Origin of the sequence: Bradyrhizobium niftali (assembly GCF_004571025.1) — a bacterium.
Taxonomy (GTDB): domain Bacteria; phylum Pseudomonadota; class Alphaproteobacteria; order Rhizobiales; family Xanthobacteraceae; genus Bradyrhizobium; species Bradyrhizobium niftali.
Map to the genome: position 1 here is coordinate 55,808 of NZ_SPQT01000004.1, position 222,836 is coordinate 278,643.

The 222,836-nt window shown below is 65.0% G+C and carries 222 protein-coding genes, 6 tRNA genes and 2 pseudogenes (1 of these 230 cut by a window edge); 116 read left to right on the top strand and 114 right to left on the bottom strand.

The annotated features are described in order from the left end of the window. Positions 1-132 precede the first annotated feature (132 nt). Together E4K65_RS10945 and E4K65_RS10950 are read left to right on the top strand one after the other, a co-directional pair. On the top strand, positions 133-684 hold the full coding sequence (locus tag E4K65_RS10945) for a cytochrome b (RefSeq protein ID WP_135174172.1): 552 nt from the start codon (positions 133-135) through the stop codon (positions 682-684). 311 nt (positions 685-995) lie between these two features. Then, entirely contained in the window at positions 996-1,637 is a 642-nt protein-coding gene (locus E4K65_RS10950; protein ID WP_135174173.1) for a glutathione S-transferase family protein, read from the top strand. A 13-nt stretch (positions 1,638-1,650) separates the two neighbouring features. Here E4K65_RS10950 and E4K65_RS10955 read toward each other — a convergent pair whose 3' ends face one another. Then, positions 1,651-2,457 (bottom strand): Crp/Fnr family transcriptional regulator, encoded by an 807-nt coding sequence (locus tag E4K65_RS10955; protein WP_027548663.1) that lies wholly within the window; start codon positions 2,455-2,457, stop codon positions 1,651-1,653. A 262-nt stretch (positions 2,458-2,719) separates the two neighbouring features. Then, positions 2,720-3,817 carry a SecDF P1 head subdomain-containing protein gene (locus E4K65_RS10960; RefSeq protein ID WP_135174174.1) on the bottom strand — a complete coding sequence of 366 codons (1,098 nt, stop codon included), beginning with the start codon at positions 3,815-3,817 and terminating at the stop codon, positions 2,720-2,722. 247 nt (positions 3,818-4,064) lie between these two features. Here E4K65_RS10960 and E4K65_RS10965 point away from each other — a divergent pair, with 247 nt between their 5' ends. Both E4K65_RS10965 and E4K65_RS10970 read left to right on the top strand, forming a co-directional pair. Then, a complete protein-coding gene (locus E4K65_RS10965; RefSeq protein WP_135174175.1) occupies positions 4,065-5,972 on the top strand; it encodes an acyl-CoA synthetase in 1,908 nt (635 codons plus the stop codon). A 127-nt stretch (positions 5,973-6,099) separates the two neighbouring features. Continuing rightward, on the top strand, positions 6,100-7,992 hold the full coding sequence (locus E4K65_RS10970) for a caspase family protein (protein ID WP_135174176.1): 1,893 nt from the start codon (positions 6,100-6,102) through the stop codon (positions 7,990-7,992). A gap of 110 nt (positions 7,993-8,102) precedes the next feature. Here the strand turns inward: E4K65_RS10970 and E4K65_RS48605 are convergent. Both E4K65_RS48605 and E4K65_RS10980 read right to left on the bottom strand, forming a co-directional pair. Further along, positions 8,103-8,267, bottom strand: a pseudogene (locus E4K65_RS48605) (amidohydrolase); the annotation flags it as partial. A 51-nt stretch (positions 8,268-8,318) separates the two neighbouring features. Continuing rightward, a complete protein-coding gene (locus E4K65_RS10980; RefSeq protein ID WP_167770718.1) occupies positions 8,319-9,680 on the bottom strand; it encodes an ABC transporter substrate-binding protein in 1,362 nt (453 codons plus the stop codon). 202 nt (positions 9,681-9,882) lie between these two features. Between E4K65_RS10980 and E4K65_RS10985 the strand changes: the two genes are divergently transcribed. Then, entirely contained in the window at positions 9,883-11,736 is a 1,854-nt protein-coding gene (locus E4K65_RS10985) for an ATP-binding protein (protein ID WP_167770719.1), read from the top strand. 141 nt (positions 11,737-11,877) lie between these two features. Here E4K65_RS10985 and E4K65_RS10990 read toward each other — a convergent pair whose 3' ends face one another. Next, entirely contained in the window at positions 11,878-13,050 is a 1,173-nt protein-coding gene (locus E4K65_RS10990) for a M20 aminoacylase family protein (protein ID WP_135174179.1), read from the bottom strand. A 112-nt stretch (positions 13,051-13,162) separates the two neighbouring features. Next, positions 13,163-14,470: an adenylosuccinate lyase gene (purB, locus tag E4K65_RS10995; RefSeq protein ID WP_027548669.1), complete on the bottom strand. Its 1,308-nt coding sequence runs from the start codon at positions 14,468-14,470 to the stop codon at positions 13,163-13,165. 543 nt (positions 14,471-15,013) lie between these two features. Between purB and E4K65_RS11000 the strand changes: the two genes are divergently transcribed. Next, positions 15,014-15,601, top strand: a complete 588-nt coding sequence (locus E4K65_RS11000) for a TetR/AcrR family transcriptional regulator (protein ID WP_167770720.1) — start codon at positions 15,014-15,016, stop codon at positions 15,599-15,601. 15 nt (positions 15,602-15,616) lie between these two features. Here the strand turns inward: E4K65_RS11000 and E4K65_RS11005 are convergent, their stop codons facing one another. The 4 genes from E4K65_RS11005 to E4K65_RS11020 all read right to left on the bottom strand — a co-directional run bounded on the left by E4K65_RS11005 (position 15,617) and on the right by E4K65_RS11020 (position 19,331). Further along, on the bottom strand, positions 15,617-15,922 hold the full coding sequence (locus E4K65_RS11005; protein WP_027548671.1) for a hypothetical protein: 306 nt from the start codon (positions 15,920-15,922) through the stop codon (positions 15,617-15,619). A 94-nt stretch (positions 15,923-16,016) separates the two neighbouring features. Then, entirely contained in the window at positions 16,017-17,054 is a 1,038-nt protein-coding gene (locus E4K65_RS11010) for an MBL fold metallo-hydrolase (protein WP_135174181.1), read from the bottom strand. Positions 17,055-17,299: 245 nt separating this feature from the next. Continuing rightward, positions 17,300-17,953: a response regulator gene (locus E4K65_RS11015; protein WP_135174182.1), complete on the bottom strand. Its 654-nt coding sequence runs from the start codon at positions 17,951-17,953 to the stop codon at positions 17,300-17,302. A 7-nt stretch (positions 17,954-17,960) separates the two neighbouring features. Beyond that, positions 17,961-19,331: a sensor histidine kinase gene (locus tag E4K65_RS11020; RefSeq protein ID WP_135174183.1), complete on the bottom strand. Its 1,371-nt coding sequence runs from the start codon at positions 19,329-19,331 to the stop codon at positions 17,961-17,963. 178 nt (positions 19,332-19,509) lie between these two features. Between E4K65_RS11020 and E4K65_RS11025 the strand changes: the two genes are divergently transcribed. The 5 genes from E4K65_RS11025 (at position 19,510) to E4K65_RS11045 (ending at position 23,849) form a co-directional block, all read left to right on the top strand. Next, complete coding sequence (locus E4K65_RS11025) at positions 19,510-20,280, top strand: MotA/TolQ/ExbB proton channel family protein (RefSeq protein ID WP_135174184.1); 771 nt, start codon at positions 19,510-19,512, stop codon at positions 20,278-20,280. Further along, the gene (locus E4K65_RS11030) at positions 20,277-20,948 is read left to right on the top strand and encodes a DUF2135 domain-containing protein (RefSeq protein ID WP_027548675.1); all 672 of its coding nucleotides are present in this window, start codon (positions 20,277-20,279) and stop codon (positions 20,946-20,948) included. Before E4K65_RS11025 ends, E4K65_RS11030 begins: the two co-directional genes overlap by 4 nt. Then, positions 20,941-21,546, top strand: a complete 606-nt coding sequence (locus tag E4K65_RS11035; protein ID WP_135174185.1) for a hypothetical protein — start codon at positions 20,941-20,943, stop codon at positions 21,544-21,546. Before E4K65_RS11030 ends, E4K65_RS11035 begins: the two co-directional genes overlap by 8 nt. A gap of 117 nt (positions 21,547-21,663) precedes the next feature. Beyond that, entirely contained in the window at positions 21,664-22,404 is a 741-nt protein-coding gene (locus E4K65_RS11040) for a metallophosphoesterase family protein (protein WP_135174186.1), read from the top strand. Between the two features lie 5 nt (positions 22,405-22,409). Then, positions 22,410-23,849, top strand: a complete 1,440-nt coding sequence (locus E4K65_RS11045) for a serine/threonine protein kinase (RefSeq protein ID WP_135174187.1) — start codon at positions 22,410-22,412, stop codon at positions 23,847-23,849. Between the two features lie 27 nt (positions 23,850-23,876). On the opposite strand, the gene E4K65_RS47110 is transcribed toward E4K65_RS11045, so the two are convergent. Further along, positions 23,877-24,068 carry a hypothetical protein gene (locus E4K65_RS47110; protein ID WP_167770721.1) on the bottom strand — a complete coding sequence of 64 codons (192 nt, stop codon included), beginning with the start codon at positions 24,066-24,068 and terminating at the stop codon, positions 23,877-23,879. A 51-nt stretch (positions 24,069-24,119) separates the two neighbouring features. Here E4K65_RS47110 and E4K65_RS48180 point away from each other — a divergent pair, with 51 nt between their 5' ends. Next, positions 24,120-24,299 (top strand): hypothetical protein, encoded by a 180-nt coding sequence (locus tag E4K65_RS48180; protein ID WP_209312053.1) that lies wholly within the window; start codon positions 24,120-24,122, stop codon positions 24,297-24,299. 207 nt (positions 24,300-24,506) lie between these two features. On the opposite strand, the gene E4K65_RS11055 is transcribed toward E4K65_RS48180, so the two are convergent. Then, positions 24,507-25,106, bottom strand: a complete 600-nt coding sequence (locus tag E4K65_RS11055; protein WP_135174189.1) for a hypothetical protein — start codon at positions 25,104-25,106, stop codon at positions 24,507-24,509. Between the two features lie 49 nt (positions 25,107-25,155). Continuing rightward, positions 25,156-25,857 carry a ribulose-phosphate 3-epimerase gene (gene rpe, locus E4K65_RS11060; protein WP_135174190.1) on the bottom strand — a complete coding sequence of 234 codons (702 nt, stop codon included), beginning with the start codon at positions 25,855-25,857 and terminating at the stop codon, positions 25,156-25,158. A 254-nt stretch (positions 25,858-26,111) separates the two neighbouring features. Between rpe and E4K65_RS11065 the strand changes: the two genes are divergently transcribed. Further along, complete coding sequence (locus tag E4K65_RS11065) at positions 26,112-26,906, top strand: EF-hand domain-containing protein (RefSeq protein WP_135174191.1); 795 nt, start codon at positions 26,112-26,114, stop codon at positions 26,904-26,906. Between the two features lie 351 nt (positions 26,907-27,257). Here E4K65_RS11065 and E4K65_RS11070 read toward each other — a convergent pair whose 3' ends face one another. Together E4K65_RS11070 and E4K65_RS11075 are read right to left on the bottom strand one after the other, a co-directional pair. Next, positions 27,258-28,253: a P1 family peptidase gene (locus E4K65_RS11070; RefSeq protein WP_135174192.1), complete on the bottom strand. Its 996-nt coding sequence runs from the start codon at positions 28,251-28,253 to the stop codon at positions 27,258-27,260. A gap of 59 nt (positions 28,254-28,312) precedes the next feature. Next, positions 28,313-31,138 carry a PAS domain S-box protein gene (locus tag E4K65_RS11075; RefSeq protein WP_135174193.1) on the bottom strand — a complete coding sequence of 942 codons (2,826 nt, stop codon included), beginning with the start codon at positions 31,136-31,138 and terminating at the stop codon, positions 28,313-28,315. A 227-nt stretch (positions 31,139-31,365) separates the two neighbouring features. Here E4K65_RS11075 and E4K65_RS11080 point away from each other — a divergent pair, with 227 nt between their 5' ends. After that, positions 31,366-31,752 carry a response regulator gene (locus tag E4K65_RS11080; protein WP_135174194.1) on the top strand — a complete coding sequence of 129 codons (387 nt, stop codon included), beginning with the start codon at positions 31,366-31,368 and terminating at the stop codon, positions 31,750-31,752. 89 nt (positions 31,753-31,841) lie between these two features. Here E4K65_RS11080 and E4K65_RS11085 read toward each other — a convergent pair whose 3' ends face one another. From E4K65_RS11085 to E4K65_RS11105, 5 genes are all read right to left on the bottom strand, one after another. After that, positions 31,842-32,960, bottom strand: coding sequence for a branched-chain amino acid ABC transporter substrate-binding protein (locus tag E4K65_RS11085; protein ID WP_027548686.1), 1,119 nt, complete (start codon positions 32,958-32,960; stop codon positions 31,842-31,844). 150 nt (positions 32,961-33,110) lie between these two features. Further along, positions 33,111-33,854 (bottom strand): ABC transporter ATP-binding protein, encoded by a 744-nt coding sequence (locus E4K65_RS11090; protein WP_135174195.1) that lies wholly within the window; start codon positions 33,852-33,854, stop codon positions 33,111-33,113. Continuing rightward, positions 33,851-34,684, bottom strand: a complete 834-nt coding sequence (locus tag E4K65_RS11095; protein WP_027548688.1) for an ABC transporter ATP-binding protein — start codon at positions 34,682-34,684, stop codon at positions 33,851-33,853. Before E4K65_RS11095 ends, E4K65_RS11090 begins: the two co-directional genes overlap by 4 nt. Then, a complete protein-coding gene (gene livM / locus E4K65_RS11100; protein ID WP_404559137.1) occupies positions 34,681-35,958 on the bottom strand; it encodes a high-affinity branched-chain amino acid ABC transporter permease LivM in 1,278 nt (425 codons plus the stop codon). Before livM ends, E4K65_RS11095 begins: the two co-directional genes overlap by 4 nt. Before the next feature lie 59 nt (positions 35,959-36,017). Next, entirely contained in the window at positions 36,018-36,935 is a 918-nt protein-coding gene (locus E4K65_RS11105; RefSeq protein WP_027548690.1) for an ABC transporter permease subunit, read from the bottom strand. A 292-nt stretch (positions 36,936-37,227) separates the two neighbouring features. On the opposite strand from E4K65_RS11105, the gene E4K65_RS47120 reads away from it, so the two are divergent. Both E4K65_RS47120 and E4K65_RS11115 read left to right on the top strand, forming a co-directional pair. Continuing rightward, positions 37,228-37,425, top strand: coding sequence for a hypothetical protein (locus tag E4K65_RS47120; protein ID WP_167770723.1), 198 nt, complete (start codon positions 37,228-37,230; stop codon positions 37,423-37,425). A gap of 221 nt (positions 37,426-37,646) precedes the next feature. After that, the gene (locus E4K65_RS11115) at positions 37,647-38,171 is read left to right on the top strand and encodes a hypothetical protein (protein WP_135174197.1); all 525 of its coding nucleotides are present in this window, start codon (positions 37,647-37,649) and stop codon (positions 38,169-38,171) included. Here the strand turns inward: E4K65_RS11115 and E4K65_RS11120 are convergent. The 3 genes from E4K65_RS11120 to E4K65_RS11130 form a co-directional block, all read right to left on the bottom strand. Continuing rightward, the gene (locus E4K65_RS11120; RefSeq protein ID WP_027548693.1) at positions 38,133-38,525 is read right to left on the bottom strand and encodes a carboxymuconolactone decarboxylase family protein; all 393 of its coding nucleotides are present in this window, start codon (positions 38,523-38,525) and stop codon (positions 38,133-38,135) included. The two genes, E4K65_RS11115 and E4K65_RS11120, sit on opposite strands and share 39 nt — an antisense overlap. 103 nt (positions 38,526-38,628) lie before the next feature. Beyond that, positions 38,629-39,411, bottom strand: a complete 783-nt coding sequence (gene pcaD, locus E4K65_RS11125; RefSeq protein WP_135174198.1) for a 3-oxoadipate enol-lactonase — start codon at positions 39,409-39,411, stop codon at positions 38,629-38,631. Between the two features lie 72 nt (positions 39,412-39,483). Beyond that, positions 39,484-40,839 carry a 3-carboxy-cis,cis-muconate cycloisomerase gene (locus E4K65_RS11130; RefSeq protein ID WP_135174199.1) on the bottom strand — a complete coding sequence of 452 codons (1,356 nt, stop codon included), beginning with the start codon at positions 40,837-40,839 and terminating at the stop codon, positions 39,484-39,486. 172 nt (positions 40,840-41,011) lie between these two features. Between E4K65_RS11130 and E4K65_RS11135 the strand changes: the two genes are divergently transcribed. The 11 genes from E4K65_RS11135 (at position 41,012) to adhP (ending at position 50,175) form a co-directional block, all read left to right on the top strand. Further along, positions 41,012-41,458 (top strand): SRPBCC family protein, encoded by a 447-nt coding sequence (locus tag E4K65_RS11135; protein ID WP_011088412.1) that lies wholly within the window; start codon positions 41,012-41,014, stop codon positions 41,456-41,458. Positions 41,459-41,593: 135 nt separating this feature from the next. Beyond that, entirely contained in the window at positions 41,594-42,079 is a 486-nt protein-coding gene (locus E4K65_RS11140; RefSeq protein ID WP_027548697.1) for a (2Fe-2S)-binding protein, read from the top strand. 36 nt (positions 42,080-42,115) lie between these two features. Beyond that, positions 42,116-42,922, top strand: coding sequence for an FAD binding domain-containing protein (locus tag E4K65_RS11145; RefSeq protein WP_135174200.1), 807 nt, complete (start codon positions 42,116-42,118; stop codon positions 42,920-42,922). Positions 42,923-42,985: 63 nt separating this feature from the next. Next, a complete protein-coding gene (locus tag E4K65_RS11150) occupies positions 42,986-43,894 on the top strand; it encodes an AAA family ATPase (RefSeq protein ID WP_135174201.1) in 909 nt (302 codons plus the stop codon). Between the two features lie 144 nt (positions 43,895-44,038). Continuing rightward, complete coding sequence (locus tag E4K65_RS11155; protein ID WP_135174202.1) at positions 44,039-45,241, top strand: vWA domain-containing protein; 1,203 nt, start codon at positions 44,039-44,041, stop codon at positions 45,239-45,241. Positions 45,242-45,252: 11 nt separating this feature from the next. After that, complete coding sequence (locus tag E4K65_RS11160) at positions 45,253-45,576, top strand: XdhC family protein (protein ID WP_135174203.1); 324 nt, start codon at positions 45,253-45,255, stop codon at positions 45,574-45,576. Positions 45,577-45,578: 2 nt separating this feature from the next. Beyond that, complete coding sequence (locus E4K65_RS11165; RefSeq protein ID WP_135174204.1) at positions 45,579-46,280, top strand: XdhC family protein; 702 nt, start codon at positions 45,579-45,581, stop codon at positions 46,278-46,280. Then, positions 46,277-47,881 (top strand): NTP transferase domain-containing protein, encoded by a 1,605-nt coding sequence (locus tag E4K65_RS11170; RefSeq protein ID WP_135174205.1) that lies wholly within the window; start codon positions 46,277-46,279, stop codon positions 47,879-47,881. Before E4K65_RS11165 ends, E4K65_RS11170 begins: the two co-directional genes overlap by 4 nt. Before the next feature lie 200 nt (positions 47,882-48,081). Then, positions 48,082-48,471, top strand: coding sequence for a DUF4189 domain-containing protein (locus E4K65_RS11175; protein WP_135174206.1), 390 nt, complete (start codon positions 48,082-48,084; stop codon positions 48,469-48,471). A 122-nt stretch (positions 48,472-48,593) separates the two neighbouring features. Then, complete coding sequence (locus E4K65_RS11180; RefSeq protein ID WP_167770724.1) at positions 48,594-49,004, top strand: DUF2000 family protein; 411 nt, start codon at positions 48,594-48,596, stop codon at positions 49,002-49,004. 145 nt (positions 49,005-49,149) lie between these two features. Then, positions 49,150-50,175: an alcohol dehydrogenase AdhP gene (gene adhP, locus E4K65_RS11185; protein WP_135174208.1), complete on the top strand. Its 1,026-nt coding sequence runs from the start codon at positions 49,150-49,152 to the stop codon at positions 50,173-50,175. A 4-nt stretch (positions 50,176-50,179) separates the two neighbouring features. Here the strand turns inward: adhP and E4K65_RS11190 are convergent, their stop codons facing one another. Genes E4K65_RS11190 through E4K65_RS11200 form a run of 3 tightly spaced genes read right to left on the bottom strand, consistent with a single transcriptional unit; the run spans position 50,180 to position 51,402 of the window. After that, complete coding sequence (locus E4K65_RS11190) at positions 50,180-50,593, bottom strand: GFA family protein (RefSeq protein WP_135174209.1); 414 nt, start codon at positions 50,591-50,593, stop codon at positions 50,180-50,182. Between the two features lie 12 nt (positions 50,594-50,605). Next, complete coding sequence (locus E4K65_RS11195; protein ID WP_135174210.1) at positions 50,606-51,070, bottom strand: SRPBCC family protein; 465 nt, start codon at positions 51,068-51,070, stop codon at positions 50,606-50,608. Beyond that, positions 51,067-51,402 carry an ArsR/SmtB family transcription factor gene (locus tag E4K65_RS11200; protein ID WP_027548708.1) on the bottom strand — a complete coding sequence of 112 codons (336 nt, stop codon included), beginning with the start codon at positions 51,400-51,402 and terminating at the stop codon, positions 51,067-51,069. The genes E4K65_RS11195 and E4K65_RS11200 overlap by 4 nt, the downstream gene beginning before the upstream one ends. A 108-nt stretch (positions 51,403-51,510) precedes the next feature. Here E4K65_RS11200 and E4K65_RS11205 point away from each other — a divergent pair, with 108 nt between their 5' ends. The 7 genes from E4K65_RS11205 to E4K65_RS11235 all read left to right on the top strand — a co-directional run bounded on the left by E4K65_RS11205 (position 51,511) and on the right by E4K65_RS11235 (position 58,088). Then, positions 51,511-52,191: a TetR/AcrR family transcriptional regulator gene (locus E4K65_RS11205; RefSeq protein ID WP_135174211.1), complete on the top strand. Its 681-nt coding sequence runs from the start codon at positions 51,511-51,513 to the stop codon at positions 52,189-52,191. Continuing rightward, positions 52,188-53,105, top strand: a complete 918-nt coding sequence (locus E4K65_RS11210; protein WP_235885579.1) for an HlyD family secretion protein — start codon at positions 52,188-52,190, stop codon at positions 53,103-53,105. The genes E4K65_RS11205 and E4K65_RS11210 overlap by 4 nt, the downstream gene beginning before the upstream one ends. Continuing rightward, a complete protein-coding gene (locus E4K65_RS11215) occupies positions 53,102-54,034 on the top strand; it encodes an ABC transporter ATP-binding protein (RefSeq protein ID WP_135174212.1) in 933 nt (310 codons plus the stop codon). Before E4K65_RS11210 ends, E4K65_RS11215 begins: the two co-directional genes overlap by 4 nt. Beyond that, positions 54,031-55,194 carry an ABC transporter permease gene (locus E4K65_RS11220; RefSeq protein WP_135174213.1) on the top strand — a complete coding sequence of 388 codons (1,164 nt, stop codon included), beginning with the start codon at positions 54,031-54,033 and terminating at the stop codon, positions 55,192-55,194. Before E4K65_RS11215 ends, E4K65_RS11220 begins: the two co-directional genes overlap by 4 nt. Positions 55,195-55,299: 105 nt before the next feature. Next, positions 55,300-56,607, top strand: coding sequence for an adenylate/guanylate cyclase domain-containing protein (locus E4K65_RS11225; protein WP_135174214.1), 1,308 nt, complete (start codon positions 55,300-55,302; stop codon positions 56,605-56,607). Between the two features lie 145 nt (positions 56,608-56,752). Further along, complete coding sequence (locus tag E4K65_RS11230) at positions 56,753-56,956, top strand: hypothetical protein (RefSeq protein WP_135174215.1); 204 nt, start codon at positions 56,753-56,755, stop codon at positions 56,954-56,956. Between the two features lie 217 nt (positions 56,957-57,173). After that, the gene (locus tag E4K65_RS11235) at positions 57,174-58,088 is read left to right on the top strand and encodes a PhzF family phenazine biosynthesis protein (RefSeq protein WP_167770725.1); all 915 of its coding nucleotides are present in this window, start codon (positions 57,174-57,176) and stop codon (positions 58,086-58,088) included. Between the two features lie 121 nt (positions 58,089-58,209). Here E4K65_RS11235 and E4K65_RS11240 read toward each other — a convergent pair whose 3' ends face one another. Both E4K65_RS11240 and E4K65_RS11245 read right to left on the bottom strand, forming a co-directional pair. Beyond that, entirely contained in the window at positions 58,210-58,671 is a 462-nt protein-coding gene (locus E4K65_RS11240; protein WP_135174217.1) for a DUF488 domain-containing protein, read from the bottom strand. A gap of 9 nt (positions 58,672-58,680) precedes the next feature. Continuing rightward, positions 58,681-59,517, bottom strand: a complete 837-nt coding sequence (locus tag E4K65_RS11245) for a DUF72 domain-containing protein (protein ID WP_135174218.1) — start codon at positions 59,515-59,517, stop codon at positions 58,681-58,683. 106 nt (positions 59,518-59,623) lie between these two features. Between E4K65_RS11245 and E4K65_RS11250 the strand changes: the two genes are divergently transcribed. The 4 genes from E4K65_RS11250 to E4K65_RS11265 all read left to right on the top strand — a co-directional run bounded on the left by E4K65_RS11250 (position 59,624) and on the right by E4K65_RS11265 (position 63,176). Continuing rightward, positions 59,624-60,001 (top strand): hypothetical protein, encoded by a 378-nt coding sequence (locus E4K65_RS11250; protein WP_135174219.1) that lies wholly within the window; start codon positions 59,624-59,626, stop codon positions 59,999-60,001. 89 nt (positions 60,002-60,090) lie between these two features. Next, positions 60,091-60,288, top strand: coding sequence for a hypothetical protein (locus E4K65_RS11255; RefSeq protein WP_135174220.1), 198 nt, complete (start codon positions 60,091-60,093; stop codon positions 60,286-60,288). A 245-nt stretch (positions 60,289-60,533) separates the two neighbouring features. After that, entirely contained in the window at positions 60,534-61,667 is a 1,134-nt protein-coding gene (locus E4K65_RS11260; protein ID WP_135174221.1) for a glycosyltransferase family 2 protein, read from the top strand. Positions 61,668-61,673: 6 nt separating this feature from the next. Next, positions 61,674-63,176, top strand: a complete 1,503-nt coding sequence (locus tag E4K65_RS11265) for a glycosyltransferase family 39 protein (protein ID WP_135174222.1) — start codon at positions 61,674-61,676, stop codon at positions 63,174-63,176. Between the two features lie 99 nt (positions 63,177-63,275). Here the strand turns inward: E4K65_RS11265 and E4K65_RS11270 are convergent, their stop codons facing one another. After that, a complete protein-coding gene (locus E4K65_RS11270; protein WP_135174223.1) occupies positions 63,276-65,162 on the bottom strand; it encodes a CHASE2 domain-containing protein in 1,887 nt (628 codons plus the stop codon). A gap of 56 nt (positions 65,163-65,218) precedes the next feature. Then, a complete protein-coding gene (locus E4K65_RS11275; RefSeq protein WP_167770727.1) occupies positions 65,219-65,740 on the bottom strand; it encodes a FecR domain-containing protein in 522 nt (173 codons plus the stop codon). A gap of 690 nt (positions 65,741-66,430) precedes the next feature. Here E4K65_RS11275 and E4K65_RS11280 point away from each other — a divergent pair. Further along, positions 66,431-67,519, top strand: a complete 1,089-nt coding sequence (locus tag E4K65_RS11280) for a DUF2778 domain-containing protein (protein WP_167770728.1) — start codon at positions 66,431-66,433, stop codon at positions 67,517-67,519. A gap of 27 nt (positions 67,520-67,546) precedes the next feature. Here the strand turns inward: E4K65_RS11280 and E4K65_RS11285 are convergent, their stop codons facing one another. From E4K65_RS11285 to E4K65_RS11295, 3 genes are all read right to left on the bottom strand, one after another. Further along, positions 67,547-68,890: a caspase family protein gene (locus E4K65_RS11285; RefSeq protein ID WP_135174226.1), complete on the bottom strand. Its 1,344-nt coding sequence runs from the start codon at positions 68,888-68,890 to the stop codon at positions 67,547-67,549. Positions 68,891-69,000: 110 nt separating this feature from the next. Beyond that, positions 69,001-69,639 (bottom strand): glutathione binding-like protein, encoded by a 639-nt coding sequence (locus E4K65_RS11290; protein ID WP_135174227.1) that lies wholly within the window; start codon positions 69,637-69,639, stop codon positions 69,001-69,003. Positions 69,640-69,651: 12 nt separating this feature from the next. Continuing rightward, positions 69,652-70,245: a cysteine hydrolase family protein gene (locus E4K65_RS11295; protein WP_027548730.1), complete on the bottom strand. Its 594-nt coding sequence runs from the start codon at positions 70,243-70,245 to the stop codon at positions 69,652-69,654. Positions 70,246-70,373: 128 nt separating this feature from the next. Here E4K65_RS11295 and E4K65_RS11300 point away from each other — a divergent pair, with 128 nt between their 5' ends. The 5 genes from E4K65_RS11300 (at position 70,374) to lepB (ending at position 73,938) form a co-directional block, all read left to right on the top strand. Then, on the top strand, positions 70,374-71,207 hold the full coding sequence (locus E4K65_RS11300; RefSeq protein WP_135174229.1) for a LysR family transcriptional regulator: 834 nt from the start codon (positions 70,374-70,376) through the stop codon (positions 71,205-71,207). Between the two features lie 192 nt (positions 71,208-71,399). Continuing rightward, positions 71,400-71,467 (top strand) — tRNA-Ala (locus E4K65_RS11305). Between the two features lie 4 nt (positions 71,468-71,471). Next, positions 71,472-71,537, top strand: a tRNA-Asn gene (locus E4K65_RS11310). 339 nt (positions 71,538-71,876) lie between these two features. After that, positions 71,877-73,028: a slipin family protein gene (locus E4K65_RS11315; RefSeq protein WP_135174230.1), complete on the top strand. Its 1,152-nt coding sequence runs from the start codon at positions 71,877-71,879 to the stop codon at positions 73,026-73,028. A gap of 163 nt (positions 73,029-73,191) precedes the next feature. Beyond that, entirely contained in the window at positions 73,192-73,938 is a 747-nt protein-coding gene (gene lepB / locus E4K65_RS11320; protein ID WP_135174231.1) for a signal peptidase I, read from the top strand. Positions 73,939-74,122: 184 nt separating this feature from the next. Here the strand turns inward: lepB and groL are convergent, their stop codons facing one another. Together groL and E4K65_RS11330 are read right to left on the bottom strand one after the other, a co-directional pair. Then, positions 74,123-75,763, bottom strand: coding sequence for a chaperonin GroEL (gene groL, locus E4K65_RS11325; RefSeq protein ID WP_135174232.1), 1,641 nt, complete (start codon positions 75,761-75,763; stop codon positions 74,123-74,125). A gap of 44 nt (positions 75,764-75,807) precedes the next feature. Then, the gene (locus E4K65_RS11330; RefSeq protein WP_135174233.1) at positions 75,808-76,122 is read right to left on the bottom strand and encodes a co-chaperone GroES; all 315 of its coding nucleotides are present in this window, start codon (positions 76,120-76,122) and stop codon (positions 75,808-75,810) included. 378 nt (positions 76,123-76,500) lie between these two features. Here E4K65_RS11330 and E4K65_RS11335 point away from each other — a divergent pair, with 378 nt between their 5' ends. Further along, positions 76,501-76,788 carry an usg protein gene (locus tag E4K65_RS11335; RefSeq protein ID WP_011088370.1) on the top strand — a complete coding sequence of 96 codons (288 nt, stop codon included), beginning with the start codon at positions 76,501-76,503 and terminating at the stop codon, positions 76,786-76,788. A gap of 8 nt (positions 76,789-76,796) precedes the next feature. On the opposite strand, the gene E4K65_RS11340 is transcribed toward E4K65_RS11335, so the two are convergent. After that, the gene (locus E4K65_RS11340) at positions 76,797-78,923 is read right to left on the bottom strand and encodes an O-linked N-acetylglucosamine transferase, SPINDLY family protein (protein WP_135174234.1); all 2,127 of its coding nucleotides are present in this window, start codon (positions 78,921-78,923) and stop codon (positions 76,797-76,799) included. 216 nt (positions 78,924-79,139) lie between these two features. Here E4K65_RS11340 and E4K65_RS11345 point away from each other — a divergent pair, with 216 nt between their 5' ends. Further along, on the top strand, positions 79,140-79,667 hold the full coding sequence (locus tag E4K65_RS11345; protein ID WP_135174235.1) for a cupin domain-containing protein: 528 nt from the start codon (positions 79,140-79,142) through the stop codon (positions 79,665-79,667). Positions 79,668-79,868: 201 nt separating this feature from the next. Here E4K65_RS11345 and E4K65_RS11350 read toward each other — a convergent pair whose 3' ends face one another. Then, positions 79,869-81,119 carry a NupC/NupG family nucleoside CNT transporter gene (locus tag E4K65_RS11350; protein ID WP_135174236.1) on the bottom strand — a complete coding sequence of 417 codons (1,251 nt, stop codon included), beginning with the start codon at positions 81,117-81,119 and terminating at the stop codon, positions 79,869-79,871. A 176-nt stretch (positions 81,120-81,295) separates the two neighbouring features. Between E4K65_RS11350 and E4K65_RS11355 the strand changes: the two genes are divergently transcribed. Beyond that, a complete protein-coding gene (locus E4K65_RS11355) occupies positions 81,296-82,519 on the top strand; it encodes an MFS transporter (protein ID WP_167770729.1) in 1,224 nt (407 codons plus the stop codon). A gap of 204 nt (positions 82,520-82,723) precedes the next feature. Here E4K65_RS11355 and E4K65_RS11360 read toward each other — a convergent pair whose 3' ends face one another. From E4K65_RS11360 to E4K65_RS11390, 6 genes are all read right to left on the bottom strand, one after another. Beyond that, positions 82,724-83,482 carry an SDR family oxidoreductase gene (locus E4K65_RS11360; RefSeq protein WP_027547017.1) on the bottom strand — a complete coding sequence of 253 codons (759 nt, stop codon included), beginning with the start codon at positions 83,480-83,482 and terminating at the stop codon, positions 82,724-82,726. 27 nt (positions 83,483-83,509) lie between these two features. Beyond that, on the bottom strand, positions 83,510-84,268 hold the full coding sequence (locus E4K65_RS11365; RefSeq protein ID WP_011088363.1) for a proteasome-type protease: 759 nt from the start codon (positions 84,266-84,268) through the stop codon (positions 83,510-83,512). A 107-nt stretch (positions 84,269-84,375) separates the two neighbouring features. After that, positions 84,376-84,783 carry a carboxymuconolactone decarboxylase family protein gene (locus E4K65_RS11370; RefSeq protein WP_092191578.1) on the bottom strand — a complete coding sequence of 136 codons (408 nt, stop codon included), beginning with the start codon at positions 84,781-84,783 and terminating at the stop codon, positions 84,376-84,378. 89 nt (positions 84,784-84,872) lie between these two features. Beyond that, a complete protein-coding gene (locus tag E4K65_RS11375; protein ID WP_135174238.1) occupies positions 84,873-85,721 on the bottom strand; it encodes a transglutaminase family protein in 849 nt (282 codons plus the stop codon). 110 nt (positions 85,722-85,831) lie between these two features. After that, the gene (locus E4K65_RS11385; protein WP_135174240.1) at positions 85,832-86,776 is read right to left on the bottom strand and encodes an alpha-E domain-containing protein; all 945 of its coding nucleotides are present in this window, start codon (positions 86,774-86,776) and stop codon (positions 85,832-85,834) included. A gap of 4 nt (positions 86,777-86,780) precedes the next feature. Continuing rightward, positions 86,781-88,199, bottom strand: a complete 1,419-nt coding sequence (locus tag E4K65_RS11390; RefSeq protein WP_027547021.1) for a circularly permuted type 2 ATP-grasp protein — start codon at positions 88,197-88,199, stop codon at positions 86,781-86,783. A 277-nt stretch (positions 88,200-88,476) separates the two neighbouring features. On the opposite strand from E4K65_RS11390, the gene E4K65_RS11395 reads away from it, so the two are divergent. From E4K65_RS11395 to E4K65_RS11405, 3 genes are all read left to right on the top strand, one after another. Continuing rightward, positions 88,477-89,214 (top strand): competence/damage-inducible protein A, encoded by a 738-nt coding sequence (locus E4K65_RS11395; RefSeq protein ID WP_135174241.1) that lies wholly within the window; start codon positions 88,477-88,479, stop codon positions 89,212-89,214. Between the two features lie 38 nt (positions 89,215-89,252). Further along, positions 89,253-89,780, top strand: coding sequence for a xanthine phosphoribosyltransferase (gene gpt / locus E4K65_RS11400; protein WP_027547023.1), 528 nt, complete (start codon positions 89,253-89,255; stop codon positions 89,778-89,780). Positions 89,781-89,887: 107 nt separating this feature from the next. Continuing rightward, the gene (locus E4K65_RS11405; RefSeq protein WP_135174242.1) at positions 89,888-90,505 is read left to right on the top strand and encodes a hypothetical protein; all 618 of its coding nucleotides are present in this window, start codon (positions 89,888-89,890) and stop codon (positions 90,503-90,505) included. On the opposite strand, the gene E4K65_RS11410 is transcribed toward E4K65_RS11405, so the two are convergent. Beyond that, entirely contained in the window at positions 90,502-90,714 is a 213-nt protein-coding gene (locus E4K65_RS11410; RefSeq protein ID WP_135174243.1) for a hypothetical protein, read from the bottom strand. The genes E4K65_RS11405 and E4K65_RS11410 overlap by 4 nt on opposite strands. A 20-nt stretch (positions 90,715-90,734) precedes the next feature. Continuing rightward, positions 90,735-91,757 carry a methionine synthase gene (locus tag E4K65_RS11415; protein WP_135174244.1) on the bottom strand — a complete coding sequence of 341 codons (1,023 nt, stop codon included), beginning with the start codon at positions 91,755-91,757 and terminating at the stop codon, positions 90,735-90,737. Positions 91,758-91,891: 134 nt separating this feature from the next. Here E4K65_RS11415 and E4K65_RS11420 point away from each other — a divergent pair, with 134 nt between their 5' ends. The 3 genes from E4K65_RS11420 (at position 91,892) to E4K65_RS11430 (ending at position 94,311) form a co-directional block, all read left to right on the top strand. Further along, a complete protein-coding gene (locus tag E4K65_RS11420) occupies positions 91,892-92,593 on the top strand; it encodes a glutathione S-transferase N-terminal domain-containing protein (protein ID WP_135174245.1) in 702 nt (233 codons plus the stop codon). Positions 92,594-92,725: 132 nt separating this feature from the next. Continuing rightward, on the top strand, positions 92,726-93,334 hold the full coding sequence (locus tag E4K65_RS11425) for a 2-hydroxychromene-2-carboxylate isomerase (protein ID WP_135174376.1): 609 nt from the start codon (positions 92,726-92,728) through the stop codon (positions 93,332-93,334). Further along, a complete protein-coding gene (locus E4K65_RS11430; RefSeq protein ID WP_135174246.1) occupies positions 93,334-94,311 on the top strand; it encodes an NADPH:quinone oxidoreductase family protein in 978 nt (325 codons plus the stop codon). Before E4K65_RS11425 ends, E4K65_RS11430 begins: the two co-directional genes overlap by 1 nt. A 136-nt stretch (positions 94,312-94,447) precedes the next feature. Here E4K65_RS11430 and E4K65_RS11435 read toward each other — a convergent pair whose 3' ends face one another. The 8 genes from E4K65_RS11435 to E4K65_RS11470 form a co-directional block, all read right to left on the bottom strand. Beyond that, positions 94,448-95,338: a crotonase/enoyl-CoA hydratase family protein gene (locus E4K65_RS11435; RefSeq protein ID WP_135174247.1), complete on the bottom strand. Its 891-nt coding sequence runs from the start codon at positions 95,336-95,338 to the stop codon at positions 94,448-94,450. A gap of 128 nt (positions 95,339-95,466) precedes the next feature. After that, on the bottom strand, positions 95,467-96,888 hold the full coding sequence (locus tag E4K65_RS11440; RefSeq protein ID WP_135174248.1) for an amidase: 1,422 nt from the start codon (positions 96,886-96,888) through the stop codon (positions 95,467-95,469). Continuing rightward, entirely contained in the window at positions 96,881-98,053 is a 1,173-nt protein-coding gene (locus tag E4K65_RS11445) for a M20 aminoacylase family protein (protein WP_135174249.1), read from the bottom strand. The genes E4K65_RS11440 and E4K65_RS11445 overlap by 8 nt, the downstream gene beginning before the upstream one ends. A 13-nt stretch (positions 98,054-98,066) precedes the next feature. Further along, a complete protein-coding gene (locus E4K65_RS11450) occupies positions 98,067-99,572 on the bottom strand; it encodes a M81 family metallopeptidase (protein ID WP_135174250.1) in 1,506 nt (501 codons plus the stop codon). A gap of 237 nt (positions 99,573-99,809) precedes the next feature. Then, positions 99,810-101,459: an ABC transporter ATP-binding protein gene (locus E4K65_RS11455; protein ID WP_027547034.1), complete on the bottom strand. Its 1,650-nt coding sequence runs from the start codon at positions 101,457-101,459 to the stop codon at positions 99,810-99,812. 129 nt (positions 101,460-101,588) lie between these two features. Continuing rightward, on the bottom strand, positions 101,589-102,476 hold the full coding sequence (locus tag E4K65_RS11460) for an ABC transporter permease (RefSeq protein ID WP_135174251.1): 888 nt from the start codon (positions 102,474-102,476) through the stop codon (positions 101,589-101,591). Positions 102,477-102,494: 18 nt separating this feature from the next. Continuing rightward, positions 102,495-103,436, bottom strand: a complete 942-nt coding sequence (locus E4K65_RS11465; protein WP_027547036.1) for an ABC transporter permease — start codon at positions 103,434-103,436, stop codon at positions 102,495-102,497. Positions 103,437-103,696: 260 nt separating this feature from the next. Further along, the gene (locus E4K65_RS11470; protein ID WP_135174252.1) at positions 103,697-104,827 is read right to left on the bottom strand and encodes a M20/M25/M40 family metallo-hydrolase; all 1,131 of its coding nucleotides are present in this window, start codon (positions 104,825-104,827) and stop codon (positions 103,697-103,699) included. Between the two features lie 270 nt (positions 104,828-105,097). Here E4K65_RS11470 and E4K65_RS11475 point away from each other — a divergent pair, with 270 nt between their 5' ends. Both E4K65_RS11475 and E4K65_RS11480 read left to right on the top strand, forming a co-directional pair. Then, positions 105,098-106,705 (top strand): ABC transporter substrate-binding protein, encoded by a 1,608-nt coding sequence (locus E4K65_RS11475; protein WP_135174253.1) that lies wholly within the window; start codon positions 105,098-105,100, stop codon positions 106,703-106,705. A 230-nt stretch (positions 106,706-106,935) separates the two neighbouring features. Further along, a pseudogene (locus tag E4K65_RS11480) lies at positions 106,936-108,527 on the top strand (glycosyltransferase family 39 protein). A 201-nt stretch (positions 108,528-108,728) separates the two neighbouring features. On the opposite strand, the gene E4K65_RS11485 reads toward E4K65_RS11480, so the two are convergent. After that, positions 108,729-109,979: a multidrug effflux MFS transporter gene (locus E4K65_RS11485; protein WP_027547040.1), complete on the bottom strand. Its 1,251-nt coding sequence runs from the start codon at positions 109,977-109,979 to the stop codon at positions 108,729-108,731. 205 nt (positions 109,980-110,184) lie between these two features. Here E4K65_RS11485 and E4K65_RS11490 point away from each other — a divergent pair, with 205 nt between their 5' ends. Next, on the top strand, positions 110,185-111,141 hold the full coding sequence (locus E4K65_RS11490; RefSeq protein ID WP_167770730.1) for a hypothetical protein: 957 nt from the start codon (positions 110,185-110,187) through the stop codon (positions 111,139-111,141). A gap of 95 nt (positions 111,142-111,236) precedes the next feature. Here the strand turns inward: E4K65_RS11490 and E4K65_RS11495 are convergent. Further along, a tRNA-Leu gene (locus tag E4K65_RS11495) sits at positions 111,237-111,325 on the bottom strand. Between the two features lie 173 nt (positions 111,326-111,498). Between E4K65_RS11495 and E4K65_RS11500 the strand changes: the two genes are divergently transcribed. Then, positions 111,499-111,942, top strand: a complete 444-nt coding sequence (locus E4K65_RS11500) for a twin-arginine translocation pathway signal (RefSeq protein WP_135174255.1) — start codon at positions 111,499-111,501, stop codon at positions 111,940-111,942. Between the two features lie 9 nt (positions 111,943-111,951). Here E4K65_RS11500 and E4K65_RS11505 read toward each other — a convergent pair whose 3' ends face one another. After that, positions 111,952-113,154 (bottom strand): FAD-dependent monooxygenase, encoded by a 1,203-nt coding sequence (locus E4K65_RS11505; RefSeq protein WP_135174256.1) that lies wholly within the window; start codon positions 113,152-113,154, stop codon positions 111,952-111,954. 19 nt (positions 113,155-113,173) lie between these two features. Beyond that, complete coding sequence (locus tag E4K65_RS11510; protein ID WP_008140025.1) at positions 113,174-113,419, bottom strand: zinc-finger domain-containing protein; 246 nt, start codon at positions 113,417-113,419, stop codon at positions 113,174-113,176. Positions 113,420-113,754: 335 nt separating this feature from the next. Here E4K65_RS11510 and E4K65_RS11515 point away from each other — a divergent pair, with 335 nt between their 5' ends. Continuing rightward, positions 113,755-114,891 (top strand): hypothetical protein, encoded by a 1,137-nt coding sequence (locus E4K65_RS11515; protein WP_135174257.1) that lies wholly within the window; start codon positions 113,755-113,757, stop codon positions 114,889-114,891. A 35-nt stretch (positions 114,892-114,926) separates the two neighbouring features. Further along, on the top strand, positions 114,927-115,682 hold the full coding sequence (locus tag E4K65_RS11520) for an alpha/beta fold hydrolase (RefSeq protein WP_038967757.1): 756 nt from the start codon (positions 114,927-114,929) through the stop codon (positions 115,680-115,682). Here the strand turns inward: E4K65_RS11520 and E4K65_RS11525 are convergent. Beyond that, a complete protein-coding gene (locus E4K65_RS11525) occupies positions 115,668-117,032 on the bottom strand; it encodes a hypothetical protein (protein ID WP_167770731.1) in 1,365 nt (454 codons plus the stop codon). The two genes, E4K65_RS11520 and E4K65_RS11525, sit on opposite strands and share 15 nt — an antisense overlap. A 275-nt stretch (positions 117,033-117,307) precedes the next feature. On the opposite strand from E4K65_RS11525, the gene cysE reads away from it, so the two are divergent. Then, on the top strand, positions 117,308-118,132 hold the full coding sequence (gene cysE / locus E4K65_RS11530) for a serine O-acetyltransferase (protein ID WP_167770732.1): 825 nt from the start codon (positions 117,308-117,310) through the stop codon (positions 118,130-118,132). Positions 118,133-118,259: 127 nt separating this feature from the next. Continuing rightward, entirely contained in the window at positions 118,260-118,478 is a 219-nt protein-coding gene (locus tag E4K65_RS11535) for a DUF3126 family protein (protein WP_007602550.1), read from the top strand. Positions 118,479-118,798: 320 nt separating this feature from the next. Here E4K65_RS11535 and E4K65_RS11540 read toward each other — a convergent pair whose 3' ends face one another. Next, the gene (locus E4K65_RS11540) at positions 118,799-120,604 is read right to left on the bottom strand and encodes a caspase family protein (protein ID WP_135174260.1); all 1,806 of its coding nucleotides are present in this window, start codon (positions 120,602-120,604) and stop codon (positions 118,799-118,801) included. Positions 120,605-120,925: 321 nt separating this feature from the next. After that, a complete protein-coding gene (locus tag E4K65_RS11545; protein WP_135174261.1) occupies positions 120,926-121,633 on the bottom strand; it encodes a hypothetical protein in 708 nt (235 codons plus the stop codon). Positions 121,634-121,855: 222 nt separating this feature from the next. Between E4K65_RS11545 and E4K65_RS11550 the strand changes: the two genes are divergently transcribed. Continuing rightward, the gene (locus E4K65_RS11550) at positions 121,856-122,185 is read left to right on the top strand and encodes a DUF6949 family protein (protein WP_092191516.1); all 330 of its coding nucleotides are present in this window, start codon (positions 121,856-121,858) and stop codon (positions 122,183-122,185) included. Between the two features lie 92 nt (positions 122,186-122,277). Continuing rightward, positions 122,278-122,808, top strand: coding sequence for a gamma carbonic anhydrase family protein (locus tag E4K65_RS11555; protein ID WP_027547051.1), 531 nt, complete (start codon positions 122,278-122,280; stop codon positions 122,806-122,808). A 73-nt stretch (positions 122,809-122,881) separates the two neighbouring features. Here the strand turns inward: E4K65_RS11555 and E4K65_RS11560 are convergent, their stop codons facing one another. Then, entirely contained in the window at positions 122,882-123,112 is a 231-nt protein-coding gene (locus E4K65_RS11560) for a hypothetical protein (RefSeq protein WP_049823738.1), read from the bottom strand. A 95-nt stretch (positions 123,113-123,207) separates the two neighbouring features. Between E4K65_RS11560 and E4K65_RS11565 the strand changes: the two genes are divergently transcribed. Together E4K65_RS11565 and E4K65_RS11575 are read left to right on the top strand one after the other, a co-directional pair. Continuing rightward, positions 123,208-123,534, top strand: a complete 327-nt coding sequence (locus tag E4K65_RS11565) for a hypothetical protein (protein ID WP_135174262.1) — start codon at positions 123,208-123,210, stop codon at positions 123,532-123,534. 104 nt (positions 123,535-123,638) lie between these two features. After that, a complete protein-coding gene (locus tag E4K65_RS11575) occupies positions 123,639-123,995 on the top strand; it encodes a hypothetical protein (RefSeq protein WP_135174264.1) in 357 nt (118 codons plus the stop codon). A 188-nt stretch (positions 123,996-124,183) separates the two neighbouring features. Here E4K65_RS11575 and E4K65_RS11580 read toward each other — a convergent pair whose 3' ends face one another. From E4K65_RS11580 to E4K65_RS11605, 6 genes are all read right to left on the bottom strand, one after another. Beyond that, positions 124,184-124,678, bottom strand: a complete 495-nt coding sequence (locus E4K65_RS11580; protein WP_135174265.1) for a hypothetical protein — start codon at positions 124,676-124,678, stop codon at positions 124,184-124,186. 177 nt (positions 124,679-124,855) lie between these two features. Beyond that, positions 124,856-125,587, bottom strand: coding sequence for an aspartate/glutamate racemase family protein (locus E4K65_RS11585; RefSeq protein WP_135174378.1), 732 nt, complete (start codon positions 125,585-125,587; stop codon positions 124,856-124,858). 20 nt (positions 125,588-125,607) lie between these two features. Continuing rightward, positions 125,608-126,486: an ABC transporter permease gene (locus tag E4K65_RS11590; RefSeq protein ID WP_135174266.1), complete on the bottom strand. Its 879-nt coding sequence runs from the start codon at positions 126,484-126,486 to the stop codon at positions 125,608-125,610. 2 nt (positions 126,487-126,488) lie between these two features. Next, entirely contained in the window at positions 126,489-127,448 is a 960-nt protein-coding gene (locus E4K65_RS11595; RefSeq protein WP_025575682.1) for an ABC transporter permease, read from the bottom strand. A gap of 4 nt (positions 127,449-127,452) precedes the next feature. Then, complete coding sequence (locus tag E4K65_RS11600; protein WP_025575684.1) at positions 127,453-128,742, bottom strand: ABC transporter substrate-binding protein; 1,290 nt, start codon at positions 128,740-128,742, stop codon at positions 127,453-127,455. 45 nt (positions 128,743-128,787) lie between these two features. Beyond that, entirely contained in the window at positions 128,788-129,774 is a 987-nt protein-coding gene (locus tag E4K65_RS11605; protein ID WP_025575686.1) for an ABC transporter ATP-binding protein, read from the bottom strand. 270 nt (positions 129,775-130,044) lie between these two features. Between E4K65_RS11605 and E4K65_RS11610 the strand changes: the two genes are divergently transcribed. Beyond that, positions 130,045-130,752: a GntR family transcriptional regulator gene (locus tag E4K65_RS11610; protein WP_135174267.1), complete on the top strand. Its 708-nt coding sequence runs from the start codon at positions 130,045-130,047 to the stop codon at positions 130,750-130,752. Positions 130,753-130,769: 17 nt separating this feature from the next. On the opposite strand, the gene E4K65_RS11615 is transcribed toward E4K65_RS11610, so the two are convergent. Next, positions 130,770-130,979 (bottom strand): hypothetical protein, encoded by a 210-nt coding sequence (locus E4K65_RS11615; RefSeq protein WP_025575690.1) that lies wholly within the window; start codon positions 130,977-130,979, stop codon positions 130,770-130,772. A gap of 460 nt (positions 130,980-131,439) precedes the next feature. Between E4K65_RS11615 and E4K65_RS11620 the strand changes: the two genes are divergently transcribed. After that, positions 131,440-132,777, top strand: a complete 1,338-nt coding sequence (locus E4K65_RS11620; protein WP_135174269.1) for a metal-dependent hydrolase family protein — start codon at positions 131,440-131,442, stop codon at positions 132,775-132,777. A gap of 449 nt (positions 132,778-133,226) precedes the next feature. Continuing rightward, positions 133,227-134,993: a CYTH and CHAD domain-containing protein gene (locus tag E4K65_RS11625; protein ID WP_135174270.1), complete on the top strand. Its 1,767-nt coding sequence runs from the start codon at positions 133,227-133,229 to the stop codon at positions 134,991-134,993. A gap of 121 nt (positions 134,994-135,114) precedes the next feature. Here the strand turns inward: E4K65_RS11625 and E4K65_RS11630 are convergent, their stop codons facing one another. The 4 genes from E4K65_RS11630 to E4K65_RS11645 all read right to left on the bottom strand — a co-directional run bounded on the left by E4K65_RS11630 (position 135,115) and on the right by E4K65_RS11645 (position 138,673). After that, a complete protein-coding gene (locus tag E4K65_RS11630) occupies positions 135,115-135,738 on the bottom strand; it encodes a transglutaminase-like cysteine peptidase (protein ID WP_025575882.1) in 624 nt (207 codons plus the stop codon). 330 nt (positions 135,739-136,068) lie between these two features. Beyond that, a complete protein-coding gene (locus E4K65_RS11635) occupies positions 136,069-136,680 on the bottom strand; it encodes a PilZ domain-containing protein (RefSeq protein ID WP_025575880.1) in 612 nt (203 codons plus the stop codon). 177 nt (positions 136,681-136,857) lie between these two features. After that, complete coding sequence (locus E4K65_RS11640) at positions 136,858-138,099, bottom strand: MFS transporter (RefSeq protein ID WP_283813821.1); 1,242 nt, start codon at positions 138,097-138,099, stop codon at positions 136,858-136,860. A 94-nt stretch (positions 138,100-138,193) separates the two neighbouring features. Next, positions 138,194-138,673, bottom strand: coding sequence for a GNAT family N-acetyltransferase (locus E4K65_RS11645; RefSeq protein WP_135174271.1), 480 nt, complete (start codon positions 138,671-138,673; stop codon positions 138,194-138,196). A 179-nt stretch (positions 138,674-138,852) separates the two neighbouring features. Here E4K65_RS11645 and E4K65_RS11650 point away from each other — a divergent pair, with 179 nt between their 5' ends. The 3 genes from E4K65_RS11650 to E4K65_RS11660 all read left to right on the top strand — a co-directional run bounded on the left by E4K65_RS11650 (position 138,853) and on the right by E4K65_RS11660 (position 141,168). Next, positions 138,853-140,004: a zinc-binding dehydrogenase gene (locus tag E4K65_RS11650; RefSeq protein ID WP_135174272.1), complete on the top strand. Its 1,152-nt coding sequence runs from the start codon at positions 138,853-138,855 to the stop codon at positions 140,002-140,004. A 112-nt stretch (positions 140,005-140,116) separates the two neighbouring features. Further along, positions 140,117-140,545: a VOC family protein gene (locus E4K65_RS11655; RefSeq protein ID WP_135174273.1), complete on the top strand. Its 429-nt coding sequence runs from the start codon at positions 140,117-140,119 to the stop codon at positions 140,543-140,545. 110 nt (positions 140,546-140,655) lie between these two features. Continuing rightward, positions 140,656-141,168: a hypothetical protein gene (locus E4K65_RS11660; protein WP_135174274.1), complete on the top strand. Its 513-nt coding sequence runs from the start codon at positions 140,656-140,658 to the stop codon at positions 141,166-141,168. Between the two features lie 23 nt (positions 141,169-141,191). Here E4K65_RS11660 and E4K65_RS11665 read toward each other — a convergent pair whose 3' ends face one another. The 3 genes from E4K65_RS11665 to E4K65_RS11675 all read right to left on the bottom strand — a co-directional run bounded on the left by E4K65_RS11665 (position 141,192) and on the right by E4K65_RS11675 (position 142,950). Beyond that, positions 141,192-141,545 carry a cupin domain-containing protein gene (locus E4K65_RS11665; protein ID WP_135174275.1) on the bottom strand — a complete coding sequence of 118 codons (354 nt, stop codon included), beginning with the start codon at positions 141,543-141,545 and terminating at the stop codon, positions 141,192-141,194. Between the two features lie 120 nt (positions 141,546-141,665). Next, positions 141,666-142,406: a metallophosphoesterase family protein gene (locus E4K65_RS11670; RefSeq protein WP_135174276.1), complete on the bottom strand. Its 741-nt coding sequence runs from the start codon at positions 142,404-142,406 to the stop codon at positions 141,666-141,668. A 79-nt stretch (positions 142,407-142,485) separates the two neighbouring features. Beyond that, a complete protein-coding gene (locus E4K65_RS11675; RefSeq protein ID WP_235885582.1) occupies positions 142,486-142,950 on the bottom strand; it encodes a hypothetical protein in 465 nt (154 codons plus the stop codon). Between E4K65_RS11675 and E4K65_RS11680 the strand changes: the two genes are divergently transcribed. Both E4K65_RS11680 and E4K65_RS11685 read left to right on the top strand, forming a co-directional pair. Next, the gene (locus E4K65_RS11680; protein ID WP_167770711.1) at positions 142,943-143,335 is read left to right on the top strand and encodes a hypothetical protein; all 393 of its coding nucleotides are present in this window, start codon (positions 142,943-142,945) and stop codon (positions 143,333-143,335) included. The genes E4K65_RS11675 and E4K65_RS11680 overlap by 8 nt on opposite strands. After that, positions 143,332-145,266, top strand: a complete 1,935-nt coding sequence (locus tag E4K65_RS11685; RefSeq protein WP_167770749.1) for a DEAD/DEAH box helicase — start codon at positions 143,332-143,334, stop codon at positions 145,264-145,266. Before E4K65_RS11680 ends, E4K65_RS11685 begins: the two co-directional genes overlap by 4 nt. Positions 145,267-145,277: 11 nt before the next feature. Here the strand turns inward: E4K65_RS11685 and E4K65_RS11690 are convergent, their stop codons facing one another. Then, on the bottom strand, positions 145,278-145,784 hold the full coding sequence (locus E4K65_RS11690; RefSeq protein WP_135174380.1) for a GNAT family N-acetyltransferase: 507 nt from the start codon (positions 145,782-145,784) through the stop codon (positions 145,278-145,280). A gap of 146 nt (positions 145,785-145,930) precedes the next feature. Here E4K65_RS11690 and E4K65_RS11695 point away from each other — a divergent pair, with 146 nt between their 5' ends. Continuing rightward, a complete protein-coding gene (locus E4K65_RS11695; protein ID WP_025575721.1) occupies positions 145,931-146,320 on the top strand; it encodes a COG4315 family predicted lipoprotein in 390 nt (129 codons plus the stop codon). 77 nt (positions 146,321-146,397) lie between these two features. On the opposite strand, the gene E4K65_RS11700 is transcribed toward E4K65_RS11695, so the two are convergent. Beyond that, on the bottom strand, positions 146,398-146,811 hold the full coding sequence (locus tag E4K65_RS11700) for a GFA family protein (protein ID WP_135174281.1): 414 nt from the start codon (positions 146,809-146,811) through the stop codon (positions 146,398-146,400). Between the two features lie 201 nt (positions 146,812-147,012). Between E4K65_RS11700 and E4K65_RS11705 the strand changes: the two genes are divergently transcribed. Continuing rightward, entirely contained in the window at positions 147,013-147,819 is an 807-nt protein-coding gene (locus E4K65_RS11705; RefSeq protein ID WP_025575718.1) for a transglutaminase-like domain-containing protein, read from the top strand. A gap of 34 nt (positions 147,820-147,853) precedes the next feature. Here E4K65_RS11705 and E4K65_RS11710 read toward each other — a convergent pair whose 3' ends face one another. After that, complete coding sequence (locus E4K65_RS11710) at positions 147,854-148,282, bottom strand: cupin domain-containing protein (RefSeq protein WP_135174282.1); 429 nt, start codon at positions 148,280-148,282, stop codon at positions 147,854-147,856. A gap of 497 nt (positions 148,283-148,779) precedes the next feature. Here E4K65_RS11710 and E4K65_RS11715 point away from each other — a divergent pair, with 497 nt between their 5' ends. Next, entirely contained in the window at positions 148,780-149,265 is a 486-nt protein-coding gene (locus E4K65_RS11715) for a phasin (protein ID WP_135174283.1), read from the top strand. 278 nt (positions 149,266-149,543) lie between these two features. Here the strand turns inward: E4K65_RS11715 and E4K65_RS11725 are convergent, their stop codons facing one another. Beyond that, positions 149,544-150,335, bottom strand: a complete 792-nt coding sequence (locus tag E4K65_RS11725) for a Crp/Fnr family transcriptional regulator (protein ID WP_025575713.1) — start codon at positions 150,333-150,335, stop codon at positions 149,544-149,546. Positions 150,336-150,566: 231 nt separating this feature from the next. Further along, the gene (locus tag E4K65_RS11730) at positions 150,567-151,121 is read right to left on the bottom strand and encodes a PAS domain-containing protein (RefSeq protein WP_025575712.1); all 555 of its coding nucleotides are present in this window, start codon (positions 151,119-151,121) and stop codon (positions 150,567-150,569) included. A gap of 452 nt (positions 151,122-151,573) precedes the next feature. Between E4K65_RS11730 and E4K65_RS11735 the strand changes: the two genes are divergently transcribed. Then, a complete protein-coding gene (locus E4K65_RS11735; protein ID WP_135174285.1) occupies positions 151,574-152,395 on the top strand; it encodes a rhomboid family intramembrane serine protease in 822 nt (273 codons plus the stop codon). Positions 152,396-152,586: 191 nt separating this feature from the next. After that, a complete protein-coding gene (locus tag E4K65_RS11740) occupies positions 152,587-153,015 on the top strand; it encodes a CBS domain-containing protein (protein WP_025575707.1) in 429 nt (142 codons plus the stop codon). Positions 153,016-153,021: 6 nt separating this feature from the next. Here E4K65_RS11740 and E4K65_RS11745 read toward each other — a convergent pair whose 3' ends face one another. Continuing rightward, positions 153,022-154,050: a patatin-like phospholipase family protein gene (locus tag E4K65_RS11745; RefSeq protein WP_135174286.1), complete on the bottom strand. Its 1,029-nt coding sequence runs from the start codon at positions 154,048-154,050 to the stop codon at positions 153,022-153,024. A 249-nt stretch (positions 154,051-154,299) separates the two neighbouring features. Here E4K65_RS11745 and E4K65_RS11750 point away from each other — a divergent pair, with 249 nt between their 5' ends. Continuing rightward, on the top strand, positions 154,300-155,373 hold the full coding sequence (locus E4K65_RS11750; protein WP_025575702.1) for a hypothetical protein: 1,074 nt from the start codon (positions 154,300-154,302) through the stop codon (positions 155,371-155,373). A gap of 240 nt (positions 155,374-155,613) precedes the next feature. On the opposite strand, the gene E4K65_RS11760 is transcribed toward E4K65_RS11750, so the two are convergent. Continuing rightward, entirely contained in the window at positions 155,614-156,507 is an 894-nt protein-coding gene (locus E4K65_RS11760; RefSeq protein ID WP_135174288.1) for a LysR family transcriptional regulator, read from the bottom strand. Between the two features lie 101 nt (positions 156,508-156,608). Between E4K65_RS11760 and E4K65_RS11765 the strand changes: the two genes are divergently transcribed. The 3 genes from E4K65_RS11765 to E4K65_RS11780 all read left to right on the top strand — a co-directional run bounded on the left by E4K65_RS11765 (position 156,609) and on the right by E4K65_RS11780 (position 161,856). Beyond that, positions 156,609-157,592 (top strand): aldo/keto reductase, encoded by a 984-nt coding sequence (locus E4K65_RS11765; RefSeq protein ID WP_135174289.1) that lies wholly within the window; start codon positions 156,609-156,611, stop codon positions 157,590-157,592. A gap of 300 nt (positions 157,593-157,892) precedes the next feature. Further along, positions 157,893-158,087, top strand: a complete 195-nt coding sequence (locus E4K65_RS47125; protein WP_018322145.1) for a hypothetical protein — start codon at positions 157,893-157,895, stop codon at positions 158,085-158,087. A 1,306-nt stretch (positions 158,088-159,393) separates the two neighbouring features. Continuing rightward, complete coding sequence (locus E4K65_RS11780) at positions 159,394-161,856, top strand: putative bifunctional diguanylate cyclase/phosphodiesterase (protein ID WP_135174290.1); 2,463 nt, start codon at positions 159,394-159,396, stop codon at positions 161,854-161,856. Here E4K65_RS11780 and E4K65_RS11785 read toward each other — a convergent pair. From E4K65_RS11785 to thrS, 3 genes are all read right to left on the bottom strand, one after another. Next, a complete protein-coding gene (locus E4K65_RS11785) occupies positions 161,842-163,110 on the bottom strand; it encodes a serine hydrolase domain-containing protein (RefSeq protein WP_135174291.1) in 1,269 nt (422 codons plus the stop codon). The genes E4K65_RS11780 and E4K65_RS11785 overlap by 15 nt on opposite strands. Positions 163,111-163,173: 63 nt before the next feature. Then, the gene (locus E4K65_RS11790; protein WP_167770733.1) at positions 163,174-163,737 is read right to left on the bottom strand and encodes a nitroreductase family protein; all 564 of its coding nucleotides are present in this window, start codon (positions 163,735-163,737) and stop codon (positions 163,174-163,176) included. Positions 163,738-163,830: 93 nt separating this feature from the next. Continuing rightward, positions 163,831-165,873: a threonine--tRNA ligase gene (gene thrS, locus E4K65_RS11795; protein ID WP_167770734.1), complete on the bottom strand. Its 2,043-nt coding sequence runs from the start codon at positions 165,871-165,873 to the stop codon at positions 163,831-163,833. Positions 165,874-166,058: 185 nt separating this feature from the next. On the opposite strand from thrS, the gene E4K65_RS11800 reads away from it, so the two are divergent. After that, positions 166,059-167,225 carry an MFS transporter gene (locus E4K65_RS11800; RefSeq protein WP_135174294.1) on the top strand — a complete coding sequence of 389 codons (1,167 nt, stop codon included), beginning with the start codon at positions 166,059-166,061 and terminating at the stop codon, positions 167,223-167,225. Between the two features lie 90 nt (positions 167,226-167,315). After that, complete coding sequence (locus E4K65_RS11805) at positions 167,316-167,705, top strand: hypothetical protein (protein ID WP_027549053.1); 390 nt, start codon at positions 167,316-167,318, stop codon at positions 167,703-167,705. Between the two features lie 39 nt (positions 167,706-167,744). Here the strand turns inward: E4K65_RS11805 and E4K65_RS11810 are convergent, their stop codons facing one another. Together E4K65_RS11810 and E4K65_RS11815 are read right to left on the bottom strand one after the other, a co-directional pair. Further along, the gene (locus E4K65_RS11810) at positions 167,745-168,173 is read right to left on the bottom strand and encodes a GrlR family regulatory protein (protein ID WP_235885583.1); all 429 of its coding nucleotides are present in this window, start codon (positions 168,171-168,173) and stop codon (positions 167,745-167,747) included. A 69-nt stretch (positions 168,174-168,242) separates the two neighbouring features. Continuing rightward, entirely contained in the window at positions 168,243-169,568 is a 1,326-nt protein-coding gene (locus E4K65_RS11815; protein ID WP_167770735.1) for an alpha/beta hydrolase, read from the bottom strand. A 304-nt stretch (positions 169,569-169,872) separates the two neighbouring features. Between E4K65_RS11815 and E4K65_RS11820 the strand changes: the two genes are divergently transcribed. Both E4K65_RS11820 and E4K65_RS11825 read left to right on the top strand, forming a co-directional pair. Continuing rightward, positions 169,873-171,240: an APC family permease gene (locus E4K65_RS11820; RefSeq protein ID WP_135174297.1), complete on the top strand. Its 1,368-nt coding sequence runs from the start codon at positions 169,873-169,875 to the stop codon at positions 171,238-171,240. A 2-nt stretch (positions 171,241-171,242) separates the two neighbouring features. Beyond that, complete coding sequence (locus E4K65_RS11825) at positions 171,243-172,451, top strand: hypothetical protein (protein ID WP_135174298.1); 1,209 nt, start codon at positions 171,243-171,245, stop codon at positions 172,449-172,451. 21 nt (positions 172,452-172,472) lie between these two features. Here E4K65_RS11825 and E4K65_RS11830 read toward each other — a convergent pair whose 3' ends face one another. Next, positions 172,473-173,036 carry a helix-turn-helix domain-containing protein gene (locus E4K65_RS11830; RefSeq protein WP_027549058.1) on the bottom strand — a complete coding sequence of 188 codons (564 nt, stop codon included), beginning with the start codon at positions 173,034-173,036 and terminating at the stop codon, positions 172,473-172,475. 356 nt (positions 173,037-173,392) lie between these two features. On the opposite strand from E4K65_RS11830, the gene E4K65_RS11835 reads away from it, so the two are divergent. Genes E4K65_RS11835 through E4K65_RS11845 form a run of 3 tightly spaced genes read left to right on the top strand, consistent with a single transcriptional unit; the run spans position 173,393 to position 176,218 of the window. Then, a complete protein-coding gene (locus tag E4K65_RS11835; RefSeq protein ID WP_135174299.1) occupies positions 173,393-174,706 on the top strand; it encodes an MFS transporter in 1,314 nt (437 codons plus the stop codon). Between the two features lie 37 nt (positions 174,707-174,743). Continuing rightward, complete coding sequence (locus E4K65_RS11840) at positions 174,744-175,265, top strand: MOSC domain-containing protein (RefSeq protein ID WP_135174300.1); 522 nt, start codon at positions 174,744-174,746, stop codon at positions 175,263-175,265. Then, on the top strand, positions 175,262-176,218 hold the full coding sequence (locus tag E4K65_RS11845) for a PDR/VanB family oxidoreductase (RefSeq protein WP_135174301.1): 957 nt from the start codon (positions 175,262-175,264) through the stop codon (positions 176,216-176,218). The genes E4K65_RS11840 and E4K65_RS11845 overlap by 4 nt, the downstream gene beginning before the upstream one ends. Here E4K65_RS11845 and E4K65_RS11850 read toward each other — a convergent pair whose 3' ends face one another. Further along, positions 176,219-176,434 carry a hypothetical protein gene (locus tag E4K65_RS11850; protein ID WP_167770736.1) on the bottom strand — a complete coding sequence of 72 codons (216 nt, stop codon included), beginning with the start codon at positions 176,432-176,434 and terminating at the stop codon, positions 176,219-176,221. A gap of 91 nt (positions 176,435-176,525) precedes the next feature. Next, positions 176,526-176,864 (bottom strand): membrane protein insertion efficiency factor YidD, encoded by a 339-nt coding sequence (yidD, locus tag E4K65_RS11855; RefSeq protein ID WP_135174303.1) that lies wholly within the window; start codon positions 176,862-176,864, stop codon positions 176,526-176,528. A gap of 248 nt (positions 176,865-177,112) precedes the next feature. On the opposite strand from yidD, the gene E4K65_RS11860 reads away from it, so the two are divergent. Continuing rightward, the gene (locus E4K65_RS11860) at positions 177,113-178,006 is read left to right on the top strand and encodes a COG3904 family protein (protein ID WP_167770737.1); all 894 of its coding nucleotides are present in this window, start codon (positions 177,113-177,115) and stop codon (positions 178,004-178,006) included. 117 nt (positions 178,007-178,123) lie between these two features. Here E4K65_RS11860 and E4K65_RS11865 read toward each other — a convergent pair whose 3' ends face one another. Beyond that, positions 178,124-178,579: an iron-sulfur cluster assembly scaffold protein gene (locus tag E4K65_RS11865; protein WP_135174304.1), complete on the bottom strand. Its 456-nt coding sequence runs from the start codon at positions 178,577-178,579 to the stop codon at positions 178,124-178,126. Between the two features lie 241 nt (positions 178,580-178,820). Here E4K65_RS11865 and folE point away from each other — a divergent pair, with 241 nt between their 5' ends. From folE to E4K65_RS11885, 4 genes are all read left to right on the top strand, one after another. Further along, positions 178,821-179,513: a GTP cyclohydrolase I FolE gene (folE, locus tag E4K65_RS11870; RefSeq protein WP_135174305.1), complete on the top strand. Its 693-nt coding sequence runs from the start codon at positions 178,821-178,823 to the stop codon at positions 179,511-179,513. A gap of 27 nt (positions 179,514-179,540) precedes the next feature. Next, positions 179,541-179,963, top strand: a complete 423-nt coding sequence (hisI, locus tag E4K65_RS11875) for a phosphoribosyl-AMP cyclohydrolase (RefSeq protein ID WP_135174306.1) — start codon at positions 179,541-179,543, stop codon at positions 179,961-179,963. A 185-nt stretch (positions 179,964-180,148) separates the two neighbouring features. After that, complete coding sequence (locus E4K65_RS11880) at positions 180,149-181,228, top strand: lytic transglycosylase domain-containing protein (RefSeq protein WP_167770752.1); 1,080 nt, start codon at positions 180,149-180,151, stop codon at positions 181,226-181,228. A gap of 198 nt (positions 181,229-181,426) precedes the next feature. Further along, positions 181,427-182,602 carry a DUF2336 domain-containing protein gene (locus E4K65_RS11885; RefSeq protein WP_135174308.1) on the top strand — a complete coding sequence of 392 codons (1,176 nt, stop codon included), beginning with the start codon at positions 181,427-181,429 and terminating at the stop codon, positions 182,600-182,602. Positions 182,603-182,816: 214 nt separating this feature from the next. On the opposite strand, the gene E4K65_RS11890 is transcribed toward E4K65_RS11885, so the two are convergent. The 3 genes from E4K65_RS11890 to E4K65_RS11900 all read right to left on the bottom strand — a co-directional run bounded on the left by E4K65_RS11890 (position 182,817) and on the right by E4K65_RS11900 (position 184,845). Further along, positions 182,817-183,395 (bottom strand): Hpt domain-containing protein, encoded by a 579-nt coding sequence (locus E4K65_RS11890; RefSeq protein ID WP_027549070.1) that lies wholly within the window; start codon positions 183,393-183,395, stop codon positions 182,817-182,819. 27 nt (positions 183,396-183,422) lie between these two features. Then, positions 183,423-183,968, bottom strand: coding sequence for a response regulator (locus tag E4K65_RS11895; protein WP_008549760.1), 546 nt, complete (start codon positions 183,966-183,968; stop codon positions 183,423-183,425). 97 nt (positions 183,969-184,065) lie between these two features. Beyond that, a complete protein-coding gene (locus E4K65_RS11900; RefSeq protein WP_135174309.1) occupies positions 184,066-184,845 on the bottom strand; it encodes an NAD kinase in 780 nt (259 codons plus the stop codon). Positions 184,846-185,093: 248 nt separating this feature from the next. On the opposite strand from E4K65_RS11900, the gene E4K65_RS11905 reads away from it, so the two are divergent. Then, a complete protein-coding gene (locus tag E4K65_RS11905) occupies positions 185,094-186,662 on the top strand; it encodes a S10 family peptidase (RefSeq protein WP_135174310.1) in 1,569 nt (522 codons plus the stop codon). On the opposite strand, the gene E4K65_RS11910 is transcribed toward E4K65_RS11905, so the two are convergent. After that, positions 186,652-188,037, bottom strand: coding sequence for a serine hydrolase domain-containing protein (locus E4K65_RS11910; RefSeq protein WP_135174311.1), 1,386 nt, complete (start codon positions 188,035-188,037; stop codon positions 186,652-186,654). The two genes, E4K65_RS11905 and E4K65_RS11910, sit on opposite strands and share 11 nt — an antisense overlap. Positions 188,038-188,143: 106 nt before the next feature. Continuing rightward, the gene (locus tag E4K65_RS11915) at positions 188,144-188,686 is read right to left on the bottom strand and encodes a tetratricopeptide repeat protein (RefSeq protein ID WP_135174312.1); all 543 of its coding nucleotides are present in this window, start codon (positions 188,684-188,686) and stop codon (positions 188,144-188,146) included. Positions 188,687-188,939: 253 nt separating this feature from the next. Here E4K65_RS11915 and E4K65_RS11920 point away from each other — a divergent pair, with 253 nt between their 5' ends. From E4K65_RS11920 to E4K65_RS49755, 4 genes are all read left to right on the top strand, one after another. Next, positions 188,940-189,308, top strand: a complete 369-nt coding sequence (locus tag E4K65_RS11920; RefSeq protein WP_135174313.1) for a His-rich protein BRANT — start codon at positions 188,940-188,942, stop codon at positions 189,306-189,308. A gap of 197 nt (positions 189,309-189,505) precedes the next feature. Further along, positions 189,506-189,940, top strand: coding sequence for a hypothetical protein (locus E4K65_RS11925; protein WP_235885585.1), 435 nt, complete (start codon positions 189,506-189,508; stop codon positions 189,938-189,940). A 287-nt stretch (positions 189,941-190,227) separates the two neighbouring features. Next, a complete protein-coding gene (locus tag E4K65_RS11930) occupies positions 190,228-190,935 on the top strand; it encodes an outer membrane protein (RefSeq protein ID WP_167770738.1) in 708 nt (235 codons plus the stop codon). Positions 190,936-191,189: 254 nt separating this feature from the next. Next, entirely contained in the window at positions 191,190-191,432 is a 243-nt protein-coding gene (locus E4K65_RS49755; protein WP_092191392.1) for a DUF6719 family protein, read from the top strand. A gap of 26 nt (positions 191,433-191,458) precedes the next feature. Here the strand turns inward: E4K65_RS49755 and E4K65_RS11940 are convergent, their stop codons facing one another. After that, positions 191,459-191,713: a hypothetical protein gene (locus E4K65_RS11940; RefSeq protein ID WP_135174315.1), complete on the bottom strand. Its 255-nt coding sequence runs from the start codon at positions 191,711-191,713 to the stop codon at positions 191,459-191,461. A 307-nt stretch (positions 191,714-192,020) separates the two neighbouring features. After that, positions 192,021-192,410 carry a hypothetical protein gene (locus E4K65_RS11945; protein WP_135174316.1) on the bottom strand — a complete coding sequence of 130 codons (390 nt, stop codon included), beginning with the start codon at positions 192,408-192,410 and terminating at the stop codon, positions 192,021-192,023. Between the two features lie 103 nt (positions 192,411-192,513). Between E4K65_RS11945 and E4K65_RS11950 the strand changes: the two genes are divergently transcribed. Beyond that, positions 192,514-192,693 carry a hypothetical protein gene (locus E4K65_RS11950; protein ID WP_135174317.1) on the top strand — a complete coding sequence of 60 codons (180 nt, stop codon included), beginning with the start codon at positions 192,514-192,516 and terminating at the stop codon, positions 192,691-192,693. A 3-nt stretch (positions 192,694-192,696) separates the two neighbouring features. Here E4K65_RS11950 and E4K65_RS11955 read toward each other — a convergent pair whose 3' ends face one another. After that, positions 192,697-192,888 carry a hypothetical protein gene (locus tag E4K65_RS11955; RefSeq protein WP_135174318.1) on the bottom strand — a complete coding sequence of 64 codons (192 nt, stop codon included), beginning with the start codon at positions 192,886-192,888 and terminating at the stop codon, positions 192,697-192,699. A 249-nt stretch (positions 192,889-193,137) separates the two neighbouring features. On the opposite strand from E4K65_RS11955, the gene E4K65_RS11960 reads away from it, so the two are divergent. The 4 genes from E4K65_RS11960 (at position 193,138) to E4K65_RS11975 (ending at position 198,331) form a co-directional block, all read left to right on the top strand. After that, complete coding sequence (locus E4K65_RS11960; RefSeq protein WP_135174319.1) at positions 193,138-194,835, top strand: methyl-accepting chemotaxis protein; 1,698 nt, start codon at positions 193,138-193,140, stop codon at positions 194,833-194,835. A 265-nt stretch (positions 194,836-195,100) separates the two neighbouring features. Further along, the gene (locus tag E4K65_RS11965; RefSeq protein ID WP_135174320.1) at positions 195,101-195,814 is read left to right on the top strand and encodes a class I SAM-dependent methyltransferase; all 714 of its coding nucleotides are present in this window, start codon (positions 195,101-195,103) and stop codon (positions 195,812-195,814) included. Between the two features lie 101 nt (positions 195,815-195,915). Beyond that, the gene (locus tag E4K65_RS11970) at positions 195,916-197,754 is read left to right on the top strand and encodes an outer membrane protein assembly factor BamB family protein (RefSeq protein ID WP_135174321.1); all 1,839 of its coding nucleotides are present in this window, start codon (positions 195,916-195,918) and stop codon (positions 197,752-197,754) included. Positions 197,755-197,917: 163 nt separating this feature from the next. Then, positions 197,918-198,331, top strand: coding sequence for a GFA family protein (locus tag E4K65_RS11975; RefSeq protein WP_135174322.1), 414 nt, complete (start codon positions 197,918-197,920; stop codon positions 198,329-198,331). A 19-nt stretch (positions 198,332-198,350) separates the two neighbouring features. Here E4K65_RS11975 and E4K65_RS11980 read toward each other — a convergent pair. Both E4K65_RS11980 and E4K65_RS11985 read right to left on the bottom strand, forming a co-directional pair. Then, positions 198,351-198,425: transfer RNA gene (locus E4K65_RS11980), tRNA-Thr, on the bottom strand. 170 nt (positions 198,426-198,595) lie between these two features. Beyond that, positions 198,596-199,060 carry a hypothetical protein gene (locus E4K65_RS11985; protein WP_135174323.1) on the bottom strand — a complete coding sequence of 155 codons (465 nt, stop codon included), beginning with the start codon at positions 199,058-199,060 and terminating at the stop codon, positions 198,596-198,598. Between the two features lie 279 nt (positions 199,061-199,339). Between E4K65_RS11985 and E4K65_RS11990 the strand changes: the two genes are divergently transcribed. Then, entirely contained in the window at positions 199,340-199,825 is a 486-nt protein-coding gene (locus E4K65_RS11990; RefSeq protein ID WP_027549088.1) for a hypothetical protein, read from the top strand. A 44-nt stretch (positions 199,826-199,869) separates the two neighbouring features. Further along, a complete protein-coding gene (locus tag E4K65_RS11995; protein ID WP_135174324.1) occupies positions 199,870-200,385 on the top strand; it encodes a hypothetical protein in 516 nt (171 codons plus the stop codon). A gap of 124 nt (positions 200,386-200,509) precedes the next feature. Here the strand turns inward: E4K65_RS11995 and rlmB are convergent, their stop codons facing one another. Next, positions 200,510-201,340 carry a 23S rRNA (guanosine(2251)-2'-O)-methyltransferase RlmB gene (gene rlmB / locus E4K65_RS12000; protein WP_167770739.1) on the bottom strand — a complete coding sequence of 277 codons (831 nt, stop codon included), beginning with the start codon at positions 201,338-201,340 and terminating at the stop codon, positions 200,510-200,512. Positions 201,341-201,547: 207 nt separating this feature from the next. Between rlmB and E4K65_RS12005 the strand changes: the two genes are divergently transcribed. Then, positions 201,548-201,633, top strand: a tRNA-Tyr gene (locus tag E4K65_RS12005). 132 nt (positions 201,634-201,765) lie between these two features. On the opposite strand, the gene E4K65_RS12010 is transcribed toward E4K65_RS12005, so the two are convergent. Together E4K65_RS12010 and E4K65_RS12015 are read right to left on the bottom strand one after the other, a co-directional pair. Continuing rightward, positions 201,766-202,797: an LLM class flavin-dependent oxidoreductase gene (locus E4K65_RS12010; RefSeq protein ID WP_135174326.1), complete on the bottom strand. Its 1,032-nt coding sequence runs from the start codon at positions 202,795-202,797 to the stop codon at positions 201,766-201,768. A 129-nt stretch (positions 202,798-202,926) separates the two neighbouring features. Beyond that, positions 202,927-203,850, bottom strand: a complete 924-nt coding sequence (locus E4K65_RS12015; protein WP_135174327.1) for a LysR family transcriptional regulator — start codon at positions 203,848-203,850, stop codon at positions 202,927-202,929. A gap of 113 nt (positions 203,851-203,963) precedes the next feature. On the opposite strand from E4K65_RS12015, the gene E4K65_RS12020 reads away from it, so the two are divergent. Genes E4K65_RS12020 through E4K65_RS12030 form a run of 3 tightly spaced genes read left to right on the top strand, consistent with a single transcriptional unit; the run spans position 203,964 to position 207,083 of the window. Next, positions 203,964-205,322: an MFS transporter gene (locus E4K65_RS12020; RefSeq protein ID WP_135174328.1), complete on the top strand. Its 1,359-nt coding sequence runs from the start codon at positions 203,964-203,966 to the stop codon at positions 205,320-205,322. Beyond that, on the top strand, positions 205,319-205,822 hold the full coding sequence (locus E4K65_RS12025) for a GAF domain-containing protein (RefSeq protein WP_135174329.1): 504 nt from the start codon (positions 205,319-205,321) through the stop codon (positions 205,820-205,822). Before E4K65_RS12020 ends, E4K65_RS12025 begins: the two co-directional genes overlap by 4 nt. A 13-nt stretch (positions 205,823-205,835) precedes the next feature. Next, the gene (locus E4K65_RS12030; RefSeq protein ID WP_135174330.1) at positions 205,836-207,083 is read left to right on the top strand and encodes a metal-dependent hydrolase family protein; all 1,248 of its coding nucleotides are present in this window, start codon (positions 205,836-205,838) and stop codon (positions 207,081-207,083) included. Between the two features lie 139 nt (positions 207,084-207,222). Here E4K65_RS12030 and E4K65_RS12035 read toward each other — a convergent pair whose 3' ends face one another. Both E4K65_RS12035 and E4K65_RS12040 read right to left on the bottom strand, forming a co-directional pair. After that, a complete protein-coding gene (locus tag E4K65_RS12035; protein ID WP_135174331.1) occupies positions 207,223-208,203 on the bottom strand; it encodes an NADPH:quinone oxidoreductase family protein in 981 nt (326 codons plus the stop codon). Between the two features lie 56 nt (positions 208,204-208,259). Then, on the bottom strand, positions 208,260-210,317 hold the full coding sequence (locus E4K65_RS12040) for an ATP-dependent helicase (protein WP_135174332.1): 2,058 nt from the start codon (positions 210,315-210,317) through the stop codon (positions 208,260-208,262). Positions 210,318-210,445: 128 nt separating this feature from the next. On the opposite strand from E4K65_RS12040, the gene E4K65_RS12045 reads away from it, so the two are divergent. Beyond that, complete coding sequence (locus E4K65_RS12045) at positions 210,446-211,036, top strand: TMEM175 family protein (RefSeq protein ID WP_135174333.1); 591 nt, start codon at positions 210,446-210,448, stop codon at positions 211,034-211,036. 9 nt (positions 211,037-211,045) lie between these two features. On the opposite strand, the gene E4K65_RS12050 is transcribed toward E4K65_RS12045, so the two are convergent. Continuing rightward, positions 211,046-211,426: a YciI family protein gene (locus tag E4K65_RS12050; protein WP_135174383.1), complete on the bottom strand. Its 381-nt coding sequence runs from the start codon at positions 211,424-211,426 to the stop codon at positions 211,046-211,048. Between the two features lie 200 nt (positions 211,427-211,626). Between E4K65_RS12050 and E4K65_RS12055 the strand changes: the two genes are divergently transcribed. Continuing rightward, positions 211,627-211,812 carry a hypothetical protein gene (locus E4K65_RS12055; RefSeq protein WP_092191358.1) on the top strand — a complete coding sequence of 62 codons (186 nt, stop codon included), beginning with the start codon at positions 211,627-211,629 and terminating at the stop codon, positions 211,810-211,812. A gap of 39 nt (positions 211,813-211,851) precedes the next feature. After that, complete coding sequence (locus tag E4K65_RS12060; protein WP_135174334.1) at positions 211,852-212,055, top strand: hypothetical protein; 204 nt, start codon at positions 211,852-211,854, stop codon at positions 212,053-212,055. Between the two features lie 9 nt (positions 212,056-212,064). Here E4K65_RS12060 and E4K65_RS12065 read toward each other — a convergent pair whose 3' ends face one another. Continuing rightward, the gene (locus tag E4K65_RS12065) at positions 212,065-212,778 is read right to left on the bottom strand and encodes a substrate-binding periplasmic protein (protein ID WP_167770740.1); all 714 of its coding nucleotides are present in this window, start codon (positions 212,776-212,778) and stop codon (positions 212,065-212,067) included. Positions 212,779-213,118: 340 nt separating this feature from the next. On the opposite strand from E4K65_RS12065, the gene E4K65_RS12070 reads away from it, so the two are divergent. Both E4K65_RS12070 and E4K65_RS12075 read left to right on the top strand, forming a co-directional pair. Continuing rightward, complete coding sequence (locus E4K65_RS12070; RefSeq protein WP_135174336.1) at positions 213,119-215,527, top strand: ATP-binding protein; 2,409 nt, start codon at positions 213,119-213,121, stop codon at positions 215,525-215,527. A gap of 319 nt (positions 215,528-215,846) precedes the next feature. Then, positions 215,847-215,920: transfer RNA gene (locus tag E4K65_RS12075), tRNA-Gly, on the top strand. A 320-nt stretch (positions 215,921-216,240) separates the two neighbouring features. Here E4K65_RS12075 and E4K65_RS12080 read toward each other — a convergent pair. Beyond that, positions 216,241-216,975: a polyamine aminopropyltransferase gene (locus E4K65_RS12080; RefSeq protein WP_235885586.1), complete on the bottom strand. Its 735-nt coding sequence runs from the start codon at positions 216,973-216,975 to the stop codon at positions 216,241-216,243. 274 nt (positions 216,976-217,249) lie between these two features. Between E4K65_RS12080 and E4K65_RS12085 the strand changes: the two genes are divergently transcribed. Further along, the gene (locus E4K65_RS12085; RefSeq protein WP_135174338.1) at positions 217,250-217,570 is read left to right on the top strand and encodes a helix-turn-helix domain-containing protein; all 321 of its coding nucleotides are present in this window, start codon (positions 217,250-217,252) and stop codon (positions 217,568-217,570) included. Positions 217,571-217,822: 252 nt separating this feature from the next. On the opposite strand, the gene E4K65_RS12090 is transcribed toward E4K65_RS12085, so the two are convergent. The 5 genes in view from E4K65_RS12090 to E4K65_RS12110 are tightly spaced (at most 18 nt apart) and all read right to left on the bottom strand, a layout consistent with a single transcriptional unit that may run on beyond the window. Further along, on the bottom strand, positions 217,823-218,356 hold the full coding sequence (locus E4K65_RS12090) for an NADH-quinone oxidoreductase subunit B family protein (protein WP_135174339.1): 534 nt from the start codon (positions 218,354-218,356) through the stop codon (positions 217,823-217,825). A 9-nt stretch (positions 218,357-218,365) separates the two neighbouring features. Next, on the bottom strand, positions 218,366-219,877 hold the full coding sequence (locus E4K65_RS12095; RefSeq protein WP_135174340.1) for a hydrogenase large subunit: 1,512 nt from the start codon (positions 219,875-219,877) through the stop codon (positions 218,366-218,368). Positions 219,878-219,895: 18 nt separating this feature from the next. After that, positions 219,896-221,347, bottom strand: coding sequence for a hydrogenase 4 subunit F (locus E4K65_RS12100; RefSeq protein WP_135174341.1), 1,452 nt, complete (start codon positions 221,345-221,347; stop codon positions 219,896-219,898). Further along, positions 221,344-222,006, bottom strand: a complete 663-nt coding sequence (locus tag E4K65_RS12105) for a hydrogenase-4 component E (RefSeq protein WP_167770753.1) — start codon at positions 222,004-222,006, stop codon at positions 221,344-221,346. The genes E4K65_RS12100 and E4K65_RS12105 overlap by 4 nt, the downstream gene beginning before the upstream one ends. A gap of 5 nt (positions 222,007-222,011) precedes the next feature. After that, positions 222,012-222,836, bottom strand: the 3' portion of a protein-coding gene (locus E4K65_RS12110) for a respiratory chain complex I subunit 1 family protein (RefSeq protein WP_135174343.1). Its footprint extends 132 nt past the window's final position; 825 of the gene's 957 nt are visible here — the last part of the coding sequence; the start codon falls outside the window, past its right edge — the gene reads right to left on this strand; the stop codon is at positions 222,012-222,014.

Below are 222,836 nucleotides of genomic sequence, written 5' to 3' on the forward strand. Positions count from 1 at the left end.
GGCGGTTTTGCGGCGGGGGCGCCTGGGGCCAATTTGGAACGATTCAATTTCGCGACTGCCGCATGTTCCCGCTATCAGCAGCCATGCTGCGCTGCGGGCGGGGACATCTCCGCAAAATTCCGGGGAGCCGACATGATCAGAAACACCAGTAACGGCTGGGGCAGCGTTGCCCGGTGGCTGCACTGGATCCTGGCGCTGGCGATCCTCGGCATGATCGGCTTCGGCTGGTGGATGAATCACATCCCGGCGCGGCCCGACCGCTTCTTCTACCGCTCGATCCATGCCGATATCGGTTACATGATCCTGCTGCTCACCGTGCTGCGTCTGGTCTGGCGCGCTTTCAACCCGACGCCGGCGCTGCCGGCCGACAGCCGGCCCTGGCAGAAGCTCGCCGCCCGCATCAGCCATGGCGCGCTTTATCTTGCCGTCATTGTCGTCATCATGCTCGGCTGGGCGCATTCCGGCGCGCACGCACCTGATTATTCGGACTTCTTCGGCCTGTTTCACGTGCCGCAATTCACCTCTCCCGACCGCGAAGCCGCGCGCGCCTATGAGGACCGCCACATCCTCTTTGCCTATGTGCTGCTCGCCCTGATCGCGGTTCACGTCGTCGCCGCCCTCTGGCACCACTTCATCCGCCGCGACCGCGTGGTGGCGCGGATGGTGGCGGACAAGGCGGGGTAGGGGGCGGTCTCGTGTCCCGGACGCGCTGCAACGCCTCTTAGCGTTGCTGCGCAGAGCCGGGACCCACGTCGCGTGGCTTGCTCTCGGCCGCATGGGCCCCGGACGCAGCGCACCGTCGAAGTGACGCTGCGCTGCGTCCGGGGCACGAGAGGAAAGTGCGGGGCATGCACTCTCCACATCGTCATTGCGAGCGCAGCGAAGCAATCCAGAATCTTTCCGCGGTGGCAGTCTGGATTGCTTCGCTGCGCTCGCAATGACGGGGTATGATACAGCACCGCGACTGATCCAAATTGCGATCGCAAGGAGGCGCCATGCTCACCGTCCATCATCTCGGCAAGTCGCAATCCGAGCGCATCGTCTGGCTGTGCGAGGAGCTCGAAATCCCCTACGAGCTGAAGCGCTACGCCCGCGATCCCGTTACCATGCTGGCGCCGCCCGACTATAAGGCGCTGCATCCGATCGGGACAGCACCCGTGATCACCGACGGCGACTTCGTGCTCGCCGAGTCCGGCGCCATCGTCGATTACATCATGGCCAAATACGGCAATGGACGCCTCGCGCTCCGCCCAGATCATCCTGATTTCGCGCAGTTCCTGTACTGGTTTCACTTCGCCAACGGCACGCTGCAGGCCGGCATGGGCCGGCTGATGATCCTGAACCGGCTCAAGCTCGCCGAGGACAATCCGATGCTGGTCGCGAGCAGAGGGCGGACCGACCGCGCCTTCGACCTGGTCGATGCGCGGGTTCGCGACGCCGAATATCTGGCGGGCGACAGCTTCACCACCGCCGACATCATGATGGGCTTCTCGCTCACCACGATGCGCTACTTCCAGCCCTACGATCTGTCGCGCTGCCCGAACGTGGTGAACTATCTCGGCCGCATCGGCGCGCGGGCGGCCTACCGGCGCGCGATGGAGAAGGGCGATCCGGGAATGGCGCTGCTGCTGAGCTGAGCGGCTGCCCGGTTCACGCGATCCGGTTCGTGGTGGCCGCCCGCTCGTTCGCCAGCTGCTTCTGCAAGCGATCGATGTTCTGCAGCAGGCGCTGGCTGGTCAGCACCAGGAAGTAATAGCCGAACTGCGGATCCTGAAAATAGATCTCGAGCAAGCGGTCATAGGTGATCGTCAGCACCTGTCCGTCTTCGATGCATTCGATCGTTCCGGTGCGCCGGTTGTCCGGTGTGAGGAAGCCGAGCTCTCCCATGAGAGCTCCGGGCCCGATCTCGACATTGATCTCCTTGACCAGGAACTTGCCGGTGACCGTGAGGAGCATCTCCTTGGCGGGATCGCCCAGTTTGAAGAGCGTATCGCCACTGCGATATTTGCGCTCGGTCATGAACGGCTTGAGCCACTCGATCGACATGTCGCCTTCGGCCGCATGGCGCGCCTTCTTGACCAGCTTGAGCATCTGCCGCAGGCGCAGGGCGTTGATCGGAAGCAGTAGCAGATAGAGCAGGAAGGTCGAGACGTTGGCCGAGAGCGCGCCGAACACGGCGAAGAACGCACAGCCGACCATGTTGGCGACGCGCAGGGGCACCATGGTCCGCATCAGGAGGGTGGCGACGAAGAACCCGGCGCCGACCGCGGCGAACAGATTGGCCAGCGTGATGTTTTGGACAAAGATCTCCAGCATCCGGTTGAAGATCGCGTCGTAGGTGACGTTGTTGGGATCGAGGCCCATCTGGACCAGGATCTTCGCGATCCTGAGATTGTCCGTCGCCGCATCGAGAATGCGGTCGAGGATCGAGGAAATGTCTGCGCTGCCGGACGGCATGTACTAACCCCGCGTAAGGCCTTCAGTCCTGGTCGGTATGCTCGACACGTATAGCCGAAATCGAATGACGACCGCTTGAAATGAAGCCTTCGGCCGCCAGGTCGCAAGAGGCAAATTTTAGCCTGATCGGGCGTTTCGGCAATTGCCCGTTGGTGTGCGCGTGGCCGTGGCGCGCCCGTGATTCGGGGCCCCCCGGGGGCGCCGGGCTTCGGCGCCGTGGACCGTGGCGCCCCGGTGGGGCGGGGGCGCAGGGCGACCAGCCTTATGGCTTGGCGGCGGGCTGCACGACCTGCTGCTCGACGAGGTCGAGGTGCCCCGGCAGCGAACCGGCGCGCAGCAGCATCGCGACGCTATTGGCTTCCTCCAGGGTGAAATTGCCGGAGATCTGGCCGGAGCCTCCGGTGATGGGCTCGCGGATCACCGGGGCGGAGATCACTTTGTCGTCGAGCACGATGGCGAAGGGTCTTCCGACGTTCTCTGCGGTGATGTGGGCGAAGCGCCGCGTGCCGCGGCCGTTGAAGCGGAACGAGGCGATCGGGTCCTTCGTGCCGCTGGCAAATCCCGGGCCGGCATAGCTGATGTCGTCGCCGTCGAGCGCGCTGTCCTTGGCGACCAGGTAATGCCGCCCGTCCTTGAAGCCGGGCAGGACTTCGGTGCCCGTGGGCGGCGTGCCGGATTGTGCCTGCTCCGCCGGCATCGAGACGTCGATCAGGCGGAAGCCGACCTTGACCTTCCTGGCGAAGACCGCGGTCACGCGCCCGGGCTCCATCATGCCCGGGATGAAAATGCGGATGCGATCCGTGCCATCAGGCTGGACGCTGGCGAGGTTGATGCCGGCGTCCTTGAGGCGCTGCTCGATCATGGCGATGGAATCTTCGACGAGATCGCGCAGCCGTGCCGCGGATGCGGCATCGGTCGCCGCGAGCCTGATCAGTCCGTCGCCACCGTCGGTCACCGTGAGCGCATGCGATGGCAATCCCTCCGCGGCCGAGGCGAGTTTGCGCTTCAACTCTTCGCGGCCCTTGGCATCCGCGATCTTCAGTTCGACGCCGGCGTCGCGGATCGCAAGACCGGCGAAGGCAATCTTGCCCTCGCGCAAGGTCTTGTAGACATCGTCGCGCAAATCCGTGACGACGCTCTCGCGCAGGCCATCGCTGTCCACCTTGTAGACGATGCGCGAGCCGCCCAGCTTCTCCATCTTGTCGGCGACGAAGGCGGCGATCCTGGCACGCATCTTGTCGAACTGGCTGTCCTCGGCGAGCGCCGCGCGAGGCAGGACGATCGCTGAAGTCATGATGGCCGAAGTCACGGCGAGCGCGACAATCAGCCGGGTGACGCAGTCCCGCGGGGGCGTGGTCATGATTTCCTCGAGTCTTGCGGCAGGACGCTGGCAGGCGAGTCCGATGCCAGTTCTTGGTCCCCGGATCGGGCGCGGAGGTTCAATGGTCTCGAATACGCTGCTAGGGCCGTAGCCGTTCGGCCATGGACGAACGCTCAATCATCCATCATTCTGTCCGCGCTCGACCGGCCATCGGCCGAGACCTCGCCGAACCAAAATGTCAAAAGACAGGGGGCGGGGAAGTGCATCTGAGGGAGGACGGAATTCCATGGCGGGCATCCACGCGCTCGATCGGCTGATCGGCAACGACTATCCGGACCTGGCGACGGACGCAGAGGTCCGGGCCTTCGAGCAGGTTCCTTACACCGATCGCGTCGCGGCCGAGAGCACCTATGACGCCATCAGGCTCGGCGCGGCGCGCAATCCCGACGGGGCCGCGATCCAGTTCCTGCAAAACGCCGATCCGGCGGACACGCCGGTCGTGGTCACGTACCGCGACTTCATCGGCCGCGTCACGCAGGCCGCCAACATGTTTCACGCGCTCGGCGCGGAGAAGGGCGACGTCATCAGCTTCATGCTGCCGCTGGTGCCCGACGCCTTCGTGACGCTGTTCGGCGCGGAAGCCGCCGGCATCGCCAATCCCGTCAATCCGTTGCTCGAGCCGCACCAGATCGCGGAAATCCTGGAGGCCGCGAACACGAAGATCCTGGTGGCGCTCGGGCCGATGCCCGGCACCGACATCTGGCAGAAGGTCGAGCAGATCCGCCCGCAGCTCAAGCATCTCAAGGCGATCGTGCAGGTGTTCGGTGGCGGCGACCCCGCCAAGGGAATCTTTGCCTTCAACGATCTCATCAAGCAGCAGCCGGCCGATCGCCTCGTCAGCGGACGCACGATTCTCGGCAGCGATATCGCCGCCTATTTCCACACCGGCGGCACCACCGGCACGCCGAAGCTGGTGCGGCATACTCACGCCAACCAAGTCTATCAGGCCTGGGCGCTCAATCTGCTGCTGAAGTCGAAGCCGGGCGCCAACATGCTGTTCGGCATGCCGCTGTTTCACGTCGGTGGATCGCTGACGCAGGTGCTGCTGACGCTGTCGAGTGGCGGCTCGCTGGTCGTGCTGTCGCCGAGCGGGTGGCGCAATCCGAATGCGGTGAAGAACATCTGGGGGCTGGTCGAGCGCTTCAAGCCCGAGGCGCTGTCGAGCGTGCCGACGGTGCTGGCCGCGACGTTGGCGGTGCCGCCTGATAATGCCGACATCTCCAGCCTGAAATATGCCGCCGGCGGCGGCTCGGCGATTCCGGTCGCGGTCGGCTCGGCGATCCAGGAGAAGCTGAAGCTGCCGGTGGTCGAGGTCTACGGCATGACCGAGACATCGAGCGTGCACACGCTGGCCTATCCGTCGCGGCCGATCCGGCTCGGCTCGGTCGGCCTGCCCATGCCTTATGCGCGCGTGCGCATAGTGCAACTCGATGCCGACGGCCGCCTGATCCGCGACTGCGCGCCGGACGAGATCGGCGTCGTCATCATGGCCGGGCCCGGCGTGTTCGGCGGCTATCTCAACGATGATCACAACAAGGGCGCCTTCGTTGACGGGGTCTGGGTCAATTCCGGCGATCTCGGCCGGCTGGACGCCGACGGCTACCTCTGGATCACCGGCCGCGCCAAGGATCTCGTCATCCGCGGCGGCCACAACATCGATCCGGCGCCGATCGAGGAGATCATGTTCCGCCATCCGGCCGTCGGGTTCGCGGCGGTGGTCGGCCAGCCCGACGCCTATGCGGGCGAACTGCCCGTGGGCTACGTGCAGTTGAAGCCGGGCGCGACCGTCGAGCCGGGCGAATTGGAGACGTGGGTGCGCGAGCGCACGCCGGAGCGTGCTGCGGTACCGGTGCAGGTCATCCCGATCGACCCGATGCCGGTCACGGGCGTCGGGAAGGTGTTCAAGCCGCAGCTGCGCTGGGATGCCGCGCAGCGCGTGTTCACCAAGGTACTGGCGCCGCTCGCCGCGCGCGGCATCGACTGCAAGGTCAAGGTCGGCGCCCACGGCAGCCACGGCTCGATCGCCGCCGTGACGCTTACCGGCCTGTCGGAGGATCAGCGCGCGCTCGTTGAACAGGAGGTGCACGCGCTGCTTGCACCGTTCGTGATGCGCCACGAGGTGGTGCACGAATAGGTGCGAAACAGCATCACCCTCGGGGCGAGACACGCTCGGGCATTATCCATGACTCCGCTTTCGAAACCTTTGTGTGACGCACGTCACGCTCGGGACGTTTGCATTCGGCCATGCTGCGAATATTGTCATGGAATTGCATCCGGGGGGACTGCGAGTGATTCCGCTCCGACTGTTTGGTTTGTTGATTATTGCGATATGGCTCACCTGCGGACCGGCTCAAGCCGAGAAGCGGGTCGCGCTTGTCATCGGCAATTCCGCCTACAAGAACGTGCCGAAGCTGGCAAACCCCGTGAGCGACGCCAGCCTGATCGGCGGCGTACTGAGGAGAGCCGGCTTCGACACGATCGATGTCAGGCAGGACCTCAGCGCGTCCGAGATGCGCAAGGCGCTACGTGAATTTGGCAACAAGACGCGCGACGCAGATGTTGCCGTGGTCTACTACGCCGGTCATGGCATGGAGGTGGACGGCGCAAACTATCTCATCCCGACCGATGCTACGCTTGAGACCGATACCGACGTCTATGACGAGGCGCTGCCGCTCGATCGCGTGCTGGTGACGATCGAGACAGCCAAGCAGCTTCGGCTCGTTATCCTGGATGCGTGCCGCGACAACCCGTTCGCCAAGAGCATGAAGCGGACGGTGGCCTCCCGTGCTATCGGCCGCGGGCTTGCCAAGGTTGAGCCGACCAGCCCGAATACGATGATTGCGTTCGCGGCCAAAGCCGGTTCGACGGCATCAGACGGTGACGCGAGGAATAGCCCGTTCGCAACCGCCTTGGCCGATCATCTGCCAAAGCCCGGCCTCGATCTGCGCAAGGCCTTTGGCTTCGTGCGCGACGACGTGCTCAAGACCACCGGCTACAAGCAGGAGCCGTATGTCTACGGTTCGCTCGGCGGTGACGATGTCCCGCTGGTTGCGGCCAAGCCCGCTGCCACAGGTCCGCAGGCGAATCCGCAGGATGCCATTCGCAGGGATTATGAGCTCGCGCTGCAACTCGGCACACGCGACGGCTGGGAAGCATTTCTGGGGCAATATCCCGACGGCTTCTATGCCAATCTGGCCAAGGGGCAATTGAACAAGATCGCCGCTGAAGAAACACGCGCGACGGCCGAACAAAAGGCGAAGTCGGCCGAGCAGGAGAAGGTAAGACTCATCGCCGAGCGCGCCCAGAAGGCCGAGCAGGAGAAGGCGGCCGCCGCGGCCAAGGCGGCGGAAGAGGCCAGGATCGCGGCGGAGAAGGCGAAAGCGATCGAGCAGGCCAGGGCGGATGCTGCCGAGCAGCAGCGCAAGGCGGCCGAGGCCGCCGCTGCAAAGGCGCTTGCGGAGAAGCAGGCGGTGGAGAAGGCCAAGGCTGAGCTGGCCGCCAAGCAGGCGGCGGAGAAAGAGGCAGCCGCCGGGGCGACGAAGCAGACGGCCGACCGGCAGATGTTGCCCGACGCCGAAAGCCAGAAAGTTGCAGCGCTCGCACCCGCGCCGACATCGACCGCAGCGGCGGCCGATCTGGCGAAATCAGTGCAGAGCGAATTGCGCCGTGTCGGCTGCCTGACCTCGGCTGCGGAGGGCGAGTGGACTTCGGCCGCGCAGCGTTCGCTGACGCTCTTCAACAAATATGCCGGCACCAAGTTTGACGTGAAGCTGGCGAGCCTTGACGCGCTCGATGCACTGAAGACGAAGCCGGGGCGCGTCTGCCCGCTCGTGTGCAATTTCGGCTTCAAGGCCGACGGCGATCAATGCGTGAAGATCACCTGCCGCGCCGGCTATCGCGTCGGCGACGACAACGAGTGCGAGAAGGTGCAGGAGAAGAAGCCGGTTGCGACGCGCGAGGACTCCAGACAGCGCGATGATGAGCGCAAGAAAAGCGAGTCCGTGCCGTCCAAGCCGCAGGCTACCGGCCAGATCTTTTGCAACAGTACGGGGTGCCGGCCGGTCCGGCAGGGTTGTCGGCTCGAAGGATGGGGCAACAGGAATGCGGGCATGACGAGCGGCGGCGGCACCAGCATGGTCGAAGTCTGCAACTGAAGGCGCGAGGATTCAAGAAGCGCGATCAGGACCGGAAAGAATCGGAGTCTGCGGCGCCAAAGTCGCAGCGCGTCGCTACGCTCGTCCGGGCAGCAACAGCGAATGTGAGTCTAACCCGCCGGCATCCTTGTCTCGACCAGCCGCCCCCAGCACGACGGGCCGTGGCCTAAAATATTGTCGTTGAAGACGTAGGCCGGGTGGTGACATTCGTTGCCGTCGCCCGTGCCAACCAGGATCATAGCGCCGGGACGCGCCTCCAGCATGAAGGAGAAGCCCAATGGGGCCGCGCACGGCCCCAACTTTTCCAATTGGACAACGCATGCCCGCTACCCGCGGATCGCCGCATTGGCCCTTTCGGCCGCGCCAGTCATCGCTTCCTTCGCCGGCCTCGCCCCGTTGACCACTTCATTCACGCCGATCATGAAGGCGTCCAGGATCAGTCTCGAACGCGGATGGAAAAGGATTGCCTTGGCGCGGTCGACGTCGGCATTCTGCAAGTTTGTCAGCGCCGCCTCGGCGGCCTGCGGGCCGAACGCCTTCTTGAAGCCCTCGCTCGACCAGGCCGACACGCGTGTCGTCGCCAGCCCCGCTGCAGCAGTGCGCAGCGAGGTCGCCTTGCTCGTCGCCCAGAGCAGGAACAGGAAAGCCGCCCGCTTGTTTCGAGATCTGGAATTGATGCACGCCTGCCAGTGCGACATGAAGGGGACGGGTCCGCGACCGGCGAGATGCGGAAAGGTTGCAAATCCGGCCTGCTTGGCGACACGGCTTTTCGCGGGATTGGAGATGTCGGTCGCGAAGTTGCTGCTGTCGATCGCCATGGCCGTCCGCCCCTGCAGGAAGTCGTCCAGCACGTGGTACCATTCGTAGCTGCCGACGCCGGCAGGCCCGGCCTGGCCGAGCAGCTGTCCGTACATCTCGACGGCCGCGATCCCCTCCGGGCTCGCGAAAGCGACCCTGTTGTGCTCGACCATGGCCCCACCGTAGGAGAACAGGAAGCCCATGGCCGGTGGGGAGGAATTGCCGCTGGCCTGGGCCCGCATCGCGATCCCCGACATCCCGTTGGTCTTGACCGCCTTGGCGGTGACAAGCAGCTCCTCGAAAGTCTGCGGAATCGGCAGGTCCTTGGCTGCCAGCGCATCGCTGTTGATGAACAGGGTCATCGCCTCCGAGGTAATCGGGACGGCGTACCGTTCGCCGTCCGACCACAGCGGGAAGGCTCGGGCCGTCCTGAGCAGGTCGCTCTCGTCATACCAGGCGGGGTCGGTCAGCGACCTCTGGGAATAGTAGCCGTTCAGTGGCTCCACCCATCCGTTCGAGATGCCCTGGCCATAGGTCGTGAACATGAAGACGTCGGGCGTGCTACTGCCGCGAGCGAGCCTGATCGGCAGCGCGCCGAGGTAGGTGGTTTCCAGTTGGAAATCGATGGTGACGTTGATGCCGGTGAGTATGGTGAACTCCGGCAACAGCGGCGTGATCGCGTTCGACCACGGATGGATCGCGCCCGAAAGCGCGATCGTCTGTCCCGCAAATTGCTTCCAGTCGATCGCGGCGTTGGCGTGAGCCGCAGCGGGCTCCTCGGCAAAGCTCCAGCGCGGCAGCGCGGTCAGGCCCGCGCCAGCCGCCCCCAGTCCCTTGATGAAACTGCGCCGGCTCGCCGGATGGCTCAATGAGTTTTCACCCTGTGCCATGATGATGCTCCTTGAATCAACCAAGGGCATTCATCCATAGCACACGCTCGGGGCCGCAGCCCTGCGACATCACGGCCCTCCCGCCTGGCGTATCCGATGAATGTCGGGTTCCCGACCTCCCTATCCGTGCTATTGTCCTGTCATGCTCTGGCGTCGGCACCAGAACACGCGCGGTCACACGAGCATCGAAGACCCACGGCCAATGTCCGTTCCTGTTCGGGCCCTGCCTCTGCGATGGTTTGCTCGTCCGCTGATCCTTGCGGTCGCAGTGCTTGTGACCCTGTTTGCGGCGACCAGCTTCCTCGGCCTGCAATATTGGCAGGAGCGGCAAGCAGTTCATCACTTCATCGAACATAGCCGCCAGGTCCTCGAAACGCTCGATCGGCTGCGGGCGATCGTCGCGGAACTGGAGACTGAAAGGCGCGGGTATCTCATGACCCTCGACCCGGCCTATCTCAAGGCTTACGGCGTCTCTGACGAAAGTGTACGGCGGGAGGCTCAGGCGCTGCAGATATTGGTCGCGGACGATCCGTTGCAGGGCCTTCGGGCCGGCCATCTGGCGTTGACCGTTACAGCCACGCTGCGCGAGATCGACGAGCTGCTGAAGACGGCCGGCACGTCCGGGCTGGCCGCGCTGGCAATGATCCGCAGCATGGACGAGATCCGCTCGCAAATCGACCAGATGGTGGATCACGAGCGCTTTCGGCTCGCCGACCGGGAGGCGCGCGCCGAAGCATTCGAGCAACGCTGGACATGGCTGATCGCTGGCGCCGTTGTCCTCGTCATCGCGCTGGCCGGCGCGGCGCTGGCGCTCGCGCGGCTCGAAACGAAACGCCGGAGAAAGGCGATCGAGGAGAATATCCAGCTCCAGAGTGATCTTGCAGCACGGGATATCAAGATCAGGCGCCTGTTCGATGCCAACATCATCGGCATCATCATCTGGGAAGTCGAGGGGCGCATTCTCGAGGCCAACGATGCATTCCTGCGCATCGTGGGATACGACCGGGAAGATCTCAACGCAGGGCGCCTGCATCGGACCGACCTCACGCCGCCGGAATGGCGCGCCCGTGACGTGCAAACCGTGGCGGAACTGAAGCGGGTCGGGACGGCCCAGCCATTCGAGAAGGAGTACGTGCGGAAGGACGGAAGCCGTGTGCCGGTGCTGATCGGCGGGACCATGTTTGGAGAAGATGCGGACAACGGCGTCGGCTTTGTCCTCGATCTGACGCCTCTCAAGCGGGCGGAAGCCGAAGGCCGCGAACACGAGCGGCGCTACCGTGAAGCCCTGATGGAGCTCGCGCACGCCAATCGCGTCACCACGATGGGGCAACTAACCGCTTCGATCGCCCACGAAGTCAACCAGCCGATCGCCGCGATAGTCGCGAACGCCGAGGCCGGGCTGAATTGGCTGGAGGCTCAACCGCCAAATCTGGAGCGGGTTCGACAGACGCTCGACTGGATCACAAAGGACGGCATGCGAGCCGGTGACATCATCGGCCGGATCCGGGCGCTGATCAGGAACGCGCCCCCGCAAAAGGAGACTCTGGAGATCAACCAGGCGGTGCTTGAGGTCATCGCGCTGACACGCAGCGAAGCGTTCAAGAACGGCGTGTCGGTGCGGACGCAATTTGCCGATGGCTTGCCGCCGGTTCAGGCAGATCGGGTTCAACTTCAGCAAGTCGTGCTCAACCTGATCGTCAACGCGATCGAGGCGATGGCCGCGGTCGGCGAGGGGGGACGCGAGTTGCTGATCAGCACCGGTCGGCATGGATCGGACGGCGTCCACGTCACCTTGCGGGATTCCGGTCCAGGGCTGGATCCGAAGAACGTGGAGCGCCTGTTCGAAGCCTTCTACACCACCAAGCCCACGGGCATGGGGATGGGCCTCGCCATCTGCCGCTCGATCATCGAGGCGCATGGCGGGCGGATGTGGGCCGGCGCAAACGAACCTCGGGGCGCCTTCTTTCAGTTCACCCTGCCTCTTGCGTTAGACGAGACCGCACCTCGCCTGCTGGAGGCGGATGAGGTAAGTGGTCGACGCTCTGCGGCTCGATGACGGGCTCCGCGTAGCCTGATCCTCTGCGGGAATGTAGCCCGGATGAGCGAAAGAGACATCCGGGACACGTCAAGAGGATCGGTATTCGCGTTCCCGGGTGTCGCTGCGCTCACCCGGGCTACACGTGCAGCGAATACAGTCTCAACCCGCCGCCATCCTCGTCTCGATCAGGCGCACCCAGAACGAGGCGCCGTGGCCGAGGATGTTGTCGTTGAAGACATAGGACGGGTGGTGACATTCGTTGCCGTCGCCCATGCCGACCAGGATCATCGCGCCGGGACGCGCCTCCAGCATGAAGGAGAAGTCCTCGGCGCCCATCATCGGAATGAACTTGTCGTTGACGCGGTCGGCGCCGACGATGTCGCGGGCGACGTCGGCGGCAAGGCCAGCCTCGCGCGCATGGTTCATCGTCACCGGATACATCCGCGTGTATTTCGTCTCCGCCGAGCCGCCATAGGCGCGGGCGACGCTCTCGGCGACCTCGCCGATGCGGCGCTCGACGAGATCGCGCACCTCGGGGTCGAGCGTACGCACGGTGCCGCCGAGTTCGGCAACCTCCGGGATGATGTTGAAGGCGGTGCCGGAGTGGAATTGCGTGATCGAGATGACCGCGGATTTGAGCGGATCGACGTTGCGCGCCACGATCGATTGCAGCGCATTGACGATCTGCGAGCCGATCAGCACGCTGTCGACCGATTTGTGCGGACCCGCGCCGGCGTGGCCCCCCTTGCCGTAGACCGTGATCTGGATGTTGTCGGAGGAGGCGAGCATCGCGCCGGGGGTGGTCGCGAAATGGCCTTCGGGCAGGTTCGGCATGTTGTGCATGCCGTAGACTTCCTGGATGTTCCAGCGCGTCATCAAGCCGTCCTCGACCATCGCCTTGCCGCCGCCGCCGCCTTCCTCGGCGGGCTGGAAGATCACGATCGCGGTGCCGTCGAAATTGCGCGTCTCGGCGAGATATTTTGCCGCGCCCAGCAGCATCGCGGTGTGACCGTCATGGCCGCAGGCGTGCATCTTGCCGGGGACCTTGGAGGCGTAAGGCACGCCCGAGGTTTCCATGATCGGCAGCGCGTCCATGTCGGCGCGCAGGCCAATCGTCTTGCCCGAAGCGGATTTGCGGCCGCGGATCACACCGACCACGCCGGTGCGGCCGATGCCCGTCACCACCTCGTCGCAACCGAACTCGCGCAGCTTGTCGGCGACGATGCCGGCGGTGCGGTGGACTTCGTAGAGCAATTCCGGGTTCTCGTGGAAGTCATGGCGCCAGGCGGCCATTTCGTCGGAGAGTGCGGCGATGCGGTTGACGATGGGCATGAGGGGATCCGTTCTTGTTCTTGCTGTAGCCCGGATGAGCGAAGCGACATCCGGGATCTTGTGAAAGGATTCCCGGGTATCGCTGCGCTCACCCGGGCTACGGACGTGACGCTCAGCTCTCGCCGAACACGCGCTTGAAGATCGTGTCGACGTGCTTGAGGTGATAGCCGAGGTCGAACTGCTCCTCGATCTCGGCGTCGGTGAGATACTTCTTCACTTCAGTGTCCTTCTTCAGGAGCTGGAGGAAGTCGCCTTCGCCGCGCCAGACCGGCATGGCGTTGCGCTGCACGAGCTTGTAGGCGTCCTCGCGGCTCGCGCCCTTCTGCGTCAGCGCCAGCAGCACGCGCTGGGAGTGCACGAGGCCGCCGAGGCGATCGAGATTCTTCTGCATGTTGGCGGGATACACCAGCAGCTTGTCGATCAGGCCGGCAAGGCGCACCAGCGCGAAGTCGAGCGTGACGGTCGCGTCAGGCCCCATCATCCGCTCGGCGGAGGAGTGCGAGATGTCGCGCTCGTGCCAGAGCACCACGTTCTCCAGTGCCGGCGTCACATAGGCGCGCACCATGCGGGAGAGGCCGGTGAGGTTTTCGGACAGCACCGGGTTGCGCTTGTGCGGCATGGCGGAAGAGCCCTTCTGTCCCTCGGAGAAGAACTCTTCGGCCTCCAGCACCTCGGTGCGCTGCATGTGGCGGATCTCGACCGCGATGCGCTCGACCGAGGAGGCAATCACGCCAAGGGTCGAGAAATACATCGCGTGGCGGTCGCGCGGGATCACCTGGGTCGAGATCGGCTCGGGCACGAGGCCCATGGCTTTTGCAACGTGCTCTTCGACGCGCGGATCGATCTGCGCGAAGGTACCGACGGCGCCGGAGATCGCGCAGGTCGCGACTTCCTTCCGCGCCGCGATCAGGCGCTCCTTGGCGCGCGAGAATTCGGCATAGGCATAGGCGAGCTTGAGGCCGAAGGTCACCGGCTCGGCATGGATGCCGTGGCTGCGGCCGATGGTCGGCGTCATCTTGTGCTCGAAGGCGCGCTTCTTCAGCGCCGCCAGCACCTTGTCGAGGTCGGCGAGCAGCAGGTCGGCGGCGCGGGTGAGCTGGACGTTGAGGCAGGTGTCGAGCACGTCGGAGGAGGTCATGCCCTGGTGCACGAAGCGCGCCTCGGGGCCGACGATCTCGGCGAGGTGGGTGAGGAAGGCGATGACGTCGTGCTTGGTCTCGCGCTCAATCTCGTCGATGCGGGCGACGTCGAAGGTGGCGTTACGGGCTTTGTCCCAGACCGTCTTGGCGGCCTGTTTCGGGATCGTCCCGAGCTCGGCCAGGGCGTCCGCCGCGTGCGCCTCGATCTCGAACCAGATCTTGAACCGGGTCTGCGGCTCCCAGATCGAGGCCATTTCCGGGCGGGTATAGCGGGGGATCATCAGACTGCTCCAGGAAGGTGGGCGGCGGCCCCAGGGGGCGGCGACCGGCCAAAATGCTTTTTACGCCGTGATTTAGCAGAGCGGGGAGGGCGAAACAAACAATGGAGGCAAGGTAACGGGGGATGACCGCTGGACCCGCCCGCCGGGCCAGCGGGTCAAAAGGGAGCTGTCAATCACGGATCATTGACTGACAGATATTGAAATCTGTCAGCGGGACGTGTATATCCGTTCTCGGATGCTCCGATTGGGCATCCCGCGGCCACCCCCGGAAGCCCCGACGTCCGAAACAAATGCGGATCGAGGGACGAAATTGAAGAGAGGGGACCGTGGACGAATGGAGACTTACGACAATGACGACCGAAATCATCAATTTGACCGGGACGATTGGGCATTGGCTCAATTTACTGGTGGCGCGCCAGATCGCGGCGCAAGCTGCAAAACTGCCTCATTGAGGCGAGAGCTTTCCGAAACGACCGGCACGGGCGCTTCGGAAGCAGCTCCATCGCCGGGTAACTGAGCCCTCAACGGGAACATGGTGCTGGCATGAATGAAGCCGTTGTCTTGACGCCGGAGCGGATCCTCGAAGTTACCGAGGACGTGCTCAGGCGCTACGGACTTGCCAAAGCCACCGTGGTCGACGTTGCCCGTGCGCTCGATGTGAGCCACGGCAGCGTCTATCGCCATTTCCCGAGCAAGGCCTCGCTACGCGAGGCCGTTGCCAAACGCTGGCTTGACCGGATCGACGCGCCGCTCCTGGCGATTGCCAAGGAGCAGGGGCCGGCGCCTGACAGGCTCGACCGCTGGCTGCGCACGCTGTTCGCCGCCAAGCGTTCGCGCGTGCTCGACGACCCCGAGATGTTCGAGACCTATCTGACCCTGGCGCGCGAGGCCTGCGCGGCCGTCAAGTGCCACAAGGACACCATGATCGATCAGATCTCATCGATCCTGACCGACGGCGTGAAGCAGGGCGTGTTCGAGGTGGGCGACGTCAAGGCTACCGCCCGCGCCATCTTCGATGCCACCGTCCGCTTCCACCATCCGGCCCATGCCGACGAGTGGAAGGATGCCGATCTGCCCGCCCGCGTCGATGCGACGCTCGCGCTGCTGCTGCGCGGGCTGAAGGCGGCATAGACCGCAACGCCTAACTCAACCTCTGGCCTTGTGAAGAAGCGCGCCCTCACGAACGGAGGGCGAGGCAGTTGCGTGCCTGCGCGGGTGAAACGCGCCGTTGGCTGTCGGAACGACCGGCGGGCTCTCCGGATATGCATTGACTGCAATTTCGACGACATCCTTTGACCGCTTTCGAAGGCGGTAGAATGTCAGCTCCTGCTCGAGCATGGGGCAGTGGAAGTGGACGACGGCCGTATCGGGCAAGCGGCAAAGTTCGTCGATGAGCTCGCCTACGGTGATGATTGGGGGATGGTCGACTGCCTTGTGATGGGCCTTACTCATGGCGCAACTCCTTCACTCTGCTATTAACCGCAGCGCGACGGTGTCGGTTCCATTCCGCACGGCTACAGCGTTGGATAAAGGTGCGAACTGCGAGCTAGAGCGCCGGTCCTAATCGCAAGCTGCGCGAGCGCAATATGCCGAACGGGTCTTCGCGCGCGGCCAGTTTGCGATATGTCGCAAGGTCGTCAAGCGTGGGACCTTCTCCGCGTTTGGCAGTCCCGTCCGAAGTCGTTCCAACCGGTATCGACGTGCCGAGGCCGGCATAGAGATAATTGTTTCCGAATGCCTTCTTGAGCGCAGCAAAGGTCGGCTCACCGGTGCAGTGACCCGGTGCGACGCTGTCGACCTTGAACCTGTCCTTCAGAGCGGTAACGACTTTCCCGATTGCCTCGTCAGGTGCAACGACGAGATGAAATCCACCCGCGATGAGATGAATCCTGGGATTGATAGCTGTCGCCGCCTCGACGATCCGTTCGATCCCGGGGTGCGAACAACCGACCAGAAGGACTATGCCGTCTGCCGTGTTGACGGCCAAAGACAGCTCCTTGAGTTCTCTTGTCCCGGGCGCGTCGGAGATCAGCGAAATAAGCGTGATACCAGGCGCAATCTCGGTCGTTTGATCGACTAGTTCGAAGTTTGCGTTGGCCCATGCCGTGCCGAACTTCATCACCTCGGGGGGCTTGCCTCCATAGTACCGCATCTCCGGGGCCAAGGCCTCGTCTTTCCGGTAGAAGCCGGAAGGCAGCGACGAGCCGTAGATGCCAAATCCTTCCTTTGGCGCGTAGATCTTGACAGCAGGATTGACGCTTAGGACGTAGGACAGCCCCGCCATGTGATCGGAGTGGCGGTGCGAAAGAACGACAAAGTCGAGGTCCGAGAGATTGACACCCTTGGCCTTCACGTTTGCGGCGAAGACCTCGGGGTCGTTACCCGTATCGAACAGGATGCGCTTTCCCGCGATTTCGACAAGGGCCGAAAATCCCCAGTCCCTTGTCATCGCCTCGTTTGTGCCGAAGGCGTCGTAAAGAATGGTGATGTGATCTTTCGCCCCGGTTGTTGCGCTTTCAGCGGTTCCGATCGCGAAAACGCTGGAGGCAATCAGTGCTGCAAGAAGACTGTCCCGGATGTTCATGGAAGCGTCTCCTGTTGTTGTACAAAACATACAACGGGAACGAGGGCGGCTTCGAGAGAGCGTTCAAAGGGGCTCGCGTTGAAAAATCGGAACCTGATAGACACTCGCTGGCGGCCTCGTGCCAGAGGCCGTGCCTGGGTCGAGCTTAGCACAATCCGAGAGAGACTGGAGACCTTCGTTGACGCGGCCGGTCCGGAACCAGATATTCGCAGACTTGGGCGCTTCAAACCTCCAGCCGCTAAGCTCTAGATTCTCGTCAGCCCGCAGCTCGCTGCAAGCCGCACCAGTTGCGCATCGGTGCGCGCGCCGGTCTTGGTCTTGATCAGATAGTGATAGTTCTGCACCGTCTTGACGCTGAGATTGAGATGCGTCGCGATCTGCTCGGTGGTGGCGCCGCCGGCGAATTGGCGCAGGATCTCGATCTCGCGTTCGCCCAGTTGATCCAGCACTGAACCGGTCGGCGACAGGCTGTCCTCGGCCAGGACATGCGCGATGTCGTCGCTCATGGCGCGCTCGCCGCGGGCGACGCTGCGGATCGCATTCACGACCGCGGACGGCTCGCTGCTCTTGGTGACGAAGCCAGAGGCGCCGGCGCTGAAGGCGGCCTTCACCAGCACGGCCTCGTTGTGCATGGTGAAGACCAGGATGCGCGCCCGCGGGCTGCGCGCGCGGATGTTGCGGATTGCCTCCAGCCCGCTGGCGCCGGGCATCGAGATATCGAGCACGACGACGTCAGGGGCGTGCGCCTTGAAGGCGCCGTAGGCATCCGCCGCGTTGTCGGCCTCCGCCACGACATGCAGATCGCCCTGGCTTTCCAGCACGCGCCGGTAGCCTTGCCGGACGATGGGGTGGTCGTCGACCAGCAGCACGGAGATGCCTGTTGCTGCAACCTCGCTCATCTCGGCCTCACGCGGCGAGCGGGATGGTGGCGGCGACGCTGAGGCCGCCTCTGGCCGGCAGGATCGAGAGCGACCCACCGGCGGCTGCGACGCGCTCGCGGATCCCGGTGAGGCCGAAGCCGGCCGACTGTGCGACGCGTTCCGCATCGCCGCCGCCGTCGTCCTCGACGCGGATCAGCAGCGCGTCGTCCTCGCCGGCGCGCCGCTCGACGCGCAAGGAGATCTCGCGTGCCGAACTGTGGCGCAGCGCGTTGGTCAGGCATTCCTGGGCGACGCGATAGGCGGTGGTGGCGGTCGGGCCGCTGATGTCGGTGAGATCGCCCCTGAGGTCGAGCTGGATCGTCGGCCGCGCCGCGCTCTGCGAGCGCCAGCTGTCGACGAGATTGACGAGGCTTGCCTCCAGTCCAAGCTCCTCGGGCAGGGGATTGCGCAGCCGTTTCAGGGCATCGCGCAGCGAGGCCATCAGATGATGCGTGGCCTGCGAGATCATCCGCGCATCCTGCGCAATGACGTTATCGCTTTTCTCCTTCGCGCTCGCCGTCTCGATGGTGTTGGCGAAAGCGAGGATGGCCGCGAGGTTTTGGCCGAACTCGTCGTGCAGCTCGCGGGCAAGCGCGCGGCGTTCGTCGTCGCGAATCTCGATCAGCCGCCGCGTCAGCGCCGCGCGCTGTTCGGTGGCTTCTTCCAGCCGGGTGCCGAGCTCGCCGACGGCACCGCCGATCATCGCAAGCTCCATCGAGCGGAAGCGCGGCAGTTTTGTCCGATAATGGCCGCGTGCCATGCGCTGGAGTGCTGTGACGATCGTGCGTGCCGGCGCCAGCGTATGCGCGATCGCAAGCGACGCCAGCAGCGCAATCGCCGCCGCCATCAGCAACGCAACGTCGATGACGTTGAGGATGTAGTCCCAGGCGAGCGAGATCGCGGCCGTGGCGTCGGGCGTCGCAACCACCGTGCCGGCGGCCGCGGCGCGCGGACTGACGGGCCGCACCACCTCGGCGTGGCTGCCGAGGAAGGTCGGCACGATCGATGCGAACCAGCGCGGCGGCGTCTTGCCGAGCCCCTCGCTCTGGCCGCAAAGCGGCTTTTCGAATGCGGCGGCGGGCTGGAACTCGACGCAGACGCCGGGCGAGATCAGCTTCATCGTGTTCAGCGTGCGCCACTCCGGAACCGGCAGCAGATGTTCGCGCGCTCTGCTGCTGCGCAACAACAGCTCGTGCCAGTACAGCGCCTGAAGCGCCTGCGCGACCCGCTGCGCCGACGCCGCGGTCGCCCGGTCGACGCTGCGATAGGCGTCGAACGTGGCCCATACGGTCGCCGCGCCCAGGCAGAGCGCCACGATGAGCAGCAGACGGGCGACAAGCTGAAGCACGAGGCGCATGCGATCACCCCAAAGTTTGGTAAGGTCAGCCTAACAACGCCGCCGCGCCTTGCCAATCGCAGGGAACGGCAGGATCGCAGCTCGGGCAAATTTCCCAAGCCGGATTGGGCATGGCTCTTTGGACCGGGCACGGCGGCTTTGATCTAATCGGTGAGGAACAAGGTCAGGAGCGGTGCAGATGAGTTCGATGACGATTGGGCCGATCGCGGGCGCTGCCGCCGACCCATCCGAGCGTAGCGCGCTGCTGTTCTGGATGATCTTCACCGGGCTGTCGGTCTTCGCCGTCGTGCTGCTGTGGCGCTTCGGTCTGATCCACCTGATGCTGACCTCGGACCGCACCTACATTTCCAGCGTGATCGCGCTGCTCTATGTCGTCACCTGCGGCCATTGCTTCCTGCGCACGCGGGCGATCGCGCGCGAGGGGGCGGCGGCGAGGCGCTGCCGGGCGGTGCTCGCGGCGCCCGATGGCAGCAAGGTGCTCGATGCGAGCGCGACCGCACTGCCGCGTGGATTGGTGCGGGATCATATCGACAGCCTGGTCACCAAGGCCGCCGCGCAGGACTACCGCCCGGTGGACCAGACGCTGCTGCTGCGGACGCTGGCCGACCGCCTGCGCGGCTCCAACGGTTTCGGCGCCTTCGTCTCGGACACGCTGATGAAGCTCGGCCTGCTCGGCACCATCATCGGCTTCATCATCATGCTGGCGCCGATCGCGGGGTTGGACGCCGCCGACAAGGTCGCGATGCGCTCCTCGATGGGGCTGATGAGCGACGGCATGGCGGTGGCCATGTACACGACGCTGGCGGGTCTCGTCGGCTCGATCCTGGTCCGCATCCAGTACTACATGCTGGATGCCGCGACCCAGCAGGTGTTCTCGGATGCGGTGGTGCTGACCGAGACCTATGTGACGCCGGTGCTGGAACGCAAGGGTGCCGGAACCCCGTCATGATGGATGATTTCGGTCTCTATCCGCGCGAGGAGCCGTTCGATCCGCTCGGCGTGATGCTGTTCAAGGCGCTCCAGGTGATCGCGTTCCTGTTCTTCCTCGCGTTGCTCGCGGTCTCTCCCGACGCCAAGGACGGCAAGATCGACTCCAAGGCCGAGTTCATGATCACGCTGGACTGGCCGGATAACCACCCCGACGATCTCGACCTGTTCGTGCAGGATCCCGCCGGCAACATCGCCTGGTATCGCCACCGCGAGGCCGGCTTCCTCACGCTCGACCGCGACGATCGCGGCGGAGCCAACGATTTCATCATGGTCGCCGGCAAGAAGATCGCCTCGCCCATCCGCGAGGAGATCGTCACCGTGCGCGGCATTGTCGCCGGCGAATACACCGTCAACGTCTCGCATTTCGTGGCGACGACCGGCGAGCCCGTCACGGCCAATGTGAAGGTACAGAAGCTCAATCCGACCGCGCAGGTGGTCTTCGACAACAAGTTCACGCTCGACCACACCGGCGACGAGAAGACCGCGGTGCGGTTCCGGCTCGATGCGGAAGGAAAGGTCGTCAACGTGGACCAGCGGCCGAAATCGCTGCTGGAGACGTTCCGCAACAGCTGGCGCAACGGCGCCGATATCGACCCGAGGACGCGGGTGAGGGTGCGGCGTGAGTAACCTGCAAACGGTCATCCTGACGCTGTCGGTCGCCTATGCCGTCATCGGTGCGCTGCTGCTGGTCGTGCTGGTCTATGCGCGGCTGCACTGGTCGCTGAAGGCGGTCGCGGTGGTCGTAACCAGCGCCTTCTACGTCGTCAGCTTCACGGAAATGCGCGGGCTGCTCGGCTGGGCGAGCACCGAGCGGCTGCCTGCTACCTTCAAGCTGCTCCAGGCCCGCATCGTCGAGCCGCATTCGCTTGAGGGGGATCCCGGCTCGATCTATCTGTGGGTCGAGCAGCTCGATGAGGACAATCGCCCGAGCGGCATCCCCCGGGCCTTCCGCGTGCCCTACGACGACCGGCTGGCCGACAAGACCCATGCCGCACAGAACGAGATCGCGGCCGGGCATCCGCAAGGCGGTCGCGCCGCGGATTTCGGCGGTGGCAACGGCAGCCTGATCGACATGGTCCGGGAATATGTGACGCCCAAGACCATTTTGGAGACCAGCGGCGGCGATTCCTCGACCGGTGAGTTCACCGCCCCGCCGGCCGGCGCGCAAGGCGTCGTGTTCACGCCACTGCCGCCGCCCCGGATGCCGCCGAAGGACGAGCAATAGACCCTTGACCATCGCGGCGGGGGCGCGCTGGAAAACGGCCCCGCGCTGGCGCATCCTGTTGACGTCCCTCAATTTGGCCTTATCGGCTTTCGATAAGAACCTGAGGGTGGAGGGTGCGTGCTTCTCGCTGTCTTATCGGATATCCACGGCAACCGGCAGGCGTTCGAAGCCTGCCTGAAGGTTGCCCGTGCGAAGGGCGTGGAGCGGTTCATCCTGCTCGGTGACTTCGTCGGCTATGGCGCCGATCCGGAATGGGTCGTGGATACCGCGATGGAGCTCGTCGCCGGGGGCGCCGTGGCCGTGCGCGGCAATCACGACCAGGCCGTGAATTCCTCGGCCGAGACCATGAATGCCGACGCGCAGATCGCGATCGAATGGACCCGCGGCCGGCTCGACACCGCGCAGCGGCGGTTCCTGGCCGAATTGCCGATGCTGGTGGAGGACAGCGACCGGCTGTTCGTGCATTCGGAAGCCTCCAGTCCGCAGCGCTGGCACTACGTCCGCTCGACGGCGGATGCCGCCAAGAGCCTGATATCGACGTCCGCCCATGTCACCTTCTGCGGCCACATCCATCGTCCCGCGCTCTATTCGATGTCGGTGACGGCGAAGATGACGAGCTTCGTGCCGAAGACCGACGTCCCGGTGCAGCTCCTGCGCGGACGGCAATGGCTCGCCGTGCTCGGCTCGGTCGGCCAGCCCCGCGATAGCGATCCGTCCGCATCTTTCGTGCTGTTCGACACGGTCTCGTGCCAGATCACCTATTGCCGCGTGCCCTATGACATCGCGAGCGCGGCGAACAAGATCCGCGAGAACGGCCTGCCGCCCTGGCTCGCCGACCGGCTGTCGCAGGGACGTTGACGGCGATGCCGAAACCCCTGGTCAAATCGGGCGCGGAGATCGACGGCTACACCATCGGCGAATGCGTTCATGCCGGCGGCATGGCGACGCTGTGGACCGTCACCCATCCCGGCATCGACGTCCCCCTGCTGATGAAGATTCCGCGGGTGTCGGAGGGCGAGGACCCCGCCGCGATCGTCTCCTTCGAGATGGAGATGATGATCCTGCCGCGGCTCGCGGGCCCGCACGTGCCCTCGTGTTTCGGCACCGGCGATTTCGCCCACCAGGCCTATGTCGTGATCGAGCGCATCGCCGGGACCACGCTCTACAAGCGGCTGGCCGACCTGCCGCTGCCATACGAGGAAGCGCGACTGCTGGTCGCGAAGATCGCGACCGCGCTTGCCGATCTGCACCGGCAGCACGTGATCCATCACGACATCAAGCCGAGCAGCATCATGTTCCGCGAGTCCGGCGAGGCGGTGCTGATCGACTACGGCCTGTCGCACCACAACCATCTGCCCGATCTCTTGCAGGAGGAATTCCGCCTGCCTTACGGCACCGCGCCCTACATGGCGCCGGAGCGGCTCCTGGGTGTACGCGACGATCCGCGCAGCGACCTGTTCTCGCTGGGCGTGCTGCTCTATTTCTTCACGACCGGCGAGCGGCCGTTCGGCGAGGGCGAGACGCTGCGCGCGATGCGGCGCCGGCTGTGGCGCGATCCGCATCCGCCGCGCGCACTGCGCGCCGACTATCCGCCCTGGCTCCAGGAGGTGGTGCTGCGGTGTCTCGAGATCGAGCCGGTGCGGCGCTATCCGACGGCGTCCCAGCTCGCCTTCGATCTGACCCATCCGGACCAGGTCAGGCTCACGACGCGCTCGGAACGGATGAAGCGCGACCCCCTCAGCGTCGCCTGGCGGCGCCGCTTCAACCAGGGCGTCATGCAGCCGCGCGCGAAATCGGATGTCGCAGCTCAGATCGCATCGAGCCCGATCCTCGCGGTCGCGCTCGACACGGCGGAAGGCGCGCCCGAGCTGAACGAGGCGCTGCGCGTCACCACCGAGCGCATTCTCGCCACGCTGCCCTCGGCGCGGCTTGCCTGCCTCAACGTCCTGAAGCTCAACCGCATCGCGATCGACCGGACGCTGGATGAGCAGGGCTCCAACAAGCATATCGACCGGCTGGTGGCGCTCCGGCATTGGGCCACGCCGCTGAAGCTGGACGAGAGCCGGCTGTCGGCTCATGTGCTGGAGGCGGTCGATCCCGCCGCGGCGATCCTGGAATTCGCCGAGGTCAACCACGTCGACCACGTCATCATCGGTGCGCGGCAGGGCTCGTTCAGGCGCACGCTGCTCGGCAGCGTCTCGGCCAAGGTGGCCGCGGAAGCGGCCTGCACCGTCACCGTGGTGCGGCCGCCGCGGATGGCTGCGGATGCGGACGAGACGGGCGCCGGTGAGGCGGCGGGATAGGTTGCGCCTGGCGTTTCGAGGGTGAGATCAGGCCGCGTGGGCGGTGTGGCCGGTGCGCTGGCGGCGGATGGGCCAGGAGAATTGCGGACCGGGCTCGCAATGATCCGCGGTGCCGCCGAAATACTGGATGATCTCGCGGCAGGGCTCGCAGTTGAACAGGTTACGCGACGCGGATGCCTTGGTCATTTCCTTCAGGCAGTTCGGGCAATGCGGTCTCATGGATTTGATCCGGAAAGGAGGTTCTCAGTGTCGGCGCTGCGAGGGAAACGCATGGTCGAGCTCCGAATTGTCGAGCCCGGCATCGTCGACCATCGCGCCGTCGGCGCGCTCGAGGCGGCCGAAGAAATCATCGAGGCTCGGATGCGGGCGACGCGGAATCCGGCACCTGCGCTTGGGCTGACGTTTTACGAGCGCGATCTGCACGGACGTCAGCCCCGGCGACGAAGGTGATTGGTGCGGGCGGAACGTGCCGCAACCTTCTCCGGTCCGACCGATGGGCCAAACACAACAAATCCACTGAAACCAAGCCACAACGCCACGCCAGTCCAGACCAGGGTCGTCGTCATGATGTGCTCCCGTCAAAAGCAGGCAGGAGCCAGTAGCGGTGATTTGCGCGAATCAGTGAAGCCCGGATGAGTACGGGTCGCAGGGACAATTTTAGGCATCGCGCGCTGCGGCGCCCGTAATAGCCGCAGGTTTTCGCGTGTGCAGCCGCCGCATCCTGCCTGCGCGCGCGCCTGCGAGGATATCCCGGACGCGCGGAGCGTCTCGAACAAAGCGAAATCCGTAGCGGCCGGTGTAGTCGGTATCGGGCGAACGGGTCGATCGCCCTGACGCGAAGTTGAGGTGACCGGCTCCACCGCCGATGTCGAGGATTTCGAAGTCCGCGTCCATCGCCTGGAACGGTGTCGGGCTGATCGTCCGTCTACCCCAGGCCGTTCGCAGGATCAGCGCGCGGCGATCGGTGATCAGATAGAGCGTCTGCAGGTCCTGCAGCAGCATCACCAGCGGGGCTGCAACCATCGCAACTCCGAGCATCACGAGAGGTTGGGCGGCCTGGTTGATCCAATCGTTTCTGACGGCGATGACGGTCAGCAACAGCCAGGGGAATCCGATCCACCAGAGCAATCGCCACATCATCATGCAGGCGACGCCGTCGGGCTGACCCTGCCAGATCACCTGCTCCCCGTCCTGCAGGGCCTCGATGCACAGACGCCGCAGGCCTGCGGAAAACGGAGTGGCGCGGATTTCATCCATTCCCGTTGGTCGCAGCGGCCGCAAGGCCGGTTCGGACCGCGAATGGCCGTCAGATGGCCTCGCCGCGCGCCGTTGCCGCCGCGGTGCGGATCGCGGCAATATTGCTCCTGTAGGCGTCCTGCGTGCCGCCCTTGAACACGGAGGTGCCGGCGACGAAGGCGTTGGCGCCGGCCGCGGCGAGCGCGCCGGCGACGTCGGGACCGACCCCGCCGTCGACCTCGATGTCGATCGGACGACCCGCCGTCATCGCGCGGATGTCGCGGATCTTGCCGATCGCGGAGGGAATGAAGGCCTGGCCGCCGAAGCCGGGATTGACCGACATCACCAGCACGAGATCGACCAGGTCGAGGACGTATTCGAGCGCGCTGATGGGCGTGCCCGGATTGAGCGAGACGCCGGCCTTCTTGCCGAGCGCGCGGATCGCCTGGAGCGAGCGGTGCAGATGGGGGCCTGCTTCCGCATGGACCGTGATGTGGTCGCAGCCGGCTTTCGCGAAGGCCTCGAGATAGGGATCGCAAGGCGAGATCATCAGGTGTGCGTCGAACACCTTCTTGCTGTGCGGGCGCATCGCCTTGATGACGTCGGGGCCATAGGAAATGTTCGGGACGAAGTGTCCGTCCATCACGTCGAGATGGATCCAGTCGGCGCCGGCGGCGTCCACCGCGCGCACCTCTTCGCCGAGCCTGGAGAAATCCGAGGCCAGGATCGAGGGGGCGATTGCCAGGGGGCGGGGGGTAAAGGCTTGGGTCATGACGCTGTTTCCCGTGGCGGCCGAAAGAGGAATGGGCCTCGCCTAACATGGGCCTCCGTGGCGGGCAATGCAGGACAGGCGCGCTTCCTGTGGGCGGAAATTTCTGCCGTCTCCGGCACGAATTGCCGATATTGCCGGGCCGCGCCAGGTGCGCTCGAAGCGGAATTCATTGAGCTTTTCGCGCTGGCACGGCGCTTGCTGACTTCCTCCCCGGAACATTGACCGCGGCATGCCGCATCGGTTGGAGTTGTGCAATGTTGTTTGCCCTTGGTGCCGTCTCGAGCGCGCTCGACGCGATCCAGTCGCTGACGAATTCGAAATCGTCATCCTCGACCCACAAGACGGGATCATCGCAAGGCGCGCCGACCAATCCGTTCGCGATCGATAGCGGCCGCAACGGCACGAGCAGCGGCGCGACCTCGTCGGTCAATGCAGGCAAATATCCGCAGATATCGCCGGAGACGATGAACGCGTTGTTCGCCGCGCAAAGCCAGTCCTCCGACAGCACCGGCAGCGCGACCACCTCGACCTCGTCGAGCTCGACGTCCTCGACCTCGTCGGGCCGGGATGCCGCGCTGAAGCACCTGTTCTCGCAGATCGATGCCGATGGCGACGGCAGCATCACCAAGGCGGAATTCGAGAGCGCGCTGGGAGCCGGCGGCACCAACCTGGCGCAGGCCGATGACGTGTTCTCGAAGCTGGATTCGAATGCCGACGGCAGCGTCAGCCTCGACGAGATGTCGAAAGCGCTGAAGAGCGGCCATCACGGTCACCATGCCCAGGGTGCCGGCGGATCGGGCGACGGATCGGATTCCTCCTCGAAGCCGAGCGGCGGATCGACTTCGACCACGACGACCGCCGCCGACGGCTCGACCACCACCACCGTCACCTATGCCGACGGCTTCAAGATGTCAACGACCGTGCCGGGCGCCTCCAAGTCCTCCGCTAATTCGGCTTACGATCTGTTCGCACAGTTGATGCAGCGGCAGGGCGGACAGGGACAGGGCGCCTCGGCCACTGCTGGCTCGTCGATGTCGATGAGCGTCTGACGCCCGTTCGCTGTCATGCCCCGGCTTGACCGCAGGGTAATCGCATATGACTTTTTTTGGCAGGGCCTGAGCGCGCGCCTCGTCCTTCGAGACGACCGCTCCGCGGTCCCCTCAGGATGAGGCTAAGCGGCTCTTTGCCGATCGAAAATTGCAGCTGCGCCTTCCGTCCTCATCCTGAGGGCCCGCCACCGGCGGGCGTCTCGAAGGATGGGCCGCAGAGCAACGACCTTAAATGCGATTGCCCTGGGCTTGACCGGGGCCCAGTACGCCGCGGCTTCCCGGTTCAATCACAACCCTCTGGAATACTGGATCGCCCGGTCTTCGCCGGGCGATGACACCTGATGTGAGGCGCTAGCCAAACCGGTCCTTCCACGCCTGCTGCGCGCCGCCGAACGGCAGCGCCGTCGCGCAATACACACCGCGTGCGATCGCGCGCGCGACCACGTTGGCGGCGACGGTGCCGAGCTCGGTGAGGCCGACCAGCGGCTCGATCGGCTTCTCGCAGGTCGCAGCCGCAAACAGCACGTCGCCGTCGGTCGGCGCATGCACCGGATAGATGGCGCGGGCAAAGCCGGTGTGGGCGATCATCGCCAGCCGCTTGGCCTGGGGTTTGGTCAGCACCGCATCGGTGACGACGGCCCCGATGGTGGTATTTTCGCGCGCGCTCGCTGCGGGACCGCCCTTGATGCGCATGCGGAGCATGTCGTCGGTGAACTTGTCGGGCAGGCCGCGTCCACCGTATTCGCCGTCCACCTCGAACGGCGCCGCCCAGAACCACGGCCCGTCGCCGACGGTGACACTGCCGACCGCGTTGACGGCGACGATCGCCGCGACCTTGACGCCGCCAGGCGTCACGTCCGAGGCTGAGCCGAGCCCGCCCTTGAACGTCGCGGTGGTGGCACCGAGGCCCGCGCCGACGCTGCCGAGCGCGAAGTCCGTGCCGGCGGCGGCTGCCGCGGTGTAGCCGAGATCGCGATAGGGCGAGAAGCGTCCCCAGGCCTTGTCGCCGCCATTGAGGAGATCGAACAGGATCGCGCCCGGCACGATCGGGATCAGCGCTTCGCGAACCCGGTGGCCGCGGCCCTGCTCGGCGAGCCAGGCCTGCACGCCGCCGCCGGTGTCGAGGCCAAAGGCGGAGCCGCCCGACAGCGCGATCGCGTCGACGCGTTCGACGGTATTGGCGAGATCGAGCAGTGCGTCCTCGCGCGTGCCGGGACCGCCGCCGCGGACGTCGATCGCCGCGACCGCAGGGGAATCGAAGATGATCGCGGTCGTGCCGGAGGCGACTTTGGCATCCTCGGCATGGCCGACGCGGACGCCGGCGATGTCGGTGAGAAGGTTTTTCAAGGTGGCCTCGCGCGCTGATGAGGAGTTCGCTTCTGCGATAGCGCAGAGATGCCGCAGGCTCAACTCGCCAGCGCGGTCCGGAGCATCTTGGCGAGCTCGGACTTGCGGTAGGGCTTGGCCAGCAGCAGCACGCCGGAGTCGAGCCGGCCGTGGTGGACGATGGCGTTCTCGGTGTAGCCCGAGGTGAACAGCGTCTTCAGGTCGGGGCGGCGGCGGGCCGCTTCATCGGCGAGCTGACGGCCGTTCATGGCGCCCGGCATGATGACGTCGGTGAAGAGCAGGTCGATGCCCTTGTCCGCGTCGATGATGGTGAGCGCTTCGGCCGCGTTACCGGCTTCGAGCGCGGCATAGCCGAGGCTCTTGATCTGGGTCACGACATATTGCCGTACCAGCGCGTCGTCCTCGACGATCAGGATCTTCTCGCTGCCGCCGGCGACCGGCGCGTTCTGGAGTGCCTCGAACTCGGTTTCCTGCACGCCGGTGGAGCGCGGCAGGTAGATCTTCACGCTCGTACCGTGGCCTTCCTCGCTGTAGATCTTGATGTGGCCGCCGGACTGCTTGACGAAGCCGAACACCATACTGAGCCCGAGGCCGGTGCCCTTGCCGACCTCCTTGGTCGTGAAGAACGGATCAAACACCCGCTCGATCAGATCGGCCGGAATTCCGCTGCCGGTGTCGCTGACCGCGATCATCACGTAATTGCCGGCAACGATGTCGGGATTCATGCTGGCATAGCCGTCGTCGAGGAAGACGTTGCGGGTCTCGAGTACCAGGGTGCCGCCGTCGGGCATGGCATCGCGCGCGTTCAGCGCGAGGTTGAGGATGGCGGTGGAGAGCTGGCCGGGATCGACCAGCGTCGGCCAGGCATCCTCGGTGAGCTGGGGCATGATGGTGATCTGCTCGCCCAGCGTCGGATGCAGCAGCTTGGCGGCCTCGAGCATCAGCGCGTTGACGTCGATCTCGCGCGGCTGGAGCGGCTGCTTGCGGGCGAAGGCGAGCAGGTGCTTGGTCAGCTGCGCGCCGCGCTCGGCGGCGTCGTCGATCAGCTTGGTGATGGCGGCGAGCTCGGGCCGATCGGCGACCGCATCCGACAGGATGCCGATCGTGCCGGTGATGACGGTCAGCACGTTGTTGAAGTCGTGGGCGACGCCGCCCGTCAACTGGCCGATCGAATCCATCTTCTGGACCTGCCGGAGCTGGGCTTCGGCGGCCTGCTTCTCGGTGAGGTCGCGGCCGATGAAGAAATGGCGTTTCACCGGCTCGGACCAGGTGCCCATCCAGTTCAGCGTGACCTCGTGACCGTCGTAGTGATAGTAGCGCGCCTCGAAGCTGCGCTTGACCGCGCCGCGCCGCGCCGCGCGCATCTCGCTGCGCGTCCTCTCGAGGTCATCGGGGTGGATGAACTCGATCGCACTGTGCCCGACCATGTCGTCCGGGCTGAAGCCGAGGATGTCCTTCACGCTGGGGCTGACCTGGATGAAATTGCCGTAACCATCGGTGACCAGGATCAGGTCCTGCGAGGTCTCGAAAATGCGCTGGCGCTCCTCGATCTCCCGATTGAGCGCCATCTCCGCTCGCTTCCGTTCGGTGACGTCGCGGGCCACCTTGGACGCGCCGATGATCCTGCCCTCGGTCGATCGCAGCGGGACCTGGCTCAGCACCACGTCGATGGGTTGGCCGCTCTTGTGCAGCCGTACGGTCTCCTGCTGGTCGATGACCTCGCCGTTGCGGGTGCGAGCCAGGTTCTCGGCGACATCGTCACGCTGATCGTCCGGCATGATGATGTCGATGGAACGGCCGACCGCCTCGTCGGCGGAGTAGCCGAAGACGCGCTCGGCCGCGCTGTTCCAGGTCGTGATGGTGCCGTCGAGCGACTTGGTGATGATGGCGTCGTTGGAGGATTCGACGACGGCGGTGAACAGCCGCTCGCGCTCGGCGTGATAGTCGCGCTCGGCGTCCGATCGGCGCTTCAGCGCGCCGACCATGCTCGCGGTCTGCGCCTGGAGGCGGACATTCTCGACCAGGAGCACCGCGAGCACGAAGGTCGCCGCGCAGAGCCCGTAGAGGCGGCCGGCGTAGAAGCCGAGATCGAAGCGCGCGACGTTCACGATCGCCGAGAGCGCGATGTCGAACAGCCAGGCGCACATAACGACCATGAGCCAGACGTCGATCACCGAATGCGGCCTGCGGAACCAGAGCGAGACGAGGGCGGCAAAGCTGAGCGACCACACGAAGGACACCACGCCGATCATGGTCGGCGTGTAGTGGCCGTCGCGCAGCAGGACCGGGAGCAGATCGTGCTGGGCGGTGACGATCCAGGCGAAGACGGCCATGGCGGCGACGACGCCGAACACGATGGTGTAGATCGCCTTGGTCGTCGCGCCGCGGATCCTGGCACCGCCGTCGGCCTCCTTCAGCCAGGCATAACCCAGCACGAATATCGGGAAGCCGGCGTGCCAGATCATGTAGAGCCAGACCGTGGTTTGCTGGCCCGCGCCGAGAAGTCCGGTCGGGGTGAACAGTCCGGGGAAGGTGAGGGCATGAACCAACGCCGCCGCGGCGGTGAACAGATAGCCGCTCGCGAGCCACAGCAGCGCGCGGGTCCGCAGCACCGAAAACTGCGACAGCAGCAGCACGGCGGTCACGACGTCGCTCACGGCGAGGGCCGATTGATAGCTCGCGACAAAGCCCGGGACGGGGAGGAGCGGGGTGCCCGCGAACGGGACTGTCAATGCGAACAGGATCGCGGATATGCCGACGACCGCCAATGCAGCGGTGCGGTCGGTCGCGGTGGCCGGCAGGGTCGAAAGGAATGTGCTTCGGTCGATCGTTGCGGGCACGTCCACCTCTCGCAGACCGGTCTTCGCCATCTTCATCGACGTCATTCGAATCCCCGCAGGCCAGCGCTATGGTAGCGGGTTACGGTCGCACATTCTGGACTGTTGCGGCCGCGACTCAACCGAAGGTTACAGATTTCTTAATTCTGGTGGGACCACGGAATAGGGATCGGGTAAGATGCGATTTACTGGACGGTGCCATAATGCCCTTCGGCCGTCGTGGGTTCCAGGTCTGAATCGTCGATTTTGATCCCAGTATCCGGGAGTTGGTCCCTATGCCCCGCGTTCTCGTCATCGACGACCAGAAGGACGTCCGCGCGATGGTCGGGATCGTGCTTCGGGTCCATCGTTTCGAGGTCGTGGAGGCCGAAAGCGGCGCGGCCGGGCTGAACGCCTTCGAAGAAAGCCCGTTTGACGCGGCGATCGTCGATATCTTCCTTGGCGACACCAGCGGCGTCGACGTCATCGCGAGCCTGCGCGAGCGCGCGCCGGGACTCCCAATCATCGCGGTGTCCGGGATGACGACGCTGGATTTCATGGATCAATCGCCTCACCTTGCCAACGTGGTCTGCCTGCTAAAACCGTTTCGGCCGAACGATCTCCTGCAAGCGCTGCGGAAGGCCCAGACCGCAGCGGGCGGCGAAGTGCCCGCAGCCGTCTGACCCTTGCCCAAAGCCCTTGCCTAAAAGAAGAACGCCCCGGGCGAGCCGGGGCGTGATGACGCTTGGATGGTGGCCCTGAGGCCGACGCGTTAGGTGCCGCTGCCTTTGATCTCGGTGTAGCCGCCCTTGGCATCCCATTTGTAGACGACGTAGTCGATCTGCTTGATGTCGCCCTTGGCGTCATACTCGATCGGGCCGATCACGGTGTCCCATTTGCCGGCCTTCATCGCCTCCATGACCTTCTTGGCATCGGTGGTGCCGGCCTTCTTGGCCGCCTGCGACCAGACCTGCATCGCCGCATAGGTGTAGAGCGTATATCCTTCGGGGTCGATGTTCTTGGCCTTGAAGGCATCGACGATCTTCTTGGCGGTCGGCTTGTTGCGCGGATCGGGGCCGAAGGTGAACAGGGTGCCTTCGCCGGCCGGGCCGGTGATGGAGGCGTACTCCTTGTCGGCGAGTGCGTCGCCGGCCATCAGCACCGTCTTGAGACCCTGGTCGCGCATCTGGCGCAGGATCAGGCCGCTCTCCTGATGGTAGCCGCCGACATAGACGAGATCGATGTTGTCGCGCTTCAGGCGCGAGACGATCGCGTTGAAGTCCTTGTCGCCCTTGTTGTAGGACTCGTACATCTTCTCGGTGACGCCGGCCTTGTTGAGCGCCTTCTTGGTCTCGTCCGCAAGACCCTTGCCGTAGGTGGTCTTGTCGTTGAGGATCGCAATGTTCTTGCCCTTGAAGTTCTTGGCGATGTACTGCGCCGCGATCAGGCCCTGCTGATCGTCACGGCCGCAGACGCGTGCCACGTTCCAGAGCTTGCGCTCGGTGAACAGAGGATTGGTCGAAGCCGGGGTGATCTGGAGCACGTTGCCGTCGGCATAGGCTTCGGATGCGGGGATCGACGACGACGAGCAATAGTGCCCGGCGACGAACGGCATCTTGGCGCCGGCGATCTTCTCGGCGACCGAGCGCGCCTGCTTCGGATCGCAGGCATCGTCCTCGACGGAGAGCGCGAGCTTCTTGCCGTTGACGCCGCCGGCGGCATTGATATCGGCCACGGCCATCTCGGCGCCGTTCTTCATCTGGCGGCCGAAGGCGGACTCGCCGCCGGTCATCGGACCTGCGACTGCGATGCTGACATCCTGCGCGAATGCCGCGCTCGACAACGCGATCGATGCGCCGAATGCCAGACCGATGAGTTTCAGTGATTTCATGAGATACCTCGCGGGTGGTCGCCTGTGGAAGTTGCCGGGCATGCCCGGTCTAAACCGATGCCATTCTTGAACGAATTCGAGGAGAAGTCACCGGCAAAATACGGGCATTGGCGCAGATATCTCGCCAAATTCGGCCGCACGTGGCCCGCCTCAGCCGTGTCGGCCGCCTTCCAGATAGGCGGCGCGAATCTCGGGGCGCTGCAGCAACTCGGCGCCGGTACCGGCCAGCGTGATCAGGCCATTGACCATGACATAGCCGCGATGGGCGAGCTTGAGCGCATGGTTGGCGTTCTGCTCGACGATCAGGACGGTCAGGCCGTCCTGCCGGTTCAGGGTGCGGATCGCATCGAAAATCTGGCGCGCGATCAGCGGCGCGAGCCCGAGCGAGGGCTCGTCGAGCAGGAGCAGGCGGGGACGGCTCATCAAGGCGCGGCCGATCGCCAGCATCTGCTGCTCGCCGCCGGACAGGGTTCCGCCGCGCTGGGCGTAGCGCTCCTTCAGCCGCGGAAACAGCGAGAAGACGCGTGCCAGCGTCGCGTCGCGTTCGGAATCGGTGCATCCGGTCGCGTCGGCCCCCATCTGGAGGTTCTCCGCCACGCTCATGCGCGGGAAGATGCGCCGTCCCTCCGGCGATTGCGCGATGCGCAAATGCGCGATCTCGTGGGTGGGCACGTCGGTGATGTCGCGGCCCTCGTACAGGATCTGGCCGGCGCGGGCCCGCGGCTTGCCGAAGATCGTCATCATCAGCGTCGACTTGCCGGCGCCGTTGGCGCCGATCAGTGCCACGATCTCGCCGGCATTGATCTCGACGTCGACGCCCTTCAGCGCCTCGATCTTGCCGTAGGCGGCGCGAAGGCTGCGGATCGCGAGCAGGGGAGTGGACGCCGAAGTCACGACCCGCCCTCCATCACGGCGACCGCCTCTTCCTCGTCGGCGCCGAGATAGGCGGCGATCACCTTGGGATCGTCGCGAACCTGGCGCGGCGTGCCTTGCGCGATCTTCACGCCGTGGTCCATCACCACGATGTGGTCGGAGATCTCCATCACCACCGACATATCGTGCTCGATCAGGAGGATCGAGGTGCCGAGCTCGTTGCGGATCGAGAGCAGGAGTTCGCTCAAGGCGGCGCTCTCGCGCGCGTTGAGGCCGGCGGCGGGCTCGTCCAGGCACAGAAGCGCGGGCTCGGTGCACATCGCCCGCGCGATTTCGAGCCGTCGCTGGTCGCCATAGGCGAAATTGCCGGCGGCATCGTCGGCGCGGTCGAGCAGGTTGACCCGCCTGAGCCAGTCGGTGGCCAGATCGATCGCGCGCTTCTCGGCATCGCGATAGCCGGGCGCACCGATCAGGCCGAGGAAGGTGAGGCCGGAGGCCCGCATCAAGGCGTTGTGCTGCGCCACCATCAGGTTTTCCAGCGCGGTCATGCCGGGAAACAGGCGGATGTTCTGGAAGGTGCGCGCCACCTTGGCCTGCTTCGCGATGCGGAAATCGTTCAGCCGCTCCAGCGCGATGATTTTGCCGTCGTCATGGGCGAGGCGGATGGAACCGCCGCTCGGCTTGTAGAAGCCGGTGATGCAGTTGAAAACGGTGGTCTTGCCGGCGCCGTTCGGCCCGATCAGCGCGGTGATCTTCTTGCGCTCGGCCGAGAACGACAGGTCCTGCACGGCCACGATGCCGCCGAAGCGCATGGTCAGCTGGTCGACGCTGAGAATCTTGTCGCCGCTCATCCGTGCCCTTCCTTGACGAGGTCGGAGGAGATCGCCTGCGCCTTGGTCAGATACACGGTCGGCGCGCGATGGCCGATCAGGCCGCGCGGCCGCCAGATCATGATCAGTACCATGGCCATGCCGAACACCAGCATGCGGTAGGTCTCGAGGCCGCGGAACAGCTCGAAGCCGCCGATCATGGCCAGCGCGGCAAGCGCCACGCCGAGTTGCGAGCCCATGCCGCCGAGCACGACGATGGCCAGCACCAGCGCCGATTCCTGGAAGGTGAAGGATTCCGGGCTGATGAAGCCCTGGCGGGTCGCGAAGAACGCACCGGCAAAGCCGCCGAACATCGCGCCGGTCGCGAACGCGGTCAGCTTGGTGGTCGTGGTGTTGATGCCGAGCGCGCGGCAGGCGACCTCGTCCTCGCGCAAGGCCTCCCAGGCGCGGCCGATCGGCAGGCGGCGCAGGCGGATCGTCACCCAGTTGGTGAGCAGCGCGAGCGCCAGGATCAAATAGAACAGGAAGACGATGCGATGGGTCGGCGAGTACTCGATGCCGAGCTTGGCGGCGAGCCCGTCGTCGCTGTTGTCGAGCGGGATGCCGAAGAAGGAGGGGCGGGGAATGCCGGGGACGCCGTTGGGGCCGCCGGTCAGGCTTTGCCAGTTGATGATGACGAGGCGGATGATCTCGCCAAAGGCGAGCGTCACGATGGCGAGATAGTCGCCGCGCAGGCGCAGCACGGGAAAGCCGAGCAGCACGCCCCAGAACGCGGCGAGGATGCCCGCGAGCGGCAGGCACACCCAGAACGACCAGCCGAAATTGGTGGCAAGCAGCGCGTAGGAATAGGCGCCGACCGCATAGAAGGCGACGTAACCGAGATCGAGCAGGCCGGCGAGGCCAACCACCACGTTCAATCCCCAGCCCAGCATGACATAGGTGAGCACGAGGATCGCGAGGTCGAGGATGTAGCGCTGGTTATAGAAGATCACAGGCACCAGCAGCGTGAAGATCAAGAGCGCGGGCGCGAGGTAGCGGCCGACGAACGACATCCCGCTCTGTACCGCGGGCGGCACCAGCTTCTCGGCGCCGGCTGGGCCGATCCATTGCCGGAGCAGCTCGATGACGATGGAGCCTCCGAACACGCCGGCGACGAGCGCTGCGACCTCGCCGAAACGCGTCCAATAGGTGAGCTGGCCGTCGGAGCCGGCCTCGGTTCGGACGCCGACCATCAGTGAGAACAGCACCAGCGCGACCAGTGCGCTGAGCAGGGATTTTTTCAGGATGTAGGTCAAGCCGGCGGTGCGGCTTGCGTGCGTGGTCTTGTGCGGGATGGGTGTCACGCGGCGGTCCGTCAGACTTTTTCGACTTCGGGACGGCCGAGCAGGCCGGTCGGCATGAAGATCAGCACGACGATCAGGATCGAGAATGCCGCGACGTCCTTGTATTCGACGGAGAAATAGGCCGACCAGAACGTCTCGATCAGGCCGATCGCAAGACCGCCGAGCATGGCGCCGGGCAGCGAGCCGATGCCGCCGAGCACGGCCGCCGTGAAGGCCTTGATGCCGGCAACGAAGCCCATGAAAAAGTCGACCAGACCGTAATAGAGCAGGTACATGAAACCCGCGACCGCGGCGAGCGCGGCGCCGATCACGAAGGTCATGGAGATGGTGCGGTCGACGTCGACGCCCAGCAGGGCCGCCATGGTCTGGTCCTGCTCGCAGGCGCGCATGTCGCGCCCGAGCCGCGTGCGCGACACCAGCCAAGTGAAGATCGCCAGCAGCACGATGGTGGTGATGACCACCATGATCTGGATGTTGGAGAGCTGGATGACGAAGCCGTCCGCGCTCTCATGCAGCGTGTAGCCGCCGGTGATGAAGGGCGGGATCGGCTTGACGCGGGCGCCTTGCGCCACCTGCGAATAGTTGGTCAGCACGAACGACATGCCGATCGCCGACAGCATCGGGGCGAGGCGAAAGGAATGCCGCAGCGGCCGGTAGGCGATGCGCTCGATGGTCCAGCCATAAAGCGCCGTGATCGCCATCGCGACCAGCAGCACGACGAGCAGGATCACCGGGATCGCGGTCAGGCCGAGCGAGATCAGGATCAGGAAGGTGATCAGGGCTATGAAGCCGCCGATCATGAAGACGTCGCCATGGGCGAAGTTGATCATGCCGACGATGCCGTAGACCATCGTGTAGCCGATCGCGATCAGGCCGTAGATGGAGCCGAGCACGAGGCCGTTAATGAGCTGCTGGGCGAAATAATCCATAGGCTGCCGTTTACCAAACCTGACGCGGCTCAAAGGGAGCTCTTCGAGAGAGAGTGATTGAGTTTCTTCTCGGGCCCCGGCAGCCCTTGAGCATTCTTCTCGTTTTGTAACAGGAGGGAACTGGCGGCCGCAACAGTGCAGGCCTAGGCATAAGGGCTTGTACAGAACTCATTTGGTGACGGACGTCATCTCCCCGGTTCCGCAGCTGCGAGGAACCGGGTTCCGCACGGCAACCAAATCCAGGGACCGTTGTTACTTTCCCTCTGACGTCCAACAAGGGAGTTCCCCCTCGATGACGAAGCAGCAGAACCAGAATCCGGGTCAGCAGACTCAGAACCCCGGTCAGCAGCGCCCAAGTCAGCAGCCAGGTCACCAGCCAGGGCAGCAGCAGGGCGGCGGGCAGAAACCCGGACAGCAGCAGCAGAATGACCCGGTGCGCCAGGGTAATCGGCCCGGCCAGCTGGGTGGCCAGCACGGTCAGGACGACTAGTTGGGAGCCCAGGAGTGAGCAGTTGTGTGAGCAGTTGCGAGTGAGCAGGAGTGAGTGAGGACGGGCCCCGCCGAAAGGCGGGGCCTTTTTGTTTAGGGCGCCGGCCGCCGGGCGGTTAAGGTAAACAAAGGGTTTAAATTGCCGCCACAGACTGATGCGAGTTAGCTCCCCGGCAAAGCCTTCCCATTGAAGGCTGCGTGGCAGGCGAAGCGGGAAGCGGCATGTTCAGGAACTGGCGGATCGACTCGGTCAACGGCGCGCTGCTGGCGGCCTATTTCATCTCGGCCTGGACGCTGGTTGCCTTCAACATCATGGTGGCACCGGTGCACGGCCTCTACGAGCGGCCGAGCGTCGCGGTGGCGCTGTTCCTCAGCGACCATCTCCAGATGGCGGGGATGGACACGGTGCGCGCGGCCTGGCTGCTGGCACTGGGACGGCTGACCGTGGTGGCGTTCTTCGCGATCTACCTCGTGCTGCTGTGCATTCCCCGCGTCCGCAGGACTGGCGGCAGTGACGAGGCGCTCGGCATTGCGCTGGCGATAGGCAGCCTGATCTCGTTTGCGAGCATGGTCATGGCCTCGAAGGTCGGCGAGATGGCCGCGCTCCGGCTGCACGCCACCGAGCTCTTGCTGCTGCTGGGAGCTGCGATCGTGATGGTGATCGAGCGGCCCGTGGCGGCGCCAAAGGCCGTCGAGGCCGCCGCGCCGCTAGGTCTTGAGCAGGCCGAGCTCCTGCACAATCGCTGAGGCTTCCTTGACGGCGTGGTTCGCCGCCGGCACGCCGCAATAGATCGCCTGCTGGAGCAGAATTTCCTTGATGTCGTCGGGGGTGAAGCCACCTTCGGCGAGTGCCGCACGCACATGCAGGCGGAATTCGTCCCATTGCCCGAGCGCGACCATGGTGCCGATCACAAGCACCCGCCGGGTGCGCTCGTCGAAATGCGGCCGCGTCCAGATCTCGCCCCAGGCGTAGCGGGTGATCAGGTCCTGGAAATCGGTGTTGAAGGCATTGCGACCCGCGATCGACTTGTCGACCCAGGCATTGCCCAGCACTTTGCGGCGCACATTCATGCCGGCATCGCGGCGCTTCTGGTCGTCCATGGTATCCTCCTCTCCGTCGTTGCGAGCGCAGCGAAGCAATCCAGAATCTTTCCGCGGAGGCAGCTGGATTGCTTCGCTGCGCTCGCAATGACGAGCTGTGAGATCAACGCTGCGTCAGGAACCCCACCACCGCATCGGTGAACGCGTGGGGCTGCTCGACATTGGAAATATGGGCGGCGTCGATGATGGTCATGCTCGCGCCGGGAATATTTGAGCGGATCAGTTCGCCCGCGGATATCGGCGTCGCCATGTCGTGGCGGCCGGCGATCACCAGCGTCGGGCTCTTGATCTTTGGCAGCAGCTCACGTTGGTCGAGCGTCGACAGCGCCTCGCAGCAGGCGAGATAGCCCTCGACGGGGGAGGCGAGCAGCATCGCCTTCATCCGGGCGGTGATGTCGGGCTCGCGCTCGCGGAAATCCTGGGTGAGCCAGCCCGCGATCACGGCATCGGCCACCGCCGCGATGCCGCCCTTCTTCACTGCATCGATGCGTTCCAGCCATTTGGTCGGCTCGGCGTAGTAGCAGGAGGTGTTGGCGAGGATCAGCTTGCCGAAGCGTTCCGGCGCATTCGCGCCCAGCCATTGCCCGACCATGCCGCCCATCGACAGGCCGCACCAATGCACCTTCTCGATGTTGAGATCGTCGAGGATTGCCAGCACGTCGCGGCCGAAGCGCTCCATCGTATAGGGGCCGGGAGGAACGTTCGACTTGCCGTGGCCGCGGCGGTCATAGCGGATGACGCGGAAGACCTGCGTCAGCGCCTTCATCTGCGGCTCCCACATCTGAAGCGTGCAGCCGAGCGAATTGGACAGCATCAGGGTCGGCCCGCCGTCGCGGCCCTCGACGGAGACGTTGATCAGGCAACCGTCGGCATCGATCATGGGCATGCGGCGTCTCCGTTCAGGAGCATGATCCGGAAACGTGTGGAGCGGTTTTCCGAACAGATCATGCTCAAACAATTAGTCTCGGTCGAGGCTGTCGAGCAGCCGGTCGATCAGGGCTTGGGAAGCCCCTTGATAGGCCATCGGCTCGAACAATGCCGCAATTTTTTCCGGCGAAAGATGCGCGGTGACCTGCGAATCGCCTGACAGCACCTCGCGCAGATGCTTCTTCTCGGCGACCGCGCGCTTGCTCGCGGCCTCGATGAGATGATGCGCATCGCTCTTGCCGATGGTCTCGGCCAGCGCGAAGGTGACCGCCTCGGCCATGATCAGCCCGTGCGTCGCATCGAGGTTGCTGCGCATGCGTGCCGCGTCGACGTCGAGGCCCTCGGCGATATCGACGATGGCGGCGAGCGCGCCCGAGGTGACCAGCATCAGTTGCGGCAGCGTCGGCCATTCCGCGTGCCAGGGGCCGGCGCTGCGCTCGTGGTCCTGCACCTGCGCGGCAAAAATCGTCGCGGCGAGCTGCGGGGCCATGGTCGCACAGCCCAGCGCGCTTGCGGCCGCGACCGGATTGCGCTTGTGCGGCATGGTCGAGGAGCCGCCGCGGCCTTCGCCGGCCGGCTCGAACGCCTCGGCGACATCGGTCTGCATCATCAGCGAGACGTCGCGCGCGATCTTGCCGCAGCTGCCGGCGAGAATCGCAAGAGCCGATGCGGCTTCCGCGATGCGGTCGCGATGGGTGTGCCAGGGCGCTTCCGGCAGCGGCAGGTTGAGCTTCCGCGCCAGTCGCTCCGCAACGACGAGCCCCTTGTCGCCGAGGGCCGCGAGCGTGCCGGCCGCGCCGCCGAATTGCAGCGCGAGGCCCTCGCGGGAGAGCCGCCTGAGGCGGCAGCGGGCGCGGGCAAGGCTTGCCGCATATTCGGCGGCCTTGAGCCCGAACGGCATCGGCAACGCATGCTGGAGCCAGGTCCGCGCCACCATGGCGGTGTTGCGATGATTACGCGCCAGTGCGGCAAAGCCCTTGATGGCACGGCTGAGGTCGGCGTCGAGTGCATCGATGCCGGCACGCAGTGCGAGCATGGTCGCGGTGTCGATGACGTCCTGGCTGGTTGCGCCCCAATGCACGTAGCGGGCGGCCTCCGCATCGGCCTTGGCGACATTGGCGGTCAGCGCCTTGACCAGAGGAATGGCCAAATTGCCCGATCGCGTCGCGGCCTCTGCCAGGGCAGCAGGGTCGAAGGACTCCGCCTTGCATGCTGCTTCGATCGGGCCCACGGCGGCCGCGGGAATCACGCCGGTCGCGGCCTCGGCCCGGGCGAGGGCTGCCTCGAAATCGAGCATGTTCTGAAGGGTGGAGCGGTCGTCGCAGACGGCGCGCATGGCGGTGCTCGACAGCATCGGCGCGAGCAGGGGGGAGAGGGCTGTGCTCATGTTGCGCGGGACCTAACCATCATGGCTCGCCTGTGCCAATCCAAAACCGACCGCACAAGATTTTTTGCAGTTGCGAATATGCATTGCACGTGACCGGAGGCCGCCCTTTCCTTTGCGGTCCCCGTGCGTTACTTGAACAGCATTATAGTTGCACGATCCCGGGAGGCACCCCATGGCCATGACGATGAACGGCGAAGTCCAGCTTGCGGCGCCGCGCGAGGCCGTGTGGGCCAAGCTCAACGATCCCGAGGTGCTGAAGGCCTGCATCCCCGGCTGCGAGGAGCTGGAGAAGACCGACGACGGCGGCTTTCGCGCCACGGCCAAAATGAAGGTCGGCCCGGTGTCGGCGCGCTTCAAGGGCAAGGTGACGCTCTCCGATCTCGACCCGCCGAACGGCTACAAGATCTCCGGCGAAGGCGAGGGCGGGGTGGCCGGCTTCGCCAAGGGCGGCGCCGTGGTCAAGCTCGCGGAGAAGGACGGCGGCACGCTGCTCTCCTACGACGTCGAGGCGCAGATCGGCGGCAAGTTGGCGCAGCTCGGACAGCGCCTCATCAACGGCGCCGCCAAGAAGCTGGCCGACGAGTTTTTCGCGAACTTCGCCAAGGCGGTACAGGGCTGAAGGCTATCGCCTTTCGGCATGGCGCCTTGCGTCCGGGGTGATGTTGCCCCGGGGCATAATGGCCCATATGATGGGTTGGAATAATTATAAGAACCGCTTCGACGGGACCCGTCGGGGCGCTGATAGAGAGTGCTTATGGCAAAAATCTCCCTCATCGTGAACGGCAATCCTGTGACGGCCAACGTCGATCCCCGCACGCTTCTGGTGCAGTTCCTGCGCGAGAATCTGCGGCTGACCGGTACCCATGTCGGCTGCGACACCTCGCAGTGCGGCGCCTGCGTCGTGCATCTCGACGGCAAGGCCGTGAAGTCCTGCACCACGCTCGCCGTGATGGCCGACGGCCACGAGGTCAAGACGATCGAGGGGCTGGCCGCCGACGGTGCGCCGCTGCATCCGATGCAGGAAGCCTTCCGCGAGCACCATGGCCTGCAGTGCGGCTTCTGCACGCCCGGCATGATCATGACCGCGATCGACATCGTCCATCGCAAGGGGCACGAGGTCGACGACCACACCATCCGCGAGGAGCTGGAAGGCAATCTCTGCCGCTGCACCGGCTACCAGAACATCGTCACCTCGATCTCCGCCGGCGCCAAGGCGATGGCGAAATCCGACCTCGCCTAAATCGACACGCGCACATCCCGCGATCAGGACATTCAGATGTACGAATTCAAATATCATCGCCCCGGGACGGTCCGGCAGGCCGCCAACCTCCTGGTGAAGAACGAAGACGCCAAGGTGATCGCCGGCGGTCACACGCTGATTCCCGTCATGAAGCAGCGCCTCGCCAGCCCGCCGCTTCTGGTCGACCTCTCCCACATCGAGGGGCTCAACACGATCGAGATGAAGGGCCGCTCGCTGGTGATCGGCGCCACCGCCAGACACGCTGAGGTCGCGACCTCCGCCATCGTCGGGGAAGCGATCCCGGCGCTCGCGAGCCTTGCCGGCGGAATCGGCGATCCCGCCGTACGCCACAAGGGCACGATCGGCGGCTCGCTCGCCAACAACGATCCGACCGCGGACTATCCGGCTGCGGTGCTGGCGCTCGGCGCCACCATCGTCACCAACAAGCGCCGCCTCAAGGCCGAAGAGTATTTCCAGGGGCTGTTCACGACGGCGCTCGAGGCCGACGAGATCATCACCAAGGTGATGTTCCCGCTGCCGAAGAAGGCCGCCTACGTCAAATTCCGCAACCAGGCCTCGCGTTACGCGCTGGTCGGCGTGTTCGTGGCGCGGCGTCCTTCGGACGTGCGCGTTGCCGTCACCGGCGCCGGCTCCGAAGGCGTGTTCCGCGTCACCGCGTTCGAGGAAGCCCTGAAGAAGCGCTTCTCGGCGAAGGCGCTCGACGGCATCGAGGTGCCGGCCGAGGGTCTCAACAGCGACATCCACGGCAGTGCCGAATACCGCGCGCACCTCATCGGGGTGCTGACGCGGCGGGCCGTCGACGCCGCCAATGCCAAAGAATGATGGGCCTCACCAACTGGCCCAACGACTTGCCCCGGTGAGGGCGTAAACGAGACTGGCCCTTTCATGACTTCAGCGGCCCTCCCGGCATCGGTCGATGCGATGCTCGAACTCCTCACGTCGCGCGGTTACCTCGCGGAGCGATCGCTGGCGACGGTGACCTACCTGTCGCTGCGCATGGGGCGGCCGCTGTTTCTCGAAGGCGAGGCCGGCGTCGGCAAGACCGAGATCGCAAAAGTGCTGTCCGCGGCGCTGGGGCGGAAGCTGATCCGTCTGCAGTGCTACGAAGGCCTCGACGTCTCCTCGGCGGTCTACGAGTGGAACAGCGCCGCGCAGATGATCGCGATCCGGATGGCGGAAGCCGCCGGCGACACCGATCGCGATCAACTGTCGAGCGACATCTTCGCCGACCGCTACATGATCAAGCGGCCGCTGCTCCAGGCGCTGGAGCCCGACGTTGCCGGACCGCCGGTGCTCCTGATCGACGAGCTCGACCGCGCCGACGAGGCGTTTGAGGCCTATCTCCTGGAAATCCTCAGCGACTTCCAGGTGACGATCCCCGAATTCGGCACCGTGAAGGCGCCGCATCCGCCGATCGTCATCATCACTTCCAACCGTACCCGCGAGATCCACGACGCGCTGAAGCGGCGCTGCCTCTATCACTGGGTGGATTATCCCGCCGCCGAGCGCGAGCTTGCGATCGTCAAGACGCGCGTGCCCGGAATCTCGGCAAAGCTGTCGCAGCAGGTCGTGCGCTTCGTCCAGGCGCTGCGCAACCAGGATTTCTACAAGTCCCCGGGCGTCGCCGAGACCATCGACTGGGCCACCGCGCTGTCCGAGCTCGACGCCCGATCGCTGACCCCGCAGGTGGTCGGCGACACGCTGGGCGCGCTGCTCAAGTACCAGGACGACATCACCCGGATGCAGGGCGACACCCTGCAGAAGGTGCTGAAGGAAGCGACGAGCGAGGATTGATCTCGCGGCAAATTGCGCCCGGCATTTCCGGGGCGCGCGTAGCGCGAACCCGGAATCCATCGGGCCGCAGAGTTAGTGGATGAATGGATTCCGGGCTCGCGCCAAAGAGGTGCGCCCCGGAATGACGGCTGAGAGTGTGGACCCATGGCCATTAACCACCTGGCACCCGAGCAGACCGAGCAGTTTGCCGACAACATCGTCGGCTTCGCCCGCGCGCTGCGCGCGGCGGGCATGCCGGTCGGGCCGGGTGCGGTGATCGATGCCATGAACGCGCTTGAGGTGATCGACATCGGCAACCGGGCCGACGTCTTCACCACGCTGGAGGCGATCTTCGTCAAGCGCCACGAGCATGCGCTGATCTTCAAGCAGGCCTTCAACCTGTTCTTCCGCGCCTCGGAGGAGTGGAAGCACATGCTGGATTCGGTGCCGCTGCCGGATCAGGCCAAGAAGAAGCCGCAGGCCGGCGCGCGGCGCGTGCAGGAAGCGATGTCGCAGCCGCGCATGACGGAGACGCCGCAGCACCAGGAGCAGGATCTGCGCCTGTCGGTGTCCGACAAGGAAATCCTTCAGAAGAAGGATTTTGCGCAGATGAGCGCGGCGGAGATCTCCGAGGCCCTGCACGCCGTCGAGCGGATGCGGCTGCCGCAGGCCGAACTGCTGACGCGCCGGCACCGGCCCGATTCCCGAGGCCTGCGCCTCGACCTGCGCCGCACGCTGCGTGCGTCATTGCGCACCGGTGGCGACATCATCGACATCCATCGGCTCGGGCGGATCGAGAAGCCGGCGCCGATCGTCGCGCTGCTCGACATCTCGGGCTCGATGAACGAATACACCCGCCTGTTCCTGCATTTCCTCCATGCCATCGGCGATGCGCGCAAGCGCGTCTCGGTGTTCCTGTTCGGCACCCGCCTCACCAACGTCACCCGCGCGTTGCGCCAGCGCGATCCCGACGAGGCGCTGGCGAGCTGTTCGGCCTCGGTCGAGGACTGGGCCGGCGGCACGCGGATCTCGGCCTCGCTGCACAACTTCAACAAATTGTGGGCGCGCCGCGTCCTGAGCCAGGGCGCCATCGTGCTCCTGATCTCCGACGGGCTGGAGCGGGAGGCCGATTCCAGGCTCGCCTTCGAGATGGACCGGCTGCACCGCTCCTGCCGGCGGCTGATCTGGCTCAACCCGCTGCTGCGCTTCGGCGGCTTCGAGGCCAAGGCGCAGGGCATCAAAATGATGCTCCCGCACGTTGACGAATTCCGCCCGGTACATAATTTGAGTTCGATCCAGGAGCTGATCACGACGCTCTCCCGGCCGCTGCCGCCGCATCACCGCAGCCTGATCCGTTCCGCAGCTTGAGAGGTTACCCCATGCTCGATCGCGACGAGGACATTCTGAAGGCGGCGGAGGACTGGCAGAAGGCCGGCCGTGGTGTCGCGCTCGCCACCGTGGTGGAGACCTGGGGCTCGGCGCCGCGCCCGGCGGGCTCGAGCCTCGTCATCAACGACGAGGGCACGTTCTTAGGCTCCGTCTCCGGCGGCTGCGTCGAGGGTGCCGTGGTCACCGAGGCCATGGACGTGATCGAGAGCGGCAAGCCGAAGATGCTGGAATTCGGCGTTGCCGACGAGACCGCCTGGAATGTCGGGCTGTCCTGCGGCGGCACCATCCGCGTCTTCGTCGAGAAGGTCAGCTAGCCGTGAAGCTCGCGATTTTGCACGAACTCAATGCCGAGCGCGCCGCGCGCCGTCCCGCGATTTTGGTGACGGACACCGAGAGCGGTGAGCAGCGCCTGGTCAAGGCGAATGATTTTGCCAAGGATCCGCTGCGCGTCGAGCTCGAAAAACAGCTTCGCATGGGCAAGAGCGCCAATGTCGAGGTCGGCGGCAAGAAGCTCTTCCTCAACGTCTACGCGCCGACCGCAAAGCTCGTCATCGTCGGCGCGGTCCATATCAGCCAGGCGCTGGCGCCGCTGGCGCGCTCGCTCGGCTACGACGTCACCGTCGTCGATCCGCGCACGGCCTTTGCAAGCGCAGAGCGCTTCCCCGACATTCCGCTGGTGGCCGAATGGCCCGACACCGCGCTGCCGCCGCTCGACGTCGATGCCTACACGGCGTTCGTCGCGGTGACACACGATCCCAAGATCGACGATCCCGCGCTGCTGCACGCCTTCGAGCGCGGCTGCTTCTATATTGGCGCGCTCGGCTCGCGGAAAACCCATGCCAAGCGCGGCGACCGGTTGCGGGCGCAGGGCGCCAAGGACAGCGACATCGCGCGCATCCACGCGCCCATTGGCCTTGCGATCGGTGCCGTCTCGCCGTCGGAGATCGCGGTGTCGATCATGGCCGAGATCACGGCGGTGCTTCGGCTGCCACCCAAAGAAAAAGAAGAAGCGGCATGAAATTCGGCCCGGCGAGCCCCAGGGATGCGATCGGCGGGGTGACCGTCCACACCCTGCGCCAGGGACCGCTGGTGCTGAAGAAGGGCACGACGATCGGCCCTGCCGAGGTCGAGGCGCTGGAGCGCGCCGGCATCAAGGACGTCGTGGTGGTGCGGATGGAGGAGGGCGACGTCTCCGAGGACGTCGCAGCCGCCAGCATCGCGCTTGCGGTGGGCGGCGAGGGCATCCATGTCGAGCGCGCCTTCACCGGCCGCGCCAACCTGTTCGCCACGCGCCCGGGCGTGCTGGTGATCGACCGCGCCGCCGTCGACCGCATCAACAATATCGACGAGGCCATCACCTTTGCGACGCTCACCGCCTACAAGCCGGTGGTCGAGGGCGAGATGGTCGGCACCGTCAAGATCATCCCGTTCGGCGTCGAGGGCGCCTTGCGCGATGCCGCGGTGAAGGCCGCCGGCAGGGACGTCCTGAAGATCGCCCCCTACGTCATCCAGCGCGTCGGCGTGGTCTCGACGCTGCTGCCGGGCCTGTCCTCCAAGGTGATCGACAAGACGCTGCGCGTCACCGCCGAGCGCCTGGCGCCGGCCGGCGCCAGCATCATCGCCGAGCGGCGCGTCCAGCATGACGAGCATGCGCTGTCGGCCGCGATCAAGGAATTGCTCGGACTTGGCGCCGAGCTGGTCATCGTGTTCGGCGCCTCCGCGATCGCCGACCGTCGCGACGTGATCCCCGCGGCCGTCACGGGCATCGGCGGCGAGATCGAGCATTTCGGCATGCCGGTCGATCCCGGCAACCTCTTGCTGATCGCCCGCGCCGGCGGCGTGCCGGTGCTGGGCGCGCCGGGCTGCGCGCGCTCGCCGGTCGAGAACGGGTTTGACTGGGTGCTGATGCGGCTGCTTGCCGGCATCAAGGTGACGCGCGCCGAGCTGATGGGCATGGGCGTCGGCGGGCTCCTGATGGAGATCGTGACGCGGCCGCAGCCGCGCGCGACGCCGGAGATCGAGGGCAACAGCCGGGTCGCGGCCATCGTGCTCGCGGCGGGCCGCTCGACCCGCATGGGCGGACCGAACAAGCTGCTCGCCGAGCTCGACGGCAAGAAGCTGGTGCGGATCGCGACGGAGCAGGCGCTGGCTTCGAAGGCATCCGAGGTGATCGTCGTCACCGGCCATCAGACCGAGCTGGTCGAGCAGGCGCTGCAAGGCCTGAACGTGAGGTTCGCCAGGAATCCGGATTTCGCCGGCGGCATCGCGAGCTCGGTCAAGGCCGGGATCGCGGCCGTGTCTGAGGCTTGCGACGGCGCCGTGGTTTGCCTCGGCGACATGCCGCTGATCGATGCCGGCCTGATCGACCGTCTCATCGACAGCTTCGCACCGGACCGCGGCAATCTGATCGTCGTGCCCGTCAGCGAAGGCCGCCGCGGCAATCCCGTGCTGTGGTCGCGCCGCTTCTTCAGGGAATTGATGACCCTCGACGGCGACGTCGGCGCGCGTCACCTGATCGCCAAGCACACCGAGGCGGTCGCCGAAGTGCCCGTCGACGGCGAGAGCGCCTTCCTCGACATCGACACGCCGCAGGCGCTGGAAGCGGCACGACGCGGATAGTGACTCTTGTAGGGTGGGTTAGCGCAGCGTAACCCACCATGCTTCAGCTTCAGCGATAGCGGAACGAAGTTGGTGGATTACGCTTCGCTAATCCACCCTACGGCACCTCCCAAGGCTCCGATTTCAACCACCCGTTCACCATCTGGAAACGACCGCGGCTTAGAGTCCTCCGCACCTGCCTTGGGGGGAGGGGTTTTTCCATGGCTTCGAATGTCGTCGCGCGCCGTTGCGCGATGTTTTTCTTTGCGTTGTCTGTTTGTGTCGCGGGCGCTCGCCACATCACGGATGCACATGCCGCCGGCGCGTTTGCGGTCGGCAAGTGCGGTGCCGATGGCCAGGCTTTCGATTACGGCGCCGAGCACGAGGCCCGCGCCGTGGCGCAGAAGCAGTGCAAGGGCGATTGCACGACGGTGACGATGAAGCGCGCCTGCGCTGCGATGTCGGTCGACCTCGCCAACCCCTGCGGTGCGTATGGTTATGCCGTCAAGCCGAAGATCTCCGCCTCGCTCAATGCCGCCACGCGCGAATGCTACAAGTACGGCGGCAAGGAATGCGTGATCCGCGCCTGGGCCTGCGATGCGAAGGGTTGAATTCTCCTCCGTCATTCCGGGGCGTCGCGCAGCGACGACCCCGGAATCTCGTGCGATAATCTCCAGATTCCGGGTCCGCGCCTGACGGCGCATCCCGAAATGACGATTCTTTGGAGACATGCATGCAGTTCGACACCAAGATCGCCGTCGTAATCCGCTCCGATCTTCAGGCCTGGCAGAAGCTCAACGTGGCGGCTTTTCTCACCAGCGGCATCGCCGCGGCTTTTTCCGAATGCATCGGTGAGCCCTATGAGGATGCCTCGGGCACGAAATATCACGCGCTGATCGGCCAGCCGATCCTGATCTACGGCGCCGACGGTCCGGCGCTGTCGCGCGCGCTCGACCGTGCGCTCACCCGCAACGTGGTGCCGGCGGTCTATACCGAGGACATGTTCAAGACCACGCATGATGCCGCCAATCGCGAGGTGGTGAAGGCGGTGCCGCGTGCCGATCTCAACCTCGTCGGCATCGCTGTTCGCGCCGAGCGCAAGGTGATCGACAAGATCGTCGACGGCCTCAAGTTCCATAGCTGACACGTCCCCGCGCCTCGCGCCGCATCGTCATCGCGATGTCACGATGGCGCGAGCGCTTGCGCAAACTTTGTGCGGTTTGATTCCAATCAAGAGGGAGCCTTGCGGCCTCGCTAGTCTGCTCCGCGCAATGCAAGGGAGCAGACCGATGCCGACCATGAAAGCCGCAATCGTCAGACAATTCGGCAAGCCGCTGGTGATCGAGGACGTGCCGGTGCCGCAGCCCGGCCCCGGCGAGGTTCTGGTCAAGGTGAAGGCCTGCGGCGTCTGCCACACCGATCTGCACGCCGCCTCCGGCGACTGGCCGGTGAAGCCGGTTCCGCCCTTCATTCCCGGCCACGAGGTTGCCGGCATCGTCGCCGCGCTCGGATCCGGCGTGAAAAATCTGAAGGTGGGCGATGCCGTCGGCGTCGCCTGGCTGCACGACGCCTGCATGTCCTGCGAATATTGCGAGACCGGCTGGGAGACGCTGTGCGAGCACCAGCACAACACGGGCTACAGCGTGAACGGCGGTTTTGCCGAATATGTCATCGCCTCGGCCGCCTTTGCCGCCAAACTGCCGGCGACGATCGATTTTGCCGGCGTCGCGCCGATCCTGTGCGCCGGCGTCACCACCTACAAGGGCTTGAAGGAGACGGAGGCAAAGCCCGGCGAGTGGGTCGTGATCTCGGGTGTCGGCGGGCTCGGCCATGTCGCGGTCCAGTATGCCAAGGCGATGGGGCTCAAGGTCGCGGCCGTCGATATCGCCGAGGACAAGCTCAAGCTCGCCCGCGAGACCGGCGCCGACCTCGCGGTCAACGCGCTCGCGGACGATGCCGTGGACAAGGTGTTGGCGACAACCGGCGGAGGGGCGCACGGCGTGCTGGTGACGGCGGTCTCGACCGCCGCCTTTGCCCAGGCACTGAAGATGGTGCGGCGGAAGGGCACCGTCAGCCTCGTCGGCCTGCCGCCGGGCGAATTCCCGACGCCGATCTTCGACGTCGTGCTCAAGCGCATCACCGTGCGCGGCTCCATCGTCGGCACCCGCCGCGACCTCGACGAAGCCATCGCGTTCGCCGCGGACGGCAAGGTCAAGGCCGAGGTGACGAAGGTGCCGCTCGCAGAGATCAACAACGTCTTCGACCGGATGAAGGCCGGCAAGATCGACGGCCGCATGGTGCTGGACTTTGGCTAGTGCCTCACCCGGGCGGCATCTTTTCGAATTTCGGCAGGCCTGGGTCGAGATGATCCCAGCCATGCCCGCGCGCTCCGTAGGTCACCGCCTGCGGCTTGTAGCGGGCGGGCTCGTCGAGGCTTGCGGCGCGGATGGTGAAGATGTCGGGCATGGCGGCAAAGGTCAGGTAAACAGGCAAGCCACACTGGGAGCAGAAGCCGCGCGTCTTCACATTGCCGCTGTCGCCGACCATGTCCCAATGCTTCGCCTCGCCGCTCAGCGTGACGCCGGCGCGCGCGAAGGTCGCGTAGGAGCCGTGGCCGCTGCCGCTTTCCCGCTGGCAGTCCCGGCACTGGCAGTGATTACTGAAGATGGGCTCACTGGTGATCGAATAGCGGATCGCGCCGCAGGCGCAGCCGCCGGTATAGGGCTTGTCCATCGTGATGACTCCTTACTTGTCTTCGCCGCTGATTTCGTCGAGCTGTCGGACGACCTTCTTCCAGCCGCCGTTCATGATCGTGTAGGCACTCTCGTTCCTGGGCAGCACGAAGCCCGCATGAATCAGCTGGATCCGCGTGCCCGCCTCGACCGGGGTGAGGGACCAGGTCACGACGGTGTCGAGCGGTGCGCCATAGCCGGTGTTGCGCTCGTCGCCGCCCTTCCAGGCGTAGACGAGGCGCCTGTTGGCCACGACCTCCAGAACGCGGCAATGAATGACGCCGTCCCAGTCGCCACCCGGTTTGGTCTGGAACGTGAAGGCCTTGCCTTCGACGGCCTCGAAGCCGGTCGGCGGCATCAGCCAGCGCGCGATCAGCTGCGCGCTGGTCAACGCCTTCCAGATCGTCTCCGGCACGTGAGGGAACACCTCGTCGATGACGATGTCCTTTGTTTCAGCTTTCAACTCGGCAGCACTCACGAATCGATCTCCTTCAAGAGGTCACGCAGGTTCTGGAAGCGCTCGCGCCAGAAGACGCCGTAATGATCCATCCAGGTCACCAGCGGCTCGAGTCCTTGCGGCGCGGCGCGGTAGTAGACGTTGCGGCCCTCCGCGCGCTCGGCAACGAGGCCGGCCTGCTTCAGCGACTTCAGGTGCTGCGAGATCGCACCTTGCGTCACGCCACTGCCGCGCGTCAGTTCGGCAACGCTGATCTCCTTACTCTCGAAGACGCGCTCGAACACGGCTCGGCGGGTCGGATCGGCGAGGGCGCGCATCACGGTGGTGACGGGGTTTGGGGCGGCTTCGATCATGCCGATAAATTAGCGAAGGCTAATGCATTAGTCAATGCTAATTTAATTTGGCTGTCCGGGTCCGACTCTTCGATTGACTATGACTGACCAGTCAGTCATGAATAATGAATGACAAAGAAGCCCTCCAAAGCCGCCTCGGCATCTGTGGTCCATTCCGGAAGCCACATGCCCGAAGCCGCGCCCGCCTCGAACCGTGCCACACGCGCGGCGGAGCGGCGTGCGGCGATCGTGGAGGCGGCCATGGAGGAGTTCATTGCGCGCGGCTTTGCCGCGACGCGGCTCGACGACATTGCGAGGCGGGCCGGCGTCGCGAAGGGCACGATCTACCTGCACTTCAAGGACAAGGAATCGATGTTCGAGGAGCTGGTGCGCGTCGTGATCGTGCCTGTGGTGGCGCGGCTGACGACGCTGCCGCCGCCCGTGGGCTCGGTGCGCGACCTCATCGAAGCCTTCGCCGGCAACTTCCTCAAGGAGGTGATCGGCACCAGGCGCGGCGATCTCGTGCGCCTGATCGTGGCGGAGGGGCCGCGCTTTCCCTCCGTCGCCGACTTCTACTATCGCGAGGTGGTCTCGCGCGGGGTCGCCGCCATGCGCGCGCTGATCGAACTCGGCATCGCCCGCGGCGAGATCCGCGAGAAGGACCTTGCGCGCTATCCGCAGATCCTGATCGCGCCCGCGATGATCGCGGTGATCTGGCAGAGCCTGTTTGAGCGGCACGCGCCGCTCGACGCGCGGGACATGCTGCGCGTCCATCTCGATTTGATTTTTGGCGAACGGAGGACGACATGAGGTCGTCGCGAACCATCTCTCACCTCATCCTGAGGAGCGCGGAACGCGCGTCTCGAAGGATGCAGGCCCCGCTGTGGCTCCTCGCCCTTCGAGACGCCGCTTCGCGGCTCCTCAGGGTGAGGGGTCGACAGGGGTATCTGCCGCGCCTCTGTTCGATCGCGGTTCTGGTGCTCGCAACCGCGCTGGCGGCTTGCAACGAGAAGCGCGATCCCGGCTTCCAGGGCTGGGTCGAGGCCGACATGATCTTCGTCAGCCCGGATGAGGCGGGCCGGGTGACGAAGCTGAGCGTCCGCGAGGGCGACGAGGTCAAGGTCGGCGACGCCCTCTATTCCATCGACGACGATCTCCAGCTTGCCGATCTCAACCAGAACAAGGCGACGCTCGCCAACGCGCAGCAGACCTATGACCGTGCGGCCTCGCTGAACAAGACCGGTTCGGGCACGCAGGCCAATCTCGATTCCGCGGTGTCCGCCTTGCGCGTGGCGGAAGCGCGGGTAGCGACGTCGGAGACGCGGATGGCGCGGCGCAGGGGCTTTGCGCCGGTCGCCGGCACCATCCAGCAGATCTATTTCCGCGAGGGCGAGATGGTGGCGGCGCAGCGGCCGGTGCTCTCGATCATGCCGCCCGGCAACATGAAGCTGCGCTTCTTCGTACCGGAGACCGAGCTGCCCAAGCTTGCGATCGGCGACACGGTCCGGATCGGCTGCGACAATTGCGCCGCCGACCTGACCGCCAAGATCTATTTCATCGCGACCTCGGCCGAATACACCCCGCCGGTGATCTACAGCCTCGATGAGCGCAACAAGCTCGTTTACCTGATCCAGGCGCGGCCCTCGCGCCCCGATGCGTTGCGCGTCGGGCAGCCGATCGACGTCTATCTCAATCCAAAAACTCCGATTGCGGACAAGCGATGAACGGCGGCAACGGCATCGCAATCGACGTCAAGGGCCTGACGAAGTCGTTCGGCGGCCGCGAGGTCGTGCACGATCTGTCGATGCAGGTGAAGCGCGGCTCGATCTACGGCTTCCTCGGTCCCAACGGCTCGGGCAAGACCACCACCATCCGCATCCTCTGCGGCCTGCTGACGCCCGACAGCGGCGAGGGCACCTGCCTCGGCTACGACATCCGGCGCGATGCCGAAAAGATCAAGCGCCAGGTCGGCTACATGACCCAGCGCTTCAGCCTCTACCAGGACCTGTCGGTGCGCGAGAACCTCGAATTCGTCGCGCGGCTCTATGGCCTTGCCGATGCACGCGGCGCGGCGCGTGACATGGTCAAGCGGCTCGGGCTCTCGGGGCGCGAGGAGCAGCTTGCCGGCGAGCTGTCCGGCGGCTGGAAGCAGCGGCTGGCGCTAGGTGCCTGCACGCTGCCCAGTCCGAAGCTGCTGCTGCTCGACGAGCCGACGGCGGGTGTCGATCCCAAGGCACGGCGCGATTTCTGGAACGAGATCCATGCGCTCGCCGCCGACGGCCTCACCGTGCTGGTCTCGACCCACTACATGGACGAAGCCGAACGCTGTCACGAGATCGCCTACATCGCCTACGGCCATCTGCTCGCGCACGGCACGGTGGAGGAGGTGATCGCGAAATCCGCGCTCTCGACCTACACTGTGACCGGCGAGGACCTCAACGAGCTCGCGGCTGCGCTCACCGGCAAGCCCGGCGTGGACATGGTGGCGCCGTTCGGCACCTCGCTGCACGTCTCGGGGCGCGACGTTGCCGCGCTCGAAGCCAGCATCGCACCGTGGCGCGAGCGAAGCGGCCTGCACTGGCAGAAGTCGCATCCCTCGCTGGAAGACGTGTTCATCGAACTGATGAGCCGGTCCAAGGACAATTTCCAATGAGCGCCGTCGATCATCCGGCTCCCGCACACGAAATCCGCGAGCGCTTCGGCTTCCTGCGGCGCTCCTATGCGATGCTGATCAAGGAGTTCATCCAGCTGAGGCGCGATCGCGTCTCGTTCGCGATGATCGTGATGCTGCCGGTGATGCAGCTCATGCTGTTCGGCTACGCCATCAACACCACGCCGCACCATCTGCCGAGCGCCGTGCTGCTCCAGGAGGACTCCGATCTCGCCCGCTCGATCCTGAAGGCGCTGGAGAACACCGCCTATTTCCGCTTCCTCTACGAGGTGCACGACGTCGAGGATTTCGACAATCTGCTGAAATCGGGCAAGGTCCTGTTCGGCGTCGAGATTCCGCGCGGCTTCGAGCGCGCGGTGCGGCGCGGCGACAGGCCGGCGCTGCTGGTCGCGGCCGATGCCACCGATCCCGTTGCGGCGAGCTCGGCGATCGGCTCGCTCGGCATGGTCGTGCAGACCGCGCTCAAGCATGATCTCTATATCGGCGATCCCCCGGAGATGCCGTTCGAGATCCGGGCGCATGCGCGCTACAATCCGGCCGCAGCGTCAAGCCTCAACATCGTGCCGGGTCTCGTCGGCACCATCCTCACCATGACCATGCTGATCTTCACCGCGCTCTCGGTCACGCGCGAGGTCGAGCGCGGCACCATGGAGAGCCTGCTGTCGATGCCGATCAAGCCGGTCGAGGTGATGTTCGGCAAGATCATCCCTTACGTGCTGGTCGGCTTCGTCCAGGCCTTCCTGATCATCAGCATCGGCGTCGGCCTGTTCGGCGTGCCCGTGTTCGGCAATCTGTTCCTGCTGGCGCTGCTGTCGACGCTTTTCATCACCACCAACCTGTCGATCGGCTACACGATCTCGACCTTGGTGCAGAACCAGCTCCAGGCGATGCAGATGTCGATGATGTTCTTCCTGCCGAGCATCCTCCTGTCCGGCTTCATGTTCCCGTTCGCGGGCATGCCGGCCTGGGCGCAATATGTCGGCGAGGGCCTGCCGCTGACCCATTATTTGCGCATCGTCCGCGCCATCATGCTGAAGGGCGCGACCATGGAGAATTTGCGCTATGACGCGCTGGCGCTGGCGGTCCTGATGCTGATCGCCATGACCATCGCCGTGACGCGCTTCCGCCGCACGCTGGATTGAGGCAAACTGTCCCTTGATGTCATTCCGGGGCGCACGAAGTGCGAACCCGGAATCTCGAGATTCCGGGTTCACGCTGCGCGCGCCCCGGAATGACTGGGGGATGGGATGGTCAGGTTTGCGAGCAGGAAGGCGCGGCAGCACGCCGCCTTGTCGGAGGATTTCGAGCGCGAGCTGACGCGGGAAGTGCTGCGCACCGAGCTGTTGCGGGTGCGGACACTGATCATCACCGGCTGCGTCATGATCTTGTTCCTCACCTCAACCTTCCTGATCGACCCCGCTCTGGTGAACCGGGTCTGGCGCGGGACCGAGGGCCTCGTCCGCGAATACATCCTCTTGGGAGGCTTCATCCTCTTCGAGGCCTGGGTCCACAGCCAGATCAGGCGAAACCTCAAGCTCGATCGCGACCTGCCGGTGATCAGGCGCTATATCGGCGCCTTTATCGAAACGTCGCTGCCGACGATCATCCTGATCCTGCAGATCCGCAGCATGGGTGCGAGCCAGGCGCTCGGTTTCGTGCTGCCCCTGGTCTATTTCATCTTCGTCATTCTTTCGACGCTGCGGCTCGATTTCTGGCTGTCCACCTTCACGGGATTTGTGGCCGCAGCCGAACTCCTGGCCGTCGCGCTGTATTTCAATTCGGCCAGCGAGGCCGGTGAACCCCTGATCTACTTCCACGCCGTGCGCAGCACGGTCATTCTGGTCTGCGGCGTGCTCGCCGGCTCCGTCGGCGCGCAGCTGCGGCGGCAATTTGCCGCGAGCATCGCGGCTGCCACCGCGCGCGACCGGGTGACGAACCTGTTCGGCCAGCATGTCTCGCCACAGGTGGTGGAGCGGCTGATGGCGGAGGGGACGAGCGCCGCCCGCGACCTCCGCCACGTCGCCGTGATGTTCGTCGATTTCCGTGGCTTCACCGCCGGGGCGCAGTCGCGCACCCCGCAGGAGGTGGTCGACCGGCTCGACGGCGCCTTCGCCGTGCTGGTCGACATCCTCGATCGCCAAGGCGGCATCGTGAACAAGTTTCTCGGCGACGGCTTCCTCGCGCTGTTCGGCGCGCCGCTGGAGGCCTCCGACGCTGCGCACCGCGCGGTCGCCGCAGGCCGCGAGATGCTGACCGCGATGGACCACATCAACGCGCAGACGAGCTGGCCGCTGCGGATCGGCATCGGCATCCATTTCGGCGAGGTCGTCGCCGGCAATATCGGCTCGCCCCGGCGCAAGGAATACACCGTGATCGGCGACACCGTGAACTTCGCCTCGCGGCTGGAGGCGCTGAACAAGGAGTTCGGCTCGCAGCTCCTGATCTCGGCGTCCGTGCGCGAGGCGCTCGGCGATGACGGCAACGATGCCGTCGCGCTCGGCGAAGTCGAGGTGCGCGGCTACGAGCAGAAGGTGGCGGTGTTTCAACTGGGATAGCGCGTGTTCAAATGCGGGTCGCGTTTGGTTGAAGCGCAGTCGCGTTCCGTTGAAGGCGCGTGATGAAATATCTCTGCTAGCTTTCGGGTCTTGCACAGTGGAAGCCGAAACAGCTCGGCTTCCGTTTGTCACCCGGAGAAAGCCAATGACCCGACTGACCCTTGTTGCGGCCGCCCTGATCGCCGCCGCCGTCACCCAAACCCAGGCCGCATCCGCGCGCCACGTCGCCCCACCGCGCGCGACAACCGAGGCGACGGCCGACTACTGCGTCAGGGCTCCGGCGGAGGGCGCGTATGCCACGGCGCCCTACAAGCGGCCGCCTTGCCTGCCCAACACGACGACGTACTGACGACCACGGCAGAGGAAGCCGGGCTGGTGAAATCCGCCAGGCCGGCGTCGCGGCGAAGGCCGTTGCGAGCGTGCGCGCCTGCTCTTCCGCCTCTAGATCTCTTCCGCCATTGCTCCGATTGCTCCGAATTTTGGGGCATGACGAGTGATGTTTTCGGCTTGTAGACTGCTGCGCGACGCAGCCGATTGCGGCTGCGATTTGCGTGAGGAAAGCAAAGATGCAGCGGCGCTACATCACCGTCGACGTGTTCACCGACCGCGCCTTCGGCGGCAACCAGCTCGCCGTGGTGCTCGATGCCGGCGGCTTGTCGACGGCGCAGATGCAGGCGATCGCGACCGAGTTCAACTATTCCGAGACGACGTTCGTGCTGCCGCCGCGCGACAAGGCCAATGACGCCGAGGTGCGCATCTTCACGCCGGTGCGGGAGCTGCCCTTTGCCGGTCATCCCAATGTCGGCACTGCCTTCGTGCTGGCGAGCCTCGCAACGGAGCCGAAGCCGCGTCTGCTGTTCGAGGAGAAGGCGGGGCTGGTCCCGGTCGAGATCGTACGGGAGCAGGGACGGGTGCTCAGCACCGAGCTCACCGCGCCGCAGCCGCTGGCGCGCCTCGCGAAGTGTTCCGCCGAAGAGATCGCGGCCTGCATCTCCCTGACCGCGGAGGATATCAAGATCGATCGCCATGCCCCGCAGGTCGTCGGCGTTGGAACGCCCTTCGTGGTGGCGGAAGTGGGATCGCGCGAGGCTGTGCGGCGGGCCAAGCCTGATGCTGCGGCGTTCAGCCGGATGTTGCCGCGCGATGGCGCCTTCTCGGTCTATTTCTACACGCGCGACGTGCCGGCGGCGGAAGCTCCATGCGAGCGGCAGGCGCGAATGTTCTTCCCCGGCGCCAGCGGTCTGATCGAGGACCCCGCCACCGGCAGCGCCACTGTCGCCGCCGCCGCGCTGTTCGCCGATCTCGATCCCGCGCGCGATGGCGAGTTGAAGCTCACCGTCGGCCAGGGCTTCGACATGGGCCGTCCGAGCCTGCTCCTGACGCGCGTGCGCAAGCAGGGCGGCAAGATCGTCTCCGCCCATGTCGGCGGCAGCTGCGTGCAGATGATGGAAGGGACGTTCCGCCTGGCGGGGGAGGGGTAGGTCCATCAACCCGTCATTCCGGGGCGCGTGCAGCGCGAACCCGGAATCCATTCCTCCACTAGCTCTGCGGCCCGATGGATTCCGGGCTCGCGACTTCGCCACGCCCCGGAATGACGGAGAGCTAAACCTGTCGCCCCGCCAAATTCCTCACCGTCACGCCATCCCGCTCCTCAATCACCTCCGCGATCATCTGGCGGTGGCAGTGGGTGTGGTCGCGCTCGTAGCAGAGCAGGCACACGGGCCCGGCCTTCTTCACCAGCGCCGAGAGCTCGTCCATCTCTTCCCTGGCCTGCGGCGTCTTCAGGTGTTTTGAATAGATCTTCTCCAGCACGCCATATTGCCCGCTGCGCGCGGCAAGGCGTCCCTCCTTCGGCGTGCCAAGCGCGGCGAGATGCACATAGGCGATGCCGCGCTCATCGAGTCCTGCGGCGAGCTGCTTCTTGGAAAAACCGGGCCGACGCGACGAGGTCACCGCGCGCACGTCGACCACGAGCTTGACGCCGGCCTGCTCCAGCTCGTCCAGCACGGCCTTGGGCGGCGTCTGTTCATAACCGATGGTGAAGAGCTTCCTCGCCTTTGCCATCGACCACCCTCAGCTCACCCGTGCGATCAGTTCCATGGCGCCGTCCGGCGCGCGCACCTTGCCTTCGTGGATGACGTAGGCGAACACGTCGCGCGGTTCTTTCTTCGGCTTGGCCTTGTCGACCTTCGGCAAATCGTCGGGTTCACTTCCCTCGGCCCAGTCCTGAAAGCGCTTGGCCCAGGCATCGAGTTGCTTCGGCGGATAACAGGTCTTGATCTCGTCATTGCCCTTCTGGAGCCTGGCATAGACGAAATCGCCGGCGACGTCGGCGATCGCCGGATATTTGCCGTGCTCCGCAAACACGACCGGCGTCTCGAACTCGCGGATCAGTGCAACGAAATCCGGCGCACAGAAACTGTCGTGGCGGACCTCGACGACATGGCGCAGCGCGCGTCCGTCGAGCTTGCGCGGCAGCAGCTCGAGGAACTTGCCGAAATCGGCACCGTCGAATTTCTTGGTCGGCGCGAACTGCCACAGCACCGGCCCGAGATGGTCGCCGAGTTCCAGCACGCCGGAATCATAGAAGCGCTTGATGGAATCGCCGGCTTCCGCGAGCACGCGGCGGTTGGTGGCAAAGCGCGGCCCCTTCACCGAAAAGACAAAACCCTCGGGCACTTCACTGGCCCATTTGCGAAAGCTCTCCGGCTTCTGCGATCCGTAATAGGTGCCGTTGATCTCGATCGAGGTCAGCTTCGAGGCCGCATAGGACAGCTCCTTCGCCTGCGTCAGCTTCTCCGGATAGAACACGCCGCGCCAGGGCTCGAAGGTCCAGCCGCCGACGCCGATGAAGATATTGCCGGATTTCTTGGACACGGTTTTTGCTTTGGCCACGGAAGGATCTCGCATCGACGTGGAGGGGAGGCCGGCATCCTAGTCAAACGAGTTGTGATTGGCCAGTTGCCGCGGCCCGTCTAAGCTTCCAACCAGATCATCTGCGAAGAAGGAGAACAAGATGCGGATGCTGATGCTGGGAGCGGCGCTCGTGATGACATCTGCTGCCATGACATATTCTGCCATGGCGGATGACGACGATGCCAGGGGTGCGCAGAAGCTCGCCATGCAGGGGCGCGACGATTACTGGCATTGCCTGGCGCGGGAATATTCGCGCGACAGCAATCAGGGCCTGTCGGAACAGGATTTTGGCCGCTCGGTTGCGGGCGCCTGTCCGTCGGAGCGGCAATATTACCGGGTGGCATTGCTCGACTATCTCACCACGCAATACCCGAGCATCGATTCCGGCGCCCATCTCGCGACCGCGAACAGGGCGGTGGAGTCGGCGCAGAAGGACATCGTGACGGCCTTCGTCAAGCACAGGCCGCCGCAGAAATGATTCGAACAGCCGTTGCGGTCCCGTGGCTCTTCCGGCTGCGCGCTCATCCGTGGTATCAATGATCGCATCTGGAACGGGGATGGGCTTCCATGTCGTCTGAGTCGGTGGGTGGCATTTTGGGTGCGATCGTCGCGGCGGTCGTGCTTGCGGCCGCCGTCGTCCTCGGGCCGATCGGCCAGTACGGCAAGCCGCCCAAGACCAAGGTCGATCAGGCCCCGGCCACCGCGCCGGCGGCCCCTGCCGCACCCGCGCCGCGCGGCCCGGTGATCAAGGAAGTCCCGAACTAGTCGTCGGCCCGAAAGAGGGTGCTTTTGCCCCTTGAAAAGCGGCCTTGCAGTCCCCATCTAGCCTTTAACGGCGACGTTGAGAGATAAACTCCGGCGCTGGAACGACCTTGGAATAGCTCAGGCTGCGCCGGATGTACGCGCGGTCCGCCGTTCCGGGGTCGTTGGCATTTTGGGGCCCTTTTTGGCCCTTCCCCTTGGAAACCCCGGCTTGGCAGCGCAGGACGCGGCGGATATACGCTGCCGTCATGAATGAAGCGATCAGACCGGGCTCCGACAACCGGCCCCAGGCTCAAGAGGGGCCGGAACTGTCGGTCATCGTCCCGACCTTCAACGAGCGCGACAACGTCACGGTGCTCTACCGGCGCCTGGAGGCGACGCTCCCCAACGTCGCCTGGGAGGTCGTGTTCGTTGACGACAATTCACCCGACGGCACCTGGGACGTCGTGCGCGCGCTGGCGCAGCGCGACAGCCGCGTGCGCTGTGTCCGCCGCATCGGCCGCCGCGGCCTGTCCGGCGCCTGCATCGAGGGCATCCTGGCCTCCAGCGCGCCCTTTGTCGCCGTGATCGACGCCGACCTCCAGCACGACGAGACGCAGCTGCCGAAGATGCTGCTGCTGCTCGCCAGCGACCAGGCCGATCTGGTGGTCGGCAGCCGCTATATCGAAGGCTACAAGAGCGAAGGCTTCAACAAGCAGCGCGCCGGCGCCAGCGCGCTGGCGACCGAGGTCGCCCGGAAGATGCTGCGGGTCGAGATCGCCGATCCCATGAGCGGCTTCTTCATGGTCCGCCGCGATCGTTTCGAGGAATTGGCGCCGAAACTTTCGGTGCATGGCTTCAAGATCCTGCTCGACCTCGTCGCCACCGCCCACGGCAGTTTGCGGGCGGTCGAGATTCCCTACACCTTCGGCGCCCGCCAGCACGGCGAGAGCAAGCTGGATTCCATGGTCGCGCTCGACTTCCTTGGCCTGGTGCTGGCCAAGCTGAGCAACGACACCGTTTCGCTGCGTTTCATCCTGTTCGCGATGGTCGGCGGCATCGGTCTCGTCGTGCACTTGACCACGCTGTTCATCGCCCTTCGGGCCTTCAAGGCGCCGTTCGCGGAGGCGCAGGCCGCAGGCGCTATCGTCGCCATGACCAGCAATTTCATCCTCAACAACTTCCTCACCTATCGAGATCAGCGGCTGAAGGGCTTCGCGCTGCTGCGCGGCCTGATCGCGTTCTACATCGTGTGCAGCGTCGGCCTGCTCGCCAATGTCGGCGTCGCCTTCTCGGTCTACGACCAGGAGCCGATCTGGTGGCTGGCCGGCATGGCCGGCGCGCTGATGGGCGTGGTGTGGAACTACGCGATGTCCGGACTGTTCGTCTGGCGCAAGAAATAGCTCACGATGGGCGGAGCTGACGCGCGGGTCGTCCGCAATACCGCGCTAGTGATCCTAGCGCTGGTCGGCTTGCGGCTCGTCGCGGCCGCCTTCACGCCGATCACCTTCGACGAAGCCTATTACTGGATGTGGTCGAAGAACCTGGCGGGCGGCTATTACGACCACCCGCCGATGGTTGCCTACGTCATTCGCGCCGGCACGATGATCGCCGGCGACACCGAGCTCGGCGTCCGCCTCGTCTCGATCCTGCTCGCGCTGCCGATGAGCTATGCGATCTATCGCTCGGCCGCGATCCTGTTCGGGGGCGCCCGCCTCGCGGCCAACAGTGCCATCCTCCTCAACGTGACGCTGCTGGCCGCGGTCGGCACGCTGATCGTCACGCCCGATGCGCCGCTGCTGGTCGCCTCGAGCTTCGTGCTGTTCTTTCTCGCAAAAGTGCTGGAGACCGGCCGCGGCGTCTGGTGGCTCGCGGTCGGTGCAGCCGTCGGTGCGGCGCTGCTGTCGAAATACACCGCGATGTTCTTCGGGCCGGCGATCCTGATCTGGCTCGCGGCCGTGCCGAAACTCAGGCGCTGGTTCCTTTCGCCCTGGCCCTATCTCGGTGGCCTCGTTGCCCTTGCGCTGTTCTCGCCGGTGATCCTCTGGAATGCGGATCATCAATGGGTCTCGTTCGCAAAGCAGCTCGGGCGCGCCAGGATCGAGGATTTCCGCCCTGTCTTCATCGCCGAGCTGATCCCGACCCAGATCGCGTTCGCAACGCCGCTGGTCTTCATTCTTGGCGCGATGGGGCTGCATGCGCTGACCTGGCGCCGGGCCGGCGCGCTGGCCTCGCGCGTGCTGATCGAGACGCTGTTCTGGACCATCGTCGCCTATTTCGCCTGGCATTCGCTGCATGCCCGCGTCGAGGCCAACTGGTTCGCTCCGGTCTATCCGCCCTTCGTGGTTGCGGCTGCGGCCGCCGCCAACCTCGTGCAGTGGAAACCGCGTGCGCGCCGCCTGGTCGACTTTTGTCTGCGCTGGGCTGCGCCTGCCGGCATCGTGATGTTCGCAGCCCTCATTGTGCAGGCCAACACCGGCTGGCTGTCCGGCTATCGCCGCGACGCGACCGTGCGCAGCGTCGGCGTCGGCTGGCGCGAGCTCGCCGCGGAGATCGAAGCCGTGCGCGCCCGCACCGGTGCGACGTGCGTGCTTGCGCCGGATTACGGCACCACGGGCTGGCTCGCCTTCTATCTGCCGCGCGGCAGCTGCGTGGTGCAGCAGAACCAGCGTATCCGCTGGGTCAACATGCCCGAGCCCGATCCAAAGCTGCTTGCCGGCAAGCTGCTCTATATCGATGAGCTGCGTCAGGGCGGCCATCCCGCCGTCAATGATTTGTTTGCTCAGGTGACGCAGGTTGCGCAATTGCAGCGCAAGCGCGGGCCGCTCGTGATCGAGACCTACGGCATCGATCTGCTCGAAGGCGCCAAGGGCGACGTGCTGGACCGCTCGCCGCCACCGGAAGCGCGGTAGCGGGCATTACCGCCTACCCACCGTCGTCCCGGCCCCCCGTGCGCAATTGCGCACTCGGCCGGGACGACGGTGGAGTGTTGGACGGCTGGCGGTGGCCATTCAATCGATCATCTCGGCCTTGGTCGCGGCCTGGCTGGGCCCGTTCCGGTCGCGCCAGAACCAGACGGTCACGACGCCGGAGCGGCCGCGGACCTGCGTGAGCAGGGGGCCTGTCAGGACGCCGTCGGGAGCGCCGCGGAAGTCGGCGGCATCCAGCAGCGTATCGGTCAACGCGAGCCGCGCATCGTTCTGGGCCGCGACCTCCATCAGCCGGCTCGCGACGTTGACGGTGTCGCCGGTCGCCGTGATGTGCTGGTGGCTTTCGCCGAGACGGGAGGCGACGATCGGGCCGAAATGCGCGCCGATCTTGAAACCGACCTGGCCTCCGATCGCAGGGGGCAGTGAGGCGATCCAGCGTTCGACGCCGCGATGCAGGTCGATCGAACATTTCAGCGCGCGCGCCGCGTCATCCGGCATTGCGTGTGGCAGTCCGAACAGGAGCATGGCGCCGTCGCCGAGAAAGCCGGTGACCATGCCGCCGCAATCGACTGCCGCCTTGTCGATCAACGCGTGAAACGCCTTCAGGAGGTCCCTGAGTGCGTCCGGATCGGTCCGCTCGCTCAGCGCCGTGAAGCCGGAGAGATCGATGAAGACCACGGCGGCATCCTGCCGGACAGGCTTCGACAGGAAGTTCGGATCGCGCGCCAGCCACTCCTGCACGGCGGGTGCCTGGAAGAGCGCGAGCGATCTGCTCTTGGCGGCGAAATACTGCGTGCGGCGGCCTCCCGCCCATAGCTGCACGCCGGCAAAGATCGCAACGGGCGGGACCGCGGCCGCAAGCGTCGTCGCGCCGTTCAGCCAGACCCCATGCGTGAACGCGAGCAGATTGAGCCCGGCCCAGGCGATCATCACCGCCGCCGCCGCCATGATGCCGAGCGCGCTGCGCCGCCAGGCGAGCAATCCCACCAGCAGCACCGGCAGCAGGATGGCGGCGAGCGCGTCGGCGATATGCACCTTGCGGTCGCGCACGATGCCGTCGCCGGCGACGAGATGAGTGATCGCGGTGGAGATCACCTCGACGCCGGGCATGAGCGAATCGAACGGCGTCGGATAGAAATCGCCGCCGCCGGCGACCGAGGCGCCGATCACGACGATCCGGTTCTCGATGGCGGCGCGACTGAGCGTGCCGTCGAAGATGCTCTGCGCGCTGACGGTGCGGATGGTGCGGCGCGGACCGTAATAGGTGATCGGCAGCGCGAAGTCGGTGTCGGTCGGCACCACGCGATCGCCCAGCATGAGGTGATCCGGCGCGATCGTCAGCGGCTTGTCGAGCGCGCGGGTCGCGACGCGCAAGGGGAATGACAACTCGACCTTGTCGTGCGTCCGGAACAGCATCGGTACCGAGAGCGGCGAGCCGGATTGTCCCGTCGCGACGTTGACGACGCCGACCTCGGCGTGGGCGACAAATGCGGGCAAGGGCAGCAGGAAGCGCTCGGCCTGCGGCAGGACGGTGAGGGGACCCTCGCTGCTGGGCGCCACGGTCTCGCTGGCAGTCGGGAAGATCGCCGCGGCGGCGAGAACCATGGGACCGGTGGCGAGCGTGTTGGCCAGCGTGGCATCGCCGATCGCGGCGCTGCGGTCGACTAGCAAGAGGTCGATCGCGACGACCTTCGGCTTGAACTGCACGATAGTGTCGACGACACGGGCGAGATCGGCGCGCGGTAGGGGATAGCTGCCGCCGCGTTTGACGACGGTGTCGTCGATCGCGACGATGGTGACGAGATCGGGCGGAACCTGCACGCCGCGGATCTGCGTCCGCAGGTCGGTCAGGGTTGCTTCGAGGTGGTCGAGAAAGCGCAGATGGCCGTTGGCGTGAGCGGCATAGATGCCTGCACCCCACAGCGCGGTGAGGACGAGTGCCACCAGGATCTGAACGCGTCTAGTCATTACGTGCTGCAATCTTCTTTACGTACTGCAATCTTCTTCGTTTTGTCGTGCGGGCCTTATTGACCCAGTCTTGCCATCAGCGCGTCGACGCGCGGCTGGCCCCAAGTCTTGACGGTCAATGGACCGGTTGCCTCGACATCGACGCCTTCGCCAGGGCCCAGAACGACGCCGCGTCCGCGGCTCCTGCGGCTCACGCCGACACGGCCGTCGGCGACGAAGACCGAGGTTTTTGCATCGGCGACGTCGACGGCCCATTTGGTGCCGCGCACGGCGGCGATCGCCTGCGGCGTCAGCACCTTGAAGGGATTGCCGCCGGGCTTTTTGGGCACCTCGACCAGCAGCGCTTTGCTGCTCAACTCCACGGAGTCTATATGTCCGTCGCGGTTGGCGTCCTTAAGTTCAAATCTGGCGCCGTTTTCCGCAACGATGGTGATGCCGTTGTCGCAGCGCCAGGTCTGCGTGCCGGCGGCGGAGAGCGACGCCGTGCAGCCCGCATTGGCAGGCTGCGCGGCCACGTATCCCGTCAACAACGACGACCACGCCAGGGCGAGAAACCCGGCACGTGCGATCCCTCTCATGCCAGCCTCCGTTTGCGTGCGTGGCACAGTTCAAGGCGATGTTGATACGGTACCGTATCACGCGCAGAGGCTGCTGAAAAGTGCCGCTTCCCGCAGGTATTTAGTTGCCGCGGTCTTTTCCAGACCGGCGCGATCAACTTTCAGTCAGGGAGCCGTGCTGCGTGAGCGCTCGGTGCGATGTGTGATGTGTGATGTGCGTGAGCGTTGCCGCCATGTCGCTGACGTCGGTGCGTCGAAAGACGGAGGGGGCGTCTGTGCGCGCCAGCCTCGCGCAATGCTTCGCGGCTATGCTCCGGCGGTATTGAAGACCACGAAAATGACTTGGTTGGATGCGCCTAGAGAGGCCGTCAAAGTCGTCCGCTGAGCGCACCGATCAAGCCGAGAATTATAGTTAACAGATGCGGCTAAGTCCGTAGTTCTGCGGACTTTTTTCTCGAAATGGGACAGCGCTAACGCGGTGCCTCACATCTGCCCGAACTTAATCTGCATTTAACTAAAAGTCGCCTTAATGACGCTCCGACCGCCTGCGAGATGCTGTTCCCGGATCGTGACCAGCGGCACTTCGAAGGGGGACTGAGTGACACCGTCCTGGACGCAAGGCGAATGAGTACGAGTATCGCTGCGCAGAGTAACGCGGCACGGAAGTCCAAAAATCCTGGCAAGAATTCACATCGGAAGCCTTCCCGGAAAATGACCACCCAAAACGTGCTTGGCGCCGCCTTGATCGGCTGCGTCGTGCTTGGCGCCGGCTGGACCGTCTACAGCAACATCTTCGCCGCCAGCGTCTATCCGACCGTCGGCAGCAACGGTTACGACGAGCCCGTGGTCAAGCGCGCGCCCAAGGTCGCGCTGCGCGAGGCGGGCGACGCCATCAAGGAAGCCTTCGCACTCCTGCCGGACCGTTTGCAGGTCGCAGCCCCCATCTCGCGCGAGATGTTCAACGAGCGCTTTGCCGCGGCAGCGACCCAAGGCGTGGAATCCAATGCGGCGAGTGCCGTAGCCCAGGCGCCCGCAACGAAGGTCGCCGACACCGCGAAGCCGAGCGTGATCGCGAAGGTCGCCGAAGCGCTGAAGCCGTCCGCCCCGGCCAAGGCCACTGAAAAGATCGCCGATGCCGCCAAGGCCAAGCGCGCGCCGGATGCGCAGATGCAACTGGCTTCGGCCGATCCGGCCGAGATCGTGCCGGCGCCCGAAGCGAAGCCAAAGTCCTTTGCCGACCGCGCCAAGGCCGCGGTGATGTCGATCACCGGGCCGCGCCAGTCGATGGTCGAAAAGCTCTGGGGCAAGCGCGAGCCCTCCGGCGGGCTGCTGGCCTATGCCTCGGCCGATGCCAGCGTGACCGCGTCCATCGCGCCGAGGGAGCAGAACCCCATGCTCGGCGGTTCGGCGCCCTATGAGCGCGACACCGCGGTCTACGACATCACCGCCAAGACGGTTTATCTGCCCGACGGCACCAAGCTCGAGGCGCATTCCGGCCTCGGCTCCAATCTCGACGATCCCCGTTCCTCGCGCGTCCGCATGCGCGGCGTGACGCCGCCGCACATCTACACGCTGAAGCCGCGCGAGGCGCTGTTCCACGGCGTGCCGGCGCTGCGCCTGACCCCGATCGGCGGCGAGAGCGCGATCTACGGCCGCGACGGCCTGCTCGCGCACACCTTCATGCTCGGGCCGAACGGTGACTCCAACGGCTGCGTGTCGTTCAAGGACTACTACGCGTTCCTCGACGCCTACCGCAACAAGGGCATCCGCAAGCTCGCGGTGCTGGCGCGGGTGGATTGAGGCGCTCGCGGGCGCCGTTCCGGAGCTCTATCGCTTCACGAAGGTGAAAGTGCAGGGACGAAGCTCGTTGCGCTTGCCGCTGCCGCGGGTGCGCTCGAATTGCGCGTCGATCGTGTACGCATAGGGCGAGCCGGGCGGCGCATTGTTGACCGTGTAGGTGCTCTGGCCTGTCAGGCCCCGGGCACTCAGCGTGGTCTTTCCGTCGGGTGGTATCTGGCCGTCGATCAGAAGCGTGTTGGTCGTTCGCTGGTCCGGATCTTCGGCGTGTAACACGCCGTTCGTGACGGTGGCTGACAGGGCTCTCGTGTAGCCCTGTGCCTTGCCGGAAGAGGTGCAGTTCACGGTGACGTCCCACTTGCCGTCAAAGTTCTTGTTCTCGCCGGATGCCGGCGCAAGCGCCGTCTTCTGTTTCAGGCCTTCAATTCGCGCCCTGGCGAGGGTGGCGAAGATGCAATTCGGGAATCGGGCGAGATGGTCTTCGTAGGCACCCAGCGTGCCGATGCCATCCGCAGCCTTCCAATGGGCCTCTGCGGCTGCGCAGGGATCAGGCCGCGGTGCGGCTTGCGGGGCCGCTGGCGCGACCGTGACCGACACCGGCCCGTTCAGGTAGAACTTGCCGATGATCGAGAGCGACAGCTCCGGCAGCTGGGTCTTGCCGCTGCTGTCATAGACGTCGCTGCTGATGTCGCGAAAGACGTCGCCGATCTCCTGCGGCTCCTCGATGTGCTTCAGGAACGCCGTCGTGTAGGGGCTGTTGCGACCGGTGCCGTCGGCGGCGACCTGTCCTGATTGCGTCGAGAACGACACGATCGTGCCGCGCGGCGCTTCGACCTTCGACAGCCCGCGTCCGATCGAGGCGGCGCGCGTCATGCCGGCGGAGCGCTTCAGGCTTTCCGCCAGCGGATTGTCGCGGCAGGAATCGAGCACGAGGATGCGCAGGTTCTTGGCCTGCTGCAAATCGTTCACGATGTCGTCGACCCGCACGAAGCGCTTGAGGTCGGCTTCATCCGTCAGCACGGCATCGACGGGCATCAGATAGTTCACGCCGTTGTACTGCATCGCATGGCCGCTGTAGTAGAACATGGCGACGTCGGCCCGGCTCGCGGCGCGCGCGAAGCGGATGGTCAGGTCCTGCATGTCGGCCTGGCGCAGGTCGATGCCCTGAAGCACCTCGAAACCGCTGCGCTTGAGCGAGCTTGCTACGTCTTCGGCATCGTGCGACGGGTTGGGAAGCTGCGCCGTCGAGGCATAGGCACCGTTGCCGATCACCAGCGCCACCCGCGTCTCCGCCGATGCGGGACCCAGGCACAGCCAGCACGCGAGGAAAGTCAGGCAGAGTTCGGCCAGGCAAAATCTGGAAAGAGCACGCATGAATGCCCTCCAAGGAAATATTGAAAAATATCCCTCCAGATTAGCGCATGCCGCGCGGGCATCAATGCCCTCGCTGTGGAACCGTCAGATTGGTCGTCCGTGACATCCTGTCACGCCCGGCTCGCGTCCACGGTCTTGCGTAGCGTCATCTCGGTGGCGATCGCCTCCCTCACGGCGGGCCGCGCCTGCATGCGTTCGAGATAGGCCGAGAGGGACGGCCATTGCGCGACGTCGACCCCCGCGGGCCGCAGCAGCAGCAAGGCCCAGGCGAGGTGGGCATCCGCGACGGTGAAGCTGTCGCCGACAAGGAATTCGCGGCCCGCAAGGTGCGCTGATGGTACCGACAATGTCTGCGCGATGCGGGCACGCGGCTTGGCGAGCGAGCCGTCGTCCTTGTACCAGAAGGTCGGAAACAGGAACGCCTTGTGGATCTCGGTGCCAATGAAGCTCAGCCATTCCTGGAGGCGATAGCGATCGGGATCGCCGAACCGCGGCGCGAGCCCCGTCTCCGGCTTCAGATCGGCGATGTACTGCAGCACCGCCGCGCTCTCGGTCAGCCGTTCGCCGTTCTCCAGCACCAGGACCGGCACCGCGCCCTTCGGCGAGGCGCCGCGGAAATCGCTGCCGTCGTCCACGACCTGCTTCGTCAAGAGATGCACCTGATGATAGCGCGCATCGAGGCCGGCCTCCATCAGCGCGATGCGGCTCGCAAGCGAGCAGGCCAGCGGCGAGAAATAGAGTTGCAGCATCGCGTTGCTCCGTTATTTCAGCGCATCGCCGCGCGCGATGATCGCGAAGCGGTCGGATAGCTCGGCGAGTGCAACCTCGTGGATGGTCCGGGCGTCCAGCGTGCCGCCGCGGCCGTCGGGCAGGTCGCGCGTGGCGCAGGCGTCGGCGTCGATGGTCGTACGAAAGCCGAGGTCGAGCGCGGCACGGGCGGTGGAGCTGACGCACATATGCGTCATGAAGCCGGCCAGCACGATGTTCTTCCTGTCGGTTGCGGCAAGGCGCGCCTGCAAATCGGTGCCGGCAAACGCATTCGGCAACTCCTTCTCGATTACCAGCTCGCCGGCACGGGGGCTCAGCTCGGCGACGATGGCGCCGCGCTCAGCGCCGCGATCGAACAGGCTGCCGGCCTTGCCGCGATGGGCGATATGGATGATCGCGGCTCCGCTCTCGCGTGCCCGTGCCAGGAGCGCAGCCGCCCGCGCGATCGCAGGTCCCGCGTCGGGCAAAGCGAGAGGACCTGCGAGATATTCGTTCTGGATGTCGATCAGCACCAGGGCGGCGTCGCCAAGACGCGGCGGGTTGAGATCGGCACCGGCGAGCTGCAGCAGGGTCTTTGCGGTCGTCATGGTTTTGGAAATCTCCGGAGCAAAAGGCTCTGCGAACATAGCCCCGGGAATGCCTGCCGATATGCAGGGATATTGCAGCGGATGGCTGCAATATTGCAGGCTGCGCCCGGCCGGTATAACCTCGCGCAATGAACTGGGACGATCTGCGCATCATCGCTGCCGTCAGGGACGAGGGCACCTACGCCGGCGCCAGCGCGCGGCTGCGCATCGACGAGACGACGGTCGGGCGCAGGCTGTCGCGCATCGAGCGTGCGCTCGGTTTGCGTCTGTTCGAGGCCGCCGACGGCGTCCGCAGGCCGACACGGAGTTGCGAGGCGGTGCTGGCGCATGTCGAGGCGATGGCCGCACATGCCGCCGAGATCGGTCGCGTCGGCGAGAGCCTGGCAGGTCCGGTGGGACGCCTGCGCATCGCCTCCACCAACACGGTCGCCGAGGAGGTGCTGTCGCCGCGCGCGAGCGACTTCCTGCGCGCCAATCCCGGCCTGACGCTGCAATTCCTCACCTCGAGCGAGAACGTCAAGTTCTCGCGCTGGGAGGCCGATCTCGCCATCCGGCTGCGCAAACCCGACAAGGGCGACTTCGCGATCTCCAGGCTCGGCGACGTCAAGCTCCATTATTTCGAGCCTGCTACGACCGAGGGCGAGCCGCTGCTGTGCGCCTATCCGGACGAACTCGGTGCCATTCCCGAGATGCAATTTCTGCGCACGAAGAAAGCTCGCGCGCGCTGCGTCACCGACAACGTTCGCGTCATCCGTAATCTGATCCGCGCGCATCAGGCCGCCGGCGTGTTGCCGGAGTATAGTTGCGCGGACTTGCTCGGCGATCGCCGGCTGCGTGCCACGCTGCTGCCGAAGCGGCGCGACGTCTGGCTGCTCGTGCAGAACCACCTCAAGCGCGACGCCGCAACGCGCGTGACGATCGACTGGGTGAGGGCGTGTTTCCAGGAGATGTCGCGCAGTTGACGTCACGTCGCGGTGTGACGATCGCGTCACAGCGCAAGGCGCGTGGCGAAAAATCTCAGCTTTCCCCCTTGCGCCCCGAACGTGCTTCGTCTATTAGCCCGCTCCTTCGCTAGGCCATGGGTTCGGGCTCGTTGAGATCCCGACTGGCGCGAACCGGTTTCCGGTCTCGTGTTCCGCCGAACGAAGAAAACCGCAGGACGTAGCTCATGGAGAGCGTCGGGTTGCACCCGAAGGTATCGGTTCGATTCCGGTCTCTTGCACAAAGGATAGCTCAGTTTGGTAGAGCAGATGACTGTTAATCATCGTGACGCGGGTTCGAATCCCGCTCCAGCGCTCCGTTTCAGCCTGAAAAGCTGATACCTCTGACGAGGACCGGACGCGCGCTTCAGTCGCAGTCCGGCCGTTTTGCTGAAAGGCTTTCCGTCCGAACCTAGACACTGTGAGACCGGCTTTGCGCCGCGGGTAGATACCGCTTGCGCTGATGCCGGGTGGCTCCGCATGACCGCTCGACACGCGTCGAGCGATCGCGCGCGTGCGCCCGTCGTCATGCAAGCTCAAGCCCGGGCCCGCCGATTTCCCGGGAAGCGTCGTCCGCGTCCTCACGTCCTTTGCAAATGAAACCAGCTGTCGGGCCGCGTTTGGCCGGAGGCAACATGAAGGAGGCGTGTCATGACCTGGCACTTGCTGACGCTGAACGTCACGGTGAAGGATGGCGAGCGTGCGTTGCTCACGCGCAACGGGCAGCTCGTGCGCGTGCTCGCGCCCGGCAAGCATCGCCTGTTCGATCCCCTGCACGAGCTGAAGGCCGAGGTGCTCGACGTGGTCCGCAGCGAATTCCCTGCGGATCGCTACGCGGTGCTGAAGGCCGCGCGGCCCGATCTTGCCGCCGAACTGTTCGAGGTGGTCGAGACCAAGGCGGACGAGATCGCCATCGTCAGCCTCGACGGCCGGCCCGTGCATCTGATGACGCTCTGGCAGGTGCGCGTCTACTGGAAGGTCGCGACCCGCATCGGTGTCGAGCGCATCGATGTGTCCGCTGATCCCCGTGTTGGCGCGCGGCACCTGACCATGATCGAGCGTAACCGCTCGACCGTCGTGATGGAAGCGGTGGTCGAGAACCACGAGGCGGGCCTGCTCTATGTCGAGGGTCGGCTCGTGGAGCGGCTTGCGCCCGGCCGGCACGCCTTCTGGGCCGTCGGCCGCAAGATCGAGGTGAAACGCCTCGACCTGCGGCCCCAGGCGGTCGAGATCACCGCGCAGGAGATGCTGACCAAGGACCGCATCGCGCTGCGGGTGACGCTGACGGCGTTCCGCCGGGTGGCTGATCCCGAGCGGACGGTTGCGACCGTGCCCGACGTGGATGCGTGGCTGTACCGTCTGGTGCAGTTCGCGATCCGCGAGGCGGTTGCGGGCCGGACGCTGGACGAGGTGCTGTCTGCGAAGGCGGCGCTGGATGCGGAGCTGCGCGACTATGTGCGCGCACGCGTCGCGGAGTCCGGCGTGGAGGTGACCGACCTCGGCGTCAAGGATGTGATCCTGCCCGGCGAGATCCGGGAGCTGGTGAACAAGGTGGTGGAGGCGGAGCGGGTTGCGAAGGCGAACCTGATCCGTCGGCAGGAGGAGACCGCGGCGACGCGTTCGCTCCTGAACACCGCCCGCCTGATGGATGAGAACCCCCTGCTGCTGCGGCTCAAGGAGCTGGAGTCGCTGGAGCGGCTGGTCGAGAAGGTCGGCCGCATCGACCTCCATGCCGGCAACGGCGAGGGCCTCGATGCCCTCCTGACCCGGCTCGTGCGCCTCAAGGCGCCCGAGGGCGCGTGAAGCAGAAGGGCCGCCCACGGGCGGCCCTTCATATCTCCGTTGTCCTCGCTTGCGGTGAACGCGCAAGCGGGCCGGAGCGACCAAAATCCTGCGAGGGGATTGCGCGCCCGCAAAGGTTGCGTAATCTCGCGATGACGATCACGGTCTTGATCAGGGCAGGCCCATGACCACTCTTGCGCAAACGATCCGCCCCTCGGCGCAATCGCGGGAATGGAAGGCGATCGTCATCCTGATCCTGCTGATTCCGGTGCTGTGGTCGCCGCCGTTCCTGTTTCGCTTCTTCCTGTACCAGCCGTTCAATATCCCCTCCAATTCGATGGCGCCGACGCTGTTGGTGGGCGATTACGTCTTTGCCGCGAAATCGGCCTACGGCTACGACCGCTATTCGTTTCCTTTCGCGCCGTCCTGGATCTCGGGCCGATTCCTTGCCGCTGATCCCGACTACGGCGACGTCGTCGTGTTTCGCACGGCGAAGGACGCCTCGGTGGACTACGTCAAGCGTGTGGTGGCGCTGCCGGGCGATCGGGTCCAGATGCGCGACGGCCGGCTCATCCTCAACGACAGGCCGGTGACCCGCGTTGCGCTGGCGAGCGTGCCTGGCGCCTCCACCTGCGGGCTCGAACCCGGCGCGAAGGTCAAGCGCTGGCGCGAGACGCTGCCGAACGGCGCGAGCTATCTGACCTACGATTGCGTCGACAACGGCTACCTCGACAACACCAGCGTCTACACGGTGCCGTCAGGCCATTTCTTCGCGCTCGGTGACAACAGAGACAACTCCACCGACAGCCGCATGATGTCGGTGATGGGCTTCGTCCCGATGGACCATCTCGTCGGCCGGGTGACGCGGATCTTCTGGTCGCTCGACGAAGACGGCCGGTTACGAGGCGAGCGCATGGGGAAGGTGTGGTGAGGCCCGACTGTCTCACCTCGTCATTCCGGGCTCGCGCTTTGCGCGCCCCGGAATGACGAAGGGAGAGAGCCTCTCAAAAACAAAAACCCCGGCATCGCTGCCGGGGTTTCGTGTTTGTGGAGCGAGATCCCGGATCGGCAGTGCACCGCTTCGCGCTGCACCGCGTCCGGGACGACTTCGTCGCTTAGAAGTCCATGCCGCCCATGCCGCCGCCCGGAGGCATCGCGGGGCCGGCGCCGCCCTTCTTGGGCAGCTCGGCGACCATGGCTTCCGTGGTGATCAGCAGGGCCGCAACCGAGGCTGCGTTCTGGATCGCGGTGCGGACCACCTTGGTCGGGTCGATGATGCCCTTCTTGACGAGGTCGCCGTATTCGCCGGTCTGGGAGTCGAAGCCGTAGGCATACGACTTGTTCTCCAGCACCTTGCCGACGATCACCGAGCCGTCTTCACCGGCGTTGATCGCGATCTGGCGCGCGGGAGCCGACAGCGCCTTGCGCACGATCTCGACGCCGGTCTTCTGGTCGTCGTTCTTGGTGCGCAGGCCCTTGAGCTGCTCGGAGGCACGGAGCAGGGCGACGCCGCCGCCCGGGACGATGCCTTCTTCCACGGCCGCGCGGGTCGCATGCATCGCGTCATCAACGCGATCCTTGCGCTCCTTCACCTCGACCTCGGTCGCGCCGCCGACGCGGATGACCGCGACGCCGCCAGCGAGCTTGGCGAGACGCTCCTGGAGCTTCTCACGGTCGTAGTCCGAGGTGGTCTCCTCGATCTGCGCCTTGATCTGGGACACGCGCGCCTCGATGTCGGCCTTCTTGCCGGCGCCGTTGACGATCGTGGTGTTCTCCTTGTCGATCATCACCTTCTTGGCGCGACCGAGCATGTTGAGCGTGACGTTCTCGAGCTTGATGCCGAGGTCTTCCGAGATCGCCTGGCCGCCGGTCAGGATCGCGATGTCCTGCAGCATGGCCTTGCGGCGATCGCCGAAGCCCGGAGCCTTGACGGCCGCGACCTTCAGGCCGCCACGGAGGCGGTTCACGACCAGGGTGGCGAGGGCTTCGCCTTCGACGTCCTCGGCGACGATGACCAGCGGCTTGCCGGTCTGCACCACGGCCTCGAGCAGCGGCAGCAGCTCGTTCAGCGAGGAGAGCTTCTTCTCGTTGATGAGGATGTAGGCGTCGTCCATCTCAACGCGCATCTTGTCGGCGTTGGTGACGAAGTAGGGCGAGATGTAGCCGCGGTCGAACTGCATGCCCTCGACGACGTCGAGCTCGGTCTCGAGCGACTTGGCTTCCTCGACGGTGATGACACCCTCGTTGCCGACCTTCTTCATGGCGTCGGAGAGGAACTTGCCGATCTCCTGGTCGCCGTTGGCCGAGATGGTGCCGACCTGGGCGATCTCTTCGTTCGAGGTGACCTTCTTGGAGTTCTTGACGAGGTCCGCAACGACGGCTTCGACCGCGAGGTCGATACCGCGCTTGAGGTCCATCGGGTTCATGCCGGCGGCAACCGACTTGGCGCCTTCACGCACGATCGCCTGGGCCAGCACGGTGGCAGTGGTGGTGCCGTCGCCGGCCGCGTCAGCGGACTTGGAAGCGACTTCGCGCACCATCTGGGCGCCCATGTTCTCGAACTTGTCCTCGAGCTCGATCTCCTTGGCGACGGTGACGCCGTCCTTGGTGATGCGGGGAGCGCCGAACGACTTGTCGAGCACGACGTTGCGGCCCTTCGGACCGAGCGTGACCTTCACCGCGTTGGCGAGAATGTCGACGCCGCGCAGCATCTTGTCGCGCGCTTCAACCGAGAATTTGACTTCTTTAGCTGCCATCTGGATTTTTCCTTAGGTGTTTGGCTGGGGGCGAGAGGGGGCTCTTAGGCCGCCTTCTTCTTGGAAGCGGGGACGTCGAGGACGCCCATGATGTCGCTTTCCTTCATGATCAGCAGATCGACGCCGTCGATCTTGACCTCGGTGCCGGACCACTTGCCGAACAGCACGCGGTCGCCGACCTTCAGGTCGATCGGGATCAGCTTGCCGGCTTCGTCGCGGCCACCGGGGCCGACGGCGATGACTTCGCCCTGGGAGGGCTTTTCCTTGGCAGTGTCGGGAATGATGATGCCGCCAGCGGTCTTCTCTTCTGCGTCGATGCGCTTGACCACGACGCGGTCGTGAAGCGGACGGAATTTCATGCAGTCCTCCTAAGCAATTGCTCGGGTTGATGATTTCAGATTGTTAGCAGTCTGTGCCCGCGAGTGCTAGCACAGGCGAAGCTGAAATAGGACAGGAATTTTGCGGGGGCAAGGGCTTCTAGCAGAAAAATCGGCACTCGGAAGCGCGCTCTGCCAGAATCTCTTTCCCATCGTTAACCGTCAGCCGGACCGTATTAGCACGGAGCCGTCTCTGCTGCTAACGCATTGAATTTCAACAGCTTGTTAAACTTTTGGGCTTGAGATGGATTATCAGTTTGCGTCACATTTCTCTCATGTGAGCGCATCTCCACCGGGTGGCTCGTAAGCAGCGTACCGGATCAAGCCGCCCCTGAATGCGCTCCTGCAAAGGAGGTTGGCATGGTCTCGCGGGTTGGGGTTGTTTCCGACGACTTCCGGAAACAGGTGCTGGGTTACGGGCTGACGACGGCTGAAATTCTCTATCGGATGCCGGATCATCCCTCGCTGCTTCAGACCTATGTCTGGCAGAACTACGATCTCTTCCCGAAATTCCCGGCGCTGACCGACTTCCTGGCGTTCTGGCAGCAAAAGCTCGACGGTCCCCTCTATTCGGTCACCGTCGCGCATTCCAAGCTGATCAAGCCGGCCGAGCTACGTGCGGTCGACGGCGTGTTCAGGCTGCATTGACGCAGCGATCAGGCGTCGCTGCTGCAATAGCGCTTCCACATCGCGCGATAGGCCTCGTCCACCGCTTGCACGTAGGCGACCGGGTTGCAGGCGGGCGCAGCCCTGACCTGTCCGGGCAGCTCGCGGCGCAATTTGTCGAGGTCGCCGATCTGCGCCGCACGGCTCACCGCGATGTCGACATATGCCTCCTCGCTATCCGTAACCCAGTCCGGCAGGCCAAGCGCGGAGAGGATGGAGCCGCCGGCACGGCTGGGCAGACTGTTCCCGAGCTTCGCCACCACGGGCACGCCCATCTGCAAGGCTTCCAACGTGCTGACGCCGCCGTTCTGCGGGAACGGGTCGAGGGCAATATCGACGCGATGGAATGATCTCAGATGATCGATTCGCAAGGTGGTTCCGAGCAGATCGACGCGTTCGGCCGGCACTCCGCAAGTTGCAAGCCGTGCCAGCAGATTGCCGCGGACCAGTTGATCGTCCAGCGCGAGATCCTTGATCAGCAGTCGTGACCCCGGCACCCTCTCGAGAATCCTGGACCAGGCCTGCGCGGCCTGGTCCGAAATCTTGCTGATGCGGTTGAAGACACCGAATGTGACGAAGCCGTTCGAGGTCGCCGGCGTTGACGCCCGCGCAAGCTCGATCGGCAGCGGCTCCAGCGTGACAAAGCACGGCAGATCGACAACGGTTTCCGCAAACAGATGCCGAACCGCGGCAGGAATCGCGACCGGGTCCGAGAACAGATAATCGATCGTTGGCAGACCGGTGCCGGTACCGTGGCCCCAGCCATGCACCTGGATCGGCGCCGGCTTGAGCGCAAACACGCCGAGGCGGTTTCCTTTGGTATGGCCGGACAGATCGATCAGGATATCGACGCCATCGGCGCGGATCTGACCGGCGAGGCGATCGTCGCTCCATTGCGAGGCGTCGTGCCAGCGATCGGCGATCTTTTGAAATTCGTCGGTCGCCGCATCCGCTTTGGACGAGCAAGAGTAGCACACGATCTCGAACTGTTCCCGGTCATGGTATTGCAAGACCGGCTTGAAGATGAACGCGGCCGAATGCGCGTTGAAGTCCGCCGAGACATAGCCAAGCACCAGAGGGCGATCCGGATCGCGGCTGTTGTCATGCGATCTCGCCGCTTCCGAAGCGACTTTCGCGCCGATCTGATCCCACCATACTTGCCGCGCTTGCTGATGCTGCTCAACGCTGGCATCGGCCAAGAAATCGAGTGCGAAGATCTTGTTGGAGATTGCGCTCGCGAAGTCAGGCGTAATGGCAAGAGCCCTGTCGAAACTGGCCAGGGCTTCGTCGACCCGGCCAAGTCCGGTGAGACAAAGGCCCAGCACCAGGTGAGCTTGAGCGGACTCGGGATCGATCGCGAGGGCCTTCTCGCAATCAGGCAATGCTTCGGCCATTTGCTTCATCTGGAGCCAGACGCTGGCCCGCCAGAGCCACCCGTTCGCGTCGTCGGGTGCCAGGGCGACTGCCCGATTGCAATCCGCTATGGCTTCGTCAAATCGCAGAAGCTCCTGCAATGCGACGGCGCGGTTCGCCAGCGCTGAGGCATAGTCAGGCTTGATCGATAGCGCGCGGTTCAAGCTTGCGATGGCCTCGTCATAATTGCGCAGACGGCAGAGCACCCAACCCCGGCCGTTGTGGGCTTCGGCAAGGTTTCCGTCAATTGCGAGCGCCTTGTCGTAGCACGCGAGCGCTTCCTGAATATCGAGGGTCACGCTCGCGTTACCGAGATTGGACAGGGCGAGGGCGTAGTTGGGGCGCAAGGCGAGGGCCCTTCGATGGCTCTCGCAGGCCTCGTCGTGACGTCGTAGCCCGTTCAGCGCGACGCCCAGGCTCATATGAGCTTCGGCAGATCGCGGATCCGCGGCAACCGCCCGGCTCAGCAGAATTTCGGCTTGCTGATGGTTCTTGGCGTCGGACTCCAGAACGCCGAGCATATGCAGTGCGATGAACTGGTTGGGCGCGAGCTGCAGGAGTTGGCGATAGGCCGCCCGGGCCTCGGGGAGAAGCCCTTTCTTTTGCAGCTGGAGGGCGTTCCCGAGCAATGGCAGCACGTCGGCCTCCTGCCGTTTCCGAAGCCGGGCATTTTGAAATGCACGCTGACCTACGCTGTTGCTCATGAATCAATTCCCCCAGAATCTCCCGGCGAGATTAAATCGGCGAGGGAACGAATACGAGACGACGGCCGTTCGCGACGACAGCTTCGGACAAGCTACGAACGACGCGTCGTCGCGTGACCAGCCCGAACCCGCGATTGCTGCCTCGTCCAGGACTGGATAGTCTGCCTTCGGGTTGTACCCGTCCGGCGGGCGCGGCTCAGATCAGGGAGGCAGACAATGGCCAGGCAAAAGGCATCAAGACCCGCAACGAAGACCGCGGTGAAGAAGCGGAGCGGCGCCAAGGCGGCGGCGCGATCCTCGGCGCGCAAGACGGTGAAGGCAAAGGCGCGCACGACCGCTCCGAAGAAGCCCGTGCGTCCCCGGCAGCGCGTCGCGATCAGCCATCACCGCGAGGAAGACTTCAAGGCCGATGGCCTGCGCGCTTATGCGAAATATCGCGATCTGGGCATTGCCGATGCGAGCCATGGGCTCGCGCAAGCGCATGTGATCCGGCTGCAGGGCCCCTGCAATCCCGCAGAAGTCTCAAAGCTTCACTTCCACGACGTCGAATTCCAGATGGTCTATGTCCTCAAGGGCTGGGTGAAGACCTACATGGAGGGGGAGGGCGAGACGCTGATGAAGCAAGGCAGCGCCTGGACCCAGCCGCCGAAGATCAGGCACATGATCCTGGATTATTCTGATGACGTCGAGCTGCTGGAGGTGATCCTGCCGGCGGAGTTCAAGACGGTGGAGCTGAAGGCGTAGACGCTTGCTCCTCCGTCATTGCGAGCGAAGCGAAGCAATCCAGGCTGGTTCCGCGGATGCATTTCTGGATTGCTTCGCTTCGCTCGCAATGACGGGCTCCTTGTAGCCCGGATGGAGCGGAGCGTAATCCGGGGCCGCTGCTTGCGACGGCGCACACTTTCCCGGATTGCGCTGCGCTCCATCCGGGCTACGGGCTCTTCGCTACGCCAACACCCCAACGATCGCCCCCATCAAACACGTCGTCAGCGTCCCCGAGACGATCGACTTCAGCCCGAGCGCGTTGATCTCCTCGCGGCGCTCCGGCGCCATCACCCCCAAGCCGCCGATCATGATCCCGAGGCTGGCGAAGTTGGCGAAGCCGCACATCGCGTAGAGCATGATCAGGCGCGAGCGTGTGTCCAGCACATCCGGCGCGAGCTTCGACAGGTCGACATAGGCGATCAGTTCGTTGAGCACCGTTTTCGTGCCCATCAGGCTGCCGGCCGTCACCGCCTGATCCCAGGGCAATCCCATCAGCCAGCACACCGGCGCCATGACGAGGCCAAGCAGGCGCTGCAACGAGATCGCGGCGCCGGCGACATTCGGCAACAGGCCGAGGATGGCGTTGACGAGGTAGACCAGCGCCACCAGCACCAGCAGCATCGCGACGATGTTGATCAGCAGCTCAATCCCTGCGCTCGTGCCCTTCACGATCGCAGCCATCGTGCCGGAGACCTCCATCTCGGGATCCTCCAGCGTGCCGCCGGTGCGCTTGTCTGATGTCTCCGGCACCATGATCAAGCTGACGAGGATCGCAGCCGGCGCGCCCAGCACCGAGGCGATGACGAAATGCGCCGCGGCGTCGGGGATGAGGGGAGCAAGGAGCGTCGCATAGAGCACCAGCACCGTGCCGGCAATGCCGGCCATGCCGCCGGTCATCACCAGGAACAATTCGCTGCGCGTCATCTGCGCCAGATACGGCCGCACGAACAGCGGCGCCTCGACCATCCCGAGGAAGATGTTGGCCGCGGTCGAGAGCCCGACCGCGCCGCCGACGCCGAGCGTGCGCTCGAGGAGCCAGGCCATGCCGCGCACGATCGGCGGCAGCACCCGCCAATAGAACAGCAGCGTCGTCAGCACGCTCATGACCAGGACGATCGGCAGCGCCTGGAACGCCAGGATGAAGTCGGCGCCGGGCACCTTCAGGTCGAAGGGCAGGGGGCCGCCGCCGATATAGCCGAACACGAAGGAGGAGCCGGCGCGCGAGGCCGCGGAGATCGCGCCGACCGCGTCGTTGATGGCGCCGAAGGCATGGGCGACGACCGGCAGCTTCAGGAGCACGGCCGCGGTGACGAAGGTCACGACAAGGCCGATCGCCGCCTGGCGCAGCGAGACCGCGCGGCGATTCTCTGCCAACGCCCACGCGATCAGCAGCAATGCGAAAATGCCGAGTGCCGATTGCAGCCGCAGCATGATGTCCCCAAACCCTCCATGATTATGGCCGCGCGTGCGTTGCAAAGGCAATGCCGGAAGCGCACCGGAGCCGCCCGCTGTTGACAAGCCGGTCCGCGTCAGCCACGCGGGGGCTCGTAAGGATCAGGCGCGGACGGCCCAAAAAGGTGAGTCGGGAGCTAAGTGAAGAGCAGCCATTGCCGGCCAATCTGCCGGTCAGCGCCGGCGCGCTGCTTTCCCACCGCGCCTTCCTGTTCTTCCTGCTCTCGCGCAGCCTGTCGCGCTTTTCCAGCCAGATCGCGGCGGTCGCGATCGGCTGGCAGATCTACGACCTCACCGGTTCGGCCTTCGACCTCGGCATGGTCGGGCTCGTGCAGTTCCTGCCCACCGCGCTGCTGGTGTTCGTCGCCGGCCACGCCGCCGACCGTTTTGAGCGCAAGCGCGTGGTCCAGCTCTGCCAGCTCGTGGAGGCGGCGACCGCGCTCTATCTTGCGATCATCACCTATCTCGGTGCGGTCAGCGAAGTGCAGATCTTCATCGCGACCTTTGTGCTCGGCATCGCCGGCGCCTTCGAAAGCCCGACCACCGCGGCGCTGCTGCCGCTGATCGCGCCGCAGGGCTCGCTCCAGCGGGCAACGGCAGTCGCGAGCGGTGCGGGGCAGGTCGCGACCATCACGGGGCCCGCGCTCGGCGGTTTTGCCTATGCGGTCGCGCCGCATCTTGCCTATGCCGTGATGCTGCTGTTCTGGATTCTCGGGATGATCTTGACCGGCTTCATCCAGCCGCGTCCGCAGGCGGTGGCCAAGGAGGGGACGGGTTCGGACAATATCTTTGCCGGGGTCCGCTTCATCCGGCGCAATCCGGCGATCCTCGGCACCATCTCGCTCGACCTGTTCGCGGTGCTGTTCGGCGGCGTTACCGCCCTGTTGCCGATCTATGCCCGCGACATCCTCCAGACCGGTCCCGTCGGCCTCGGCGTATTGCGCGCCGCGCCTGCGGTCGGCGCGCTGCTGATGACCATGGTGCTGGCACGCCACGCCATCTCGCGGCATGTGGGCCTGCGCATGTTCCAGGCCGTGATCGTGTTCGGCATCGCGACCATCGTGTTCGCGCTGTCGTCATGGATGTGGCTGTCGGTGCTGTCGCTCGCGATCCTCGGTGCCGCCGACACGATCAGCGTCGTGATCCGCTTCTCGCTGGTGCAGCTGTCCACGCCCGATGAGATGCGCGGCCGGGTCGGCGCGGTGAATTTCCTCTTCATCAACGCCTCCAACCAGCTCGGCCAGTTCGAGAGCGGAGTGGCAGCCGCGCTGCTCGGTGCGATGCCGGCGGCAGTGTTCGGCGGCGTCTGCACGGTCGCGGTCGCGCTGCTCTGGATGAGGCTGTTTCCGAGCCTGCGAAAGGTGGAGAGCCTGGAGTAGGGGCTCGCTCCCTCCATTCGTCATTGCGAGGAGCCCTTGCGACGAAGCAATCCAGAATCTTGCCGCGTTGGCAGTCTGGATTGCTTCGCTGCGCTCGCAATGACGATTGTGGAGGCAGCGCGGGGACTTGACCCGCGTCACCCCGGCGGCCTTAGGCGCCCCACGCCGCCTACTGTGCATGGGGTTGTTTTCGCGTTTTTTGGCTCAGCCTCGTCCGACGAACGGCATCTTGGTCGCCATCACCGTCATGGTCAGCACGTTGGCATCCAGCGGCAGGCCGGCCATGTAGGCGACGGCATCGCCGACCGCCTTGGCGTCCATGCGCGGCTCGTGCTTGGTGGTGCCGTCGGGCTGGAGCACGCCGGGGCCATTGACCATGCGATCGGTCATGGGGGTTGCCGCATTGCCGATGTCGACCTGGCCGACCGCGATGTCGTACATGCGGCCGTCGAGATTGCTCGCCTTGGTGAGGCCGGTAATGGCGTGCTTGGTCGAGGTGTAGGCCGCCGAGAACGGTCGCGGCGCGTGCGCCGAGATCGAGCCGTTGTTGATGATGCGGCCGCCGCGCGGGGTCTGGTCCTTCATGATGCGGAAGGCGTGCTGGGTGCACAGGAACGGGCCGGTGAGGTTGGTGTTCACCACCGCCTGCCACTGCTCGAGGCTGAGATCCTCGAAGTTCACGGCCGGCGCGCCCATGCCGGCATTGTTGAAGAGCACGTCGAGGCGGCCATAGGTCGCCTTCACCTTGTCAAACAGTGCGGCGATCGAGTCCGGCTTGGTCATGTCGGCGGTGACGCACAGGCTCTTGCCGGCGGGGCCGAGCTTCGCGGTCTCCTCGAGCATGTCGAGCCGGCGCCCGACCAGCACCACGGTGAAGCCGGTGTTCATCAGCGCCAGCGAGGCCGCGCGTCCGACTCCGGTGCCGGCGCCCGTCACCACTGCGATCTTTTTCGCTTCACTCATCGTTTCCTGCCTTTTTCTCTCAAGTTGTCAGGTTTTGGGTTCTTTTTCGTTCTTGTAGGGCGGGCGCGGAATGTTCTGATGCGCGGCGCGCAAGGCTGCCGACCAGCGCGAGCGCAGATCGTGGAAATAGGGCTCGCCCGCCTCGATACGGTGGTTGAGATCGGCATCGCAGGCGTCGGCGCGCACCACCAGCACGTCGATCGGCAGGCCGACGCCGAGGTTGGAGCGCATGGTCGAGTCCATCGAGATCAGGCCGGTCTTCAGCGCCTCGTAGAGCTCGACGTCGTAATGCATGGCGCGGTCGAGCACCGGCTTGCCGTATTTGTGCTCGCCGATCTGCAAGTAGGGCGTGTCGGTGGTGCACTCGATGAAATTGCCGGCGGTGTAGACCATGAACAGGCGCATGCGCGCCCCCTTGATCTGGCCGCCGAACAGGAAGGAGACGTCGAACGAGACGTCCTCGGACTTCAGCGCCGGGCCTTCGGTCGCATGCACCGCCCGGATCGCCCGGCCGATGCGCTGGGCGGCCTGGAACATGGTCGGCGCGTTCATCAGCGTCTCGATCTCGCCCGTGTTGGGATCCTCGAGGCCTTCGGTCAGTGTGGACAGCACCGACTGGCTGATGGCGAGGTTGCCGGCGCTGGCGATCGCCATGATGCGGTCGCCGGGCTTGGAGAAGATATGCAGCTTGCGGAAGGTCGAGACGTTGTCGAGGCCGGCATTGGTGCGGGTATCGGCGATCATCACCAGACCGTCCCGAACCAGGATTCCGCAACAATAGGTCATTTCCAGTCCCCGAACGCGTTTGCGCGGAATTACTAGCCAATTTCGGGGAGGCATGAAACCCCCGATTCCCGCGGGGAGGGCGTCATTCCGGGGCGCGACTGCTGACCTCAGTCAGCGGCATCGACGAGAAACGCCTCGTCCACGGGAACGCCGAGCGCCGTGACCAGCCGGTTCGTCTCCGCGGCCATGCCGACGATGGCGAGCAGTTCGCCATATTCGGCCTCGGTCATACCCTTGGCCCGTGCGCCGGCAGTGTGCGAATGGATGCAGTAGCTGCAGCCATGCGCCACCGAAACCGCGACATAGAGCATTTCCTTGACCTTGGGATCAAGCGCCCCCGGCGCCATCACCTCCTTGATGCTCTCCCAGGTCCGCCGCAGCGTCTTCGGATCATGCGCCAGCGCGCGCCAGAAATTGTTGACGAAATCCGACTGCCGAACCTTGCGGATGTCGTCGAAAACGGCCCGCGCTTCGCTCGAGAGCTCATCGTCCGAAAGCAGCTTTACGGTCGCCATGGGTACCTCGCGGGTCGGGTGTGACCTTGCGATTGTAGCACGGCTCATGCGGTCGGCCGGCAGCACGTCGTGGCGAAATGCGGCTATGCCTAGCTCTGCCTCTGTGACTGCGACTGTGATTGCCCGCCGCGGCCGGCCTGCTCGACCTTGACGGCCACAGACAGCGTTTCCGCGCCGCCGCCATAGCGGGTGCCGCGCACGGGGGCTGCGCCGAGATAGTCGAGCCCGATCGCGACACGGACATGGGCGTCGGTGGCACAGATGCTGTTGGCGGGATCGAAGCCGACCCAGCCGAGATCGGGAACGTAAGCCTCCGCCCAGGCATGGCCGGCATCCTGATGCACCGTGCCGTCCGAGCGCAGGAAATGGCCGGAGACGAAGCGGGCCGGCACGCCGCCGGTGCGGGCGCAGGCGATGAAGATATGCGCGTAGTCCTGGCAGACGCCGCGCTTGAGCGTGAAGGCTTCCGCCGCCGACGTGCCGCTGTTGGTCGGATCCTCGTCGAACGTCATGTGGTCGCTGATCTCACTCATCAGCGCATGCAGGAAGCCGAGCGTGTCGCTCTCGGCCTCGCTGCGCAGCTGGCGCGCCACCGCCGCCATCGCCGGGTTGACTTCGGTCAGTTCCGTCGTGCGCAGGAACATGCCGGCCGGAAAGCGCTCGTCGGCGCCGCGCAGCACGCCGCCGGTATCGTGGGTTTCGATCAGTCCCTCGGCCGTGATCTTGATGTCGCCGACAGGGCCGCAGGACAGCACATGGGTGACGTTGCCGAAGGCGTCCTCATGGGTGTCGAGCTTGGTGTCGGTCGAGACGTCGATCTGCCATTCCGCCACATACTGCCCGTCATGGCTGCACGGCGTCATGCGCAAGATCTGGATCACGCTGGTGGCCGGCGGCTCGTAGCGATAGGTCGTTGTGTGCTGGATTCGCAGGCGCATGATGGACCGTTGTTCTGGCGTCGTCATTCCGGGGCGGTGCGCAGCACCGAACCCGGAATCTCGAGATTCCGGGTCTGGTCCTTCGGACCATCCCGGAATGACGGCGTGTATCAGATCAAATACTGCTTCGTGATGATTTCGCCCAGCCTGGAATTGTCCGCGATGAATTCCTGAATGAATTCATGCACCCCGTGCTGGAAGATGTCGTTCATATTGCTGTGTTCGAGCCGGTTGCGGATGCCGCGGGCGTGGCGCTGGGCCGGGCCCTGGCGGCCGTAGGCGACGCCGATCTGGTCGAGATTGCGCACGAGGTTGCCGTAGCAGCTGGCCAGCGAGCGGGGCAGCGTGTCGTTGAGGATCAGGAGATCCGCGATCAGCCAGGGCTTCAGCGTCTCGCGATAGACCCAGTGATAGGCGGTCAGCGCCGAGACCGAGCGCAGGATCGAAGTCCACTGGTAGAAGTCGAGCGGGCCGCCAACATGCTCTTCCTCGGGCAACAGCACGTGGTACTTCACGTCGAGAATGCGCGCGGTGTTATCGGCACGTTCCAGATGCACGCCCATCCGCGAGAACCAGTAGGCGTCGTTGCGCAGCATGGTCCGGTAGGCCGAGCCGTCGAAGCGCAGCGAGGTCTCCTGCACGAAGCGCAGGAACTTGGCGAGATCCTCGCGCGTCGAGGTGCCCTTGTTCCAGACCTCCTGCAATTCGATCCAGGCCGAGTTGATGGTGTCCCACATCTCGCTGGTGAGCGCGGTGCGCACCGAGCGCGAGTTCAGCCGCGCCGCCTCGATGCAGTTCCTGATCGAGGACGGGTTGTTCGACGAGAACGAGAGGTATTCGACGACGTTGTGCTCGTTGGCTTCCTCGTAGGTCTGATAGAAGCTTGCGGCGACGCCGGCGGTCAGCAGCGCCGAGTCCCATTCGTTGGTCTTGCCGATATAGGCGGCGGGAAGCGCGGTGACGCGCAGTGTCGCATCGATGGTGCGCGCGAGATATTCGGCCCGTTCGACGTAGCGGGCGAGCCAGTAGAGGTTTTCGGCGGTACGCGACAGCATCTGACTACTCGTCCAAAATCCAGGTGTCTTTGGTGCCGCCGCCCTGGCTCGAATTCACCACCAGGGAGCCTTCCTTGAGCGCGACGCGCGTGAGCCCGCCCGGCACGATCGTGGTGCTCTTGCTGCCGGTCAGCACGAACGGCCGCAAGTCGACATGGCGCGGAGCAAGGCCGGTGGCCGTGCAAGTCGGACAGGTCGAGAGCGCCAGCGTCGGCTGCGCGATAAAGCCTTCCGGCTCGCGCTTGAGCTTCTCGCGGAAGGCTTCGATGGTCGCCTTCGTCGCGGCGGGGCCGATCAGCATGCCGTAGCCGCCGGAGCCGTGCACTTCCTTGACGACGAGCTCGCCGAGATTGTCCAGCACATAGGCGAGGTCCTTCGGTTCGCGGCAGCGCCAGGTCGGCACGTTCTTCAGGATCGGCTCCTCGCCGAGATAGAACTTCACGATGTCAGGCATGTAGGAGTAGATCGCCTTGTCGTCGGCGATCCCGGTGCCGACCGCGTTGGCGAGCGTGATGTTGCCGGCCGCATAGGCCGACATCAGCCCGGGCACGCCAAGCACGGAGTCAGGGCGGAAGGTGAGGGGATCGAGGAAATCGTCGTCGACGCGGCGATAGATCACGTCGACGCGTTTCACGCCCTCGGTCGTCCGCATGAACACTTCGTTGTTCTTGACGATGAGGTCGCGGCCTTCGACCAGCTCGATGCCGAGCTTGTCGGCGAGGAAGGAGTGCTCGTAGTAGGCGGAGTTGTAGACGCCCGGCGTGAGCAGGGCGACCGTCGGCTCGCCCGAGGCGCTTTGCGGCGCCACCGAGCGCAGGGCCGCGAGCAGCTCGTCCGGATAGCGCTCGACCGGCGCCACGCGGTGGCGGGCGAACAGATCCGGAAACAGCCGCATCATGATCTCGCGGTTTTCCAGCATGTAGGACACGCCTGAGGGCGTCCGCGCATTGTCCTCCAGCACGATGAAGTCCTCGGCGTCGACCCGGACGATGTCGATGCCGGCGATGTGCACGTAGACGTCGTGCGGCACCTGCTGGCCGTTCATCTCGGGCCGGAACACCGGGTTCTGGAAGATCAGATCGTCGGGCACGACCTCGGCGCGGAGGATATCGCGGCCGTGATAGATGTCGCGCAGGAACATGTTGAGCGCGCGGACGCGCTGTTTCAGGCCCTTCTCCAGCAGCGCCCATTCCTTGCCCGACATGATCCTGGGGATCACGTCGAACGGGATCAGGCGCTCGGTCGATTCCGAATCGCCATAGACGGCGAAGGTGATGCCGATCCGGCGGAACAGGAGCTCGGCTTCCTGGCGGCGATATTCGAGCGCCTCGGGAGGCGTCTCCTTGAGCCAGCGCGCCAGCTCCTGATAGGCGGGGCGAAGGTCCCCGCCGGGAATATTCATTTCATCAAACGCGACTGCCATAGATCCCGACTTGTCTCCGCAAGGCGTTGCGCCATTTCACAGGTCGTCAGGCCTTGGTGAAGACCGCAACGTCCTGGCCATGCGGCAAGAGTGCATGACTTTCAGGTGGTAGCAAGGGCCGGGCCAGCGCGATAAGCATGGACTGGCAGCATTTACCGGGGATAGCAGGCAGCTTGCCTGAAAAAATGGCTGAGGACTGCTTATTTCGGCAGCAAAACCGCGTGACTTCAACGCGTTACCTCGGCAAAGTCGGCGCTACAGGTGAGGGACTTAAGGCATGAGCGAGATCGTCACGGCGGGCATTCTGGTCATTGGGGACGAAATCCTGTCCGGCCGGACCAAGGACAAGAACATCGGCTTCATCGCCGAATACCTGACCAATATCGGCATCGACCTGAAGGAAGTCCGGGTCGTCTCCGACGACGAGGACGACATCATCGCCGCATTGGATGCACTGCGGCATCGCTACAATTACGTCTTCACCACCGGCGGCATCGGGCCGACCCATGACGACATCACCGCCGACAGCGTCGCCAAGGCGTTCGGCGTCGGCATCGACCACCACCCCGAGGTGGTCGCCCGTTTCCGCGAACGCTGGAGCGGGCAGGACCTCAACGAGGCCCGCCTGCGCATGGCCCGCATCCCCGACGGCGCCGAGCTGATCCAGAGCGCGACCATCCTCGCGCCCGGCTTCAAGATCGGCAATGTCATCGTCATGGCGGGCGTGCCGTCGATCATGCAGGCGATGATGGACATCGTCTCGCCCAAGCTGAAATCGGGCGTGCGCATGCTCTCCGAATCGGTCCGCGCCAATGCGCGGGAAGGCGACATCGGCAGCCCCTTGCGGGCGATCGCCGCAGCCCATCCCGACACCATCATCGGCAGCTATCCCTTCATGGACGAGGACCAGAAGCCGAACACCAATCTGGTCGTGCGCTCGCGGGATGCGGACAAGCTCGCAGCAGCCATGGCTGCGGTGAAGGAAATGCTGGCAGGATTGAACATCACCCGGTAGCAGAAAGGCTGCCGGACGACGATTGGCAGGAGAAGACGATGGGCGGTGAAGCACCGGAACTGAGCGAGCAGGAGCGGGCAGGCAAGGCCTTTCCGGTCTCGTGGGACCAGTTCCACCGGGATTGCCGGGCGCTGACCTGGCGGCTCAACGAGGTCGGTCCGTTCCACGCGGTGATCGCGATCACCCGCGGCGGCCTGGTGCCGGCCGCGATCGTCGCGCGCGAACTCGGCGTACGCGTGATCGATACGGTCTGCATCGCCAGCTACGACCACACCAAGCAGGGCGACCTCCAGGTCCTCAAGGGCATTTCAGAAGCTGCCATGAAGCTCGGCGGCGGCACGGGCAAGGGGCTGTTGATCGTCGACGACCTCGTCGATACCGGCAAGACCGGCAAGCTGGTGCGCGAGATGCTGCCCGACGCGCATTTCGCCACCGTCTACGCCAAGCCGAAGGGGCGTCCGCTGGTGGACACCTTCATCACGGAGGTGTCGCAGGACACCTGGATCTTCTTCCCCTGGGACACCGCGCTGTCCTACCACCCGCCGCTCCGCGACGGGGCGGCGTGATCATCGCCGTCATTGCGAGGAGCGAAGCGACGAAGCAATCCAGACTGCTTCCGAGGATGCATTTCTGGATTGCTTCGCTTCGCTCGCAATGACGGGCGGAGGCAGTCATGCCCCTGCAAAACCGTGTCACGCCCGCCGGCGAGATCATCGCCACCCCGCACCGCGGCATGTTCACCGGCAACCGCGGCATCATCCACGATCCCGCGACGAAGACGCTTCTGAAGAAGCGCTGGTCGTCGCCGGCCTGGATCACGTGCCTCTGCGAATTCCGCGGCTGGCGGCGGCCGGTGATGGCGCGCCGGAGCTGGACCGAGCTGTTCTTCCTCGACGAAGCCACCGCGTTTGCCGCGGGCCATCGGCCGTGTTTCTTTTGTCGCCGCGACGATGCCAGACGCTTTCGCAGTGCTTGGGAAGCGGGGAATGCTGCAAGCGACGTCAGCGCGAAGGCGATCGACACCGTGCTGCATCGCGAGCGCCTTGATCGCGGTAAGAAGCGGCTGCACGCGCTGCCGATGCCGCTCGTAGAATTGCCCGACGGCGCGATGGTGCAGCAGGGCGAGGAGAGTTTTCTGGTGGCGCAGGGCAGGGCGCTGCTGTGGTCGCCGGCAGGCTATACGCCTGTTAACCGCGAACTCGCCGACGCAAAGCTGCTGACTCCGCCTTCCACGCTGCGCGCGATCGTCGCCGGCTATCGGCCCGCGTTGCATCCGACAGCGCGTAGCTAGCGCAGCGGCTTACCCTCTTCATCCACCGTCGTCCGGGCATCGCGCAGCGCCCATTCGCGGATCACCTGGCGGCAGCGGGTCAGCTCGGCATCGCTGGCGGTGTTCGCATCCTTCGACGCCCGCTCGACCATGGCCTTGCACTTGACGAGCACGGAGCGGTCCTCCGCGCGTGCCAATGCCGTGGTCGCGACGAGTGCAGCGATGACCATCGCTGAACGGCTCACCGCAACTACCCCAGCTTCTCGCGCGCCAGCGCGGCACCTGCGCCGAGCGCCATCAGCTTGGCTTCGGCGATCTCCCGCCGCATCGGCGCCATGCCGCAATTGGTGGTGGCGATGATGTTGCTCTTGGGCACGAACTTCGACACCGCGTCGATCACCTGCACGACGTCCTCGGCCGTCTCCACCGTGTCGCTGGCGACGTCGATCACGCCAGCCTGCACGATCTTGTTCTTGAGCAGCGCGAGCAGGTCGAGCGGCACCTTGGAATTGCGGCACTCGATCGCGACCTGCTGGATCGGGCTGGCGTCGATCGCGGGGAAGATCTGCTCGTATTGCCGCCACTGTGCGCCGAGCGTCTCCTTCCAGTCGGTATTGGCCTTGATGCCGTAGCCGTAACAGATGTGCACGGCGGTGGCGCAGGTCAGGCCTTGCGCGGCGCGCTCCAGCGCCTTGATGCCCCAGTCGTTGACCTCGTCCATGTAGACATTGAAGGCGGGCTCGTCGAACTGCACGAGATCGACGCCGTCGGCCTGGAGCGCCTTGGCTTCCTCGTTGAGCAGCTCGGCGAAGGCAAAGGCCATCTTGACGCGGTCGCCATAGTAGCGATCGGCAATCGTGTCGATGATGGTCATCGGGCCAGGCAGTGTGAATTTCACCTTCTTCCTGGTGTGCGTACGCGCGACGGACGCCTCAAAAGCATGGACGCGGCCCTTGAGCCGGAGCGGCGCGACCACCTGCGGCACCATCGCCTTGTAGCGGTCCTTGCGGATGCCCATCTCGACCTTGTGGGCGAAATCGATGCCCTCGATCTTCTCCAGAAAGCCGTGCACGAAATGCTGGCGGGCCTGCTCGCCCTCGGTGACGATGTCGATGCCGGCGTCCTCCTGGATCTTCAGCCAGATCAGTGTCGCGTCCCGCTTGGCGTGCAAGAGCTCGTCGCCCTGCGACTTCCATGGTGCCCAGAGCATGTTGGGCTCGGCGAGCCATTCGGGCTTCGGCAAGGAGCCGGCGATTGTGGTTGGAAACAGCATGGCGGCCCTCCCGGCAGGTTATGTTGCGCCTCTTCCTGCCATGTCCTAACGTCAAGGTACAGAACAACAAAAGTCGCTTTCTATTCCAGCGGCGACGACAGGGAAGGCCCAAAGGAAAGGCCAACGGAAAGGTCATGATCGATCTCTATTATGCGCCGACGCCGAACGGCTGGAAAATCTCGATCATGCTGGAGGAACTCGGGCTCCCCTATCGCGTGAAGCCCGTCAACATCCGCGCCGGCGAACAGTTCAACCCCGAGTTTCTCGCGATCAGTCCGAACAACCGCATTCCCGCCATCGTCGATCACGAACCCGCCGATGGCGGTGCACCTTTCTCGGCCTTCGAGACCGGCGCGATCCTGATCTATCTGGCGGAGAAGACCGGCCGCTTCCTGTCCGGAGATTTGCGCGGCCGCTCCACCACGATCCAGTGGGTGATGTGGCAGATGGCGGGACTGGGACCGATGCTCGGCCAACACGGTCATTTCGCACTCTATGCGGCCGAGAAGATCCCTTACGCGATCGAGCGCTACCGCGACGAGGCGGCGCGACTCTATGGCGTGCTCGACCGGCAGTTGGCCAGGACCGGCGCCTATGTCGCCGGTGACTATTCCATCGCCGACATCGCCTGCTTCCCCTGGACCATGACCCACAAGGCGCAAGGCTTTACGTTAGAGGACTATCCGAACGTGAAACGCTGGTACGCGGAGGTCCGCGCCAGGCCGCAGGTGCAGGCGGGGCTTGCGATCGGCAAGTTCGTCAAAGAGCCGTTCGACGAGGAATCACGCAAGATCATGTTCGGCCAGCGTGCGAAGGAAGTGTTGGGGAAGAAGTAGGCTTTCGCCACACTCGTCATTGCGAGCGCAGCGAAGCAATCCAGGGTCTTTCCGCGGCGGCAGTCTGGATTGCTTCGCTGCGCTCGCAATGACGGGGGAGAAAGCGAAACAAACATGACAAAAGGAAACGCCATGATCGAATTCTTCTTCGACTGTTCCAGCCCCTGGACCTATCTCGCCTTCCACAACATCCAGCCGTTGGCCAGGGAGCTCGGCGCGGAGATCGTCTGGCGGCCGATCCTGGTCGGCGGCATCTTCAACACGGTCAACCCCAGCGTCTATGCGCAGCGCGAGATGCCGGTGCCACTGAAGGCGCGCTACATGAAGAAGGACCTGCAGGACTGGGCGCGCTCGGCCGACCTGTCGATCAAGATGCCGCCGACGGTGTTCCCGGTGAACAGCGTCAAGGCAATGCGCGGCTGCATCTGGCTGGGTCAGGATATGGTGGCGTTCGCGACCGCCGTGTTCGAGGCCTATTGGGGCGGCGACAAGGACATCTCGCAGGACGCGGTGCTCGCTGGGATCTGCAAGACGGTTGGCATCGACGAGCAGAAGTTCTTCGCCGGAATCGCGGAGCAGGGGATCAAGGACCAGCTCAAGGCCAATACCGAAGAGGTCGTCGTGCGCGGCGGGTTCGGCTCGCCGACGATCTTCGTCGACAAGACCGACATGTATTTCGGCAATGACCGCCTGCCGCTGATCCGCGAGGCGCTGCTGCGCCGCAAGGCGAGCGCGGCCTGATGGTGCGCGCTGTCGTCTGCCGCGAACTCGGCGCGCCCGAAACGCTGCGGCTGGAGGAGTTTCCCTCGCGTGCCCTGAAGCGGGGCGAGGTGCGCGTCGCGATCCGCGCCGCCGGGCTGAACTTTCCCGACGTGCTGATGGTGGCCGGGGAATATCAGCTCAAGCCGGAGCTGCCGTTCACGCCCGGCATGGAGGCCGCCGGCGACGTGACCGAATTGGGCGCGGAGGCGAGCGGCGTTGCGGTCGGCGACAAGGTGATCGTGAAGATGCGCCACGGCGCTTTCACCGATGAAGCGGTCGTCCCGCCGTCGCAGCTCACGCCGATGCCGTCGACGTTCGACTATGCCGAGGCTGCGACCTATCTCGCCGGCCACGGCACCGCCTATCACGCGCTGATCGACCGCGGCCGCGTCGAGCCCGGCGAAGTGCTACTCGTGCATGGCGCGGGCGGCGGCGTCGGCCTCGCCGCCGTCGAGATCGGCAAGATGCTGGGCGCGACCGTGATCGCGACCGCTTCCAGCGACGAGAAGCTCGCCATTGCAAAGGCGCGCGGCGCCGATCATCTCGTGCGCTACGACCGCGAGCCGTTTCGCGACGCCGTCAAGCGCATCACCGACGGCCGCGGCGCCGACGTGGTGTTCGATCCCGTTGGCGGCGAGGTGTTCGAGAATTCGATGCGCTGCATCGCCTGGGGCGCGCGGCTGCTGGTGATCGGCTTCACCGGCGGCATCGGCTCGGCCAAGACCAATCTCCTGCTGATCAAGGGCGCGAGCGTGCTCGGCGTGCGCGCCGGAGAGGCCGTGCGGAAGAATCCCGCGCTCGGCGAGGTGCGCCTGAAGGCGCTGCTGAGATGGGCGGAGGAGGGCAAGCTGCGCCCCAACGTCTCGCACCGCCTGCCGCTTGGGGATTACGCAAAGGCAATGCGGTTGTTGATCGACCGCAAGGCGATCGGCCGCGTGGCGCTGGTGATGGAGTGACGGTGCCGTTGAATCGTAGGATGGGTTAGCGCTGCAGAGGCGCGAAGCGCATCTGCTCGGCGTAACCCACCGCTTCTGTGTCCGCGAAAAGTAAAGAGGTGGGTTACGCCTTCGGCTAACCCACCCTACGAGTGCGTCACTTGTACTCCCGCTCCGTCCACCACGGGAAATAGTCCGGCATGTCGCTGGACACCTTGTTCTTGAACTGCGCCGGGCGCTTCTCAAGGAACGACACCACGCCTTCCTTCACATCATCCGAGCGGCCGCGCGTGTAGATGCCGCGGCTGTCGACCTTGTGGGCTTCCATGGGATCGTCCGCGCCCATCATGCGCCACATCATCTGGCGGATCAGCGCCACCGACACCGGCGCGGTCTTCGCCGCGAATTCCTTGGCGAGCGCGCGGGCGGTCGGCAGCAGATCATCGGGCGGCACCACCTTGCTGACCAGACGCCCCGCAAGCGCCTCCTGCGCCGGGAAGACGCGCCCGGAATAGCACCATTCCAGTGCCTGCGAGATGCCGACGATGCGCGGCAGGAACCAGCTCGAGGCGGCCTCCGGCACAATGCCGCGCTGTGAGAAGACGAAACCGAAACGCGCAGCGTCGGACGCAATGCGGATATCCATCGCGAGCTGCATGGTGACACCGATGCCGACGGCAGGGCCGTTCACCGCGGCGATCACGGGCTTGAGGCATTTGAAAATACGCAGCGTCACCTGGCCGCCGCCGTCGCGCACCTGCGGATCGCTGTAATCGACCTTGCCGTCGGCGAGGCGCTTCACGGGCCCGCGCCGCGCGTCGCGATCAAACGTATCGGCGCCGGAAGAGAGGTCGGCGCCGGCGCAAAAACCGCGGCCTGCGCCGGTGACGATGATGGCGTGGACATTGTCGTCCTTGTCGGCGGCGTCGAAGGCGTCGATCAGCTCTGCCTGCATCTGCGCGTTGAAGGCGTTGAGCTTGTCGGGCCGGTTCAGCGTGATGGTGAGAATCTGCTCGGCGACCTCGTATTTGATGGTCTCATACGCCATTGGTGGTTTCCTTCCCTGTCATTTCTTGAATCAATTCTGTCATTGCCGGGCTTGACCCGGCAATCCATCTTTTTTGAAGAGGATGGATGCGCGGGTCGAGCCCGCGCATGACGAGTTGCGCTGAGGCGCTAGCGCGCAGGCGGCTTGGGCCAGGGCCGCTGCGGGCCGCGCAAGCTCTCGAAGGCCTTGGCCATGCCGAGCACGCCGATGTCGTCGAAGCGGCGGCCGACGATCTGCACGCCGATCGGAAAGCCCTTGGCGTCGAAGCCGCCATTGATGGAGATGGCAGGGTTCTCCGACATATTCCACGGCACGGTATAGGCGATGTGCTCGAACGGCTTCATCGGATCGTTGGTGGGCGAGGCCCATTCAGCCGGATAGTTGACGTTCGGCGCGGTCGGCGAGATCACATAGTCGAGCTCGCAGAACAGTTTTGAGGCCGCGGCGCGGATCGCCATGGTCTGGTTGAACCCACGGATCACGTCCACGCCCGACAGTTTTGCGCCGGACTCGCCCCATTTGAAGATGTAGGGCAGCACCTTTGCCTGATCGGCCGGCGTCAGCCTGGACAGATCGTCCCACATCCGCGCGCGCCAGAAATTGTCGAGGCCGTCGAGCATCTCGCGCGTGAGGATGCCATCGACCTCGGTGACAACAGCGCCGGCGGATTCAAATGCCTTTGCCGCCTTCACCGCGACCTCGCGCACCGGCTTTTCCAGCGGCAGGCCGACGCCGGGATCGAGCATCAATCCGATCCGCAATTTGCGCGGTGACTTCTCCGGCCCCTTCCAGTTGAGCGGTTCGGCAGGCAGGCTCATGCCGTCGCGCCGGTCGGGCTTTGCGATCGCGCTCATCATCAGCGCGCAATCGTCCACGTTGCGGGTCATCGGGCCGGCGACGCGGCCGACATAGGTGGGGTCGATCGGCACGCGGCCGAAGCTCGGCTTCAATCCGACGAGGCCGCACCAGCCCGCGGGAAGGCGCACCGAGCCGCCGATGTCGGTGCCGAGATGCAGGGGACCGTAGCCGGCCGCGGCGGCCGCGCCTGCACCGGCGCTGGAGCCGCCGGGATTCTTGGAGAGGTCCCAGGGGTTGCGCGCGAGCGCATGGAAGCTGGAGAGCCCCGAGGACAGCATGCCGTAATCGGGCATGGTGGTCTTGGCGAAGATGATCGCGCCGGCCTCGCGCAGCCGCGCGGCGGGCGGGGCGTCCTTCTCGGCGGGCACGAGCTTGACGCTGGCAGCACCCAGCGGCACGGGCACGCCCTTGGTCGCGATGTTGTCTTTCACCGTCACCGGAACGCCGTCGAGCGGGCCGGACGGCTCGCCGCCGGTCCAGCGCGCGGTCGAGGCTTTCGCGGCCTCCCGCGCGCCGTCGGGATCGAACGCATAGAGCGCCTTGAGGTGCGGCTCCCACGCAGCGACGTGCGTAAGCACGTCCTCCAGCACCTCGCTCGGCGAGAACTGCTTGGCGCGATAGCCTGCGATCAGATCGACCGCGGACAGATCGTGCAGCGAGGTGACCGCCTCCTCGACGCTCTTTTTATGCATGAGCACCCACCGGCATGCGCGTCTCGATGATGCGGGCGAACATGCTGGCGCCGATCGGCAGGATCTTGTCGTCGAGCACAAAGCCGGGATTGTGCACCGGCACCGAGCCGTCATGACCGACCCAGAAATAGGCGCCGGGAATGGTTTGCAGCATGTCGGCAAAATCCTCGCTGCCCATCTTCGGCTGGGCGCGGGTGATCACGTTGGCTGGGTTGACGACGGTGCGCGCGACCTCTTCAACCACCTTGGACTGCTCGACCTGGTTGACCAGCACGCCGAACGTGTCGCGGATGTCGGCTTCGATCACGCACTGATAGGCGCTCGCGATGCCGGCACAGATCGTGCGGATGCGTTCGGCGATGAGGGCGCGGACTTCGTTGGAGAAGGTGCGGATGGTGCCGCAGAGATGCGCTTCGCCGGGGATGACGTTGTAGGCGGAACCCGCATGGATCTGGGTGATCGAGATGACGGCGGCCTGCAGCGGCTCGACGTTGCGGCTGACGATGGTCTGGATCGCCTGCGCCAGCGTGGTCGCGATGATCACCGCATCCTTGGAACGCTCGGGCATCGCGCCATGCGCGCCATAGCCGGTGATGCGGAGGTCGAAGAAGTCGGCGCTGGCCATTGCAGGGCCGGGCAGGATCGCGATCTCGCCATGGTTGAGGTCGGGCGCATTGTGCAGGCCGTAGAGCTCGTCGCAGGGAAACTTCTCGAACAGGCCGTCCTTGATCATCGCGCGGGCGCCGCCGAGGCCTTCTTCGGCCGGCTGGAAGATCAGGTGCACGGTGCCGTCGAAGTTCCTGGTCTCGGCGAGGTAGCGCGCGGCGCCGAGCAGGATGGTGGTGTGGCCGTCATGGCCGCAGCCGTGGAAGCGGCCGGGGATTTTCGAGCTCCATTTCAGATTGGTGTTCTCTTCCATCGGCAGCGCGTCCATGTCGGCGCGCAGGCCGATGCGCTTGCCGCCTGCGCCCTTGCCCTTGATGACGCCGATCACGCCGGTGCCGCCGAGACCGCGATGCACCTCGATGCCCCAGCCCTTCAGCTTGTCGGCGACGATGCCGGAGGTGCGCACTTCCTCGAAGCCGATCTCGGGATGGGCGTGGAGGTCGCGCCTGATAGCGGTGAGTTCGTCGGCATAGCCGTCGATGCGATCGATCGTGGGCATGTGTCCTGTCCGGTTAGCGTGAAGGAGGATTGAAAACGGGGCCGTTCGGCTTGATGCGAATGCCCGGGCGCAGCTTCGTCCAGGGCAGGGAGGCAGTGTCGGCCGGCATTGCGCCCGGGGCGGCGCAGATCATCAGCTGTTCCGCGATCGGCTCGAAATCGGCGCGGAAGTGCACCGAGCTCTTGTTGACCAGGATCTTCTGTTCGGTCGGCTCGATGCCGACATAGCGGTACATCGCCTGATCGGCGAGCTGCGCCTTGTGCGAGGAGACGACGACACGAACATCGCCGACGCGCAGGGCCGCGGAAGGACCCATCTCCATCTCGCGGCCGCCGTAATAGGGGCCGGGTGCGATGAAGCGGCCGTCGGACAGTTTCTCGACGACGAAGGTCTCGCGATAAGGCTCGTCGCCTGGAATGCCGGACTTGCCGCCGAGCGACAGCGTCACCGTGGCGCCGACGCCGGCCGCATGCGCGGCCTTCGCCGATTCCGGATCGTAGATCGCGCCGGTCGCAGCGCTCGCCTTGTTGCGCACCAGCGCGCGCAGCATGCCGGTGGTATCGGAATCGCCGCCCGCGCCGGGATTGTCCTGGGTGTCGGCGATGATGATCGGCTTGCTGGCGCCCTTCGCCAGTTCCATCGCATGGCGCACGCCGTCGTCGGGAGACCAGATCTTGCCGTCGAAATCGTCCTCGTGGCTTTCGATCAGCTTGACGATCGCATCCGCAGCGCGATCGGCGTCGGCTTGGGTCTTGCCATAGGCGAACACGCTCGGCCCGCAATCGCGGAAGTCGGCGGCAGGGAAGCCGGGCGCAAAGGACAGCGTCGGGACCGCGTCGCTCTCGAGCGCGGCGAGCTTCTCGCAGATGCCCTTGGTCGGCTGGTCATTGGTGCACTGCCAGCTGATTGGGATCAGGAACGGCAGTTGCCGGAACGCCTTGGCGAGGCGCTGCTTCGTCTTCAGCAGCAGTGCGAGATGTCGCGCCGAGGCGCGGCCCGTCTCGGCCATGTCGACATGCGGATAGGTGCGGTAGGCGATCAGCGCATCGGCATGTTCCATCATGTCCGGCGTGACGTTGGCATGCAGGTCGAGGCTGGCAACCAGCGGAACATCCTCGCCGATGACGCGGCGCACGCGCGCCAAAATCTCGCCTTCGCCGTCGTCGAGATGCTCCGTCACCATCGCGCCGTGCAGGTCGAGATAGACCGCATCGACGGGACCCGCCGCCGCAATGCCGTCGACCATCACCTTCACGATGCGCTCGAAGGCGTCCCGGGTGACATGCGCCGACGGGCTCGCGCCGCAGGCGATCGTCGGGATGAGTTCCCAGCCATTGGCTTCGGCGCTGTCGACGAAGCCGGCGAGGCCGACATTGATGCGCCGCATCACCTTCAGCACGTCGGCACCTTGCGTCATCGCCGGCCAGCCGCCGCCATGCTGGAAGTCCGCAAACGTCGCCTTCGTCGGAGCGAAGGTGTTGGTCTCATGCAGGAAGCCGCCGACGGCGATACGTGTCATCAACTCAAGTCCAGGCAATTGAAAGTGTGCGACGTTAGCCTTGCCCTTGCGGAGAGAGCAAGGCGGGACGCACTCGCGCCGTGCATAGGGTCAAGACGTTTTGGGAATGCTGCTCCGCCGTCATTCCGGGGCGCGCCACTTTGGCGCGAGCCCGGAATCCATTGTGCGACAGCGTCCGCGGCCTGATGGATTCCGGGCTCATCGCTGCGCGATGCCCCGGAATGACCGCTGAGAGAGCTACGCCGTCGCCGCCACGCCCTCCGACACCGGCCGGAAGTTCGCAAAGTCCCAGCCGCGGCCGGGGGCTGCCTCCAGCAGGGCCCTGGTGTAGGCCTCCTTCGGATGCGTCAGCACTTCGGCGGCGGGGCCCTGTTCGACGACGCGGCCGTGCTGCATCACCACGACCTCGTCGCAGATTTGCGCTGCGACGCGCAGATCGTGGGTGATGAACAGGATCGCGATGCCGAGCCGCTTCTGGATCTCGTCGAGCAGTTCCAGCACCTGCGCCTGCACCGAGACGTCGAGCGCGGAGACAGCTTCGTCGGCGACCAGCACGTCCGGATCGAGCGCGAGCGCACGCGCGATCGCGATGCGCTGGCGCTGGCCGCCGGAGAACTGGTGCGGATAGCGCGACACCGCATCGGCCGGCAGGCCGACCAGCTCGAGCAGCTCGCGGGCGCGCTTCATCGCATCGGCATGCGAGACGCCGTAATTGATCGGGCCTTCCGCGATGCTCTCCCCGACGGTGACGCGCGGGTTGAGCGAGCGATAGGGATCCTGGAACACGATCTGGATCTTCTGCCGGTGCGGCTGGAGCAGGCGACGCGAGATGTCGGAGATCTCGCGGCCGGACAGGCGCACGCCGCCGGAGGTCGGGTCGATCAGGCGGACGATGCAGCGTGCCACCGTCGACTTGCCCGAACCGCTCTCGCCGACGATGCCGAGCGTGCGGCCCTTGCGCAGCGTCAGCGTGACCTTGTCGGCGGCGACGACCTCGCGGCCTTTGCCGAAGAAGGCGCGCTCCTTATAGACCTTGCTGAGGTCGTTGGCTTCCAGCACCACCGGTTCCTTGGTCTCCGGGCGCGCCGCGCGCGGCACCAGGCTCGGCACCGCAGAGAGCAGGTTGCGGGTGTATTCCATGGTCGGGTTGCGCAGCACGGTCTCGAGCGGACCGGTCTCGACGAGGCGGCCCTGCCGCATCACGGCGACACGGTCGGCGATTTCCGCCACCACGCCCATGTCGTGGGTGATGAACAGCACGGCCGTGCCGTGGTCGCGCTGGAGGTCGCGGATCAGGGTCAGGATCTGCTTCTGCGTGGTGACGTCGAGCGCGGTGGTCGGCTCGTCGGCGATGAGCAGCTTCGGTTCGAGCACCAGCGCCATCGCGATCATGATGCGCTGGCGCTGGCCGCCGGAGAGGCGGTGCGGGTAGGAGGCGAAGATGCGCTCGACCTGGGGCAGGCGCACCTGCTCCATCATGTCGAGGATGCGCTTCTTCCGCGCCTTGGCATCGAGATCGGTGTGGGCGCGCAGGACTTCGTCGATCTGGCGGCCGACCGGCACCACCGGATTGAGCGCGGTCATCGGCTCCTGGAAGATCATCGCCATCTGCGTCGCGCGGAGCTGGCGCAGCCGGCGGTCGGTTGCGGTGAGCAGCTCTTCGCCGACCAGCTTGACGCTGCCGGCGGTGGGCACCAGCGTGCCCTTCGGCAGCAGGCCCATCGTGGTCAGCGAGGTCACCGACTTGCCCGAGCCGCTTTCGCCGACGAGGCACAGCGTCTCGCGCTCGTGCACCTGGATCGAGATGCCGTCGATGATGTTCGCCCCCTTCGGCTTCTTGCCGATGGAAACGACGAGATTGTTGATGTCGAGGACAGGGTTGGTCATGCAGGATCTTTCGTCATTCCGGGGCGCGCGCAGCGCGAGCCCGGAATCCATCGGGCGTCAGTCCAGGCGGTGAAATGGATTCCGGGCTCGCGCCAAAAGGCGCGCCCCGGAATGACCGTGGTGCTCGCATCACTTGCCTTCCCGCTGCTTCATGCGGGGATCGAGGGCGTCGCGGGCGGCGTCGCCGATCAGATTGATGCTGAGGATGGCGATCGAGAGCAGGAGGCCCGGCCAGAAGATCAGCGACGGCTTGATCTGGAAGTACTGGCGGCCCTCGGCCATGATGTTGCCCCAGGTCGGCGTCTCCGGCGAGATGCCGGCGCCGAGGAAGGAGAGGATCGCCTCGGTGAGGATCGCGGAGGCGCAGACGTAGCTGCCCTGCACGATCAGAGGCGCGATCGTGTTCGGCATCAAATGCCGCCACATGATCTTCGGCAGGGATGAGCCGACCGAGATCGCCGCCTCGACATAGGGTTCCTCACGCGCCGACAGCACGACCGAGCGCACCAGCCGTGCCACGCGCGGAACTTCGGGGATCGTGATCGCGATCAGCACGGTCCAGATGCTGGCGCCGGACAGCGACACCACGGCGATCGCGAGCAGGATGCTCGGCATCGCCATCAGGCCGTCCATGATTCGCATCAGGACGGCATCGACCAGCTTGAAGAAGCCGGAGACGAGGCCGATCGCCAGCCCGATGACGATCGACAGGATCGCCGAGCCGATCCCGATCAGCAGCGAGATGCGGCCGCCATAGATCACGCGCGACAACAGGTCGCGTCCGTAGGCATCGGTGCCGAGCAGGAATTGCGCCGAAGTCGGCTTCAATCGTTGCGACGGCGCGAGCTGGATCGGATCATGCGGCGCGATCAGCGGCGCCAGAATCGAGACCAGCACGATCAGCGCGAGCAAGACCGTTGCCGTGGCGATGATCGGCGTCGAGGTGAGGAATCCGAAGCGCGGCCGCAGCGGCGACGTGATCGGAATGGACGACTGGGGAAGGGTATCGACCGACATTTTGTCCTTATCCTTGCCTCAGTACCGGATCCGCGGATCGAGCAGGGTGTAGGCGACGTCAATGAGAAGATTGACGACGACATAGATCAGCGACGTCAGCAGGATCATGGCCTGGATCACCGGATAGTCGCGCGCCAGCACCGCATCCACGGTGAGGCGGCCGATGCCGGGAATGTTGAACACGCTCTCGGTGACGACGACGCCCGAGATCAGAAGCGCAAAGCCGGTGCCGATCACGGTGATCACGGGCACGGCGGCGTTGCGCAGCGCATGGCGCATCATCACGGCGACCTCGTTGATGCCCTTCGCGCGCGCGGTGCGGACATAGTCCTCGCCGAGCACGTCGAGCATCGCCGCGCGCGTCATGCGCGCGATCAGCGCGATGTAGATGAAGGAGAGGGCGCAGGTCGGCAGGATCATGCGCTCGAAGAACGGGCCGAAGCCGTTCGAGATGCTGCGGAAGCCCTGCACCGGCACCCAGCGCAGGTCGATGGCGAAAACCTCGATCAGGAGATAGCCGACCACGAACACCGGGACCGAGAAGCCGAGCACCGAGAGACCCATCACGAAACGGTCGATCCAGGTGCCGTGCTTCCACGCCGCGATCACGCCCAGGGGGACTGCGACGATGACGGCGAGGATGATGGTCGACAGCGCGATCGAGATCGACGGCTCGACGCGCTGGCCGATCATCTTCATGACGGGCAGGTTGGAGATCAGCGAGGTCCCGAGATCGCCGTGCAGCAGCTTGTTCACCCAGGTGATGAACTGCACGATCAGGGGCTCGTTGAGGCCGAGCGAGGCACGGATGCGCTCCAGCCGTTCCGGCGTGGCGTTGTCGCCGGCGAGAATCGCGGCGGGATCGCCGGGGGTGAGGCGGAGCAGGAGGAAGACGAACAGCGCGACGACGCCCATCACGGGCACGGCGGCAAAGATTCGGCGTAGGAGATATCCGAGCAAGTTGGATCCGTCAGATTAGAGTCAAATCGGCGGGAGCGGTTGTTGCCTGTTCTGCCATCAGCCTAACATTTCAGCAATTCCCGTGCCATCAGGGCCACAGGTTTTGCAGTGCGGCCAGTCGTTTTGGGCAGCGAGCCGTCTTTCCTGCCGTCATTCCGGGGCGCGTCGAAGACGCGAACCCGGAATCTCGAGATTCTCAGGTGCGCAAGTGCGCACCGTAGTTCGGTCCTTCGGACCGCCCCGGAATGACGAGCCCAAAATCACTCCAGCGTCGCCAGCAGCCCTGCCATCAGGCGGCCGCGTTCGACCAGGCTCTCGACCTCGATATACTCTTCGAGCGTGTGGCCATTGCCGCCACGCACGCCCAGGCCGTCGAGCGTCGGGATGCCCATCGCGCCGGTAAAGTTGCCGTCTGAGCCGCCGCCCGAACTCGCATGCGGCAATTCGGCGCCGAGCGATCTGGCGATATCGCGCGCCTTCTCGTACAGCGCCATGGTGCCGGCATCGGGTTCCCACACGGGCCGGGTGACGCCACGCGTCACCTTGAACGCAACATCATTGCTTGTGCCTGACAGAGCCAGCATCCTCTCGACGCCGCGATCGAGATCGGCCTGGCGCTTGGCCATCGAAAGCGCTTCACCGGTGGCGGTCGTGGCAACGCAATTGACCCATTGTCCGCCATGCACGACGCCGACCGAGAAGGTGCAGTCCTCCGTCGTCATCGCGTCGATGGCGAGGATCTGCCGCGCCATCTCGCGAATCGCCGAGCGGCCCGCCGACAGCCTCGCGCCGGCGTGGCTCGGCCGGCCAGTCGCCTCGAGATTGAAGCGCGCGATCGCGTAACGTCCGGTGGTGACGCCGTTGTCGGCACGGCCGGGCTCGGGCACCAGCACGTATTTGTTGCGCGCAGCCTCTGCCTCGATGATGTCGCGTGTCGAGGGCGTGCCGACCTCCTCGTCCGGCGTGAACAGCACGGTGATCGGCAGCGGCGTGGTGAAGGCGGCGCGCGCCAGCTGCCGGATCGCTTCCAGCGCGAGATAGTTGCCGCCCTTCATGTCGTAGATGCCGGGGCCGTAGCACTTGTTGCCCTCACGCCGCCATTTCAGCTTCTCGATGGTGCCGACCGGGTGGACGGTATCCATGTGCCCGGCGATCAGGATGCCCGGCTCGCCCTGCTTCGGATGAGGAAAGCGCGCACGGATCACGCCGCCAAAGCCCTGTCGGCCGGCGATGCGTTCGATCGTCGCACCCATGATGGCCATATCCCGCGCTGCGATATCGAGCATGCGGTTCACGGCGCTCGCATCCCAGGTCGGGCTCTCGCATTCCACCCAGCCGCGCAGGCCTTCGAGCATCGCCTCGGAATCGAAGGGAAGATTGGCTGGATTCATCGTAATGTCTCTCAAGCTTCGAAAGATGGAACGCGCATTGCATCGGCGCGGGGCAGGACACGCGGAGAGCGTTGTAGAGCCAAACCGATCTTTGGGGAGCCCGTGCGCGCGCCGCCTGGGCCTGCAGCGAAACCGGATTGACGCGCTCGGCACTGTCTGCAAGTCTCGAAAAGACAAAGGCATTGCATGGGGTTAGTTCGCCCAAAGAACGATCCGAATGCCCAACCAATAACCTGCCTTTGAACAGTTTCACGTCAGGAGAAACTTTTTATGTTCCACTTCATGCGCCGGGGGCCTCGCGCGTTCGCCTCCAAACTCGCGCTGTCGGTCGTCGCGCTCTCGACCGCGCTGGCCTCGCCAGTGCTTGCAGCCGGCAAGACCCTCACTGCGGTGATGCATTCCGACCTGCGCATCATCGATCCGATCTTTACCACGGCCTACATCACGCGCGACCACGGCTACATGGTCTACGACACGCTGGTGGCCACCGATTCGAACTTCAAGATCCAGCCGCAGATGGCGGACTGGAAGATCTCCGACGACAAGCTCACCTACACCTTCACGCTGCGCGACGGCCTGAAGTGGCATGACGGCGCGCCGGTGACCGCGGAAGACTGCGTTGCCTCGCTGAAGCGCTGGGCCGCGGTCGACGGCATGGGCCAGAAGCTCCTGGACTTCACCGCGAGCATCGAGGCGACCGACGCCAAGACCATCACGTTGAAGCTGAAGGAGCCCTACGGCCTCGTGCTCGACTCCATCGGCAAGCCGTCCTCGCGCGTCGCCTTCATGATGCCGAAGCGCCTCGCCGAGACGCCGGCGGACAAGCAGATCCCCGAGCAGATCGGCTCGGGCCCCTTCAAGTTCGTGCAGTCGGAATTCCAGCCCGGCGTGAAGGCCGTCTACGTCAAGAACACCGATTACGTGCCGCGCAAGGAGCCGGCGAGCTGGACCTCCGGCGGCAAGGTGGTGAAGGTCGACCGCGTCGAGTGGATCACGATGCCGGACTCGCAGACCGCGGTGAACGCGCTGCAGTCGGGCGACATCGACTTCGTGGAGAACCTGCCGTTCGACATGCTGCCGGTGCTGGAAGCGAACAAGGAGCTCACGATCGAGGTCTCGAACAAGTTCGGTTTCCAGACCCTCGGCCGGATGAACTTCCTGTATCCGCCGTTCGACAATGTGAAGGTGCGCCGTGCCGCCCTGCTTGCGATGAACCAGAAGGACGTTCTCGACGCGCTCGTCGGCAACGCCAAGTACCAGAAGATCTGCGGCGCGTTCTTCGTCTGCGATACGCCGCTGGCGACCGACGTCGGCGCCGAAACCCTGGTGAAGGGCAACGGCATGGCGGAAGCCAAGAAGGCGCTCGCCGAGTCCGGCTATGACGGCACCCCGGTCGTCGTCATGGCACCCGGCGACGTCACGACGCTCAAGGCGCAGCCGATCGTGGCCGCCCAGCTGCTGCGCGAGGCCGGCTTCAAGGTCGACCTGCAGGCGACCGACTGGCAGACGGTGGTGAGCCGCCGCGCCAGCCAGAAGCCGCCGAAGGAAGGCGGCTGGAACATGTTCTTCACCAACTGGGTCGCGGCCGACGTCTCCAACCCGATCGCCAATCTCTCGATCGGCGGCCAGGGCAAGAAGGGCTGGTTCGGCTGGGCGGAAGACGCCAAGATCGAGCAGCTCAAGGATGCCTTCGTCCGCGCGCCGTCGATCGACGAGCAGAAGAAGATCGCCGCTGACATCCAGAAGGAGGCCTATGAACAGGTGATCTACGTTCCGCTGGGGCAGTATCTGCTGCCGAGCGGCTGGCGCAAATCGCTGAGCGGTGTGCTCGATGGCCCCGCAACGCCCCTGTTCTGGAACGTCGACAAGTCGGAGTAGGCGGGCGCGTCCTTCCGCCTTTCATCCGGATCATCACGCGGCGCCGCTGTCATCAGCGGCGCCGTTGTCGTTTCAGCTCGGCGTCACCTTGGGAAGACCGTAGAACTTTTAGCGCTTCCAATTCTCAATCATTGCTATTTGTTTCCAACCTGAAATAGATGTGTCGTCCTCGCGCATCACTTTCCTTGTCCCATTTGATTCCCGTGCCGTTCGATTTTGCATTACAGGCGATGGCCGAACGGTCAGATCGCGCGCCGGCGCGTTGGCGCCGGCCTTTCCTGCGCTGGCTCGACGGCGTCGAGGCGGGCTGGGCCGTGCCGCTCCTCATCGCCTGCTTCGTTGCGGTCTGGACGCTCTATCTGGCCATCGCCTATGCCGGCAGCGGCCTGCACCCTGATACGCTCGAGGCCTGGACGCTGGGGCGGAACTTTGCCTTCGGCTATCACAAGCATCCGCCGTTGATGGGGTGGGTTACGGCGGCATGGACCTTCGTCTTTCCGCTCAGCGACTGGTCGCTGCAACTGATGGCGATGGCCAATGCCGGGCTTGCGCTGGTCTTCGTCGATCTGATCTCGCGGCAGTTCGTGACCGGGCACAAGCGCATCCTGGTGCTGCTGCTATTGATGCTGACGCCGGCCTATCAGTTCCACGCCCAGCGCTTCAACGCCAATGCGGTGCTGCTCGCGACCTGGCCGCTGGCGACCTGGTGCTTCCTGCGCGCGTTCGAGACGCGCGGCGTGCTGTGGGCGGTCGCGGTGGGATGCACCACGGCGCTCGCGATGGTCGGCAAGTATTATTCGATCTTTCTCGTCGCAAGCTTCGCCTTTGCCGCACTGGCGCATCCGGCGCGGCGCGCCTATTTCACCTCCGCTTCGCCCTGGATCTCGGTCGCCGTCGGGCTCGCGGCGCTGTCGCCGCACCTCTACTGGCTTGCGACGACGGGCGCGTCGACCTTCACCTATGCGCTGGCTCACGCCAACGGCAGCGCCGTGAGCTCGCTCGGCGAGGCGAAGAATTTCCTGCTGGGGCTGGCTGCGGCCATGAGCGTGTCGGCCGTGCTCTGGATGCTCATCGCCGGCACGCGGCTGAAGCAGGTTCCGGCCGACTTCGCGACAATGAGTCCGGGCCTGCGACTTCTCTTCTACGTTGCGATCGGCACGATCGTGCTGCCGGTGCTGACGTCGCTTGTGATGGGGACGGATCTGCCGTCGCTGTGGGCGTTGCAGGGGCTGTTCCTGTTCGTCGTTCTCGTGGTCTGTGGCACGCGCTATCCGATCGAGCGGTTCCACACCGTCAACGTCACGATGCTCGTGGCCGGCGTCGCGCTCGCCGCCGTCCTGGTCGCGGCCCCGATCCATGCCGTCTATCGCAACAATCACGGCTACGAAGAGGGCCGGAACTTCTACGCGCAGGCGGCCAGCGAATTGACGCGCGAGTGGCGCGAACTGACCGGCGCGCCGCTGAGCGCCGTGAGTGGCGATGATGCGCTGGCTTTTGCGACGGCGTTCTATAGCCCCGACCATCCGCGTTATGCACGGCCGTTCGCGTACCAATACACTTGGGGCTTGCCGCGCAAGATGACGCTGGACCGCGGCTGGGCCGCGCTTTGTTTCCGCGGCCAGGACTATTGCAGCCGGTGGATGGAGTCGGTGTCCGCCGGCGCCGGGCAGTTCGTCAGGCGTGAGTTCACCGTGCAGTGCTGTGGGGCCGGCCCGGTGTCACGCGGGAGGTTGTTGTGCTGATGGTGCCACCGCGCGGAAGGAGCGCCGCGCCCGAGAGCGCCGCAGACGATTTCAGCGCCAGCCGGCGTCCGGCGGAATAGGCTGCGCGCTCAGCAATGGCTGTCGCGCACCCGCTCGAGGCCTTCGCTTGCGAAAGGCGCGTTGAACGCAGCCTGCTCGGCGTTTGGCTCGGAACGTCCCGTATCAGGCCGATCTGAGGTGGGCTCTTCGCGGTGTTCCGGTTCCATGGCAGTGGCCTCTCGAATTGCTGCACTACAACATCGAGGCCGCCAGCAAGTTCCTTAACCGACGGGGCGATGATGCGGCCTGAACAGCCGGCCCTTCTCCACCACCAGCACGATCGCGAGTGCAGCCAGCGTCGACAGGAAGAAGCCGACCGAGAACGGCAGCAGCGTGCCGTCAAAGCTCTGCCCGATCGCCATGCCGACCACGATGCCGATCAGCGTCGTGATCGAGCCGTAGAGCGAGGAGGCGGTGCCGGCGATGTGGCCCTGCGGCTCCATCGCGAGCGCGGTGAAGTTCGCGACCATCATGCCGAACGAGAACATCATGAGCGCCGACAGTGCCATGAACAGGGCAAGCGGCAGCACGTTCAGGATTTCGGTGACCAGCATGACGCTGGCGACCACGGCATAGAGCGTCAGGGCGCCGTGCGAGATCACGCGCATGCCGAGCCGCCCGACCAGCCTCGCATTGAGGAAGCCGGCAACGGCGGTGCCGGCCGCGATCGCGGCGAAGGCGAGCGGAAAGTAGTGGCCGAGGTGATAGATGCCGGTGAAGACCTGCTGGGCCGAGAAGACATAGGCGAACAGTGCGCCGATGACGCTGCCGGCGGCCGTCGCATAGCCGATGGTCTGGCGATTGGTCAGGGTCTGCCGGAACGCCGAGAGCACGTCGGCGGGCGCCAGCGACCTGCGTTCTGACTGAGGGAGGGTTTCGGGCAGCCGCAGCACAGACCACGCGAGCGCGAGCAGTCCATAGAGCATCAGCACGACGAAGATGCCGCGCCATTGCGTGACGAGCAGCACGGCCTGTCCGAACGACGGCGCGATCACGGGCACCGCGATGAACACCATCATGGCAAGCGACATCACGCTCGCCATGCGGCGGCCGACATAGCAGTCGCGCACGATCGAGGTCGCGATCACGCGCGTTGCCGAGGTGCCGAGCCCTTGCAGCGCGCGCGCCAGCAGCAGCGTCTCGAACGAGGGCGCGGCAACCGCCAGCACGCTCGCCACCGCATAGACCGCCATGCCACCGAGCAGCACCGGGCGACGGCCGAAGCGGTCCGACAACGGACCCATGACGAACTGGCCCACGCCGAAGCCGATCAGGAAGGTCGATAGCACGAGCTGGAGATGGTTGGCGACGGGAATCTTGAAAGCGGCGCCGATATTCGGGAGCGCCGGCAGCATCATGTCCATCGCAAGCGGATTCAGCGCCATGATGGACGCGATCACGATGACGAATTCGGGAAAACCCATGGGCCGGTGTCCCGAGGACACCCAGCTGTCGGCATTGACGTCGGACAAAAAGCTCACCTCTGATTGAGAGGCTTTATTTCTTGTCCCTGCTGCAACGCACAACCCATGTTTTGGGATGGCTGTCAGGCGGGGCGGGAGCGGACAAGACCTGGTGAGGTCGCCGTCAGCCTGTCGAAGCGGCGCGGCGATACCACCTGAGGTGGCAGGATTCTTGCTACGGTATCCGTCGCCGGAATGGCCGCGGAGAACCGTGATGCTCTCGACGCAACGCTCGCTCGCGACGGCTCAACTCGGCCGCAATAGCTTCGAGGAGATCTTCGAGTCCCGGACGCCGTTGCGCGAGGCCGCCCTGGAGTCATTTCGCCGCAGGAACGCGGTTCTCGACGGTATCTTCTACGACATCGGCAAGGTGACCCAGGAGGAGGCCCGCGAAACGGCGCCCTGGCTGGCACGCGAGGGCGCAATCCTGATCGTCCCGCCATCCGGCGCCGGATCGCTCAAGCTCTGCAACACCGTGGAAGACTTCGCCAATGCTGGCGGCGCCGATGTCCGTATCCTGGCGGTGGCCGGCGTCGGCAGTTCGGCACTGGGGGCGGCGGCCTTCGCACGGAATGTCGCTGACGCGTTTGGCGTGTCGGCTGCTGCCGTGGTGTCGGGCTACGGGCTTGCCGATCTCCTGACCGAGGCGCTCGGCGGCTGGTTCTGGTTCGGCACCCTCAACCGCCTGCGCCATCAGTTCGAGGAGCTGGACGACGTCAGCCGGGCGCTGAACCGGCCCGAGACCCTCAGTCCGCCGACATCGCCGCTCGAACTCGGCCGCGTCAGCCTGGATACGAGGACGGTCATGGCTTTGCTGGGCGATGATCGCTTCAGCTTTTCGCTGGTGACCGGACACTCCAAGGGCAACCTCGTGATCTCGGAAGCGCTGTACGAGCTCAAGGAGCAGCCGGCGATCGAACAGACCATTCCCGACGACAGGTTCTGGATCGTCACGGTGTCCGCGGCGGTCGCGATGCCGCCCCGATACAAGAAGATCATCGACGTGATGGGCACGATCGATGGCTTCGGCGCGCTCAACTCGACGCCGGGAATCTCGATCGAGAAGCCGTGCCCGTTCTGCTGGCACCACACCAACACGGACTTGCCGTTTCACCTGCCTGTCACGAAGGTCTTCAGCGAGCTCAGGGTCGAGCGGACGATCGCCATCTGAGCCACGCCGGGAATCGCAATGACGTCGGCGAACCCGGACGAAAGCGATGAGATTGCAGACGCCGCCCTCCGCCGTCCTCGCGCCGTCACTTCTCGTGGTGCGGGCAGCCGGGGTCGAACCGGCACAGCGCTTGCGCACCGAGGGATTTTAAGTCCCTTGCGTCTACCAATTCCGCCATGCCCGCTTGATCCAACGAGATCAAACACTTAAGTCCACCTCCGGCCGTCTGGAATCGGCGCTTCGCGGGCCGGGTGGGTGGTTCTTCCTTAAGCGAGCCGGCCGCACAAGGCAAAGCCTCAATCCGGACATCTGTTGCTGCTTTAGGCATTCTCAATCCACGGGGACTATTCATCCGGCATGTCTGTCTCGTTCCTCTCCCGCTGCCGCCCCGTGCGCGCGCTGCTTCCGCTGTTCGCGCTCTGCGCGGCGCTCGCCGGCTGTGCAGGCGTCAGCGACACCATCAGCCCGGCCTTCGTCGATCCGGCCCGCTATGACCTCTGGGATTGCAAGCAACTCGCACCCGAGCGCAAGAACGTCGTCAAGCGCACCGAGGACCTCGAGCGGCTGATGGCGAAGGCCGAGACCGGAACGGGCGGCGTCGTGGTCGCGGAGCTCGCCTATCGCAACGACTACCTCGCCGCGCGGGGGCAGCAGAAGCTGATTGAAGAGACCTGGCGGAGGAACAGGTGCCGTGAGAGCGACATGGAGGCGGCGGCACCTCCCGCTCAGCCGACGGTCGCGCCCGCACCGGCTGCTGCCACTAAGCCGTCCAGGCCGAAGTCGGGCGGCGCCGTCAACTGACGACCAGCGCTAGGCCCGCCAGCCGTAGATCCAGTCCTGCCGCGCCAGCAGGCGTTCCGGGCCGAGCGCCCGGATCGCAAGATCGCGCCCGATCGCGAGCGGCCCGCTGAAATGATAGATGCGGCCCTGCTGCCGCGCGGTCCGCTGCACCCGCCGCACGCGCGCCTGGCGTGCACGGCCATATTGCTTCAGCGCTGCGATGATGCCGTCCGTGCTCTCCGCCGTCTCGGGGCTCAGATGCCGTGCCAGCACGGCGGCATCCTCGATCGCCATGCCGGCGCCTTGCGCGGCGAACGGCAGCATCGCATGCACGGCATCGCCGAGCAGCGCGACCGGGCCCTTGCTCCAGGGGCAGCCGTCGGGCACGCCGAACAGCGCCCATTTGCGCCAGCTATCGACTGCGGCGAGCATCATCCGCGCCTGCGACGGCCAGCGCGGTGCGGCGAACGCCTCCATCACTTCGCGCGGATCGCCGGGCGTGCTCCAGCCCGGCCTGTTCCAGGTGCCGGGCAGTACCGCGACCACGTTGATCTGGCGTCCGCCCGCGATCGGATAGGCGACGAGGTGGGCGTTCGGGCCCATCCAGAGCTGGACCCGGCGCGCGGTGTAGTCCTTCGGCAGCTGCGTGGCATCGAGTGTACCGCGCCAGGCGATCAGCCCGGAGAAGCGCGGCTGGATCTCGGGAAACAGATGCTGGCGTACCGTCGACCAGATGCCGTCGGCGCCGATCAGCGCGCTGGCGAGATCGCTGCGGCGGATCGTGCCACTGCGATGGACGACGGTCAGGCCCTTGGCGTGAGGCGCGACGTCTTCGTAGGTCGCACCCAGCTTCAGGTCGATGTCGGGATGGTCGGAGACTGCGCCGGCCAGCGCGGATTGCAGGTCGGCACGGTGCACCACCCAATAGGGGGCGCCGGCGCGCATGGATGCCGCTTCACCCAGTGGCATGCGCAGGAGTTCGCCGCCGGCCCGCGCACTCATGATCGAGACCGCCTCCGGGACGACGGCGCGCAGCTTGAGCCGTTCGGTCAGGCCGAGCTCGACCAGCACGCGGCTCGCATTGGGGGAGAGTTGCAGGCCCGCACCGACTTCCTCGAGGCGCTCGGCCTTTTCCAGCACGACGATGCGGAAGCCGCGCGACGCCAGCGCAAGCGCGGCCGTCAGGCCACCGATTCCGGCACCGGCGATGACAATCGTTCGGGAGAGCGCCACCCCTGACCGGTGGACGCGGTCAGGCCACCTTGTCCTTCAGGACACATTCCGGCGGTCGGGCTTCGCCGGCCTTCAGGTCGGTCGCGAAGCGGTACAGCGTCGAGCAGTAGGGGCAGATGATCTCGTTGTCGTTGCCGAGGTCGAGGAAGACGTGCGGATGATCGAACGGAGGGTTGGCGCCCACGCACATGAACTCTTGCGAGCCGATCTCGATGACGGGAACACCGGCATCGTTATGGAAGTGCGGGACGACATGGTCGGACATCGTAGTTCATCCTGGAGTGGCAATGGCGGCAGACACAATCAAAAACTGACGCGGCATCTTTGAGGCGCCGCGGACCATACTGGCGGGTGCAGATGATTGCTAGTCCAGCGGAACCGAAAGCTCCGCAATTGCCCCATGCTCATTTGCTCATGCAAATTCGACACAATCTTGCGGCCTGAGAGAAGCCCTTCTTTCGTCGGGGACGTTGTGTCGCAATTTTGGCATACTATGTCTGTGGACGCGTGCAATTGCGGCAAAAGACCAACCATCAGGCGCAAACGATCTAGGCAAACGATCTAGCTAGGCAAACGATCTAGGAAGTCCGGGCTCTTGGCATGAAGTGGCTGCGAATCAGCACAGCGTTGACCGGCATCGCCGCATGCAGCTTCATGCTCGCACAGGTCGCGCCGCACGCCCGCGAGGCCGGCGCGATTTTCGCCGCCCAGGACGATCCGGCCGCTTTGTCCGAGCTGAAGCTCGACGCCGTTCTGCGGCACAACGACCGCCTGGTTCAGGACAATATCGAGGCTGCGCTCGCCGCTGATGATGCCGATCTCGCCGACAGTTTTGTTGCGCTGGCGCGTGACCGCAACATCGCGCTGCCCGACGACCTCCTGAGCCGCGTAAGCGATGCGGTCAAGGCCGAAAACTCCACCTCGCATTTCGCCAAGCGCTTCGCCACCGGGCTCGTTACCGGCAGCGCCGACGATGTTGCGAGCCTGTCCGGAACGGTGGCCGGCGATCTCTTCGTGATCGGCGACGTCAGGGACGTCGTGCGCGAGGGCAAGCATCTCGCCATGGGCGAGGACACCGATCGCCTGGTGCTGGGCCTTGCAGCCGCGGGCCTTGTGGTGACGGCGGCAACCTATGTCTCCGTCGGCGGCGCCGCGCCCGTGCGCGCCGGCCTGACGCTGGTGAAGGATGCGCGGAAAGTCGGGCGGCTCGGCGAGGGCCTCGCGGCCTGGGCCGGCCGGTCCGCGCGCGAGGTCGTCGACACGCCGATGCTCCAGAACGCGGTGGCGTCCGGCTCGGTGCTGCGGCCGGGCCAGACCGTGAGCGCGATCAAGGCCGCGTTCCGGGCCGAGAAGGCCGGTGCCCTGGTCCGGCTCGGCAAGGACGTCACGCGCGTTGCCGAGAAGACCGGCACGCGCGGCGCCATGGACAGCTTGCGCATCGCCGAAGGCCCCAAGGACGTCGCGCGCGCGGCGCGGCTTGCGGAAGCGCAGGGCAGCAAGACCCGCGCGATCATGAAGCTCCTGGGCCGCGGCGCGCTGCTGCTCGTCGCCGGCGCGTTCGATCTTGCGCTCTGGCTGCTCGGTGCGGCGCTGACGCTGTTCGGCCTGTTGTCCTCGATCAAGGCCACCACCGAGCGCCTGACGCAGGCCTGGTGCGATCGCAGACGGGCGCGGCGGCTTCGCCGGGCGCAGGTCGCCGCCGAAGCCGCTCTGGCAAGCGCGGCCGGTACGGCCTAAAATCAACCCTTCCCCTCAAGACCGCGGAATATCTGATGCCGAGCTTTCACAACGGCGCCGTTGAAATTGCCTATCTCGACGAAGGCGAGGGCGATCCGATCATCCTGGTGCACGGCTTTGCCTCCAGCAAGAACGTGAACTGGGTCTATCCGACCTGGGTCTCGGAGCTGCGCAAGAACGGCCGCCGTGTCATCGCGCTCGACAATCGCGGCCATGGCGAAAGCGCAAAGCTCTACGAGCCCGCGCAGTACTCGATCCCGACCATGGCCGGCGACGTGCTCGCGCTGATGGACCATCTCGCCATCCCGCAGGCCGACATCATGGGCTATTCGATGGGCGGGCGGATGACAGCGTGGCTCTCCCTCAACGAGCCGCAGCGCTTGCGCTCGGCGATCCTCGGCGGCATCGGCATCGGCGGCCTGATAGAGGGAACCGGGCCCGGCGAGAACGTCGCCAAGGCACTGGAAGCCCCCGCGCTCGACGACGTCTCCGATCCCGTCGGGCGCACCTTCCGCGCCTTCGCCGATCAGACCCGCTCCGACCGGCGGGCGCTCGCCGCCTGCCTGCGCGGCACGCGCGACCTCATGACCAGGGGCGAAGCTGCGCGCATCGACGTGCCCGTGCTGATCGCGGTCGGCTCTACCGACGACGTCGCGGGCTCGGCCAGCGCGCTCGGTGCCATCATTCCGGGCTCGGAAGTGCTCGACATCCCGGGCCGCGATCACATGCGCGCGGTCGGCGACAAGGTCTACAAGACCGGCGTGCTCGATTTTCTCTCACGCCGTGGCTGAGCCTTCCTCGTCGCCGAACGCGCGCGCCAGCGCCATCAGCACCACGAAGGTCGCAACCCACGCCATGCGCGCGCCGTAGCGGTCGTGCGGACCGGAGATGACGGCGCAGATGAAGGCGTTGCCGAGCAGCGCGAGCGTCACGGTCGCCGCCAGCAACGTCAGATCGTCGAGCCGGCGGCGCGCCAGGGCATGCGCGAGCAGCCCGACCAGCGCCAGCATCGAGGCCAGCGCGACGGGAACATGCAGCCGGTTGATGTCGTCGAAATTGATGTCCCAGTGCTGTTGCCGCGCCGCGCGCATCGGCGCGATCTGCGCGGGGATGTAGCGCTCGATGATGCCGTAGGTGTGCGGGATCCAGCCATTGGTGCCTTCGCCGGTCGCCACGTGCAGCAATTGCCGGCCGACCGCCCGCAGTGCCGCGGCGGCCTGCCAGGCCGGATAGTCGGCGAGCGAGTGAACGACGATGTAGCCCATCTCGTCGTTCAAGCCCTCAAACCGGCCGAGCGTGTTGAACATGCTCTTGCCCCACAGGAACTCGTCGGCGGTCGCCGGCAATTCGTTGCGGTAGGGACAGAGCTTGAAGCTCTCGCGCGGGCAGTGGTCATTGAGATAGCGCGCGACGATGCCGTCCTGCATCATGCGGCCGAAGGCGACGCCGTAGCCGCCGGGCGTCCAGGCCCATTTGCCCGACAGCGCATGGTTCGCCGAGACCAGCATCAGGCCGCCCGCGACGATGGTCATGCTCGCCTGCGCCAGTCCTGCGAGCGGAAGCCTGCGGCCCGCGAACGGCCGCGCCATCCAGCCGGCGACGCAGAGGCCGAGCAGCACGCCGAGCGTGGCGCTGTGGGTTGCGGCGCCAAAGGCGGTGAAGACGAACAGCGCGGTCTTTTCGAGCGGCGACGTGCGCTGCGCTCCGACGACCAGGAGGAACAGCGACAGCACCGACAATCCCGCGAAGATGTCCGTGAGCAGCATGCTGGCGAGCCAGGGCAGCGCGGTCGACAGGACCAGGAGCAGGCTGATCGCGACGAAGCGAAACGTCTGCATCAGGCCGAGGACGCGCAAGCTGAGCTGCAACAGCCACAGCGTCGCCAGCGACTGGATCGCGAGGTTGATCCAGAAGCCGAAGCTTTCGCCGCAGTGGAGGTAGAGGCCGAACACGGTGGAGCGGCTGGGGACGAGATAGCCCTCGTACCAGCGCGCCAGATAGCCGCCGGTATCCCATTGCAACAGCGGATAGCCGTTCCAGAACGCCGGCGCGATGATCAGGAGGGGCAGGGCCAGGGCGGCGAGCCGCAGCCAGAACGAGCCTGCGGCGCGCGCGCGCAAATGATCGGTGGTGGTGGTCAAATCCGCTCCGTCGTCGTCCGGACCATGCCCGCAATAAGGGTTGGGAGAGAATTCACCAATAGTTTGACGCTGCCCGGCTTGAATTTGGCGAAACCCTGACCACTTTTAACCGACCTTGCCGCCTGGGGGCGTCAGAAGATATCGTTGTGTTTCAACGCGTTGGCAGGCGTCCGCGGGCAAGGTGCTGTTCACTCTCAGGCAAGCCCGTCAGGACTTTGTCGCCTAGACTGTGCTATAGAGCCAACCAAACGAGCCCATTCGAAAGAGCAGATCCCATGGCAGTGCATCAGGTCAATCCGGGAGGAAAGCTCGCATCCCTCGATCCGATCTGGGACCGGATCCGGAGCGAGGCGGAGGACATCGTCCATCGCGAGCCGGAGCTTGCGACCTTCATCTATTCGACGGTGCTGCACCACAGCCGCCTCGAGGATTCGGTGATCCATCGTCTCGCCGACCGGCTCGATCATTCCGCGCTGTCGGGCGATCTCGTGCGCCAGACCTACGACGAGGCGCTGCGCGACGATCCCGATCTCGGCAACGCCTTCCGCGCTGATCTCGTCGCTGTCTACGATCGCGATCCCGCGACCTCGCGCTTCATCGATCCGTTGCTCTACTTCAAGGGCTTTCACGCGATCCAGACCCATCGCCTAGCGCACTGGCTCTGGCTGAAGGGCCGCAAGGACTTCGCGTATTATCTCCAGAGCCGCGCCTCTGCGGTATTCCAGACCGACATCAATCCCGCCGCGCGCATCGGCCGCGGCATCTTCCTCGACCATGCCACCGGTTTCGTCTGCGGCGAGACGGCTGTGATCGAGGACGACGTCTCGATCCTGCACGGCGTCACGCTCGGCGGCACCGGCAAGGAGAACGAGGACCGTCATCCGAAGATTCGCCATGGCGTGCTGATCGGTGCGGGCGCGAAGATCCTCGGCAACATCGAGATCGGCCATTGCGCGCGCATCGCCGCGGGCTCGGTCGTGGTCAAGCCGGTCCCGCACAACGTCACGGTCGCCGGCGTGCCCGCCAAGATCGTCGGCGAGGCCGGCTGTGCCGAGCCGTCGCGCACCATGGATCAGATGATCAACGCGACGGGGCTTTGAGCTCGAGAAGAAGGGCCGGATTCTCCGGCCCTTCTCGTCCCCAAAAATTCTTTGGCAATTCATGCTGGCGGTTCGTCGCGTCTCGTCCTAAAACCCCGCCAACTCAGATTTCGATTGGAGACTTGCCGTGGACGTCAAGGAAGTAAGGAAGCTCGACGCGTATCTGAAGCGCGTATTCGGCAATCCCAAGATCCGCGTCGTGCCGCGGCCGAAGAAGGACGATTCCGCCGAGGTCTATATCGGCGAGGAGTTCATCGGCGTGCTGTTCGTCGACGACGAGGACGACGATCGCTCGTTCCAGTTCCAGATGGCGATCCTCGAGGACGATCTCGTCGATCAGGAGTAGTTCGTCACCCGTCATTGCGAGCAAAGCGAAGCAATCCAGGAATCTTTCCGCGGAGGGATTGTGGACTGCTTCGCTGCGCTCGCAATGACGACGTTAGATTCGCAGTCCCGTAACTCTATCGCTTTTCAAGAATGCGCAGCCGCGCCGGGGCGTCAGCGACGATGACGCTTTGCGCATCGTGCTGCGGCGTCGTTCCGGCAAGTCAAACGTCAACCGCGCGTTCCGCAAGGTCGTGGGACCAGGCGAGTCCTTACCGGGCGTGGAAGGGGGCGCGGCCTAGCTGCCCGGTCTGTAAGGGAAGGTTGCGTCTCGGCCGCCGCTCAGTCACACACTTCGGTTTGAGCCCCTGCCGACGCGTAAGAGTTGGCTCCAACCCTCTGAGCAGTGACCCGACAGCCGGGTTTTACCGGTCGGCAGCCGGCTTGATTGCAAAGCATCTGACCAGACGCCTGCGGCTTCGCGGGTGCAGCTTCAGTTTGCTTCCGCTCGGTGTCCCGCTTCTTGGCATCCTCGCGGGCCGCGACCGGCTTCTTGTCCTGCACCTTCTCGCATTCATTGTCGTCATTGATGCGATGGCCGGCGCGGCAGGTGATCTTCACGCAAGCATCGCCGTCGGCCTTGAAGCCGTGATCGCACACCAGCGGGCAGACCCGGCCAGGCTTGGCCTTGATGGCGTCGAGCGCGTCGAAGCTCGCGAGCTTGGCGTCGAACTTCGTTCCCGCATATTTGTTGAACAGCGTCAGCGAGCGTTGCGATGACGCATTCCAGTCGCCGTCTGCCGAGGCTGCCAGACAGCCGACGCGACGGAGTTCTGACTGCACCAGCTTCGCCGTCTCTGCGGCGGACAGGGTGGGCTGTGATGAGGTCGGCGCAACGGCTGCAACTCTCTGTGCGCTGTCGGCAACTTGCTGCTTCTCGGTCGCTTGCTTCTCGGCGGCTTGCTTGTCGGCGATCGCCTTGGCCGCTGCGGCCTCGGCCTCCTTCCGGCGCTGCTCGGCGGCGGCAGCCTTGGCCTCCTCGATCTGCTTGGCCTTCTCCGCCGCGGCCTTGGCGTCCTCAGCGGCCTTGGCGGCCGCAGCCGCTTTCTCCTGTTCGGCTTTCTTGGCCCGGTCGGTCGCGAGCCGCGCCTTCTCGTCCTCGGCCTGCCTGGCCTTTTCCGCGGCGGCGGCGCGGGTTTCTTCGGCGGCGATCTTGTTCAGCTGGCCCTTGGCGAGATCGGCATAGAAACCGCTGGGAAACTGGTTAAGGAAGGCTGTCCATCCGTCGCGCGTACCCAGCTGAAGCGCCAGTTCATAGTCGCGCCGGATTTCGGCGTCCGGATTGGCCTGCGGTCCGGCCACGACCGGCTTCGCGGCAACCAGCGGCACGTCATCGCCGCCGAGCGAGCCGTACACATACGGCTCCTGCTTGTAGCCGGTGGTCTTGAGGACGTCGTCGCGTACGAAGCCGAACGCCTTGCGCAGATCGAGGCCCGGCATCGGCAGGCGTTCGACGAGAGCGGTGGCAAACGGGCTGTTCTTGGCGTCGCCGTCCGAGGCGGTCGAGCCCGCCTTGGCCGCGAAGGCAACCATGGTGTTCGGGCTGGTCGGCTCGACCTTGGCAAGGCCGCGGCCGATGGCCCTTGAGGCCACCGTGCGCTTCATGGTCTTGGCGAAGGGATTGTCGCGGCAGGCATCCAGGATGACGAGGCGCAGTTGCTTGGCCGGCTCGATGGCAAACAGCACCCTGTCGAGCGGGAACGCCTCGTCGAGAACATCGGTATCGGTCTCCAAGGCGGCATCGGTCGGGATCAGGTAGTTGGTGCCGTCAAGCTCGATGCCGTGGCCGGCGTAGTAGATGACCGCGACATCGGCCTCGCGGGCCTTGCTGCCGAATTCGCGCAACGCCTTGCGCATGTCGACCACGTTCAGGTCGAGCTTGACGTCGACCGTCTCGAAGCCGGCCTTCCTGAACATGCCGCCGACCAGCGCGGCATCGTTCGCGGGGTTCGCGAGCCTCGCCACGTTCTTGTAGGCCGAGTTGCCCATCACGAGCGCGACGCGCTTCTCGGCCAGCGCAGAGCCGGTCCCAAGCCCAGTCGAAAGCCACGTCGCAAGGATCAACAAAACAAACAGCCGAAGCCGCATTCCAGCCCCCGAATGCAATAGCGTCAGATTATTGGCAGAATGGCGAAAAGCAATCTACGATCAGTGATATCAGTCACACATCGCTACGGCGATCCGGGGAATTCCGGTATCGGGTGGAAGGTGCGCAACCGCATCCATTCAAATCGATCTTCCCATGATGCCCATTGTGCTCCCGTTTTGCCCGACGGGTCAACGCTCGTTCGAAAAAGACGAAATACTCGATGCCGCCAATGCTTGGCTACTGTGCATGGGGTTGTTTTCGCAGTTTTTGGTTTACGGGCTCCAGCCCAAGCCGAAGTCGGGCAGAGCAGGGCGCCGCGCTCAGCCCTTCGGCCCGCGCAACTGCGCGGTCAGCCTGTCCATCGCCTCCGCCACCTCGCGCCATTGCGACAGCCAGCTGCGCGGAAAGCGGAAGGTGAGGTCGGCGCCGCCGACGCGGCGCTCGGAGAGGCACATGCCGGGCGTGGCCGCATCGCGCGTGCAACGTGCGGTCAGCGCGGGGCTTGCGGCAGAATAGAGGTCCTCGCTGCCGTAGGGGGTGTCGGCACGGAACATCCGCATCGTCAGGCCGTCCTCGGGCATCGTCGCGGCCTGGCCGAGATAACGCGGATAGATCGTGGCTGTCCGCTGCTCGGGCGAGAGCGCATCGTGATGCGCCGCGATCGACAGGAAGATGCGGTCGATCGGCTGCATCGCCGCTTCCACCGTGTCGGCGGTGACGTGCTTCGGCGCGCCGGGCGGCTCCAGCGAGGGATACAGGAAGTCGAGATCGATGCGCTCCTGCGGCCCGGTGTGGCGCTGGATCTTCATGCGGATCGCCGTCGTCGGCAGGTTGAATAGCGTGCCGCCGACGCTCACCGGCAGCTTGTCCGGAGCGTTGGCGCCGCTCGGGCCCCAGGTCGGCCACAACAGATAGGCGACGAGCGCGACCGCGCACACCGCCGCGGCGCCGCCGAGCACGATCGGGACGATATGCGCCCGGGTGCGCGTCCGGGGGGACCTAAGGGGAACTGCCGAAAACAACGTCATGAGTTGCGCGAGGTAAGCCGGAGGTCGGCCGATGGCCGACGAATCAGCGGCGAATATGCCATGTGGCGGCGATTTCGCGGAGCGTTCCCCGGCTGCGGGGAAGGGGGAGGGCCCTGCGCGAGATGGCCGGCGGCGTTAACCTTCCCTTAAGGATAATGTAGCGTTAACCGGCACCATTTGTCACAGGAAGGCTCCGGCGTTGCGTATGGGCGGACTGTTCCGATGACACCTGAAGCTCTCAATACCTTCTTCTCGATTGGCATCGGTTTCGCGCTCGCGGGCGCGCTCGTGAACGGATACCAGGCGGTCGCGCAGCGGCCCGCCGGCTTCGGCCTGTTGCAGGATGGCGTGGCCCCGAAGACCTTCGCGGCGGTGCCGTTCCTGGTGTTCGCCGCGCCCTTCATCATCATGCGCAACACGCTCCGCGGCATGCGGGTGGAAAGCCGCCGCGTCGAATTCGTGATGATGGCGACCCTCATCGCCGGCTTCTGGAGCATGATGAGCGGCACCTTCTTCCTGATGACGCTGCGCGCGGCCGGCGTTCTGGTCTGACGCTCGCAACCTCGCGCGTGGCCGGCCGAGCGGCCCTTTGCGTCGTCACCGTGCTTTCGCTATGGCTGTGGTCGACGTGACAGGAGTCCTCCATGGCGATCTACGAGCTCGACGGGCAGGCGCCCGATCTTCCCGCCGACGGCAACTATTTCATCGCTGAGACGGCGACCGTGATCGGCCGCGTGCGCCTGAAGCCGGGTGCCAGCGTCTGGTTCGGCGCGGTGCTGCGCGGCGACAATGAATGGATCGAGATCGGCGAGGGCGCCAACGTGCAGGACGGCTCGACCTGCCACACCGATCTCGGCTTTCCGCTCGTCATCGGCAAGAACTGCACCGTCGGCCACAACGTCATCCTGCACGGCTGCACGATCGAAGAGGGTGCATTGGTCGGCATGGGCTCGATCGTGATGAACGGCGCGAAGATCGGCCGCAACAGCATCGTCGGCGCCGGTTCCGTCATCACCGAGGGCAAGGAGTTTCCCGAACGCTCCCTGATCATCGGCTCGCCCGCACGCGTGATCCGCACGCTCGACGATGCCCAGGTGCAGAGGATGGGAAGCGCGGCGAAGTTTTACGTCGCCAACGGCCCGCGCTTCAGGAAAGGCCTGAAGCGGATCGGCTGATGCGCATGCCGGCTCCCCTTAGTCGGGATGTTGGCGCGCGCGGCGCGCGCCTCGGCAAAAGGATCGCGATCGGTCATCGTGATTTGGCCTTTCTGGCTTTGGGACGCGCGGCCGGCTTGTCCGGTTCGGCGCCGAGCCTGGCGCTTTTGCGCAATGCGTCCCGGAGATCGATCGGGATGCCGTGCTTCTTCAGCAGGTCGGCAAAGGCTTCGTCCGCGAGCTCTTGAAACGTCGCCATCCTGTCGCGTCCCAGTTGCTTGAGCTTGTCGAACGTGTCCTCGTCGAACGCGATCAGTTTGCGCATGATCGTGGCTGCCTCCTCGTTTCAAGCTGATGTGACGGCACTTGTTCCGGAACGGGCCTTGGTCCGGACCGTTGACAGGTAAAGGAGCATTTCCAATGGCCACCTCGCCTGCAACCGCTTCGATGAAGACCTTGATCGTGATCCTCAGCCTCGCGGCAATGCCGGCCGTATCATTCGCGCAAGCGACCGGCGGCTCTGCTGGATCCACTGGCGGTTCGTCGGGATCGACGACCGGAGGCGTCGCCAACTCGCCGGCGCCGCCGCCCGGCACCAACAGCCTGGGGACGGCTCAATCGTCCGGACCCGGCACCGGCTCCGGAGTCACCACCGGCACCGGCTCCGGCGCGGCCGCCGATGCCACCGTCAATACCGAGAACCGGCAGCTCGACAAGAAGATGAAGAGCATCTGCCGCGGCTGCTGATGCTCGCGCGGAAGTGAGACAGTGTGGCTGTCAGGAGTGCCCCGATAGCATTAGCTTGATCCTGCTTTGAAGCGTGGAGCGTGTCCACGCAGAGGATCGAGTAAATGCTACGCAAGATGATCATGGCAGCGCTGGCCGTCGCAGCGGTCGGTTTCTCGGCGCCGCAGGCGGCCCAGGCGCGGGGCGGTTTTGGACATGGCGGCGGCTGGGGCCATGGCGGCTGGGGTCATGGCGGCTGGGGTCATGGCGGCCACTGGCATGGCGGCGGCTTCTGGCCCGGCCTCGCCATCGGCGCCGGCATTGCCGGTGCCGGCTATTACGGCTACAGCTCCCCGTATTACGGCGACCCGTATTATTATGGTACCGGCTATGACGACGGTTATGGCGGATGCTATGTCGTGCGCAAGCGCGTGATGACGCCATCGGGATGGCGCTTCCGGCGCGTCGACGTCTGCGAGTGAGGCGGGAAGACCTGCTGGCCTGCTAAAAAACAAGGCCGTTGACGCAGTATACCGTCAACGACCTTGCCAGCCCCGGACATTGAAATCGGCTCACGCCATCCGGTGACGGCGAGCATCGCGCGGAATCACACGGGCGAATGTGATCCAGTTCACAAGTGACGAAAATTATGTCTGCGTGGGTGACCGGCTCAGCCGCGCGAGCGCTTGCGCGCGCTGGCATGGACGCGATTGCGTGCCGGTTTCTTGCGGGTAACCGACGGCGTCTCGGCCTCGGTGGCCCGGGCACTGGCAAAGGACTGGCGCAGGCCGTCGATGGACTCGTTCAGCGTCGCCACCTGCTCCGACAGGCGCTTGGTATCGGCCTGCTGGGCCGCGAGCAGCCGCTTCACGGTCTGGAGCTGGTCCTGCACGACCTGGAGCTGGTCGATCGATTCCTGCTGGGTCGCCTCAAGCCCCTTGGTCTTCTCAACCAGCTGCTCGGAGGCCTGGGCCGTGCGAGCCTGGAGCTGGCGTGACGCCACCACCCGGTCAGCCTCAGGCGCGGCGCCGGTATAGGCGCGCCAGATCGCAATCGAAGTCACGCCGGCGATCAGCAAGAGGAGGGCGGCGGCGGTCAGCGCGATGGGCTGGGCGCCGAGGCGAAACAGGGGGGTGGACGGTGTGTCCTCTGCGAGATCGATCATCGCTGACAAAACCCAAATTGAAACTTGGTGAGTGGCGAAGACCGGCAACCCAGGGGCCGCCGGGATGTCCCGAAAACGCAACAGTTCGGCAACAAATGGGACCAAAAAGAGGCTGAAGGCGAAAAACCAGCAATCTTCTGGCCTTAAGGCCTCCAAAGGCCCCGCCGGAAGCAGCAATCAGGGCTGAAACGGCGCAAACGGCCCGGAATAGGTCTTCGACCGTGGCGCAGCGTAGGGCCCCAGCCGGGACGTCTTCAGGCCGAGTCGCACCAGCGATTCCGCCAGTGTCACGGCGGCGGCGACGCCGTCGATCACGGGCAGGCCATGCGCGGCGGCGAGCTCGGCGGCGAGATCGGCCATGCCGGCGCAGCCGAGCACGATGGCCTCCGCGCGGTCGTTTCGGATCGCGGCCGTGATCTCCGCGGAGATTCTTGCGAGCGCATCGGCGTTGCGCTCCTCGAGCGCGAGCACGGGGACCTCGGCGGCACGGACGCGAGCGCAGCGCCCGGCGAGGCCGTACTTCGTCAGATTATGCTCGATCGGCACGATGGAGACACCGAGCGTCGTCACCACGACAAAGCGCGCTGCGATCAGGCTCGCCATGTGGAAGCCGGCCTCGCCAATGCCGATCACCGGCGCTTTCGCCGCCGCGCGTGCCGCGTCGAGGCCGGTGTCGTCGAAACAGGCGATGATGTGGGCGTCCGCGCCGTCGCGGTCGGCCTCGCGGATGCAGCCGAGCATGCCGGGGACGGCGAAGGCCTCGTCGTAAAAGCCCTCGATCGAGACCGGGCCCATCGCCGGCTGGCGCGCGTCGATCTCGGTGCCGGGCAGGGCGACGCTGCGCGCCGCGGCGGCGATCTTCGCCGTCATCGACGCGGTGGTGTTGGGATTGACGACGTGAAGTCGCATCAGATCAGACAAGCCCCTTCTCAGACAAGTCCTTTGCCGGCGTCCGAGCCCTTGGCCGCCTGCCGCTTGTTCAGCACGTGGATGGTGCCGAGCGCAAGCGTGATCACCGTGAACGAGACGGCGGAGATCACGGTGCCGAGCGCGTAGATGTCGGGGTTCGTCACGGTGGTGGTGAGGCCTTGGAGATCGAGCGGCAACGTATTCACCGCCCCGATCGCCTGGCTGGAGCGCGCGAGCTCGTCCCAGGACAATGTGAAGCCGAACAGCCCGATGCCGATCACGGAGGGCAGGATGATCGGCAGCACGACATGACGGAACGTCTGCCACGGCGTCGCGCCGAGATCGCGCGCGGCTTCCTCGAGCCTGGGATCGAAGCGGTTGAAGATCGCGAACATGATCAGAAGCCCGAACGGCAGCGTCCAGGTCAGATGCGCACCGAGGCCCGAGGTGAGCAGGCCCATCGAGGTTTCGAAATTCTCGCTCCAGTGTGCCTTGATCAGATCGTCGATGATGCGGAATTCAAGCGAGATGCCGAGCGAAGTGATGATCGAGGGAACGATGAGGCTCGCGATCGCCGAGTAGAACAGGATGCTTTGCGCCTTGAACTTGCGGCGGAAGGCCATGCCGGCGGCGACCGACAGCACGACGGTGACAATCATGACGATCACGCCGAGCAGCAGCGAGCGGCGGAAGGCCGCGCCGAGATCGACGATGCCGGTGCCCTGGAACAGTTTTGCGATCCAGAAGGTGGACACGCCATTCATCGGGAAGGTGAGGCCGCCCTGCGGCCCCTGGAACGACAGCACGTAGATCGCGATCATCGGACCGTAGAGAAACAGCACATAGGCTGCGAAGAAGATCGCGAGCACGTAGAAAGAGCGCGGGCGTCCTTCCTTCATGCTCAGAGCTCCTTCTTGATGTCGACGATGCGCGACATCATGGTGATGATCAGGAACGTGATCGCGAGCAGGATCACGGCGTTGGCCGCGGCTGCGGGGAACTGCAGCGCGTTCACCCGCGTCTCGATGATCTTGCCGGCCGCCGCAATCTGCTGGCCGCCCATCACGCCGATGGTGATGAAATCACCCATCACGATGGTGATGACGAAGATCGAGCCGATCACGATGCCGGGCTTGGCGAGCGGAATGATGACGTTCACGAGCGTCTGGAAGCCGGTGGCGCCGGCGTCATAGGCGGCCTCGATCAGCGACTTGTCGATGCGCACCATCGAATTGAAGATCGGCACCACCATGAAGAAGGTGAAGAGGTGCACCAGCGCCAGCACGACGGAGAATTCGGAGAACAACAGCCATTCCAGCGGATGGTTGATCAGCCCCGTCTTGACGAGGCCGGAATTGACGAGGCCGTTGCGGCCGAGTAGCGGAATCCACGCGATCATGCGGATCACGTTGGAGGTCCAGAACGGGATCGTGCAAAGCAGCGACAATCCCATCTGCCAGGTCTTGGACTTGATGTGGAAGGCGAGGAAGTAGGCGACCCAGAAGCCGATGAAGAGCGTGAGGGCCCAGACCAGGAAGCACAGCTTCAGGGTCATCAGATAGGTCTTGCCGATCGTGCAGAGATCGGGGAGCTGCGCGATGCAGCCTTCGAACGTGTCGGTGTAGCCGCGGCCGGAGAACGCCGGCAGCAGCTGGTATTCGTTGTAGTCCCAGAACGAGACGATGACGACGAACACCAGCGGGATCAGGAAGAAGGCGAGAAACACCAGCATCATCGGCCCGGCCTGGAGCCAGGAGATGAAGGACGGCGACAGGCGCGTCACTTTCGCAGCGCGCGCTGTGCCCGACCCCGGGATCAATCCCGGGGGTGCCTGTTGCAGGATGTCCTCCGACGTGTCCATCAAATTACGCCGCGATGAACTCGTTCCACTTGCGGACCATGTAGTCGTTCTCGTCCATCACCGCGTTCCAGCAGGCGACGCCGCCCATGCGGTCCTCGTAGGAACCGCCGTCGCGCACCGCGCCGGCCTTCTCCAGCAGCGAGCCGTCGGGCGCCTTGATGTCCTTCTCGGCCGGCTTGCCTTCCATCCAGTAGGCCCACTCGTAGGGCTCCATATGCGCCTTCGCGGTGGAGAGCACGGCCGAGTAGTAGCCTTGGCGGTTGAGATAGGCGCCGGCATAGCCGGACAGGAACCAGTTGACGAACTCGTAGGCCCATTCGAGCTTGGCTCCCGACACGCCCTTGGAGACGCAGAAGCCGGAGGCCCAGGAGCGGTAGCCTTCCTTGAGCGGCTGGAAGGTGCAGGGGATGCCCATCGAGCGCACCTTCGTCACCGCGGGCGACCACATCGACTGGATCACGGTTTCACCTGAAGCCATCAGGTTGACGCTCTCGTTGAAATCCTTCCAGAACGCGCGGAACTGGCCGGCCTTCTTCGCCTCGGTCATCACCTTCATGGTGAGATCGATCTCTTCCTTGGTCATGTTGCCCTTGTCGGCATATTTGTACTTGCCGGTGGCTTCCACGACCATCGCGGCATCCATGATGCCGATCGAGGGGATGTTGAGGATCGAGGCCTTGCCCTTGAACTCGGGGTTGAGCAGCTCGGCCCAGGTGCTGATCGGCCGCTTGATCAGGTCAGGACGGATGCCGAGCGTGTCGGCGTTGTAGACGGTCGGGATCAGCGTGACGAATTCGGTCGCCGACGTCGCGAACTTCTTGGAGTCCTTGCCTTCGAGATAGAGCACCTTCCAGGGTGCGGTGCCCTGGCCGCCGATCTTCTTGCCGCCAGGCGTCTCGCCCTTGGTGAAGACGGGCGTGATGTTGTCGAATTCCTTGATCTTCCTGGCGTCGAGGGCAAGGATGTTGCCCGACGGCACCAGCTTCTTCAGCGAGAAATATTCGGTGTCCAGCACGTCGAAGGAGTTCGGCTGGGTCATCACGCGCTTGGTGACGTCGTCGGTGGTCGCGGTGATGTATTCGATCTTGATGCCGGTGTCCTTGAGGCACTGCTTGGAGATGTCGTCGCCCTCGTTCACGGCGGTGCCGAGATAGCGCAGCACCTTGGTTTCCGCCGACTTCACATAGGGAAAGCCGGTGATGGCGCCGGAGCCGGCGGCAAGGCCGGCGAGACCCGCGGTGCTCTTCAATAGCGTACGGCGGCTGACGCCGGTCTTCTTGGTCGTCTCGGTCATATCGCTCACTCCTCTTCTGTGTTGCGCATTTTCTGGATGACGGCGCTATTGCAGGCGCTGCGCCTTGGCGGGATCCCAGGTGGCCAGCACGCGATCGCCCGGTCGGAACGGGTGAACGTCGAAGGCGGCCTCGGGGAGGTGGGAGAACAGGGCGGTGCCGTCGTCGAGCGTGAGCGAGACGGCGATGTAGGAGCCCTGGTACTCGGTCTGGGTCAGCAGCGCTGGCGCGCCGTACGCGCCATCGGCGAACGGCACGATGCCGAGCTGATCGGCGCGCACGGCGATGAGTTTGCCGGCGTCGCTGAGGACGTTATGGCCGCCGATGAAGCGCGCCACGAATTCGGTGCGGGGATGGTGGAAGATGTCGCGAGCGGTACCCTGCTGCTCGATCTTGCCGTGGTTCATCACCACGATGTGGTCGGCGAGCGCCATCGCCTCTTCCTGGCCGTGGGTGACCTGGATGAAGCTGATGCCGAGCTCGCGCTGCAGCCGCTTCAGCTCGCCCCGCATCTTCACCCGCAGGAACGGATCGAGCGCGGAGAGCGGCTCGTCGAGCAGCAGGATCTGCGGCTCGGTGATCAGGGCGCGGGCGAGCGCCACGCGCTGCTGCTGGCCGCCGGAGAGCTGCGCCGGCAGCCGGGCCGCATAGGGGGTCATGGCCACCAGCTCGAGCAGTTCGCCGGCGCGCTTGTGCCGCGTCGCCCGGTCGATTCCGCGCATTTTCAGGGCGAAGGCCACGTTGTCGAGCACGGTCAGATGCGGAAACAGCGCGTAGGACTGGAACATCATCGCGGTGCCGCGCTTGGCGGGCTCGAGGTCGGTGACGTTCTGCGCGCCCAAAATGATGTCGCCATCGCTGACCGCCTCGTGGCCTGCGATCATGCGCAGGGTCGAGGTCTTGCCGCAGCCGGAGGGGCCGAGCAGGCAGCAATAGGTGCCTGCCGGGATCTTGAGGTTGACGTCGTCGACCGCCAGCGTCGTGTCGTAGCGCTTGGTGACGGCGACCAGTTCGAGGGCGGCAGGAGTGGCCATGGCGTGTCCGCTGGGAGGGCGATGCTCCGGCTTTCTCCGCAAGGTCCGTGCCAATCGCCCGGAGAGTGCCGAATTCCAAAACTGTGCAATGGAGTCAGGTCGTTAGATCGAATCCGGCGCAGCGGCGCGGCTCGCCGGGTGGGCAGTAATATGCACACAAAATGTGCTCGGATTGTATAAAGTTTCGCCTGTGATTGGATACAGCTGGTCGACTAACATTGAAAGCCGAACGTCGCCGATCGAGCCCTCAAACCCAACCCCCTCGAACTGATGGCCGCCAAGATCCGCCAGAAATCCGATGCGCCAGACGCGAGCGATCGCGTCAGCCGTATCAGGGAGGGTGTGACCGCGGCGATCCTCGAGCATCGTCTGCTACCGGGCACGAAGCTCGGCGAGGATGAGATCGGCGAGATCTACGGCGCGAGCCGCACGCTGGTCCGCACCGCGCTCCAGCAGCTCGCGCATGAGGGCATCGTCAACATCGAGAAGAACCGCGGCGCCTTCGTCGCGCGCCCGACGCCCGGCGATGCCCGCGAAGTGTTCGAGGCGCGCCGACTGATCGAGCCCACCATCGTCGACCGCGCGTGTGAAGCGGTGTCAGCGGCCTGGCTCGACCGCCTCGGCCAACATCTCACTGAAGAGCGCGAGGCGGAGCTGCGCGGCGATGCGCGCGCCTCGGTCCGGCTCTCCGGCGAGTTTCACAAGCTCGTCGCCGAGATGAGTGGCCACAGCATCTATCTTGGCTTCCTCAAGGAACTGATCGCGCGCTCCTCGCTCATCATCCTGCTCTATCGCCGCCACGACACCCCGGCCTGCGGCACCGACCACCACGCCGAGATCGTCACCGCGATCCGCAAGCGCGACAAGCAAGCCGCCCGCGCGCAGATGCTGTCGCATCTGAACGAGATCGAAGCCGAGCTGTTCCTGAAGGATCCCGCCGCCGACGATACGCGGCTCGCGGATGTGCTGGGCGCATAGGCGAACCGCACGGGCTTCTATGGCAGCGGAGATCCTTCGTTTCGCCTGACGATCTTCAGCACGAGCAAACCAGCGCCAAGCACCAGGAAGAGGACGCCAACGAAAGTCGTGCCACTGGATTCAAAGGTCACGCCGACCGCGGTCAGCAGGCATCCGATGATGATTGCGAAGAGTCCGCCGAGCTTCTTGACCAGCAGGACGTGTCCGTCACTCGTTTGTGCCACCATGTTACGCCTCGCACAGATATGCGCCCCGCTTTCAATACTCGTCTCTGGCCCGATCATCTTCCGGCGAGCAGGCCATGAGATATCGTACGCTCGCGGAAGGTTGCTGCAATCTGGCGTTGATCATCATTCAGGGGCGATGTCGGTCTTTTGATTAGAGTTCGATGCAAGCGAGGCAGCAGTGCTTACGCACTTGCTGGAAATTGCTATTTGAACGCGTGGGTTGTGCATCTTTCATGGAGTAGTATGGCTGACTTGCAAAATCTCCTTACGGTTGCAAATTGACACTCTGCGGACGTGGGCCCCAACCTCGGGCAGCGTCGCGTTCAAGGACGGAGCCGACAGCAGTTGAGTCCGTTCTGCGGAGTGCTGCCATGGCGCGAGCTCTGGCACGGCATCGGCTGGCTGACTTTTTGCGGGACGGCCGCAACCGCGTGGCGGCGCATCGGCGCGGAGGCTGAACATGTCGGGACCGAAGGCGCGAGCCGGGCTCGCGGTGCTGCTTGCAGTGCTTCTGGGCAGCGCGTGGCCTGCGCCTGCCCAGCAGGACTCCTCAGTCCTGTTCCGCAACGTCCGGATCTTCGACGGAAAGAGCGGCGCGCTCTCAGCCGCGTCCAATGTTCTCGTCAGGAACTCGAAGATCGAGAAGATCTCGACAGTGAACATCACGGCCGACGCCCAAGCAATCGATGGCGGCGGCCGGGTGCTGATGCCGGGGCTGATCGACGCGCATTGGCACGCGATGCTGGTGCGTCCGACGCCGGCCGCGGCCCTCGGCGACGTCGGCTACAACAATCTGCTGGCCGCGAACGAGGCGACCGCGACGCTGATGCGCGGCTTCACCACGGTGCGTGACATGGGCGGGCCCAGTTTCGGCCTCAAGCGGGCGATCGACGAGGATCTCGTCGCCGGTCCGCGCATCTATCCCTCCGGTGCCATCATCACCATCACCAGCGGCCATGGCGACTTTCGGCAGCTCTCCGATCTGCCGCGAACCATCGGCGGCATGCTCAGCCGCATGGAGCTGACCGGCGGCAGCATGGTCGCCGACAGTCCCGACGAGGTGCGCGTGCGCGCGCGCGAGCAGCTCATGCAGGGCGCCTCGCAGGTCAAGCTCACAGCGGGCGGCGGCGTCGCCTCGCCCTTCAGCCCGCTCGACGTCTCCACCTTCACCGAGCCCGAGCTGCGCGCGGCGGTCGAGGCCGCCGACAATTGGGGCACCTATGTCGCCACGCACGCCTATACACCGGTCGCGATCCAGCGCTCGATCGCAGCCGGCGTGAGATGCATCGAGCATGGTCACCTCATGGACGAGGCCAGCGCGAAACTGATCGCGGAGAAGGGCATCTGGCTCAGCACGCAGCCGTTCCTGGATGTCGCCGCCGCAAGCGCGCTCGGACCTGCAGAGCAGGACAAGATGCGGCAGGTGGTTGCCGGCACGGATCGCGTCTATGCGCTCGCGAAGAAGTATCGCATCAAGACCGCGTTCGGTACCGACGTCCTGTTCTCGAAGGCACTGGCGGACAGACAGGGCTCAATGCTGGCCGCGCTCACGCGCTGGTACACGCCGGCCGAAGCGCTGGCCATGGCGACGTCGGCGAACGCGGAGTTGCTGAGCCTGTCGGGCCCGCGCAACCCCTATCCCGGCAAGCTCGGCGTGGTCGAGGAAGGCGCGCTCGCCGATCTCCTCTTGGTCGACGGCAATCCGCTCGACAACATCGCTCTCGTCGAAGATCCCGCGAAGAATTTCGTCGTGATCATGAAGGGCGGCAAGGTCTACAAGAACAGTCTTGCGCACTGATGCGCGCATGTGCAGGCGTGTCCTGCGACATTGGAGCGCTTCTAGTCCCGATGATCGGGAACCGACTTCTTGCGCAGCGAACTGGTTGCGGTCTCCTGCACCGCGGGAGACCGCGCCGGGCTTGTCACAATCTCGGGCCTGTCATCGGCGGCGTGACTTCTAAGTGTCTCCAGGACCAGAAAGAATTTCTCGGCTAGCATGAGGCAAGCTCGCTGACGCGTTCATCTCGGTTTCGAGAACGGCAAGATTCGCTTGTCAATTCGATCACTTGCCGCGCTCGGCAGCAATCTAATCCGTGACATCACGCCGGATTGTGACAGCGCCTGCTGAATTTTTGCATTCGGCGCGTCATGTGGACGATGACGCGCCATGACGTAACGTGACTGTTTCTCGCGGGCCATAGCGGCTATATGCTGTCGCCCTGTCATCAAACTGTCATGTCACCGTAAATGCTGAAGTCAGACGCAACAGCGGCTCGCAGGACTCCGGGCGCGCCGGATGGGAATCCTGTCCCGAAGGACAACAAGAGCGCGCCATACGTCGCCGGCTTCCTCCGGCAGGTTGAACCGGCCGAGTCCGGCGCGGATCCTGCGATCAAGGGCGGCGTGACTGATCATATGCCATCGCAAGACACGACGCCTGCGCCGGAGCCAGCTCAGTCGAGCGCTGGCGCGCGCCCTCCGGGAGAAATCGAGCTCAAGCTTCTCGTCGATGCCGGCCGCATGGCGCATTTCAACGCCGCGCCGGTCATCGTGGCCAATGCGCGTAACAAGGGTTCGCGAAAACATCTCAAGTCCGTTTATTACGACACGGCCGAGCGTGCGCTCCGGCGCAGCGGCCTGAGCTTGCGCGTACGCCGGAGCGGCGCGCGCTTCGTGCAGACCGTGAAGACCGACGCCGCGGACGATCCGCTGCGCCGTGGCGAATGGGAGGCGAGCGTTCCGTCGCTGGCGCCGGATGTCGCCCTGGCGATGCCGTTCATTCCGGAGAAGCTTCGCTCCTACCTCGAAGCACAGCCGCTCGAAGCCGTCTTCACCGCCGACGTCCATCGGCATGCGCGGATCGTCGATCTGCCGTCCGGGACGGTCGAGATCGCCTTTGACCAGGGCGTACTGACGGCCGGCGACCGGTCGATCGCCGTGAGCGAGATCGAGCTGGAGCTCAAGAGCGGCAGCGCGAGCACGATCTACGAGGTCGCGCTGCGACTTGCGGAGCAGGGGCCGGTGAAGCCGTCCATCCGTGCCAAGTCGGCGCGCGGCTTCGACCTTGCCGCGGGCGCGCCGCCCTCGGCACGCAGGCCTCGCAAGCTTCGCCTCGATCCGTCGGTCACGCTCGACGAAGCCTTCGCAACGATTCTGCGCTCCTGCTTCCTTCATCTGCTTCAGTCGTTGCCGGCGGCCGAGGACGGGCGCAATCCGGAAGGCGTCCATCAGTTGCGCGTCTCGCTGCGCCGGCTGCGATCGGCGCTGGACCTGATGCGATCGGTCGGCGCACTCAGCAATCTCGACGCGCTGCGGTCGGAAGCAAGATGGCTGGCGCAGGACCTGTCCGCCGCGCGTGACTGGGACGTGTTCCAGCTCGAGACCCTGCCGACGATCGCGAAAGCCTGTGCTTCGGTTGCCGGCTTCGATGCCTTGGGCCGGGCTGCGGCCAAGTGCCAGTCGGACGCCTATCGCAAGGCGCATCAGGCGCTCGACGATCGCCGCTGCGCGGTTTTCCTGATCGGCCTCGGTCAATGGATCGAGACGCGGGGCTGGCGCAACGACGTTGCCGCCGAAGACCTCGGTCAGCTCGCCGAGCCCGCCGTCAACTTCGCGCAGCGCATCCTGTCGGAGCAATATGCCAAGGTGCTCAAGCGTGGCCGCCGCTTCAAGTCGCTGTCCGCCGACGAGTTGCACCGGGTGCGGCTCGCGACCAAACGGCTGCGCTATCTCGGCGAGTTCCTGCTGCCTCTGTTCGCCGATCGCAAGTCCGTGCGACGGTTCTCGCGCCGGCTCGCCGGTCTGCAGGAGGAGCTCGGCGCCTTCAACGACATGGCGGTCACGGCCTCATTGCTCGATGGACTTGATGCGGAGCCCGACAGCGCCATCGCCGCGGCGGCGATCGCCGGCTGGCAGGCGCGTGCATCGATCGGCGTGCAGCCGTCGTTGCAGGGCGCGTGGCGGGATTTCACCGCCGCGCGGGTGCCGTGGTGTCGCCAGGCCTCGCAGGACTGATCGTGCATCCCCAAAAAAGTTGCGGCCAGCCATTGGGGGATGGCTGGCCGCGCGCGAACCGGTCTGGGACGGGGAGGGGTGGGGATGTGACCGGGTCGCGTAACTCGTTTGTTCCTGACTGCTAGTCCCTGGCGCTGGCGGTGGAGACCGCCGGTTTGGTGTCGCCGAGCGAGACCCAGACATTGGGATCGCCCTGCGACTGGCGCTTGACGAAGCGGTAGCCGGTCTCCGTCCAGGCAACGACGTTCTCGTTCTGATTGTCGAGAACGAACTCGCCTTTGTCGGTTTTCACCGTCAGCACCGCGTGCCCTTCGCCCTTCTTGTCGCGCACGACGGTGATGAGCAGGGCCTCGCGAGGCCAGCCGGCATCGATCAGCATCTTGCGCTTCAACAGCACGTAGTCTTCACAGTCGCCGTAGCCGTCCGACGGCAGCGACCATCTCTCGATCACGCCCCAGTGCTCCTGGTCGGTCAAAGGCTTGACGGTCTCGTTGACCCAGCGATTGACCTTGACGAGGTCGCGCCATGCGGCCTGCGACATCACGATGTCGCGCGGCTGCGTCGGCCCGCCCTGGCACTGAGCGGCATTGTCCGCACAGAACTCGACCCAGCCGATCGGCGCGCGCGTGGTGTCGCCGAGGCTCGCGTAGAGCAGACGGTTCTCACCGGCCTGCACTGTTGCGCTGATCCCGAAGAGCATGGCGGCGATTGCCAGCCTCTTCCCCTGTCCCCTGAAATCAAACATTGCGGCCCCCGTTTCTTGTTGGGACCACGTTTCGCATGGAGCTTTTGAGTTGCCGCTAAGTCAGTCAAGTCAAGTCGAGACGAATACAAGTAAAACGCGCGGCGAATTCGATCTATACTTGAATCGAATTCGAATAAAATTCGAGATGACTGTAATTGATTCAAATTTTAGGAGTTAACGCGGAAACGCTGGCGGAACTGCTGCGCCGAGGCGCAAACAGGTCCCGCGTTAACCCGCACGGACCCGTCACCGCGCACGAAAAAGGCGGCGTCCGCATCGCGGAGGCCGCCTTTGAGGCTGGAAAATCAGTGGTTTTGGCGCGCGTTCGCTTTACCGCGCGGTAACGCTCTCTTCGAGTGTCTCGACCGGCTGCTCGTGCATGAACTCCAGCGCGAAGCCGTCTTCGAGGTTTCGGACCACGCGGCCCTGGACCCGGCCGAGCAGCACGATCGATTTCAGCGGCGGGCGGTTCTCAGCGGCGATGGCCGCTCCCGACAGCGACAGGTCGATGATGCGGCAGGTCATCTTGGTGCCGTCCTCGAGCGTGAGCACCGCGATCGGGTTGCGCGGCACGATACGGTCGTGGCGGCGGTCCTCCGGCAGGTTGAGGATGTCGCGGTTGGCGAGCCAGGTGAGCTGGGCGGCGAGCTTGTCGCGCTTCCTGGGCGTTGCCCCGATCGTCATGGCGAAGCCATTGTCGATGATGCGGGTGATCTTGCCCTCGACACGGCCGATATGGTCGAGATAGGCGACTACGCGGTCGCCGACATTGCCGATGCCGGGGGCGAGCAGGGCCAATCCGCCCGGCGACATGTTGATCACCTGGCAGGGGAATTCCCGGCGGTCCGGCAGCATGTAGCGGCCGAGCAGGTGCACCTTGACCCGCTGGAAACGCCGACGCTCCTCGGCGGCCGGAAGAAGTTTTTTGTTCGCCAACGCCATTTTCAACACCCGACCCCCCGCCCGGGCGGAGTCCGGCACGACCCTAAGGTGCATAGGGTTAATGCCGCGTTAGGATCGGGCGCGCCGGTCACGGACGGACACAATACGCTCGAAGAGCCCCATCAGCGGCCGCTCAGGCCGGCCACGCGTCAGCGCGCCCGGGTCGAGGGCGGCCGCTCAGGCCGGTCTTGTTCCCTGCCGATACAACCACAGCAGCAGCGCCAGCAGCACCGCGGCCGAGAGCCCGAGCGACCAGTGAATGCCGATCGCCGCGCCTGATAGCCCGACGGTGATGCCGCTGAAGGCCCGCATCCCGAGCCCGGCCATATTATAAAGGCCGACGACGCGGCCGCGGATGTCGGACGGCGCGTTCAGCTGCACCAGCGCCTGCGCCATGGTGTTGAACGACAGTTCGAAGAAGCCCGCGAAGAACAGCAGCACGATCGCGACAGGATAGATCCGCACCGCCGCGAAGCCGAGCAGCGCGGCGCTCCACAGCATCGCCAGCAGGATCGCGGTGCGCGGCGTGCCCTTGAGCCGCCCCCAGGATTCCAGCGCGATGCCGGCGAGCAGCGCACCGGCGGCGTCGGCCGCGAGCAGCACGCTGTAGGACACGCCGGGGTCGCCGTGGCCGAGATCGCCGGCAAAGCCGGGCATCTGGGCGTGATAGGCGTTGCCGATCATGAACGAGGTGAGGCCGGCGAGCCACGTCATCGCGGTCAGCACCGGCTGCGTGCCGATGGCACGGATGGTCAGCGCGATATCGGCAAGGCCGCGCACGGCGAAGCGCCGCACCGCGACGCTCTTGTCGCGCGCCGGCGCCCAGAACAGCCACAGCAGCATCGGCAGGTAGAACAGCGTGTTGAAGATGATGCCGTGCGAGGTGCCGAGGGTGAGCATGATGACGCCGCCGACCGCAGGTCCGACCAGAATGCCGAGATAGCGCGCCATCGCATTCAACCGCACCGCGCTCGGAAGATCCGCGGGACCGACGAGGTCGTAGAGCAGCAGCTGGTTCGGCGTCTGCCACAGCACGCCGGCGCAGCCATGGATCACCAGAAGCAGCATCGCGTGCCACATCTGGATGGTATCCGTGATGAAGAAGAAGCCCCATCCGGCCGACGCCACGATGAACAGCAGCATGCCGCATTGGATGATGCGCCGCGGATCGAACCGGTCGGCGAGCCCGCCGACCGCGACCGAGAACAGCAGGAACGGCAGCCAGTGCGACAGCACGGCAAAGCCCCCCAGCGTCGGCGAATGGAATTTCTGGAACACCACCCAATAGCTGATCACATGCTCGATATTGTCCGCCATCATCGCCAGTACGTAGGTGGTGAACTGGAGCCGGTAGGGCACGGATTTCATCGCCGCGAACGAGCCGGACGCGACCACGGGATTTTGGGGAAGGGGGTTCAAGCGATCACCTGGGTGGGACTGTTCGGCCCTTACACGTTCGGCGGTGGATGCTCAAGACACTTGGGTGTGCCGTATGCGGGCTACGAACCTGCTCCTACCCCAGCGACTTCACGTAGACCGCATACGACACGCCAAGAATGTCCGGCGCCTCGCGAACCCTGGCAAATCCCATCCGCAGATACATCGGCAGCGCGACCGTCATGATCGGCGTCGTGTGCAGCGCGATCACCGGCGCCTGGTCGCGCTCGGCGCGGCGCAGGCATTCTTCGGTCAATTGCCGGCCGATGCCCTTGCCGCGCGCGGCCGGATCGACCACCAGCATGCGGATCACCGGCCAGGCCGGATCGAAGAACGCCGGCTTCGGGGCTTGCGGACCGATATAGGCCACGGCGCCGACGATCTGGTCGCTATCCTCGGCAACGATGATCTCGCCGGTCTTGGCAAGCTCCGGCATCTTCGCGACATTGGTGGTAAACAACGGCCAGTCGGAAAAGTCCTGCTCGAATTGCGCGAAGGCCGCCAGCGCGACGCGCCTGATCGCTTCCGCATCCACTGGCTGATAGTCACGCAGCATCGGCATCGTCCCCGACCGTAGCCCGGATGAGCGAAGCGATATCCGGGGCCACTGCTCCCGCATATCGCTTTGCTCATGCGGGCTACGAGACTCGCGCTTGGCACGACCGCGCACCTCACATACGCTTCGCCCCACGCCCGCGCCAATCAATCATAACAGACGGGCAGCGAGGACACACCATGGAGCACATCCGCGTCTGCACTCACGCAGGACCGGGCTCGGAGCCTGTCATCCGCACCGTGCCGTGGCCGAAGGTCGGCCGCAAGGCCGCGCTGATCAAGATCGGCGCCTGCGGGGTTTGCGGCACCGACCTGCACATCCTCAAAGGCCACTGGCCGAAGCCGCTGCCCTGGCCGTTCACGCTGGGCCACGAGCTCGGCGGCATCATCGTCGAATGCGGCGAGGAGTTTTCCGAGGACTTCATGAGCAAGCCGCTGACCGTCGGCTCGAAGGTGATGATCCCGCCGCTGATGCCGTGCGGCCGCTGCTATTACTGCATCCATTACCCGCAGACCGCCAACAAGTGCCTGACGCCGGTCTATTACGGCCGCTATCTCGGCTTCGACAAGGCGCCGCACATGTGGGGCGGCTGGGCCGAATATGTCTATGTCGACCTCGACATGCTGCCGGGCACCAAGATCTACAAGCTGCCCGACGACATGTCGTTGCGGCTGGGCGCGCTGTCGGAGCCGTTGACGTCCTGCATCCGCGCCTTCAACCGCGCGAGCCGCGCCGGCGGTTTTGCCTGGGGCGACACGGTGGTGATCCAGGGCTCCGGCCCGATTGGCATCCTGGCGGTCGCGGCCGCGCTGGAGATGGGGGCCGGGCGCGTCATCTGCGTCGGCGCGCCGGAGGAGCCGCGGCTCAAGCTCGCGCGCGAGTTCGGAGCGGAGGCGACGGTGAACATCGAGGAACTGAAATCACCGCAAGATCGCATCGCGCGCGTGCGCGAGATCGTCGGTGGCTTCGGCGCCGATCTCGTGATGGATTGCTCCGGACACCCCTCAGCCGGCCCCGAAGGCATCGAGATGCTGCGCGACGGCGGCACCTATGTCGAGATGGGCCAGTTCACCGACGCCGGCTCGATCGACACGTCGTGGCACCGCATCTGCACCAAGGACCTCAACGTGCTGGGCTCCTGGGGCTTTACCGGTAATGACCTCCCGCTCGGCGTCGACATGCTCTACCGCACCCGCGACAAATACCCGTGGCTGAAGATGCAGACGATCTATCCGTTCACGGAAGCGGGCGTCGCGCAGGCGGTGAAGGATGCGATGGCGATGAAGACGGTGAAGTCCACGATCGTGCCGTGGCCGGAGCTGGTGGAGTGAAGATCCGTAGCCCGGATGAGCGCAGCGACATCCGGGACCTTTGTTGACGAGGCTTTCCCGCATATCGCTTCGCTCATGCGGGCTACGTGCCGGAGTTTGGAATGAAGCCGAGATGACAAACGAACAGACACCTGAACCAAACCGGCGTACCCGCTCCCCCTTCCATGCCATTCGCGCGATCGACTACACCGTCATCTTCGTGCGCGACATGGCCGCGATGCGCCGCTTCTACGAGGACATCCTCGCATTTCCGCTGCTGCGCGAGCTCTCGCCGAACTGGATCGAGTATGGCCTGGGCGGCAACACGCTGGCCCTGGCAAGGCCGAGCCGAACCGCGGCGGATGCGCCGGTCCCGCCCGGCACTGCATCGCTGCAACTGGCCTTCAGGGTGTCCGCGGCCGAGGTCGACCAATGCGCCGACGAGCTGGTTCGGCAGGGCGTTGAGCTGCTATCGCCGCCGACGAACCAGTCCTTTGGCCATCGGACGCTGTTCTTTCGCGACCCCGACGGCAATCTGCTGGAGATCTACGCCGAGATCTGAGCGCGCAGGCCAGCCGTAGCCCAAAAAGTTCCATCGGAATTCCGCGAACTATTCACGCTGAGGTGAAACTTAGGCCCCAGTTCCGGCTTTCAGTTCGTGGGAGAGGTATCGTGAAGCAAATCCTGAAACCCGTCACTTACATCCTGGCTGCCATCTACTTCCTGGTGGATGCGGTCTTCATGGCCGTGGCGAGGCCGATTTCGCGCTGGATCGGGCGGTACTTCGAATTCAGGCAATTGCGCGCGTGGATCAAATCGCTGCCGCCTTATCCGTCGCTCGCCTTGTTCTCCGTGCCCGTCATTATTCTGGAGCCGGTCAAGCCGGTTGCCGCGTACCTCGCCGCAACCGGTCAGGTCCTGAGCGGTGCCCTGACTTTCATTGTCGGCGAATTGCTCAAGCTGGTGCTGGTCGAGCGCCTGTTTCATCTCACGCGCGACAAGCTGATGCGAATTCCCGCTTTTGCCTGGAGTTACGGAAAATACGCGGCCGCGAAGGCGTGGCTGCAGGCGACCGAAGCCTGGCGCGCCATCCGAGCTCTGGCGCGCGCGGCCAAGGACACTGTTGCGCGCGCAAGAGCCAGGCTGGTCGGCAGCTTCAGCAAACTGGCGACCTCCAGGGATTAAGGCCGCGCCAGGCGCGTTGCCCGCTATGCCAGCTTGCGCGCCGCGGCGGTTGCCTTGTCGCCCGTGTTCGGTGTGCCGGTCGGCTCGATCAGCATCAGGTGAACCTCCTCGCGTGCCACCGGGCGATGCTCGACACCTTTGGGCACGACGTAGAGTTCGCCCGGACCGAGCGTCACCGTGCGGTCCCGCAATTCGATGTCCAGACGGCCTTTGAGGACCAGAAAGAAATCGTCGGTGTCGTCGTGCTTGTGCCAGGTGAACTCTCCCTTCACCTTCACCACCATCACGTCGCAATCGTTGAAGGTCGTGATCGTGCGCGGCGACCAATAGTCCTGAAAGGTCGCGAGCTTGTCGGTAAGCGATATGCCGTCGGCCATGTTTCACCCGTTGCTCTCTCGTGAAGCACGATTTGGGGTCGAGTGGCGGGCGCGACAAGGCCGTATTCGTTCACAGGTCGATCTTGCCCTGCGGATGTCTTCGGAGATCACAGCCAGTTTCTATTTGACGTATCCAGACAACATGGCCTGTGCCCATTGAGGGCGGTTGTTGGCGAGTGCACGCGCCGAGGCGGCCTCCCAGTCGTATTCGAGGGCCAGAAGTTCGGCCTGCCAGCCCCTTCTTCTCTTGGTGATGATCGCATACCGAGCGTGAGGCGAGCGGTATTCCAGGTTTGCCGCAAAGGGAATGTCCGCGAACACCGGGCAGCCAACGCTCCCCGGATTGAGAACCAGACACTCGCCGGGGCCCTGAATGACCGCCTGGCGGTGGCTATGACCACACAGCACCACGCGGGCCGTTGGCTCACTCTTGAGACGCGTTGCCAGGACTTCGCGGCGTGCCGGCACAAAGCGGCCGTCGTCGAGCGATTCTTCCAGCAGGCACGTCGTGTCGTCTTCGGGTGTGCCATGGCAGGCCAGGATCCCGTCGTCCAGCCGTATTCGGGACGGCAAAGCGTGGAGTGCGAGACGCTGCTCCGCCGTCAACGCGTTGCGCGCAAACAGACCTGCCGGCGAGAGCTTGTCGTCTGGAAACTCTTCGATCCAGCGATCATGGTTTCCGCGCACAGTCGGCAACGACAGCGACTGGAGTGCTTCGAACGTTTCCCTCGGCCACAACGGGCTGGTGACGCAATCGCCGAGGTTGACCGTACGATCGACGCCACGCGTCTTGATGTCGGCCAGCACGGCCTCCAAGGCAGCAAGGTTGCCGTGGATATCGGAAATGACTGCCAATCTCATCGTTGCGCTCCCATGCTGCTTCGCCTGAACTCAACTCGGCCAGGTCACCGGAAATATCTAGCATCGGCCGGTAGGGCGTTCACCACTCGCCACGACTGATCTCGCTCTCCTTCACCACCGCCGCCCCCACCACCTTCGTGCCCTCCAGCTCCCGTACGATCCGATCATCCGGCCCCACGACACCGAGATCGAATTCGCGATCCGGCGTGACGAGGACCACGCGCTGGCCGACGATCACGACCACCGTCATGTCGCAGGTCTCGCCTTCGGCGGCCCATGCGCGGATGTCGTCGGCGAAGGGCTGCTTGCGCCAGGCGTCGGGAAAGCCCGGGTCGCATCGGACTTCGATGCCATCCTCCGACGTGGTCAGGACCAGCTTCGACCGGCTTGGCTTCCAGCGCTCGTCGAGGAGATCGTTGACCAGCCACAAGCAGGCGAAGCTCTCACATTCGGCCGGCCGCTCGGCGTAGATCGCGCAGCCGCGGCCGGGCTTGCAATGCCGGCACCAGGCATTCGCGGGCTTGGCCAGCGCCTCGATGGCCATCACCTTGCAGCAGAGCGTGCAATCGCCGCAGGTGCGTTTGACGAAAGAGGTCATGCGCGCATTCCCGGCACGTCCAATCGCGCACAATTTAAGCGAGGTGGTCGCGAAAATCAGCTGCTTTGGGGCAAAAGCTCACTATATGCAGCAAAACGGCCCGGAAACGCTGGATGTAGTGGGTCGAGCGGCCGGTAAGCTTATTCGCGATGTCGCCAAAGCCATGCGTCATAGGCATGGTGATTTGCCCGCGCTTGGCGTAAAGAGCGTCCAAATCAAATCACCACGCGTGCGGCCGGACCATTTGCCGAGCACGCAGCTTCAGGTCGCGCGGCTCGACGTTCCGCGCCTGGACCAACCAAGGTTTATCCCGTGTCATTCCCGACCATGAGTGCGCCGCTCGCCCGAGCTTTGGCCGAGCGCAACTACGACCGTCCGACCCCCGTTCAGCTCGCCGTGCTCACCGAGGAGGCCGCGGGCCGCGACCTCCTGGTTTCGGCCCAGACCGGCTCCGGCAAGACCCTCGCTTACGGATTGGCCCTGGCCAAGGATCTGCTTGATGGCATCGAGCGGTTCGAGCGGGCGGGCGCGCCGCTCGCCCTGATCGTGGCGCCGACTCGCGAGCTCGCCTTGCAGGTTCAGCGAGAACTGGCCTGGCTGTACGAGCACGCAGACGGGCGCGTCGTCTCCTGCGTCGGCGGCATGGATCCGCGGCGCGAGCAGCGCGAGCTGGCCGCCGGCGCGCACATCGTCGTCGGCACGCCCGGCCGGCTGTGCGATCATTTGCGCCGCGGCCGCCTCGACATCTCCGAATTGAAGGCCGTCGTCCTCGACGAGGCGGACGAGATGCTCAATCTCGGCTTTCGCGAGGACATGGAGTTCATCCTCGAGACCACGCCGGAGACCCGCCGCACCCTGTTGTTCTCGGCGACGTTTCCGCGCGGCATCGTCGCGCTGGCCAAGCAGTATCAGCAGCAGGCGTTCCGGATCGAGGTCGCGGGCGACGAGGGCGGTCACGCCGATATCGAGTATCGCGCGATCCGGATTGCCCCCGCCGATGTCGAGCACGCGGTCGTCAACGTGCTGCGCTTCTTCGAGGCGCCGAGCGCCCTGGTGTTCTGCAGCACGCGCGATGCCGTCCGGCATTTGCAGGCGGCGCTGCTGGAGCGCGGCTTCTCCGTCGTCGCGCTATCAGGCGAATTGACGCAGAACGAGCGCACCCTGGCGCTCCAGTCGCTCAGGGACGGGCGTGCCCGCGTCTGCGTGGCGACCGACGTCGCCGCCCGCGGCATCGATCTGCCGAGCCTCGACCTCGTCATTCAGGCCGACCTACCCAACGACGCCGAAGTCATGCAGCATCGCTCGGGCCGTACCGGACGTGCGGGCCGAAAGGGCACGAGCGTCCTGCTGGTGCCGCCCGCACGGCGGCGGCGTGCGGAGCTGCTGCTCAATCTCTCAGGCATCGATGCGGTCTGGGGAACGGCGCCGCAGGCGGACGAGATCCGCAAGCTCGATCACGAGCGCATGAAGGACGTGCTGTTCACCGAGGAGACGACCGCCGACGATCTGGCGCTGGCGCAGGCGCTATTGGCCGAACGGTCGGCTGAAGATATCGCCGCCGCGCTGGCGCGGCTCTATCGGGCGCGGCTGCCGTCGCCCGAAGACATCATCGATCCCGGCGAGCGAACTGGCCGGCCGCGCGACGATCGCGGTCGCGACAATGTCCGGGCACCGGGCGGCGATGATCGCCCCGAACGGCGACCCAAATCGGGGAAATCGTCGTCGAAGCACGGCATGGCGGAGGGCAGCGTCTGGTTCCGCGCCAATATCGGACGGAGAAAGAACGCGGAAGCACGCTGGCTCTTGCCGATGATCTGCCGTCGTGGCGGCATCGACAAGGGCGACATCGGCGCCATCAAGATCATGGACACGACGACCGAGTTCGAAATTTCCGAGCGCGTCGCGGACTCCTTCGCGGCCAAGATCAAGCGTCCGGACAAGGAAGACAATATCCGCCTCGAACCGATGGCGGATGCGCCGCAGCGGCTAGCGCCTTCGGAAGAGCGGTCAAAGCCGCCCCGGCGCGAGAGCGGCGACAGCGATCATCGTGAACGTCGCGACGATCGCCCGCGCGAGGCGGGATTCAAGCCGCGCAGCAAGGCTTTCGGCGAGCGCGGGCCGAAATTCGACGATGCTCCTGCTTTCGGGAAGAAAAAGAAGCATAAGAACAAGCCCGGCCACGCCGGACAGCCGCCTGCGGTCACTGCGTGGCCTGTGAAGGGCGCGCCCGGAAAGAAGGCAAAGAAGAAGCATCGGGGCTGAGCTAAGGCGCGTCACGTCGCGGCGAGGTCGCGGAGCATGTAGGTCGCGCTTTCGCCGTAGCCTGCGAGCTTTGCGCGCAGCTCCGCATCCGCCGTGACGGGCCGAAAGCCGAAACGTTCCCACAGCGGCCGCGTGGCGTAGACCGAGACCAGCGCGAGAGCGGCGATGCCCGACGCGCGCGCAAGTTCCTCCATCTTCGCGACATAAGCACGCGCTGCGCCGCCACGATGATCCGGCAGCACGGCGACGTCGTGCACATAGAGGCAGTCCGCGTCATCGGGCAGGCGTTCGAGGAATCCATCGAGCGGCGGAATCCGGTGCCGACGCCAGGGATGCGAAAGTCCGTAGCCGGCGATCTCCTCGTCCGCGATGAGCACGCGGCAGCCATCGGGATAGAGCCGCATCTTCTCCGCGAACACCTCGGGGCGTTCAGGCAGATCGGGATGGATGCGCGCCGCGATCGTGCCGATCGCGGGCAGATCGGTGATGTGCGCGGGACGCCAATGCGGCTTGCTCATGTCGGTCCGTCGTTCCGTCTCACTCATTCCAGTTTATTCCGGCGCAATGATGCGTGCAGCGAAAAATTTCTTTGCCGCGCGCAGAGGAATACGACGGCTCGCGCGGCGTCCTACCCATGCAAGCCAATTGCATGACAGGAGAGACCATGACGACATCCCCGATCCGCCTCGCGCTCACGCTCGCCGTGTCGCTCGCAATCATTCCCGCCGCCTTCGCCGCGCCGCCGACGAAGACCGGCAAGACCGACAAGGGCAACGTGCTCACCGACGCCAAGGGCATGACGCTCTACACCTTCGACAAGGACGCGGACGGCAAGTCGGCCTGCAACGGTCCTTGTGCGACGAACTGGCCGGTGCTGAAGGCCGAGGCCGGCGATGCCGCCGGCGACGGCTACACCATCATCACGCGCGACGACGGCTCCAGGCAATGGGCCTACAAGGGCAAGCCGCTCTATACATTTGCCAAGGACACCAAGCCGGGCGACATCACCGGCGACGGTTTTCTCAACGGCGCCTGGCATCTTGCGATGCCGTGAGCGATTGACAGCACGGGCCGGGGATTGCCACGCGATGTCCGGCCCGATAGCGCAGGCGGCGTGTCGCGCGAGGGGCTCTATCGCGCCGGAGGAGGGCTGGCGGCCGCTTCCGGCAGTTCCGGCGTCGCGTCCTTGGGGTCGTACCAGCTTGCCGCGTCCGAGCGCCAGATGTGAGCGCGTGCGGGGCCCGCGACCGGCGTATCCAGGCATCCCATGCGCAACAGCACGTTCGGCTGCGCGATCCGTTCCGCCATGATGTGCGAGCCGCAGCGGGTGCAGAAGCGGCGGAATTTGCCGGGCGAGGACTCGAACGCGGCGAGCAGCTCGTCGCCGCGCACCCACCGGAACGCCGCGCGCGGCACCGGCATTACGCTGGAAAACGCCGAACCGTGCGTCTTGCGGCAGGTCTGGCAATGGCAATGCACGAAGGGCGCGGCCTCCGCATCCACTTCATACGCAACGGCGCCGCATAGGCAACTTCCGGTCAGCATGCTCTCCCCGCAGGTCAGTTCTATCACGGAAGCAAGTCTAGTCGCGGAGACGGCGGCGGTGAAGCAGCGAAAGCGATCGCCTTATGCGTACGATTTACAGCGCACAAACGGCGCCAGGCACGCTTAAGTCGGGCCGCGCGCCTTGTAATCCATGGTTTCGTAGCCATTTCGGGCTGACATCCAGCCGAAAGGGCATTTCGAATGAAGTTCCGTGTCGGATTCGAAATGCTCTACGATTTCCCGCAGCCAACGCCGATGATCATGGTGCTGGGCACGCATTTCACGCGTGCCTCCGATGTCATCGTGCCCGACTTCCTGACCACCACGCCTGCGGTCGAGATCACGCCCTATCGGGACATGTTCGGCAATTGGTGCAGCCGCATGGTCGCGCCGGCCGGCCGCATGCGCCTTGCCGCCGATGGCGTGGTTCGCGACAGCGGCCTGCCGGATCCGGTGGTTGCGTCGGCGGTTCAGCACAGGATCGAAGAGCTGCCTTCCGATACGCTGATTTATCTGCTCGGCAGCCGCTACTGCGAGACCGACCGGCTTTCGGAGATCGCCTGGAAGCTGTTCGAGAAGACGCCTCCGGGGTGGGCGCGGGTGCAGGCGATCTGCGATTTCGTTCACCGTCACATCGCTTTCGGCTACGAGCATGCGCGCGCCACCAAGACGGCGTGGGAGGCATACCAGGAGGGCAAGGGCGTCTGCCGCGACTATGCCCACCTCGCCATTGCGTTCTGCCGCTGCATGAACATTCCGGCACGGTATTGCACCGGCTATCTGAGCGACGTCGGCACGCCGCAGCCTTGGGCGGTGGGCGATTTCGCCGGCTGGTTCGAGGCCTTCATCGGCGGCCGCTGGCACACTTTCGACCCGCGCAACAACGTGCCGCGGCAGGGCCGCATCCTGATCGCTCAGGGGCGCGATGCCTGCGACGTTCCGATCACGCAGACTTTCGGCCCGAACGAGCTGGCCAGCTTCAAGGTCTGGACCGACGAGATCGCATGATGGCCGGTCATTTCCATTCGCCGGCGAGCTTGCCTCACGCAGCCGGCGCGGGCACCAGTCCGTAGCGCAGCATCGTCTCTTTCATCTTCACGGGATCGGGTGGCGCGCCGGCCGACAGGAGCGCTGCCATCTCGGTGAAATATTGCGGTCCCAGCACCCCGGGGCTCAGGATGCACAGGCATGTCGCAGGCCCCGTCGAACGGTTGGTAAAGCCGTGCACGATGCCGCGCTTGATGAAGACTGAGGCTCCGGGGCCAAGATCGGTCTGCTGGCCGTCGATCGTCCAGGTCGAGACGCCGGACAGCCCGTAGATCGTTTCGTCCCAGCGGTCGTGATAGTGCGGGATCGGCATCCGGGCATTCGGCTGCAACGTCATTTCGAAGATATCGACGCTGCCGCCGGTGTCGTCCTTGCTGTGCAGGAAGCGGAGCTCGAGCGTGCCGAAACTGATGATGTCGGGCATGGCTGTTTCGTCCAGGTGAGAGAGGCTGCATCGAGATCGCGGCGCTCGCTCACGTCGAAACGAATCTACCGCAGCCCTTCATACAGCATCAGCCCGCGTACGACCGGCCAAATTTGTCGCACAGGGTCCGTTGCAGGCCGACTTGCCGGCTACGCAGGCAGCAGAACATTCCGGCTCAAACGGCTCCGGGGATCGACGCCTCTGAATAGCTCGCCGGCGCTGATCTGAAGTTGGCGCATGCAATTGCAACAACTTTAAAGACGCAGGATTCTCGCTGCGCCGCTTCGTCGCAATATTCGAATTAATTCAAATCGAGAGTCCGAAAGCGAACCGAAGCGTCGACTTTCGTAGGGCATAGTTGGCTCCGGCAGGGGGCGAGAGCGCAATATCCGCAGCAGCATCCCACCATCGTGAAAGTTGAGGAAGTGGCGTCCCATCCGGACGCGTCGGGGAGTCTTCAATCCATCATCTAGTTTCGCTTGAAAGGATGAAAGCCCGTGAGTGATGCCGATATGAAAGCCGAGACGAAAGCCGCTCCGCTGAATGGGACGGCGAACGGAAATACAAAGCTCAAGTTCGACATGCCGTTTTTCAACATCCAGGCGATCTTCGGCGATCTCGCCGCGCCGGCCGCGACACGGGCCAAGGCCAATTTCGAGCAGGTGAAGGTAACTTCCGAAGAGATCACCGGGGCTCTCTGCGACGCCTGTTCGACCAGTGCCAGGCGTTCCGCCGAGTACGGCACCAAGCTCATCGAAATATCCAACGCCAATACCAGCTCCGTGCTGGATTTCTTCTCCCAGCTTGCGGATGCGAGGTCGTTTGCGGACCTCGTGAACCTCTCCACCGTACACGGTCGCAAGACCTTTGAAGCGGCTTCCGCCCAGAACCGGGAGCTTTGGGATCTGGCCCAGAAGGTCGCGACCGAGACGGCCGAGCCGATCAAGAACAGCTTCAACCGGGTACTGCGTAAGGCTGCTTGAATCGAAGCTGCCGGCCACGTGGATCGGCTGGACGAGCGTCTTCGCGAGAAAAGACGCCGTCCAGCCGATGGCGGCCGGCCTCGCCGTGAGGTGATGCCAAGCTGGAGGGAAATCAGGATGGGTATGGTGATGATCAAGTGCCCGGAAACCGGGAGCGCTATTCCGACGGGCATCGAGATGGATGGCGACAGGTTTCGCTGCAGTGCGGTCTTTTTTTCGCGCACCTATTGCCGGATGTGCGCGGCGACGCACGAGTGGTTCGCCAAGGAGGCCTGGGTCTACGAGTCGGTCTTGGCGAACGGGAAGTCCGGGGGCGGGCAGCCATTGCGCGCCGGCGCGGCGTGAAGGAGCCTTAGTGCATCCTGCGACACGATCCGATCGATCCTGCGGCTCATCACCTTGTAGCACTCGCAAGCGACGGCCTCGAGCCGTTGCCTGTCGATTTCGAGCTGGCCGCGCCGATTGGATTTGATGGCCCTGGATGCTCGGAGTGCGCTCACGACGTGCGTGACCGTGGTGCGCCGGACGCCGAGCAATTCCGACAGCGTCTCCTGGGTCAGCGGCAGGATGTCACCGCCATCCGTCCGGTCGTGAATGTGAAGCAGCCAGCGGGCGAGGCGCGCTTCGACGGAGTGCAGCGCGTTGCAGGCCGCGACGTGCAGGAATTGCGTCATCATCGCCCTGGTGACAATCTGAACCGCGCTTGCGATGGCGGGACTGCGTTCGAGCGTCGCTTGAAATCGCGCCGGTGAGATCTGCAGTGCGGTCCCGGCCACGCGGACAACCGCCGTCAGGGGAGATCGGACGGGGCCGAGCGCCGTCATGAGTCCGACCGCGCCGTCGTTGCCGATCACCGCGGTTGCCGCCGTCTGTCCGTTCGGCAACTCCATGATGAGGGCGATCGCGCCGCTGCAGGGGAAATAAATGTGGTCGATCCGGTCGCCCGATCGAATGAGGACCGCGTCGTGCAGGAGCGGTACTTTCCGCAAATGCGGTGCGAGCAAAGCGTAGTCGGCCGGCGGTAACGCAGCTAACAGGCGATTACCAACTCTTGTCGCGCGCTCCATCACGGGAGTAGCCCCTCGACGGAGGCTCGGCGGCGCGCAAACGCATCGTCACCGGCCGAGCCGCGTTGCCGCGCCCACGCTTGCCACGGCAAGTGGATAAACGCACTTCAACAGGCAAGGTTCCAATGACGGATCGGGCGCCCGCGCGCCAACGCGGTCTGATCCATCCGACTCGCGCGCTGAAAATCTGGTCTGCCGTTTGCAAAAACTGCGCGCCCGACACGAGGGCTGCTCCTACCGCAACCCCTCATACACCATCAGCCCGCGGGCGATCTGCAATTTGCGGATCGCGCGCGGCAGCAGCTTCTCCGGCTGGTGCAGATAGCGCCAGGAGGTGAGGGTGAACGGGCCAAGCGCGCCGCATTCGTCGTCGAACGGTGCGAGCACGCCGGTGACGCTGACAGGCGTGTGCGGCCGGGCGTTGAAGGGCAGCAGCAACAGCTCCAGATGCGCCTTGCTACCGTCCTCGCGCGCGGCGGTGACGCCGGCGATCGCACCCAGCGTCTCGTCGGCGACGACAGTCGTGATCTCCCCGATCTCGCTGCGGCTGGCCTCGGTGAACAGCGCCGCAAAGCTCTGGTCCTTGAGGTCGAGCCCGGCCAGCGCGCAGACGCGCGTGCCGGCGACGCGGAACGGGAAGCCGAGTTTTGGTTCGCAGGACAGCACGAAGATGTCGCCGAGCAGGCCGCGCACTGCGGCCGGGTCGATGTCGGCCCGGTCAGGGGCCCGCGCAGTGCCGCGCTTCTTGTCCCAATATGCGAAGAACGCGCGGCTCGACGGATGTTTCATGACTGAACGCTTACCCCGGGGCGCAACCTCGCGGGACAAACCTGTCCCGCTTCAGTGCACCCGCGATCCCTTTGCTGTTGTGCAGGAGGGGATTTGCAGCGTCCATGCCGCGAGGGCGCTTTAGCCGCTCCGGGCGGTGTCTTTGCGTCGTTAACGTTAAATTAACTATGCGCTTTCCGTGTCCCGCAGCCCTGCTATGGTGACCGCGGTCGCAAGCCTCGCCGCTTTTCTCCAGGTTCTCGGCGGGGTCTGTACACAGGCGTCAAACAGTTTGGTCACGGGCCGCGGGGAGGGGTGGGGATACACCTTATTCCTCTGGCAACCGGAAGGCCGACACGGACAGGCAGGGCTTTCCCAGGGCCCTGCCTTTTCCTTTTGTGCACTTGCGCAAGGCCGGCAAAGGCGACTATCTCCAAGCTTACCGCTCCGATCGCGCCTGAAAGCGAGCTGCCTTGGATTCCCCGCAAGATTCTCCGCCGCACGATCCTCAGCCGGACGTGCCGGCCGTCGTCGAGGCGGCTCCGCGCGAGCCGATCCTGACGCTGCCGTTCGCGCTGACCGCCTATATCGTCCTGCTGGCACTGATCCATCTGCGGGTGCTGCTGCCGCCGGACCTGGAGAACTGGACCATCGACGTCTTCGGCTTCATCCCGAAGCGCTACGATTCCTCACTGCTCAATCTGCAGATCCCCGGCGGCGCCGGCGCCAAGGTCTGGAGCTTCGTCACCTATTCGCTGCTGCACGCCAATCTGACCCATCTCGGCTTCAACGTGCTGTGGCTGCTGCCGTTCGGCAGCGCGCTGGCGCGGCGTTTTGGCGCGATCAGGTTCTTCCTCTTTCTCGCGGTGACGGCGGCGGCCGGGGCGCTCGCCCATCTCGTTACCCATGAGCATGCGGTGGCGCCGATGATCGGCGCTTCGGCCTCGGTGTCGGGCGCGATGGCGGCGGCGATCCGCTTTGCCTTCGTCCGCGGCAGCTTCCTGTCGTTCAGCCGTTCGGACGCCGATACCGCTGCAAGGGTTCCCGCGCTGCCGCTGTCGCGCGCGCTGCGCGACGGGCGGGTGGTCGGCTTCCTCGCGGTGTGGTTCGGCGTCAACATCATCTTCGGCGTCGGCGCGATCGGCATCGATGCCGAAACCACGAGCGTCGCCTGGCAGGCGCATATTGGCGGCTTCTTCGCCGGCCTGTTGCTGTTCGCGCTGTTCGATCCGGTGCCGCGCGTGCGAAACGATGCTGCGGATGCGTCATCACGGGACGTTTCAGACCGAATTTGAAGTGGCGCTTGCGGCGCGGCCCGAATTCATCCATCATTCGCGCGAAGAATGTTCCGAAGCGACAGGCCGCTAGCGGCGATGCTTCGCAAAGCGCCTGAAGCGTGAAACCGGCGCCTAAACTGTTAGTTGAAGACTCGAAGAACAAGTCCGGACTGCCGAAAGGCGGACGGCTCCGATTCAGGGAGGCGACAATGACGGTACGTTCCATTCTCAATACCAAGGGCCACCAGATCATGAGCGTCGAGCCCGATGCCAAGCTGGCTGCCGCGGTCAAACTGCTCGGCGAGAAGAAGATCGGCGCGGTGCTGGTGATGGACCAGAGCCGGCTGGAAGGCATCCTGTCCGAGCGCGACATCGTGCGCGTGATCGGCGAGCGCGGCGCCGGCGCGCTGGACGAGCCGGTCTCCCAGGTCATGACCCGCAAGGTCGTCACCTGCAAGGAGACCGATACGGTCGCCGAGCTCATGGAGACGATGACGACGGGCAAGTTCCGCCATCTGCCCGTGGTCGACAACGGCAAGGTGGTCGGCCTGATCTCGATCGGCGACATCGTCAAGCGCCGCGTCCAGGAATACGAGTCCGAGCAGGAAGCCCTGCGCGACTACATCAAGACGGCCTGACCGGCGTCACTCGCCGGCCTTGGGCGCCGCGCCCTCGGGCGGCGGCGCCAGCGCATGGATCGCCTCCTGGATCGAGTCCAGCGCACGCTCGGCGGCGCGGGTGCCGAGCGCGATGAGGTCGTCGGTGCGATGGAAGTCGAACCAGCCGAACTGGCCGACCCGCGGCGTGATCAGCAGGTCCGGAGGATCGCCGGCGAGGCGGGCGCGGGTGATACGGTCCTGCATGATGTTGAAGGCGTCGACCATCACCGAGGAGAGGCCGGGCCGGTCCCCGCCGCCGAAGAACTCGCGTTTCACCGTCTTCTCGGGCGAGAAGAATCTCGGGAAGCGCCGTTTGGACGTCGTCTCTTCGGCCGCAGGGGCGACCGGTTCGGGCGCAGCGCCGTGCGAATAGACCGTCGTCGAATAGGTGAAGATGTCGCTGGAAAGATTTGCAGCGATGACGATTTCAGCGCCGAGCGCCCGCGCCGCCGAGACCGGCACCGGATTCACCAGCGCGCCGTCGACCAGCCAGCGATCGCCGATCAGCACGGGTGAGAAGATGCCGGGCAGGGCGTACGAGGCGCGCATCGCGTCGACCACGCGGCCGCGCGTCAGCCAGATCTCGTGGCCGGTGCGAACCTCGGTCGCGACGGCGGCGAACTTGATCGGAAGGTCCTCGATCAAGGTGCGGCCGCACGCTGCCTCGAGCCGGGTCGCCAGCTTCTCGCCGCCGATCAGACCGGAGCCGTTGAGGCGGATGTCGAGATAACCAAGGATGTTGCGCATGCCTTGCAGACCGCGGCCCCACTCCTCCAGCGTATCGAGCTTGCCGGACGCGTAGAGGCCGCCGACCACGGCGCCAATCGAGGTGCCGACCACGACATCGGGCACGATACCGTTGGCGAGCAGCGTCCTGATGATGCCGATATGGGCGAAGCCGCGCGCCGCGCCGCCGCCAAGGGCGAGACCAATGACCGGCCGGCGGATGCTTCCGAGGCCGATCTTCTCGCTGTTCGAGCCATTCGCGCCGCGGCCCTTCAATCTGTCCAGCACCAGAACTCTCCTACGCGTGGCCAGCCAGGACCACTAGACTAGGCGTCGCACTCGCTCTCCGCCATAGCAGGGGCCGAGCATGGTTTATGCCGCTTTGGAGAGGGCGCTGGGCAGGAGTATGGCGAGGGGCGGTTGCCTCCTGTCTAATCACGCAGGCGTCAACCAGGTTCCATCAGACCGTGGCGGGGCCGTATTTCTTGGGATTTCAGAGGCTTGAATTTGCCGCGTTTTCGGTGAAAAGCAGGTGGCATGACTATCGGGGGTGACGGCATCATCGGATGGCGGCGCAGCGTATCGCTGCTGCCGGCGCTGATCCTTGCCGCGTGTCTCGTTATCCTGGGTCAAGGCGTTGCCCAGGCGCAGCTTTTCTCCGATCGCCCGCCGCCGGTGCCCCCCGCATCGGTGCCCGACCCCGGCGGCGCCGTCAGCCTGGCGCCACCCTCCGGGCCGGGGGCGGCTCCCCCCAGCCTGCCGCCGACCCTGACGCAGCCGCTGTCCCCCAGCATGCCGCCACCCGCGGTCACGACCGTGCCGCCGGCCGCGCCGCTCAATGCCGCCGTGCCCGGACAGGGCGTGCTGTCGCTGACCGCCAAATACGGCAAGGACACCCCCCCGATCACCAGCGGCCTGGTCTGGCGCGTGTTCGCCGACCGTCCCGACGAAAACGGCACGTTCAAGCTGATCCGCGAGGATCGCAGCGCTACGCCCAATATCGTGCTGCCGCCCGGCAATTACGTCGTGCACGTCGCCTTCGGGCTCGTCAGCGCGGTGCGCACCGTCAGCCTGAAGGCCGAGACCGATCGCGAATCCTTCGTGCTGCCGGCCGGCGGCCTGCGCATCGAGGGCCGTGTCGGTACCAGCCGCATTCCGCAGAACCAGATCTCGTTCGCGATCTACAAGGGCAGCCAGTTCGAATCCGGCGAGCGCGCCTCGCTGGTGCCGAATGTCGCCGCCGGCGACGTCGTGCTGATACCGGAGGGCACCTACTACATCATCTCCAACTATGGCGACGCCAATTCGGTGGTGCGCTCGGACATCCGCGTCCAGGCCGGCAAGCTCACCGACGTCACCATCACCCACCGCGCCGCCGTCATCACGCTCAAGCTCGTCAGCGACAAGGGCGGTGAGGCGCTCGCCAACACCGCCTGGTCGGTGCTGACCCCCGGCGGCGACGTCATCAAGGAGTCGATCGGCGCCTTCCCGCGCGTCGTGCTCTCCGAGGGCGAATACCGCGCCATCGCCAAGAACGAGGGCAAGGTCTACGAGCGCGGCTTCAACGTCGTCAACGGCGTCGACGGCGAGGTCGAAGTCGTCGCGCGGTGACTCTTGTCTCTCCCCGCTTGCGGGGAGAGACCGGAATTCGCGCACAGCGCGGATTCCGGGTGAGGGGGACTCTCCGCGAGTCGATCTGGCTGATATGGCGTCGGGCTCTCCCCATCGTCATTGCGAGCGCAGCGAAGCAATCCAGAGTCCCTCCGCGGATCGATACTGGATTGCTTCGCTGCGCTCGCAATGACGAGGAGGGGAGGTCACGAGTCCGATCATCACCGTCTGCGCGGCCCCTCACTTCCGATATCTCAACGCCTCCACCAGCACGGCAAACGCCGGGGTCGGCTGCCGCCGGCTCGGGTAATAGAGGTGATAGCCCGCGAACGGCGCGCACCAGTCGGCGAGCACGCGGATCAGCCGGCCGTCGGCGATCTCGCGCTTCACGAGATCTTCCGGGATATAGGCAAGACCAAGCCCCGCCAGTACGGCATTCATCCTGAGCAGGCCGGTGTTGAACACGAGCTGGCCGTCGACCCGCACCTTCATGGCGTGGCCGCGCTTCTCGAACTCCCAGGCATAGAGTCCGCCATAGGTCGGCAGGCGGAGGTTGATGCAATTGTGCTCGGTGAGATCCTGCGGCCGCTTCGGCTTACCCCGCGCGGCGAAGTAGGCAGGTGAGCCCACGACCGCCATGCGCATCTCCGGCCCGATCCGCACTGCGATCATGTCCTTGGCGACCTGCTCGCCGAGCCGCACGCCGGCATCGTAACGCTCGGCGACGATGTCGGTGAGGCCGTAGTCGACGACGAGCTCGACCTTGATATCAGGGTAGCGCGGCAGCAGCTTGGCGAGCGCCGGCCACAGGATGGTCTGCGCCGAATGTTCGCCGGTGGTGATGCGGACGGTGCCGGCCGGCGTCTCGCGCAGCGCGGTCAGCGCCGACAGCTCCGCGTCGATCTCCGCAAAGCGCGGCCCGATATTGTGCAGCAGGCGGTCGCCGGCTTCCGTCGGTGCGACGCTGCGGGTGGTGCGGGTGAGCAGCCGCAGGCCAAGCCGCTCCTCCAGCGCGCGCACGGTGTGGCTGAGCGCGGATTGCGATACGCCGAGCTGCGCGGCCGCGCGGGTGAAGCTGCGCTCGCGGGCGACCGCGAGGAAGGCGAGGAGGTCGTTGACGTTGCTGCGCGCCATTCATGAATCCGGGTCATGAGTACATGCCGGTCTTATCATCTAATCGCAGGCTCGCGCGCGACCTAAATTCGCAGCCGCACGTGATTTCAAGGAGAGCTGCGATGCAGATGCGTAAACTGGGCAAGAGTGGTCTGGAGGTCTCGGCGCTTGGCCTCGGCTGCATGGGACTGAGCTATGGCTATGGCCCGGCGACGGAGACCTCGCAGGCGATCGCGCTGATCAGGACCGCCTTCGCGCGCGGCGTCACCTTCTTCGACACCGCCGAGGCCTACGGCCCCTTCGTCAACGAGGAGCTTCTGGGCGAGGCGCTGGCACCATTCCGCGACAAGGTCGTGATCGCCACCAAGTTCGGCTTCAAGGGCGGCAAGGTCGAAGACGGGCTCGAGAGCCGGCCCGCCAACGTCAAGGCGGTGGCGGAGGCCGCCTTGAAGCGGCTGAGGACCGACCGCATCGACCTGTTCTATCAGCACCGCGTCGATCCCGACGTGCCGGTCGAAGACACCGCGGGCGCGGTGAAGGACCTGATCCGCGACGGCAAGGTCCTGCATTTCGGCCTGTCGGAGGCGGGCGCGCAGACCATCCGCCGCGCCCATGCGGTGCAGCCCGTGACCGCACTGCAAAGCGAATATTCGCTGTGGTGGCGCGAGCCGGAGCAGGAGATCCTGCCGACGCTGGAAGAGCTCGGCATCGGCTTCGTTCCCTTCAGCCCGCTCGGCAAGGGCTTCCTGACCGGCGCGATCACCGAGAGCACGACGTTCGACAAGAGCGACTTCCGCAACATCGTACCGCGCTTCTCATCCAGCGCACGAAAATCCAACCAGACGCTGGTCGATCTGCTCGGCGAGATCGCAGCAGCAAAGAAAGTGACGCCGGCACAGATCGCGCTGGCTTGGTTGCTGGCGCAGAAGCCGTGGATCGTGCCGATCCCCGGCACCACCAAGCTGCACCGGCTCGAGGAGAATGTCGGCGCGGCCGCGGTGACGCTGTCGGAGGCGGATCTCGCTGCCATTGCGGCAGTGCTGGCCAAGGTGGCGGTGCAGGGCGATCGCTATCCTGCGCATCTCCAGGCGCGAGTCGGCCGCTGACATCTCGCATCAACGCCCGGTGAGTGTTCGCTTACCGGGCGATCTCGTCCTGTGTTCGGATTTGAATACCCCTGTCAGCGCTATCAAGCGCTCGAGCGGCCTTAAAACACCGGAAACATCGGCTTATTCCACAGGCGTCGCGACTTCGTCACAGTCGGTGCACGATGCGCGTTTTCGACAATCAATTTTATTCTCTTTCCATCCTGCTGCGTTATATGTCGAGCATCCGTCTAACGGGGGAGGCCGGAGCAGGCGTGTGCGCTTGCGAGACCGGCAGGAGCAGGGACCAAGCCCGTCGGCATGTTCGAAGTGATCCTCACCAGGCGTAAGCGGTTTGGCTGGCGATGGCAGGTGTGCGACCAGTCCGGCAAGATATTTGCCGACGGGTTCGAGCGCACCCGGCCGTCCGCCAAATATCATGGCGAGCGCGCATTATTCTTCCTGTTGTCGCAGGCCTACTTGCGCAACCGCTCGGCGGCGTCCAGCGAGGACTAGCTGGGTTCGTAATTCCGTAGTCCGGGTGAGCGGAGCGATACCCGGGACAGCTCGATCTCGTAGGGTGGGTTAGCCGAAGGCGTAACCCACCACTGTCTCTCTCCGCGGAAGCAGAAGAGGTGGATTACGCCTTCGGCTAATCCATCCTACGCATCTACCAGCCCTTGCGTTGCCCGACGGGCAAGACACGCAAGATGCCGGTCAATGCGCGCCCTCAAAAATATTCCACTTTACCGAAATTCGGAATTGACGGATAGTGCGCGCACTCCGGCCCAAGGAAGAGGGGCGTATCGCGATCGTCACGAACGCGGGCCGGGCGGCGGTGGACGCAGGTCACATCGGCGCGACAGGCATCGCAGGGCGGGCAACCGTGAGCGACAGCATCGCGCGCACGACCGGTGTGATCGGCGTACGGCCAAATCGTGTCGTCCTGGCGTCCGGGGTCTGTGCGCCAAGTCTTGCGGTGGTGGGTGCGGCCCGACCGGGCCGCGCGCATCAGCCATCCGCAAGGCGACGGGGGCAATAGTGCATCGCTCCCCGGGGAGAGCACGACATAAGCCGTTCCAACCATCCGCGCAGGGAAGGCCGGGATGCTCCGGTTGCCCTGTTTCCCCGCTGTGCATCGTAGCGCAATCCGCGTTGGCATGGCGGCCGATGGGAGCCAACCGGCTCCCGGCCTTCCCTGCGCCCTCTTTCATTGGGCGTGAGGCGACGAAGCAAAGCTCGGGCGAAACGCGCCGCGAGGATGCGAGGGTGTGTCTGTCGATGAACAACGGTCTCGTGCCCCGGACGCAGCGCAGCGCTACCCTGGCGATGCGAAGCATCGTCCAGCTCGGCGGTGCGCTGCAGAGCCGGGGCCCATGCATCGGCGGTTTGCGTGGCCTTCTGGGTCCCGGCTCTGCGCAGCAGCATAAGAACGCTGCAGCGCGTCCGGGACACGAGAGGGGCGAGTGTTGTCTCCCACACTCCGTCATTGCGAGCGCAGCGAAGCAATCCAGAATCTTTCCGCAGCGGCAGTCTGGATTGCTTCGCTGCGCTCGCAATGACGATGTTGATGCAGTTGCGCACACCATCTCCCCAAACGTCGTCCTGGCTTTCGCCAGGACGACACTGAGAGTGGCGCAGCACTGTCACCACCTTCGCACAGCCCGCAAAAACAAAACCGTCACAGTCTCTAACGGCTACTAACCAACGCCTGACTTAAAACTGTCATATTCGCCGAATGGAACGTGCGCCCGCGCGCTCTTTACACGCCATTAAGTGCACCTGCATTGGATGCCCCTCGGAAAGTGCGTTGGGGACTGCAATGAGTGCCGCGAAGAAGATGCCGGGAAAACCGGCCGCCGAAATGTTTGACGACATCCCGGTGCTTCAGCGCAAATGGCGCGCCGCGTTGAAGCCGGGCGAACGGCTGCCGCGTTACGAGGACGTGATGCTCGGCAGCCTCGGCCGGCTCGCCGACCATATCGCGCTGCTCAAGAACGACGGCACGCTCGAACTGTCGCGCAGCGGGCGCTACGTGCAGAAATGGCTCGGCGAGGAGCGCTGGGACATCCCCATCTGCGAGCTCTCGCCCGATTGCGCCACGGCGCTGTCGGAAGCGGCGACGAGCGCGCTTGCGAACGGACGGCCGCACCAGGCGAGCGCGCATTGCGTGCGTGACGGCATGGTCAGGACCTACGATGTGCTGGCGCTGCCGACCGCCTCGCGCTGGGGCGCGACGCTGGTCGGCGCCTATGTCAACGAGCGCGGCGCGCAATACAATCTGCTGGATGCGATTTTCGCCTCGACCGACGACGCGGTGATCTCGCTGGCGACGCTGCGCGATGCCGGCGGCAAGCCCTTCGATCTCCAGATCGTGCATCACAACCAGAGCGCGGCCACGCTGCTGAAAGTCGCAAGCGCCAGCCTGCTGTGGCGCCGGATCGGCGAGGGCAACACGTTGCTGGCTGCGCCCGACATCATGGAATTCCTGCTCAAGGCCGTCTGCGGCGGCCGCGGCGAACAGCTCGAGATCGAGCACGATGGCCGGCATCTCCGGCTCAGCGCCACCGCCTTCGCCGACGTGCTCTCGCTGACGATCTCCGACGTCACCGCGTTGAAACGGCGCGACGCCTCGTTCCGCCTGCTGTTCGACAACAACCCGATGCCGATGTGGGTGTTCGACGCCGAGACCAAGCAGTTCCTCGGCGTCAACGACCCGGCGGTCCAGCATTACGGCTACAGCCGCGCCGTCTTCCTGCGCATGAAGCTGCACGAGATCTGGCCGGAGGACGAGTGGGACAGCCACGCCGAAGCGCTCGATCGAGTCGGCGAGACCTACCACTCCTCGCGCAACTGGCGGCACCTGCGTGCCGACGGCAGCGAGATCGAGGTGCTCACCTTCGGCCGCCGCGTCACCTTCGACGACCGCGACGGCTATCTGGTCGCGGTGGTCGACATCACCGAACGGCGCAAGGCCGAGGCACGCATCGCCCACATGGCGCACCATGACGGGCTCACCGACCTGCCGAACCGCGAATATTTCCAGGAGCGTCTCAGGCAGGCGCTGGACCAGGCCGCAGGCAAGCGGGTCGGCGTGCTCTACATCGATCTCGACCTGTTCAAGAACATCAACGATTCCTTCGGTCATCCGGCGGGCGACCGCCTGTTGAAGGAGGTCGCCGAGCGCCTGACCACCGCGGTCCGCGGCACCAATCTCGCAGCACGTCTCGGCGGCGACGAGTTCGCCGTGATCCTGGCGGCCGACGTCTCGCCGAACGAGGCCAGCGCCTGCGCGACCCTGCTGATCGACATGCTGAAGGCGCCCTACGAGATCGACGGCCAGGAGATGGTGATCGGCGCCAGCATCGGCATCGCGCTGTCGCCCGGCGACGGCGTGACGTCGGAGGAGTTGATGCGCAACGCCGACATGGCACTGTACCGCGCCAAATCCGACGGCGGCGGCGTGCACCATTTCTTCGAGCGCGAGATGGATCTCCAGGCGCAGAAGCGCCGCGACATGGAGCTCGATCTGCGCCGCGCCTTTGCCAATGGCGAGTTCGAGCTGCACTATCAGCCGCTGGTGTCGATCGCCTCCGATCGCATCTCCGGTTTCGAGTCGCTGCTGCGCTGGCGTCATCCCGACAAGGGTATGATCTCGCCGGCGGAGTTCATTCCGGTCGCCGAGGACATCGGTCTGATCACCCAGCTCGGCGTATGGGTGCTGCGCGAGGCCTGTGCCGAGGCGGTGAAATGGCCCGTCGACGTCAAGGTCGCGGTCAATCTGTCGCCGGCGCAATTCCGCAGCCGCAACCTGGTCCAGGTCGTGATCTCGGCGCTGGCCCAGTCCGGCCCGTCGCCGAAGCGGCTCGAACTGGAGATCACCGAGTCGATCTTCCTGGCCGAGACCGATGCCAATCTCGCGATCCTGCATCAGCTGCGCGAGCTCGGCGTCGGCATCTCCATGGACGATTTCGGCACCGGCTATTCCAGCCTCAGCTATCTCCGCAGCTTCCCCTTCGACAAGATCAAGATCGACCGCTCCTTCGTCAAGGACCTGGCGCAGCGGCCCGACTGCGTCGCGATCGTGCGCGCGATCTCCGGCCTCGGCCGCAGCCTCAACATCACCACGACCGCGGAAGGCGTCGAGACCGAGGACCAGCTCGACTGGCTCCGCGCCGAGGGCTGCAACGAGGTGCAGGGGTTTCTGTTCAGCGCGGCGCGGCCCGCCGCCGAGATCGCAAAGCTGCTGGCCGATTTCGGCCAGCGCGCCTCACGGGCGGCGTAGCTCCGGTGGAAAGGTGTCGTAGACCAGTTCCCTGAAGGCAGGCGTGATGCGGCTGCGCTCGTTCTGGGTCTGCTGCATCATCAGGTAGACCATGTCGAGCTTGGGATCGACGCCGAAATAGGTGCCGCTGCCACTGTCCCATTTCAACTCGCCGATCGAGCCCGGCGGCGGCGGCTTCGCATTGCCGGGATCGGTGCGCACCGCAAGGCCGTAGCCATAACCGAAGCCGTCGCCCGGGAAATAGAAATAGTCGCGGCCGACGCCGGAGCCGGGCCCGATGTGATCGGTCGTCATGGCCTTGAACGCGGCGGGGCTGAGGAAGCGCTTGCCCTCGAACTCACCGCCGTTGAGCAGCATCTGCGAGAAGCGCTGATAGTCGGTGATGGTCGAGAGCAGGCCGCCGCCGCCGGACTGCCATTCGGGATGATCGAGGCGATCACGCTCGGCGGCGAGCAGGATGAAATCGTTCGGCAGCGGCCGCGCCATCCGCGCGAGCTCGTCCTCCGTCGCCAGCGCAAACTTGGTGCTGCTCATCCCGAGCGGGTCGAGGATGCGCTGCTTCAGGAACTCGTACAGGGTCTGGCCCGAAATGACCTCGATGATGGCGCCGAGCACGTCGGTGGAATGGCCATAGCGCCACAGCGTTCCCGGCTGCCGCGCCAGCGGCAGCTTCGCGATCCGGTCGGCAAATTCCCTGTTGTTGAATTGGCCTTCGAAGATGTTGGCGGCCTTGTAGGCCTGCTCGACCCATTTGCCGCCGATATAGTCGTAGCTGATGCCCGAGGTGTGCCGCAGCAGATCCTCGATGTTGACAGGGCGGACCGGCGGCACGAGGTCGAGCTCCAGCTTGCCGTCCGGCTTGGTGACCTCGAGGCCCACCTTGGTGTCGGCAAAGAGCGAGATGTATTTCGACGCGGGGTCGGCGAGCGCAAGCTTGCCCTCGTCGATCAGCATCATCGCGCCAAGGCACGTGATCGGCTTGGTCATCGAGTGGATGGCGAAGATCGTGTCCGGCGTCATGGCGAGGCCGGTCCGGACATCGCGCACGCCGAACGTCTTGAGGTAGACCGGCTTGCCGTGCTGCTGGACCAGGATGACCGCGCCCGGCAACCGGCCGCTTCCCACCTCGTTGTCAAAATACGCCGTGATGCGAGCGAGTCCGTCGGGGGACGGGGCGGGGATGTCGGCGGCGCGGCCTCGCGCCATGGTGCCCGCCAGCAGCGCGGCCCCGACCAGAAATTCGCGACGCTTCATCCGGGCTTCCTCCCTCACCGGGATCAAAGCCGCAAGACATCAGAGGCGTCAACAAGACATCGATTAAAAACGCGTCACGATTTCCGAAAGGAACGGTCGCGGACGGTCCTCGCTCGGCCTGGTCGGCGTGCCGATATGGATGAAGCCGGCGAGCTTTTCGTCCGGCTTGAGGCCGAGGCCGTCGAGCACGTCGCGGTCGAACGAGAACCAGCCGGTCAGCCAGCAGGCGCCGTAGCCGAGCGCGGTCGCAGCCGTGACGATGTTCATGGCGCTGGCGCCCGCCGACAATTCCTGCTCGAAGGCCGGTACCTTCGGATGCGGTCTGGTGAAGCTGACGATGCCGATCACGAGCGGGGCATCGGTGAGCCGTTTCCGCTCGATCTCGACATCGGCCGCCGGCGCGCCGGGATTCTTCCGCGCAAACACCTTTGCGATCACCTCGCCGGCGCGCTGGCGTGCGTCGCCTTCGAAAATGATGAAGCGCCAGGGCGCGAGCTTGCCGTGGTCGGGCACGCGCGCGCCGATGGTGAGGATCGTCTCGAGCTCGGCCGCCGAAGGGCCGGGCCCGGTCATCTCGCGCGGCTTGACCGAGCGGCGGGTCTTCAGGAGTTCGATGGCGTCGGGCACTGCGATATCCTCTTCAGCTGGTCGTCGGGCGTGCCATGCGGAGATAAGCATGCACGCCCGCAACCGGAAGCGAATTTAGATCGATTTCAGGGATCAGGCCGCGCCCCGTGCCCGGACGACGTCCGGCGGGGTCGCTTCCTCGACCAGCGCGGCGATCGCCTCCGCCGTCGTCATCACCTTCTGGCCGTCGCTGCCGAGGCGGCGGACGGAGACCGAATGCGTCTCGGCCTCCTTCTTGCCGACCACGAGCAGTGCCGGGATCTTGGCCAGCGAGTGCTCGCGGACCTTGTAGTTGATCTTTTCGTTGCGCAGGTCGATCTCGACCCGAAGCCCCGCGCGCCGCGCCTGCTCCAGGACCTGCTTGGCATACTCGTCGCCTTCCGAGGTGATGGTCGTCACCACGGCCTGCACCGGCGACAGCCAGAGCGGGAAGTTGCCGGCATAGTGCTCGATCAGGATGCCGATATAGCGCTCCATCGAGCCGCAGATCGCGCGATGCACCATCACTGGCGGCTTCTTGCCGCCGTCATGGTCGATGTAGAACGCACCGAACCGCTCCGGCAGGTTGAAGTCCACCTGCGTGGTGCCGCACTGCCAGTCGCGGCCGATGGCGTCGCGCAGCACGTATTCGAACTTCGGCCCGTAGAAGGCGCCTTCGCCCGGATTGATCTCGGTCTTGATGTGGTTGTTCTGCGACTGGATCTCGCGCAGCACCGTCGCCATGACGCGCTCGGCGTGCTCCCACATCGCATCCGTGCCGACGCGCTTGTCGGGCCGGGTCGACAGTTTCACGGTGAGATCGCCGGTGAAGCCGAAGTCCGCGTAGGTCGACAGGATGAGATCGTTGATCTTCAGGCATTCCTCGGCGAGCTGATCCTCGGTGCAGAAGATGTGCGCATCGTCCTGGGTGAAGCCGCGCACGCGCATCAAGCCATGCATGGCGCCCGATGGCTCGTAGCGATGCACCACGCCGAACTCGGCGAGCCGCAAGGGCAGGTCGCGGTAGCTCTTCAAGCCATGCTTGAAGATCTGGACATGGCCCGGGCAGTTCATCGGCTTCAGCGCGAACCAGCGCTTGTCCTCGGCCTCGTCGCCCGCGGACTGTGCCGCGAACATGTTTTCGCGGTACCAGCCCCAATGGCCCGAGGTCTCCCACAAGACCTTGTCGAGGATCTGCGGCGCGTTGACCTCGCTGTAGTCGCCGGTCAGGCGGCGGCGCATATAGGCGATCAGCTGCTGGAAGATGGTCCAGCCCTTCGGATGCCAGAACACGACGCCCGGACCTTCCTCCTGGAAGTGGAAGAGGTCGAGTTCGCGCCCGAGCTTGCGATGGTCGCGCTTTTCGGCCTCCTCGATCTGCTTGAGGTAGGCGTCGAGATCCTCCTGCTTGGCGAAGGCCGTGCCGTAGATGCGGGTCAGCATCGGATTGTTGGAATCGCCGCGCCAATAGGCGCCGGCCACCTTCATCAGCTTGAAGGCATTGCCCACCTTGCCGGTCGAGGTCATGTGCGGACCGCGGCACAGGTCGAACCAGTCGCCCTGGTAATAGATCTTGATCGGCTCGTTGCCGGGAATGGCGTCGACCAGCTCGACCTTGAAGGCCTCGCCCTTGTCGCGGAACACCTGCTTGGTCTTTTCGCGATCCCAAACCTCTTTCGTAAAGGGTTTGTCGCGCGCGATGATCTCGCGCATCTTCTTCTCGATCGCGGCAAAGTCTTCCGGCGTGAACGGCTCGTTGCGGAAGAAGTCGTAATAGAAGCCGTTCTCGATCACCGGGCCGATGGTGACCTGGGTGCCCGGCCACAGCGTCTGCACGGCTTCGGCGAGCACGTGCGCGCAGTCGTGGCGGATCAGCTCGAGCGCGCGCGGATCGTCGCGGTTGATCAGCTCGATCTTGGCATCGGCTTCGATGGGATCGTCGAGGTCGGCGACGACGCCGTCGAGCGCCATCGCGACCGTGCGCTTGGCCAGCGACGGCGAGATGCCCTTGGCGATCTCGAGCCCGGTGATGCTCTTGTCGTATTCGCGCCGGGCGCCGTCAGGGAAGGTGAGGGTGACTTTGGGCGCGGGGTTCACGGGCTTAAGATTGCTGAGGCTGTATTGGAAGCCGGATTCGGATTTGGGCTGGTCGGTCATTGCTTTTCTCCTGAGGCTCACTCCTGCGAACGAGCGCAGGTAAGCGGGAACGAGCGATATATCAGGCGATTCGGCCTGCGCAATCCGGCATTTCCAAGAAAGTGGCACGCAAAAGTTGCGACCTTGCACCAACTATTTCGAGCAACGGCCTTTAACGGCGGCAATCCCGCTCTACATGCACTTGCATGCAAAAATCCGCCGCCGGCCGTTTCGCGCCAACCGCCCTGATGCTTGGCAATCTCGTCACCGGCTGTTCGGTGCTGGCGCCGGCGGGAATGCTGCCGGAATTGTCGGCCGGGCTCGGCATCAGCATCCACGCGGCAGGGCTCCTGATCACCTTCGGCGCGATCACGCTGTGCATCGGCTCGCCGCTGACGGCCTGGCTCACGAGCCGCATCGAACGGCGGACGCTGCTCGCGACGACGCTGGCGGTGCTCGCCTTCGGCAATCTCGCCTCGGCGTTTGCGCCCGACTATGCGAGCCTCCTCGTCATCCGCCTGGTGATGCTCGCGGTCGGCGCGCTGTATACGCCGCAGGCGGCCGGCACGGCCGCGCTGATCGTGCCGGTGGAGCGGCGCGGCAGCACCATTGCCTATATCTTTCTCGGCTGGTCGCTCGCCGCCGCCGTTGGCCTGCCGCTGATCACCTTCATTGCCAGCCGCTACGGCTGGCGCGCGGCCTATGGCGAGATCGGCGCACTCGGCTGCATCAGCTTCGTGTTGTTGCTGCTGCGCCTGCCTGCCGGACTGAAGGGCACGCCGGTGGACCTGAAGACCTGGAGCGCGGTCGGCCGCAGCAGGACGGTTCTGCTGCTGCTTGCGATCACCATGCTGCAAATGTCCGGGCAGTTCGTGGTGTTCACCTTCATGGGCCCGCTGCTCAAGAAGCTGACCGGGGCGGGGCCGGACGCAATCGGCATGGTGTTCGGCATCTACGGCCTCTGCGGTTTCCTCGGCGTCGTGATCGCGACCCGCATCGTCGATACCTGGGGGCCCTATCGCACCTCGCTGCTGTTCACCTGCCTGCTGCTTGCGGGCGTCACGGGCTGGGCGCTCGGCGCCGGCACGCTCGTCCTGATGGCGGGTGCCGTCGCGATCTGGGGCCTCGGCTTTGCCTCGACCAATTCGATGCAGCAGGTGCGGCTGGTCGCGGCCGCGCCGCCGCTTGCGTCCGCCACCGTCGCGCTCAACACCTCCGTCCTCTATATCGGCCAGGCGGTCGGCTCCGCCATCGGCGGATTGCTGTTCGCCCGCGAACTCCTGTATCCGCTCGGCTTCGTTGCGGTCGGCTTCGTCGTGCTGGCGCTGGTCCTGGTGATCCTGACCCGGCCCCGGCCGGCTGCCACCGCTTGATCCCGCGTTTTCGTGCGCGCAAGGTCCTTGGCAAACCGCGCGCGAGAGCGCTAGAACGCCGGTCATGGGGACCAAAGAGAGTTGACTGAGATGAGGATGATTCTGGCGGTTGCCGCGGTGCTCTATTCAGCCTCCGCGTTTGCGCAAGCCGACAAGCCACCGATGGTCGGGGACAAGCCGTTAGTGCAGGTCAAGCCGAAGGGGACCAAAGCGGGGACCAAGGAGGCCGCAGCCAAGCCGGCCGCGGCGCCGAAGGGCAAGCCGCAATCGATCGCCGCGCGGCTGCAAGCCTGCCTCGACCTCGACGACGGCACCAAGGACCGCCTCAATTGCTACGACGCCGTGATTCCGCCGGCGCCGAAGCCGAAGCCGGCGAAGGCCAAGGGCTACGCCGATTGCCGTTTCTTCAAGGAAGAGGACGAGCGGCTGGCCTGCTTCAACGGTTTTGCCGAGAGCATTCCGAAGCTGCCCAAAAGCTGAACGCCAAGACCTGAAGCGCGCGACCTTGGAGCCGGACGGCTAGTCGCTGATCCGGTTCAGCACGGCCCTGAAGGCAACGCCCGGTACTTGCAGCGCACTGCCTTCGAATTCTGCCGCGTCGCCGTCCTCGCGGCCGGTGAGCGTCAGCGTGACGCGGTCGATGCCGAACAGCCCCTTGAAGGACGGGTCGTCGTTGTAGCGCTGGGTCGAGATCTTGACCTTGATCGTGTCGCCTTCGCCCGTATAGGTGCCCATGAAGGCGAAAGCGGAATTGCCGCCGCGCATTTTGCCATCCATCACATAGACGACACCGCACCCGGTCCCGTGAACCGTGTGGAAGTCGACCTTGTACAATCCCTGACGCACGACCTGTCCCCGCAGAAGATCCAAATCCAACCTGGCCGGCAAACTATGATCGTTGCCAGCGGAAACAATCCGGTGGCGCCCGGAGATGCCGGCCATCAACATCAGATTTTGATCAAGGCTTGAAAGAATTGCGGGCAGCGCACCGAAATACCGGCTGGCGCAATGTCGGGACTATCGGTTCGATGCCGATGGAGTGGTCGCCGCCACGCGCGTCAGCGCCAGCGCCGGCGTCGCCGACATCTTCACCAGCACGTCCTTGAGCGGATATTGCGTCCACGCGCGGTTCACGTAGTCGCGATGGGTGATGCCGTCGCCGGTCTCCACGAACACCACGCTGCCGGGACGCAAGGGGCCGTCCATGTCCTCGGAGACGCCGATGCCCTTCTGCCTGAGCATGCTCATCAGCTCGCGGTCACGCCGTGCGGTGTAACGGGTGTAGGAGCTGACGAAGAAACCGGAGCGGTGACTCTCGATCCAGGAGGCGAACTTGTCCATTTCGCCATAGACTGCGTCGAGCAGCACGACGCCGCGGACGCGGTCGCTGATGCCGCCGACCTCGAGGCTCCAGGCCGTCGGCAGGAAGCCGCCGCTATAGCCGACGATGACGATCGGCATGTTGGCGAAGGCGCGCGCGCTGTTGGGATCGCCACTGAGGCGGGCGAGGTGGCTCGCCGATTCGTCCATGAAGCGCTTGAGGCCGCCCGCCTGCCAGAATTTTCCGGCGCTGGAATCGGCGGCATCGACGGCCATCTGCGGCGCAAGCAGGATGGCATTGGCGCCGGAATCGGTGATCTGCTGCGGCACCAGCTGCCGGTCGCGCACATCGCGCTCCAGCGTCGCGCCATTGCCGTGGAAGAACACCACGATCACGCCCGGCTTGCGGACGTCGAAACGCTCGGGCACGTGCACCAGCACGCGGCTGTCGCTGTAGGTCTCGTCCTGCCAGTAGATGCGCCCCGAATAGCTGCGGTGGCCGCGGCGGTCGCCCTTGGAGATGTTGAGGAACGGCGCGTCGGAGGCAGGGTTGTTGCCGAAATAGGGGAAGGCCGACGACTTCATGCTGACGAGCGTCGTCAGGTCTTCGCGGGGCGGACGCTGGTAGGGCACCTGCGGTGTGAGCGAAGCGACCTTGTAGGGTGCCTGCTCCGGCCGCGGCTGCTGCTCAACGGCGCGCTTGGGCGAGAAGTCCGACATCTGCCGTTGCAGGAAGCTCTCGCCCGCCGAGGGGAAGCGCTCCTTGAACGGCGGGGCGGGGAAGCGATCCTCGAACGTGTCGGCGCTCGCAACCTGCGAATTGGTTTTGGCGACGACCTGGACATTGGCCTGCGAGTTCGCCGCAAGCGCCGCCGGATTCGGCGCCCCGCCGCATTGAACCAGCGTGAGCGAGAGCGGCACCAAGGCTGAGATCAGGCCGATCCGGAGCGCACGACCGTGCCGATCGGACGGCGTCCGATCGGCACGAATGTCAGCTCTCGTTTTCGGAACGGCCCCGACCATCCACCCATGACCCCAAGTCATGACCACAAGCCCAGCGGCAATCTTGAGATAATTGAGCCGACTGGTGTTTAGGCGACGTTAAGTGTCCGGAGAAACTTCCCCACATCCGGAACGCTCGAAGGGACCATGCAATCGTGTCGTGATTGTGGGGATCGGAAACGGGATTCTCCGGGGTTTATCGTCCGGGACCATGCTTAGAAGGTGCGGAAATACCTATTTCACTTGCCTCATTTAACCCTTGTTAACCCTGCTTGAATTGACTGATGCTTCCCACGAGGCGTGAGGCCTGAGGTTAAGGACCCCGATGACGGCATCAGATGCGGGTACTGCGCCCTGGACTGGCCGGCTGACCGGAAGAGGGGCGGGCGTCTCCGTTCTGGTCGCAACCGCCATCGTCGTTGCCGACATGATCGGGGTCGGCGTCTTCACCAGCCTCGGCTTCCAGGTCAAGGACATCCCGTCCGGCTTCTCCATCCTGCTGCTGTGGAGCGTCGGCGGCATCGTCGCGCTGTGCGGTGTGTTCTCCTACAGCGAGCTCGGGGCGATGTTCCCGCGCTCGAGCGGCGAATACAATTTCCTCGGCCGCGCCTACCATCCCGCCTTCGGCTTTCTGGCCGGATGGGTCTCGGCGACGGTCGGCTTTGCCGCGCCGGTCGCGCTCGCCGCGATGGCCTTCGGCGAATACGCCAAATCGGTCGTCCCCGACCTGCCGCCGATCCCGCTCGCCATCGGCGTGGTGTGGCTGGTCTCTCTCGTGCAACTGACCGGCGTCAGGCACTCCTCGACCTTCCAGTTGATCTCGACCGTCCTGAAGGTCGTGCTGATCGTCGCCTTCCTGGTCGCCGGCTTCATCATCGGCGTGCCGCAGCCGATCGCCTTCACGCCGCAGCCGGGTGACCTCGCGCACATCGTCAGCGCGCCCTTCGCGATCGGCCTTGTCTTCGTGATGTACTCGTTCTCGGGCTGGAATGCGGCGACCTATATCATCGGCGAGATGAACATGCCGCAGCAGAACCTGCCGCGCGCGCTGCTCGCGGGCACGCTGATCGTGCTTGTGCTGTATGTCGCACTGAACGCGGTGTTTCTCTACTCCACGCCGGTCGGCGCGCTCGCCGGACAGCTCGATGTCGCCAGCGTCGCCGGCACCGCCATCTTCGGCAGCCTCGGCGGACGGATCGTCGGTGCCATGATCTGCGTCGGCCTGATCTCCTCGATCAGCGCGATGATGTGGATTGGCCCGCGCGTGATGATGACGATGGGGGAGGACATTCCGGCCCTGCGCGTGTTCTCGAAACGGTCGGTGAGCGGCGCGCCGGCCTACGCCATCCTGTTTCAGCTCGCGGTCGCGACCCTGCTGCTGTTCACGCGCAGCTTCGAGGCGGTGCTCGACTTCATCCAGTTCGCGCTTCTGTTCTGCTCGTTCTTCACGGTCGCCGGCGTCATCAAGCTGCGCATCACCGATCCTGACCTGCCACGGCCCTATCGCGCCTGGGGATACCCGTTCACCCCGCTCGTTTTCCTGCTCGTGACCGCGTTCATGATGTACTACCTCTTGACCGAGCGGCCGGTGCAGTCGCTGTCGGGGATGCTCCTCATGCTCTCGGGCCTGTTGATTTATGCTGTTTTCCGCAGGCGGCCGGTCGCCGCTGGCACGTCACACAATCGCGAATAGACATGTTTCGACTCTTGAGAATTGCGGCCGTCGCTCTTGCCCTGCTGGCTGCGGCCGTCTCGTCCGTGCGTGCCGCTGAGGTCACCTTCGACGACACCGCGCGCTTCCTTGCGGGGATGCAGCCATCGGCGGACTCGCCACTGGTGGCGCTCACCAAAGACCCGTCCTGGCAGCATCACGCAAAATTCTTCGACGGCGCCTTTGCCCAGCTCGAGCAGCGGCAGCTCTCGAAGATCCGCACCTGGTCCGACGTCAACCTCGCCGCGCCACGGCCGACCATGTTCTACATGTTCAGCGGCCCGGACTTCCTCTACGCCGACGCCTTCTATTCCAAGGCCAGCACCTACGTGCTTGGTGCCCTGGAGCCGGTCGGCGCCGTTTCCGACCTGACGCGGCTGCCACGCGGTTCGGTCGGCGCTGCGCTCTACAATGTCGAGCGCTCGCTCGCCTCGATCCTGAGCTTCTCCTTCTTCATCACCAAGCAGATGAAGGTCGACCTGCACGCCAACCAGGTCAACGGCACCTTGCCGATCCTCTATGTCTTCCTCGCGCGCTCCGGCAAGACCATCCGCAACGTCGAGATGATCGCGCTCGACAACAAGGGCGGGATGCATACGGGCAACGACAATCCGGGGCCGAATGCGACGCGCGGCGTCCGCATTACCTTCGCAGGCCCCGATGGCGAAGCGCGCACGCTGTATTATTTCTCGACCGATCTCTCTAATCCCGGCGCACGTGCGACGGGCTTCCTGAAGTTCTGCGAGACGCTCGGGCCCGGCAACAGCCTGCTCAAGAGCGCGTCCTATCTCTTGCACTCCGGCAACTTCACGACGGTGCGCGACTGGCTGCTCGCCAACAGCGCCACCATCATCCAGGACGATTCCGGCATTCCGCTCGCGAACTACAATGCGCGGCAGTGGCGATTCTTCCCGTTCGGCCGCTACCTCGGACCGATCGCAGAATTCCCCGGCCGTTACCAGGAACGCTATGCCGAACTGTTCACGCGCGCCCAGCCGATCGATTTCGGCGTCGGCTATCGCTGGCGCACGCATGAATCGAACCTGCTGCTGTCGGTGAAAGTGCCGGGGCCCGAGGCTGCGCCTGCTGCGGAGACCACCTCGTCGGCCGAGCCGCCAAAACCGCCGCGTCCGAAACGGCCGCGTCCGCCCGAATCCGTCCCGCCGTCCGGGCGCTTCTTCTGGTTCCGCTAGGCCATTTGCCGAAGTCCGGTGTTACGTCGTCGCGTTCTGGGCGACGACGACCAGCACTTCAGCCTTCTGCCGGCCGAGGCTCCGGACCTCGTGCGGCGTCTCGCCTGAGAAATACAGGCAGTCGCCCTTGCCGAGGACGAGCTCTTCGCCGTCGAGCTTGATCGCAATCTTCCCGTTGACGACGAAGAGCAGCTCCTCGCCGGCATGCGAGGCCCGCGTCGCCGATTTGTGCGGCGGGCTGAGGAGGAACGGCTCCATCATCTTGCGGGTGCGGCCGGTTGCCAGCGGGACCACGCCAAAGGTGTCCTGAAACAGCGGGACGTTGCCGCCTTCGCGGCGGAACAGCGTGTAGCGCGGCGCAGGCTCGGCGTTCGGGTCGAAGAAATTCGCGACATTGACCTCGAGGGCGGCGGCCATGCGCAGCAGCGCGGCGAGCGAGGGGATCTTGAGGTTGCGCTCGACCAGCGAAATGTAGCCGCGCGTGAGGTCGCTCTGCCTGGCAAGCTGGTCCAGCGTCAGGCCCTTGGCAATCCGCGCCTGGCGAATATTGGCCCCGACCGCTGTCGCTTTGCTGACGTCAAGCACGCATGAGTCTCCCGAACTGCTGATGCCTCTTTTGCATCAGATGCAGCCGAACTGCCAGCCCGGTGGCGCGCACGGCCAGTTCCGGGGCACGTGCAGGTGTATTCCAAAGGAAAACCATCGCGCAGAAATTTCGAGCAGTGCCGCGGATATTGTGGGCAGACGAGCTGGTATCTCACGAAAAACAGCTGAAAAATAGTGCAATATCTGCACTCTGCCGCGATCGGCGGCATTTGCCGCGCTTCGTGGCGTTGATTTCCAATAGTAAACATGATCGATTTTACCGCCGCGGCTGCCGATGGGCTCCGCGGACAGAACCAACTGCTTTTCCCAGGCGCCGGTACCTTTTGGAGAGATCGATGACCGTAGCAGACGACGTAACCCTGAACGTAGCGCCGGACGAGGCGGCGAGCTTGCGACGGATCGTGTGGTCGAGCGTGATCGGCACCGCGGTCGAATGGTACGACTTCCTCATCTACGGCACGGCGACCGCGCTGGTGTTCAACAAGGTCTTCTTCGCGGCCGGCAATCCCACGCTCGCCACCATCGCCGCCTTCGGCACCTATGCGGTCGGTTTCCTGGCGCGGCCGCTGGGCGCTGCGATCTTCGGTCATTACGGCGACCGGGTCGGCCGCAAGGCGATGCTCGCGATCACGATCATGGTGATGGGCATCGGCACCTTCCTGATCGGCCTGCTTCCGACCTACCAGCAGATCGGCATCGCCGCACCTTTGCTCCTGATCGGCCTTCGTTTCCTCCAGGGCATCGGCCTCGGCGGCGAATGGGGCGGGGCGGTGCTGATGGTGGTGGAGAACTGTCCGACGCACCGCCGCGGCCTGCTCGGCAGCATGGTGCAGGTCGGTAATCCCATCGGCAATCTCGCCGCGATCGGCATGTTTGCGCTGGTGGCGAGCCTGCCGGAAAGCGACTTCATGACCTACGGCTGGCGCATTCCCTTCCTGATCTCGATCCTCCTGGTCGGCGTCGGTCTCTACATCCGCCTCAACATGGAAGAGACCGCGGCCTTCCGTCAGGTCCAGGCCAAGAAGGACGTCGCGAAGCTGCCGCTGGTCGAGATCTTCAGGCATCACCGTAGGCCGTTCTTCACCGCGGTTGGTCTGAAGATCTCCGAGATCGCCTATGCCAGCATCGGCGGCGTGTTCGTGATGTCCTATGCCACGGCCAATCTCGGTCTGTCGCGCACGGTGGTGCTGAATGGCGCGTTCGCCGCATCGCTGGTCGCGCTGCTTGCCATTCCCCTGTTCGGCTGGCTGTCCGACCTCGTCGGCCGCAAGACGATGTTCTATGCGAGCTGCCTGTTCTCGGCGCTGTTTGCCTTCCCGCTGTTCTGGCTGCTCAATACCCGCGATCCCACCATCGTCATCTGCACCATCGTGGTCGCGATCACCTTCGGCCAGATGGCGATGTTCGGCATCGGCGCGCCCTGGTACTCCGAGCTGTTCACCGCGCGGCTGCGCTATAGCGGCGCCTCGCTCGGATTTCAGGTCGGTGCGGCCCTGAGCGGCGGGTTGACGCCGCTGGTCGCTGCGTCTCTGATGGCCTGGAGCGGCGGCGCAACCTGGCCCGTCTCGCTGCTGCTGATCGCCTGCGCGGCCATCACGGCAACGGCGACGACGTTCGCGCCGGAAATGGCGAACAAGGAACTGACCTGATCCCGCGGCGCGCCATCGCTTCTCACAAGGATTTGTCATGCTCGACACCGTCAGCGCCGGCTCGGCGCAGAAGACAGCGCAGCTCGGCTGGACCGGCGTGGTGCGCTTCCTCCATCTCGCCCCGCGTGCATTCCTGCCGATGCGCGCAGCTGAAACGATCACCCTCGTCGCCGGCAAGGGGATCGAGGGCGACCGCTACATGATCGGCAACGAAGAGGGGTTTTATTCGCACAAGCCGGAAGAGGGCCGGCAGGTCACCCTGTTCGAACTCGAGACGCTGGTGGCGCTCAAGCGTGATGCCGGCATCGAGCTCGGCCCGGAGGAGCATCGGCGCAACGTCACGGTTGAAGGCGTGCCGCTGAATCATCTGGTCGGCCGCCGCTTCTGGCTCGGGGAAACCCTGCTGGAGGCAACCCGTCTGTCGGTGCCGTGCCGGCATATCGAAGAGATCACCGGCAAGGCGATCTTCGATCCCCTGATCAATCGCTCCGGCCTGAACTGCAAGATCCTGCAAGGCGGCACCGTCAAGGTTGGCGATACCGTGCGGAACGCGGCATGAAGGTGCGTCCGATCACGACGATCAAGACGGTCGTCACCCTCATCGAGGAGGCGGGGGCAGGCATAAAACTGTTCACACTGGCCGATCCCGACCGTTGGGAGTTGCCGCCCTTCAAGCCCGGCGCGCACATCGACCTGCATCTGCCCAACGGACTCGTCCGCACCTATTCGCTGTGCAACGAGCCCGCCGACAATGCGCGCTATGTTGTAGCGGTCAAGCGTGAGGCTGATGGGCGTGGCGGTTCGCGCGCGCTTCACGACGAGGTTGCAATCGGCGACGTGATCGGCGTCTCGCTGCCGCGCGGCGGGCTCGATCCCGGTGCAGGCATTGCGCGCCATGTGTTCATCGCCGGTGGCATCGGCGTGACGCCGTTTATGTCGATGGCGCGGCATCTTTCGCGAACTGGCGATGCCGACTTCGTCCTGCATCTGGTCGTGCGCGAGGAGATGCCGCTCGCCGCGCATCTCGCGCCGTTGATCGACGCGGGCCGTGTCGTTGTGCACTGCACCTCGCGGACCGGGCGTCCTGATCTCGCGGCGCTCATCGGGGAGGGCGGGGCGGACACGCTGGTCGCCTGTTGCGGGCCGGAAGGCATGACTGAGGCTTTCGAGCAGGCGATCGCAGCCTGGCCCGCCGCCAATGTCCATATCGAGCGCTTCATCGCGCCGCCGCCGGTCATCGATCCCGACGCAAAGCCCTTCACGCTGTCACTGGCGCGCTCGGGCGCCGAGATCCAGGTGCGCGCCGGTCAGACCATGCTCGCCGCGTTGCAGGAAGGCGGCGTCGACATCGCGACCTCCTGCTGCGGGGGCATCTGCGGCGCCTGCAAGGTCGGATGGATCGAGGGCGAGCCCGTGCACCGCGACCGCATCCTGTCGCCGTATGAGCGCGAGCGCTATCTCATGGTTTGCGTCGCCGGTTCAGACGCGGAGCGCCTGGTGCTGGATCTCTAGCTACCAGTGCACGCTCTGGCTCGGCACGATGAACGCCGTGCTGCTGGGCGGTGTCGCCAAGCTCGTCGCCAGATACCAGCCGGAGCCGAGCACGAGCGCCAGCAGGGCGATCATGGCGAGCACATCGATTGTTCTTGGATCGTGCCCCCTTGGATTGAACTTGGGATGCGGACCACGCCTGAAGTGAAGAAAAAGAGGGCTGATTTTCCAGCGCATTGTTGTTTCCTCCCGCGGGAGCATCAAAACAACGCGAGGAGAAAGTTCCGGTTCCACTCAGGGCAGCGATGCGCAAAGCACCGCAACAAACTTAGGGGGCGTTGACGCCGCGCCAGCGCGCGTAACGCCAGGGCAAATACCAGCGCGCCCCGGACGGCGCGGCGAGGGGCACGTTGTCGATGCCCGACGTGCCGTACGGATTGCAGCGAAGCAGGCGCGCGAGCGTCATCCAGCCACCGGCCCAGAGCCCGAAACGTTCGATCGCTTCGTCGCCGTAGGCGGAGCAAGTCGGAAGGTGCCGGCAGTTGTAGCCGACCAGCGGCGAGAGTGTATGGCGGTAGAGCCAGATCAGCGCGCGACCGAATCTGCGTGGAAGGCGAAGCGCGCCCTCGACCGGAGTGGAACAATGCTCGCAAGCTGAATGCTTCATGTGCGCTTTGCCGCGATCGTCGGCGAGGTGTTGCCCGGTTCCGGCGCAGGGAACAGCAAGCTGTTATTTGCGCGCCATATTTTACGTGCTTTTTGGGAGCAGTGCAGCAAGTACCTATGGACGATCTGTATTCCCCCGGATACCATTTTTATGACGTCCGTGTGTAGAAGCATACTCGTGTATGATGGACTCAGAGGGCGCTACCGAGGATTGTCGGGGGACCTTTGGGGCTTGGGGAAGGAACCAGATTGAGACTTCTGAACTCCCTTGATCGTCGCGGCTGGTTGGTGCTTGGGGCTGCCGCACTCGGCATCGCGCTGTCCGGAGCTGTGGCGACGACCGGCACCAAGGCTCATGCCGCTGCTGCTCTCGAAGAGCGCAAGCTGCCGATGAAGTTCAGCTGGGTCGCCTGCGAGCCGACCTGCCGCGGCTGGGTCAGCGCGGTTGGCATCATCACCGCCGATACACCCAGGGATTTCGAGGAGTTTTCACGCGGGCGCCAGCTCGGCGGTGCCACCGTCGTGCTCGATTCCAGCGGCGGTTCCGTCAATGACGCGATCACGCTCGGCAGGCGCTTCCGCAATCTCGGGCTTTTGACCACGGTCGGCATCAGCGTTCAGAACCGCGGCGGGCAGTCGGCCCGTCCAGCGGTCGCGCCTGAGGCCTATTGCGAATCCATGTGCGTGTTCCTGCTGCTGGCCGGCAAGAAGCGCTACGTGCCGGACGCCGCCCATGTCCGGGTCCATCAGATCTGGATGGGCGACCGTGCCGACGACGCCAAGGCGGCGAGCTACAGCGCGCAGGATCTGATGATCGTGGAACGCGACATCGGCCGGCTTGCCAAATACACTTTCGACATGGGCGGCGCCGGCGATCTTTTGTCGCTCGCGCTCAGCGTCCCGCCCTGGGAAGATCTGCACGAGCTGGACACCGGCGAGCTCAAGCTCACCAATCTCGTGACGACCGATCTGGTGGCCGACGTGCTGCCGCATGTGGACGTCACGGCGCCGGCCATGGCGGAGCTGACACCGAAGACGCAGGCCAGGTTTGGCGTGGAACCGGAGCAGGCGGCCAGGTCGACCAAGACGGCGGAAGCCGTCGTGCCGACCGGGACGGCGCCGAGCGCGGGCTCGCAGAAGTAGGATCTCAAATCTTGGCAGTCATTCCGGGGCGCGCGTAGCCCAAACCCGGAGTCTCGCGCTGTAATCTCGGGATTCCGGGTTCATCGCTTTGCGACGCCCCGGAATGACGCGGGCGGTTCAGCCCTGCGCCGCAGCCGGCTGCTTCGCCTTCGCCTCGATCTGACCGATGGCATCGACCACCGCATCGAAGGTCAGGAGCGTCGAGGCATGGCGCGCCTTGTAGTCGCGCACCGGCTCGAGGAACTTGATCTCTTCCCATTTGCCTTCAGGAGGCGCGCCGTTCTCCTTGAGCATCTTGCGAACGGTTTCGCGTAACTCACGGAGTTCGCTCGCAGTCGAGCCGACGACGTGACTTGCCATAATGGATGAAGAGGCTTGTCCCAGCGCGCAGGCCTTCACGTCATGGGCGAAGTCGGTGACGGTATCTCCACTCATCTTGAGATCGACCTTCACGGTCGACCCGCACAGCTTGGAGTGGGCAGTCGCGGTGGCATCGGGGGCCGACAGCCGCCCGACGCGCGGAATATTCCCGGCCAACTCGATGATCCGCTTGTTATAAATGTCGTTCAGCATGTGATGGAGTCCAACACTTCCGCACCGGATCGGCCTTGGCGGGCGCCGTCCACGGCCCTATATAGGGTCGGAACGGGTGGAAAAACAGTCCAGCGGCCCGGCGGCGGTGATCCAGGACCACGCGGCCGACGTTAGAGATTGCGGACCTTTTTCGCCAAAACTGTAGTCTTCAGGCGTCCGGCGGCTTGCCGCCCCGTCTGCCGGTGACACTCCGGCCGCAAGGCCGTCGAACGGAGTCGATATGGACGCTACGATCAAATCCCTTCGCCCCAACAAGCCCTCCGACCGGCAGCCTGAGAGCCGCCCGGCCGAGCTTGACCCTGCCGAATTCCTCGCGGCCGCCGTCCGCGCCGACCAGCCGCGCCCCGCGCGCGCAGAGGCGGAAGCGGCGGTGAAGACGCTGCTGGCCTATATCGGCGAGAACACCGCGCGCGAGGGCCTCCTGGACACGCCGCGCCGCGTGGTCGAAGCCTTCGACGAGCTCTATCAGGGCTATCACCAGTGTCCGGCCGAGGTGCTCGACCGCACTTTTGGCGAGACCGCCGGCTATGACGATTTCGTGCTGGTGCGCGACATCGAATTCACCTCGCAGTGCGAGCATCACATGATGCCGTTCTACGGCAAGGCGCACATCGCCTATACGCCGGTGGAGCGCGTCGTCGGCCTGTCGAAGCTTGCCCGCCTGACCGACATCTTCGCCCGCCGGCTCCAGACCCAGGAGCATCTGACGGCGCAGATTGCTGCGGCCATCGACGAGGTCCTGAAGCCCCGCGGCGTTGCCGTGCTGATCGAGGCCGAGCATACCTGCATGTCGGTGCGCGGTGTCGCCAAGCATGGCGCCTCCACGTTCACCAGCCGCTTTACCGGCATGTTCCGCGACAATCCGGCGGAGCAGGCCCGTTTCCTGTCCCTGGTGCGAGGCCTGCAACGCTGACCTCGCGAGTTAACTGGCGAGGTTTCTGTGTCCGCTCACTCCCATGAGATCGAGGAAGGTCTGTCCTTCCAGCCCCGGTTCGACGCGGTCGGGCTCGTGACTTGCGTGGCGACCGATGTCGCCACCGGCGACGTGCTCATGGTCGCCCACATGAACGACGAGGCGCTGCGCAAGACGATCGCGACTGGCGAGGCCTGGTACTTCAGTCGCTCGCGCAATGCCTTGTGGCGAAAAGGTGAGACATCGGGTCAGACCCAGCGCGTGGTCGAGATGCGCACCGATTGCGACCAGGACGCGGTCTGGATTCGCGTCGAGCAGATCGGCGCCGCCTGCCACACCGGCCGCCGGTCCTGCTTCTACCGCAAGGTCGAGGCCGAGGGCGGGGGAGCCAAGCTCGTCTTCGTCGATGCCGAGCGGCTGTTCGATCCCAGCGACGTCTACAAGAAGTAGCCCCTCTGTCATTCCCGGGCGTGCGCAGCACGAGCCCGGAATCCATCGTGCGGCATCACGCGCGGGGGGATGGATTGCGGGCTCATCGCTTCGCGATGCCCCGGAATGACCCGGGGATGGGCAAGTAGCCAAATTAACCCCGCATTAACCATACCTGTCCCACGGTGAGACGACAGGGCGCCGAATTGCCGGCGTCGCTCAACGCCGCGCGGGGCGGGCACTCCATCATGTCGGTCGACAATTCCAGTGCCTCTCAGACGGCGGTTCTCGATCCGTCGCGGGCGCGCGTCGCCGGTGCGATCAAGCAGGCCTCGAATATCCCGGGCGTCAGCTTCCAATACATGCTGACCACCGCAAAGATGGAATCGGATTTCGATCCGACCGCGGGAGCCACGACGTCGACCGCGCATGGGCTCTATCAGTTCATCGACCAGACCTGGCTCGGCACGGTGAAGGAGGCGGGGACCCAGCTCGGCTACGGCAATTATTCCGACGCCATCACCAGGACGTCGTCGGGCAGCTACACCGTCGACGATCCCGTGATGAAGCGGTCGATCATGAAGCTGCGCGACGATCCGGAAGCCGCCTCCAGCATGGCCGCGGCGCTGACGCAGTCGAACAGTTTCAAGCTCACCGGTCTGCTCGGCCGCAGGCCGTCAGACAGCGAGCTCTACATGGCGCATTTCATGGGCGTCGGCGGAGCCGCAAAACTGATCGCCAATGCCGAGGACAATCCGCAAGCGGTCGGCGCGCGGTTGTTCCCCAATGCGGCATCCGCCAACCGTTCGATCTTCTACGCCAGGGATGGCCGCGCCCGCAGCGTCTCCGAAGTCTATTCGGTGCTGGACGCGCGCTATGCGAGCGCAGCGAATTCGAAGACCACGCGCAGCGCGATAGCGATGTATGGCGGCACGCCGTCGACGACGCAGGTCGCAAGCGCAAATGCCGTGCTGCCCACCACGCCCGTGATCGACAATGCCGCCTATCTCCAGACCTTTCCGAATGCGCGCGGCGTGACGCCGGTCAGCGCGACATCGTCAGCCACGGTCGCGGACAATGCACCGGGCACGCCGATGTTTCGCTCGATCTATCAGCCCGGCGACGCCACGCAGCCGGTCTCGACGACGGTGCAGAAATTGTGGGGCAACAACGCCTCGCTCACCTCGGTCGCGCCAGCGACCTCGGTCGCATCAGCGACGCCGGACGTGCGGCCGCCGCAGCCGCTCGACCTCTTCAGCGATCGCAGCGGCTCGTTCTCGAGCTAACCCTCGCGCTCGTGTCCCGGACGCGCAGCGTTGCTGCGCAGGGTCGGGGGAGGGACGCACAGGCGCCTTGGTTCCCTTAACAAAACGTCAATAAAACCAGCCAGTTATGGTGAACGCTTTGTTAAGCGTCGTGGTTTATTTTGTGTTGCAGGTGACAAGCCGTCACCATTTTCGTTTGTTGTGTAAGCCGGAAGCAGCATGATTGTTCGGCAGTTCATCAATTGGATCAGGACGGCGTCCGCCGGCGAGCGGGCCGAGGCAACACGGGCATTGGCCCGGGCCTGGCTGATCTCGGACCTTTCCGCAGACGACCGCGTCGCCGCCGAAGGCGCGCTGCTGATGCTGCTCGACGATCCCTCGCCGCTGGTGCGGCAGGCGATGGCCGAGGCCTTTGCGCGCAGCACGGATGCCCCGGCGGCGATCGTGCGGGCGCTGTCGGCGGACCAGCCGACCGTCGCGCTGCCCGTGCTCGAACATTCTCCGCTGCTGATCGATGCCGATCTCGTCGACATCGTCGCAACCGGCAATGACGAGGTGCAGTGCGCGGTCGCGCGCCGCATCGCGCTGCCGGTGTCGGTCTGCGCCGCCATCGCCGAAGTCGGCTGCGCGGCGGCAGCGCTCGAGCTGATCGAAAATCCCCATGCCGAGCTCGCGCCGTTCTCCTGGAACCGTATCGTCGAACGCCACGGCCATCTCGCCGCGATCCGCGAGGCGATGTTGGTGCTGGAGGATCTGCCGGCCGCAACGCGCGCGGCGCTGGTGGCCAAGCTCTCCGAGACGCTGGCGCAATTCGTTGTCGCGCGGAACTGGCTGAGTGCCGATCGCGCCGACCGCATCACCATCGAGGCGCGCGACCGCTCCACCATCAACATCGCGGCGCGCTCGCGCGGCGAGGACATGCAGGGCCTGGTGCATCATTTGCGCGTCACCGGCCAGCTGACCGCGGGCCTGATCCTGCGCGCATTGTTGTCCAGCAATCTCGATCTGTTCGACGCCGCGCTGGCTGAACTCGCCGATCTGCCGCTGGCGCGCGTCACCGCGCTGCTGCACGATCGCGGCGGCAACAGCCTGCACGCGCTGCTGCGCCGCGCCGGGCTTCCCGAGGCGACGTTTGCGGCGTTCCAGGTGGCGCTCGACGCCTGCCACGAGCAGGGCTTCGTCGATAGCGACGACGGGGCGGTGCGGCTGCGCCGGCGCATGGTCGAGCGCGTGCTCACCCATTGCGAGACCGACCGTGGTGCCACCGAACCGCTGATGGTCCTGCTCCGCCGCTTCGCCACCGAGTCCGCGCGCGAAGAGGCAAGGCTGTTCTGCGACGAGCTGGTCGCGGATGACACGGTCGATCCGGTTTATGACGATCTGATCGCGGCGTAACGAGACGCCGTAGGGTGGGCAAAGGCGCGTAGCGCCATGCCCACCATCTCTCCACGCAGCTCATGTTGATTGGTGGGCACGCTTCGCTTTGCCCACCCTACGATTCTGGTCCTGAGGCTCGTCATTGCGAGCGCAGCGAAGCAATCCAGAATCCCGCCGCGGGAACAGTCTGGATTGCTTCGCTGCGCTCGCAATGACTGGAGGAGAGAGGCCCTTACTCCGCCGGCACGATGCTCGGCGCCAGGATCACCTCGAGATGCTCGGGGCGGTCGCGGTTGACGTCGGCGAGGTAGTCGTCGGCGACCTTGCGCAGGCGCCGGCTGAGCTCGGCGGAGACGCTGATGCTGTCGAGCTTGGTGTTCTCGTGCACGATGGCCAGGATGGCGTTGATGTGGTGCGTGAACAGTTCGGCCGGCACCCGTTCGAGATCGGGCGCGTGCTCGATGACGCGGCACAGGCTCTCGGCGATTCCCGCCGCGGCCGGATAGCCGAATGTCGCGGCGTCGCCCTTGATGTCGTGCGCGGCGCGGAACAGCTCGTCGCGCCTGTCCTTGGTGAAGCCGTCATTGCGGATGGCGACGTAGGCGGCGGACAGGCGGTTGACCTCGGTCGTCATCCAGTCCTTGAACTCACCGGCGAGACCGGCGAGCGCCTGCTCGGCGCGGCTGACCGGATCGTCCATGTCCTTGTCTTCGACACGGCGCAGAACCTTGCGCAGCGGATTGGGCTGCGTGATGATTTGATGCGTGGCGAAGGCCGTGACCTCGATGTCCTTTGCGCTGTTCTTCGCCATGATACCTGCCTCGCGTGAGACGTTGCGCTAGATGGAGGAGCGGGCCTTGTCGAGCAGCGAGGGCTGCTGGAGCACCTCGTGCTTTTCGCCGACGCGGCGCTCGGGGCCCATATAGGCGGAGTTGGTGTTGCGGCGCCGGTCCGGACCGAAATAGGTCTTGGTCTTGATGAAGGGCCGGGGATTGGCGACCACGTTGAGGATGCGCTGATAGAGACCCTTGGCCGAGATCGGCTTGGCCAGGAATTCGGTGACGCCGGCATCGCGCGCGACCGTGACGCGGCGCTTCTCGGAATGGCCGGTCAGCATGATGATCGGCGCGTAAGGGTTGCCCTTGGATTCCGGCTGCCGGATCATCTGCGCGAGCTCGAGCCCGTCGAAGATCGGCATCGCCCAGTCGGTGATGACGATGTCGGGCACGTAATGGCTGTACATTTCCAGCGCCGTGGCGCCGTCCTCGGCCTCGTACACTTCGCGCGCGCCGAAGGAATGCAGCAGCGTCCGCAGGATGCGGCGCATGTGCGGATTGTCGTCGCAGACGAGGAAGCGCAGCTTGTTGAAATCGATGCGGAACATGACGCCTGGGCCAGAGCGGTCAACCTTCGTTAACCATATCGTGGCGGGGGTTAACGAAGGGTTGCGACCGGGCGTCCCAAAGCGCCGGGCAGTGGGCTCAGTACCCGAACTGCTCGCGCAAGATGCGTTCTTCCAGGCTGTGGCCGGGGTCGAAGAGCATGCGCATCGAGATGGTCTTGTCGGACAGCACCTCGACGCGGCGGACGTCGCGCACCTCGTCGTGGTCGGCGACCGCGGCGACGGGGCGCTTGTCACCCTCCAGCACCTCGATGACGACATAGGCCGTGTTGGGCAGCAGCGCGCCGCGCCAGCGGCGGGGGCGGAAGGCGCTGATCGGGGTCAGCGCCAGCAGCGCGGCGTTGATCGGCAGGATCGGCCCCTGGGCAGACAGGTTGTAGGCGGTCGAGCCTGCCGGCGTCGCCACCATGATGCCGTCGGCGATCAGCTCGGGCATGCGCTCGCGCTCGTCGATCAGGATCCGCAGGCGCGCCGCCTGGTAGGTCTGACGGAACAGAGCGACCTCGTTGATGGCGTGGTGCAGGTGGACGTGGTCGTTGACGTCGGTCGCGCGCATCAGCAGCGGATTGATCTCGGACTCATGGGCCGCCTCGAGCCGCGCGCGCAGATCGTGCGTCGAGTATTCGTTCATCAGGAAGCCGACCGTGCCGCGGTGCATGCCGTAGATCGGCTTTCCCGTGTGCATGTGCTGATGCAGCGTCTGGAGCATCAGCCCGTCGCCGCCGAGCGCGACCACGACGTCGGCCTCGTTCGGGTCGCAATTGCCATAGTCCCTGGTGAGCTGCCCGAAGGCGGTCTGCGCCTCGCTGCTCGGGCTGGCGACGAAGGCGATCCGGTCGTAGCGCGCTGGCTTGGTCATGGCTTCCGGGCAGGGCCGCTGGCTCGAGAAAGTTCCGCCGGGCTCGTCTATACACCCGGACCCGCATTGTCGAGGATGACCGCCCTTCAAGGCAAACGGGCGGCCGGCGGGTCCGGGACGAATCCGGGGTGTTTCCAGCCCGATCGGCCTCGTTGGGCGGCGTCGGACCCATGATCCCCCAAACCGTCGCAATTCTGCGCTAATCTATCGGCCTCACCGGCTCTCACGGCCGGATAGGGAGAACGATCATGGTCACGGGTTTGCAGGAGGTCCGCCGTGCGGCGTTGGTGCTGGCGGTCTCCGCGGTCGCGCTCGCGGGATTTGCCCGCGCAGACGATCCGCCGCAGCCGCGCGCCGAGACGGCGGCCCCAGCCGGACAGAAGGGTGGGCGTGGCAGTGGCGCGCAAAGCGCGCCGCAGACTTCATCGTCAGCCGCCGAGCCGCACCGTCTCCCGTCGGATTCGACCACGAAGCAGACCCTCGATCTGCCCGGCCGCACGCTCAACTTCGCCGCAACCGCCGGCTCGATCCGCGTGTTCGATGGCAAGGGCGAGCCGCTGGCCGACATCGCCTACTCGTCCTACCAACTCGAAGGTGCCGACCGCGCGACGCGCCCCGTGACGTTCCTGTTCAACGGCGGACCCGGCGCGTCCTCGGCATGGCTGCAGTTCGGCGCTGCGGGCCCGTGGCGGCTGCCGCTCGATGGCGAAGCCCTCTCGCCATCGGCCTCGCCCGAGGTGAAGCCGAACGCGGAGACCTGGCTTGATTTCACCGATCTCGTCTTCATCGATCCCGTCAGCACCGGCTACAGCCGGTTCGTTGCGACCGGCGAGGACGCGCGCAAGTCCTTCTATTCCGTCGACGGTGACGTCAACGCGATCGCGCTGGTGATCCGCCGCTGGCTCGAGAAGCATGACCGGCTGGTCTCGCCGAAATACGTTGCAGGCGAGAGTTATGGCGGCATCCGCGGGCCGAAGGTCGTGCGCCAGTTGCAGATCCAGCACGGCGTCGGCGTCAGGGGATTGATCCTGGTGTCGCCGCTGCTCGACTTCCGCGAGTTCACCGGCACCAGCCTCCTGCAATATGTCGCGACGCTGCCGAGCTATGTGGCGGTGGCGCGCGAGGCCAAAGGACCGGTCAAGCGCGCCGATCTCGCCGACGTGGAGGCTTACGCACGCGGCGAATTCCTGGCCGACCTCGTCAAGGGCGAAGCCGACAAGGAGGCCACCAATCGCCTGGCCGACAAGGTCGCCGAGCTCACCGGCATCGATCAGGCGGTGAGCCGCAGGCTCGCCGGCCGTTTCGACGTCGGTGAATTCCGCCGCGAATTCGATCGCAAGAACGGCAAGGTGACGGGACGCTACGATGCCTCCGTGCGCGGCTTCGATCCCTATCCGGATTCCAGCAGCACGCGCTTCGGGGATCCCTCGGGCGACGCGCTCCAGGCGCCGCTGACGAGCGCCGCGGTCGACGTGTTGACCCGCAAGCTCAACTGGCGGCCCGACGGCTCCTACGAAGTCCTCAACGGCGCCGTCGAGGGCCAGTGGGATTTCGGCCGCGGCATCAACCCGCCGCAGTCAGTGTCCGAGCTGCGCCAGATCCTCGCTACAGATGCGAAGCTGAGCGTCGTAGTCGCACACGGCCTGTTCGATCTCGCCACGCCCTATTTCGGAACGAAGCGGGTGCTCGACCAGTTGCCGGCGTTCGCGACCCAGCGGATCAAGTTCGTCGTCTATCCCGGCGGCCACATGTTCTATTCGCGCGACGGCTCGCGGCAGGCGTTTCGGGGCGAGGTCGAGGGATTGATCAGGGAGTAGGCCGGCGCTTGCGCGGCGGATATCTCCGCGCGATCTCGCGCGCCACGACGCTCGCAGGCTTGACGTTGGCACCTGCGATCCAGATGTCGCTGACCTTGCCGCGCTTGTCGCGGACACGACGCACCGGCTCGCCGTGACTGGAATAGCCGGCGGCCCAGAAGAGCTTGCCAGCATCACGGCCGGTGACCTCGATCTCGGCGGCATCCATGAACGGATTGTTGAACTGCGGATTGGCGATCAGCACGCGGTTGCCCATCGGCACCAGATCGGCCGCGCCCCACATCGTCCACCAGCGGCCGGTCCAGTCGCGCAGGCGCCGGTCGGGCGCGCCGCGGGTCTTGAAGACGCGTAGGATCTGCATCGCCCCGTCCATCCAGAGCGGCGCCGCGCCGTCGATGGAGTTGCTGAGGATGCTGATCGCGAGCTCGCAAGCGGGGATGGAGCAGGTCCGCGAGATGTAGCCCTGGAAACCGCCGCCATGGCCGAACCAGTCCCAGCCGTCGGTCTTGCCGGCGTTGACGCCGAGGCCGTAATAGCCCTCGAAACTCTGCGGGATGCGCCAATGGTGCCGCGTCATCTCGCGGCGGCTCGCGACCGACAGCACGCTTTTTCTTGCGTTGGGGGCAAGCTGTGCGAAGAAGCGGGCGGTGTCGCCGGCGGTGGCGACGAAGCCCGCGGCCGACGCCATCGCATAGGCGGGATTGTCGCCGGGGATCACGCATCGCTCGCCGAACGGCAGCGTTCGGGTATGGCCGCGCGCGAACGGCGCCCCTTTGGGAAGCGGTACGTTTGGCTCGGTCTCGCGCAGGCCCGCGGGTTCGATGATCTCGCGCCTGATCCAGGCCGGGTAGGGCTCTTTCGTGATCGCTTCGATCACGAGACCAATCAGGCCAAAGCCATGATTGGAATATTTGAAGCGCGTGCCGGGCTCGATCGCGGTCGGCAGTTTCAGCTCCGCGAGCAGCTCCCTGGCGTTGAGATAGGCGCGGCTGTCGATGAACTGGCCGGAATCGGCGCCGTCGCGCGTCAGCCCCGCGCTGTGCGAGAGCACCTGCGCAATCGTCGTCTCGGCGACGCGCGGATGCAGGCCGGCGACATATTGGCCGACGGTGTCGTCGAGCCGGATCTTGCGCTGCTCGCGCAGCTTCATGATGCCGGCGGAGGTAAAGCTCTTCGAGTGCGAGGCGATGCGGAAGCGGTGGCGCGGGGTGAGCTTCTCGCCGGTGTCGAGATTGGCAAGGCCGAAGGCGTGCTCGGCGACGACCTCGCCGCGATGGGCGAATGCGATGATGACGCCCGGCTGTTGGACTGTCGTCTGTTGGAATTCGACCCAGGAGCCGATGTAGTCGATCGCGGAATGCAGCCAACTGTCCATTGCGCACCGGTTTGCGAGGGAAGGATTGGTGCGAGGCTAGCCGAGAAAGCAGAACCGGCACAACCCCGAGGTCGTGCCGGTTCGCGTCGTACGGAAACCAGATGGCTTAGTAGACGAGCGTCGCGCCGGTCGGCTTGTCGAGCGCCGCGGCCAGCGAGCGATACTCGGAGCTGTCGGTGCCGGCGAGCGAGGCGATCTTGTTCAGGTGATATTGCGCCTGCTCGCGGTTGCCCTGCTCGAGCTGCCAGAGGCCGTAATACTGCCAGGTGCGGACGTGGTTCGGATCGTCCTTCAGCGCCAGTTCGTAATAGACCTTCGACGACTGGTAGTCGCCGAGCTTGCGATAGGAATAGCCGATCAGATTGGCGACGTCGGCGACGTCGTCGCGCTTGAGCGACTTCAACTGATCGATCGCGCCCGTGTAGTTATGGTCGTCGTAGATCGTGGTGTAGGCGGTGCGATAGGCAGCAAGGAATTTCGGATCGCTGACGGAGGAGCTCTTCTTCTTGCCCTTCTTGGTCGACGTGTCCGACTTCGGCGGCGAGGAGGGGTCGTCGCCGCCCGCGGCATAGGCGCTGGTCAGCACCGGCCCGGCAGCGAGCGTCATCGAAACGAGTCCCGGCAGCAGAAGCATTGAGAGTTTGCGCATCTAAGTTCTCCCGTATGAAGCGTGGCGATCCTACACGATTGCCTGAAGACCGGAACACCCGCCGGGCAAAAACATTCCCGGCCGCCCCGGTCCCTTCGCCCTGCCGCAGATGACAAACTTGTCATCCAGATGAACGGAAGCCTGCAGCCGGCTTCAGACTGGGTTCAGCGCGCGAGATCTAGGCTCCCACCTACGATCGAAGGGGTTGGCGAGAGGGCGCCCGCCTCAAGATCCTTCCAAGAGGAGACAAACCATGTTGAAGACCATTTCCGCAGCCTTGCTCGCAGCTTCCGTGATCGCAGCTCCGGCCTTCGCGGCCGAGGCCGGCAAGACCACCACGACCGCGCCGGTGATCAAGGCGGACCAGAGCCAGACCAAGACGTCGAACACCGCCGCGAAACCGGACGCCGGCGTCAAGGCCGACACCAAGGCCGCCGACGTCAAGGCGGATGCCAAGGTCGACGCCAAGTCGAAGACGATGAATGCGAACGCCGCGGTCACGCCCGACGAGCACAAGACCGTGCGTACGCATCGCCATCACCACAAGCATCTGTCGGCCAAGAAGTCGCTGAAGGCGCAGCCGGACGTCACCAAGCCGGTGACGACCGAGAAGCGCAGCTAACGACTGATCCCGCGCGGCGGCATCCCTGGCATTGCCCTGCTGGCGCGTGCGGAATTCAGGCCCGGTCCGTTGTCCCGGCGTCTTGCGCGAAAGCGCAAGGCACCGGCGGCGGGCCGGTGCGCCTGCAAGCGAATTCCCTTCGCGCAACCTTGGGGCTAGAACAGCTCCCTGATCTGAGCGAGCGGAGAGCGTGACCTGTGGGGCGATTGGCGAAACGTGCGGCGAGCCTGCTATTGATCCTGGCATTGCCGCTGGCGCTCGCGGGGTGTTTCGGCAGCGACGGTGACCGTCCGACCCTGATGGCCGAGACCCAGGCTGGAGGTCCTCAGCCTTTTCCCGACAATTTCCGCGGTGACACGCTCGCCTTGATGCGCGCCTATCTGAACAATCCGGTCGGCGTGCGCGAGGCCGGCTTGGCCGAGCCGGTGCTGCGCGAGGTCGGCGGTCGACAGTTCTACGTGAGCTGCCTGCGCTTCACGCCCCGCGAGACCGACGGCAGCTACAAGGCCATGCGCGAGCGCGCCGTCGTCTTCGTCAACGGACGGGCCGACCGCGTCCTCGATCGCGCCAGCGAGTTCTGTACCGGCGCGGTTTACGCACCCTTTCCGGAACTGGAAAAGATGACGCGGTAGCGCAAAGCCCGCCTTCATCGGCTGGTGCTAGGACAGAAGCCGCCGGAGCCGCTGGATCACATTTTGGCGAGCTTTGAACGGGGCGGGTTAGCCTTGCGACAGATCGTTACGGCAAGCCTTGCGTGGGTGACAGAAACAGTCGGTGCGAGGCAACGTGACGGAACAAAATCGCGATGTTGCCACCCCGTCACAGTACCGAAAGATCAACGTTCCGGCATCGCCGCGAAGCAACCAAATTCACGCCACGTTGTTTGCTGAGGGTCGATTTTGAAAGAACGGGGATGGATATGAAAACGATTTTGCTGGGCGCAGTCGCTCTGCTTGCGCTAGCCGCGCCGGCCGCAGCGGCCGACATGCAGCCGCGCCCCTATACCAAGGCACCGGCCTATACGCCGCCGCAGGTGATTTACAATTGGACCGGCTTCTACATCGGCGGCCATGTCGGCGGCGCGTTCGCCGGTGACAGCAGCTTCCAGTCGAGCGACGCCCGCTTCCTGGGCGGCGTGCAGGGCGGCTTCGACTACCAGTTCGCGCCCAATTGGGTCGTGGGTGTCGAGGCGCAGTATTCCTGGCTGCCGACCAACAACAACGGTGTCACGTTCCCGCTGGGAACGCAGGTGACGTCCAATACCGACCAACTCGGGTCGGTGACTGGCCGGATCGGCTACACGTGGGGTCCGACGCTGCTCTATGCCAAGGGTGGTTACGCCTGGCGCAATGGCGGCCTTGGCGTCAACATCGCCGGCGTGCCGCAGACCTTCACCGCCACCGGTAACAACAAGGACGGCTACACCGTCGGCGCTGGCCTCGAATACATGTTCGCGCCGAGCTGGTCGGCCAAGGCCGAGTACCAGTACTACAATTTCGGCAGTACCACGTTCACCTCCGGGCCGGCCGACATCGTCGGCGTCCGCGGCCGGGAGGACGAGCATACGGTCAAGGTCGGTGTGAACTACCGCTTCGGCTGGGGCGGTCCGTCAGCCTCGCGCTACTGACCCGCCAGCAGCAGTCCCAGATCTGACGAAAGGCCGGCTCGCGCCGGCCTTTCGTTTGCCCACCCGTCGTTAGCCAGCCCGTTGTTTGCTTGGCGTGAACCATCTGGCGCGTCATTTGCAAGCAAACATTCCGGCGCGCGCCTTCTCACGCGTGTCATGGGGCCGGCGTAAAGCAAAAATAATCTTTGCCGCTTACGGAACTCGCGCTCCGGAACGCGTTATATGAGAATTACAGGGCTGGTGGGACGACGGTCATGCGTATCTTGGTGTCGGCAGCAGTGCTCTCGTGCTTGGTCGCCGTGCCATGCTCTGCTCAAACAATCCTCAAATCCGAGCCTCTGATGCTGGCACCCTATGAGGTGGCCTTCGTCAAGGACGCCTCCTGTCCCTCCGGCAAGGTGTTGAAGGTCACCGGCGCGATCCGCGGGCTGCACCGCCGCAAGGCCTGCGTGGCGCTGGCGGGCGAGCAGGCATCGCTGGCGACGGCGACGCCCTGAATCCTCCGGCTGCTTCCGGCTCGACCTCACGAATTCAGCTGAAGCTCAATCCTGGACTGGCGCTCGGCCTCGGCTTTGTTCGTGGCGGGGTCCTCGCCCTGCGCTGCCCGGCAGGGCTTGATCTCGTAGTCGTTGTCGAGCACCCGGCGCGGCCCGGCACGCTCGTCGTCGGCACTGATATCCACGACGAGACCGCTCCGCTGCGCCAATTTCCAGACGTCGGACTCATCAGGATAGGCCTTGCTGATCTGGGCGTCGTTGCAGAACAAGGCGTAGGGCATTCTTCCCGCTCCCGGAAAGCGCATTAACGACTTCACCGGCGCGGGGTTCCGGCGGACGCGTAATCACGGGGGCGTGATCGGGGCGCCAGGGTCCTTGAGTCGTAAACGAGTCCTGAATCCCCAAAAAAAGAATCCCTGGGACTCTCCGGCCGGAATCAGCGGATGTTTTCGGCCATGACGAGCGACCTGAAAACCTCCTGCGGGCACATGCTCCTGCCGCTGACGGTGGCGCTGCTCGGTGCCTGCGCAGCCAATCTCTGGCTGGTTTGGTCCTGGCTGTAGGTCCCTGACGGCCTGCCTGCCTGCCTTACTTGGAGGCCGGCGGAGGTGGGGCGGCGTCGCGGATGGCGGCGCGGGCTTTTGTCAGGGTCGCCGCGCAATATTCCTCGCGCTCGCGCTCGAACCGCTCCTGATGCTTGCGGAAATTGGCGATCCTGGCCTGCATCTCGGTGCGGAAATCGCCACCCGTGCGGGGCGGCGGGACCTGGACGGGCCGAGCCTCGGGGGCCGGGGGAGATACCGCCGGTGGCGGGTCGGTTTCGGCCGCAATGGCCTGCACGGTCGCGATCTCCGTGGTCACCGCGAACGCAGCAGGCGGGCTTTCCGGCGGATGGAGGTCATCCTTCTTGCCGGTTACCGATTGGACGAAGGCCAGTGTCTGCGCGATCAGTGCGTCGCGCTCCGTGATCCACTTCATGGGCCACCCCTGTTGGGGCCATTCCACCAAAGCTCGAGGGGCGAATCAAGAAGGTATCCTGCAAGGGATTGCATATTTTTCCCGGGCGCCCGACAGTGGGCGGATGGATGCCGGAAAAGAGAAGTCGGACGAAGTCGAGGGCTTGAGGCTTGTTCGCGCGTTCCTGTCGCTGTCGCCCGACAAGCGGGCAGAGGTGATCGCGTTCGTCGAGGAATTGGCGCGTGCCCATGGACGGCCCAGGGAGGGCGAGGGCACATCTCCGAAGGGCACATCCCCGAGGTGAGCGCTATCTCTGGCGCGGATTGACGTTGGGCACGAAGGGCGCCCCGACCACCCGGACCGCCGCCGGGGTTGCGGCATTGACCGGCCTGTTGTCGGCGACCCGCCGCTCCGGAGCCTGTCCGAGGACCGGCTCGTACAGCGCAAGCGTGCCGGCGACGACGACGCAGCAGAGCGTCACCGCCCCCAGCAAGAACATGTTTCGATGGTCTGCCCTGATCTGCATGGGGCAAGAACGAGCGACGCACGCCGTTGGTTCCGCGCCGCCGATACGGGAGCAGGCATCCTGAAAAAGGCGGCCGAAGCTTACGCCAAGCTACGGCGGGACTCCAAAGAGTTATTTTTCGGTAAGAGCACCGGTATCATTTGGCATCAAATTTTAACGTCCGCCGGTTCCAATGCACGTTGCTGGGATTACGCCCTCGACTGGACATCATTGGATCTTGCGATGAGCTTTTTGAACAATTTGAAGATCGTGTGGAAGGTCGCGCTGATCGTGGCCGTGATGGGCTGTGCGATGGTTGGCGTCGCCACCTTTGGCACGCGCGAACTCGCCGCGACCGTCGACGGGTTTGCCGAGCTCTCCGCCACGCAGTCCTCGGCGCTCAACCTCACCCGCGCCCAGCGCCGCGCCGAGACCTATCACGCGGCGCTCTATGCGGTCTTCACCGAGGCGACGGAGGCCGGCAACGCCAACCGTCTCAAGATCGCGACCCAGAACCGCGACGAAATCCGCCAATATCTGGACGCGGCGGAGCAGGACGACCCAACGCGCGCGAGCCAGATCAGGAGCATCGGCGACCAGTTGAAAGCCGTGTTCGCCGGCTGCGATCCGGTGCTGAAGGCTGGCTCGCAGGCGAGCACCTCGGAAGACAATGCCAAGGCCGCAGACCGGGCGCACAAGGAGTGCGACCCGGTGATGGACGCGGCCCTGGCCCGCATCGCCCAGTTCGTGACCGAGACCGCGCAGGCGGTTGCCAAGCGCAAGGAAGCCATCAACCGCGACGCCCGCTCCGCGACCTGGACCGTGATGGGCGTCAGCGCCGGCGGCCTGATCCTCGGCATCGCGATCGCGCTGTTCATCGGCCTCAATGCGATGTCTCGGCCGATCGCCCGGCTCAAGCTCGCCATGGAAGGCCTTGCCCGCAATGATCTCAAGACCGAGGTGCCCGAGAAGGATCGCCGCGACGAGATCGGCGACATGGCCAGGACCGTCGAAGTGTTCAAGACCAACGGGCTCGAAGTGGAGCGGCTCAAGGCGGCGCAGGCGGAAGCCGAGAAGCAGGCCGCCGAGCAGCGCCGCCGCGACATGGTCAACCTGGCCGACGGCTTCGAACGTGCGGTCGGCGAGATCATCGAAACGGTCGGGTCCGCGTCCACCGAGCTTGAGGCGTCGTCCTCGACCTTGGCCACCACCGCGCAGCGCGCGCAGGAGCTGACCTCGGTCGTCGTGGCCGCTTCGGGCGAAGCCACCGGCAACGTGCAGTCGGTTGCGACCGCCACGGAAGAGCTGTCCTCCTCGGTCAACGAGATCAGCCGGCAGGTGCAGGAATCGGCGCGGATGGCGGGCGAAGCCGTCAACCAGGCGCGCACCACGACCGAGCGCGTCAGCGAGCTTTCGGTTGCCGCCACGCGGATCGGCGATGTCGTCGAGCTGATCAACACCATTGCCGGCCAGACCAATCTGCTGGCGCTGAACGCCACCATCGAAGCCGCACGCGCCGGCGAGGCCGGCCGCGGCTTCGCGGTCGTCGCCTCCGAGGTGAAGACGCTGGCCGAGCAGACCGCGAAGGCGACCGGCGAGATCAGCCAGCAGATTTCCGGCATCCAGACCGCGACCCAGGAATCCGTCAACGCGATCCGCGATATCTCTGCGACGATCGAGCGGCTCTCGGAAGTGTCGTCGACCATCGCCGCGGCCGTCGAGGAGCAGGGCGCCGCGACCCAGGAAATCTCGCGCAACGTGCAGCAGGCCGCTCACGGCACCCAGCAGGTCTCCTCGAACATCACCGACGTGCAGCGCGGCGCGGCCGAAACCGGCTCGGCCTCCTCGCAGGTGCTCTCGACCGCAAAGATGCTGGCGACCGACAGCAACCGGCTGAAGGACGAAGTCGGAAAATTCCTCCGGATGGTGCGCGCCGCCTGAGTCCGCGCGGCTGCATCCGTCCGCCGCGCCGATAGCGCCTATTGTGGCAGCAGAAATGCAAGCACGATGACGAACAGCACGGCCGTCATGATGACGGCCGTAGCTGCACCGGCGACCATTTTGGCCTTCTCTCGTGCGGTGGTGGGGCGCATGAAAATTCCAACGAGACCGATGAGGTGAGCGGGTTCGCTTGCGGACCATTTCGGACAGCAGGCTCTCCTTGTATAGTGCGTTTGCGCCGGAATCTCGATTCGCGTGCTCTCTGATGATCCCCAATCGTCCGCCCGTGCTCGCCCACGAACGCTTCGTTGCCGACCGCGACAATTTCGCGGGCCTCGATCTCGCCGCGCGGTTCGAGCGGATCGAGCGGACCAACCTGTGGGGCGCGGCCACTTCGGTCTCGGGCCTCGGCTCGGAGGATCCCGTCACGGCCGCGATCCGGCACGCGCTTCCTGCACTGCTGCAACGGCTCGGCGCGCGCTCGCTGCTCGATGCGCCCTGCGGCGATGCGGGCTGGATCGGCCGCATGAAGCTCGATCTCGACTACATCGGCATCGATATCGTGCCGTCGCTGATCGAGGCCAATAGCGAGCGCGCGGCACGAGGTGAACTGGCCGGTCGCTTCCGCGTTGCGGACATCACGCGCGATGCGCTGCCGGCTGCCGACGTGATCCTGTGCCGCGACTGCCTGGTTCATTTGAGCTTTGACAACATCCTCCGCGCCGTCACGAACTTTCGTGCGAGCGGCGCGCGCTTCCTGATGGTCACGACGTTTCCCCAATGGGATGCAAATCGCGACTGCGAGGACGGCGACTGGCGCGCGCTGAACATGGAGACGGCGCCGTTCAACTGGCCGGCGCCGCGCGAACTGATCAACGAGCGCTGCGAGGAGGGCGGCGGTGGCTGGCGCGACAAGAGCCTCGGGCTCTGGCGGCTGGATGAATTGCCCGATCGCGTCCGCGTTGCCACGGGGATGTGACGGACGCAGCCGGAACGTCCGTTGCCTCAGTGATTGCCGTCGCGCTACATTTCTGGTTGCATGAAGCCGTCTCGCGTTGCGGGACGGTGCCGGAGCACGCCATGAGACAAAGCGTTGTGGTCGTCGCCATGCTGATCTGGTGCTGCGCGCCGGCGCTGGCGCAGCAGGAGGGCGCTGCGCTCTACGCGAGCCACTGCGCGCAATGTCACGATGCCGGCAATGCCCAAAGCCGTGTGCCGGGCCGCAGCGCCATGCAGGGAATGTCGTTCGATCATGTGCTGGGGACACTGACCTCCGGCAGCATGGCGGCGATGGCGAAGGAGCGTAGCGACGAGGAACGCCGCGCGATTGCTGCCTTCGTCACCGGCAAGACTGCGGCTGGCGACGCTGCGATCGAAGCGCAGGGGCGCTGCGCGCAGCAGGTCAGTGCCTTTCCGCAACCGCTTGACGGTCCACGCTGGAACGGGTGGGGCGTCGACGCTGGCAATAGCCGCTTCCAGCCGACCGACATGGCGGGGCTGACCGCGGAAGAGGTGCCGCGCCTGCGGCTGAAATGGGCTTACGCCTTTCCCGGCGCCTCGGTGTCGTTTGCGCCGCCGACGATCGTCGGCGGCCTGCTGTTCATCGGCGGTACCGACCGCAAGGTGCACGCTCTCGATGCGCGAAGCGGCTGCACGCTGTGGACGTTGCCGACCGATGCCGCGGTGCGCGCCGCGATCAGCTTCGCGCCGCTTCCCGGTACCGATCAGTTCGCGATCTTCTTCGGTGACTTGCGCGCCAATGCCTATGCCGTGAACGCGCTGACCGGCGCGCTGATCTGGAAGACGAAGGTCGAGGAGCATCCGACCGCGCGCATCACCGGCGCGCCGACGCTGCATTCCGGCGTGCTCTACGTGCCGGTGTCCTCGCTCGAGGAGGCCGCCGGCTCGCAAGCCAGTTACGAATGCTGCACTTTCCGCGGCAGCGTGGTGGCGCTGGAGGCCCTGACCGGCAAGCCGGTGTGGCAGGCCTACACGATCCCGGAAGTGCCGCATCCGACCAGCAAGAATACGAGAGGCACGCAGCTGTTCGGCCCGTCCGGCGCCGCGGTGTGGTCGGCGCCGACGATCGATCCGAAGCGCAACGCCGTCTACGTCGCGACCAGCAACTCCTACTCGAATCCGCCGGCCGCAACCGCCGATGCGATCCTCGCGTTCGAGCTTGCGACCGGAAAGCTGCTCTGGAAGCAACAGGCGACCCCGAAGGACGCCTTCATCGTGGCGTGCTACGGTGCGGACAGGACCAATTGTCCTGACGAGCACGGCCCCGATCACGATTTCGGCCAGTCGCCGATCCTCGTGACCCTGCGCGACGGCAGGCGTGTTCTTGCCATCGCGCAGAAGTCCGGCGTCGTGCACGCGCTCGACCCTGATGATGGCGGCAAGATCCTGTGGCAGACGCGGGTCGGCAAGGGCGGTGCGCTCGGCGGCAGCGAATGGGGCTCGGCCGCCGACCAGGACCGCATCTACGTCGCGAACTCCGACGTGCGTTTCCTGCACGATGGCACGCGGCGGCTCGATTCCACCCAAGGCGGCGGCCTGTTCGGCCTCGATCTCGCCAGCGGGAAGATTGCGATGGAAGTGTCTCCCGTCGCCTGCGGCGATCGCCTCCAATGCAGCCCCGCGCTGTCGGCGGCGGTGAGCCTGATCCCCGGTGTCGTGTTCTCCGGCGGCGTCAGCGGCTTCTTGCGCGCCTACGCCACAGCCGACGGCAAGCTGCTGTGGGAGTTCGATACCGCGCGAGACTATACGGCCGTGAACGGCGTCCCCGCCCATGGCGGCGCGATCGACGGCCCCGGGCCGGTCATCGCCGGCGGCATGCTCTACACCAATTCCGGCTACGGCCAGTGGAGCGGCGTCGCCGGCAACGTGCTGCTGGCGTTCGAGGTTGGGAAGGAGTGAGGGCGAGCATAGGTGCATTGCTCCACCAACTCGTCATTGCGGGCGTAGCGAAGCAATCCAGACTCTTCTCGCGACGACAGTATGCGGGAACACCGTTCCGGATTGCGCTCCGTTCCATCCCGGCTGCAGGACCCGTCGGCCGACCAAGGAGGAAGGAATTTCGATGATCGACGCCCGATGTCATTGCGGCGCTCTTGCGCTGTCGCTTCCGGGGCCATCAAGCCTCGTCGCCGCCTGCCATTGCATTGACTGCCAGCGACGAACAGGCGCGCCGTTCGGTGTCGGTGCCTTCTATCCGGCAGAGGCCGTCACGATCTCAGGCGCGTCGAAGGAATACGTCCGCACGGCCGCGAGCGGCGGCAAGGTCCGCAGTTATTTTTGTCCCGACTGCGGTTCAACGGTCTGGTGGAAAGCGGACAATCTGCCTGCGATGATCGGCGTCGCCATCGGCGCCATCGCGGATCCGAATTTTCCGGCCCCGGTCAGATCGGTTTTCGAGCAATCGAAACATGTCTGGGTGGAGATCGCCGGCGCCCAGCATTTCCAGCAGAGCAGCTTGCAGAAGAACTCGGACTGAGTGCTCCCGCGTCGAGTGCTGGTGCCGGCTGAGGGGATTGAACCCCCGACCTTCGGTTTACAAAACCGCTGCTCTACCGCTGAGCTAAGCCGGCGACGCTGGAAGATGCGGGGCAGGGCTCGGCATGTGCCGGAGTTGTCCGTCCGCTCGGGCGTCGCAATATCAGACTTGGGTGGAAAGTGCCAGAACCCGCGCATGGATCGCAGGCATGAAAACAGGCGGCCCCGAAGGCCGCCTGTTCCGTCGCGCGTGGCCTAAGCTGGCTTACTGGCAGATGTGCCGGCGGCCGTCCTCACCCTTGAACCAGGTGCCGGGCGTACAGACGAAGCCGTTGCGCTGGGCGTAGGTGCGGGTGTCCCAGCCGCGATTGTCCCACGAATTGTCGTAGGCATAGCTGTTGTCCATGGCGCGGAACGGCGCGGTTGCGATCGCTCCGGCGGTGCCGATGGCAGCGCCCGCAACGCCGGTCGCGACGTCGGTCGGCCAGAAGCCGGTGCGACTCCCGTTCCAGTCGTTATTCCAGTCGCCATTGGTCTGGCGGGAGCTCACGCGGCGATGGCGATAGCCACGGTCGCTGTACGAATTTCCCGGGCCGAGGTTCTGGCAATTGGCATTGGGGAATTGCGCCGAGCAGCGGGCTGGATTGTTGACCACGGTTTGCGCCATGGCGGGCGTTGCGAGTGCGGATGCCGCGAGCACGGCGGCGCCGAGCAGTTTCATTTTCGTCATTATTTGTCTCCCGTCTGATTGACGGGGGCTAAATGCTGGCGGCGATCGATGTTCCGATGAAGCAGGTTGATTGTGCCGCTCATGGGTCAAACGGTTGTGAGCGAGCGGAACATGTTCCGGTGCGTGCGGATCCCCGTTAACGCTTCGCTAGCGCAGCTTGCGGCATTTGAGCGGCCCGCGTCGCTTGCGCGTTAGGCTTACCGGCATTTGGTGAGCGGGCCTTAACCCTCTGTGGGCCGTGATCGGTTAGGTTGTGTTCCAGACAACCGGGATCCCACCATGCGCGCTCTGGCGCTCGCAGCCTTTTTGATCGGACTGCCCGCGACGGCGTTTGCCGGCGGCGGCTTCGATATCGTCGTGCCCGGCCGCCCCGGCGTGCCGATCATCATCAATGGCATCGACGCGTCCTATAGCGTCGTCGAAGGTGTCTGGGGCCTGGGCAAGAACGTCCAGGTGCAGCCGACGATCTATGGTGGACGCTATGTCGCCGAGCGGCAGCCGGAAGACGTCGGCCATTATTATCCGACACTGGGCCTGCGGCCCGGCTATGGCCGGCTCGAGGTCGAGCCGCCGGCGAACCGCAAATTGCCGAAGCCGGCCGAGAGCTACCACCAGAGCTGGGGCGCGCAATCGGCGCCGCTGCCGCCGCAGATGGATGTGCCCGCCGATCCGCCGCCGGTGATCCTGGCGCCTGAGATCAATGTGAATCCGCAGCATCGTCGGCCCCGGCCGCGTGCCGAGGTGCCCGGCAAGCCGCCGGGTTAAGAAACGACAAAAATCCGAAATACGGAAATCAACAGGAGAGAGTAATGCGTCAGATGATTTCGGGACTGGTCGCGGCGGCTGCCGTGATGTTCGTCGGGGCCGCGCCGGCCGCGGCCTGCGGCTTCAATCCGTGCCAGCCGATTGCGCCGGTCTATAGCGGCTGCAACACGGGTTGCGGTAGCTGGGGTTATGGCCCGGGTTATGGCGGATGGGGCTTTGAGCACCTCGCCGAGCCGACCACGCAGTATTACTACGTCAACCAGGGCCCGACCTACACCGGCCCCGGCGCCTTCGCGCCGTACCCGACCTATCGTGAGGACGCGGTCGTCGCGCCCGCCAACTACGGCTATGGCCGTGGTTATGGCTACGGCAACGGCTATGGCTATCGTGCCGCCGCCGCCTATCCCTATCAGCGCCCGTACTACCGTCCGTATCGCTACGGCTATGGCCCGCGGTACGGCTATCTGCCGCGCACGCACTACGGCTACGGTCCGCGCTACGGCTACGCCCACCGCGCGCCGTATTACGGCGGCCACCGCGTGCTGCGCCGCTATTACTGATCGTTTGATTGGTTGAGTTGAAGAAGCGCCCGTCCGCGTGATGCGGATGGGCGTTTTGTTTTTGGATTCTTAGTTTGACGCGTTTTCTTTACGCGAACCGGTATCCACTTCGCTTGAAAACGCTCTACCGCTTCATCAGCCCGAGGCGGCTTGCGCCGACGTAAAGCGAGAGCACGGCGGCATTCGACACGTTGAGGCTCTTGATCTCGCCGGGCATGTCGAGCCGCGCCACGACGCTGCATGTTTCGCGCGTCAATTGCCGCAGGCCCTTGCCTTCGGCGCCGAGCACCAGTGCGAGTGGTTCGCGCAGTGCGACGTCCGAGAGGTCCTCGCTGCCTTCGCTGTCGAGGCCAACCGTCTGGAAGCCGCGCTCGTTCAGCGCGGTGAGGGCGCGGGCGAGGTTTTGCACCGTCACCATCGGTACCAGTTCCAGCGCGCCTGAGGCGGCCTTGGCCAGCACGCCGGTTGCCTCGGGGCTGTGGCGCGCCGTGGTGATGATCGCCTTCACCGCGAACGCTGCTGCTGAGCGCAGGATGGCGCCGACATTGTGCGGATCGGTGATCTGGTCGAGCACCAGCACCATGCCTTCCTGCTCCAGGGTCTCGATGTCGGGCGAGGGCAGGGCGTCGGCCTCGGCGAGCAGGCCCTGGTGGACAGCGTCGGGCGACAGCAGCCGGTCGATCTCCTGGGGACGGACGATCTCGGGCGTGACGCGGGTCTCGATGTTTTCGTCCGCGAGCCGCCTTGCGGCGTTCTCGGTCAGCGTCAGCTTGCGGATCCGCCGCGCCGGGTTTTGCAGCGCCATGGTGACGCTGTGCCAGCCATAGAGGATGACTGGACCGTCGGATGCCGAATCACGGTCGCGCCAGGCCGGCCGGCCGGCCGATTTCCCGGGCCTGTTGAAGGGCTTAGCCCCGCTGCGGGGCCCCCTCGGGGTGAATTTTCGATCCTTCATGGGCTCGCTTGTGTCACGGGTCCCGGAATATGGCAATTTGGGCGCCCAAGGTGACGATTTTAGCTGTTCGCCTCGGTTGACTTTGCCCCACCGCATCGCCCATAAACGCGCCCGGTCGCGCCCCCATCCGGGCTGTCGCGGCCTTCACGTTCCATGGCCGTCTTCGGTCCGCCGGCAAGGTCCGGCCCGATTGTGCTGCCGTCGAGCGGGGGAGTGTCCCGAGTGGCAAAGGGAGCTGACTGTAAATCAGCCGCCTCATGGCTTCGCAGGTTCGAGTCCTGCCTCCCCCACCAGCCTTCGCTCGCTTCGCGAGCTTCGGCTAGGCAAGCCAGCCCAAATCATCGTGACGCGAAGCTAGCGAAGGCTGTCGCGCCATAGCCCGAAGGGCGTAGGCGGACTGTCGAACGGATACGACCGCCGCTACCTCACCCCATCATCTCCCGCACCATCGGCACCACCTTGCGGCCGTAGAGCTCGATGCTCTTCATCAGCTTCTCGTGCGGCAGGGGACCGGCCGAATATTTCAGCTGGAAACGCGAGATGCCAAGCGCCTTTGCCGTCTTTGCGATCTTGCGCGCCACGGTTTCCGGCGAGCCGACATAGAGCGAGCCGTGCTCGGCTTCGCTCACGAACTCGTCGCGACCCATCGGCGGCCAGCCGCGTTCCTTGCCGATGCGGTCGCGCATGGCCTTGTAGTCGCCCCACAGCTCTTCGCGCGCCTGCGCATCCGTTTCCGCGACATAGCCGGGCGAGTGCACGCCGATCGGCTGTGCCGGGCGGCCGAACTCCCTGAAGGCACGGTGATAGAGATCGACGTAAGGCGCAAAGCGCGTGGGATCGCCGCCGATGATCGCGAGCATCAAGGGCAGGTCGTAATGCGCCGCGCGCACCACCGATTGCGGACTGCCGCCGACGCCGATCCAGGTTTTCAGCGTGCCGTTCTCGACCGGCGGATAGACGAGCTGCTCTTTCAGCGGCGGGCGCAATTTGCCTTCCCAGGTCACGGGCTTCTGCGACAGCAGGGCGGCGAACAGATCGAGCTTCTCCTCGAACAGCGCTTCGTAAGAACGCAGATCGAAGCCGAACAGTGGAAAGGATTCGGTGAAGGAGCCGCGGCCGAGGATCACCTCGGCGCGCCCGTTGGAGAGCGCATCGAGCGTGGCAAAGCGCTGGAAGACGCGGATCGGATCGTCCGAGCTCAGCACCGTCACGGCCGAGCCGAGATGGATGCGCCTGGTGCGCGATGCGATCGCGGCGAGCACGGTCTCGGGCGAGGAGATCGCGAAGTCGGCACGGTGGTGCTCGCCGAGCCCGATGAAGTCGAGGCCGAGCTCGTCGGCCAGCACGGCTTCGTCGACGACGTTGCGGATCACCTGCGCGTGCGCGAGCGTCTTGCCTGTGCCGTCCTTGGTGACGTCGCCAAAGGTATCCAGTCCGAATTGAAGCGGTGAGGTCATCGATCAGGTCTCTGAGGGGGGGCGCGAGCGGCCCGCATGTGGGAAATTGTTTGCTGTGCAGCTAGGGTGCGGAGACCGCATCGGCAATGCTGCTCCGGGAAAGGCTGGGTTTCCGGTTTTTCACCGGGCTCAATCGGATCTGGCGAACATCTCGACCAGGGTCTCGCGCAGCCAGCGCTGCGCCGGCACGGTGTCGTTGCGCTGGTGCCAGAACAGGCTGACGATGCGCGGCGGCGCCTTGAGCGGAAGCGGCATGGCGTGCAGCAACGGCGCATGCCTTGATTGCGAACGCAGGTCGCTCGGCAGCACGGCAATGAGGTCGGACTGGCGCACGACCTCGTAGGCGGCGCTGTAGTGATTGACGGTCGCGACCAGGTTGCGCGACAGCCCGCGCGAGGCGAGGAAGAGGTCGTAGGACGGCATGGTCTTGCCCGCGAGGCTCACATCGACGTGACCCGCGTTGAGGAAAGTGCGCGTGCTGAGCCGCTTCATGCCCGCGAGTGGATGGCCGCGCCGCATGAAGCAGGCATAGTCGACGGTCCACAGCGAGCGCGAGCGAATGGCGGCTGGCTGCTGCGCCTCGTTGACATAGACGCTCATGACGCAGTCGACCCTGTTGTCCTCGAGCTGGTCGGCGATCTCGATGACGGTGTTGGGCACGGTGTGGACGCGTGCCTTGGGCGCGACCTTGCCGAGATGACCGAGCAGGTTCGGCATCACCAGCGAGGAGACGTAGTCCGACATCGACAGGCTGAACTCGGTCTGCGCGCGAGCGGGATCGAACACCTGCTCGTCGAGCGCACCACGCACGCTTTCCAGTGCTTCGCCGATCGGCTCCCACAGCACCACGGCGCGCTGGGTGGGACGGATGCCGGTGCCGGATCTCACGAACAGGGGATCGCCGAGCGCGTCGCGCAGCCGCGCCAGCGCGTTGCTGACCGCGGGCTGGGTCATCGTCAGCGCGCTCGCGGCGCGCGTGACGCTGCCCTCGGTCATCAGCGCCTCGAAGACTTTCAGGAGGTTGAGGTCGAGCGCACGGAACGACACGAACATTCACCACAGTGATATATTAGATCATGATTATAAATTATGACGATAATGTCTCCTTGTCTATGGTTCCCTGAGGGACACGCGGAGCGCCGGGCCGCCAGACTGAGGGGACTTTCATGTCGATGATATCGGCGCGCATCGAGCGCCTTCCGTTCGCACGCTTCCACAAGCATCTGCTGCTGATGGGCGGGCTCGGCTACATGTTCGACGCGATGGACGCGGCGGTGCTGGCCTTCATCCTGCCGGTGCTGCGCACGGCGTGGAATCTGTCGAGCGTGCAGATCGGCGTGCTCGGCAGCAGCACCTATATCGGCTTCCTGTTCGGCGCGTTGCTGGCAGGCACGCTGGGCGACCTGATCGGCCGCCGCGCCGTGATGATGTCCGCGCTTGCGCTCTATTGCGCGGCGTCCATCGTGAGCGCGATGGTCGATGCATGGCCGTCCTTCTTCGCCGCACGCGTCGTCGCCGGCATGGGCACGGGCGCCGAGAGCGCGATCATCGCGCCCTATCTCGCGGAGTTCGTCGCGCGGCGCTACCGCGGCAGTTTCACCGGCGCGCTGGCCGGCTTCTTCTCCTTCGGCTTCGTTGCCGCGGCGCTGCTCGGCTACTTCATCGTGCCCGCCTATGAGAACGGCTGGCGCATGGTGCTGGTCATCACGGCGGTGCCGGTCGTCATGCTGTTGTGGTGGCGTAAGTCGCTGCCGGAATCGCCGCGCTGGCTCGAAAGCCGGGGCAGGGAGAAGGAAGCCGAAGCCGTGCTGGACAGGATCGAGACAGAGTTTGCGCGCCGGGGCCATGTCCTGCCGCAACCCGTCGTCGAAGCCGTCGCGCCGCAGGGAGCAACCGGAACGCTGCTTGCCAATTTCGCCGCGCTCCTCGCAGGCCGGCAGGCGCGCATCACCATCATGACCTGGATCATGTGGCTGGCGATCACGTTCAGCTATTATTCCTTCTTCGTCTGGATCCCCGGCCTGCTGGTCCAGAACGGCATGAGCATCACCAAGAGCTTCGCCTATTCGATCGCGATCTATTGCGCGCAAATTCCCGGCTATTTCAGCGCCGCGTATTTCAACGAGCGTATCGGCCGGCAGGCGACGATTGCGACCTACATGGTGCTCGGCGGCGCCAGCGCGCTCGGGCTCGCCTTCGCGCAGAGCGACCAGCAGATCATGGCGGCGGGAATCTTCCTGTCTTTCTTCATGAACGGCACCTATGCGGGCGTCTATGCCTATACGGCTGAGGTGTTCCCGACGCCGGTCAGGACCACCGGGGCCGGGCTTGCCTCCGCGATCGGCCGCATCGGCGCGATCGTCTCGCCGATCCTGGTCGGCTATCTCTATCCGAATTTCGGCTTCGCCGGCGTGTTCGGCATCACCACCACCGTGCTGCTGCTCGGGGCGGTGACCGTCGTGCTGATGGGCGTGCCGACCCGCGGCCGTTCGCTGGAGGAGATTGCGGCGGGTGAAGTTGCATGACGCGGACCAAACGCCAGGCCGATCCGCTGCTCTGTGCCGTCGCGGCGGCGCAGGGCAGGGCGGATCAGCCGGATGCGCTGTTCGCGGCGCTGGACGAAGCCATGAAGTCGGCGATCGGGCACAAGCTGTTCACGATCCTGACCTATGACGGCGACAGCGGTGAAGCGGCGCGGGTCTATTCCAATCTCCCCGGCCCGTATCCGACCGGCGGACGCAAGCGCCTGGCACCGGGCCCTTGGACCGAGGCCGTTCTCGACCGCGGCGAGGCCTATATCGGCCGCACGCAGGACGATCTGCGCGAGGTGTTCTCCGACCACGAGCTGATCGCCTCGCTCGGCTGCGCGAGCGTGCTCAACATGCCCGTGCGCTGGCGCGGGCGTACGCTCGGCTCGCTCAATCTGCTTCATGAGGCAGGCTGGTACGACGAGGACGACGTCGCCGCGTGCCTTCCCTTTGCCCAGCTCACATTGCCGGCACTGCTCGCGCCGGCCCACTTCTGACAGGGACGCCGCGATGCCCAGCATCCTCTTCAAGAACGCCGCTCTGCTCGATCCGCTCCAGCCGGACCTGCTGGAGGGACATCACGTGCTGGTCGAAGACAATTTGATCAAGGAGGTCTCGGACCGGCCGATCCAGGTCACGGCCGACCGCACCATCGATCTGAAGGGCAAGACGCTGATGCCCGGCCTGATCGACCTGCATGTGCATGCGGTGGCGGTCGAGCTCAATCTGGCGCAGCAGGTGCACATGCCGAACGTGCTGGTGACGTTGCGCTCGACGCTGCTCTTGCGCGGCATGCTGCGGCGTGGCTTCACCACCGTCCGCGATGCCGGCGGCGCCGGCCATGCGCTGAAGCAGGCGATCGAGACCGGTCTCACTGACGGCCCGCGGCTGTTCGTTTCGGGCCGGGCGCTGAGCCAGACCGGCGGCCACGGCGACATGCGGGCGCGCTCGGATTATCTGGCGAGCGATGCACCATGTCCGTGCTGCGTGCGGGTCGGCGCGCTGGCGCGCGTTGCCGACGGCGTCGACGGCGTGCGCCGGGCGGCGCGCGAGGAGCTCCAGATGGGCGCCGACCAGATCAAGATCATGGCGTCCGGCGGCGTTGCCTCGCCGACCGATCCGGTCGGCGCCTTCGGCTACTCCGAGGATGAGGTCCGCGCCATCGTCGAGGAGGCGCGCGGGCGCCAGACCTATGTGCTCGCCCACGCCTACACCGCCGCCGCCATCGCGCGCGCGGTTCGCTGCGGCGTGCGCACCATCGAGCATGGCAATCTCGTGGATGAGCCGACCGCGCGCCTGATGGCCGAGAAGGGGGCCTATGTGGTGCCGACGCTGGTCACCTACGAAGCGCTGGCCAACGAGGGCGCCCAATATGGCCTGCCGCCGGAGAGCGTCGCCAAGATCGCCGATGTCCGCGACGCCGGTCTCCGTTCGCTCGCGATCTATCGCGACGCCGGCGTGAAGATGGGGTTTGGCAGCGATTTGCTCGGGCCGTCCCAGCGTCTCCAGAGCGACGAATTCCGCATCCGCGCCGAGATTCTCGGCCCGCGCGCGGTTATCGCCAGCGCCACGGTGGTCGGCGCCGAGGTGCTCGGCATGGAGGGCAAGCTCGGCCGGATTGCTCCCGAGGCTCTCGCGGACCTGCTGGTGGTCGACGGCAACCCGCTGCGCGATGTCGCCTGCCTGCTCGGCCAGGGCGAGCACATTCCGCTGGTGCTGAAGGCCGGCAAGGTCCAGTTCGACCGGCTGAACGCGTAATCACCGCCACATCCCCGCATACGCGAGCCGATGTCGATCGTCGGCCCCTGCGGTGCAGGCCGCCCTTGCGCGGAATTGACGGACGATCGTCGGCTCACACCGCTGCATTTCGGAGGTGGCCGGTTTCCGTTTGTGCGTCCTATTTCGAGATACGCACGACCATCTTGCCGAGCGCCCCGCGCGTCTGCATGGTCCTGAACGCTTCCCGGAAATCATCCAGCGCGAAGACGCGACCGACCACAGGCTTCAGATTGCCCTCGGCCAGCCAGGCCGTCAGCTCCGACATCAGGCGCTTCTGCACCTCGGGCTCGCGGATTGGAAGCTGGGCGAGGTCGACGCCGAGCAGGGCGCCACCCTTCAGCAGTGGCAGGTTGAACGGCAATGCAGGGATCGCGCCGGCGGCAAAACCGACCACGAGATGACGGCCGCGCCAGGCGATGGAGCGAAAGGCCTGCACCGAGACTTCGCCGCCGACAGGGTCGAAGATCACGTCGGCGCCGTGTCCTCCGGTCAATTCCTTCAGCGTGTCGCGCCAGCTGGTCTGCGTGTAGTCAATCACAGCGTCGGCGCCGTGCTGTCGCGCGAACTCGCGCTTGTCTGGTGTCGATGCCGCTGCGATCACACGGGCGCCGAGCAGCCTGCCAATCTGGACAGCCGCGATTCCCGTGCCGCCGGCTGCGCCCAGCACCAGAAGCTGTTCGCCTGCGCAGAGCGAGGCGCGTGCACTGAGCGCATAGAGCGCGGTCAGATAATTGGCACGAAACGAGGCGGCGACCTCGGCCGCGACGCCATCCGGTAGGGGATAAAGCGCTTCGGGGGTGACGACGATCTCTTCGGCAAGCGCGCCCGAGCGCGTCATCCCCATCACGCGCATGCCGGGTTGATAACCTCCCGGCCTGCCCGGAGCTTCCTCCACCACGCCTGCAAACTCTGTCCCGGGAATGAAGGGAAGGGGATCCTTGGTCTGATAGAGGCCCTGAATCTTCAAGCCATCGACAAATCCGATTCCCGCAGCCTCTACCCGAATGCGCAATTGTCCGGGCTCCATGAGCGGATAAGGAATGTCCTTCAGCTCGATTTGGTCGATGGGCGCGTATTGTTCGACAACGACGGCTTTCATGTCGGATCCCTGTGGTTCCGGTTATTCTAACAGGTCCCTGGACCGGCCTCTTGCGTCTACCGCCACATCCCGCGCATCTTTGCCCCGATGTCGATCTTCGGCCCTTGCGCCGCGGTGCGCGCCGCGCCTGCGGCCGCCTTCGGCCAGGCCGTGCGCTCGAACAGATAGACCAGCTGCTCCGGGATGAAGCGGGTACGCGAGGCGTAGACGTGGCGGTCGCCCTTGGCGGCCTGGCCGTGGGTGAAGAAGCGCTGCGGCACGACGAGGTGGAGATCGTCCTTGGCGCGCGTCATCGCGACATAGAGCAGGCGGCGTTCCTCCTCGAGCTCGGCGCTGGTGCCGGCGCCGAGGTCGGAGGGCATGCAGCCGTCGACGACATTGAGCACGAACACCGACTTCCATTCCTGGCCCTTGGCGGAGTGGATGGTGGAGAGGATCAGATAGTCCTCGTCGCGCAAGGGAGGCCCGGACTTGTCGCTGGTCGCATCCGGCGGATCGAGCGTCAGCTCGGTCAAGAACTTCTCGCGCGAAGCATAGCCGCTCGCGATCTGCTCGAGCTGCATCAGATCGGCGCGGCGCGTCTCGGATTCCTCGTGGATGCGGTCGAGATGCGGCTCGTACCAGAGCCGCACGCGCTCGAGATCCGCCGGCCATTCCGAATAGCGCAGGTTCGCGACCGTGCGGACGAAATCGGTCCAGTCCGCGCCGGTGCGCGGCGGCACCGGTAACTGGCCGAGTGCAGCAAGCGGATCGGTGCTCTCCGCCATCTGGTCCAGCACGCGCTGCGCGGTTGCGGGGCCGATGCCGGGCAACAGATGCAGGATGCGGAAGCCCGCAACGCGGTCGCGCGGGTTTTCGGCAAAGCGCAGCAGCGCCAGCACGTCCTTGACGTGGGCGGCGTCGAGGAATTTCAGGCCGCCGAATTTCACGAACGGGATGTTGCGGCGGGTCAGCTCGATCTCCAGCGGACCCGAATGCGAGGTCGTCCGGAACAGCACCGCCTGGTGCTTCAGAAGCGCGCCTTGCTCACGGTTGGCCAGCACCTGTTCGACGATGTAGCGGGCCTGGTCGGCCTCGTCGTGCACGGTGACGAGCTGCGGCTTTTGCGCGGAGGTGCGCTCAGTCCAGAGGTTCTTGGTGAAGCGTTCGCGCGCGAGGCCGATCACGCCGTTGGCCGCCGCCAGCACGGCTTGCGTCGAGCGGTAATTGCGGTCGAGCGTGATCATCTCGGCGCGCGGCGAGAAGCTTTGCGGAAAGTCCAGGATGTTGCGCACGGTAGCGGCGCGGAACGAATAGATCGACTGCGCGTCGTCGCCGACGACGGTGAGGCCGCGTCCGTCGGGCTTCAGCGCCAAGAGGATCGAGGATTGCAGGCGGTTGGTGTCCTGGTATTCGTCGACCAGCACGTGATCGAAGCGTCCGCCGATCTCTTCGGCGATCAGCGCATCGCTCAACATCTGCGACCAGTAGAGCAGCAGGTCGTCGTAGTCGAGCACGTGCTGGGCCTGCTTGGCCTCGACATAGGCCGCGAACAGGCCCTTCAGCTCGGCCGCCCAGCCCGCGCACCAGGGATAGTGCGCCCCTAGCACCTTCTCGATCTCCATCTCGGCGTTGACGCAGCGGGAGTAGATCGACAGGCACGTGCCCTTGGCGGGAAAGCGGCTCTCGGTCTTGGACAGGCCGCGCTCGTGCCGGACCAGATTCATCAGGTCGGCGGAATCCTCGCGGTCGTGGATGGTGAAGGCAGGGTCGACGCCGATCCGCTCGGCATATTCGCGCAGCAGCCGCGCGCCGATGCCGTGGAAGGTGCCGGCCCAGGTCAGCGCATCGCGCATGATCGCGGCGTTGTTCTCCCCGAGCACCTTTCGGGCGATGCGCTCGACCCGGCCGGCCATCTCGGCCGCCGCGCGGCGAGAGAATGTCATCAACAGGATACGGCGCGGATCGGCCCCCGCAACGATCAGATGAGCGACGCGATGGGCCAGCGTGTTGGTCTTGCCGGAGCCGGCACCGGCGATGACGAGCAGGGGGGCGCCCACGGTCGAGCCGTCGGCCACGCCATGCTCGACGGCGCGGCGCTGCTCCGCATTGAGCGTGTCCAGATATGCTGCCACGAATCGCCCCGGTGAAACCGTGAGATTCGGCGATCTCCTCGCGAATCGCAATGCGGCTGGACGGAACCGGATTTAACACCTAGGGAAAAGACGGCCCAAGGTTCCAGCCCGAGAAAAGCGCGCCCGGCATGACCGAGCTCAAGCCTGACCAGTTCGAGATGCGGCGGCTGGAGTCGCTCAGCAACACCATTTTCGGCGTCGCCATGACGCTTCTGGCCTACGATCTGCCCAAGGCCGCAGTGTTCACCAGCGCCCCCGGCTGGAGCGATCTCGCCCATGTCTATTCCGGCAAGCTCGCCGGCTTCGCGCTCAGCTTCATCATCGCGGGTGTGTTCTGGATCAGCCATCACCGCCGGCTGGCGCGCCAGCCGGTGGGCAGTCGCGGCGCGGTGATCCTCAACCTGTTCTTCCTGCTCTCGATCGTGCTGCTGCCGGTCACCAACGGCCTCTACACCAATTACGGCATGAGCAACGCGGTCGCCGTGCTCTACGGCCTGCATTTGACCGCGATCGCCGGCCTCAATGCCTGGCTGTGGTGGACGATCCTGGGCGGCTGGCGCCACGAGATTATGGCCTCGCTGTTTCCGCTGCTCGTGTTCATCCCGGGCACGATCGTGGCGGCATATGCGCCGCACGTCGCGCCCTTCGTGTGCTTCATCGCCTTCGGCGGGCTGCTGATCCAGCGCTTCTACGTCGCGCGAACCGAGCCGGGCGCGTAAGGCCGCGGCTTACCCTGGTGTCGCGCCGAACCCGTCGGACGGCACGTAAAGCTTGACCGGGCGGATTTCGTAGACCGCAGTCGGATTGACCTGACGCAGCCTCCGCGCCGCCGCGATGGCCTCATCGTCCGTGTCGTATTCCACGAGGTGGAAGCCCAGAAGCTGCTCCTTGGTCTCGGCAAACGGGCCGTCCAGCACCACGCCCGCGCCGGGGCCACGCAAGGTGCGGGCCTTTCGGGTCTCGTCCAGACGGGCGGCCGGCCCGAAATGTCCGCTTGCCCTCAAGGGCGCCTGAGCCTCGATGACCTTGGCCACGACTGCCGCGTCCTCCTCGGGTGTCCAGGACAAAATCTCGTCTTCCACGTGATAGGCCAGGATGGCGTAGAGCATCGTCACCTCGCTTTTTTGCTGCGTGCGTCCAAAGGACTTATCACCGCGGCCCGCCCCGACAATCCCCAAGCACAAAATATTGCGTCGTGCAGGCTCGACGAAACCGTCCTGAAACCCGATTGCCGCCTTGCGGGGTGAACGCTGCCCAAAGCCGAGGCGACTGATGGCCACAAGATCACGAAAGGTCATCGGAGGCGGCAATGTCGGGTCACACCATCAAGATCATCTGCGACGCTCGGCGGGCGGCACAATCGGAGCCTGCCGATTTGCACGACCAGAGCGGACATCACCGCTATTACGGCAGCTCGGCCGAGAACGGCGGCGAACGCATCGTCGAGAGCCGCCGCGGCAAACGCCCGCGCGCGCTCAATGTCTGCGGCTTCTGAAACCCTTTCTGAAGCTTTGGGCGAGACCGGTCTTCGCTGATGGGTGTCCTGCAAATATCGATCGCCGCGCTGCCGTTCCTGCTCTCGCTGGCGAGCCGGAGCAGCAAGGCGATCGCGCCGTGCCTGCTCACGAGCATCTTCACAATGCTGCTCGGCGAGAAGCCCCACCGGGCGGTCTTGGCCTGGTGCGTCGGCGTGCTGATCGCCGCTGTGGCGTTACGCGAACGGCTTCGCACGACCTGAGCGACCCCGTCACGGCGCGTTGAGGACCCGCTTGACGAGGGCCTCCCGCAGCGCCGCCAGTTCGCCGCTCGCCTCCATCTGCGCGATCACCTTGCCGACCTTCGGCACCAGATCGCGATGACGTTCGTGCAGGTAGTGGTAGATGTGGATGCGCTCGAGCGGCGGCGAGAGCGGGTAGATCCTGGCCTGCAGATTGAGCTTCCTCACCGCGACGAGTCCGCTGAAGAGGTCGGTGACCATCACGTCGAAACGGTCGGCGTCGAGCATCTTGATCATGTTCTCGAGGCTGGTGGTCGCCGTGACGCGGGCCATGTCGCGGGTGCCGGCCTCCGAGGAGCCGACGCCGCGGACGATGCCGATGCTGTAGTCCCTGATGGAATTCCAGCCGGCGACGTCGAAGCGCAGTTTCGTCGTGAACACCGCGGGCTCGATGTAGTTGATCGCCGGCGTGACCTGGATCAGCGTGGGGTAGTCGCGCGCGAGCGTCCCGATCCGCTGGATCTCGCCGTCGACCTCGCCTGCGCTCGACAGCGCGAGGGCCCGCTTGCCGGGGACGTCCTCGAATTCGAGCCTGATGTTGAGCTTGGCGTAGACGGCCCGCAGCATCTCGCCGCCGACATATTGATCGGGGATGTCGGCGATGCGCGCCAGCCGGATCAGCTCCTGCGCCTGCGTTGGGCCGGCTGCGAGCAACGACAGGCAGGCGATGGCTATCCGCCACATCACGCGTCTCCTTGGTCGTGCATTGCTACCACTGGATTCGGAGGCTCGCGCGATCTACCGGGAGTGGCGCGCCTGCGCGCCGTCTGCAACGACCATCGTTCGCCCGCCATGCAGGCAACTCCGGACTTTAACCGATGTCATTCTAGCACCCGAGGTGATAGTTTGCGCGAGAATCCTGTTGCTGGGCGCAACATATGACCCCGCCGACCTCAAGCCGCCCACGGGCCGACAGGATCACCACGCAGGTCGCGTGAAGGAAAAGTCTCAACGAACGAATTGCTCGCGGCCACGACCGGCCGGCCGGCCGGAGCAGGATGCCGCCATTCCGGGGACGTGGTGCATGGGCAACGCAGGCGACGAGGACTCCAAGCTCAGCCGCGCCGTCGCCCCGGCGGCCGCGAAGCAGGATTTGAGCGGGATCGGCGCTGCGCTTGCGCCGGCGATCGGAGCGTTGCTGTCGCGGATCTTCAACTGGTCGCGCAGCGGCGTCGGGCCGCGCCTCCTGGCCGCCGTGCTGCTGTTCTCCTCGATCGTGACGCTGATGCTGACCGCGCTTCAGCTCTATCTCGACTACGACCGCGAAGTCGGCGTCATCGCGACGCGGCTCGACGAGATCGGCCGCAGCACCACCGGCAGCCTCGGCGAGAGCCTGTGGAATCTCGACCAGAACCAGATCAAGCTCCAGCTCGACGGCATCCTGCGGCTGCCCGACATCCGCGCCGCCGAGGTGCGCGAGATCGCCGATCGTCCCAATCCGATCCGTGTCGCGGTCGGCGAGCCGAACACCCGTTCGATCGTGACGCGCGACTACCCGCTGAACTACTCCGCGCAGGGGGCCGCGCGCACGATCGGCGTGCTCCATGTCGAGGCGACGCTGAGCGAGGTCTATCGGCAATTGCTGAACCGGGCCCTGGTCATCCTGGCAAGCCAGGCGGCGAAGACGTTCGTCGTCTCGCTGTTCATCATCTACATGTTCCATCTCCTGGTGACGCGGCACCTGGTCGCCATCGCCGACTTCGTCAGCAAGTACAGCCTGGCGCGGCCGCCGCCGCCTTTGCACCTGGAGCGCCGGCCGCCCTACGATGCGGACGAACTGGACAAGGTGATCGACGCCTTCAACGCCATGTGCGCCAATCTCGAGCGGGCCTATGGTGAGTTGCGCGAGGCCAATGCGAATCTCGAGCGCGACCTGAAGATCCGCCAGCGCACCGAAGACGACGCGCGCGCGAGCGAGCAGCGCTTCCGCGACTATGCCGAGACCGCGTCCGACTGGTTCTGGGAGACCGGGCCGGATCATCGGTTCACCTACATATCCGAGCGGGCCGGGGCCTTCGGCATGGACCACAAGGCGCTGATCGGCAAGCGCCGCACCGATGCCGCGTTCGACCACGACGCCGAGCCGGAGAAATGGCGCGCGCACTTGGCGGTGCTGGACCGCCACGAGCCGTTCCGGAAGTTCGAGTATCGCGGCCGCGATATGACCGGACGCGTGCGCCATTTCAGCGTCAACGGCCAGCCGGTCTTCGCGGCCGACGGACGCTTCATGGGTTATCGCGGCTCCGCCACCGATCTCACTGAGCAGCACGAGACCGAGGAGCGGCTTCGCCAATCCCAGAAGATGGACGCGATCGGCCAGCTCACCGGCGGCGTCGCGCACGACTTCAACAACGTGCTCACCGTCATCACCGGCACCATCGAGATCATCCAGGAAGGGCTTGCGGACCGGCCCCAGTTCGCCGCGATCGCGCAGCTGATCGACGATGCGGCCGCGCGGGGCGCCGAGATCACCTCGCAGCTGCTGACCTTCGCGCGCCGCCAGCCGCTGGAGCCGCGCGAGATCGACGTCAACGCCCTCGTGATCGAGACGGCGAAGCTGCTGAAGCCGATCCTGGGCGAGCACATCGAGATCGTGACCAGGCTCGCGGACGACGCCTGGTCCGCGATGGCGGATCCGTCGCAGCTCTCCTCCGCGATCGTCAATCTCGCCGTCAATGCGCGTGACGCGATGCCGGACGGCGGCAGGCTCACGCTCGAGACCGCGAACCGGGAGCTTGACGGCGTGCGTAGCACCGGCGACGGCGACGTCGTGCGCGGCGCCTTCGTGATGATTGCGGTGGCCGATACCGGTCACGGCATTCCGGCCGACATCCGCGAGCGCGTCTTCGAGCCGTTCTTCACCACCAAGGGGGTCGGCCGCGGCACCGGGCTCGGGCTGAGCATGGTCTACGGCTTTGCCCGCCAGACCGGCGGCACCGTCGCGATCGAGAGCGAGGAGGGACAAGGCACGGTGATGCGGCTGTTCCTGCCGCGATCGGAGGGCGAGGCGGCAACCAGGACGGCACCGGCTCAGGCGCCGGCGGCGGCGCGAGGGCACGAGACGATCCTCGTGGTCGAGGACGATCCGCTGGTGCAGGGCTATGTCATCGCCCAGCTCGGCGGCCTCGGCTATCGCACGCTCGTGGCCGGCGACGGCGCAGCCGCCCTCGCGCTGGTCGACCAGGGCGCCAGTTTCGATCTGATGTTCACGGATATCATCATGCCCGGCGGCATGAACGGGCGGGAGCTGGCCGAAGCCGTCCGGCTCCGCCGGCCGGGGATGAGGGTGCTCTACACCTCCGGCTATACCGACGACACCATCGTCCACGAAGGGCATCTCGATCCCGGCGTGGCGCTGCTTCAGAAGCCATACCGGAAGTCGGAGCTGTCGCAGAAGATTCGCGAGGTGCTCGCGGGCGAGTCGGCCGCGTGAGCGGCACTCGCCCACGAAAAAGGCGCGGCGGGGAGGCCCCGTCGCGCCCGATTTCGTGCTCGCTGGTCCAGGGCTGAGAGCGCCCCGATGCCAAGCCTTGTTCAGAGCTTAGCGGGCGATCCCAGCGAGGTGACAGCGCTTGAGATAAGACACTGGATCACCTCCTTTCGTTGGTTTCGGGAGACTCAATATAGGGCGAAATCCCCTCGCCGTTAAGGGGCGGGGGTCGGAGGCCGGGAACAAGTCCGCTCGCGAGGCGGGAAAGACCGATCCGGGGCAGTTGAGACCGCCGCTCGGCCGTGTTAGGTGATCGCGAGATGCGGGTGTAGCTCAATGGTAGAGCAGCAGCCTTCCAAGCTGAATACGAGGGTTCGATTCCCTTCACCCGCTCCAGCCTTTTCAAAGACTTACCGAGAGGGTCTGATTTCATTCTGACAAATGGGCTGCTTCGCACGTTCTGCTGCTCGTTCTCCGATCGACTGTTTCGCGTGTCGCTTGATACGCTGTCGTATTCCCCGCACTGCTCTGGACTGACCGAGGTGCGAGCTCTTCAAAAGCCGAATATCTTGGTTTGGAGAAGAGGTACTGAACGCGCGTGTCGAAATCGGCGACGATGGCGCAAAATAGGACGGGTCGAACACAGGGCTTGGGAAGATTTGCTAAGATGAAGCGAGCGGCTACCGTGTCGCGTCGGTCTGTCGGATATGACGAGATTAGCGCGATCCAAAGGGGAGATCGCGGCTCCGCAATCGTCCTCGGCGAATAGCCCAGCGTTCATGGCTATGGCGCATGATACGATCGAGCGCTGCCGGCGAACCCAATGTTTTTTCGGGCATGCAGGCGATGACTGCATTCCGATCCTCGATGCCTTGCTCATCAACGATCCACGTCCGCAGTTCCTCACCGGCTAGCCGAGCGGCGATCCGGTCAGGTGTCGGATCAATGTCGTTGGACACCGTCACGTTCATCACTATCCGGCCGCCCGGTGCCAAGCGCGAGCGGATTGCGTCGCATGTCGCGGCATCGAACTCATCCGTGAACCGAAATCCCGGTCCTCCGACGTCGACAGCAATGCCGTCGTAGTACGTGCGATCATCGAACACGAATTTCCGAAAGTCGGAGACGATGCAGGGCAATTCGTCCGGCAGCTCGAAGAACTTGTGTGCAAGTACGAAGCTGATCGGGTTGTTGTCGACAATGGTCAACCTCTTCCCAAGACGCGACAGTCTTGTCGCAAGATTTCCGCCGCCGCAGCCCAGAACGAGAATTTGTTCGGAGCGGGACAGTAGTTCGTCCATGAGCTTGACGTAGGTGAATACGCTTTCGCCATCGGGCGTTGCCTGACTTTGCCGCACGCCTTCTTCGAAGTACACGCGGGTTCCGTCCCAGGAATACTCAACGATTTCGATCTGCCCGTTCCGCCCTTGATAACGCCCCAGCAATTTCACGGCCGACAACCATATTAAATTCGAACATCATAACACATGCACCAAACATCTGTTATCATGTGATTTGCAATGCGCCAACCGTTTCGGGAACGGCGCATAATGCTTCCGTATCTTGCGAGAAAACCGGGTATAGGGGCTTCGCTTCGGGCGCCTCAGTTCGATCCAACGAATTGGATTTTCATGTGATCTATTATGCATCGAAACTGATGCTTGAAACAATAATTCGGATAGTCTAGATATACTGAATAGAAATCTCACGGGAAACGGCCATTTCATGATTACGGCCAACCAACTCAGGGCAGCTCGTGCGCTCCTGAACATAGATCAGCGGCAAACTGCCGATCTTGCAGATCTTTCGGTCCCTACCATCCAGCGCATGGAGGCGAGCGACGGCGTTATTCGCGGGAACGTCGATTCTCTGATGAAGCTGGTTTCTGCGCTGGAGAATGCGGGGATCGAATTGATCAATCCGGGTGTTACGAGTTCAGCCGGCGGCCGCGGCGTTCGCCTCAGGGAACACCTTACGAAGCCGAAGGTGAAGAACATGAAGCAGTCCAAGCCCTCGCTACCGCGGACTTTGGAGCGGACTCGATGAATGGCGTGGTTCTCTAACAACGGATTTTCAGATCGAAGTGCTTTGTCAGGGCCACCCCTGCAGCGAACTCCACGTGGATCAATGGCAGCAACTCGATGAATGAGACCACCGGGTCGCGCCTGGATACGCTGGAATCATTATCCAGATATTGTGCAAAAAAGATCGCCAACGGCGTTATCATAAGGACCATTGCGGCGTGAACCCGCCCCGCGATCAAGCCGGCGTGAAATAGCCGAAATCGTCTCCCGAGCCTCAAGTGGAAGTGGCGCTTCTTGCCGCTCGATCGAGCAGGGAAAGAAGTCCCTGCAAGATCGCAACGGGCGGTGGCGGGCAGCCCGGAATATGAAGATCGACGGGAACGATTTGCGAGACCCCTCCGACCACCGCGTAGCTGCCGGCAAAACACCCGCCATCTCGTGCGCAGTCGCCGAGGGCAATGACCCATTTCGGGTCGGGGGTCGCATGGTAGGTTCGCTCCAGTGCATCGCGCATGTTTTTGGTCACGGGCCCCGTGACCAAAAGAACGTCGGCGTGGCGTGGCGAGGCGACGAAGCGAATACCAAAACGTTCGACGTCGTAATAGGCATTGTTCAGCGCATGGATCTCCAACTCGCAACCATTGCACGACCCGGCATCTATTTCGCGGATCGAGAGGCTCCGGCCGAGGCGCCGCCGTGTGGCGCGCTGAATCGCAGCCGCGAGTTCCTCGACAGCTGTCTGGTCGAGGGCTGGAGCCTGCTCCGTGAGCGGCCTCTGGAAAAAACTCTGAAAGAGAAGTTTGCGCATCGTCTTCCCCTACAGATCCTGCCCGGAATAGGAACAATTGAACGATTTGTTGCAGAGGGGGAAGTCGGCGACGATGTTGTTTTCAATGGCGGCTTCGAGCAGCGGCCACTGAAACCATGATGGATCGCGAAGATGGCAGCGATCGACCTGGCCGCCGTCGAGCCGGAGCCAGACCATGATGTCGCCCCTGAAACCTTCGACCAACGCCATGCCCTCGCGCGGTCCCGCTTCGGCACTGACTGGCACGCGTAGCGGGCCGTCGGGAAGGCGGTCCAGAATCTGGTTGGCCAGGGAAAGACTCTGCTCGACTTCCCGAATCCGAATCCAGACGCGGGCGTTCACGTCACCCTCCTCGAGCACCGGTACCTCGAAGCGCAGATCGTCATAGGGCGGATAGCCCGGAGCCCGCCGGGCGTCGAACACGCGCCCGGACGCGCGCCCGACATATCCTCCCGCACCGTACTGTCTTGCCATCGCAGCAGCGACGGTGCCGGTACCGACGGTCCGATCCTGAAGCGACGCGGTGTTGTCGTAGAGTTCGATCAATTCGGGAAAGCGAGCTTGGACATTGGCGAGCGCCGCACGGATGGCTGATTGCCCCTTGGCGTCGAGATCGCGAGCCAATCCGCCGGGAATGATGACGTCTCGCATCAGGCGGTGACCAAAGGCGCTGTTCGCAGCGCGCAGAAGGTCCTCGCGCAACACGTTGCAGTGGGCCTGCATCAAGCCGAAGGACGCGTCATTGCAGATCGCGCCGATGTCGCCGAGATGGTTGGCGAGCCGTTCGAGTTCCGCAAGCAGCGCCCGCAACCAGACCGCGCGACTCGGCACGACAAGCTGCAGCGCTGCCTCGACGGCCCTCGAAAAGGCGTAGGCATAGGCGACGGTGCTGTCGCCCGATACGCGTCCGGCCAATTGAGCGGCGCGCTCGATCGATGCGCCTCGCATGAGCCCCTCTATCCCCTTGTGGGTATATCCCAGCCGCTGTTCCAGCCGGACCACGGTTTCCCCGCTGGCGGAAAAGCGGAAATGTCCGGGCTCAATGATGCCTGCATGCACGGGCCCGACTGCAATCTGATGCACGCCATCGCCTTCCACCGGCAGGAAACGGTAGGGCGCCGCGATCGATAACGCGTCGATGCGATCTCCAAGCGGGAACCGTATGCCCCAATGGTTGTGATCGAGCCAGCGCCGGGGGTCGGGCAAGCCTTCTGCGGATAAGCCGAACAAGTCGTTGACGGTACGTTCCAAACGAAGCGCCGGCGGGTGGTGCTTGCTGACCGAGGGATAAGCGCGATTGGGGCAATCGATGCTGACGACAGCGATTTCCGTTGTGTCGCGGTCGATGATCGCCATGTGTGCCGTCGAAGGCTCACCCCAGAGGCCGAGCAGGCTCCAGCGCCCCTGTGCCAGCTCGTTGGCGGCAAACGCCCAAACGGAAGCATCGACCACGGTGCGTGGCCAAGGCATGTGCTGCCGGCTCGTGCGGCCTTCCAGCACCAGATCGATCAGCGACGGCATATCCCGTTCATCCCTCAATTATCCAAGAAGACGAGCCACGTGCTGGAACCAGACGACGAGCGGTGTGGGAAGATAGATTCCTGCACACAGAACTAATGCGATATGCGCAAGCATCGGCACGTAGGAGGCTTCCGCAGACGCGGTGCTGCCGCGAGGTTCGCCAAATGCGACGCTCGTCAGACGCAACGTCAACGCGCCAAAGGCAAGTAGAAGCCCGAACACCAGCGCGATCGCGAGCAGTGGCTGCCGTGCGAAGGTCGAACTCACGATGAGGAATTCGCTCATGAAGATGCCGAGCGGCGGCAATCCGGCGATTGCGACGACGCCCACCACGAAACCCCAGCCAAGCGCCGGATGGGTCACCGTCAAGCCCCGGATCCGGTTAATCCTCTGCGTGCCCTTGATCTGCGAGATATGGCCAACGGCGTAGAAGATCGCCGACTTGGTCAGGCTGTGCATTACCATGTGCAACAGCCCGGCAAAATTGGCAAGCGGGCCGCCCATTCCGAACGCAAAGACGATGATGCCCATGTGCTCGATCGAGGAGTAGGCGAACAGTCGTTTGATGTCCCGCCGGCGGTACAGCATGAATGCTGCGAAGATCAACGAGACGAGGCCCATTGTCACCATCAACGGGCCCGGAGCGATCGCGTCCGGATTGGCGGCAAGCAATATCTTGAAGCGCAGCAGCGCATAAAGCGCGACGTTCAGGAGCAGGCCCGACAGCACGGCCGATATCGGGGTTGGACCTTCGGCGTGGGCGTCCGGCAACCACGCGTGCAGCGGCGCGAGGCCGACCTTGGTTCCGTAGCCGAGAAACAGGAAAATGAAAGCGACATTGAGAAGGGCTGGATCGAAGGCCGCTGCATGCTGGATCAACAGCGTCCATATCATGCCATCCTGGCCCTCGCCGACGATCGGACGCGCCGCCATGTAGACGAGAATCGTGCCAAACAGGGCGAACGCAATTCCGACGCTGCCGAGGATGAAATACTTCCACGCCGCTTCCAGGGCAGCGTGCGTGCGATAGATCCCGACCATCAGCACCGTGGTGAGCGTCGCGATTTCCACCGCGACCCACATCAGGCCGATATTGTTCGACACGAAAGCCAGATTCATGCCGAACATCATGGTCTGGTACATGGCGTGGTAGAAGCGCAGGTACACCGGTGTTAACCGGCCGGTTTCGAGTTCGTGGGCGATGTAGCTCGCGCTGAAGATGCTGGTCGTGAAGCCTACGAAAGTGTTGAGCACGATGAAGACGATATTGAGATCGTCGACCAGCACGTACGGCCCTGGCTGGGGCCGTTCGATAACGAACAGCGAGAGCGCCGAAACGAAAGTCAACAAGCTGGCGACTACGTTCAACCGCGCTGTCAGTCGGTAGCCGGGCAGCACGGCAAGCAGCGCCGCCGAAACGATCGGGATCAGCAGGACCGCCGCCACGGGATCTAAGGAAGCCATGGTCATCTGCGCTCGCCCCGGTAATCGTCGAGGGCGGAGACATCAACGGAATCGAAGCGCTCGCGGATCCGGAATAGGAAGATGCCGATGACGATGAAAGCGATCAGGATCGAGAAGGCGACGCTGATTTCGACGACCAGCGGCATCCCTTTGGCGCCGGTCGCCGCCAGCACCAGTCCGTTCTCGAGCGACATGAATCCAACGACCTGACTGACGGCATTGCGCCGCGTCACCATGACCAGTAGTCCGAGAAGCACGACCGACAATGCGAAGGCGAGATCTTCGCGGGCCAATGGATCGGCATCGGCGGTCACCCGCAGCATCAGGACCATGGAGAGGGCGACCAATGCCATCCCGGCCAGCATGGTCAGGCCGATGCTCACGGCTGACTCGATGTCGCGATGAATGCCGAGCTGCTTGACGATACGATGCAATGCCACCGGAATGACGATTGCCTTGAAGACAAGGGCGATGACCGCCGTGATGTAGAGATGAGGCGCGTCCTGGATGTAGGCCTGCCAGGCGACGGAGAGTGCGAGTACCACGGCGTGGAGTGCAAAAACGTTGAGCAGCGAATAAAGTCTGTCCTGGTACAGCATCATGAAGCTGATCAGGACGAGGCCGCCGGCAAGCGTATGCGAGATGTCGAAGGCGAGGCTGTGCATCTGCATCAGAAACTCCTCGACACGAATAGAAGGAGCGTACCGAGCAAGCCCAGCATGAGCGCGGCTCCAAGAAATTGCGGAATGCGGAAGACCCTCATTTTGGCGGTGGCGGTCTCGAACAGCGCAAGGAAAAAGCCGGCGGCCGCCAGTTTGACGACGTAGGCACCGGCGCCGACGGCGTAGGCCAACGGGCCAGTGCCGAACAGGGCGATCTTCCAGGGCAAGAACACGCAAGCGATTAGCGAGATGTAGAGCAAGAGTTTGAGAAACGCGCCGAATTCGATCATGGCGAGATGGCGGCCCGAATATTCGAGCACCATTGCCTCATGCACCATGGTGAGCTCCAGGTGAGTGGTGGGATTGTCGACCGGGATGCGCGCGTTTTCGGCCAGCGCCACCATGATGAGTGCGATGACCGCCATTCCCAGTGAGACCCGCAGTCCGACGTAGGACGAGCCCATGAAATTGGCGACGGTCGAAAGTTGGGTCGAGCCTGCAACCAGCGCAATGCAGAAGAAAACCAGCAGCATCGCGGGCTCGGCGAGGGCTGCGATCATCACTTCGCGGCTGGAGCCGATGCCGCCAAAGCTGGTGCCGACGTCCATTCCGGCAAGCGCCAGAAAGAAGCGCGCGCTTCCGAGCAGCGCAACGATGGCGATCAGGTCGGCCGTCCAGTTGAACAACAGGCCTGTCGCAAAGGTCGGCACCAAAGCGGCGGCAACCCAGATCGCGGCAAAGGTCACATAGGGTGTCACGCGGAACAGCCACGAGGTGTTCTCGGCCAGCACCACCTCCTTGCGAAGCAGGCGTAGCAGATCGCGATAGGGCTG

Coding starts and splice junctions, on each gene's coding strand:
- E4K65_RS11215 (WP_135174212.1), top strand. CDS start 53,102: ATGAACGGCGGCAACGGCATCGCAATCGACGTCAAGGGCCTGACGAAG.
- E4K65_RS11205 (WP_135174211.1), top strand. CDS start 51,511: ATGACAAAGAAGCCCTCCAAAGCCGCCTCGGCATCTGTGGTCCATTCC.
- E4K65_RS12020 (WP_135174328.1), top strand. CDS start 203,964: ATGTCGATGATATCGGCGCGCATCGAGCGCCTTCCGTTCGCACGCTTC.
- E4K65_RS11280 (WP_167770728.1), top strand. CDS start 66,431: ATGACCACCCAAAACGTGCTTGGCGCCGCCTTGATCGGCTGCGTCGTG.
- E4K65_RS11190 (WP_135174209.1), bottom strand. CDS start 50,593: ATGGACAAGCCCTATACCGGCGGCTGCGCCTGCGGCGCGATCCGCTAT.
- E4K65_RS11665 (WP_135174275.1), bottom strand. CDS start 141,545: ATGGCCGACGGCATATCGCTTACCGACAAGCTCGCGACCTTTCAGGAC.
- E4K65_RS11105 (WP_027548690.1), bottom strand. CDS start 36,935: ATGGATTATTTCGCCCAGCAGCTCATTAACGGCCTCGTGCTCGGCTCC.
- E4K65_RS11175 (WP_135174206.1), top strand. CDS start 48,082: ATGGCTTCGAATGTCGTCGCGCGCCGTTGCGCGATGTTTTTCTTTGCG.
- E4K65_RS11940 (WP_135174315.1), bottom strand. CDS start 191,713: ATGCCCTACGCCTTGTTCTGCAACGACGCCCAGATCAGCAAGGCCTAT.
- E4K65_RS11055 (WP_135174189.1), bottom strand. CDS start 25,106: ATGGATGAAATCCGCGCCACTCCGTTTTCCGCAGGCCTGCGGCGTCTG.
- E4K65_RS11550 (WP_092191516.1), top strand. CDS start 121,856: ATGACACCTGAAGCTCTCAATACCTTCTTCTCGATTGGCATCGGTTTC.
- E4K65_RS11290 (WP_135174227.1), bottom strand. CDS start 69,639: ATGCTGCAACTCTATTTCTCGCCGCTGGCCTGCTCGCTTGCGAGCCGC.
- E4K65_RS11865 (WP_135174304.1), bottom strand. CDS start 178,579: ATGCTGAACGACATTTATAACAAGCGGATCATCGAGTTGGCCGGGAAT.
- E4K65_RS11780 (WP_135174290.1), top strand. CDS start 159,394: ATGAGTGCCGCGAAGAAGATGCCGGGAAAACCGGCCGCCGAAATGTTT.
- E4K65_RS11150 (WP_135174201.1), top strand. CDS start 42,986: ATGACTTCAGCGGCCCTCCCGGCATCGGTCGATGCGATGCTCGAACTC.
- E4K65_RS11265 (WP_135174222.1), top strand. CDS start 61,674: ATGGGCGGAGCTGACGCGCGGGTCGTCCGCAATACCGCGCTAGTGATC.
- E4K65_RS11395 (WP_135174241.1), top strand. CDS start 88,477: ATGAGCGAGATCGTCACGGCGGGCATTCTGGTCATTGGGGACGAAATC.
- E4K65_RS11705 (WP_025575718.1), top strand. CDS start 147,013: ATGAAGTTCCGTGTCGGATTCGAAATGCTCTACGATTTCCCGCAGCCA.
- E4K65_RS12095 (WP_135174340.1), bottom strand. CDS start 219,877: ATGCCGTCGCTGATCGATCTGGTGCTGGAAGGCCGCACGAGCCGGCAG.
- E4K65_RS10990 (WP_135174179.1), bottom strand. CDS start 13,050: ATGCCCATCGTCAACCGCATCGCCGCACTCTCCGACGAAATGGCCGCC.
- E4K65_RS11455 (WP_027547034.1), bottom strand. CDS start 101,459: ATGACCAACCCTGTCCTCGACATCAACAATCTCGTCGTTTCCATCGGC.
- E4K65_RS12055 (WP_092191358.1), top strand. CDS start 211,627: ATGTCGGGTCACACCATCAAGATCATCTGCGACGCTCGGCGGGCGGCA.
- E4K65_RS11425 (WP_135174376.1), top strand. CDS start 92,726: ATGATCGAATTCTTCTTCGACTGTTCCAGCCCCTGGACCTATCTCGCC.
- E4K65_RS10955 (WP_027548663.1), bottom strand. CDS start 2,457: ATGCCGTCCGGCAGCGCAGACATTTCCTCGATCCTCGACCGCATTCTC.
- E4K65_RS11405 (WP_135174242.1), top strand. CDS start 89,888: ATGCCCCTGCAAAACCGTGTCACGCCCGCCGGCGAGATCATCGCCACC.
- E4K65_RS11520 (WP_038967757.1), top strand. CDS start 114,927: ATGCCGAGCTTTCACAACGGCGCCGTTGAAATTGCCTATCTCGACGAA.
- E4K65_RS11840 (WP_135174300.1), top strand. CDS start 174,744: ATGCTCGACACCGTCAGCGCCGGCTCGGCGCAGAAGACAGCGCAGCTC.
- E4K65_RS11785 (WP_135174291.1), bottom strand. CDS start 163,110: ATGAAGCGTCGCGAATTTCTGGTCGGGGCCGCGCTGCTGGCGGGCACC.
- E4K65_RS11415 (WP_135174244.1), bottom strand. CDS start 91,757: ATGCTGTTTCCAACCACAATCGCCGGCTCCTTGCCGAAGCCCGAATGG.
- E4K65_RS11915 (WP_135174312.1), bottom strand. CDS start 188,686: ATGCGCAAACTCTCAATGCTTCTGCTGCCGGGACTCGTTTCGATGACG.
- E4K65_RS11645 (WP_135174271.1), bottom strand. CDS start 138,673: ATGCTGCGTGACTATCAGCCAGTGGATGCGGAAGCGATCAGGCGCGTC.
- E4K65_RS48180 (WP_209312053.1), top strand. CDS start 24,120: ATGGTCGAGCTCCGAATTGTCGAGCCCGGCATCGTCGACCATCGCGCC.
- E4K65_RS11555 (WP_027547051.1), top strand. CDS start 122,278: ATGGCGATCTACGAGCTCGACGGGCAGGCGCCCGATCTTCCCGCCGAC.
- E4K65_RS11605 (WP_025575686.1), bottom strand. CDS start 129,774: ATGGCCACTCCTGCCGCCCTCGAACTGGTCGCCGTCACCAAGCGCTAC.
- E4K65_RS10985 (WP_167770719.1), top strand. CDS start 9,883: ATGTCCGTTCCTGTTCGGGCCCTGCCTCTGCGATGGTTTGCTCGTCCG.
- E4K65_RS11700 (WP_135174281.1), bottom strand. CDS start 146,811: ATGCTGACCGGAAGTTGCCTATGCGGCGCCGTTGCGTATGAAGTGGAT.
- E4K65_RS11270 (WP_135174223.1), bottom strand. CDS start 65,162: ATGACTAGACGCGTTCAGATCCTGGTGGCACTCGTCCTCACCGCGCTG.
- E4K65_RS11345 (WP_135174235.1), top strand. CDS start 79,140: ATGGCCAGGCAAAAGGCATCAAGACCCGCAACGAAGACCGCGGTGAAG.
- E4K65_RS11390 (WP_027547021.1), bottom strand. CDS start 88,199: ATGGCAGTCGCGTTTGATGAAATGAATATTCCCGGCGGGGACCTTCGC.
- E4K65_RS11765 (WP_135174289.1), top strand. CDS start 156,609: ATGCAGATGCGTAAACTGGGCAAGAGTGGTCTGGAGGTCTCGGCGCTT.
- E4K65_RS11170 (WP_135174205.1), top strand. CDS start 46,277: ATGAAATTCGGCCCGGCGAGCCCCAGGGATGCGATCGGCGGGGTGACC.
- E4K65_RS11030 (WP_027548675.1), top strand. CDS start 20,277: ATGATGGATGATTTCGGTCTCTATCCGCGCGAGGAGCCGTTCGATCCG.
- E4K65_RS11445 (WP_135174249.1), bottom strand. CDS start 98,053: ATGCCCACGATCGATCGCATCGACGGCTATGCCGACGAACTCACCGCT.
- E4K65_RS11580 (WP_135174265.1), bottom strand. CDS start 124,678: ATGATCGATCTCGCAGAGGACACACCGTCCACCCCCCTGTTTCGCCTC.
- E4K65_RS11450 (WP_135174250.1), bottom strand. CDS start 99,572: ATGACACGTATCGCCGTCGGCGGCTTCCTGCATGAGACCAACACCTTC.
- E4K65_RS12015 (WP_135174327.1), bottom strand. CDS start 203,850: ATGTTCGTGTCGTTCCGTGCGCTCGACCTCAACCTCCTGAAAGTCTTC.
- E4K65_RS11760 (WP_135174288.1), bottom strand. CDS start 156,507: ATGGCGCGCAGCAACGTCAACGACCTCCTCGCCTTCCTCGCGGTCGCC.
- E4K65_RS11600 (WP_025575684.1), bottom strand. CDS start 128,742: ATGACCGAGACGACCAAGAAGACCGGCGTCAGCCGCCGTACGCTATTG.
- E4K65_RS11895 (WP_008549760.1), bottom strand. CDS start 183,968: ATGTTCCGCATCGATTTCAACAAGCTGCGCTTCCTCGTCTGCGACGAC.
- E4K65_RS11800 (WP_135174294.1), top strand. CDS start 166,059: ATGCAAAAATCCGCCGCCGGCCGTTTCGCGCCAACCGCCCTGATGCTT.
- E4K65_RS11905 (WP_135174310.1), top strand. CDS start 185,094: ATGGTCACGGGTTTGCAGGAGGTCCGCCGTGCGGCGTTGGTGCTGGCG.
- E4K65_RS11515 (WP_135174257.1), top strand. CDS start 113,755: ATGAAGTGGCTGCGAATCAGCACAGCGTTGACCGGCATCGCCGCATGC.
- E4K65_RS11135 (WP_011088412.1), top strand. CDS start 41,012: ATGGCCATGACGATGAACGGCGAAGTCCAGCTTGCGGCGCCGCGCGAG.
- E4K65_RS10945 (WP_135174172.1), top strand. CDS start 133: ATGATCAGAAACACCAGTAACGGCTGGGGCAGCGTTGCCCGGTGGCTG.
- E4K65_RS12070 (WP_135174336.1), top strand. CDS start 213,119: ATGGGCAACGCAGGCGACGAGGACTCCAAGCTCAGCCGCGCCGTCGCC.
- E4K65_RS11565 (WP_135174262.1), top strand. CDS start 123,208: ATGGCCACCTCGCCTGCAACCGCTTCGATGAAGACCTTGATCGTGATC.
- E4K65_RS11690 (WP_135174380.1), bottom strand. CDS start 145,784: ATGAGCAAGCCGCATTGGCGTCCCGCGCACATCACCGATCTGCCCGCG.
- E4K65_RS11995 (WP_135174324.1), top strand. CDS start 199,870: ATGCGTCAGATGATTTCGGGACTGGTCGCGGCGGCTGCCGTGATGTTC.
- E4K65_RS11430 (WP_135174246.1), top strand. CDS start 93,334: ATGGTGCGCGCTGTCGTCTGCCGCGAACTCGGCGCGCCCGAAACGCTG.
- E4K65_RS11210 (WP_235885579.1), top strand. CDS start 52,188: ATGAGGTCGTCGCGAACCATCTCTCACCTCATCCTGAGGAGCGCGGAA.
- E4K65_RS12045 (WP_135174333.1), top strand. CDS start 210,446: ATGACCGAGCTCAAGCCTGACCAGTTCGAGATGCGGCGGCTGGAGTCG.
- E4K65_RS11890 (WP_027549070.1), bottom strand. CDS start 183,395: ATGGCGAAGAACAGCGCAAAGGACATCGAGGTCACGGCCTTCGCCACG.
- E4K65_RS11625 (WP_135174270.1), top strand. CDS start 133,227: ATGCTGAAGTCAGACGCAACAGCGGCTCGCAGGACTCCGGGCGCGCCG.
- E4K65_RS11630 (WP_025575882.1), bottom strand. CDS start 135,738: ATGTTTGATTTCAGGGGACAGGGGAAGAGGCTGGCAATCGCCGCCATG.
- E4K65_RS11695 (WP_025575721.1), top strand. CDS start 145,931: ATGACGACATCCCCGATCCGCCTCGCGCTCACGCTCGCCGTGTCGCTC.
- E4K65_RS10950 (WP_135174173.1), top strand. CDS start 996: ATGCTCACCGTCCATCATCTCGGCAAGTCGCAATCCGAGCGCATCGTC.
- E4K65_RS11930 (WP_167770738.1), top strand. CDS start 190,228: ATGAAAACGATTTTGCTGGGCGCAGTCGCTCTGCTTGCGCTAGCCGCG.
- E4K65_RS11025 (WP_135174184.1), top strand. CDS start 19,510: ATGAGTTCGATGACGATTGGGCCGATCGCGGGCGCTGCCGCCGACCCA.
- E4K65_RS11740 (WP_025575707.1), top strand. CDS start 152,587: ATGACGGTACGTTCCATTCTCAATACCAAGGGCCACCAGATCATGAGC.
- rlmB (WP_167770739.1), bottom strand. CDS start 201,340: ATGAAGGATCGAAAATTCACCCCGAGGGGGCCCCGCAGCGGGGCTAAG.
- E4K65_RS11675 (WP_235885582.1), bottom strand. CDS start 142,950: ATGGCCATCGAGGCGCTGGCCAAGCCCGCGAATGCCTGGTGCCGGCAT.
- E4K65_RS12060 (WP_135174334.1), top strand. CDS start 211,852: ATGGGTGTCCTGCAAATATCGATCGCCGCGCTGCCGTTCCTGCTCTCG.
- cysE (WP_167770732.1), top strand. CDS start 117,308: ATGGCAGTGCATCAGGTCAATCCGGGAGGAAAGCTCGCATCCCTCGAT.
- rpe (WP_135174190.1), bottom strand. CDS start 25,857: ATGACCCAAGCCTTTACCCCCCGCCCCCTGGCAATCGCCCCCTCGATC.
- folE (WP_135174305.1), top strand. CDS start 178,821: ATGGACGCTACGATCAAATCCCTTCGCCCCAACAAGCCCTCCGACCGG.
- E4K65_RS11500 (WP_135174255.1), top strand. CDS start 111,499: ATGTCTGTCTCGTTCCTCTCCCGCTGCCGCCCCGTGCGCGCGCTGCTT.
- E4K65_RS11820 (WP_135174297.1), top strand. CDS start 169,873: ATGACGGCATCAGATGCGGGTACTGCGCCCTGGACTGGCCGGCTGACC.
- E4K65_RS11420 (WP_135174245.1), top strand. CDS start 91,892: ATGATCGATCTCTATTATGCGCCGACGCCGAACGGCTGGAAAATCTCG.
- E4K65_RS11540 (WP_135174260.1), bottom strand. CDS start 120,604: ATGCGGCTTCGGCTGTTTGTTTTGTTGATCCTTGCGACGTGGCTTTCG.
- E4K65_RS11835 (WP_135174299.1), top strand. CDS start 173,393: ATGACCGTAGCAGACGACGTAACCCTGAACGTAGCGCCGGACGAGGCG.
- E4K65_RS11510 (WP_008140025.1), bottom strand. CDS start 113,419: ATGTCCGACCATGTCGTCCCGCACTTCCATAACGATGCCGGTGTTCCC.
- thrS (WP_167770734.1), bottom strand. CDS start 165,873: ATGACCGACCAGCCCAAATCCGAATCCGGCTTCCAATACAGCCTCAGC.
- E4K65_RS12105 (WP_167770753.1), bottom strand. CDS start 222,006: ATGCACAGCCTCGCCTTCGACATCTCGCATACGCTTGCCGGCGGCCTC.
- E4K65_RS11990 (WP_027549088.1), top strand. CDS start 199,340: ATGCGCGCTCTGGCGCTCGCAGCCTTTTTGATCGGACTGCCCGCGACG.
- E4K65_RS11315 (WP_135174230.1), top strand. CDS start 71,877: ATGACCTGGCACTTGCTGACGCTGAACGTCACGGTGAAGGATGGCGAG.
- E4K65_RS11815 (WP_167770735.1), bottom strand. CDS start 169,568: ATGGTCGGGGCCGTTCCGAAAACGAGAGCTGACATTCGTGCCGATCGG.
- E4K65_RS11650 (WP_135174272.1), top strand. CDS start 138,853: ATGGAGCACATCCGCGTCTGCACTCACGCAGGACCGGGCTCGGAGCCT.
- E4K65_RS11410 (WP_135174243.1), bottom strand. CDS start 90,714: ATGGTCATCGCTGCACTCGTCGCGACCACGGCATTGGCACGCGCGGAG.
- E4K65_RS12010 (WP_135174326.1), bottom strand. CDS start 202,797: ATGACCTCACCGCTTCAATTCGGACTGGATACCTTTGGCGACGTCACC.
- E4K65_RS11610 (WP_135174267.1), top strand. CDS start 130,045: ATGGCCGCCAAGATCCGCCAGAAATCCGATGCGCCAGACGCGAGCGAT.
- E4K65_RS47120 (WP_167770723.1), top strand. CDS start 37,228: ATGACGAAGCAGCAGAACCAGAATCCGGGTCAGCAGACTCAGAACCCC.
- E4K65_RS11335 (WP_011088370.1), top strand. CDS start 76,501: ATGGTCTCGCGGGTTGGGGTTGTTTCCGACGACTTCCGGAAACAGGTG.
- E4K65_RS12030 (WP_135174330.1), top strand. CDS start 205,836: ATGCCCAGCATCCTCTTCAAGAACGCCGCTCTGCTCGATCCGCTCCAG.
- E4K65_RS11885 (WP_135174308.1), top strand. CDS start 181,427: ATGATTGTTCGGCAGTTCATCAATTGGATCAGGACGGCGTCCGCCGGC.
- E4K65_RS11590 (WP_135174266.1), bottom strand. CDS start 126,486: ATGAAGGAAGGACGCCCGCGCTCTTTCTACGTGCTCGCGATCTTCTTC.
- E4K65_RS11710 (WP_135174282.1), bottom strand. CDS start 148,282: ATGCCCGACATCATCAGTTTCGGCACGCTCGAGCTCCGCTTCCTGCAC.
- yidD (WP_135174303.1), bottom strand. CDS start 176,864: ATGAAGCATTCAGCTTGCGAGCATTGTTCCACTCCGGTCGAGGGCGCG.
- E4K65_RS12065 (WP_167770740.1), bottom strand. CDS start 212,778: ATGTGGCGGATAGCCATCGCCTGCCTGTCGTTGCTCGCAGCCGGCCCA.
- E4K65_RS11655 (WP_135174273.1), top strand. CDS start 140,117: ATGACAAACGAACAGACACCTGAACCAAACCGGCGTACCCGCTCCCCC.
- E4K65_RS12035 (WP_135174331.1), bottom strand. CDS start 208,203: ATGAAAGCCGTCGTTGTCGAACAATACGCGCCCATCGACCAAATCGAG.
- E4K65_RS11020 (WP_135174183.1), bottom strand. CDS start 19,331: ATGCGCCTCGTGCTTCAGCTTGTCGCCCGTCTGCTGCTCATCGTGGCG.
- E4K65_RS11045 (WP_135174187.1), top strand. CDS start 22,410: ATGCCGAAACCCCTGGTCAAATCGGGCGCGGAGATCGACGGCTACACC.
- E4K65_RS11945 (WP_135174316.1), bottom strand. CDS start 192,410: ATGAAGTGGATCACGGAGCGCGACGCACTGATCGCGCAGACACTGGCC.
- E4K65_RS47125 (WP_018322145.1), top strand. CDS start 157,893: ATGTTCGAAGTGATCCTCACCAGGCGTAAGCGGTTTGGCTGGCGATGG.
- E4K65_RS11160 (WP_135174203.1), top strand. CDS start 45,253: ATGCTCGATCGCGACGAGGACATTCTGAAGGCGGCGGAGGACTGGCAG.
- E4K65_RS10980 (WP_167770718.1), bottom strand. CDS start 9,680: ATGGCACAGGGTGAAAACTCATTGAGCCATCCGGCGAGCCGGCGCAGT.
- E4K65_RS11200 (WP_027548708.1), bottom strand. CDS start 51,402: ATGATCGAAGCCGCCCCAAACCCCGTCACCACCGTGATGCGCGCCCTC.
- E4K65_RS12100 (WP_135174341.1), bottom strand. CDS start 221,347: ATGACCATGGCTTCCTTAGATCCCGTGGCGGCGGTCCTGCTGATCCCG.
- E4K65_RS11230 (WP_135174215.1), top strand. CDS start 56,753: ATGACCCGACTGACCCTTGTTGCGGCCGCCCTGATCGCCGCCGCCGTC.
- E4K65_RS11910 (WP_135174311.1), bottom strand. CDS start 188,037: ATGGACAGTTGGCTGCATTCCGCGATCGACTACATCGGCTCCTGGGTC.
- E4K65_RS11340 (WP_135174234.1), bottom strand. CDS start 78,923: ATGAGCAACAGCGTAGGTCAGCGTGCATTTCAAAATGCCCGGCTTCGG.
- E4K65_RS11435 (WP_135174247.1), bottom strand. CDS start 95,338: ATGGCGTATGAGACCATCAAATACGAGGTCGCCGAGCAGATTCTCACC.
- E4K65_RS12090 (WP_135174339.1), bottom strand. CDS start 218,356: ATGCGCAAACTTCTCTTTCAGAGTTTTTTCCAGAGGCCGCTCACGGAG.
- E4K65_RS11385 (WP_135174240.1), bottom strand. CDS start 86,776: ATGCTGTCGCGTACCGCCGAAAACCTCTACTGGCTCGCCCGCTACGTC.
- E4K65_RS11240 (WP_135174217.1), bottom strand. CDS start 58,671: ATGGCAAAGGCGAGGAAGCTCTTCACCATCGGTTATGAACAGACGCCG.
- E4K65_RS11615 (WP_025575690.1), bottom strand. CDS start 130,979: ATGGTGGCACAAACGAGTGACGGACACGTCCTGCTGGTCAAGAAGCTC.
- E4K65_RS11825 (WP_135174298.1), top strand. CDS start 171,243: ATGTTTCGACTCTTGAGAATTGCGGCCGTCGCTCTTGCCCTGCTGGCT.
- E4K65_RS12050 (WP_135174383.1), bottom strand. CDS start 211,426: ATGCTCTACGCCATCCTGGCCTATCACGTGGAAGACGAGATTTTGTCC.
- E4K65_RS11065 (WP_135174191.1), top strand. CDS start 26,112: ATGTTGTTTGCCCTTGGTGCCGTCTCGAGCGCGCTCGACGCGATCCAG.
- E4K65_RS11075 (WP_135174193.1), bottom strand. CDS start 31,138: ATGACGTCGATGAAGATGGCGAAGACCGGTCTGCGAGAGGTGGACGTG.
- E4K65_RS11300 (WP_135174229.1), top strand. CDS start 70,374: ATGAACTGGGACGATCTGCGCATCATCGCTGCCGTCAGGGACGAGGGC.
- E4K65_RS11670 (WP_135174276.1), bottom strand. CDS start 142,406: ATGAGATTGGCAGTCATTTCCGATATCCACGGCAACCTTGCTGCCTTG.
- E4K65_RS11010 (WP_135174181.1), bottom strand. CDS start 17,054: ATGAACATCCGGGACAGTCTTCTTGCAGCACTGATTGCCTCCAGCGTT.
- E4K65_RS11985 (WP_135174323.1), bottom strand. CDS start 199,060: ATGACGAAAATGAAACTGCTCGGCGCCGCCGTGCTCGCGGCATCCGCA.
- E4K65_RS11730 (WP_025575712.1), bottom strand. CDS start 151,121: ATGAAACATCCGTCGAGCCGCGCGTTCTTCGCATATTGGGACAAGAAG.
- E4K65_RS11955 (WP_135174318.1), bottom strand. CDS start 192,888: ATGTTCTTGCTGGGGGCGGTGACGCTCTGCTGCGTCGTCGTCGCCGGC.
- E4K65_RS11245 (WP_135174218.1), bottom strand. CDS start 59,517: ATGCGAGATCCTTCCGTGGCCAAAGCAAAAACCGTGTCCAAGAAATCC.
- E4K65_RS11920 (WP_135174313.1), top strand. CDS start 188,940: ATGTTGAAGACCATTTCCGCAGCCTTGCTCGCAGCTTCCGTGATCGCA.
- E4K65_RS11750 (WP_025575702.1), top strand. CDS start 154,300: ATGACTATCGGGGGTGACGGCATCATCGGATGGCGGCGCAGCGTATCG.
- E4K65_RS11560 (WP_049823738.1), bottom strand. CDS start 123,112: ATGCGCAAACTGATCGCGTTCGACGAGGACACGTTCGACAAGCTCAAG.
- E4K65_RS11350 (WP_135174236.1), bottom strand. CDS start 81,119: ATGCTGCGGCTGCAATCGGCACTCGGCATTTTCGCATTGCTGCTGATC.
- E4K65_RS11490 (WP_167770730.1), top strand. CDS start 110,185: ATGCTCTCGACGCAACGCTCGCTCGCGACGGCTCAACTCGGCCGCAAT.
- E4K65_RS11375 (WP_135174238.1), bottom strand. CDS start 85,721: ATGCGCCTGCGAATCCAGCACACAACGACCTATCGCTACGAGCCGCCG.
- E4K65_RS11850 (WP_167770736.1), bottom strand. CDS start 176,434: ATGCGCTGGAAAATCAGCCCTCTTTTTCTTCACTTCAGGCGTGGTCCG.
- E4K65_RS10960 (WP_135174174.1), bottom strand. CDS start 3,817: ATGACCACGCCCCCGCGGGACTGCGTCACCCGGCTGATTGTCGCGCTC.
- E4K65_RS11140 (WP_027548697.1), top strand. CDS start 41,594: ATGGCAAAAATCTCCCTCATCGTGAACGGCAATCCTGTGACGGCCAAC.
- E4K65_RS11975 (WP_135174322.1), top strand. CDS start 197,918: ATGATCGACGCCCGATGTCATTGCGGCGCTCTTGCGCTGTCGCTTCCG.
- E4K65_RS11130 (WP_135174199.1), bottom strand. CDS start 40,839: ATGAGCACAGCCCTCTCCCCCCTGCTCGCGCCGATGCTGTCGAGCACC.
- gpt (WP_027547023.1), top strand. CDS start 89,253: ATGGGCGGTGAAGCACCGGAACTGAGCGAGCAGGAGCGGGCAGGCAAG.
- E4K65_RS11015 (WP_135174182.1), bottom strand. CDS start 17,953: ATGAGCGAGGTTGCAGCAACAGGCATCTCCGTGCTGCTGGTCGACGAC.
- E4K65_RS11440 (WP_135174248.1), bottom strand. CDS start 96,888: ATGCATAAAAAGAGCGTCGAGGAGGCGGTCACCTCGCTGCACGATCTG.
- E4K65_RS11095 (WP_027548688.1), bottom strand. CDS start 34,684: ATGAGCGGCGACAAGATTCTCAGCGTCGACCAGCTGACCATGCGCTTC.
- E4K65_RS12085 (WP_135174338.1), top strand. CDS start 217,250: ATGATTACGGCCAACCAACTCAGGGCAGCTCGTGCGCTCCTGAACATA.
- E4K65_RS11575 (WP_135174264.1), top strand. CDS start 123,639: ATGCTACGCAAGATGATCATGGCAGCGCTGGCCGTCGCAGCGGTCGGT.
- E4K65_RS11220 (WP_135174213.1), top strand. CDS start 54,031: ATGAGCGCCGTCGATCATCCGGCTCCCGCACACGAAATCCGCGAGCGC.
- E4K65_RS47110 (WP_167770721.1), bottom strand. CDS start 24,068: ATGAGACCGCATTGCCCGAACTGCCTGAAGGAAATGACCAAGGCATCC.
- E4K65_RS11275 (WP_167770727.1), bottom strand. CDS start 65,740: ATGAGAGGGATCGCACGTGCCGGGTTTCTCGCCCTGGCGTGGTCGTCG.
- E4K65_RS11965 (WP_135174320.1), top strand. CDS start 195,101: ATGATCCCCAATCGTCCGCCCGTGCTCGCCCACGAACGCTTCGTTGCC.
- E4K65_RS11085 (WP_027548686.1), bottom strand. CDS start 32,960: ATGAAATCACTGAAACTCATCGGTCTGGCATTCGGCGCATCGATCGCG.
- E4K65_RS11475 (WP_135174253.1), top strand. CDS start 105,098: ATGTTCCACTTCATGCGCCGGGGGCCTCGCGCGTTCGCCTCCAAACTC.
- E4K65_RS11180 (WP_167770724.1), top strand. CDS start 48,594: ATGCAGTTCGACACCAAGATCGCCGTCGTAATCCGCTCCGATCTTCAG.
- E4K65_RS11225 (WP_135174214.1), top strand. CDS start 55,300: ATGGTCAGGTTTGCGAGCAGGAAGGCGCGGCAGCACGCCGCCTTGTCG.
- pcaD (WP_135174198.1), bottom strand. CDS start 39,411: ATGCCCATGATCGATGCCGACGGTTGCCTGATCAACGTCTCCGTCGAG.
- E4K65_RS11360 (WP_027547017.1), bottom strand. CDS start 83,482: ATGAGTGAAGCGAAAAAGATCGCAGTGGTGACGGGCGCCGGCACCGGA.
- E4K65_RS11005 (WP_027548671.1), bottom strand. CDS start 15,922: ATGAGTAAGGCCCATCACAAGGCAGTCGACCATCCCCCAATCATCACC.
- E4K65_RS11155 (WP_135174202.1), top strand. CDS start 44,039: ATGGCCATTAACCACCTGGCACCCGAGCAGACCGAGCAGTTTGCCGAC.
- E4K65_RS11145 (WP_135174200.1), top strand. CDS start 42,116: ATGTACGAATTCAAATATCATCGCCCCGGGACGGTCCGGCAGGCCGCC.
- E4K65_RS49755 (WP_092191392.1), top strand. CDS start 191,190: ATGCGTATCTTGGTGTCGGCAGCAGTGCTCTCGTGCTTGGTCGCCGTG.
- lepB (WP_135174231.1), top strand. CDS start 73,192: ATGACCACTCTTGCGCAAACGATCCGCCCCTCGGCGCAATCGCGGGAA.
- E4K65_RS11805 (WP_027549053.1), top strand. CDS start 167,316: ATGAGGATGATTCTGGCGGTTGCCGCGGTGCTCTATTCAGCCTCCGCG.
- E4K65_RS12025 (WP_135174329.1), top strand. CDS start 205,319: ATGACGCGGACCAAACGCCAGGCCGATCCGCTGCTCTGTGCCGTCGCG.
- E4K65_RS11255 (WP_135174220.1), top strand. CDS start 60,091: ATGTCGTCTGAGTCGGTGGGTGGCATTTTGGGTGCGATCGTCGCGGCG.
- E4K65_RS11810 (WP_235885583.1), bottom strand. CDS start 168,173: ATGTTGATGGCCGGCATCTCCGGGCGCCACCGGATTGTTTCCGCTGGC.
- E4K65_RS11970 (WP_135174321.1), top strand. CDS start 195,916: ATGAGACAAAGCGTTGTGGTCGTCGCCATGCTGATCTGGTGCTGCGCG.
- E4K65_RS11260 (WP_135174221.1), top strand. CDS start 60,534: ATGAATGAAGCGATCAGACCGGGCTCCGACAACCGGCCCCAGGCTCAA.
- E4K65_RS11585 (WP_135174378.1), bottom strand. CDS start 125,587: ATGCGACTTCACGTCGTCAATCCCAACACCACCGCGTCGATGACGGCG.
- E4K65_RS10970 (WP_135174176.1), top strand. CDS start 6,100: ATGGAATTGCATCCGGGGGGACTGCGAGTGATTCCGCTCCGACTGTTT.
- adhP (WP_135174208.1), top strand. CDS start 49,150: ATGCCGACCATGAAAGCCGCAATCGTCAGACAATTCGGCAAGCCGCTG.
- E4K65_RS11845 (WP_135174301.1), top strand. CDS start 175,262: ATGAAGGTGCGTCCGATCACGACGATCAAGACGGTCGTCACCCTCATC.
- E4K65_RS11950 (WP_135174317.1), top strand. CDS start 192,514: ATGGATGCCGGAAAAGAGAAGTCGGACGAAGTCGAGGGCTTGAGGCTT.
- E4K65_RS11285 (WP_135174226.1), bottom strand. CDS start 68,890: ATGCGTGCTCTTTCCAGATTTTGCCTGGCCGAACTCTGCCTGACTTTC.
- E4K65_RS11250 (WP_135174219.1), top strand. CDS start 59,624: ATGCGGATGCTGATGCTGGGAGCGGCGCTCGTGATGACATCTGCTGCC.
- E4K65_RS11680 (WP_167770711.1), top strand. CDS start 142,943: ATGGCCATCACCTTGCAGCAGAGCGTGCAATCGCCGCAGGTGCGTTTG.
- E4K65_RS11960 (WP_135174319.1), top strand. CDS start 193,138: ATGAGCTTTTTGAACAATTTGAAGATCGTGTGGAAGGTCGCGCTGATC.
- E4K65_RS11115 (WP_135174197.1), top strand. CDS start 37,647: ATGTTCAGGAACTGGCGGATCGACTCGGTCAACGGCGCGCTGCTGGCG.
- groL (WP_135174232.1), bottom strand. CDS start 75,763: ATGGCAGCTAAAGAAGTCAAATTCTCGGTTGAAGCGCGCGACAAGATG.
- E4K65_RS11685 (WP_167770749.1), top strand. CDS start 143,332: ATGAGTGCGCCGCTCGCCCGAGCTTTGGCCGAGCGCAACTACGACCGT.
- E4K65_RS11120 (WP_027548693.1), bottom strand. CDS start 38,525: ATGGACGACCAGAAGCGCCGCGATGCCGGCATGAATGTGCGCCGCAAA.
- E4K65_RS11900 (WP_135174309.1), bottom strand. CDS start 184,845: ATGACCAAGCCAGCGCGCTACGACCGGATCGCCTTCGTCGCCAGCCCG.
- E4K65_RS11295 (WP_027548730.1), bottom strand. CDS start 70,245: ATGACGACCGCAAAGACCCTGCTGCAGCTCGCCGGTGCCGATCTCAAC.
- E4K65_RS11595 (WP_025575682.1), bottom strand. CDS start 127,448: ATGGACACGTCGGAGGACATCCTGCAACAGGCACCCCCGGGATTGATC.
- E4K65_RS11635 (WP_025575880.1), bottom strand. CDS start 136,680: ATGGCGTTGGCGAACAAAAAACTTCTTCCGGCCGCCGAGGAGCGTCGG.
- E4K65_RS11365 (WP_011088363.1), bottom strand. CDS start 84,268: ATGACCTATTGTTGCGGAATCCTGGTTCGGGACGGTCTGGTGATGATC.
- E4K65_RS11330 (WP_135174233.1), bottom strand. CDS start 76,122: ATGAAATTCCGTCCGCTTCACGACCGCGTCGTGGTCAAGCGCATCGAC.
- E4K65_RS11370 (WP_092191578.1), bottom strand. CDS start 84,783: ATGGCGACCGTAAAGCTGCTTTCGGACGATGAGCTCTCGAGCGAAGCG.
- E4K65_RS11000 (WP_167770720.1), top strand. CDS start 15,014: ATGAATGAAGCCGTTGTCTTGACGCCGGAGCGGATCCTCGAAGTTACC.
- E4K65_RS11460 (WP_135174251.1), bottom strand. CDS start 102,476: ATGTCGGTCGATACCCTTCCCCAGTCGTCCATTCCGATCACGTCGCCG.
- E4K65_RS11235 (WP_167770725.1), top strand. CDS start 57,174: ATGCAGCGGCGCTACATCACCGTCGACGTGTTCACCGACCGCGCCTTC.
- E4K65_RS11545 (WP_135174261.1), bottom strand. CDS start 121,633: ATGACGTTGTTTTCGGCAGTTCCCCTTAGGTCCCCCCGGACGCGCACC.
- E4K65_RS10965 (WP_135174175.1), top strand. CDS start 4,065: ATGGCGGGCATCCACGCGCTCGATCGGCTGATCGGCAACGACTATCCG.
- E4K65_RS11470 (WP_135174252.1), bottom strand. CDS start 104,827: ATGAATCCAGCCAATCTTCCCTTCGATTCCGAGGCGATGCTCGAAGGC.
- E4K65_RS11620 (WP_135174269.1), top strand. CDS start 131,440: ATGTCGGGACCGAAGGCGCGAGCCGGGCTCGCGGTGCTGCTTGCAGTG.
- E4K65_RS11080 (WP_135174194.1), top strand. CDS start 31,366: ATGCCCCGCGTTCTCGTCATCGACGACCAGAAGGACGTCCGCGCGATG.
- purB (WP_027548669.1), bottom strand. CDS start 14,470: ATGATCCCCCGCTATACCCGCCCGGAAATGGCCTCGATCTGGGAGCCG.